This window comes from Bacteroides faecium (assembly GCF_012113595.1).
Taxonomy (GTDB): domain Bacteria; phylum Bacteroidota; class Bacteroidia; order Bacteroidales; family Bacteroidaceae; genus Bacteroides; species Bacteroides faecium.
Genome location: NZ_CP050831.1, coordinates 3,402,611 through 3,633,296, shown reverse-complemented (window position 1 = coordinate 3,633,296; position 230,686 = coordinate 3,402,611). Strand labels below are relative to the sequence as shown.

General features: G+C 42.2%; 200 protein-coding genes, 1 tRNA gene and 1 pseudogene (1 of these 202 only partly in view). 81 read left to right on the top strand and 121 right to left on the bottom strand.

The annotated features are described in order from the left end of the window. Positions 1–30: 30 nt before the first annotated feature. The 3 genes from BacF7301_RS13090 to BacF7301_RS13080 are packed head-to-tail and all read left to right on the top strand — an operon-like array spanning position 31 to position 4,234. Positions 31–2,463, top strand: a complete 2,433-nt coding sequence (locus BacF7301_RS13090) for an outer membrane beta-barrel family protein (protein WP_245208231.1) — start codon at positions 31–33, stop codon at positions 2,461–2,463. 24 nt (positions 2,464–2,487) lie between these two features. Next, positions 2,488–3,528 (top strand): sensor histidine kinase, encoded by a 1,041-nt coding sequence (locus BacF7301_RS13085; protein ID WP_167963440.1) that lies wholly within the window; start codon positions 2,488–2,490, stop codon positions 3,526–3,528. Between the two features lies 1 nt (position 3,529). Beyond that, positions 3,530–4,234, top strand: coding sequence for a LytR/AlgR family response regulator transcription factor (locus BacF7301_RS13080; protein ID WP_167963438.1), 705 nt, complete (start codon positions 3,530–3,532; stop codon positions 4,232–4,234). Positions 4,235–4,347: 113 nt separating this feature from the next. Here BacF7301_RS13080 and BacF7301_RS13075 read toward each other — a convergent pair. Then, positions 4,348–4,421: transfer RNA gene (locus BacF7301_RS13075), tRNA-Thr, on the bottom strand. A 314-nt stretch (positions 4,422–4,735) separates the two neighbouring features. On the opposite strand from BacF7301_RS13075, the gene BacF7301_RS13070 reads away from it, so the two are divergent. From BacF7301_RS13070 to BacF7301_RS13045, 6 genes are read left to right on the top strand one after another with little or no spacing between them, the layout of a single operon-like run. After that, positions 4,736–5,287 (top strand): DUF4199 domain-containing protein, encoded by a 552-nt coding sequence (locus BacF7301_RS13070; protein WP_167963436.1) that lies wholly within the window; start codon positions 4,736–4,738, stop codon positions 5,285–5,287. A gap of 29 nt (positions 5,288–5,316) precedes the next feature. Beyond that, positions 5,317–6,267 carry a glycosyltransferase family 2 protein gene (locus BacF7301_RS13065; protein ID WP_167963434.1) on the top strand — a complete coding sequence of 317 codons (951 nt, stop codon included), beginning with the start codon at positions 5,317–5,319 and terminating at the stop codon, positions 6,265–6,267. Positions 6,268–6,287: 20 nt separating this feature from the next. Next, the gene (locus tag BacF7301_RS13060) at positions 6,288–6,836 is read left to right on the top strand and encodes a DUF6452 family protein (RefSeq protein WP_167963432.1); all 549 of its coding nucleotides are present in this window, start codon (positions 6,288–6,290) and stop codon (positions 6,834–6,836) included. After that, complete coding sequence (locus tag BacF7301_RS13055; protein ID WP_209319446.1) at positions 6,772–7,569, top strand: DUF6048 family protein; 798 nt, start codon at positions 6,772–6,774, stop codon at positions 7,567–7,569. The genes BacF7301_RS13060 and BacF7301_RS13055 overlap by 65 nt, the downstream gene beginning before the upstream one ends. Before the next feature lie 6 nt (positions 7,570–7,575). Then, positions 7,576–8,157, top strand: a complete 582-nt coding sequence (locus tag BacF7301_RS13050; RefSeq protein ID WP_167963431.1) for a manganese efflux pump MntP — start codon at positions 7,576–7,578, stop codon at positions 8,155–8,157. A gap of 30 nt (positions 8,158–8,187) precedes the next feature. Beyond that, a complete protein-coding gene (locus BacF7301_RS13045; protein WP_167963429.1) occupies positions 8,188–9,198 on the top strand; it encodes an FAD:protein FMN transferase in 1,011 nt (336 codons plus the stop codon). A gap of 131 nt (positions 9,199–9,329) precedes the next feature. Here BacF7301_RS13045 and BacF7301_RS13040 read toward each other — a convergent pair whose 3' ends face one another. After that, complete coding sequence (locus BacF7301_RS13040; protein ID WP_167963427.1) at positions 9,330–9,971, bottom strand: HU family DNA-binding protein; 642 nt, start codon at positions 9,969–9,971, stop codon at positions 9,330–9,332. Positions 9,972–10,280: 309 nt separating this feature from the next. On the opposite strand from BacF7301_RS13040, the gene BacF7301_RS13035 reads away from it, so the two are divergent. Further along, positions 10,281–11,591: a VapE domain-containing protein gene (locus BacF7301_RS13035; protein WP_167963425.1), complete on the top strand. Its 1,311-nt coding sequence runs from the start codon at positions 10,281–10,283 to the stop codon at positions 11,589–11,591. Between the two features lie 188 nt (positions 11,592–11,779). Here BacF7301_RS13035 and BacF7301_RS13030 read toward each other — a convergent pair whose 3' ends face one another. Both BacF7301_RS13030 and BacF7301_RS13025 read right to left on the bottom strand, forming a co-directional pair. Beyond that, on the bottom strand, positions 11,780–12,151 hold the full coding sequence (locus tag BacF7301_RS13030; RefSeq protein WP_167963423.1) for a DMT family protein: 372 nt from the start codon (positions 12,149–12,151) through the stop codon (positions 11,780–11,782). A gap of 24 nt (positions 12,152–12,175) precedes the next feature. Continuing rightward, entirely contained in the window at positions 12,176–12,922 is a 747-nt protein-coding gene (locus BacF7301_RS13025) for a PP-loop family protein (protein WP_167963422.1), read from the bottom strand. A 184-nt stretch (positions 12,923–13,106) separates the two neighbouring features. On the opposite strand from BacF7301_RS13025, the gene BacF7301_RS13020 reads away from it, so the two are divergent. The 4 genes from BacF7301_RS13020 to BacF7301_RS13005 all read left to right on the top strand — a co-directional run bounded on the left by BacF7301_RS13020 (position 13,107) and on the right by BacF7301_RS13005 (position 17,076). Beyond that, a complete protein-coding gene (locus tag BacF7301_RS13020) occupies positions 13,107–14,528 on the top strand; it encodes a tetratricopeptide repeat protein (RefSeq protein WP_167963420.1) in 1,422 nt (473 codons plus the stop codon). A 17-nt stretch (positions 14,529–14,545) separates the two neighbouring features. Then, positions 14,546–15,016, top strand: coding sequence for an NfeD family protein (locus tag BacF7301_RS13015; RefSeq protein WP_167963419.1), 471 nt, complete (start codon positions 14,546–14,548; stop codon positions 15,014–15,016). 22 nt (positions 15,017–15,038) lie between these two features. Beyond that, positions 15,039–16,040 carry a flotillin-like protein FloA gene (gene floA / locus BacF7301_RS13010; RefSeq protein ID WP_167963417.1) on the top strand — a complete coding sequence of 334 codons (1,002 nt, stop codon included), beginning with the start codon at positions 15,039–15,041 and terminating at the stop codon, positions 16,038–16,040. Positions 16,041–16,197: 157 nt separating this feature from the next. Next, positions 16,198–17,076: a nucleoside phosphorylase gene (locus tag BacF7301_RS13005; RefSeq protein WP_167963415.1), complete on the top strand. Its 879-nt coding sequence runs from the start codon at positions 16,198–16,200 to the stop codon at positions 17,074–17,076. An 87-nt stretch (positions 17,077–17,163) separates the two neighbouring features. Here the strand turns inward: BacF7301_RS13005 and BacF7301_RS13000 are convergent, their stop codons facing one another. Both BacF7301_RS13000 and BacF7301_RS12995 read right to left on the bottom strand, forming a co-directional pair. Further along, the gene (locus BacF7301_RS13000) at positions 17,164–17,823 is read right to left on the bottom strand and encodes an NAD(P)-dependent oxidoreductase (protein WP_167963413.1); all 660 of its coding nucleotides are present in this window, start codon (positions 17,821–17,823) and stop codon (positions 17,164–17,166) included. 81 nt (positions 17,824–17,904) lie between these two features. Then, positions 17,905–19,812 (bottom strand): PAS domain-containing hybrid sensor histidine kinase/response regulator, encoded by a 1,908-nt coding sequence (locus tag BacF7301_RS12995; RefSeq protein ID WP_167963411.1) that lies wholly within the window; start codon positions 19,810–19,812, stop codon positions 17,905–17,907. Positions 19,813–19,946: 134 nt separating this feature from the next. On the opposite strand from BacF7301_RS12995, the gene mnmE reads away from it, so the two are divergent. The 8 genes from mnmE to BacF7301_RS12955 all read left to right on the top strand — a co-directional run bounded on the left by mnmE (position 19,947) and on the right by BacF7301_RS12955 (position 27,880). Continuing rightward, positions 19,947–21,344, top strand: a complete 1,398-nt coding sequence (mnmE, locus tag BacF7301_RS12990; protein WP_167963409.1) for a tRNA uridine-5-carboxymethylaminomethyl(34) synthesis GTPase MnmE — start codon at positions 19,947–19,949, stop codon at positions 21,342–21,344. 246 nt (positions 21,345–21,590) lie between these two features. Continuing rightward, positions 21,591–22,499, top strand: a complete 909-nt coding sequence (locus tag BacF7301_RS12985) for a helix-turn-helix domain-containing protein (RefSeq protein WP_167963407.1) — start codon at positions 21,591–21,593, stop codon at positions 22,497–22,499. A gap of 88 nt (positions 22,500–22,587) precedes the next feature. Beyond that, the gene (locus tag BacF7301_RS12980) at positions 22,588–23,694 is read left to right on the top strand and encodes a site-specific integrase (RefSeq protein WP_118216077.1); all 1,107 of its coding nucleotides are present in this window, start codon (positions 22,588–22,590) and stop codon (positions 23,692–23,694) included. Positions 23,695–23,760: 66 nt separating this feature from the next. Next, entirely contained in the window at positions 23,761–24,063 is a 303-nt protein-coding gene (locus BacF7301_RS12975) for a helix-turn-helix domain-containing protein (RefSeq protein WP_057088310.1), read from the top strand. Between the two features lie 3 nt (positions 24,064–24,066). Then, a complete protein-coding gene (locus tag BacF7301_RS12970; protein WP_057088031.1) occupies positions 24,067–25,323 on the top strand; it encodes a type II toxin-antitoxin system HipA family toxin in 1,257 nt (418 codons plus the stop codon). A gap of 166 nt (positions 25,324–25,489) precedes the next feature. Then, a complete protein-coding gene (locus BacF7301_RS12965; RefSeq protein ID WP_167963406.1) occupies positions 25,490–26,197 on the top strand; it encodes a hypothetical protein in 708 nt (235 codons plus the stop codon). Between the two features lie 184 nt (positions 26,198–26,381). Further along, on the top strand, positions 26,382–26,747 hold the full coding sequence (locus tag BacF7301_RS12960; RefSeq protein WP_057088029.1) for a helix-turn-helix domain-containing protein: 366 nt from the start codon (positions 26,382–26,384) through the stop codon (positions 26,745–26,747). 188 nt (positions 26,748–26,935) lie between these two features. After that, positions 26,936–27,880, top strand: coding sequence for a ComF family protein (locus BacF7301_RS12955; RefSeq protein WP_245208230.1), 945 nt, complete (start codon positions 26,936–26,938; stop codon positions 27,878–27,880). A gap of 230 nt (positions 27,881–28,110) precedes the next feature. On the opposite strand, the gene BacF7301_RS12950 is transcribed toward BacF7301_RS12955, so the two are convergent. Beyond that, positions 28,111–28,809: a hypothetical protein gene (locus tag BacF7301_RS12950; RefSeq protein ID WP_167963404.1), complete on the bottom strand. Its 699-nt coding sequence runs from the start codon at positions 28,807–28,809 to the stop codon at positions 28,111–28,113. A gap of 175 nt (positions 28,810–28,984) precedes the next feature. Between BacF7301_RS12950 and BacF7301_RS12945 the strand changes: the two genes are divergently transcribed. From BacF7301_RS12945 to BacF7301_RS12920, 6 genes are all read left to right on the top strand, one after another. Beyond that, the gene (locus tag BacF7301_RS12945) at positions 28,985–29,368 is read left to right on the top strand and encodes a sialidase family protein (RefSeq protein ID WP_167963402.1); all 384 of its coding nucleotides are present in this window, start codon (positions 28,985–28,987) and stop codon (positions 29,366–29,368) included. Between the two features lie 514 nt (positions 29,369–29,882). Continuing rightward, positions 29,883–30,410 carry an antirestriction protein ArdA gene (locus tag BacF7301_RS12940; RefSeq protein WP_167963400.1) on the top strand — a complete coding sequence of 176 codons (528 nt, stop codon included), beginning with the start codon at positions 29,883–29,885 and terminating at the stop codon, positions 30,408–30,410. A 43-nt stretch (positions 30,411–30,453) separates the two neighbouring features. Beyond that, positions 30,454–30,633, top strand: coding sequence for a hypothetical protein (locus BacF7301_RS12935; protein WP_167963398.1), 180 nt, complete (start codon positions 30,454–30,456; stop codon positions 30,631–30,633). A 3-nt stretch (positions 30,634–30,636) separates the two neighbouring features. Continuing rightward, complete coding sequence (locus tag BacF7301_RS12930; protein WP_167963396.1) at positions 30,637–30,831, top strand: hypothetical protein; 195 nt, start codon at positions 30,637–30,639, stop codon at positions 30,829–30,831. A gap of 22 nt (positions 30,832–30,853) precedes the next feature. Beyond that, entirely contained in the window at positions 30,854–31,561 is a 708-nt protein-coding gene (locus BacF7301_RS12925) for an SLOG family protein (protein WP_167963394.1), read from the top strand. A 123-nt stretch (positions 31,562–31,684) separates the two neighbouring features. After that, complete coding sequence (locus BacF7301_RS12920) at positions 31,685–33,400, top strand: ParB/RepB/Spo0J family partition protein (protein WP_167963392.1); 1,716 nt, start codon at positions 31,685–31,687, stop codon at positions 33,398–33,400. A gap of 284 nt (positions 33,401–33,684) precedes the next feature. Here the strand turns inward: BacF7301_RS12920 and BacF7301_RS12915 are convergent, their stop codons facing one another. The 22 genes from BacF7301_RS12915 to BacF7301_RS25825 form a co-directional block, all read right to left on the bottom strand. After that, positions 33,685–34,287, bottom strand: a complete 603-nt coding sequence (locus tag BacF7301_RS12915; RefSeq protein WP_167963390.1) for a hypothetical protein — start codon at positions 34,285–34,287, stop codon at positions 33,685–33,687. A 6-nt stretch (positions 34,288–34,293) separates the two neighbouring features. Further along, on the bottom strand, positions 34,294–34,668 hold the full coding sequence (locus tag BacF7301_RS12910; protein ID WP_167963388.1) for a hypothetical protein: 375 nt from the start codon (positions 34,666–34,668) through the stop codon (positions 34,294–34,296). Between the two features lie 42 nt (positions 34,669–34,710). Beyond that, positions 34,711–35,403, bottom strand: coding sequence for a tetratricopeptide repeat protein (locus BacF7301_RS12905; RefSeq protein ID WP_167963386.1), 693 nt, complete (start codon positions 35,401–35,403; stop codon positions 34,711–34,713). Positions 35,404–35,524: 121 nt separating this feature from the next. Continuing rightward, a complete protein-coding gene (locus BacF7301_RS12900; protein WP_245208229.1) occupies positions 35,525–36,505 on the bottom strand; it encodes a hypothetical protein in 981 nt (326 codons plus the stop codon). Between the two features lie 258 nt (positions 36,506–36,763). Beyond that, positions 36,764–37,912 (bottom strand): hypothetical protein, encoded by a 1,149-nt coding sequence (locus BacF7301_RS12895; protein ID WP_245208228.1) that lies wholly within the window; start codon positions 37,910–37,912, stop codon positions 36,764–36,766. A 15-nt stretch (positions 37,913–37,927) separates the two neighbouring features. Then, positions 37,928–38,359, bottom strand: a complete 432-nt coding sequence (locus BacF7301_RS12890) for a DUF3872 domain-containing protein (RefSeq protein WP_167963384.1) — start codon at positions 38,357–38,359, stop codon at positions 37,928–37,930. A gap of 22 nt (positions 38,360–38,381) precedes the next feature. Continuing rightward, positions 38,382–38,963 carry a conjugal transfer protein TraO gene (locus tag BacF7301_RS12885; protein WP_167967194.1) on the bottom strand — a complete coding sequence of 194 codons (582 nt, stop codon included), beginning with the start codon at positions 38,961–38,963 and terminating at the stop codon, positions 38,382–38,384. 3 nt (positions 38,964–38,966) lie between these two features. Further along, the gene (traN, locus tag BacF7301_RS12880) at positions 38,967–39,905 is read right to left on the bottom strand and encodes a conjugative transposon protein TraN (protein WP_167963382.1); all 939 of its coding nucleotides are present in this window, start codon (positions 39,903–39,905) and stop codon (positions 38,967–38,969) included. A 35-nt stretch (positions 39,906–39,940) separates the two neighbouring features. Beyond that, positions 39,941–41,347: a conjugative transposon protein TraM gene (gene traM, locus BacF7301_RS12875; RefSeq protein WP_209319445.1), complete on the bottom strand. Its 1,407-nt coding sequence runs from the start codon at positions 41,345–41,347 to the stop codon at positions 39,941–39,943. Positions 41,348–41,350: 3 nt separating this feature from the next. After that, entirely contained in the window at positions 41,351–41,620 is a 270-nt protein-coding gene (locus tag BacF7301_RS12870) for a TraL conjugative transposon family protein (protein ID WP_167963380.1), read from the bottom strand. Positions 41,621–41,624: 4 nt separating this feature from the next. Next, positions 41,625–42,248: a conjugative transposon protein TraK gene (gene traK / locus BacF7301_RS12865; RefSeq protein WP_009131536.1), complete on the bottom strand. Its 624-nt coding sequence runs from the start codon at positions 42,246–42,248 to the stop codon at positions 41,625–41,627. A 20-nt stretch (positions 42,249–42,268) separates the two neighbouring features. Continuing rightward, positions 42,269–43,273, bottom strand: a complete 1,005-nt coding sequence (traJ, locus tag BacF7301_RS12860; protein WP_167963378.1) for a conjugative transposon protein TraJ — start codon at positions 43,271–43,273, stop codon at positions 42,269–42,271. A 38-nt stretch (positions 43,274–43,311) separates the two neighbouring features. After that, positions 43,312–43,944: a DUF4141 domain-containing protein gene (locus BacF7301_RS12855; protein WP_167963376.1), complete on the bottom strand. Its 633-nt coding sequence runs from the start codon at positions 43,942–43,944 to the stop codon at positions 43,312–43,314. Between the two features lie 4 nt (positions 43,945–43,948). Then, positions 43,949–44,308 carry a DUF3876 domain-containing protein gene (locus tag BacF7301_RS12850; RefSeq protein WP_167963374.1) on the bottom strand — a complete coding sequence of 120 codons (360 nt, stop codon included), beginning with the start codon at positions 44,306–44,308 and terminating at the stop codon, positions 43,949–43,951. Between the two features lie 188 nt (positions 44,309–44,496). Further along, positions 44,497–46,998 (bottom strand): TraG family conjugative transposon ATPase, encoded by a 2,502-nt coding sequence (locus BacF7301_RS12845; RefSeq protein ID WP_167963372.1) that lies wholly within the window; start codon positions 46,996–46,998, stop codon positions 44,497–44,499. Beyond that, positions 46,995–47,315 carry a DUF4133 domain-containing protein gene (locus BacF7301_RS12840; protein WP_167963370.1) on the bottom strand — a complete coding sequence of 107 codons (321 nt, stop codon included), beginning with the start codon at positions 47,313–47,315 and terminating at the stop codon, positions 46,995–46,997. The genes BacF7301_RS12845 and BacF7301_RS12840 overlap by 4 nt, the downstream gene beginning before the upstream one ends. 12 nt (positions 47,316–47,327) lie before the next feature. Beyond that, on the bottom strand, positions 47,328–47,627 hold the full coding sequence (locus BacF7301_RS12835; protein WP_009131530.1) for a DUF4134 domain-containing protein: 300 nt from the start codon (positions 47,625–47,627) through the stop codon (positions 47,328–47,330). A 17-nt stretch (positions 47,628–47,644) separates the two neighbouring features. Next, on the bottom strand, positions 47,645–48,310 hold the full coding sequence (locus BacF7301_RS12830) for a hypothetical protein (RefSeq protein WP_167963368.1): 666 nt from the start codon (positions 48,308–48,310) through the stop codon (positions 47,645–47,647). A gap of 20 nt (positions 48,311–48,330) precedes the next feature. Next, positions 48,331–48,822, bottom strand: a complete 492-nt coding sequence (locus tag BacF7301_RS12825) for a DUF3408 domain-containing protein (RefSeq protein ID WP_167963366.1) — start codon at positions 48,820–48,822, stop codon at positions 48,331–48,333. Beyond that, positions 48,800–49,582, bottom strand: coding sequence for a ParA family protein (locus BacF7301_RS12820; protein ID WP_167963364.1), 783 nt, complete (start codon positions 49,580–49,582; stop codon positions 48,800–48,802). The genes BacF7301_RS12825 and BacF7301_RS12820 overlap by 23 nt, the downstream gene beginning before the upstream one ends. A 296-nt stretch (positions 49,583–49,878) precedes the next feature. Next, positions 49,879–50,013: a hypothetical protein gene (locus BacF7301_RS26040; RefSeq protein WP_256380236.1), complete on the bottom strand. Its 135-nt coding sequence runs from the start codon at positions 50,011–50,013 to the stop codon at positions 49,879–49,881. A 24-nt stretch (positions 50,014–50,037) separates the two neighbouring features. After that, positions 50,038–50,292, bottom strand: coding sequence for a hypothetical protein (locus BacF7301_RS25825; RefSeq protein ID WP_209319444.1), 255 nt, complete (start codon positions 50,290–50,292; stop codon positions 50,038–50,040). 44 nt (positions 50,293–50,336) lie between these two features. Between BacF7301_RS25825 and mobA the strand changes: the two genes are divergently transcribed. Genes mobA through mobC form a run of 3 tightly spaced genes read left to right on the top strand, consistent with a single transcriptional unit; the run spans position 50,337 to position 54,104 of the window. Then, positions 50,337–50,765 carry a conjugal transfer protein MobA gene (gene mobA / locus BacF7301_RS12810; protein WP_175636908.1) on the top strand — a complete coding sequence of 143 codons (429 nt, stop codon included), beginning with the start codon at positions 50,337–50,339 and terminating at the stop codon, positions 50,763–50,765. Next, positions 50,762–52,060 (top strand): conjugal transfer protein MobB, encoded by a 1,299-nt coding sequence (gene mobB / locus BacF7301_RS12805; RefSeq protein WP_167963360.1) that lies wholly within the window; start codon positions 50,762–50,764, stop codon positions 52,058–52,060. Before mobA ends, mobB begins: the two co-directional genes overlap by 4 nt. A 37-nt stretch (positions 52,061–52,097) precedes the next feature. Then, complete coding sequence (gene mobC / locus BacF7301_RS12800) at positions 52,098–54,104, top strand: conjugal transfer protein MobC (RefSeq protein ID WP_167963358.1); 2,007 nt, start codon at positions 52,098–52,100, stop codon at positions 54,102–54,104. 91 nt (positions 54,105–54,195) lie between these two features. Here mobC and BacF7301_RS12795 read toward each other — a convergent pair whose 3' ends face one another. From BacF7301_RS12795 to BacF7301_RS12765, 7 genes are all read right to left on the bottom strand, one after another. Next, positions 54,196–54,957, bottom strand: coding sequence for a hypothetical protein (locus BacF7301_RS12795; RefSeq protein ID WP_167963356.1), 762 nt, complete (start codon positions 54,955–54,957; stop codon positions 54,196–54,198). Between the two features lie 13 nt (positions 54,958–54,970). Further along, positions 54,971–55,939: a tetratricopeptide repeat protein gene (locus tag BacF7301_RS12790; RefSeq protein ID WP_167963354.1), complete on the bottom strand. Its 969-nt coding sequence runs from the start codon at positions 55,937–55,939 to the stop codon at positions 54,971–54,973. A gap of 4 nt (positions 55,940–55,943) precedes the next feature. Continuing rightward, entirely contained in the window at positions 55,944–56,306 is a 363-nt protein-coding gene (locus BacF7301_RS12785) for a hypothetical protein (protein ID WP_167963352.1), read from the bottom strand. Between the two features lie 54 nt (positions 56,307–56,360). Further along, on the bottom strand, positions 56,361–57,206 hold the full coding sequence (locus BacF7301_RS12780) for a hypothetical protein (RefSeq protein ID WP_167963350.1): 846 nt from the start codon (positions 57,204–57,206) through the stop codon (positions 56,361–56,363). 165 nt (positions 57,207–57,371) lie between these two features. Next, entirely contained in the window at positions 57,372–58,556 is a 1,185-nt protein-coding gene (locus BacF7301_RS12775; RefSeq protein WP_167963348.1) for a DUF2931 family protein, read from the bottom strand. A gap of 14 nt (positions 58,557–58,570) precedes the next feature. Beyond that, a complete protein-coding gene (locus BacF7301_RS12770) occupies positions 58,571–58,873 on the bottom strand; it encodes a hypothetical protein (protein ID WP_167963346.1) in 303 nt (100 codons plus the stop codon). A 156-nt stretch (positions 58,874–59,029) separates the two neighbouring features. Beyond that, positions 59,030–59,935: a hypothetical protein gene (locus BacF7301_RS12765; protein ID WP_167963344.1), complete on the bottom strand. Its 906-nt coding sequence runs from the start codon at positions 59,933–59,935 to the stop codon at positions 59,030–59,032. Positions 59,936–60,331: 396 nt separating this feature from the next. On the opposite strand from BacF7301_RS12765, the gene BacF7301_RS12760 reads away from it, so the two are divergent. From BacF7301_RS12760 to BacF7301_RS12750, 3 genes are all read left to right on the top strand, one after another. Next, entirely contained in the window at positions 60,332–61,882 is a 1,551-nt protein-coding gene (locus BacF7301_RS12760) for a DUF4099 domain-containing protein (RefSeq protein WP_167963342.1), read from the top strand. 100 nt (positions 61,883–61,982) lie between these two features. After that, positions 61,983–64,103 carry a type IA DNA topoisomerase gene (locus BacF7301_RS12755; protein ID WP_209319443.1) on the top strand — a complete coding sequence of 707 codons (2,121 nt, stop codon included), beginning with the start codon at positions 61,983–61,985 and terminating at the stop codon, positions 64,101–64,103. Between the two features lie 188 nt (positions 64,104–64,291). Then, positions 64,292–65,188 carry an Abi family protein gene (locus tag BacF7301_RS12750; protein ID WP_167963340.1) on the top strand — a complete coding sequence of 299 codons (897 nt, stop codon included), beginning with the start codon at positions 64,292–64,294 and terminating at the stop codon, positions 65,186–65,188. Positions 65,189–65,277: 89 nt separating this feature from the next. Here the strand turns inward: BacF7301_RS12750 and BacF7301_RS12745 are convergent, their stop codons facing one another. The 25 genes from BacF7301_RS12745 to BacF7301_RS12625 all read right to left on the bottom strand — a co-directional run bounded on the left by BacF7301_RS12745 (position 65,278) and on the right by BacF7301_RS12625 (position 96,510). Further along, positions 65,278–65,763, bottom strand: a complete 486-nt coding sequence (locus BacF7301_RS12745) for a dihydrofolate reductase family protein (RefSeq protein WP_167963338.1) — start codon at positions 65,761–65,763, stop codon at positions 65,278–65,280. Positions 65,764–66,110: 347 nt separating this feature from the next. Next, complete coding sequence (locus BacF7301_RS12740; protein WP_065538496.1) at positions 66,111–66,413, bottom strand: helix-turn-helix domain-containing protein; 303 nt, start codon at positions 66,411–66,413, stop codon at positions 66,111–66,113. Beyond that, a complete protein-coding gene (locus tag BacF7301_RS12735; protein WP_167963336.1) occupies positions 66,388–68,490 on the bottom strand; it encodes a bifunctional DNA primase/helicase in 2,103 nt (700 codons plus the stop codon). Before BacF7301_RS12735 ends, BacF7301_RS12740 begins: the two co-directional genes overlap by 26 nt. Then, a complete protein-coding gene (locus tag BacF7301_RS12730) occupies positions 68,453–68,863 on the bottom strand; it encodes a helix-turn-helix domain-containing protein (protein ID WP_167963334.1) in 411 nt (136 codons plus the stop codon). The genes BacF7301_RS12735 and BacF7301_RS12730 overlap by 38 nt, the downstream gene beginning before the upstream one ends. Before the next feature lie 233 nt (positions 68,864–69,096). Then, positions 69,097–69,918 (bottom strand): RteC domain-containing protein, encoded by an 822-nt coding sequence (locus BacF7301_RS12725; RefSeq protein WP_167963332.1) that lies wholly within the window; start codon positions 69,916–69,918, stop codon positions 69,097–69,099. Positions 69,919–70,244: 326 nt separating this feature from the next. Next, entirely contained in the window at positions 70,245–71,072 is an 828-nt protein-coding gene (locus BacF7301_RS12720; RefSeq protein WP_167963330.1) for an ankyrin repeat domain-containing protein, read from the bottom strand. A gap of 48 nt (positions 71,073–71,120) precedes the next feature. Beyond that, positions 71,121–72,704, bottom strand: a complete 1,584-nt coding sequence (locus BacF7301_RS12715) for an Imm5 family immunity protein (protein WP_167963328.1) — start codon at positions 72,702–72,704, stop codon at positions 71,121–71,123. A gap of 56 nt (positions 72,705–72,760) precedes the next feature. Continuing rightward, positions 72,761–73,639, bottom strand: a complete 879-nt coding sequence (locus BacF7301_RS12710; protein WP_167963326.1) for a helix-turn-helix transcriptional regulator — start codon at positions 73,637–73,639, stop codon at positions 72,761–72,763. Between the two features lie 63 nt (positions 73,640–73,702). Beyond that, a complete protein-coding gene (locus BacF7301_RS12705) occupies positions 73,703–74,665 on the bottom strand; it encodes an ankyrin repeat domain-containing protein (RefSeq protein WP_167963324.1) in 963 nt (320 codons plus the stop codon). Positions 74,666–74,742: 77 nt separating this feature from the next. Continuing rightward, positions 74,743–75,243: a DUF6714 family protein gene (locus tag BacF7301_RS12700; protein WP_167963322.1), complete on the bottom strand. Its 501-nt coding sequence runs from the start codon at positions 75,241–75,243 to the stop codon at positions 74,743–74,745. A gap of 10 nt (positions 75,244–75,253) precedes the next feature. Beyond that, the gene (locus BacF7301_RS12695; protein WP_167963320.1) at positions 75,254–76,009 is read right to left on the bottom strand and encodes a hypothetical protein; all 756 of its coding nucleotides are present in this window, start codon (positions 76,007–76,009) and stop codon (positions 75,254–75,256) included. Positions 76,010–76,012: 3 nt separating this feature from the next. Continuing rightward, positions 76,013–76,528 (bottom strand): DUF6714 family protein, encoded by a 516-nt coding sequence (locus tag BacF7301_RS12690; protein WP_167963318.1) that lies wholly within the window; start codon positions 76,526–76,528, stop codon positions 76,013–76,015. A gap of 10 nt (positions 76,529–76,538) precedes the next feature. Continuing rightward, positions 76,539–77,297, bottom strand: a complete 759-nt coding sequence (locus BacF7301_RS12685) for a hypothetical protein (protein ID WP_167963316.1) — start codon at positions 77,295–77,297, stop codon at positions 76,539–76,541. Positions 77,298–77,386: 89 nt separating this feature from the next. Further along, positions 77,387–77,893 carry a hypothetical protein gene (locus tag BacF7301_RS12680; RefSeq protein WP_167963314.1) on the bottom strand — a complete coding sequence of 169 codons (507 nt, stop codon included), beginning with the start codon at positions 77,891–77,893 and terminating at the stop codon, positions 77,387–77,389. A gap of 160 nt (positions 77,894–78,053) precedes the next feature. Next, positions 78,054–78,653 carry a TetR/AcrR family transcriptional regulator gene (locus tag BacF7301_RS12675; RefSeq protein WP_167963312.1) on the bottom strand — a complete coding sequence of 200 codons (600 nt, stop codon included), beginning with the start codon at positions 78,651–78,653 and terminating at the stop codon, positions 78,054–78,056. 549 nt (positions 78,654–79,202) lie between these two features. After that, positions 79,203–80,318 carry a cysteine desulfurase family protein gene (locus BacF7301_RS12670; RefSeq protein ID WP_167963310.1) on the bottom strand — a complete coding sequence of 372 codons (1,116 nt, stop codon included), beginning with the start codon at positions 80,316–80,318 and terminating at the stop codon, positions 79,203–79,205. 195 nt (positions 80,319–80,513) lie between these two features. Next, the gene (gene brxL / locus BacF7301_RS12665) at positions 80,514–81,950 is read right to left on the bottom strand and encodes a BREX system Lon protease-like protein BrxL (protein ID WP_167963308.1); all 1,437 of its coding nucleotides are present in this window, start codon (positions 81,948–81,950) and stop codon (positions 80,514–80,516) included. 9 nt (positions 81,951–81,959) lie between these two features. Next, the gene (gene pglZ, locus BacF7301_RS12660; RefSeq protein ID WP_167963306.1) at positions 81,960–84,245 is read right to left on the bottom strand and encodes a BREX-4 system phosphatase PglZ; all 2,286 of its coding nucleotides are present in this window, start codon (positions 84,243–84,245) and stop codon (positions 81,960–81,962) included. 15 nt (positions 84,246–84,260) lie between these two features. Continuing rightward, positions 84,261–88,439: a hypothetical protein gene (locus tag BacF7301_RS12655; RefSeq protein WP_167963304.1), complete on the bottom strand. Its 4,179-nt coding sequence runs from the start codon at positions 88,437–88,439 to the stop codon at positions 84,261–84,263. A gap of 12 nt (positions 88,440–88,451) precedes the next feature. Further along, positions 88,452–90,782, bottom strand: a complete 2,331-nt coding sequence (locus BacF7301_RS12650) for a phosphoadenosine phosphosulfate reductase domain-containing protein (protein ID WP_167963302.1) — start codon at positions 90,780–90,782, stop codon at positions 88,452–88,454. 4 nt (positions 90,783–90,786) lie between these two features. Continuing rightward, positions 90,787–92,631: a hypothetical protein gene (locus tag BacF7301_RS12645; RefSeq protein ID WP_167963299.1), complete on the bottom strand. Its 1,845-nt coding sequence runs from the start codon at positions 92,629–92,631 to the stop codon at positions 90,787–90,789. Positions 92,632–93,101: 470 nt separating this feature from the next. Next, positions 93,102–94,460 (bottom strand): ATP-binding protein, encoded by a 1,359-nt coding sequence (locus BacF7301_RS12640; RefSeq protein ID WP_167963297.1) that lies wholly within the window; start codon positions 94,458–94,460, stop codon positions 93,102–93,104. Positions 94,461–94,918: 458 nt separating this feature from the next. Then, a complete protein-coding gene (locus tag BacF7301_RS12635) occupies positions 94,919–95,926 on the bottom strand; it encodes a type II toxin-antitoxin system HipA family toxin (protein WP_167963295.1) in 1,008 nt (335 codons plus the stop codon). Further along, on the bottom strand, positions 95,923–96,246 hold the full coding sequence (locus BacF7301_RS12630) for a HipA N-terminal domain-containing protein (RefSeq protein ID WP_167963293.1): 324 nt from the start codon (positions 96,244–96,246) through the stop codon (positions 95,923–95,925). Before BacF7301_RS12630 ends, BacF7301_RS12635 begins: the two co-directional genes overlap by 4 nt. Positions 96,247–96,249: 3 nt before the next feature. Further along, a complete protein-coding gene (locus BacF7301_RS12625) occupies positions 96,250–96,510 on the bottom strand; it encodes a helix-turn-helix domain-containing protein (protein ID WP_322932882.1) in 261 nt (86 codons plus the stop codon). A gap of 171 nt (positions 96,511–96,681) precedes the next feature. Between BacF7301_RS12625 and BacF7301_RS12620 the strand changes: the two genes are divergently transcribed. After that, positions 96,682–97,197, top strand: a complete 516-nt coding sequence (locus BacF7301_RS12620; RefSeq protein ID WP_167963291.1) for a DUF6155 family protein — start codon at positions 96,682–96,684, stop codon at positions 97,195–97,197. Positions 97,198–97,231: 34 nt separating this feature from the next. Here BacF7301_RS12620 and BacF7301_RS26110 read toward each other — a convergent pair whose 3' ends face one another. The 4 genes from BacF7301_RS26110 to BacF7301_RS12605 all read right to left on the bottom strand — a co-directional run bounded on the left by BacF7301_RS26110 (position 97,232) and on the right by BacF7301_RS12605 (position 101,493). Then, positions 97,232–97,600 carry a phospholipase D-like domain-containing protein gene (locus BacF7301_RS26110; protein ID WP_369805476.1) on the bottom strand — a complete coding sequence of 123 codons (369 nt, stop codon included), beginning with the start codon at positions 97,598–97,600 and terminating at the stop codon, positions 97,232–97,234. Further along, on the bottom strand, positions 97,566–100,136 hold the full coding sequence (locus BacF7301_RS12615) for a TOTE conflict system archaeo-eukaryotic primase domain-containing protein (RefSeq protein ID WP_369805475.1): 2,571 nt from the start codon (positions 100,134–100,136) through the stop codon (positions 97,566–97,568). Before BacF7301_RS12615 ends, BacF7301_RS26110 begins: the two co-directional genes overlap by 35 nt. A gap of 22 nt (positions 100,137–100,158) precedes the next feature. Then, complete coding sequence (locus BacF7301_RS12610; protein ID WP_167963289.1) at positions 100,159–100,971, bottom strand: metallophosphoesterase; 813 nt, start codon at positions 100,969–100,971, stop codon at positions 100,159–100,161. A 105-nt stretch (positions 100,972–101,076) separates the two neighbouring features. Further along, positions 101,077–101,493 carry a type IV toxin-antitoxin system AbiEi family antitoxin domain-containing protein gene (locus BacF7301_RS12605; protein WP_369805474.1) on the bottom strand — a complete coding sequence of 139 codons (417 nt, stop codon included), beginning with the start codon at positions 101,491–101,493 and terminating at the stop codon, positions 101,077–101,079. Between the two features lie 223 nt (positions 101,494–101,716). Here BacF7301_RS12605 and BacF7301_RS12600 point away from each other — a divergent pair, with 223 nt between their 5' ends. Together BacF7301_RS12600 and BacF7301_RS12595 are read left to right on the top strand one after the other, a co-directional pair. Further along, positions 101,717–102,832: a Fic family protein gene (locus tag BacF7301_RS12600; RefSeq protein ID WP_167963287.1), complete on the top strand. Its 1,116-nt coding sequence runs from the start codon at positions 101,717–101,719 to the stop codon at positions 102,830–102,832. Between the two features lie 472 nt (positions 102,833–103,304). Beyond that, the gene (locus tag BacF7301_RS12595; RefSeq protein ID WP_167963285.1) at positions 103,305–103,718 is read left to right on the top strand and encodes a secondary thiamine-phosphate synthase enzyme YjbQ; all 414 of its coding nucleotides are present in this window, start codon (positions 103,305–103,307) and stop codon (positions 103,716–103,718) included. A 36-nt stretch (positions 103,719–103,754) separates the two neighbouring features. On the opposite strand, the gene BacF7301_RS12590 is transcribed toward BacF7301_RS12595, so the two are convergent. The 9 genes from BacF7301_RS12590 to BacF7301_RS12550 all read right to left on the bottom strand — a co-directional run bounded on the left by BacF7301_RS12590 (position 103,755) and on the right by BacF7301_RS12550 (position 119,190). Beyond that, positions 103,755–104,561 (bottom strand): TrmH family RNA methyltransferase, encoded by an 807-nt coding sequence (locus BacF7301_RS12590; protein WP_167963283.1) that lies wholly within the window; start codon positions 104,559–104,561, stop codon positions 103,755–103,757. A 54-nt stretch (positions 104,562–104,615) separates the two neighbouring features. After that, positions 104,616–105,650, bottom strand: coding sequence for an alcohol dehydrogenase (locus tag BacF7301_RS12585; RefSeq protein ID WP_167963281.1), 1,035 nt, complete (start codon positions 105,648–105,650; stop codon positions 104,616–104,618). 204 nt (positions 105,651–105,854) lie between these two features. Then, positions 105,855–106,901: a 5-methylcytosine-specific restriction endonuclease system specificity protein McrC gene (gene mcrC, locus BacF7301_RS12580; protein WP_167963279.1), complete on the bottom strand. Its 1,047-nt coding sequence runs from the start codon at positions 106,899–106,901 to the stop codon at positions 105,855–105,857. Next, positions 106,898–108,631, bottom strand: a complete 1,734-nt coding sequence (locus BacF7301_RS12575; RefSeq protein WP_167963277.1) for a DUF8426 domain-containing protein — start codon at positions 108,629–108,631, stop codon at positions 106,898–106,900. Before BacF7301_RS12575 ends, mcrC begins: the two co-directional genes overlap by 4 nt. A 163-nt stretch (positions 108,632–108,794) precedes the next feature. After that, a complete protein-coding gene (locus BacF7301_RS12570; RefSeq protein WP_245208227.1) occupies positions 108,795–111,902 on the bottom strand; it encodes a type III restriction-modification system endonuclease in 3,108 nt (1,035 codons plus the stop codon). Then, positions 111,899–113,332 (bottom strand): ATP-binding protein, encoded by a 1,434-nt coding sequence (locus BacF7301_RS12565; RefSeq protein WP_245208226.1) that lies wholly within the window; start codon positions 113,330–113,332, stop codon positions 111,899–111,901. Before BacF7301_RS12565 ends, BacF7301_RS12570 begins: the two co-directional genes overlap by 4 nt. Positions 113,333–113,363: 31 nt before the next feature. Continuing rightward, the gene (locus BacF7301_RS12560) at positions 113,364–115,247 is read right to left on the bottom strand and encodes a site-specific DNA-methyltransferase (protein WP_209319442.1); all 1,884 of its coding nucleotides are present in this window, start codon (positions 115,245–115,247) and stop codon (positions 113,364–113,366) included. A gap of 13 nt (positions 115,248–115,260) precedes the next feature. Next, positions 115,261–115,917 carry a DUF4391 domain-containing protein gene (locus tag BacF7301_RS12555; protein WP_167963275.1) on the bottom strand — a complete coding sequence of 219 codons (657 nt, stop codon included), beginning with the start codon at positions 115,915–115,917 and terminating at the stop codon, positions 115,261–115,263. Positions 115,918–115,926: 9 nt separating this feature from the next. Beyond that, on the bottom strand, positions 115,927–119,190 hold the full coding sequence (locus BacF7301_RS12550; protein WP_167963273.1) for a helicase-related protein: 3,264 nt from the start codon (positions 119,188–119,190) through the stop codon (positions 115,927–115,929). Between the two features lie 394 nt (positions 119,191–119,584). Between BacF7301_RS12550 and BacF7301_RS12545 the strand changes: the two genes are divergently transcribed. From BacF7301_RS12545 to BacF7301_RS12535, 3 genes are all read left to right on the top strand, one after another. Next, on the top strand, positions 119,585–121,333 hold the full coding sequence (locus tag BacF7301_RS12545; protein ID WP_167963271.1) for an ATP-dependent nuclease: 1,749 nt from the start codon (positions 119,585–119,587) through the stop codon (positions 121,331–121,333). Between the two features lie 108 nt (positions 121,334–121,441). Then, positions 121,442–122,026, top strand: coding sequence for a hypothetical protein (locus BacF7301_RS12540; RefSeq protein WP_167963269.1), 585 nt, complete (start codon positions 121,442–121,444; stop codon positions 122,024–122,026). Between the two features lie 129 nt (positions 122,027–122,155). Then, on the top strand, positions 122,156–122,590 hold the full coding sequence (locus BacF7301_RS12535) for a DUF6078 family protein (protein WP_167963267.1): 435 nt from the start codon (positions 122,156–122,158) through the stop codon (positions 122,588–122,590). 100 nt (positions 122,591–122,690) lie between these two features. On the opposite strand, the gene BacF7301_RS12530 is transcribed toward BacF7301_RS12535, so the two are convergent. The 3 genes from BacF7301_RS12530 to BacF7301_RS12520 form a co-directional block, all read right to left on the bottom strand. Beyond that, positions 122,691–124,781, bottom strand: a complete 2,091-nt coding sequence (locus BacF7301_RS12530; protein ID WP_167963265.1) for a BT4734/BF3469 family protein — start codon at positions 124,779–124,781, stop codon at positions 122,691–122,693. A gap of 633 nt (positions 124,782–125,414) precedes the next feature. Beyond that, positions 125,415–126,302, bottom strand: coding sequence for a HEPN domain-containing protein (locus BacF7301_RS12525; RefSeq protein WP_167963263.1), 888 nt, complete (start codon positions 126,300–126,302; stop codon positions 125,415–125,417). Positions 126,303–126,389: 87 nt separating this feature from the next. Beyond that, complete coding sequence (locus tag BacF7301_RS12520; RefSeq protein WP_167963261.1) at positions 126,390–128,144, bottom strand: SWIM zinc finger family protein; 1,755 nt, start codon at positions 128,142–128,144, stop codon at positions 126,390–126,392. A gap of 144 nt (positions 128,145–128,288) precedes the next feature. On the opposite strand from BacF7301_RS12520, the gene bla reads away from it, so the two are divergent. The 3 genes and pseudogenes from bla to BacF7301_RS12495 all read left to right on the top strand — a co-directional run bounded on the left by bla (position 128,289) and on the right by BacF7301_RS12495 (position 131,175). Beyond that, entirely contained in the window at positions 128,289–129,179 is an 891-nt protein-coding gene (bla, locus tag BacF7301_RS12515) for a class A beta-lactamase, subclass A2 (RefSeq protein ID WP_167963259.1), read from the top strand. Positions 129,180–129,229: 50 nt separating this feature from the next. Further along, positions 129,230–130,628: pseudogene (locus BacF7301_RS25820) on the top strand (GNAT family N-acetyltransferase). A 19-nt stretch (positions 130,629–130,647) separates the two neighbouring features. Beyond that, positions 130,648–131,175, top strand: coding sequence for a HEAT-like fold family protein (locus tag BacF7301_RS12495; protein ID WP_167963254.1), 528 nt, complete (start codon positions 130,648–130,650; stop codon positions 131,173–131,175). A gap of 42 nt (positions 131,176–131,217) precedes the next feature. Here the strand turns inward: BacF7301_RS12495 and BacF7301_RS12490 are convergent, their stop codons facing one another. The 3 genes from BacF7301_RS12490 to BacF7301_RS12480 form a co-directional block, all read right to left on the bottom strand. Continuing rightward, positions 131,218–131,892, bottom strand: a complete 675-nt coding sequence (locus BacF7301_RS12490) for a MarC family protein (protein ID WP_167963252.1) — start codon at positions 131,890–131,892, stop codon at positions 131,218–131,220. A 155-nt stretch (positions 131,893–132,047) separates the two neighbouring features. Next, on the bottom strand, positions 132,048–132,512 hold the full coding sequence (locus BacF7301_RS12485; protein WP_167963250.1) for a MaoC family dehydratase: 465 nt from the start codon (positions 132,510–132,512) through the stop codon (positions 132,048–132,050). Positions 132,513–132,630: 118 nt separating this feature from the next. Beyond that, the gene (locus BacF7301_RS12480; protein ID WP_167963248.1) at positions 132,631–133,158 is read right to left on the bottom strand and encodes an SGNH/GDSL hydrolase family protein; all 528 of its coding nucleotides are present in this window, start codon (positions 133,156–133,158) and stop codon (positions 132,631–132,633) included. A 114-nt stretch (positions 133,159–133,272) separates the two neighbouring features. Between BacF7301_RS12480 and BacF7301_RS12475 the strand changes: the two genes are divergently transcribed. Both BacF7301_RS12475 and BacF7301_RS12470 read left to right on the top strand, forming a co-directional pair. Next, complete coding sequence (locus tag BacF7301_RS12475) at positions 133,273–134,952, top strand: RluA family pseudouridine synthase (protein ID WP_167963246.1); 1,680 nt, start codon at positions 133,273–133,275, stop codon at positions 134,950–134,952. Between the two features lie 81 nt (positions 134,953–135,033). Beyond that, positions 135,034–136,023, top strand: a complete 990-nt coding sequence (locus BacF7301_RS12470; protein WP_167963244.1) for a fimbrillin family protein — start codon at positions 135,034–135,036, stop codon at positions 136,021–136,023. A 25-nt stretch (positions 136,024–136,048) separates the two neighbouring features. On the opposite strand, the gene BacF7301_RS12465 is transcribed toward BacF7301_RS12470, so the two are convergent. Together BacF7301_RS12465 and BacF7301_RS12460 are read right to left on the bottom strand one after the other, a co-directional pair. Then, the gene (locus BacF7301_RS12465) at positions 136,049–137,422 is read right to left on the bottom strand and encodes an MATE family efflux transporter (RefSeq protein WP_167963242.1); all 1,374 of its coding nucleotides are present in this window, start codon (positions 137,420–137,422) and stop codon (positions 136,049–136,051) included. 114 nt (positions 137,423–137,536) lie between these two features. Continuing rightward, positions 137,537–137,743: a hypothetical protein gene (locus BacF7301_RS12460; protein ID WP_167963240.1), complete on the bottom strand. Its 207-nt coding sequence runs from the start codon at positions 137,741–137,743 to the stop codon at positions 137,537–137,539. Positions 137,744–137,818: 75 nt separating this feature from the next. On the opposite strand from BacF7301_RS12460, the gene BacF7301_RS12455 reads away from it, so the two are divergent. From BacF7301_RS12455 to BacF7301_RS12440, 4 genes are all read left to right on the top strand, one after another. Then, the gene (locus BacF7301_RS12455) at positions 137,819–138,118 is read left to right on the top strand and encodes a nitrous oxide-stimulated promoter family protein (protein WP_167963239.1); all 300 of its coding nucleotides are present in this window, start codon (positions 137,819–137,821) and stop codon (positions 138,116–138,118) included. A 34-nt stretch (positions 138,119–138,152) separates the two neighbouring features. Then, the gene (locus BacF7301_RS12450) at positions 138,153–138,887 is read left to right on the top strand and encodes an SDR family NAD(P)-dependent oxidoreductase (RefSeq protein ID WP_167963237.1); all 735 of its coding nucleotides are present in this window, start codon (positions 138,153–138,155) and stop codon (positions 138,885–138,887) included. Between the two features lie 111 nt (positions 138,888–138,998). Then, a complete protein-coding gene (locus BacF7301_RS12445; RefSeq protein ID WP_167963235.1) occupies positions 138,999–139,268 on the top strand; it encodes a zinc ribbon domain-containing protein in 270 nt (89 codons plus the stop codon). Between the two features lie 332 nt (positions 139,269–139,600). Further along, positions 139,601–142,357 carry a hybrid sensor histidine kinase/response regulator gene (locus BacF7301_RS12440; RefSeq protein ID WP_167963233.1) on the top strand — a complete coding sequence of 919 codons (2,757 nt, stop codon included), beginning with the start codon at positions 139,601–139,603 and terminating at the stop codon, positions 142,355–142,357. 99 nt (positions 142,358–142,456) lie between these two features. Here the strand turns inward: BacF7301_RS12440 and BacF7301_RS12435 are convergent, their stop codons facing one another. After that, complete coding sequence (locus tag BacF7301_RS12435) at positions 142,457–142,720, bottom strand: GNAT family N-acetyltransferase (RefSeq protein ID WP_167963231.1); 264 nt, start codon at positions 142,718–142,720, stop codon at positions 142,457–142,459. A 26-nt stretch (positions 142,721–142,746) separates the two neighbouring features. Beyond that, entirely contained in the window at positions 142,747–144,060 is a 1,314-nt protein-coding gene (locus BacF7301_RS12430) for a TIGR01777 family oxidoreductase (RefSeq protein WP_167963229.1), read from the bottom strand. A gap of 199 nt (positions 144,061–144,259) precedes the next feature. Between BacF7301_RS12430 and BacF7301_RS12425 the strand changes: the two genes are divergently transcribed. From BacF7301_RS12425 to BacF7301_RS12405, 5 genes are all read left to right on the top strand, one after another. Then, positions 144,260–145,348: a Fic family protein gene (locus tag BacF7301_RS12425; protein WP_167963227.1), complete on the top strand. Its 1,089-nt coding sequence runs from the start codon at positions 144,260–144,262 to the stop codon at positions 145,346–145,348. A gap of 37 nt (positions 145,349–145,385) precedes the next feature. Continuing rightward, positions 145,386–146,366 (top strand): lytic transglycosylase domain-containing protein, encoded by a 981-nt coding sequence (locus BacF7301_RS12420; RefSeq protein ID WP_167963225.1) that lies wholly within the window; start codon positions 145,386–145,388, stop codon positions 146,364–146,366. Between the two features lie 40 nt (positions 146,367–146,406). After that, entirely contained in the window at positions 146,407–147,321 is a 915-nt protein-coding gene (locus BacF7301_RS12415; protein ID WP_167963223.1) for an ion transporter, read from the top strand. A gap of 41 nt (positions 147,322–147,362) precedes the next feature. Continuing rightward, positions 147,363–149,864, top strand: a complete 2,502-nt coding sequence (gene galB / locus BacF7301_RS12410) for a beta-galactosidase GalB (RefSeq protein WP_167963221.1) — start codon at positions 147,363–147,365, stop codon at positions 149,862–149,864. A 74-nt stretch (positions 149,865–149,938) separates the two neighbouring features. Then, complete coding sequence (locus BacF7301_RS12405; protein ID WP_167963219.1) at positions 149,939–150,247, top strand: HigA family addiction module antitoxin; 309 nt, start codon at positions 149,939–149,941, stop codon at positions 150,245–150,247. Here the strand turns inward: BacF7301_RS12405 and BacF7301_RS12400 are convergent. Further along, positions 150,242–150,610 carry a ribosomal maturation YjgA family protein gene (locus BacF7301_RS12400; RefSeq protein ID WP_167967186.1) on the bottom strand — a complete coding sequence of 123 codons (369 nt, stop codon included), beginning with the start codon at positions 150,608–150,610 and terminating at the stop codon, positions 150,242–150,244. The two genes, BacF7301_RS12405 and BacF7301_RS12400, sit on opposite strands and share 6 nt — an antisense overlap. A 177-nt stretch (positions 150,611–150,787) precedes the next feature. On the opposite strand from BacF7301_RS12400, the gene BacF7301_RS12395 reads away from it, so the two are divergent. The 3 genes from BacF7301_RS12395 (at position 150,788) to BacF7301_RS12385 (ending at position 152,217) form a co-directional block, all read left to right on the top strand. Further along, complete coding sequence (locus BacF7301_RS12395; protein WP_167963217.1) at positions 150,788–151,456, top strand: MgtC/SapB family protein; 669 nt, start codon at positions 150,788–150,790, stop codon at positions 151,454–151,456. A gap of 94 nt (positions 151,457–151,550) precedes the next feature. Further along, entirely contained in the window at positions 151,551–151,898 is a 348-nt protein-coding gene (locus BacF7301_RS12390; protein ID WP_167963215.1) for a type II toxin-antitoxin system RelE/ParE family toxin, read from the top strand. A gap of 4 nt (positions 151,899–151,902) precedes the next feature. Continuing rightward, positions 151,903–152,217 carry a helix-turn-helix domain-containing protein gene (locus tag BacF7301_RS12385; protein WP_167963213.1) on the top strand — a complete coding sequence of 105 codons (315 nt, stop codon included), beginning with the start codon at positions 151,903–151,905 and terminating at the stop codon, positions 152,215–152,217. A 3-nt stretch (positions 152,218–152,220) separates the two neighbouring features. On the opposite strand, the gene BacF7301_RS12380 is transcribed toward BacF7301_RS12385, so the two are convergent. From BacF7301_RS12380 to BacF7301_RS12365, 4 genes are all read right to left on the bottom strand, one after another. After that, complete coding sequence (locus BacF7301_RS12380) at positions 152,221–152,994, bottom strand: TIGR03915 family putative DNA repair protein (protein WP_167963211.1); 774 nt, start codon at positions 152,992–152,994, stop codon at positions 152,221–152,223. Further along, positions 152,991–154,259 (bottom strand): putative DNA modification/repair radical SAM protein, encoded by a 1,269-nt coding sequence (locus tag BacF7301_RS12375; RefSeq protein WP_167963210.1) that lies wholly within the window; start codon positions 154,257–154,259, stop codon positions 152,991–152,993. The genes BacF7301_RS12380 and BacF7301_RS12375 overlap by 4 nt, the downstream gene beginning before the upstream one ends. Before the next feature lie 1,065 nt (positions 154,260–155,324). Continuing rightward, complete coding sequence (locus tag BacF7301_RS12370; RefSeq protein ID WP_167963208.1) at positions 155,325–158,480, bottom strand: apolipoprotein A1/A4/E domain-containing protein; 3,156 nt, start codon at positions 158,478–158,480, stop codon at positions 155,325–155,327. Positions 158,481–158,854: 374 nt separating this feature from the next. After that, on the bottom strand, positions 158,855–159,793 hold the full coding sequence (locus BacF7301_RS12365) for a tyrosine-type recombinase/integrase (RefSeq protein WP_167963206.1): 939 nt from the start codon (positions 159,791–159,793) through the stop codon (positions 158,855–158,857). 150 nt (positions 159,794–159,943) lie between these two features. On the opposite strand from BacF7301_RS12365, the gene BacF7301_RS12360 reads away from it, so the two are divergent. Next, positions 159,944–161,692, top strand: coding sequence for an ATP-binding protein (locus BacF7301_RS12360; protein ID WP_167963204.1), 1,749 nt, complete (start codon positions 159,944–159,946; stop codon positions 161,690–161,692). 336 nt (positions 161,693–162,028) lie between these two features. On the opposite strand, the gene BacF7301_RS12355 is transcribed toward BacF7301_RS12360, so the two are convergent. After that, the gene (locus tag BacF7301_RS12355) at positions 162,029–162,205 is read right to left on the bottom strand and encodes a BF3379 family histone-like protein (protein WP_008760134.1); all 177 of its coding nucleotides are present in this window, start codon (positions 162,203–162,205) and stop codon (positions 162,029–162,031) included. 147 nt (positions 162,206–162,352) lie between these two features. Between BacF7301_RS12355 and BacF7301_RS12350 the strand changes: the two genes are divergently transcribed. The 4 genes from BacF7301_RS12350 to BacF7301_RS12335 all read left to right on the top strand — a co-directional run bounded on the left by BacF7301_RS12350 (position 162,353) and on the right by BacF7301_RS12335 (position 167,662). After that, entirely contained in the window at positions 162,353–163,000 is a 648-nt protein-coding gene (locus tag BacF7301_RS12350) for an AlbA family DNA-binding domain-containing protein (protein WP_167963202.1), read from the top strand. Between the two features lie 34 nt (positions 163,001–163,034). Continuing rightward, positions 163,035–164,423, top strand: a complete 1,389-nt coding sequence (locus BacF7301_RS12345) for an alanine/glycine:cation symporter family protein (RefSeq protein ID WP_167963200.1) — start codon at positions 163,035–163,037, stop codon at positions 164,421–164,423. Between the two features lie 112 nt (positions 164,424–164,535). Further along, positions 164,536–165,168, top strand: coding sequence for a DUF8491 family protein (locus BacF7301_RS12340; RefSeq protein WP_167963198.1), 633 nt, complete (start codon positions 164,536–164,538; stop codon positions 165,166–165,168). Between the two features lie 358 nt (positions 165,169–165,526). Beyond that, a complete protein-coding gene (locus tag BacF7301_RS12335) occupies positions 165,527–167,662 on the top strand; it encodes a KamA family radical SAM protein (RefSeq protein WP_167963196.1) in 2,136 nt (711 codons plus the stop codon). Here BacF7301_RS12335 and BacF7301_RS12330 read toward each other — a convergent pair. From BacF7301_RS12330 to BacF7301_RS12315, 4 genes are all read right to left on the bottom strand, one after another. Beyond that, positions 167,659–168,981, bottom strand: coding sequence for a nucleobase:cation symporter-2 family protein (locus BacF7301_RS12330; protein ID WP_167963194.1), 1,323 nt, complete (start codon positions 168,979–168,981; stop codon positions 167,659–167,661). The genes BacF7301_RS12335 and BacF7301_RS12330 overlap by 4 nt on opposite strands. Before the next feature lie 23 nt (positions 168,982–169,004). Then, positions 169,005–169,712, bottom strand: coding sequence for a nucleoside-specific channel-forming Tsx family protein (locus BacF7301_RS12325; RefSeq protein ID WP_167963192.1), 708 nt, complete (start codon positions 169,710–169,712; stop codon positions 169,005–169,007). Positions 169,713–169,786: 74 nt separating this feature from the next. After that, a complete protein-coding gene (locus tag BacF7301_RS12320) occupies positions 169,787–171,382 on the bottom strand; it encodes a SusD/RagB family nutrient-binding outer membrane lipoprotein (protein WP_167963190.1) in 1,596 nt (531 codons plus the stop codon). 15 nt (positions 171,383–171,397) lie between these two features. Further along, on the bottom strand, positions 171,398–174,526 hold the full coding sequence (locus tag BacF7301_RS12315; protein ID WP_167963189.1) for a SusC/RagA family TonB-linked outer membrane protein: 3,129 nt from the start codon (positions 174,524–174,526) through the stop codon (positions 171,398–171,400). Positions 174,527–174,634: 108 nt separating this feature from the next. Here BacF7301_RS12315 and BacF7301_RS12310 point away from each other — a divergent pair, with 108 nt between their 5' ends. Further along, on the top strand, positions 174,635–175,213 hold the full coding sequence (locus tag BacF7301_RS12310) for a uracil-DNA glycosylase family protein (RefSeq protein WP_167963187.1): 579 nt from the start codon (positions 174,635–174,637) through the stop codon (positions 175,211–175,213). Between the two features lie 150 nt (positions 175,214–175,363). On the opposite strand, the gene BacF7301_RS12305 is transcribed toward BacF7301_RS12310, so the two are convergent. The 10 genes from BacF7301_RS12305 to BacF7301_RS12260 all read right to left on the bottom strand — a co-directional run bounded on the left by BacF7301_RS12305 (position 175,364) and on the right by BacF7301_RS12260 (position 190,351). Further along, positions 175,364–176,551, bottom strand: coding sequence for a zinc-dependent metalloprotease family protein (locus tag BacF7301_RS12305; protein WP_167963185.1), 1,188 nt, complete (start codon positions 176,549–176,551; stop codon positions 175,364–175,366). A 289-nt stretch (positions 176,552–176,840) separates the two neighbouring features. After that, complete coding sequence (locus BacF7301_RS12300) at positions 176,841–177,179, bottom strand: hypothetical protein (RefSeq protein ID WP_167963183.1); 339 nt, start codon at positions 177,177–177,179, stop codon at positions 176,841–176,843. Beyond that, positions 177,166–178,197, bottom strand: coding sequence for a DUF5106 domain-containing protein (locus BacF7301_RS12295; protein ID WP_167963181.1), 1,032 nt, complete (start codon positions 178,195–178,197; stop codon positions 177,166–177,168). The genes BacF7301_RS12300 and BacF7301_RS12295 overlap by 14 nt, the downstream gene beginning before the upstream one ends. Further along, on the bottom strand, positions 178,191–181,100 hold the full coding sequence (locus BacF7301_RS12290) for a hypothetical protein (RefSeq protein ID WP_167963179.1): 2,910 nt from the start codon (positions 181,098–181,100) through the stop codon (positions 178,191–178,193). The genes BacF7301_RS12295 and BacF7301_RS12290 overlap by 7 nt, the downstream gene beginning before the upstream one ends. A 42-nt stretch (positions 181,101–181,142) precedes the next feature. Then, the gene (locus BacF7301_RS12285) at positions 181,143–181,706 is read right to left on the bottom strand and encodes a DUF3575 domain-containing protein (protein WP_167963177.1); all 564 of its coding nucleotides are present in this window, start codon (positions 181,704–181,706) and stop codon (positions 181,143–181,145) included. Positions 181,707–181,760: 54 nt separating this feature from the next. Then, the gene (locus BacF7301_RS12280) at positions 181,761–182,177 is read right to left on the bottom strand and encodes an Lcl C-terminal domain-containing protein (protein ID WP_167963175.1); all 417 of its coding nucleotides are present in this window, start codon (positions 182,175–182,177) and stop codon (positions 181,761–181,763) included. Positions 182,178–182,464: 287 nt separating this feature from the next. Further along, entirely contained in the window at positions 182,465–184,663 is a 2,199-nt protein-coding gene (locus BacF7301_RS12275; protein ID WP_167963173.1) for a fimbrial protein, read from the bottom strand. Between the two features lie 21 nt (positions 184,664–184,684). Further along, positions 184,685–187,780, bottom strand: a complete 3,096-nt coding sequence (locus BacF7301_RS12270) for an Lcl C-terminal domain-containing protein (RefSeq protein ID WP_167963171.1) — start codon at positions 187,778–187,780, stop codon at positions 184,685–184,687. 65 nt (positions 187,781–187,845) lie between these two features. Beyond that, positions 187,846–188,805 (bottom strand): FimB/Mfa2 family fimbrial subunit, encoded by a 960-nt coding sequence (locus tag BacF7301_RS12265; RefSeq protein WP_167963169.1) that lies wholly within the window; start codon positions 188,803–188,805, stop codon positions 187,846–187,848. 139 nt (positions 188,806–188,944) lie between these two features. After that, positions 188,945–190,351, bottom strand: coding sequence for an Mfa1 family fimbria major subunit (locus tag BacF7301_RS12260; RefSeq protein WP_167963167.1), 1,407 nt, complete (start codon positions 190,349–190,351; stop codon positions 188,945–188,947). Between the two features lie 297 nt (positions 190,352–190,648). Here BacF7301_RS12260 and BacF7301_RS12255 point away from each other — a divergent pair, with 297 nt between their 5' ends. Next, positions 190,649–191,548 (top strand): helix-turn-helix domain-containing protein, encoded by a 900-nt coding sequence (locus BacF7301_RS12255; RefSeq protein ID WP_167963165.1) that lies wholly within the window; start codon positions 190,649–190,651, stop codon positions 191,546–191,548. A 203-nt stretch (positions 191,549–191,751) separates the two neighbouring features. Here BacF7301_RS12255 and BacF7301_RS12250 read toward each other — a convergent pair whose 3' ends face one another. Next, positions 191,752–193,002: a site-specific integrase gene (locus BacF7301_RS12250; RefSeq protein ID WP_167963163.1), complete on the bottom strand. Its 1,251-nt coding sequence runs from the start codon at positions 193,000–193,002 to the stop codon at positions 191,752–191,754. 559 nt (positions 193,003–193,561) lie between these two features. Here BacF7301_RS12250 and BacF7301_RS12245 point away from each other — a divergent pair. The 13 genes from BacF7301_RS12245 (at position 193,562) to tssD (BacF7301_RS12185) (ending at position 211,113) form a co-directional block, all read left to right on the top strand. Further along, positions 193,562–194,026 (top strand): hypothetical protein, encoded by a 465-nt coding sequence (locus BacF7301_RS12245; protein WP_167963161.1) that lies wholly within the window; start codon positions 193,562–193,564, stop codon positions 194,024–194,026. Positions 194,027–194,163: 137 nt separating this feature from the next. Further along, on the top strand, positions 194,164–196,458 hold the full coding sequence (locus BacF7301_RS12240) for a hypothetical protein (RefSeq protein WP_167963159.1): 2,295 nt from the start codon (positions 194,164–194,166) through the stop codon (positions 196,456–196,458). 25 nt (positions 196,459–196,483) lie between these two features. Further along, positions 196,484–198,325, top strand: a complete 1,842-nt coding sequence (locus BacF7301_RS12235; protein ID WP_167963157.1) for a hypothetical protein — start codon at positions 196,484–196,486, stop codon at positions 198,323–198,325. Positions 198,326–198,790: 465 nt separating this feature from the next. Then, positions 198,791–200,644 (top strand): fibrobacter succinogenes major paralogous domain-containing protein, encoded by a 1,854-nt coding sequence (locus BacF7301_RS12230; RefSeq protein ID WP_167963155.1) that lies wholly within the window; start codon positions 198,791–198,793, stop codon positions 200,642–200,644. Positions 200,645–200,653: 9 nt separating this feature from the next. Continuing rightward, a complete protein-coding gene (locus BacF7301_RS12225) occupies positions 200,654–202,477 on the top strand; it encodes a hypothetical protein (RefSeq protein ID WP_167963153.1) in 1,824 nt (607 codons plus the stop codon). Between the two features lie 14 nt (positions 202,478–202,491). Beyond that, positions 202,492–204,357 carry an FISUMP domain-containing protein gene (locus BacF7301_RS12220; RefSeq protein WP_167963151.1) on the top strand — a complete coding sequence of 622 codons (1,866 nt, stop codon included), beginning with the start codon at positions 202,492–202,494 and terminating at the stop codon, positions 204,355–204,357. Between the two features lie 26 nt (positions 204,358–204,383). Beyond that, a complete protein-coding gene (locus BacF7301_RS12215; protein WP_167963149.1) occupies positions 204,384–205,274 on the top strand; it encodes a fimbrial protein in 891 nt (296 codons plus the stop codon). 22 nt (positions 205,275–205,296) lie between these two features. After that, the gene (locus BacF7301_RS12210) at positions 205,297–206,172 is read left to right on the top strand and encodes a FimB/Mfa2 family fimbrial subunit (protein ID WP_167963147.1); all 876 of its coding nucleotides are present in this window, start codon (positions 205,297–205,299) and stop codon (positions 206,170–206,172) included. Positions 206,173–206,200: 28 nt separating this feature from the next. After that, positions 206,201–207,061, top strand: a complete 861-nt coding sequence (locus tag BacF7301_RS12205) for a helix-turn-helix domain-containing protein (protein ID WP_167963145.1) — start codon at positions 206,201–206,203, stop codon at positions 207,059–207,061. Between the two features lie 14 nt (positions 207,062–207,075). After that, positions 207,076–207,819 carry a hypothetical protein gene (locus BacF7301_RS12200; RefSeq protein ID WP_167963143.1) on the top strand — a complete coding sequence of 248 codons (744 nt, stop codon included), beginning with the start codon at positions 207,076–207,078 and terminating at the stop codon, positions 207,817–207,819. Further along, positions 207,820–209,634, top strand: a complete 1,815-nt coding sequence (locus BacF7301_RS12195) for a type VI secretion system baseplate subunit TssF (protein WP_167963142.1) — start codon at positions 207,820–207,822, stop codon at positions 209,632–209,634. It abuts the gene before it with no gap. Then, entirely contained in the window at positions 209,624–210,571 is a 948-nt protein-coding gene (locus BacF7301_RS12190; protein ID WP_167963141.1) for a hypothetical protein, read from the top strand. Before BacF7301_RS12195 ends, BacF7301_RS12190 begins: the two co-directional genes overlap by 11 nt. Positions 210,572–210,720: 149 nt before the next feature. Next, entirely contained in the window at positions 210,721–211,113 is a 393-nt protein-coding gene (tssD, locus tag BacF7301_RS12185; protein ID WP_167963140.1) for a type VI secretion system tube protein TssD, read from the top strand. A 27-nt stretch (positions 211,114–211,140) separates the two neighbouring features. Here tssD (BacF7301_RS12185) and tssR read toward each other — a convergent pair whose 3' ends face one another. From tssR to BacF7301_RS12105, 16 genes are all read right to left on the bottom strand, one after another. Then, a complete protein-coding gene (gene tssR, locus BacF7301_RS12180) occupies positions 211,141–213,447 on the bottom strand; it encodes a type VI secretion system protein TssR domain-containing protein (RefSeq protein ID WP_167963139.1) in 2,307 nt (768 codons plus the stop codon). Next, positions 213,431–214,318, bottom strand: a complete 888-nt coding sequence (locus tag BacF7301_RS12175; protein ID WP_167963138.1) for a PKD domain-containing protein — start codon at positions 214,316–214,318, stop codon at positions 213,431–213,433. The genes tssR and BacF7301_RS12175 overlap by 17 nt, the downstream gene beginning before the upstream one ends. Positions 214,319–214,326: 8 nt before the next feature. Beyond that, positions 214,327–214,818 carry a type VI secretion system transmembrane protein TssO gene (locus tag BacF7301_RS12170; protein WP_167963137.1) on the bottom strand — a complete coding sequence of 164 codons (492 nt, stop codon included), beginning with the start codon at positions 214,816–214,818 and terminating at the stop codon, positions 214,327–214,329. A 15-nt stretch (positions 214,819–214,833) separates the two neighbouring features. Beyond that, positions 214,834–215,343 carry a hypothetical protein gene (locus tag BacF7301_RS12165; protein WP_167963136.1) on the bottom strand — a complete coding sequence of 170 codons (510 nt, stop codon included), beginning with the start codon at positions 215,341–215,343 and terminating at the stop codon, positions 214,834–214,836. Beyond that, positions 215,327–215,971 (bottom strand): hypothetical protein, encoded by a 645-nt coding sequence (locus BacF7301_RS12160; protein WP_167963134.1) that lies wholly within the window; start codon positions 215,969–215,971, stop codon positions 215,327–215,329. The genes BacF7301_RS12165 and BacF7301_RS12160 overlap by 17 nt, the downstream gene beginning before the upstream one ends. Before the next feature lie 99 nt (positions 215,972–216,070). Continuing rightward, positions 216,071–216,730 carry a hypothetical protein gene (locus BacF7301_RS12155; RefSeq protein ID WP_167963132.1) on the bottom strand — a complete coding sequence of 220 codons (660 nt, stop codon included), beginning with the start codon at positions 216,728–216,730 and terminating at the stop codon, positions 216,071–216,073. A 99-nt stretch (positions 216,731–216,829) separates the two neighbouring features. Further along, the gene (locus tag BacF7301_RS12150; protein ID WP_167963130.1) at positions 216,830–217,474 is read right to left on the bottom strand and encodes a hypothetical protein; all 645 of its coding nucleotides are present in this window, start codon (positions 217,472–217,474) and stop codon (positions 216,830–216,832) included. Positions 217,475–217,573: 99 nt separating this feature from the next. Further along, complete coding sequence (locus BacF7301_RS12145; protein ID WP_167963128.1) at positions 217,574–218,233, bottom strand: hypothetical protein; 660 nt, start codon at positions 218,231–218,233, stop codon at positions 217,574–217,576. A 99-nt stretch (positions 218,234–218,332) separates the two neighbouring features. Further along, positions 218,333–218,977: a hypothetical protein gene (locus BacF7301_RS12140; protein ID WP_167963126.1), complete on the bottom strand. Its 645-nt coding sequence runs from the start codon at positions 218,975–218,977 to the stop codon at positions 218,333–218,335. Between the two features lie 99 nt (positions 218,978–219,076). Further along, on the bottom strand, positions 219,077–219,736 hold the full coding sequence (locus BacF7301_RS12135; RefSeq protein WP_167963125.1) for a hypothetical protein: 660 nt from the start codon (positions 219,734–219,736) through the stop codon (positions 219,077–219,079). Further along, positions 219,733–220,833 (bottom strand): hypothetical protein, encoded by a 1,101-nt coding sequence (locus BacF7301_RS12130; RefSeq protein ID WP_167963124.1) that lies wholly within the window; start codon positions 220,831–220,833, stop codon positions 219,733–219,735. Before BacF7301_RS12130 ends, BacF7301_RS12135 begins: the two co-directional genes overlap by 4 nt. A 2-nt stretch (positions 220,834–220,835) precedes the next feature. Further along, positions 220,836–221,522: a type VI secretion system tube protein TssD gene (gene tssD, locus BacF7301_RS12125; protein WP_167963123.1), complete on the bottom strand. Its 687-nt coding sequence runs from the start codon at positions 221,520–221,522 to the stop codon at positions 220,836–220,838. A 49-nt stretch (positions 221,523–221,571) separates the two neighbouring features. Then, complete coding sequence (locus BacF7301_RS12120; RefSeq protein ID WP_167963122.1) at positions 221,572–222,708, bottom strand: hypothetical protein; 1,137 nt, start codon at positions 222,706–222,708, stop codon at positions 221,572–221,574. A gap of 11 nt (positions 222,709–222,719) precedes the next feature. Next, positions 222,720–223,589: a TssN family type VI secretion system protein gene (locus BacF7301_RS12115; RefSeq protein ID WP_167963121.1), complete on the bottom strand. Its 870-nt coding sequence runs from the start codon at positions 223,587–223,589 to the stop codon at positions 222,720–222,722. 19 nt (positions 223,590–223,608) lie between these two features. Continuing rightward, positions 223,609–224,052 carry a GPW/gp25 family protein gene (locus tag BacF7301_RS12110; protein WP_167963120.1) on the bottom strand — a complete coding sequence of 148 codons (444 nt, stop codon included), beginning with the start codon at positions 224,050–224,052 and terminating at the stop codon, positions 223,609–223,611. Beyond that, positions 224,049–226,325: an AAA family ATPase gene (locus tag BacF7301_RS12105; RefSeq protein WP_167963119.1), complete on the bottom strand. Its 2,277-nt coding sequence runs from the start codon at positions 226,323–226,325 to the stop codon at positions 224,049–224,051. Before BacF7301_RS12105 ends, BacF7301_RS12110 begins: the two co-directional genes overlap by 4 nt. A 383-nt stretch (positions 226,326–226,708) precedes the next feature. Between BacF7301_RS12105 and BacF7301_RS12100 the strand changes: the two genes are divergently transcribed. The 4 genes from BacF7301_RS12100 to BacF7301_RS12085 form a co-directional block, all read left to right on the top strand. Beyond that, positions 226,709–227,197 (top strand): hypothetical protein, encoded by a 489-nt coding sequence (locus BacF7301_RS12100; protein ID WP_369805467.1) that lies wholly within the window; start codon positions 226,709–226,711, stop codon positions 227,195–227,197. Continuing rightward, complete coding sequence (locus BacF7301_RS12095) at positions 227,181–228,560, top strand: DUF5458 family protein (RefSeq protein ID WP_209319440.1); 1,380 nt, start codon at positions 227,181–227,183, stop codon at positions 228,558–228,560. The genes BacF7301_RS12100 and BacF7301_RS12095 overlap by 17 nt, the downstream gene beginning before the upstream one ends. 90 nt (positions 228,561–228,650) lie before the next feature. Beyond that, positions 228,651–230,501, top strand: a complete 1,851-nt coding sequence (locus tag BacF7301_RS12090; RefSeq protein ID WP_167963117.1) for a type VI secretion system Vgr family protein — start codon at positions 228,651–228,653, stop codon at positions 230,499–230,501. 30 nt (positions 230,502–230,531) lie between these two features. Next, on the top strand, positions 230,532–230,686 hold the start of the coding sequence (locus tag BacF7301_RS12085; RefSeq protein ID WP_167963116.1) for a toxin VasX. 2,785 nt of this gene lie beyond the right edge of the window; 155 of the gene's 2,940 nt are visible here — the first part of the coding sequence; the start codon lies at positions 230,532–230,534; its stop codon lies off the right edge, out of view.

Below are 230,686 nucleotides of genomic sequence, written 5' to 3'. Positions count from 1 at the left end.
TGGCTGAAAATCAATCAAAAATTTCAAATGATGAGTACTATTAAAATTTACTTCTTAACTATGCTGTTTATTCAGACCATCAGCATATCCGCACAATCAGTAATATCGGGTAGAATTACAGATGGAGAGAGCCTGCCAATGGTTGGAGCGACAATACTGCTGCTAAATCATACAGATTCCGCTTATATCGCAGGCACTACCTCAGACTTGGACGGGCGGTTTGAAGTCATAAATATCAAACCGGGCCATTACATTCTTTCCTTGTCAACGATCGGCTATAAAAAAATAAAGATGCCGCTACAAACTGAGCTAAACGTCAATATCGAGTTAGGGGACATTCTTTTTGAGAAAGACACTTATATGTTGTCCACCATCAATGTGACCGGCAAGCGCCCTCCGGTGAAAGTCGCCCCCGGGAAAATGACAATTAACTTGTCATCCGCCTTATTGAATACAGACAGTAATATACTGGATGCATTGAGAAAACTGCCGGGAGTCATCATTCAAAATGACGGAACGATTATCTTAAATGGCAAATCAGGCGCGAATGTGTTGATTGACGACAAAGTGACTTACCTGTCGGGAGAAAATCTGATAAACTATCTGCGCTCCATCCCCAGCCATTCCGTTGAAAATATAGAACTGATTTCTCAACCATCATCCAGATACGACGCGTCAAGCAGTTCGGGCATTATTAACATTCGGAAAAAGAGAGTGAAGGAACAAGGCATAAATCTTGCCGTATCTTCCGGTCTGGAGAAAGGGAAGTGCATCAGAGGAAACGAAACGTTATCCTTGAACTTTCACCACAACAAACTGAACATTTACGCAGACTACTCTTACTATTTCGGAAAAGACTGTATAGAAATGTCAATCTCTGGTCATTACCTGGATCCGATAACCTCCAAACCGCTTGAACTACGAAAAGATATCGAAGGCGATATAAACAGGCAGTACAAAGGACATTATATAAAAGTCGGGGCGGATTATGACTTATCCGACAGACTAACTATCGGGACATACCTCTCGTCAAGCTGGCTTGATAGAAATAAGAAAGAAGTCAACGTATCCGATTTTTATAACAATAACAACATTCAAAGCGACTCTACCCTGACAGCATTAAACGCACCGGTCAATAGCTACACCAACATCATAGGTGGAGCCAACATCATATACAAATTTGCAGAAAAAGGAAAATGGGACGCTTCTTTTGATTACCAGCTTTTCAAGCAGGAAGATGACTTGCTGCTTAATTCAGCTTTCCAGACTCATATCAAGCCATTGATAGAAGACACATTGTCCGGCAAGACAAATGGTGATATTAAAATATACAGCGGGCAGACCAATTTAAGTTATGCCATATCCGAGAAGTTCGGAATAACCGCCGGACTTAAATCAGTCTTTGTAAATATAGGCAGTAATGCTTTATACAGAAACCTGATTGCAGGAAACTGGCAAAAGGACAACAACCTCAGCAGTCATTTCAATTATAAAGAAAACATTCACGCAGGATATTTTCAATTAAACTCCAAATGGTCTTCCCGATTTTCCACAGAGATAGGCTTGCGGCTTGAAAACACATACACAAAAAACAATTACAACTCAACCACCCAGGACACCACTTTCACAAAAAGATACACGTACCTTTTTCCTACTTTAATGGCGCAGTATCAACTTTCAGAGAATCATGACGTATCTGTGATGTACGGTCGCCGCATTGTCCGCCCCAATTACAGAAACATGAATCCTTTTGTTGAGGTCAAAGACCAGTTTCTATATGAGCAAGGGAATACCGAACTGAAACCTGAATTGATAGACAATATAGAAGTCTCATGGCTGTTCAAGAAACGATATTCATTCAATGCATTTTACTCTCACAGGAAAAATCCTATCTCTTTTAGTTTTCTGGTCGAAGACAATAACCGTGTCCTGATTATGCCGCTAAATTTATCAAGCAACCATTCATTGGGATTGAGAGTAGGATTAAACAATCTAAAACCTTTCAAATGGTGGACAGCTCACATCAACGGTTCGTTGACCTACAAACAATTCGATTGGCGGACACCCGGAAAGACATCCAGAAATGAAGTTACAACTCCCGTATTGCACATCAGTAACCAGTTTGAATTACCGCACGGATGGGGTGGCGAAGCTCTCGGATTTTATAGCGGAGAGATGGTTGAAGGACAAATCAGAATAAAATCCTTATGGACAATATCACTCGGAATTCGCAAAAATCTGCTTAATGACAAATTTAGTTTGTATATTTACGCACACGACATCTTTCATTCCAACCGCCCCCGCGTAAGTATGGAGAATAATTACCTGTACTACACATCTCGGGAAAAGAATGACAGCAGAATGATAGGCATATCATTCAGTTATCGGTTTAATCGTGGCAAAGAGATAAGAAAATCTCAAAATGACAATAGAATAGAAGAAAGTAAACGAATAGGTTTGTAGTAGTAAAGATAAAAATAAGAACAGATGAACTTAAAGAACGAATGGATTAATACCTTATTTATAATACTGTCACTTTCCTTGTGCATATTTATTATTATAGATATTGCCTATAACGAACGAATATGGGAGTTAAATACGTTTGCTATAAAAGTACGTTTACAGTCCTTGGGCATAACTATTGCTTATTTCTACCTCTTAAACTCTATTTTCAAGCGGGTAGCCCGTTCCTTTATTGACAAAAGCAAAGACGAAAAGAGGGCAAACTGGAAAGAATACGCGTCTGTCTTTCTGATAAACTTTGTCCTCTTGAATATCATGCATGTATTTATCATGTCTTGCATAACCATGGCAGAGTCTTTCAAATGGGGAGAATCGGCGTTGGTTAATGTGACAGGAGCTCTTCTGGCATTTCTATACTACACAATGATACGCAATCGGATTCTATTCAAAAGTTTTATAGAACAAAGTCTTCAATTGGAGAAAATAAAAGTCAACCAGTTAGAAACCGAACTGAAATTCCTGAAATCCCAATACCATCCGCACTTTCTATTCAATGCCTTAAACACCATCTATTTTCAGGTAGATGAGAAAAACAAGGAAGCGAAACAAAGTATCGAGCAGCTATCCGACCTGTTGCGATACCAGCTCTATAATATAGAAAAAGAGGTGACGATGGAGCAGGAAATAAACTACCTGCGGTCATACATTGCTTTCCAACAGTTACGGATGAGCGAAAGGCTCGTTTTGGATTTGTACTTCGACCCGGAGCTGAAAGAGCAAAAAATACATCCTTTATTACTTCAACCTTTGATTGAGAATGCCTTCAAATATGTAAGGGGCGAGTACAGGATAAAGCTGGAAATAAAGTTAGTCGGTAGCCAAATCCAGTCGGAGATAAAAAACTCAATATCCCAGTCTCCATATGCTATCAACCAAAAAGACAAAGGGATAGGCATTGAGAATTTAAAACGCCGGCTCGACCTTTTGTACCCCAACAAGCACAGCTTGGTCTTTGAACAAACAGAGAATACGTTTACTACCAGATTAACCATAAATACAGACTGATATGAAAATAAAATGTATCATTACAGACGATGAACCTATGGCAAGAAAAGGTCTGCGGGGGTATATCGAAAAAATAGATTTCCTCACTTTGGTCGGGGAGTGCGAAGATGCCATCCAACTGAACACAATGTTAAAGACACAGCCAGTCGACCTTATATTCCTTGATATTGAAATGCCTGAAATGACAGGGCTTGAACTGTTGTCGAATTTAACGGATCCGCCTAAAGTTATCATTGTATCAGCCTATGAGCAATATGCCCTCAAAGGTTATGAGTTTGATGTAGTAGATTATCTTCTGAAACCCGTGTCTTTCGAACGTTTCATAAAATCAGCCAACAGAATCCATGCTCTGCTGCAAACGGAACAGAAAGAAGATAATGACTATATATTCGTGAAGAGTGACAAAGTGCTAAAAAAGATTCTGTTCAAAGACATTCTCTTTATTGAAAGCATGGAAAACTATGTAGTCATTCAGACCACCTCTTGCAAGGAAGTAGTATATACTACCTTGAAACAACTCCATGAATCATTGCCGCATGATATTTTTCTGCAGACCCACCGCTCCTATATTGCGAATATCGAAAAGGTCACTGCCATTGACGGCAACCAATTAGCTATCCCGCCCTACAAGATACCGGTAGCCCGAAATTTCAGGGATAATACCTTCAACTTGATACTGAATAACCGATTAATAAGCAAAAAATAGAATCCCTGCACCAAATATCTGAATCATACATATCTTTTGTATTCACTTTATAAGTTTCCGAAATATACAAATATAAAAAAAGCATCCAGAAAATACCTGAATGCTTTTTTTTGAGCCTCTTGTCGGATTCGAACCAACGACCCCGAGATTACAAATCACGTGCTCTGGCCAACTGAGCTAAAGAGGCGGGTGGGTAAGCTAACTATATCGCGCCGCTACAACCAACTACCTTTGCTGCGATCAAGCCCTGGAGGATTCGAAGGGAGCTGGCCGTATAGGACTTACCCGTTTTGCGGTTGCAAAGGTAGGCATTTTTATGAATCCTGCAATAGATATGGATAACTTTTTTCACACAAAAGAAGTAACAGGCTACATTTCAAGCAATTAAAAATACAGAAAAATTCTCAGCCGGCAACTTTTATTGCTTTATTAACTTTAACAACCATATTCCCCCTACCAACCGATATTATTCGTACCTTTGTGCGCAATTTATAAAAGAAGATGACAGAAAACAGAAGCTATTTACAGAAATATGCCATGCACTTTGGCACGTATATGGGAGCCTATTGGATATTGAAATTCATATTATTCCCACTAGGGTTTCATATCCCTTTCTTTTCATTCTTATTTATAATCCTGACATTGGCCGTACCGTTCATCGGTTATCACTATACAAAGATGTATCGGGATAAAATATGCGGAGGAAGCATCCAGTTTTCACATGCTGTCCTCTTTACCATATTTATGTATATGTTTGCCTCCTTACTGGTAGCTGTAGCCCACTACATCTATTTCCAGTTTATCGACCATGGCTTTATCATCAATTCTTATACACAGCTATGGGACGAATTGATGACCAACACTCCCGCCCTGGTAGAAAGCAAAGAGATTATAAAAGAAACGATAGATAGTGTCCGTTCACTCAATTCCATCAACATTACCATGCAACTACTGTCATGGGATGTATTTTGGGGCAGTCTCCTGGCCATCCCTACTGCATTGATGGTGATGAAAAGAGCTAAACCTGAGAACGACGAGCCTGCTCAATCGTAATTTGTAATTCGTAATTTAGTAATAGAAAGATGGATATATCAGTTGTAGTCCCATTATTCAATGAAGAAGAGTCACTACCCGAACTCTACGCTTGGATAGAACGGGTAATGCAAGCCAACGGATTCTCATTTGAAGTGATTTTCGTTAATGACGGAAGCACCGACCACTCATGGGAAGTGATAGAAAAGCTCAAGACGCAATCAGAACACGTAAAAGGTATCAAATTCCGCCGCAACTACGGCAAATCTCCCGCACTCTACTGCGGATTCGCCGAAGCGCAAGGTGACGTAGTCGTCACGATGGACGCGGATTTACAAGACAGCCCGGACGAAATACCGGAACTCTACCGGATGATAACCCAAGACGGCTACGACCTCGTGTCCGGCTGGAAGCAAAAAAGATATGATCCATTATCGAAAACACTGCCAACCAAATTATTCAACGCCACCGCACGCAAAGTTTCAGGTGTTAAAAACCTGCACGACTTTAACTGTGGACTGAAAGCATATCGCAAAGATGTAGTAAAACACATCGAAGTGTACGGTGAGATGCACCGATACATCCCATACCTGGCAAAGAATGCCGGATTCAAGAAAATCGGCGAAAAGATAGTTCATCACCAGGCACGCAAGTACGGTACTACCAAATTCGGACTCAACCGCTTTGTCAACGGATACCTGGATCTACTCTCCCTTTGGTTCCTTTCCAAATTCGGAATTAAGCCGATGCATTTCTTCGGACTGCTGGGTTCATTGATGTTTCTCGTCGGAATGATTTCTGTCATCATTGTAGGTGCCAGCAAATTATATGCTATGTACAACGGTCTGCCCTACCGATTGGTGACCGACTCTCCCTATTTTTATTTGTCACTCACGGCAATGATTATAGGTACGCAATTATTCCTAGCCGGATTCCTTGGCGAACTAATCTCGCGCAACGCACCTGAACGGAATAACTATCAGATAGAAAAGAAAATTTGATTCACATTCAATAATTGACTATGAAGAATTTAGTTCGTATCTTTCTCCTATTGATAATCGTCGGTGCTGCCGTCAGCATCCATAGTTCATGCTCGGACGAGAACGATTGTTCGTTGGCGGGACGTCCGATGATGTATTGCACATTCAAGGTTCTCGACCCGGATGATAAGACCAGAGTGCTAAATGATACGCTTGACTCGTTGACAATTAAAGCATTGGGGACAGACTCAATCATTCTCAATAACGAGAAAAAAGTGCATAAGATAATGCTGCCATTACGCTACACAAGCGATTCTACCGTATTTATTTTCCAATATGACCCGGTAGGTAACCCCAATGATGTAGACACCCTGTATATCGTACAGCAGAACACTCCTTATTTCCAGTCAATGGAATGTGGATATATGATGAAACAAAATATCATCAGTACCAAGTTCGGAAACAGAGCCAATAGTTCGGAGAAAATAGACTCTATCTATTTTAGAAATAAAGAAGCCAATACTAATGAAATTGAGAATCTACAGATATACTTTAAATATCATGAACGTAACCCGGTTACGACTGACTAGCCTGCTTCTGCTCTTTTGCATTGTGCTCCCGTTGTTGGCACAACAGCAACGCCCGACCCATACACCCAAAAGAGATCAGAAAAAGAATAAGGTTGCCGAAGTAGATACCATTCCTTTTTACAATGGTACATACATCGGTGTGGACTTATACGGCCCGGGAAGCAAACTTCTTGGTGGCGACTTCATGAGTTCCGAAATCAGCGTGGCAGTCAACCTCAAAAACAAATTCATCCCTACCATAGAATTCGGTATGGGTGGAACAGACACCTGGAGCGAAACGGGTATCCACTATAAAAGCAAAGCTGCTCCATTCTTCCGAATCGGTGTGGACTACAACACCATGGCAAAGAAGAAAGAGAAGAACAGTTACCTGTATGCAGGTATCCGTTACGGATTCAGTTCCTTCAAATATGACGTATCCACCATGCCGGCGGGTGACCCTATCTGGGGAGACGTAATAGGCAACCCCAGTCTGGAAGATGATTACTGGGGCGGTAGTGTACCTTTCAGCCATTTGGGAATGAAAGGTTCGGTGCAGTGGTTGGAAATCGTTTTAGGTGTCAAAGTGCGTATTTACAAGAACTTCAACATGGGTTGGTCGGTACGCATGAAGTACAAGACAAGTGCCTCTACTGGAGAATATGGCGACCCTTGGTATGTGCCCGGCTACGGAAAATTTAAATCGAACAATATGGGAATTACTTATTCCCTCATTTATAAATTGCCGCTTTAGAATATAATGACAGGACTAGAGATTTGGCTGCTTGCAATAGGTTTGGCGATGGATTGTTTCGCCGTTTCAATTGCAAGTGGTATTATTTTGAAACGTACCCAATGGAAGCCTATGCTGGTCATGGCTTTTGCCTTCGGACTCTTTCAGGCCATCATGCCTTTTATCGGATGGATGTTTGCCAAAAGTTTCAGCCATCTTATAGAAAGCGTAGACCACTGGATTGCCTTCGCGATTCTTGCTTTCCTCGGCGGCCGAATGATTTGGGAGTCTTTCAAGGAAGAAGAATGTTGCCAGTTATTTAATCCGGCAAGTCTGAAAGTGGTATTCACTATGGCAGTGGCAACAAGTATCGACGCATTGGCTGTCGGCATTTCGTTTGCCTTTTTAGGAGTTCAGGATTATAGCGAAATACTCTCCCCCATCCTTATCATAGGCCTTGTTTCATTTGTCATGTCAATGATCGGACTTATCTTCGGTATTCAATGTGGCTGTGGACTTGCCCGAAAATTGAAAGCGGAACTATGGGGTGGTATCATCCTGGTCATTATCGGAACAAAAATATTAATCGAACATCTGTTTTTCCAATAAAAAGAGTTTTCTCATCAAACAAAAGAGCGTATGAAAACAAAGAAGAGTTTCCTTTGGCTGGCTTTCCTTATTTTAGCAAGCATTTGGATAATAGCCAGACACAAACCGCAAGCAAACTATTACAATATCAAGGGACTTGTATTTGGTACTGTATACAGCATTACCTATCAATATGACGGCGACTTAAAACCCGAAATCGAAGCGGAGTTGCAACGTTTCGACTTGTCACTATCCCCTTTCAATGACAGTTCTGTTATTAGCCGGGTAAACCGCAACGAGGAAATAGTGACAGACACTTTTTTCCAAAAGTGTTTCAACCGTTCCATGACAATTTCCCGCGAAACGAAAGGAGCTTTTGACATAACGGTAGCCCCTCTTGCCAATGCCTGGGGATTCGGTTTTAAAAAGGGGGCTTTCCCTGATTCCCTGATGATAGACAGCTTGCTGCAAATCACGGGATACACCAAAGTGAAACTGGAGAATGGAAAAATCATCAAGCAAGACCCACGTATCATGCTGAGTTGCAGCGCCGTAGCCAAAGGATATTCGGTAGACGTAGTAGCACGACTGCTCGACCGCAAAGGAGTGGAAAACTACATGGTAGATATAGGCGGAGAAGTGGTAGTGAAAGGCATCAATCGGAAAAACGACCGATGGCGCATCGGAATCAACAAGCCGATTGACGACTCCCTCTCTGTGAAACAAGATATACAAACGGTACTTGAAGTTACTGATCTTGGCATGGCTACTTCCGGCAACTATCGTAACTTTTACTATAAAGACGGAAAGAAATATGCGCATACCATTGACCCGAGAACCGGTTACCCGGTACAGCACAATATCTTATCAGCCACAGTGATAGCGGAAGACTGTATGACTGCCGACGCTCTGGCCACCGCCTTCATGGTGATGGGACTGGAAAAAGCGGAAACTTTCTGCAAAGCGAATCCTAAAATTGACGCGTACTTTATTTATAGCGGCGAAAACGGTGAGTTCAAGACTTACTATACGGAAGGAATGAAAAAGTACATAGCGGAATAAAGTCCGTCTCTTCTCTTTCATTCTCTTCACATGAGGACAAGCCTCAAGTTATCAGCGATTTCGTGTGATTACTTAAAGATTAATGCCTCTTTCACATCCTTCACGACCGGCGTCATCGCAGAAATGCCTGCTTATCGTGAAGGATGCTCCGCATCTCTCGACACCCCATAATAACCGGGAGCAGGCACATACATCGGTTGATTGCGCAAGCCGATATTCACCAGCTTTCCTTCTCCACGCAGACGGACTAAATGCGTTTTTGCCGTAGTACGAGCCAAGCCGCATATCTCTTGAAAGTCACGACGGGTCATCATCTGATGTCCGGCAAAATATTCTTTCAACAGCATGTCAATCTCCACTTCCGAAACCTTCTCTGAATGGCGGACGTACTTGGACTGACTGGCACGAACGCCAACAAAATGTCCTTTCAGATTACTGTCAGGACGGAAGCGGACTGTCTTAAAAGTCACTTTATTGGTTTTGTGCGGAGTGCTGCGGGTCACTTTTCCCGTAGCCGCCAAAGTGGGATAAAAATAACCGATTCCCTCAATATGCACTTCCTTCCCCTCACTCAACGACTCACCGAGAATCTTCGACAGGTTATCAAGCACATTCTTTACATCACCCACAGTCAACGAACTGTAATCGTGAATCCTGTAACAAAGTGTTTCCGTATCCACCTTACCATTCATAAAGATACGCGGATGCAACGCTGCCTCTTCTTCTTCCGAAGATGCATTAGGATTTTCATACCAATCAAATACAATAGACATTACTTCTTATCAATTAAAATGTGTAACTTCATCATAGGACGACTGTAATCGGCTACTCAGACAACTCGAATCGGCTATTCAGTCAACTATAGTCAGCCGACCAGACAACTCTAGTCGGCTTTTCTTAAACAAGCACTAAAGATACGACAAAGTAACGACATATCAGCATAAGAAAGCATGTTTCTTATTTCAGAAGAAAATAAACATTTTCTTAGTTAAATACTTGCAAACCCCATATTTCATGTTATACCTTAGCAGCATCAACCGGTCGAAAAAACAACATTTATTCATTTAAAAAAGAAGAAAAATATGAAGACATTAGAATATAACTCAAAACGTTTGGCGAGAAGAATAAGAGCATTGATGAAAGAATCGTCAAAGGTCGCTGTCCCTCCGAACGTTCCAGAAGACGAACCGCAAATGCAGGAAGCGTACGGGCTAGAAGAAAATAAGCAGGAAGTACAAAAACAACCCGTCCTTCTCACGCAACAAGTGATTGACTTTTTGAAAGTACGATATGATTTCCGTTATAACCTGCTGACCGAAGAAACTGAATTCCGGCCATCCGGTCAACGGGATGTCTCTTTTTGTCGTATAGACAGGCGAGAACTGAACTCTTTCTGCCTGGAAGCTCACAAAGAGGGTATCAACTGTTGGGATAAAGACCTTCAAAGATATATCTACTCTACCCAAGTGGAAAGCTACCACCCCTTCCGGCTCTACATGAACGAACTACCGACATGGGACGGAACGGATCGGTTAAAGCCTTTAGCAAAACGGGTATCCGACACTCCGTTATGGATAAAAAGTTTCCATACTTGGATGCTCGGACTCGCCGCCCAATGGCTGGGAGTGAATCAAGCACAAGCCAACAGCGTAGCCCCGATACTTATCAGCGAAGAGCAAGGACGCCATAAGTCCACTTTCTGCCGTATGCTGATGCCGCCACAACTAGCCCGCTATTATTCTGACAATCTGAAACTGACCGCACAAGGTAATCCCGAACGTCTCCTTGCTGAGATGGGTTTACTAAATATGGATGAATTTGACAAATACGGAGCGCAAAAGATGCCGTTACTGAAAAATCTAATGCAAATGTCCAGCCTCAACATCTGCAAAGCCTATCAGAAAAATTTCCGGCCACTTCCCCGTATCGCCTCTTTCATCGGAACCAGCAACCGCACCGACCTGCTCCGCGACCCGACCGGTAGCCGCCGGTTCATCTGTATTGAAGCGGAACATGATATCGACTGTACTGGAATAGAACATTCACAAATCTATGCCCAACTGAAAGAGGAACTGCTTGCAGGCGCCCGCCACTGGTTCAGCAAAGAGGAAGAACATGCCTTGCAACGACATAACAGCGCATATTATCATGTCAACCCCATAGAAGATATTGTGCGCAGCACATACGCGCCTGCCGCGTTGGATGAACTGGATTGCCTGTCACTCTCCGCCGCTATTATCCATCAGGAATTGAAAAAGAGGTTTCCGGCTGTGCTTCGTAGCTGCACTCCTATCCAATTGGCGCAAATTCTGACCGCAGCAGGTATCAGCCGACAGCATACAAGGTTGGGGAATGTGTATTTGGTGAAGAGGGTGAAGGGTAGTGAAGAGTGAGAACAATGCAATTCATTCACAGTTACTTCCTGTCAATGAACGGATAAACTTTAGGTGAAGAGAGTGGAGAACGGTTTATAGAAAATAGAATACACTGTTCAAGAACAAAAGAGTTTAAGAGTCACTTCGGCAGTATGTGCAAAATTTGCACACACTGCCGAATATAGGAAAAGTTAAAACATTCTGTTTTATTTCATAAACACAAAATACACCGCCGCAATCAGACAGACAAATGCCGCCAAATGATTCCAATGCAACGCTTCCCCTTTGAAAAACACCGTTGTAAATACCATAAAGACGGCAAGAGTTATCACTTCCTGAATCACCTTCAACTGCATCAATGAAAAAGGGCCACCGTTACCGATAAATCCGATACGGTTCGCGGGTATTTGACATGAATATTCAAAAAAAGCAATTGCCCAGCTAAAAGCAATCACACCTATCAACGGAAGAGCGGCAAACCAGCTATATTCCTGTTTCATTTTCAGATGTCCGTACCAGGCAAATGTCATAAAGACATTAGACACGATGAGCAGCAAAATAGTATATATTCCTTTCATAACAATCTATTCAAATTTATCTATTTAATCTATTTTATCCGGTAATAATTCTTCCTGTACATTCGTCATGCTTCCCCAAAGGCTGTAACGGGCTTCCGGGTTCATCGCTTCCAGTTGCCGCAAAATACCTTTCATATCGCTTCGGCTGGATTGCGATTCGTAAGGACAATTCTTCACTTGCTTCCGATAGCCATGCAAAGCCGCCAATTCTATCAAATCCGATTCGTGAACCATGCACATCGGACGGATGATCGTCATATCAAACTTCTTCATCACCAACCGGGGCGGCATAGTACTGAATGCCCCCTGATAAGTGATATTCATCAGCAGAGTTTCCAGAATATCATCCATATGATGCCCCAAAGCAATTTTATTGCACCCTTGTTCCTTGGCAACCGTAAACAAGGCTTTCCGGCGATTCCACGAACAAAGGAAACAGGGAGATTTGCGTGTATCCGTAGAGGGGTCGAACGAGGTTTCGTACTGGAGAAAAGGCACTCCATACGCTTCGCAATGCGTTTTCAGATACTCATTATCACTTTGATAAGGAATATTCTTCATCACCACATGGACGGCAACGACAGAAAAACGAGGTTTGTAGATACGTGCGCGTTTGCCCAACAGTTCTACAAGCGCCAACGAATCTTTCCCGCCCGACAATCCGATGAGAATTTTATCCCCTTCTTCTATCAGCCCATATTGCACCACTCCTTTGTTGAACCGCCTATCAATGCGGCGAATGGTTTTCTCTTCTTCTGTAAATTGTGCCATATCTTCAAAAATCGGCTGCAAAAGTAAGCGAAAAGAATGATTTAAAGAAGAATTAACATAATAGAATCTCTGAAAAAGGGTTTATTTCTAATAAATTTGTACTTTTGAACAATTGAAAAATTGACAGATGCCCGGAAGTAACAGTACTTTCAAACAATCCGTCACTCATAAACGATAAATAACGATGAAAGGGAAATATATTCTATTTTTATTTTGCAGCCTCTTCCTTGGTGAAGTTTCTGCACAAACACTCGAACAGGCACGCACCTTATTTACAAAAGGTGATTACGAAAAAGCCAAGCCTGTATTCAGAAAGTATGCAAAATCCCAACCTTCCAACGGAAATTATAATTATTGGTACGGCGTATGTTGCCTGAAAACCGGAGAAGCCGAGGAAGCGGTAAAACCGCTCGAAATGGCAGTGAAGAAACGCGTAGCCAGCGGTCAGCTCTACTTGGGGCAGGCTTATAATGAAACTTATCGCTTTGAAGAAGCGGTAGAATGTTTTGAAGAATATATCGCCGACTTGAAGAAGCGCAAAAGACCGACAGAAGAAGCCGAAGGGTTGTTGGAAAAGAGCAAAGCAGACCTTCGTATGCTGAAAGGTGTGGAAGATGTTTGCATTATCGACAGCTTCGTTGTGGATAAAGCTACTTTTCTGAATGCTTATAAAATCAGCGAAGAATCGGGCAAGCTGTTCACGTTCAACGAATTCTTCCAGACAGAAGGTGCGCATGAAGGAACTGTCTACGAAACCGAAATCGGAAATAAAATCTATTACAGCGAGAAGGGAGAAAGAGGCAATCTGGACATATTCTCAAAGAATAAGCTGCTGAACGAATGGAGTAACGGACGTCCGCTCCCCGGCAGCATCAACGCTTCCGGTAATGCCAATTATCCGTATGTAATGTCGGACGGCATTACTATTTATTATGCAAGTGACGGTGAAGGATTGGGAGGATATGATATTTTCGTCACCCGCTACAACACGAACAGCGACACTTATCTCGTACCGGAAAATGTGGGAATGCCGTTCAATTCTCCATACAATGATTATATGTATGTCATCGACGAATATAATAACCTGGGCTGGTTTGCTTCCGACCGCTTTCAACCGGAAGGAAAAGTTTGCATCTACGTATTCATCCCGAATCATTCAAAGCAGACTTATAATTACGAAGCAATGGAACAGAAACAGATTATCCGTCTGGCGCAAATCCATTCACTAAAAGAGACTTGGAAGGATAAGCAGGCAGTCAGCGAAGCATTGCAACGCCTGGAAGCTGCTATCAGCCACAAGCCGAAAGAACGCCGTGTCGTTGATTTTGAATTTGTCATTGATGATAACACAACGTATTATCTGATGAATGACTTCAAGTCCGCCAAGGCCAAACAGCTTTTCCAACGCTATCAACAGATGGAAAAAGACTATCAGCAACAGGAGGAAAAGCTGAAGAGTCTGCGTCAGCAATATTCCACTAGCAACAAGCAGGGAAAGGACAGAATGGCTCCCGCCATCCTCGACCTTGAGAAACGAGTGTTGCAAATGTCAGGCGAACTGGACGCACTTGAAGTCAATGTACGTAACGCAGAAAAAACTAAATAAATTAATAACACTGAACTATGGATATACTCATTATCTCCGTTCTCATTATTGCCGCAGTCATACTGTTTCTTGTAGAACTGTTTGTCATCCCGGGCATCAGCCTGGCCGGAATTTCGGCATTGGTTTGCATCCTTTATGCCAACTACTATGCATTTGCCAATATAGGAATGGCAGGAGGGTTTGTCACTTTGGGTATATCAGCTGTTGCCTGTATAGGGTCGCTAGTCTGGTTTATGCGATCGAAAATGCTGGATAAGCTGGCATTGAAAAAAGACATTGACTCGAAGGTAGACCGCAGCGCAGAACAAAGTGTGAAAGTCGGTGACACAGGTATCAGCACTACCCGTCTCGCACAAATCGGCTATGCAGAGATTAACAACAAAATAGTTGAAGTAAAATCAATGGATGGTTTCCTGGACGAAAAGACTCCGGTCATCGTCGCCCGCATCAGTGACGGAACAATCATGGTTGAGAAACATAAAAAATAATATTCACTAATACAAACTATCAATGGAATCATCTTTCTACTTGCCTATCTTTCTGATAGCCGGAGGTATTATCTTCCTGATAATATTTTTCCATTACGTACCGTTCTTCCTTTGGCTATCGGCCAAAGTGTCGGGCGTACGCATCTCACTGATACAATTATTTCTAATGCGCATCCGTAATGTTCCGCCATACATCATTGTTCCGGGCATGATCGAAGCTCACAAAGCCGGTTTGAGAGACATCACCCGTGATGAACTGGAAGCCCATTACCTGGCCGGCGGACATGTCGAAAAAGTTGTTCATGCGCTGGTATCTGCATCGAAAGCGAATATCGAACTGACTTTCCAGATGGCTACCGCTATCGACTTGGCAGGACGTGACGTATTCGAAGCCGTACAGATGTCGGTAAACCCGAAAGTAATTGACACTCCACCTGTAACGGCTGTTGCCAAAGATGGTATCCAGTTGATTGCCAAGGCCCGTGTTACGGTACGTGCCAACATTCGCCAGTTGGTCGGTGGCGCAGGTGAAGATACGATTCTCGCCCGTGTAGGTGAAGGTATCGTTTCATCCATCGGTTCTTCCGAAAATCATAAGTCGGTACTCGAAAATCCGGATTCTATCTCCAAACTGGTACTTCGCAAAGGATTGGATGCAGGAACCGCTTTCGAGATTCTGTCTATTGATATTGCGGACATCGACATAGGTAAGAACATCGGTGCTGCTTTGCAGATTGACCAGGCTAATGCCGACAAAAATATTGCCCAGGCGAAAGCGGAAGAACGCCGTGCTATGGCTGTCGCTTCCGAACAGGAAATGAAGGCTAAAGCACAAGAAGCCCGCGCTAAAGTAATCGAAGCGGAAGCGGAAGTTCCTAAGGCAATGGCAGAGGCCTTCCGCAGTGGTAATCTGGGTATTATGGATTATTACAAGATGAAGAATATCGAAGCGGATACCTCGATGCGCGAAACAATTGCCAAACCGACTACCGGCAATACAGGCAATCAGCCATTGAGCAAATAAGTTACTGCAAACGCCGGAACCCGGTTTCATTTCGGTCCCAAGATGCATTCTCCCTCCCCTGCGGAAAAAGAAAGATGCTTCTTCTGAACTTAAATCCGGTTCCGGCGTTTCTATTTATAGATACAATCATATTGTAAAACTAAAACCTTTCAATAACATGAAAAAGTACTTTCCATCCTCTGAACTGATTATCAACGAAGACGGCTCAGTATTCCATCTTCACGTAAAGCCCGAATGGCTGGCAGATAAAGTAATCCTGGTAGGCGACCCCGGACGTGTAGCGCTCGTAGCTTCTCATTTCGAAAACAAAGAATGTGAAGTGGAAAGCCGCGAATTCAAAACAATCACGGGTACATATAAAGGAAAGCGGATTACGGTGGTTTCTACCGGAATCGGTTGCGATAATATCGACATTGTAATGAATGAATTGGATGCTCTCGCCAATATCGACTTTAATACTCGGGAAGAGAAGGATAATTTCCGTCCATTGGAATTGGTGCGTATCGGTACGTGTGGAGGTTTGCAGCCTAATACTCCGGTAGGTACATTCGTTTGTTCGCAGAAGTCCATCGGCTTCGACGGGTTATTGAATTTTTATGCCGGACGTAATGAGGTATGTGATTTGCCTTTCGAACGTGCTTTCCTTAACCATATGAGTTGGTCGGGAAATATGTGTGCCCCTGCTCCTTATGTGATTGATGCCAGCGGAGAACTGATTGACCGGATTGCCAAAGATGACATGGTACGCGGCGTGACGATTGCCGCCGGTGGATTCTTCGGTCCGCAGGGACGTGAGCTTCGTGTGCCGTTGGCAGACCCGAAACAGAATGACAAGATTGAAGCATTCGAATACAAAGGTTTCAAGATTACTAACTTCGAGATGGAGAGTTCGGCTTTGGCAGGACTTAGCCGGTTGATGGGACATAAGGCGATGACTGTCTGTATGGTGATTGCCAACCGACTGATTAAAGAAGCCAATACCGGATATAAGAATACGATTGATACATTGATTAAGACTGTTCTTGACAGAATCTAAAACAGACTTATCTAAAGAATAAAAAAACGGCTTGAATCTTACATGCATATCATGTTGATTCAAGCCGTTTTTCCATTTGTTTTCTTATCAATATCCAATAGTGAATCTCTCCTGGTGATGCTTCGGATGTTCCAGTTCATCAATCATCGCAGCAGCATAATCCTCTACGGAGATATGGCTGTTTCCTACAATATCTACAATCATATCATCTTTGCCAAGACGGTAGCGTCCGGTACGTACACCCGGTCGCATATCTGCTGCCGGAGAGAAAAACACCCAGTCTACCTCTTTTTCTTTCTTCAGGAAATTCAGATAGAATTCTCCCAACGCTTTGACTCCCGGTAAAAGGTTTTCAGGTACTTCGCCGGAATCCATCAATCGCAATCCCGGAGCAATGAATAAAGAACCGGCACCGCCAACCATCAGAAAACGGTTAATTCCTGCCTTCTTTACCCCATCAATAATAGTCAGATAGACTTTGATTGTCTCATCATATATATTAGGATTGCTCCATCCCGGATTGAATGCACTGATAACGGCATCTGCTCCTTTACAAACTTCAGCCACTTCATCGAGCGAAGACACATCCGCCTTCACTACTTTCAGATTTTCATTTTCTATCTTTATCTTTTCAGGATGACGAACCACGGCAGTAACTTCAAAGCCACGATTCAGAGCCTCATTCAATATAGCCGAGCCAACAAAACCACTCGCGCCTATGAGGACGACCTTCTTTACTTTTTTCATATTCCAACAAATTTAGGATGTTATTACTACTTTAATAACATCCCTGCTTTCAAAATGTTGGCTTCCCCCGTCGGGAATTATTTATCCGATATAAGATTCTATCGTCTCTTTCAGTCTCTCCATTGAGTATGGTTTGGAAATAACCGCATTGCATCCTGCCTGAATGGCCTGTTGCTGTTCCGTATAAAAAGCATATGCCGTGACTGCAATAATAGGTACTGTAAGAGAGATGGTACGTATTTTTTCGGTGGCCTGGATGCCATCCATCACCGGCATACGAATATCCATCAGGATTAAATCCGGCCTTTCACGGATAAAGCTATTAACGGCTTCTTCCCCATTACGCACCCATGAAATAATATATTCCTTATTCAGAAGAATATTAAGTTGTGCAAAATTGGACTCTATATCTTCGACAACCAATATCTTTTTACGCCTATCCGCAGCTACACTTTTCTTGGAAGCAAGACTTCTTTCGACCACTTCTTCCGGCATTTCCTGGTAAGGCAAATAAAGAGCGAACGTACTCCCCTCTCCTAGCTCCGAAGTCACTTCAATGCGACCGCCCAAACGTTCGACAATACTTTTGCAAATAGAAAGTCCTAATCCTGTTCCCTGCACAAAGTCATTCAGCTTCTCAAAACGGGTAAAGATTTGCGGAAGTTTCTCTTTGGATATTCCGCATCCCGTATCGCTGACATACAACCTCAGCCAATTCCCTTCATGCTTCAAACCCAACGTAATACATCCCTTTTCCGTATTTTTAATGGCATTCGACAAAAAGTTGAAAAGCACCTGCATCACCCTGTTACGATCTGTGGACGTCCAGTACTCTCCCACGGGACGAATGACTTTCAGTTCTACATCCGACTTCATCTTCAACTGATGCACTTTTTCCACTTCATCCACCAGGCCGGAGATTTCAACTTGTTGAAAGTGCATTTCCGACTTTCCCGATTCAATACGTGACAGGTCTAAAATATCATTAATCAATTGTAACAGCAAGTTACTGTTTCTCTGAATTATCTCCAGATATTCCATTTTATCTTCTTCGTTCTCCGTCACTGCGATAATCTCCGAGAAACCGACAATAGCATTCAGCGGAGTACGAATCTCATGACTCATATTTGCCAAAAAGACTGACTTCATCTTATCAGCATCTTCCGCACGCCGTTTGGCTTCAATCAATTCTTGGGAACGGCGAATCCGGTCACCGATATCATGTATCAAAGCAAGCACTTTATTTCCTTCAAAGGGGGCAATGCGTGCCTGAAAATAATGCCGGATTCCGTCTACCTCAAGCGGATACTCTATTTCTTTCAACTTCCCGTCTTGCAGACATTCCCGAATATTACAAAGAAACAGTTCACTGACTTCTTCCGAATAAATATCTCGTCCGTCCGCACCTCGCAACACTTCCACAGGATGAAGCAGAATTGTACCCGGTGCCATCAGGACATCGGTTATAAAGAAGTTTTCATCGAAAATAAAAATGAATTCCGGCAATGCTTCTATAATCTTACGGTTATGTTTTTCCAGATACTTGATATGCTGTTCCTTTTCGCACTGTGAAGTGACATTGACGGTATATGCCAATAATTTATCCGGCTGACCGTCATTGCATCCTTTATAAGACAGGAAATGATCTTCCAGCCAAATGACCTCGCCATGTTCTCCTATACAGCGGACCATTATCTGTGATGTCTTGGAGTCCGACGCCAGCATCCTGGCGAAAGCCGTCTGATAAGTTTCAATATCTTCAGGATGGGTAAACCGATAGAAGTCATCTATACCCTCAAAAACTATACCGGCTTTCTTCAAGCCGAGTACACGGAAATAGTCGTCAGCAAAAGAACATTTTCCTGTCGATATATCATATTCCCACAAAGCTATCTGATGTGCAGCAAGTACAGAATGTATTTTTTGAGAATTCTCCCGTATGATTTCGGTGTTCTCATTTGCGGATGATAAATTTGTATTGAGTTCCATAAGCATTATTGTATTATTTTGTTTGGTGTGTTACTGCACGGCAGCAAATATAAACAAATAAAGTACAAGTTGTGCCGAATCTTATATTTTTTACTCAGAAACGATTATCTTTGCACTATCCAAAAAGAAATACAATGAACCAAGGTACTATCTGTGCTATTGCCACCGCTCAAGGCGGTGCTATCGGAAGCATCCGTGTTTCCGGCCCGAAAGCTATTTCCATCACCAGCCTTATCTTCAAACCGGCAAAAGCCGAGAAACTACTCAATGAGCAGAAACCATATACCTTGACTTTCGGACGTATCTACGACGGAGAGGAGATTATAGACGAAGTACTTGTCAGCCTTTTCCGTGCTCCTCATTCATATACGGGGGAAGATAGTACGGAAATCACTTGTCATGGTTCTTCTTATATTCTCCAGCAGGTGATGCAACTGCTTATCAAGAATGGTTGCCGTATGGCTCAACCAGGAGAGTACACGCAGCGCGCATTCCTCAATGGCAAGATGGATTTAAGTCAGGCGGAAGCTGTGGCGGACTTGATCGCTTCTTCATCCGCCGCTACTCACCGACTGGCTATGAGCCAAATGCGAGGTGGCTTTAGCAAGGAACTGACTGACTTACGCAACAAGTTATTGAACTTCACCTCTATGATCGAACTGGAACTGGATTTCAGCGAGGAGGATGTTGAATTTGCCGACCGTTCGGCATTGCGAAAATTAGCTGATGAGATAGAGCTGGTCATCTCCCGTCTGGTTCATTCGTTCAGTGTGGGCAATGCCATCAAGAATGGTGTCCCCGTGGCTATCATTGGTGAAACGAATGCAGGAAAATCTACTTTGTTGAATGTTTTATTGAATGAAGAGAAAGCGATTGTCAGCGATATTCACGGAACAACTCGTGATGTAATTGAAGATACGATTAACATCGGTGGAATTACTTTCCGATTCATTGATACTGCCGGAATCCGGGAAACGAACGACACGATTGAAAGCCTGGGCATTGAACGCACTTTCCAAAAGCTGGATCAGGCGGAAATCGTTCTTTGGATGGTAGATTCGGTAAATGCTGCATCGCAGATTGAACAGTTATCAGAAAAGATAGTTCCACGTTGTGAAGGAAAGCATTTGATTGTTGTATTCAACAAGGCTGATTTAATTGAAGAATATCAAAAAGAAGATTTATCCGTTTTATTGAAGGATTTTCCCAAAGAATCTACAGAACATGTTTTTATTTCAGCTAAGCAAAGAGGAAATACTAGTGGGTTACAAAAAATGCTTATTGATGCGGCGCATTTACCTACGGTTACGCAGAATGATATAATCGTAACAAATGTAAGACATTACGAGGCTTTAAGTAAGGCTTTGGATGCTATTCATCGAGTACAGAATGGACTTGATATGCATATTTCAGGTGATTTTCTTTCGCAGGATATACGCGAGTGCATTTTCTTTATTTCAGATATTGCGGGGGAAGTTACAAATGATATGGTGCTTCAGAATATCTTTCAGCATTTTTGCATCGGGAAATAATTGGTGATTACCAACGATTAGCATATATTACTATTGATTGATAAGGCGTTCATTATGAGCGCCTTTCTTTTTGCTCGTATTAGCGATAGTCATCGTTGATACTCGTTTTTCAGCTCATTTTTGTACCGTATTTGGGTCTCGGAGGTTTGCAACCTATTTCTCACCGGATAGGTGCAAGAGAATTGAGACATCATGAGACGTGGTGAGACGCCATGAGACAGTTTTGGCGAAATAACAAGCGAAAAAATGAGTAGTAACATTGACATTCAGAAGAAATGTAAGTGGTGTGGAGAGATTTTCACAGCACATAAAATGAGTACAGCCTATTGTTCTCATAAGTGTGCCAACTTAGCTTACAAAGAGAGAGTTAGAAAAGAGCGTATATCCGCCTATCAAAAAGAGTTATCCTTCAAGGAGTATAATGAACCCTTGAAGGATTTAGAACAAAGGGAATTCTTCGCTCCTACTGCGGCAGCCAAGCTTTTAGGGATTAGTCGAGCAACTATCTATCGTTATTTGGCAGATGAAACGATAAAAGCTGTTCAATTTAAAGGAAAGACACTTATTAGAAGAAAAGACATAGATATGCTTTTTGAAAGTAGTGCTACCTATAATAAAAGACTGCCACAAGAGAAAGTTCCTATCACCGAGTTCTACACCACCGCCGAAGTCAAAGAGAAATATAATGTAGTTGATTCGTGGATATTTGTGGTTGCTAAGAAGCATAACATTCCACGAACTTTTAATCGTGGTAAAACTTACTGGAGTAAAAAGCATATTGATAATTATTTCGGCAAGAAAGCTGCTGACCCGGAAATCACTGAGTGGTACAGCGTACAGGAGATTCAGGATAAATTCGGTATGAGTTTAGCAGCCATCTATACGCTTGCTTCAAAGAATGCAGTTCCTAAAAAGAAAGAGGGGATTATGGTAAGTTACTCTAAAAAGCACTTTGATATTGCCAAAGGAATAGCTCAGCCCGATGAACCGCAATATTATACGGTGGCTGAAGCAATGGCGAAGTTTAACCTTACACGTGATCAACTTTATCATTATGCCAAGTATCACAATATTCCACGGGTAAAAGTGGGCAAATACGTCAAGATCTCACGGCCTGAACTCGATAAGCTTTTTGAAGCACCCAAAATAGAGTAAATTATTCAACGGTGATGGTGGTCACCGTTGCATCACTGATTTCCTTTGCCACCAAATTTAGATGTATAACTTTTTGAATAACAATTGTATGACACACACATGTACCAAAGTTACAGTACGTCAAAGAGCGATCCGTAACGACAAAATTTCACTTTATCTGGATTATTATCCGGCAGTTCGTAACCCCGAAACGATGCAAATGAGCCGTCGGGAATATCTCGGTATCTATATCTACGCTCACCCAAAGAATGAAATGGAGCGTGAGTTCAACAACGATATGCTGAACAAGGCAGAAGCGATTCGCTGTATCCGGGTGCAGTCGTTAATCAATGAAGAGTTCGGCTTCTTAGACAAGCACAAGATGAAAGCTGATTTCCTAGCCTACTTTGCCAAAATGACGCGTAGCAAAGATCAGAAATGGAAAGTGGTCTACGCCCATTTTTCTAACTTCGTGCAGGGCAAATGCTCGTTTGGTGAAGTGAACGTTGATCTATGCAAGCGGTTCAGAACTTATCTGCTGAATGCCAAACAGCTAAAGCATACGCGGCACAAAGTATCTCTGAACTCCGCAGCAGGGTACTACTCCACATTCAGAGGTTTGCTAAAAATAGCGTATCGTGATAAATTGCTACGTGAGAATATCAACGACTTTCTGGATAAGATAGAATGTCAGGACGTAAAGAAAGAGTATCTAACATTGGACGAGGTGAAACAGTTAGCTGCAACACCGTGCGACATCCCTGTTCTCAAAGCGGCCTCTCTGTTCTCTTGTCTGACAGGACTTCGTATCAGTGATATCATGAACCTACAATGGTCGGACTTCGGTATTGCCCCCGACCACGGCTATTGTATTCGTATCCGCACTCAAAAGACCAAAACCGAAGCCACGCTCCCCATCAGCCACGAGGCTTTCGAACTTTGTGGAGAGGTTGGAACGGGGAAAGTGTTTAAGGGACTTAGCCGAAGCATGATAAATTACCCGCTTAAAAACTGGCTAAAGCAAGCTAAGATAAATAAACATATCACTTTCCATTGCTTTCGGCATAGCTTTGCGACCATTCAAATTGCTGCCGGAACAGATATTTACACCGTCAGCAAGATGCTGACCCATCGGAACGTATCGACTACGCAAATATATGCGGAACTGGTAAGTGAAAAGAAACGGGAGTCGGCAAATAAGATCTCTCTAAAATAGACCAATAATGCTTGCAATCATGAACAATATTAATTATATTTGCGCATTATCAGATACATTATAATCATGAAAAGAGCTTTATTACCCAGTCAACAGCGAACGCTGACAACCTTAGGAGAAAATATCAAATATGCACGCCTCCGCCGTGACCTCTCTTCAGAACAAGTTGCAGAGCGTGCCGGGATATCACGAAACACACTTATCAAGATAGAAAAAGGAGACGAGGGTGTCGCTATCGGGTATTATTTTCGCGTGTTAGCAGTCCTTGGATTGGACAAGGATATTTTATTAGTCGCAAAAGATGATGAACTTGGTCGTAGATTGCAAGACGTTAAATTAACAGTAAAAAAACGAGCTTCAAAAAAATAGAAAATGGCACAGATCAAAGATATATATGTATATATGGATTGGCAAGAAAGCGATTCTCCAATTCAAATGGGTGTGTTGCATAGTGAAGTATTACGCGGCAAAGAAGTGTTTTCTTTTGAGAATAACACTGACTGGCTAACCTACAAACAATTCAGAGTCTTGGATCCCGACTTAGCCCAATTCTCAGGAAAACAATACTTGCCGGCCGACAAAAGTAATTTTGGAATGTTTCTCGATTCATCTCCGGATCGTTGGGGACGTATGTTGATGCGCAGACGGGAAGCGATCAATGCTCGCTTAGAAAACAGACCGAGCAGAACACTCACCGAAGCTGATTATCTATTAGGTGTTTACGATGGCAACCGAATGGGAGCTTTACGATTTAAACTATCGCCCGATGATGAATTTATGGACAATAATAAAGCCATGGCAACACCACCGTGGACATCCATTCGTGACCTTGAATATGCAAGTCTTCAACTGGAAAAAGAGAATTTGAAAGACGATGCAGAATATGCCAAGTGGCTCAATATGCTCATAGCACCCGGTTCCTCATTAGGAGGGGCTCGCCCAAAAGCAAATATTCTGGATAATAATGGAGCACTTTGGATTGCAAAATTCCCAAGCGGACACGATACCAAAGATATGGGAGCATGGGAAGCTGTTACCGCAGAGATGGCAAGAAAATGCGGTATTGAGATGGCTGAAAGCAGGGCACAAAAGTTCAGCAACAGACAGCATACTTTTCTCACAAAACGATTTGATAGGATAAATGGAAAACGAATACATTTTGCTTCTGCTATGACATTGTTGGGTTATACGGATGGTACCAACTCGGCAGAAGGCGTCAGCTATTTAGAACTTGCAGAGTGGATTGGACGAAATTGCGACAATGTGTCGCAGAATCTCGAACAATTATGGCGACGCATCGTTTTCAATATCGCTGTATCGAATTGCGATGACCATCTTCGCAATCATGGTTTCCTGCTTACGCCTAAAGGTTGGACACTCTCACCTGCATACGACATCAACCCAGATGAACATGGCATGGGATTAAAACTGAATATTTCAGAAGATGATAATTCTCTTGACTTCGAATTAGCATTGAGTGTTGCTGCCTATTTCGGATTAGATAATGCAACCTCGAATGAAATAATAAATCACACAAAGAAAGTAGTATCAAATTGGCAACAACTTGCCACCCAATATGGAATTTCACGTTCTGAACAAGAAGATAATGCCGGAGCTTTTCGGTATTGAATAGTCTTTAAATCCACAGTAGCAACTTTTGCTATTGTGGATTTACCTCTTGTAAGGGTAGACAAAGACTACCACTTCAACGACATAAGCTGTCACATAGCCCGGAAATTTTAAATCAATAAGTTATTAGTATATATTTGCGCACAAATGATAACTATTGATTAATATGGCAGCAAGAAAGTACGACTACATTATTATTTACAGTATTCTATTTGCATCAATACTCAGCATTGCTGTACTGGTGCGCCTGCTTGTGATTTCGGAACTACAAATGGATGAGTTTTCCGGACTTGTGGCTTTTGTCATAGTGTGTTTGTTGCTCGGAGCCGCTTATCTCAGCTTTCAATCCATTATTGACGTATGGTTGCTGCCTGTGATAGAGCGGACCGTTAGTAAGAAGTATCCGCAAATAGAATGCGAACCGGAGGTCGAGCCTATCGGGTCTATGCCCAACGGAGAAATCTCTGTTCCCAACTACGACGAGTATAAACAGACTGCTCAGCAGAAGATTCAGCAAGAACAAGCAAAGGTTTTAGAAAACGTCCTCACCTACACCGTACAGGAACTTGCGTTATATCTGACCGAGAGTGAGTTGCAACAACTCTGTGAGCATATCCGCTTCTTTCAATATGCTACCGAGAATGAATGCAAACAGATAAAAATACCCATTGCTGTTGATGCTACATTAAAATCAATAGATTTAATGCACTTCGGTTGGAATATCGGCAACCAGTTCAAGAAAACAGGAATAGAGACAGCAACTTTTGTCAAACGGGTATTTGCCGAAAGACTAAAGGAAAGTGAGATTTCCACTATAAAACGAAAACTAAGAGCAGAAGGAACATGCATTATCAAGATTAAGGAGAAACTATAAATATTAATTTCTACTCTCTCTTTGGGCTGCAACATTACATGGGCAGCCTTACATGCACCTTAACATCCTGATATACAACTAAAATCATCAATATTAAAGCTTACAACAGTTATATCCCAGTGAAAGAATCCACCATAAAATCACTTATTTTCTTTGTGCGTCGAACTTAAAAAAAGATGCACTTATGTATAATGATGAAATCACTTTCGATAAGTTACCGCAAGCGATAACTTATCTGATCGAACAGGTCGCTGAGTTAAAACAAATGGTGTTGAAACTTCAACCAACGCAATCGGAGAAGCATGTATTGATAGAGATAGACGATGCATCACGAATCATCAAAAAAGCCAAGTCTACCATCTATACCCTTGTACGCAAAGGGCTTCTCCCCTATTACAAGAAAGGAAAGAAACTCTACTTTTACGAAGATGAACTATTGGCGTGGATTGAGAATGGACAAAAAAAGACTTCCGAACAGAATTATGACCAAATGTTAGCTTCAATACAAAAAAATGTGCACCGTAAACCGAAATCCGGTTTCAGTATCTAACTCATTATACCAATAATGTTACCGCTTATCCCTGTTTTGCGCTGCGTATGTAACTTTGTCATGTCCGATACCGTGTAAATTGGTGCAGAAAGCAACATATTTTCTTGCAGCCGGCATATTTTTTCCGTTTTTAATTGGTCGGTTCTCCGGGAATCCATTCCTTTGCAAACGAACAAACACGTTTAACTATGGAACGCCCTATATTTGTAGCACAATACACCTTTCCCCTTACCCTCGAAACCGTCGAGGAAGAAAACCGCATTTTATGCAAGGTCGCCCTTCGGTGCGAGTACGTGATCCGTTTCGAGGACGACGGCAAATTCTATTTCCTGCTCGAAACCCGTTCCGATTACGAACAGCAGTTTGCATCTTGCGGATGGTATATCGTCAATCAGACCTGTTTCAATGAAAGGCTGACTATCGGCATGGGCTTGTACGAAAGCGGGCATCTGGCAGGCTTCATGTACTATTTGAAGTCCGGCAGCGAGGACGAAGCCCGTTTCTGGAACAACGTTCTCATCTTTACCTTCCTGAACGATTTCCGCAAAGCCTTTTACCCGTTGGATAACCGTTTTCAGGGCTTTTTCCGTCTGGACGGCAGCCTGTGCCTTTACCTGTATGATTATTGCCCCGTCCGGCGCAACGACAAGATCACCTTTGAGGGCAAGAAGATTTCCAACCTTATTTTCAAGTTCAAGTCCGGGCACGAAACCGACCTTGCCGTCAAGCTCTTTTCCATCGCTATCAGCCGCATCCGTGCCATTCAGGAGAACAAGCACCGTGCCGTACTCGTTCCTATTCCCGCATCCACCCGTGAGAAGAATCGCATCCGTTACGAAGAGTTTTGCCGCAAGCTATCGGCGGACATCGGAGTAGCCGACGGCTACGGGGCTATCACGCTCACCGCCGACCGTCCCCAACTCAAAGGCACGCACGGGCAGGACAAGACCGCCAACCTGCAATTTCATCCCGAATATATCAAGGACAAATGCGTTCTGTTGATTGATGATCTACTGACAACTGGCGAAGGATTCATACAGACACGCCGCAAATTGATCGAACATGGAGCGAAGTTTGTAATTGGTCTGTTCCTTGCCAAGACCATCGCTTTTGAGGACGAACAGAAAGGGTGACGGGTAAATAAGGTGGAGATAATACGATGTCCCATGATATGTGGTAGGGATATTCTTTGGGCGTTCCCGTAAACGGTCGGGCTTTCCGTTACAAGTCCTCGCCGGAGCTGTGGGCTTTCCCCTGCAATCCCTAACGTGTAAATGCGTCTGTCCGGTTAAGTTCAGTTATCCTAAGTAACCGGATTCCTTATAGGTGTGGAAAATGACGGTTGGTATCCTGTGAAGCAAATTCATTTGACATCTTTATCAAAATTGAAATGCCAATCTTCCCATTTCCCTCTATATACATCCAGAAGTTCACCTGATTGCCCGTCGTATAGCCGCCCGGTCATATTACAGTTATCGTTGGAATCAATCGTATCTTTTATATCTACATACCAGCCCCATCTTTTATATGGAACTGAATCTGTATCAAAATAGTCTTTCCCATAATAGTATATGGAGATATTATGGAACAAATCTATATTTTCTTTTTTTAGTTCATCAAGTAGTTGATGAATAGAATATGTGGGATAAATATACCCCTCATCACCTGCATCTAAATTGTAAAATTTAGTAACTTGCCCATTTTTATCATACTCCACAGTATAAGCAGAGAGGGTTTCTCCATGAAGAAATTCCTGATCCCAGTATAATAATTTCCCTTCTCTATCATATTGCATAGCATTTACTACAGGATAATCTTTATCACGCATCAGGTGATAATAATTACCATTATATAAAGTTTGTATAAATTCATACCTACCGTCAGGATATACCGTATCAACTATATCCCCATTTTCATATTTATGAAAGAATAGTGTGTCGAACTGTCTTGGCGGAAAATCCAGCCTATTCAAACTATCACAAACGTATCTATAACGTTTCTCCTCTTTATTCACACAACCCACAAGTAATGCCAATAATAGCGATATTGTAAATAGTTTCATAATTGTATTTATTTTGAGTACAGACTATCCTATATTTGTCTTATTTGCCAATACCAAAGAGAGATTCCATCATAGATGCCTGTTTTGATGGGCAACCGCCTATAATATTCAATCCTTCCTTTTTATCCTCTTCTGCCTCAAATATAAGAATTTAATTTCCAAACCCTCACACAGTTTGCATAATTTATTGGACTGCTGTTTCCATTTATTCCCGCCCACCCGTCAGCGGTATAGGTCTGTTCCAGCTTCCCGTACACCTTCAAGCACTCCGGCAAGCTCCATGCCCGAAAGTGTACGCAAAACCGGAAGGGACAAACGGAACACATTCGCCCGTGCTGTCACCCGGAGCTTCGATTTCATCGAAACTTTCCGTGCGCCATCCCGTTCAAATAAGTTCCCTGATGTTTGTCCCGGCAGCCCCTTATTGTCTTACCCGTTTTTTCAACCGTTATTTTCTTCTTTGGGCTTTGCCGTGACTGAAAGGATAATCCTTGGTCTGCGGAACTTTCCGCCCGTTTCCGCCACTGCCATCGCACGGCCATCCGCAAAAGCCGGATAGCTGATTGCTCTGTCCGTTTACCGTAAACCGGACGAAAAGAACCTCGCCAACCCGCACAACACATTGTCGTGGTGTACCCTTCTTTCTAATCCGATAAATCGGCAAAAGAAGAATCCCCCACGCCAAAGAGTTGTCTTTCCACCCCGCATTACCAACCTATATTTCTTTTCCTTTCCCGGAAACGGAACTTTCCGGCTTTCATAATAGCACTTTCCCGACTTGTACCGATAAGTAATCTATCACTCATTCAATTTACTGAAGGGTTGAATTTTCCCCCTTAGGGCTGATTGGGAAAACATTGACGAAGGTAGGCAGGGGCGAAAGCAAATCCGCAAAAAATGCCAAATCTCCACCCTGTGGGTAGTATTTACCATTTTTTCAGATAATTGCAATTCTCCCTTTCCGCTCTTGATTATTGTCAATGTTCTTCCCAATCAGCCAAAGGGAAAAAATTTGGTTGGGGCGGCAAGCGATGATAACAAAAACAAGTAGTAACAATTTAATTTTTTGAGTTATGGCAACAGATTTTTCAGAAGCAGCAATTTATGTAGGCACATACGCCAAGTACAATGCAGGTTCACTTTTCGGCAAATGGTTCAATCTCTCCGATTTTGCCGACAAAGACGAATTTATGGAAGCGTGCAAGGAACTACACAAAGACGAGGAAGACCCCGAATTTATGTTTCAAGACCGGGAAAACATACCCGAAGAACTCGTTAGCGAAAGTTGGATTTCAGAGATATTCTTCGAGCTACGGGACAAAGTGGAAGATATGGACTCAACCGTACAAGAAGCCTTTTCCGCTTGGTTGGATTGCGAAAGTAGGGATTTAAGCAAAGCCGATGCGGACGACCTTGTAAAAAAATTCACTGATGAATATATCGGGCAATATGACGAGGAAGAAGATTATGCCCGTGAAGTAATAGAACAATGTTACGAGCTACCCGATTTTGCTCTGAATTATTTCGATTATGCAGCCTATGCCCGTGACCTATTCAACGGTAGTTACAAGTTCCTTGACGGTTTTGTATTCTATGCCTAAATACGAACAAGGGCGGAGCAATCCGCCCACAACACCCGATAAAATGAAAACGATCCTTTGGTCTGTGGTGATTTACTTTTTCACCACCACCGCAGGGCAGTTTTTCGCCTTATTCTTCGCCGTACTCCTGTTTTACTTCGTGGCACGGTTTATTCTCGCCCTTGTTTGGCGGTTGTTTGTCGGTATCGTGTTCGTTCTGATTATCATTCTTTTAATATTCTGAATTATGGAAAGAAAGAAATTCAAGCACAAATTTTTATCGTACCTCACCTGTGAAATTGTGGCAGAAACCCGCAAGGGGTACAAGGTTTTAGAAACCCAAGTTTTAGGCGGACGGAAAAAGCCCAAGACAAAGACCGCCTATTATTACAACGTTGATTTTGACAAACAGCGTGGCGTATGGGAAGAAATAACCGAGTAATAACAATCTAAAATATACCAATATGGAAACAAAGAAATTGACTGAAAACGGAATATCAACAACCAAAGGTTTGGGAGAGGAAAAGTATATAAAATGCTGTTTAGGAGCGTTCAGAGGAAAAATATACTACCAATATGACTACCGACATTTAAACGGTGAGTTGTTTTCAACATTGCGTCCCACATTGGAGCAATGCCGGAAAGAGCGTGACGAATGGCTGAAAAAAAGTACCGTTGCTTTTTCGGGACACCGTGCCAATCGGATAGCCAAATTCACGACCGACCGCCAACGTTTTTTTATAAACGTGGCACATAACACGTGGGCAGCGATAAAGGAATTTTGCATAAAGAAAGGTTATCACACCTTTTTGTCGGGAATGGCTGACGGCTTCGACATCATTGCAGCCGAAGAAGTTTTAAAGCTCAAAAAGGAATACCCGTACATCCGTCTAAAATGTGTTATCCCGTTCAAAGGGCAGGCAGACCGATACACCGAAGCCTACAAACAGCGTTATAACAACATTTTGGCGCAAGCCGATGAAGTTGTAACCCTATCCGAAAACTATTTTGAAGGCTGTTTTTTGTGCCGTAACGACTACCTTTTAAATAACTCCGCTTTCCTTATGGTCTATTACGATGCACTCGCCCCCGTTGGCGGAACATATTACACGCTGAAAAATGCGGTAGAACGGAAAATGAATTTTGTAAACGTATGCTATAACCGCAAATAAAACTCACAAGGGCGGAGCAGTCCGCCCGCTACTTTCTTTCGGTGAGCCGAAGCGGTGAAAGAAAGATAGCAAAGAAACCATTTTATCAAGCAGAATTTTAATCAACTTAAAAATAACAGAATTATGAAAGCAACAACAGTAAATCAATCAGCAGCAGAGAAAAACATCACATGGGTATCATTGGCAAACATTCAGCCGAGCAGTTTTAACCCCCGTAAATATTTCAGCGAACCCGCCCTGTATGAACTGGCGGAAAGTATCAAACAACAGGGAGTTTTACAGCCTATCACCGTGCGACCGATAGCCAACACAGACCGTTACGAGATTGTTTTCGGTGAACGCAGATACCGTGCATCCGTCATTGCGGAAATGGAACAGATACCCGTCATTGTTTCGGAACTGACGGACGATGCAGCCGAAGATGCAGCCATAGCCGAGAACTTGCAGCGTGAAGACGTGACACCCATAGAGGAAGCCAACGCCTACCAACGCATGATTGAAACGGGAAGGCACACCGTAGCAACGTTGGCGGTACGTTTCGGCAAGAACGAGAACTATATCCGTACCCGTTTGAAATTCACCGCCCTAATCCCCGAAATAGCTGAATTATTGGAAACGGACGAAATCACCATCAGCGTAGCAGCCGAAATCTGCCGTTACGGGGAAGATATACAGCGTGAAGTGTACGAGAAACATTTGCAGGACGGGAACAACTACAACAGTTGGCGGGGACTGAAAGCTGCCGATGTTGCCAAACGGATAGAGAGCAACTATACCACCGATTTGCGCTACTATTCCTTTGACAAGACCGAGTGTGCAACGTGCGCCCACAATACGAACAATCTGCTTTTGTTTGCCGATGGCGGCTGCGGACATTGCGCCAACCGCACTTGTCTGGCTGAAATGAACGCATCTTTCCTCATGGAGAGAGCCGTTCAAATCATGCAGCAAACCCCGAACGTTTCCCTTTGCCGTGACCGTTACAGCACCAACGAAACAGTGATAGAACGGTTAATCGCTTTAGGGTACGAGGTTGAAAGCCTTGAAAGATACACCGCTTTCCCCGTCAGCCCCCAAGAACCCAAAGAGGAAAATTTTAACACCCCCGAACGTTACGAGGAAGCCCGCACCCGTTACGAACAGCAATGGGCGGACTATATGGAGAAAGAGGAAGAAATCACAGGGCGGAGCGAAGCGGGAGAAATCACCGTTTACGCCAAGATAGGGAAACAGGAGATTACTTTCTGTTATGTGGAGAACGCAACCGAAGCGGACGGAACGCCCACCGAAACCACCCTTTCACCTGTTCAGAAATTGGAGAAGCAGGACGAGCGCAACAAGGAGATAGCCGTAGAAAGGACGGTTGAAGATACCAAACGGCAGATAATGGAAGCCGACATAACGGGCGGAAAGTTCAGTGCGGACGAGGAAAAGATACTTTATTTCTTCATGCTCTCCAATTTGCGGAGCGAACATTTTGCTGCCGTAGGTATCACCGAAGAAGGGAAACACTACCTCACGGACGAGGACAAAATGAATATCGTGGAAAATCTCACCGTTAGGATAAAAACCATTATCCGCAGGGATTATCTGATAGCCAATTTCCGAAGCGCATACGGCAACAATACCGAAGCATCCCTTTTGCTTGACTTCGCCCGTAAGCACATGCCCGAAGAACTTTCAGCCATCGAAAGCGGATATAACGAAGTGTACGAGAAACGACACCAGCGCATCGAGGAACGCAAAGCCGTTCTTTTGGTACAGGAAAAGACGAAGGCAAAAGGGCATGAAATCACCCAACCCGAAGAACAACCGCAGCCCGAAGGGATTGCAGCCTAACCACTTTCTTTCTACTCTTTTGTTTCATCGCCGGAAGTTCGGGACGGGTAGCGATCCGCCCGGACTTCTTTTTTTACCGCCCTTTGTTCCTTACCGGATATTTTGCCGGACTTCTTTCTTTCGTGAGCCGTAGCGGAAAAGACAAGAAGCAAAGAAACCACTCTTTCAATCGGATTTTTTCACTACTTTCTTCCGTGACGCTGTGGCGGGAAAGCAAAGTAGCAAAGAACCACTGTTACAACCTTGATTTTATCATCCGTCTTCCTTTAAATTTGAGTACTCATTTAATAAAACATTTTAAATTCATTCTCCCCATCAGGTATATAAAGCATTATGTTTTTACTTGTAATAGTATTTGCTTTTGCATCTTTATATTCTTTCGATTTATAATAATCCACCCGCAAGACTGTCTTCAAGTCAATTTTAGAGCGTAATTGCACTAATTTATTGCCATGACAAAGTACCATTTCATAATTTTGTACAGGAAGGACTTTTCTATCTAAAACACCATCAACGTTAAAGAAAACTTTAGCTCCTTTTGAAAAGTCAGGATAATCTTCCTTTTTTAAGTATATCATTTCGGCTTCATGCAATGTAACATCAGCAGTTTCCCTTAAAAATGTGTATAAATCGCAATCGATTATCCACTTTTGTACTTTATTGTAATAATCGACTACTTTTTGTTCCAAATCCGGAATAGTAGATAAATCTTGTGCGTTCTTTAATCTATCGCTATAATCGAAAGGCAGTTCAGCCGTAAAACGGGATTCTCCTTTAAAGACCTTTAATTTTTTCTCTCCTATATTTGCCGGTAAACGCAGACTTTCCCCCAGTTGTTTAGCTTTGCTTAATGGCTGTTCTTTATCCTCTAAATAGTATATTTTCACATCAACTCATGCCTTATCGGTCAAATAGAGTTCATTTTTCTTAGGCAAAACTTCTATTCCGTAAGAAAATTCACCACTGCTTCTTAAATAGGCATTGATAGGAAGAAGCATTGTTTGCCCTTCATCTTTAACAAATTGGTGTCCTATCAATATGTCATTGACAGAAACAATAACCTTACATTCCTGTTTGTTTATTTGGATGTAATACATTGGTTTAACAGGGTAGGACTTCATTAAGGAAGCCTGCTTCTCTAAAAATTCTTCAACTTTCATATCCATATTTTTATTTTCTAAATTATCAATAGCTTGTCCTTTACATAGAACAGGTAAAAGAAATGCTATAATAAATACGAATTGCCTCATACTGCTTTTCATTTTCATATCTTTTGATTTTTGATTGTCGCTCCAAAGTTACCCCGCCATTTAATTCCCTTTATGTCTCTTCAAAGAATCATTCTTTTCCTGAATATACTCCTCGCACAAGGGCAACAGCATATTTGCTTGTACACATCCTAATTCGCTGCTCTTTATCCAATCCTCACAAGCTCCGTTTTTATCTCCGGTTCGCTTGCGAGCCAATCCTCGACCGTAATACAGTCTGTAATCCTCTGGGAAATACTTAATGCCCTCACCGTAGGCTTCTGCCGATTCTTTGAAACGTTCTAAGTCATATAAGGCACGTCCCAGATTATTGTATATATCGGAATCCGGTTCACAATACTTGATAGCTAAGCGGTAATCAGAAAGTTCACCTTTAAAGTCTCCCATTTCATATTTAAGTAAAGCACGGTTATGATATGCTTGTGCGAAATATTTATTAATCTCAATTGCCTTTGTATAATCATCAATAGCTCCTTTATAATTCTTAATACTCATTTTAGCATTTGCTCTATTATAGTAAGCAATATCGTAATCGGGATTGAATGATATTGCTTTTGTATAATCCTTTATTGCTCCACGTTTATCTCCATTTGCAGATTTAACTTTTCCTGATTCCTTATATTTATAAGCACTCAGTGTATCAATTGTATTTTGTTCCGTTTTTGACTGATGTGAACCATCAAAACAACATATTAATAACAATAATAAAAAACAACCAATAACATATTTTACCATGACATGAATTTTAAATATCTGATTTTGCTGTTACTCTCGTGAACGGTTTAATTCTCTCGTCATTAATCGCCTCTTCAAGTTCTTCGACAATTGCTATTCATTATTAAAATAAGATATGTCATTAATATAATTCCATTAGTTCATCGCTGCCTTGTGGCATATACAGAGAAATGAACTTGGATGCAGAAACTACACGCATATTAGGGGAGAGTTTCTTTTGCTCTTCCGTATCATAAAAATTAGCTCGTAGAACATTATCCAATTCAACTTTACGCCGCAGATAGACCAGTTTACCATTTCCGCAAATAACCATCTCGTAATTTTCGATAGGCAACAAAATCCAATCTATAGGTTCACAGAGAAAACGAAATAAATCATCTGAATCAATATAGGCTTTTCTCAATGCGTTTTCCCCCAAATAATTCATATCGGTTAATACCCACGTAGTGGAAAGGCGCATCTTTTGGTACTCATAATACTTTCCATCTATCATCATTCGGCGGACTTTGTTATAATGAGCCAGAACCTTTTTTTCTAAGTCTGGGACTTTCCGCAGGTCTTTTGCCTCGGCAAGAATCCTTTTGTGATCGAAAGGAAGTGTAGCATTAAAACTTACAGAATCGGTATATATTGGAAGTTTTTTTGTTCCGATTTCTACCGGAGTATCTAACTCCACCAATGTTTTAGGCATACCCACCAACTTTTCCTTATAGTGAACAACCTTTATATTGACACTGGCATTTTTGGTAACTTCTGTTTCGCCAATACAAGGATAAACTTGAATGCTGACCGTATGTTTTCCACTTCCGAATAAAACATCATTGATAGGATAAAGCATTGATTGACCATCATTCTTTACAAAATGATGACCTATAGGAATATCATCCACTCTGATAAGTAGCCTGCATCCTGTTTTATTGATTTGCAAATAGTATGCAGGCTTTTCGGGGTAAGTCTCTACCATTTTCAATTCTTCTTTTATCAACTCTTCCAATTTTACTATTTCCTGTTTCATCTCTTTTTCTGTTTTTGTTTTCACTTGCGCATTGCCACAACTCGCAAATGCCATTATAGCCATAATTAAAAATGTTTTAATATTCATAATCCGGTATTTTATTATTTACTTTTCATTGATAGTACCAAAGATACCCCGCCACCCCTAAACTCCCTTTTCGTTTCCCGTCCGTTCTTTTTCGATAATCGACCATATTAGGATATTTAACGGCTTCATCTGGCATCTTTTGCCAAATATAAAATAAAGTTTTTAGAAAACACAGTGTTTGCTGTATTTTTCATTGCTACCCATACAAAAAAGCATCCCGAAGGATGCTTTCTCACTATTTTGTATTGTCGGCTCATATCACATCCGCAATCCTTTTTTCCGTTCCTGCCGGATAGCCGAGAAAGAAAAGTCCTGCTTTTCCTTGTCGAACTTCACCGCCTTGTCCTTCTGTACCCCGTCCGGCGTTTCCATCCGGCGCACGTTCAGCGGTTTCCCGTTGTAGAAGTCCGTCATCTGTTGGTATGTGAACTTTTCCCCCGTCCGTGCTTCCATCATTTTGCAGAGCGAATACACGTTGCACCCGTTTTTCACGCTTTCCGGTATCAAGTCCGGACGTTGGGCTGTTTCTTGGGGATAGAGTTTTGCTGCCAGCAGGCAGATTTCCGGCGAACGCTCCGCTTTCGGAAGCAGGGCAAATGACATCCAGCTATGTTCCGCACATTTTCGGTACAGCCCTTCCGTTTTCAGTTCCGCACGTACCTTTTCGCCCGCAAGGGCTTCCGTACCTGCTTCCTTTACCGCCTTTTCAGCCCGTTCCACGGTTTGCAGATGGGCAGGCAGCACACCCAAACACCGCCCGTCCTGTTCGATGGCATAGTCCGCTATCCGGCTGTCAATGACTCCCGGTGCAAGGGCACTCAATATTTCCGGCAGTTCAACATCGCCGCACCCGTTATTCGCCCTGATATATTCCAGACAAATATCCGGGAATGGCACATAGTGCAACAGTTCCAAGTTTTCATAAGCCAAATCTGCACTGTTATCAAGTGCAAGACGGCACATTTCCGGCGTTTTCACCTCTTCCGGCACGTGTGCCAGTTCCCAGCCGTCTTGCCGGACGGCAGCCGTGCACTTCTCACTCGTGCGTTCAAACCGGCACAATCTTTCCAGAGAATAATCCCCGTTCTCCGTTTCGTCCTGATACCTTCCCGTTCTATGGCTATGTTCCCGGACAAGTTCACTCAACCTGCGGATAGGAAGCTCTGTTTTTGAACTGATACCCAGCGGTATCAGTTCTTCATCACTTTTCAGCAACATATTGCCGTTGTGTATCGTCCCGTGCCAAACCAGCCAAAGCGGAGTTACGGACAAGGCTTGCGGGGTAAACCGTTGAAAGTCCTGCTTTTCCCCGTCTGTAAATCCCATCCGTTTAAATTCCTCTTTCGCCTGTTCGCACCCCATATCTATATTAAGAAGATACACCCCCGGAACTGTATTCTCTTTCATTGTTTACTTTTTTAGTCATTCTTCCGAATTGTCATTATTAAAACTTAGCTCCAGTTCCACGGTTTGGGAAAATGAATTTTCCACCCACACCTTCAAACTGCTCTGATCGTCCGACTGCGAAGTAAAATACAGCCGGAACGTTTCTTTCTCCAGCGGGTAACGGTCATTCGGCAGTAGCACCGTGCCATCCTCTGTTTTCAATGTACCTTTCCCGTCATAGAGGAACCAGCGTATCGTGTACCGGGTATCTTCCCAGCGTCCATCCCGTTTGAGTTCACAACGGATTTCCGCCGTTTCGTTCACCTTCAGTTTTTTGGGGACGGGCATCGTCTCCACCGTGAACGGGTATCTCGTCTGAATATCCAACTGACTATTACAGGCACACACAAGCACGAGGGCGGCCACTATGTAGCAGCCCACGAGCATTTGATAAATTATCTTCTTCATATACATTATCATATTATAGTAGTTATCGAATCATAAACCTAATTCCCACACCGACCTGCGAGTGGAATTTTCCGCAATCACCCCCGAACAGCATCCTTTGCCGTCCGTTTACCAGCAAGACAATCCTGTCCGTCAGGTATGCGGACAATTCCAGCGTCAGCGCACCCCCGTAAATGAAATTATCCCCGTCAGTCAGCCGTGAACCGTCCGGCATCATCGGCTCGCCCCAGTTCACCGTTTCATACCCGGCAAGGGCGGACAATCCCAGTGCCGCAAAAAATGTCTTCTTCCTGTCCGAAAGGAAGTTCAGGTAATACCCGCCTTCCCCCGTGAACTGGCTGACCGGATAAAGGCTGCCCCGGTAGTCATACCGCTTTTCCAGATACTCCGCACCGACCACCCAATGATGGGCGTTTTTCGTGTAAGTGCTTACCGCTATCCCGGCATGGTAGCCGAAACCGTTGCCGTTTTTCCAACGCAGATCGTCCGAAAGTCCGCCCGTGAACTGTATTCCCTTCATTCCGGGCAGGCATCTCTGGGCGTGTGCCTGGTTAAAATGCAGGCACACCCCGAAGAGCATGATAATCAACAATACCCTTTTCATCATTTACTTTATTTTCAGTTCGTTAATCACTTTCGCCGCCACAAGGTCGGCGTTCTCCACCCGTATCGTCTGATGCCTGCCGCCGTTCTTCTCGAACAGTTCGATAACCAGAATCTTGTCGTCCGGTATGGTGAACTGCGGAACGACGTACACCGTGCGCACATTGCTTTTCCCGTTTGTTATCAGTACCTCGTTATAGCTGCGTACCGGATCTATCGCCCGTTCCTGAATGGCGGTGCGCTTCGGCACTTTCTTATCCACAATCTTGAACTTGATAAAGTCCGTGTTGAAAGCCACGTTCGACCTGTTCCTTGTTTCCGTATGGAAATAGAACAGCCCGTTATGCGAGTGGATGGATTTCAAAAGGAACTGCACCCCGAAGCGTTTGCAACCCAGATGCTTGATTTCCCGCTTGTCCGCCTTATAGATGCTCTGCATAATCAGCTTCACCAGCAGCGGGCTTTCGCTGCCCAGTTCACGGAAATAGATATTCATCCGGGTATGCGAAAAGTCCGTTGTGTCCTCATTCTCCAAAAAGTCTTTCATCTCGATGTTCAGCATTTCCGGCTCATGCGCATACTTCGCATTAAAACTGTAAAAACTACCATCCTCACAAATCACCGAGAAATTCGTTTCCCCCGGAAACCCTTCGGTCGTAGCCTTCACCCGGATCACGTTCTCCGCCCCGTCCGCTTTTCCGGCAATAATCCAGTTGCTACCCAAGTCCACATACTTCACCGCTGACGGGAAAATAATATGCACTGTTTTTGCAAACGTCACCTGTACCCCGAACGGAGTAACCATCTGCCGATAGGGTAACTTTTGCGTAATCCCTTGATACAGGTCATTTCCGGCAACCGTCCGTACCGTGTCATTCACTTGTGCGTTCACGCACATTACTGCGCCCATAACGAGGGCAACCAATCCAAAAATCTTTTTCATTGTCTTTTCTTTTTTATGATTTATAGTTTGTTTATCTATTGTTGTTTAGCGTAAAGCATCAATTCATACCCCGCTTTCAGATGCACCTTCACCGTCCGGAACTTCTTCGCAAGATACTGGCTGCCGCCTTGCATTACTCCCCTTGTCAAATCCATAGCAATCTGCTGTCCGGCACTCTGCGCAAACGAAATGCTTGTCCCCAGTCCGCCGCCGATATTCGCAAGGGCTTCCTTTGCCGCTTCCTGTTCCAGCGACGAAGGAACGGACAAGCCTTTCTGCCCGTCACTGTCATACACCGCCAGTTCCACGGGCAACAAGTTACCCCGGTATTCGATGGACGATACCACAATATCCAGCCGTTCCCCCTGTACCTTTCCCGTACCCGAAACAAGGGTATTCTGCGGAATCACAAGGTTTCCCGCTTGCAGCGGTTCGAGCAGCCGGAGCTTCACCGTCTGCCCGTCCATAATCGTCTGGTCTTGATGGATGCACGCCCGTATCGTATTCTTTCCCATAGCGTACCCGCTGCCGACCGCCGTATTGAACCCGTAGTTTCTCGGCTGGCTGTACGCCCGCATGAACTCCGCATCGCTCATCGGCTGTTGCAGTCCCGACACCGTTTGCTGCCGTGCCGCCTGTACCGCAACGACGGGCTTTCCCATCCCTTGTCCGGTATTCTGTCCGGTAACGGGAACTTGCACGATCGCACCGCTTTGTCCTGCCTGCCCGTTCTGTCCCATGTACTTGGCGGCAAGCTCGTAGCTCTTTTCCATCAGGGCGACTTGCTCGTCTATGCCGCCCGCCTGTCCCTGCTGCGCATCCAGCCGGGCGGTCAGTTCTTCCACCTGACGTTTCAGTTCTTCCTTTTCCTCGTCCACCTTCGGCGTTTCGTAGAACGTGCCGAGTTGTCGGTTGATGTCCCGGTAGGCAACCGTCGAAGAGTTCACGCCCTTTCCCCGTGACGAACCCGAATAGTCCCTGAACGGCTCCCGTTCCGGCTCGCTGTCCGGCAGTTCCATTTCCACCTCGTCCGTCCCGTTATCAGCCGCAAAAGCGAAATCCTGCAACGAGCGTACCTTGTCCGCCTGCTTCTTTTCTACCTGTGCCTGCTCATAGGCTTTCCGCTTGTCGCCGATAATCCCGTCATTCTCCGGCAGCGGAATATCGGCGTTGAACGCCCCGACCGTTTCCCCGCCTTCGTCCTTCTTGTCCGAAGGTGCGAAGATCAGCCACATACTACCCAAAAACAGCAAGCCCATCAACGGGTACACCAACAGCTTTTTCCGCTGCTGCATCTGTTTCGGTGTCAGTTCTCTGGCGGCTTTCTTGTCCTTTCCGCCGCCTTTTTTCCCTTTGTCCCCTTTCCCCGTGTCCGGGGCTGCGGCATCCGTCACCGTTACGTGCTGCGTTACCGTTTCTTTTTCCTGATTCTGTTCTTCCATGATTTACTGGTTGTTAAAAGGATTGATTATACTGTCATTCTTTAGCCGGATTTGGTCGATATGCTCTATCCCCAGTTCCCGACCGTCACTTTTTCCGATGTTGTAGATGGCTGCCACTGTCATGTACACCGACAACCCGCCGAACACCACGAACATCACAAGGATAACCACCACCCGCTGATCCGGCGTGATACGCCCGCACAGGCGGCGGAGCTTTACGTCCGCCCAGTCCTGTATTTCAGCAATGACCTTCGCTATAAATTTTCCGACCATGCCGTTAGCGTTTGATGGTTTGCAAGTCCTTGTTCTCGGTAATCTCGAAGCCCTCGATGATGAACCCCTGCGGGTTGTTGTCACTCCTGACGGCATCCAACAACCGGCAGCGGGTGACAAGGCTTCTTTCCGTCACCGAGCTTTCACGGAGGATGATCTGGCGGGCGAACGTCCGCACATTGTACGGGTACTTGTCAAAGTCGCACCGCACGCTGTCGATCTGTACCATCTGGTTGATGTTCCCCGAAATCACCCGGTTATAATACCCCTTTTCCGAGAGGTCTTTGTAGTAGTTAAATGCGCTCTTGTCCGCCAGCATCAGCGAGCGTTTGATATTGCCCTCGATAGCCGACTTGTCCGGCGAGAGGGTGAAAAACAGCTCGTGAAACCTGCGCACGTGTTCCCGTGCTTCCACCGGGCGGTTCTGCTGCACGTCCTGCGAGAGTGCCAGCATCAGCGACTTCCCGTTATCCAGCACATAAATCTTCTGCCGTTGCGCTTCGGCAAAGCTGTACGACTTCCAGAGCGCAAAGCCCGTCACCACCGCACACAGGCAGATGAACACCAGCGCAAACAAACGTATCTGCCTGAAACTCGTTTCGATATTCTTCAAACTTTTAAATTCCATTTCCTTTCTTGATTTTTTAGTTACTTGATAAGTTTTCCGGCGACATTCCCCACGGCAGCACCCGCCCCGGCAGCGGCAACATTCCCCGCTTTGGCGGCAGTCGTGTTCATCGCACGGTTCGCACCGCTTACGCCGCCCGCCATGATGATCCAGTTCGCAACGGTCGGTATCGTGAAGTACCCGAATATCCCGATAATCAGGAATACCATGTACACCGTATTACTGCTGTCCGGTATAAAGGTGGGATCGCTCATCGCCTCTATGTCCTTGGTGAGCATCAACACCTGAATCCTTGCCAGCACCGAGCTGAACAGGTCGCTCACGGGCAGCCACATATAGACGGAGATATACCGGGTGATCCACTGCGTCAGGGTGCTTTGGAATCCATCATAGACGCTTATCGCAAAGGCGATAGGCCCTAAGATGGAGAGGACGATCAGAAAGAACGTCCGTATCGTGTCTATCACCAGCCCGGCGGACTGGAACAGCAGTTCCAAGAGTTCCTGAAACCACCTGCGTATATTCTGTTTCATCCGGTACTCCGCCCGGTCTATGTACATCCCGCCCATCGTAATCAGGTCGCCCGCCGACCATCCGAGTTCATCCAGTTTCTTGTCGAACTCTTCCTTATCCACGAGGTACGCCGTTTCCGGATTCCGCTTGTTCGCCTCATATTCCAGCCTGTCCTTCTGTTCCCGGTACTTGTTCATGTCGAAGGTCTGCGTTTCCAGCATCCCGTGGCAGCCTTTCACCACGGGAGAGAGAACCGTGTTAATCGTGCCCAGCACGAAGGTCGGGAAGAACATGATGCACAGCCCGACGGCAAAGGGGCGGAGCAGCGGGTACACATCTATCGGTTCGGCACGGGCAAGTGCTTGCCACACTTTGGCGGCAACATAGAACAGCGCACCCAACCCGGCTATCCCTTTGGCTACGCCCGTCAAATTCGAGCATAGCGGCATCATTTCCTGATATAGCGTGTGCAATATCTGATGCAGGTTTTCAAAGTCTATTGATAATAACATCGTCTTACCTTATTATATATATGTATAGGAATCCGTTCTCACCAATAGCGTTCGTCCGCCGAGCCGTACAACGCCATCACCCGGTCGGTATCGTTTTTCTTTTTCGCCCGCAGGTAACTCACCGAGATATTCTTGTTCGTGTAGTACTGCACCAGATTACGGTATTCCAGTAGCCGTTTATAGCTCTGGTCAATGATTGCCAGCCGTTCCGCATCCGATAGCGACATCCCGGTGATATTCACCACGTTTTTCAAGTCCTGCAATACGTCCGCACTCTCGCTTAGCAGCCTTGCGTATCCGAACGAGATAGTACTCAATTCATCCGGCGTATAGTTCGGATCACCTAACATCTTCTGGTAGTTCCGCACATAGATTTCCGAAATATCCGCCACCATCTCGATGCTCTTCTTTACCTTCACGCCGCCCTTTATCACGTCGTGTACGTCCTTTAGCGCATCATAATATTTTTTACCTTGCTCAAAAACTTTGGCGGTTTCTTTAAAACCGTCCAATGTGTTTTTCGCCGTTGTAGAGGTCTGCGCAATCTGTTTGACGGTATTGATAATCCCTTGCGCCAAGTTCCCCGGATCGCTCACAACCCACTGTGCGTTAGCCGTACCCGCTGCCAGCAGGCACGCCAACCCCATGACTATTGCTTTTATCTGTTTCATGTTCTTACTTGTTTAATTGATGGTTACTCCGTTTATATTCCCCGCCGGGCGACAGGTGTATGCGGTCTTTCTCCTTGTCATAGGTCAGCATCACCGCCAGCCCCGTTTCGATAAAGAGGTAGCCGTCCGTTTCACGCACGAGGTACGTTTCCGTCCGGGTACTTCCCGCATGGCTTTTCTTTATCACCGTTACCCGGTATTGCCCGTTCTCTTCCGAAAGGGTAAAGGGCGGCTTATTGCCTGTGCTTACCCAGTCGCCCCGCATCTTTTCCAGTCGGTCGGCGTTCGTTTCCTTGCAGGAAGACAGTACCGCCACCGATACCACTGCCGCCAGCAGTAGTATAATCTGTTTCAATCGTTTCATACTGATTTCGTTTTTAATGATGATTTGTACAACCAGCCGTTTGTACGTTTAGCCGTTTAGTCATTTAGCCAACCAACCGTTTAGCCAGCCGTTTGACTGTTCAACCGTTCAGTCGATTAGCCAGCCAATCAACCATCCGGCTATCCGTACATTCAGCCATTCATTTTCACATATTCTTTCCGGCGCAACTACTTGTACTTCGTTTCCGCCAGCCGTCTGATGGCAAGCTCCAAGTCGCCGCCCAACTCTTCCGCAAGGTTGAACACTTCCGTTTTCTCGCTCTCTTCGGTGGTGTACGTCAGGTATTCGGCGGGCGAAACTTCCGTTGCATACACCGCCGACTGCACCCCGTTCAGTCCGATCCAGACCTCTTTGTATTTTCGTCCGGGATGGTTGGCAAGGTTGATGGATAGTATCTGCGCTTTCTCCTTCTCCGTCAGTCCGAGCATCGCCTGTATGCCGTCAAACTTGTTCATGTACTTTTTCTGGTCTAAAAGGATTTTGCAGTCCGAGTTATTGATGATACTTTCCTTCACCACAGGGGACGAGATAATATCATCGACTTCCTGCGTGACGACAATCGCCTCGCCGAAATATTTCCTGACCGTTTTGTACATATATTTTAAATAATTTGCCATATTCTCCGTAGTAAGAGCCTTCCATGCTTCTTCCACAATCAGGAGCTTGCGAATCCCTTTTAACCGCCGCATCTTGTTGATGAACGCTTCCATGATAATGATTACCACTACCGGGAAAAGTTCGGCATTATCCTTTATACTGTCAATTTCAAATACTATGAACCGTTTGTGCAGCAGGTCGATATTCTCACGGGAGTTCAGCAGGAAGTCGAACCGTCCGCCCTTGTAATACTGCCGTAGCGTAGTCAGGAAGTTGTCGATATTGAAATCTTCCCGGCTTACCTTGATGTCCCTTTTCTCCAGTTCCGCCCGGTAATCATTCAGCATATACTCGTAGAAGGTATCGAAGCACGGCACGATACTGCGGTCTTGCTGTATCTTCTTGATATATGCCGATACCGCACTGCCCAGCTCGCCGCTTTCCGTTTTCGTGATCTTGTCGTCCTCACTCTTCCAAAGGGTGAGCAACAGCGTTTTTATGCTATCCTTTTTCTCCACGTTGAACTTGTAATCGTCTGTAAAGAAAGGATTGAAACTGATCGGCTTCTCTTCCGAATACGTGTAATAAATCCCGTCCGTCCCCTTTGTTTTCCGGTGTATCATTTCGCACAGACCTTGATACGAGTTACCCGTATCGACCAGTACGATATGGCTATTCTGTTCGTAATACTGCCTGACTAAGTGGTTCATAAAGAACGATTTCCCGCTACCACTCGGCCCCAAGACGAACTTGTTGCGATTGGTAATTACTCCCTTCTTCATCGGCAAGTCCGATATATCCAGATGCAGCGGTCTGCCCGTCACCCGATCCACCATCTTGATGCCGAAGGGCGAGAGCGAACTCTTGTAATTCGTTTCTTCCGTGAAGAAGCACAGGGCTTGCGGGATGAATGTGTAGAAACTTTCCTCGAAAGGAAAATCCCCCTCGTTCCCCGGTATGCCCGCCCAGAAAAGTGTCGGCACGTCCGTTGTGTTATGCCGTGGCTTGCACTCCATAAGGGCAAGCTGGCTGCCCACGTCATTCTTGATGTGTTTCAGTTCTTCCCGGTTGTCCGACCATGCCATCACGTTACAGTGGCAGCGTACCGAAACCAGCCCCTTGCTGTGCGCTTCGTTCAGGTATTCCTCTATCCAAGCCTTGTTGATCTGGTTGGAACGGGAGTAACGGGATAACGACTGCATATTCCTTGCGGTCTGCTCGAACCGTTTCAGGCTCTCCGTATGGTCGTCAATAAAGATATACTGGTTATACACGTGGTTACACGTCAGCAGCACGCCCACCGGGGCGGCGAACGACAAACGGCAATCGCTCCGGTCGGTGGATAACCGTTCATAACGGCTGTCCGTTCCCACGTTACCCGGCAGATCCTCTACGTCCGAAAGGGTATGCAGGCAGAGAAAGTCATCGCCTATCCGCATCTCTTCTGGGTTCAGCGAAATATCCTTTAGAACAGTGGTATCGTTTTGCGAAAGGGCGAAATATTTCTCCACGATACCCGCCGTCGTTTCCGTCCCGACAATCTCGTCCGCCCGCAGGCGGGCGAGCGTGATAAACCCGCTGTCGTTCATGATCCGCTCGAACTGTCCGACCGCTTCGAGGAACTTCGTTACCGCTTCCTTGTCCTCGATTTCCTTCGGGATAATCTTGCCCTTGCACAGCGTGCTGAACGTGCTTTCCTGACGGCTGCGCATCTTCGTGGTCTTGGTAAGGAACAGGTAACAGAAGTGGTTCAGGAACGGGCGTTCATTAAAGTGCCGTTCAAAGCTCCGGCTTAGAAAACTAAGTTCGTCCCTGTCGATCTCCGGCTGGTACTTCTCTTCGATGAAGAAGTCCTGTTTATGCACGATGGAGAAGTCCGGCAATACCTTCACCGCCTTGTGCCATGCCGAATGTATCGCTTCGTACTCGTTACTGGTAACGGTGAACAGTTCCGGCAGTTCCACCTTGAAGGCTACCGTCACGTCCGCATCTTTGCTCACGATGCAGCCGTTCTCTACTGCCAATAGCGGAAACTTGCTTTCCAGCGTTGCCGCTTTCATTACATTTCTCATTCTTTCTTGTATTTGGTAAATAATCGGGGAATTTTCAGTCGGTTCAGCACATACCTCGGATGCCGTTTCCGGGCGGCGGCTTTCATCAGCCCGTGCGTGCCGTATTTGGCATTAAGCCGGAACGTCAGCCATACCAGCAGCGTAGCCGCAGTCACGCCGAAGCCGATGCACACCCACTGGTTTACGCCCGTCATGTACAGGATAACGAACACCACGAACACGGCAAGCAACCCGGCGGCGAACACAAAAAGGTATTGGCTTTCCAAGCCCTTGAACTCCACGTTCCTGCCAATCCCCTTGTTGATTTCAAAGTTCATAACCCGCTTCTTTTACAGGAAGAAAGAGCGCAGGATAGTAGCGGCGACAATCAAGAAGATACAAGCTCCGAACCAGCTTGCCGCTGTCTTGCTCGTATCGGGATCACCGCTGCTGAACTTTCCATACACTTTTACCCCACCAATCAACCCCACCACCGCACCGATGGCGTAAATCAATTTCGTTCCCGGATCGAAATACGAAGTCACCATTTGCGTGGCTTCCGTGATACCCGCTTGTCCGTTGCCTTGTGCCATCGCACCAGCGGCAGCCATTACACAGGCCGCCATCAAAAAGAATCTCTTTTTTGTCATTGTCTTTTAAGATTAAATTAAACATTACTATTATTCATCAGTCGGGCGACACGCTGCCGTGCCCCTTCAAATTCATCCAGCATCTCGTCCCATACGTCCGATCCCATCACGGCGGGCAGCACCTCACGGGCTTGCTGTTTCTCCTGCTCGTCCGCATCGTCCGTGGCGATAACTTTGTGTACCATCTTTAAGTCCTCGAAGGTGTACCCGGTGGCAAAGTCGGGGTTGTTGTCGGGATAGTACGCCCCCAGTTCCTCTTCCAACTCTTCCGGCGTGGGTACATATCCCTCTTCTTCCGGCTCGTCCTCTTCCGGTTCTACCTCGATGTCGGAGTAGTCCGCATCCTCGTCCGCAGCGGATTCTTCCGCCTGTTCCGTGCCGTTATCCGCAGCCTTTTCCGGAGTACTCTCCGGCGTTCCGGGTGCGAAATTATCCGTTTTATCCGCTTGATTTTCAGTGTGTCCCCGCTTGTCTTCCGGCTCGTAGGTTTGTCTTTCCCGGTAGGTGCTTTTGCCGATAACCGTGTACGGTTCGTCCGGCTTTTCCGCTTCTTCGTCCGGTTCGTCCGTCCTTTCTTCCGCATCCGTTTTTCCCAGCAGTCCGGCTATGTCGGTGCGGTAATATTTCCACAGCACGCAGAGGTAGTACAGCAGCAGTACGGAGAGTATCAGTTTCAGTATCATGTTCCTTTCTCCTTTCCGCTTTAGAAGAGTTTTTCCATCTTCCCGGCGTATGCCGCTTCGATTTCTTCCCGGTACTGCTCGAAGTGTTGCGCCAGCACGTTGTCTATGTAGGCGGATAGCGACACCTTGCCGCCTGTCAGCATCATGGAGATTTTGGCGATCCGTTCGTGGTATTCACGCCGCACATACACGGGCTTCCCGTAACGGGCGGGTATATCCATCCCTTTGAGGAAGGTCGTGTCATAGTCCGCCGCCTGCTTTGCCTTGCGCCGCTTTCCGTCCGCCGTTTTTCCATCCAGCACTTTCCCGTCAGTCATCTTCCCGGCAACCCTGTTTTCCATTGGCACGGCAGTTTCCCCTTTTTCTGTTTCCTGTTCCGGTTCTTCCGCCTCTTGTCCTGTTTCTTCTGTTTCCGGCGCATCACCGTTGCCTTGCGGCTTTTCCGTTTCGCCCGCCATCATCCGCATAAGCAGTTCTTCGTCGATGGGCTTATCTGTTTGTTGTTTCTTCATAGCCTGATAGTTTGAGGATGGATATTATTTCATGTGCCAGTTCGGGGATTCCGCTGCCTGCGATCATCCGCTTGTCGGGAGCGAACAGCGTGGAACGGAACACCGTCCGGTTCTCCGCATCCAGTTCTTTGCGGAAGCGTTTCGTGTCCGGTATCTGTGTCGTGAGCATCGGCAGTCCCATTCCGGCGATTACTTTTTCATACCGTCCGTACAGTTCGCTCTTTTCCCGTTTATCCACCAGATTCCAGAAGAGGTAAAGCCCTTTCAGTCGGCTTGTTTCCTTACCTAACATCATCCGCTGCAACACGTCCAGAAAGGCGAGCGTGCTTTCCAGTACCGTTTGGTCGGCACTCACCGGAGCGAAGATGTAATCCATTTGCGCAATGGTGCGCAATATGCCCGACGAGTTCACCGTACCGGGCAGGTCGAAGAACAGCAGGTCATAGTTTCCACTGCCCGCCAATTCCGCCGCCATGTCCGGCGCACGTTCCACCCGGCACTTCTGTACCGGATAGGCGGCACGTCCCGGTTCACGCATCTGCTCGTATGCCATCCGTTTCAGGTACTCGTTTTCCAGTACCGCCCGGCTGTCCCGTTCCCGCATTTCGTAAAGGCTGTGTTGCGGAAAGTCGCAGTCGATCACCGCCAGCGGACACCCGCAGTTGTAGTGCAGGTAACTCGCCACCAGCACCGTGATAGCCGTTTTACCGCTACCGCCCTTTTGTGTGGCGAAAGCCACGTTCAAAGTCTGTTTATCCATATCGTCAATCAATTAGTTATTCATTCGGTTGCCTAAGCAATCGGTTATCTGTTCATTCAATCAATCAGCCAATCAGTCAATCGGTCATTCACTCGGTCAGCCGTACAGCCAGCCATTTGTTCATTCATCCAATCATCCGACCGTTCATCCGGCTGTTTAGCCGTTTAACCGTTTAGCTGTTTAGTCATTCATCCGGCTAACCGTTTAGCCGTTCGTCCGTCCATTCGTTCATCCGGCAAAATCATCATCCGTCCGGCTGTACATTCAGTCAATCATCCACTCGTTTGAGCGTCCGTTTATCCGTCCGGTTGAACAGCCGTTTTACCGCTTCCACGGCGCAAAGGAATATCAAAATATCGGTAGATTATTCGCTTGATTATCAGCGTGTCGCACCTTGTCTTTCCACCCGTAGGTTTGTCGCATACGGGCATAATGACCGGACGGGAAAAGGGCTGTTACTTTGCAGCCGTGAACCAAAATTCCGTAAAAATGAACAAGAATAGTAACCGCCCGAAGGACTGCCACGGCAGTCGGCAACAGACAAGGGCATCCCCAATCTGTCCGGTAGGACGGATTTTAATTTCAACCGAAATTAGCAAGTTGTGTGCTGCGGCACTCGCTTCGCTTTCCGTGCCACACCACCACCTTGCCCCGCTGGTGCAAAATCCGCCGGAGTTGGATTTTCCTTTGCGGGGGAGAGCCGTAAGCATACGGCAGTTTTCAACCCATGTTTCACTTAAAATTTAATAGGACTATGGATAGTCAGAAGAAGTATTCCAACAACCACGGGCGAAAGCCCAAAACCGACAAGATGCGCCACCGCTACGTGTTCCGTCTGGACGACGGGGACAACGCCCGTTTCCTTGCCCTTTTCGATGAATCCGGCAAGGCAACCCGTGCCGAGTTTATCGTTTCCGCACTCTTCGGCAGGGAGATAAAGGTCGTCAAACTGGATAAGGGCACGCAGGATTTCTACATGCGCCTGACCTCTTTTCATTCCCAGTTCCGCAGCATCGGCGTGAATTACAACCAATGCGTGCGTGCGCTCAAATCCAATTTTTCGGAGAAGAAGGCACTCGCTTTCCTCTACAAACTGGAACAGCACACCCTCGAATTGGTGGAACTTAGCAAACAAATTTCCGCACTGGCGGAAGAGTTTCAAACCAAATACCCCGTCAGATGATAGCCAAGATTTCACACGGCGGCAGCCTGTACGGGGTGCTTGCCTACAACCAGATCAAGGTGGACGAACTTCATGCGGACGTGCTTTTCGGTAACCGGATTATCGAACCACCGGGCGACAAACCCTACACGATAGAGCATATTTCCCGTTCATTCGGGGACTACCTGACCGCCAACCGCAAGACCGAAAAACCCATCCTGCACATCTCGCTCAATCCCGATCCGAAAGATTGCGTGACCGAGGAACAGTTCATAAAATTGGCGGAGCAGTATATGCAGCGCATGGGCTTCGGCGACCAGCCTTATATCGTTTACCGCCACAACGACATCGGACGGGAACACCTGCATATCGTTTCCGTCCGTGTGGACGAAACCGGGCGGGCGATTTCCGACAGCTACGAACACGAGCGTTCGATGAAGGTCTGCCGGGAACTGGAACAGCAGTTCAACCTTACCCCGGCTACCAAAAAGGAGTGGAAGGAAGGGCTGCCCTTGTCGCCCGTCGATTACGAGAGCGGCAACCTCAAAGGGCAGTTGGCGGGAGTGATCCGACCGATAGCCCGTGAGTGGCATTTCCAGTCGCTCGGCGAATACCGTGCGGTACTTTCGCTTTACGGTATCAGCGTGGATGAAGTCAAAGGGGAATATGGCGGACGGGAGTATCACGGCTTGTCCTATTCGGCGACGGACAAGGACGGCAACAAGGTCGGCAAACCCTTCAAATCTTCCGTCTTTGGCAAAGAGGCGAGTATCGCCGCACTGGAAAAGCGTATGCTCTCTTCCGCCGCATGGGTGAAGAGCCACAAGGACATTGCCACCGATACCGCCGCCCGCATAGCGTCCGCCATGCAGACCGCAGGGCGTGACCGGGCACATTTCGAGCGTGAACTCATGCGGCAGGGTATCGGCGTGGTATTCCGCACCAACGATGCAGGGCGCATCTATGGGGCGACCTTCATCGACCATGCCGACAAGACCGTTTTCAACGGTTCCCGTCTGGGTAAGGAGTTTTCCGCCAATGTATTCAACGACCTTTTCGCCGGACAGGATAGTATTCACCCGCCGCAGCAATCCGCCGGAGTGGAACGTCCCGCACAGCAGCAAGGGCATACAGGCGCATCCCAGTGGAACGGGCATGATACCGACTACCAGCCCGACCATAAGGACAACACCGCCCAAAACGTGGCAAACGCTTTCAGCCTGTTCGCACCCGTGCAGGGCAGCGCATCCGGCGACCAGCCCGCACCACAGCAGCGGAAAAAGAAGAAAAGGCGCAGGTACGGCAGACAGCAGTAACCTTCTGCAGTATTTACAATTTTAAAAGTATATCAATATGCAAAACGAAGACGATTTGCGTGGACTTGCCAAAGTAATGGAGTTCATGCGTGCTATCAGCATTTTATTTGTAGTAATCAATATTTATTGGTTCTGTTTCCAATCTATTCAGGAGTGGGGCATCAATATCGGCGTAGTCGATAGAATCCTGCTCGGTTTCCAGCGCACCGCCGGGCTGTTTTCCAGTATCTTTTGGACGAAGCTCTTTGCCGTGCTGTTCCTTGCCCTTTCCTGTTTGGGGACTAAGGGTGTGAAGGAGCAGAAAATCACTTGGCGCAAGATAATCCTTTGCGGCGTGACGGGCTTGTTGCTGTTCTTTTTCAACTGGTGGCTCTTGGCACTCCCTTTGCCCTTGTCGGCAAACACGGTGTTCTACATCGCCACCCTTACAGCCGGATATATCTTTCTGCTCATGGCAGGGTTATGGATGTCCCGCCTGCTCAAAACCAACTTGCTTGAAGACGTGTTCAACGTGGAGAACGAATCCTTTATGCAGGAAACTGAATTGAAAGAGAACGAGTATTCCGTCAATCTCCGCACCCGGTTCTGGTATCGTGGTAAAATTTATGAAGGTTATATAAATTTAGTAAATATTTTTCGTGCAACAATGGTATTAGGAACGCCCGGCAGCGGCAAGTCTTATGCGATAATTAACCAATATATCAAGCAGGTTATCGAAAAAGGATTTTCCGTTTTTTTGTATGATTTCAAATATCCCGACCTCTCCGAGATTGCTTATAACCACCTGCTTACTCATTTGGACGGGTACAAAGTCAAACCGAAATTCTACGTGATAAATTTCGATGATCCGGCAGGTAGCCACCGTTGCAATCCCATTCACCCGGACTTTATGACGGACATATCCGATGCTTACGAAAGTGCCTACACCATCATGTTAAATTTGAACCGCACGTGGATCAGCAAGCAGGGCGATTTCTTCGTGGAATCCCCGATAATCTTGCTTGCAGCCATCATCTGGTTTCTCAAATTGTTCAAGAACGGCAAGTATTGCACCTTCCCCCATGCGATAGAATTTCTGAACCGGAAGTATGCCGATATTTTTCCCATCCTGACAAGTTACCCCGAACTGGAAAACTATCTTTCCCCGTTCATGGATGCTTGGGAAAGCTCGGCGGTGGAGCAGTTGCAAGGGCAGATAGCCAGTGCCAAAATCCCGCTTTCCCGCATGATTTCCCCGGCTCTCTACTGGGTGATGACGGCGGATGATTTCACACTCGACATCAACAATCCCGAAGAACCGAAAGTGCTTGTAGTAGGTAACAATCCCGACAGACAGGGCATATACGGCGCAGCGTTGGGACTGTATAACTCCCGTATTGTCAAGCTGATAAACAAGAAGAAACGGCTCAAATCCGCCGTTATCATTGACGAGTTACCCACCATCTACATGCGTGGACTGGATAACCTGATTGCCACCGCCCGAAGCAACAAGGTAGCCGTCATGCTTGGCTTTCAGGATTTCTCACAACTAAAGCGTGATTACGGCGACAAGGAAAGTGCCGTGATTTGCAATACGGTCGGCAATGTCTTTGCAGGTCAGGTAGTTGCCGAAACCGCCAAAACCTTATCCGAACGCTTCGGCAAGGTCTTGCAGAAACGGCAGAACATGACCATCAACCGCAACGAGACTTCCGTTTCCATCAATACCCAGATGGATAGCCTTATCCCGGCATCCAAAATCAGCAACTTGACGCAGGGTATGTTCGTCGGAGCGGTCGCCGATAACTTCGACGAGCGCATCGAACAGAAGATTTTCCATGCCGAGATTGTCGTGGATAACGAACAGGTCAAGCGGGAAACCGCCCGTTACGTGAAGATACCGCAGATTATCGACTTCACCGACAAGGACGGCAACGACACCATGCAGCAACAGATTGATGCGAACTACTACCGCATCAAGAACGAGGTGAAGCAGATTGTCGCCGACGAAATCGAGCGTATCAAGGCTGATCCCGAACTCTCGCACCTGATTAAGAACGTGTGATGATAAATGAAAAACGGATATTCCGGCCAGACAGATTGCTGGCGGAATAGCCGTTTCTATAATTTATTTTTCTAAACATACATGTTTCCTTTTACTTTCCGTAATTACCGCTTCTGATTGATCTCAAATACTCATCATAAACATTCTCATCGCTCATGCCCGGATACCATTCAGATTCCTCTCTTGTTTTAAATAGAATCTTTCCATCATCACCATTAAATAAATATATGTCACACTTAGAATTATCAAGTATGATTGATATTGCATAAAACGAACCTCTATCCGTAGTAAATCTATTGATATCTCGTATATTTTTCCCTTTCTCTATATCAATACCGTATTCTTTTTTCATTTTCAAGATTAAGTCCTCTAATGAAAATTTATACGGGGCATCCATATCTTCTTCATGCACAACTTGTCCATTAATGTCATACCGATACACTTTTCCAACAACTATGCTGTAGAAAGTCATATTATATCCTTTGATACGTCCCATGCCATCATACAAACAAACATGGATATAGTTAGAATATGGGTAAGAACGGCTATCAATATAATACAGTCCTGTTTTTGCGTCTATATCATCATAAGATTTTTCCTGCTGTACAGTCATTCCATTGTTGTCTGTAAATTCATAGATCCACTTCTTTTGATTTCGTTCAAAAGCATTAATATCAAAATGTTTGATAACTTTATATTTCTTCTGCCACCTCATAATATTGGTATTTTTCACAGTATCGACCTTTTGTACTGCTGTATCACTTTTAGAAGAACCGCCCTGCACATTTTCCCTCGCTTGTCCGTTACCCGACAAACACACAGCCAGTAATATGTAAACGTACCATTTATCCATAATTTAGTTCTATTTATTCACCACACAACGGCAACAACGCATTAGCCTGAAAGCATCCCAATTCACTACTTCTGTGCCAGTCCTCACAAGCTCCGTTCTTATCGCCCGACTGGTTACGTGCCAGCCCACGACCATAGTACAACTTTCCGTCACTCGGAAAAGCCTTTATTCCTTCGCCGTATGCTTCCGCAGCTTCCTTGAAGCGTTTCAGGTCATACAGCGCACGCCCTAAGTTATTAAATAAATCCGCATCGGGTTTACAGTTCTTTATTGCTTGTCGATAAGTTGCAATCTCACCTTCATAATCTCCTATATCGAATTTTACTACACCAAGATTTATATAAGCATTTATATATTTGGGGTTAATCTCTATCACTTTTAGATAGTCAGCTATAGCTCCTTTGTTGTCACCAAGATTTGACTTTAGATTTCCTCTATTGTAAAAAGCATTAACGTATTGACTATTTATTTTGATAGCTTGAGTATAATCACTGATAGCTCCCTTGTAATCATTTCTTTTTGCTTTATTTAGCCCTCTATTATAATAGGCTTTAGTGTATTGAGGGTTAATTTTTATTGCCTTTGTGTAATCGGCAATTGCCCCTTGGATATCGCCGAGATTAGCTTTGCTATTTCCTCTATTGTAATAGGCAAATAAGTAGTGAGCATTTATCTCTATAGCTTTAGTGTAATAAGCAATAGCCTTTTTGTTATCACCTAGTTTCGAACTAATTTTCCCTAAATTATAGAATGCTGTATCATACTTCGGATAAATTTCAATCGCTTTAGTATAACATTCCATAGCAGCATTGTAATCTCCTTTATTAACAAGATCATTTCCTTGTATTTTCAACCTGATAGCTTCTGACGGAATACTATCAGCAATTGCACTATTGGAGAAACCGCCCTGTTTATTTCCGTTCCCCCGTCCGCAACCCGACAAACACACAACCAGTAATATGTAAACAGTCCATTTCCTCATACACTTATTGCATTTTCAAAACCTTAAACAGTATCGTATCGTTTTCACGCCATTTCGTCCAGCCGGAGAAGGGAACAGCAAGTTTATTTATCGCACGTAGATCCTCAAACCTTATCCAGTCGCCTTTCTTCTCTTTCACGTGTCCGCCATAATGCCGGGCAGGATAAAGTTCTTCCGTTACTTTTCCTTCCGGCTGGTCGTATAGCTTGAACTCGTACAAGTTCGTGACGAACTTTCCGACCAAGCTATCACCGTAATTTTCTGCGATAGGAATATCCCCCGTTTCTTTCTCGGAAGAAGTACCTCGTTTGGTATTGGAACAAGTCGCCATAGCTATACATATTAATAGGGTTATTACTGCTTTCATTATTCATTATTTCAAGTTGAACAATTCCGTAATAGATCATCACATTTGGTATCTCTAAAATATCCGCAATTCATTGTTTCCTTTTGGCATATAGAGTATTATAGTCAATTCATCTTCACACTCAAATCCTTGTTCATCAATATAAGAAGATTTAAGAATAGATTCTCTTGTATCTCGTTCTAATAACGTGATTATCCTTCCTTCTGCATAGAAGAATATTTCGTAATCATTAATAGGAAATATTTTCCGATTTTTGTGATACCCGAAAAAGGTCACATCATCTTCAATATCTTCGGATATTTCTTCGGAAGTCTGATACAGAGAATTGGCATATTGTGAATATTTGTCAAAAACCATATTCCAATAAGTTTCCACATCGCCAGCTTCATACAACTGACGAATTTCTTTCATTTTTTCCAAAGCCAACTGTTCTATATTGGGTATTTTCCTCAAATCGACAGCATCATCAAGCCGATAAGTATAGTCATACGGAACGGCAGCATCGAAATCCAAAGTCGTTTCATAATAGGAGAGCTTCTGGTCTATGATCTCTTTTGGTAAGTTCCAATCCAATACGGTTACTTGTTCCTCTATGGAAGAGTTCGGGGTTTTCCCGTATGTGACAGTTACTTGCAACCGGGTTATATCCGTCAAAGTCTTTTGCTGCGATGTTGGATAAATCTTAACCTGCAATGACTGTTTTCCACTTTTAAGTATAGACAAATTCATTGGAATACTACCTGTTGATCCCCACTCTGTGAAATCATTATGCAGTAGTAACCCATTTACGTCAAGTTCCACACGACACCCGCCTTTATTGACCTGTACATAATATACTCGTTTTTCGGAATACTCCTTCAACGACTTAACCAGTTCTTCCTTCATTTCTTTTTTATCCATTTTTTTAGTTGTTGATTGGCACGAGCCTGTTGTTATAATGCAGAACAGAACTGCAACAATGACAAGCAATCTATTTTTCATAATTCAAGCATTTTAATGTACATAATCCAATGTTTATTATTTTATCCTGCATTCTCCACCAAAGATACCCCGATTAGTATATTCTTATTCTCCTATATATTTTTTGACCTCTTCACCTCGATAATTCCAGTAAAACAAATGATCGTCCTTATCTTTGTTCTCTGGCGTTACCTTAAAGACATGAATTTGTGTTTCCTCAAATTTACATTCTCTCTCACCAACTCTAAGGCTGATGTCAAATCGGTTGTTTTGTTCACCGACTTTAATCAGAAATTTCCCCCGAATATCGGGATTAGATTCATCGCCAAATGCCGCAGGATAATTGCGTATAACCTCATTCTCATTAAAAAACAGATGCCCCGTATATACCGTGTCGGCAACGTTCCATGCCATTATCAAATGTTTCAGCCGTGCCATAGGATAATACTTTACATCATCAAGACTTCCGAGCATCTCACCATTGGAACAATAATACCCGTAATCCGGATCAAATACACTCTGCTCATTCTCAAACTCAATCTGAATATCATACGGAAACCTCTCTGCATAAGTATCCCATAATCCTTTAGGAATACCATTTTTCGATAGATTTTCAATCGCTTTGGGATAATCCGACAATCGACCTGTACAAAAATCATCCATTGTTTTATGACGGGTATCCACATAATCACTTAATTCTACTGATACCTCTTCTGCCTGTAGTGTATAATCCAAACGGACATAACGGTGCGCCCCATCGAGGTATAGCCATATTTTTCCTTCCGGCAGAAGTGTTATGACAAGGTTGTTGTATCTGAACCGCTGCTTTTCTTTAACGCCATAGTACCCCTCTCGAAATAACTCCAATATTCTGTTTTGCAATTCCTCTGAAAATTGGATATTTGCTTGATAGAATTTCTTCTCGGTATATGCAACCCACAAAATATCAATACTATTGGGAATTGGAAATCCGCGTTCTATGTCGAAAGCATTTAAATCGACTCCACCTGCTCCGCTTTCTCCGATACCCAATATCGGATACGAATCAAAGACCGGAAAACTTTTACCTTTGTTCCCGAAACCCACCTTGCAACGGAGAAGTTCAACCGGATAATTATATGGAGTACTGACAGACGGACTCCATGAAAAAACCGTTCTCGGTTCTTTCTTGTTGAACCTGATTTTGATTCCTGCCACCTTGTAAAGAAGAAAGCACAGCAACAGGCAGGCGATAACCAATAGCACCGCATTGGCTTTGTCCTCTTTGAAGAAATGATAGATCGTTTCCATAAATGACTATTTAGTTAGTGCCAACTCATGTGTTCGAGTTCGTAGGCTATAAAGGATATGATGATTGACAGGACAAGGGCGATGATGCCTATAATCAAATCCCCTTTACGGCACAGGCTTCCTTCCGGGTTCAGAAAGGCGGCAAGAAAGAATAGCCCTGTTATGATATAAGGGAATATTTTCGTGTCAAAATCCCGTACATCATAATCCGGATAATAAGAAACTATAATCCGTAACACAACGCTGATAACAGTTATTAGCGTGATGTTTAAGAGAAATTTTGCAACTGCACCCATACGCTTAAATATTAAGTTCATAATCTTGTTGTAACTCTTTCTTTTGCCAAAGATACCCCGCCGTCCTTCAATTCCCTTTTCGTTTCCCGTCCGTTCTTTTTCAATCCTAATAGACGTTAGGTATTTACTTTTTAGGTATCATAGTCGTATCTATTGCCATTTCTACTTATATAAAAACTAAAATACTATCTCCAATTTGTCGCTTCCTTTTCTCTTTCCTAAATAAAAAGAAATAGGCCATATTTCTTCACCACCATCATCTAAACGGAATAAATAATCTAAATCACATTTATCTTCCAATAATATCAATTTATTATTTCCATACAATTTAATGTTGTAGTTTTCTATTGGGGCGACTTTTTTGTAATTTCCTTTCATTAGGTTCATATCATTCTCTAATATTTTTTGACTTTTATCCTCACTAAGATAATGGCTTATCTTAATTCTTTCATCTCTTAATCTAAACTCATCTTGAAATTCAGCATATTTCTTTTTTTCATATAATTCTTTTATTTCATTATATTTAGCGACTACTTGCTTTTCTATATCTACTTCTTTACTCAAATCTACTAGATTATCAAGTTCACTTATCTCATAAGGAACCTCTGCTTTAAATATACATTCATATTCATAGTAAGGAATACCTTTTTGTATTTTGGGAATTGGATTGATTAATACCGGGACATAATCATCTAAATCTCCAGTATTTAATCTTTTTTTTATTTCTAAATATAAAGGCTCTTCACTGTTTATTCCCAGTTCTTCGTGTTGATAAACAGGATATAATTCCACTTTCAATTTTTGCGCACCACTTCTCAACATGAAGTGATTGATTGGATATGAACCCGTATACATTCCGGTATCCCAAAAACCATATACGGGAACATCGTTAATCAAAATACGAAAGTTGCATCCATTACATGACATAGTTAGTAAATAGTAGTTTTTCGGAAGACTATCATTTATAGCATAATGAAGTTCTCTTCCTTGAAATTTATTACTTGACTGTGAATTTATACAGCCAGTATTATTTAGTCCAAACATACTAAGTAATCCCATAATCAAAATTGTTTTTTGTTTCATAATATCTCATTTTTAATATATCACTCCAAAGATACCCCGCCGTCCTTCAATTCCCTTTTCGTTTCCCGTCCGTTCTTTTTCGATAATCGTCCGCAAAAGGATATTTAACGGCTTCATTTGTCCTTTTGCCCAAATATAAAACAAAATCCCGAAAAATACAGTAATTACTGTATTTTATTTCCCTGATGCCTGATAAAAGACTTCCCCCTTTGCTTTATATCACTTTGCACCCCGAACTTTCCCCATTCTCCCGCTATCCGCCACGACAAACCTGCGAACCGGATGACAAGTAGCGACACCCCGCTGTAAACTTGCTAATTATCAATGCTTTCCCCTATATATTTACGTCCGGTTTCCACTGAAACCGTTAGTATTCACCATTAAAAATTTAAGTTTATGGACGAAAGACCGGACAACAGCGAACAACTGATGGATATTCTTCTTGTCATGGATCAGGAGAAAAAGACCATCCAAGCCGTCAGCGGAGTAAAGGACGGAGAGTTACAAACCAAGAACCCGTTAGAGGACAACAACGACCTGCTACGGGTAGATCGCCACGGAGATATGTTCTCCAACTTCTTTTCCAATCTTTGGAACCAGTTGAAAGATCCCACCCGTTTCCATTTCTTCCGTGTGCCGGAAGAGGATGTGCAACGGGTAGCGGCAGATTTTCAGCAGACCGTGCAGAACCCCACGCCCGAAGGACAGGCACGCATGGCACAGTACGAGGTACAACATCCCGCACAGGCACAACAACAGGGCGAGCAACAGGCGCAGCCTGCCGCAGGGCAGCAACAGCAGCAGCCGACAGATGCACCGCAGCAAGGGCAGGCACAGCAACAGCCGCAGTACAAGTACGATGTGGAAAAGATAGATTGGAACTCGCTCGCCAATCTCGGCATCAAACGTGAACAGATCGAGCAGAACGGTATGCTCGACCAGATGTTACGGGGCTTCCAGACCGACAAGACCGTCCGGGTATATTTCAATCTCGATTCGATCTCCCATGCCAACGACAGCCAGCTTTCCTTGCGTGAAGCCCCCGACGGCAGGGTAGTCGTTTGCAGCCACGGGATTCTCGATCCCCAAAAGTTGCAGCAGCAATTCTTCGGGCATACCTTCACGAAGGAAGATAGCGACGCTATCAAGACCGCCGGGAACATGGGGCGCATTGTCGAACTCACCAACCGGGCGGGCGAGAAAGTCCCGTCCCTCGTCAGCCGTAACCAGAAAACGAACGAACTGGCATCCTTCCCGGCTGACAAGGTGCGCATCCCGGCGGAGAAGAACGGGCATACCTTCACCCCGGACGAGGTGGCACGGCTGAAAAAGGGCGAAGCCGTGGTATGTAAATTCCAGACCAAAGCCAAAGAAGGGCAGAAGCCCAAAACCTACGAAGCCCCCGTCCAGTTCAACGCCGCCAAGATGCAACTCGAATTGCTGTTCAATGACCGGGCTAAACTGGCGATGGACGCACACAAGGAGTTACAGAAACAGACCGCCAATCAGGAAGTCCCCAAGACCTTCCGCAAGCAGGAACTTACCGAAAAGTCGCAAACGGAACTTGCGGGCGGCGGCACGGTCAAAGTTTCCGGTTTGAAAGACCAGAACGGCAAATCCTATCAGGGGTACATCACATGGCAGCCCGGACAGAAATACCCCGCCTTCATGTTCCCCAAGGATTACAAGACCGCACTTGAAGAAGGACGTGTCAAACCCGCCGTCGAGAACGAGGTGCAGGTAGCCGTCAATTCCGAGGGCAAGACCAACGAAGCCACCAAGAGCCTGAAAGAAGCCTTGCAGTCCGCACAAACCCGTCCCACCGGAGAGCAGAAGGAACAGCAAGACCGCAAGCAGGAACAGAAAGAGGGCAAGAAAGAAGATAAGAAACAGGAGCAGCAACAGGACAAGCCCAAACCCCGGCAGCGCAAAAGTCCCCGCCTCTGATACCCGTTTTATCCGGTAAGATTATCACAAGTAATTATCCGAAGCATCCCGTCACTTAGGGCGGGATGCTTTTTGTCAAACTATTAAAAACCAAAGAAATATGATTACAGCAATTATCGCCGAGAAACCTTCCGTAGCGAAGGACATAGCAAACGTGTTGAATGTTCGCCAGCGTCACGATGGCTACCTTTCAGGCAACGACTACCTCGTTACCTGGGCGTTCGGCCATCTCATCCAGCTTGCCATGCCCGATGCTTACGGGTTCTCCGGCTTCCGCCGTGAAAACCTTCCCATCATCCCGCAGGAGTTCAAGTTCATACCCCGCCAGATACGGGAAGGCAAAGAGTACAAATCCGATCCCGGCGTACTCAAACAACTAAAGGTCATTGGCGAAGTTTTCGCCCAGTCCGACCGGATCGTCGTGGCAACCGATGCAGGAAGAGAGGGAGAAGGAATCTTCCGCTATATTTACAATTACCTCGGTTGCCGCAAACCTTTCGTCCGCTTGTGGATTTCCTCGCTGACCGACCGTGCCATCCGTGACGGGCTGGATAAGCTCAAACCCGGCAGCGATTACGATAACCTCTATCGTGCCGCCGAAGCCCGTGCCATCGCCGACTATTTAGTCGGTATCAACAGCACGCAGGCACTTTCCATCGCCGCCGGACAGGGAATTTTCTCGCTCGGACGGGTGCAGACACCTACCTTGATGATGATCTGCTCCCGCTATCTGGAGAACAGGAATTTCACCCCGCAGACCTATTACCAGCTAAAGGTCACGGCAGAAAAGGACGGTACGCCCTTCTCCGCCATCTCCGAACACAAGTACGAAACCCTTCCGGCAGCAACGACCGCCCTTAATGCCGTTACCGCCACGGGCACGGTCATGGTTGCCGATGTGCAGCGCAAGGAAGTGAACCAAGAACCGCCGTTGCTCTACGACCTTACTTCGTTGCAGAAGGAAGCCAACAGCAAGCTCGGCTTTTCAGCCGACAAAACCCTTTCCATAGCACAATCGCTTTACGAGAAAAAGGTACTTAGCTACCCCCGTACCGGCTCCCGCTTTATCTCCGACGATGTTTTCGACGAAATCCCGTCCCGCATTGCCCTTTTGGAACAATACCCCGCTTTCTCTGCCTATGCCGCCACCCTGAAAGGGACGGCACTCAACCGCCGCAGCGTGGACGCCGGGAAAGTCACCGATCACCATGCCTTGATTATCACCGAATGTCTGCCCGGCGAACTGCCGAAGGACGAACGCAAGGTGTACGATATGGTTGCCGCCCGCCTGCTTGAATCCTTCTCCGCCCGTTGCGTAAAGGACGTTACAACCGTCCGTTTCACCGCAGCGGGTAGCGACTTTATCACCAAAGGGACAGTAATCAAGTCTGCCGGATGGCGTGCCGTCCGTGGCGAGAAAGACGAGGAAGAAGAATCCACCGCCCTTCCGCCTTTGCAGCCCGGCGAAACCTTCCCCCTGCAATCGGCGGAGAATGTGGAGAAACAGACCAAGTCCCGTCCCCTGCACACCGAGAGCAGCCTGCTTTCGGCTATGGAGAGTTGCGGCAGGGAGTTGCAGGAAACCGAACTGCGGGACAGCCTGAAAGACATCGGTATCGGCACGCCCGCCACCCGTGCGTCCATTATCGAAACCCTGTTTTCCCGTGACTACGTGCGCCGTGACAAGAAGAACCTTGTCCCGACCGAGAAAGGGTTGGCGGTGTACTATACCGTAAAGGGCAAACGCATTGCCGATGTCGAAATGACCGGGCAATGGGAAACCGCCCTTGCCCGCATCGAGACGGGCGGGATGGACGCTGCCACGTTCCGCAGGGGAATCGAAGTCTATACCGCCCAGATTACCGAAGAGCTTTTGCAGGTGCAGGTATCGGTTGCGGACGGTGAACACATCCCTTGCCCCAAATGCCAGTCCGGGCGCATCCTCTTCTATCCGAAAGTCGCCAAGTGCAGCAACGTCGATTGTGGTGTTACCATCTTCCGCAACAAGGGCGGGAAAGAGCTTACCGACAAACAGATTACCGACCTTGTAACCAAAGGCAAAACGTCCCTAATCAAAGGCTTTAAGAACAAGGACGGCAAAACCTTCGATGCGCACGTCACCTTCGACAAGGACTTCCGCACCGTGTACGAGTTCCCGCCCCGCACGGACAAGACAAAAGGAAAGGGCGGCAGACGGGATTTTAAGGTATTACATCCGTGATGCACGATTAAGTTTCGGGTGTTCGGGGCAGAAAACCCCGTACACCCGTATACCCCCTATAAAATCAAAATAAATAGGACGAGTGTTTTGTATTTCAAGAGAATAGTTTTATCTTTGCAGCAACATGCTTACCCCGCTTCCCGTCAGATCAGCGCGCTCAGGGTAAGCCTTTTATTTTTTATACCCCTATGACTAAAATTCCTTACCCCAAACAACTCATATCTTTTCCGGATCAGATTGCTTTGCTCAAACAGCGTGGGCTTGTTTTCACGGACGAAGCCAAAGCCTTGCACCTGCTACGCAATATCAGTTATTACCGTTTGAGCGGCTACTGGTATCCTTTGCTGGCAGACAAGCAAAACCATCTGTTCAAGCCCGGCAGTACATTCGATGCCGCTTACAATATCTATAAGTTTGATAGTGAGCTTCGCAAGCTGATTATTACGGAACTGGAAAAGATCGAAGTGGCTGTACGCACACAGACCGCCTATATACTCTCTTCCCAATGGGATGGATATTGGTTTGCCGATGCTTCCCATTTTAACAATCCGGTACGTCACGCCAAGATATTGTCAAAGATAGATGAAGAGTACCAGCGCAGTGACGAGGAATTTGTTACAGCTTTCAAATCCAAGTATTCCGATCCTTTTCCACCAAGTTGGATAACGATGGAAATAACTTCTTTCGGTACATTGTCGATTCTATACAATAATCTGCTTCCTGGAAGGGCAAAGCGGAGCATTGCGGCTTACTTCGGGTTGCCCGACACCGTTTTTGCTTCATGGCTGCACAGCATTGTTTATATCCGTAACATTTGCGCCCATCATTGCCGCTTATGGAATCGGACACTTAGCATCCGCCCGTTAATGCCCCGTTCACCACGCAAGCCCTTTGTCACGCTTCCGGCGAATGGCACACGGCAGGTTTATTTCATATTGAGCATGACCGTTTATCTGTTGGATATAATCAATCCGAACCATTCGTTTGTCGAAAGGTTCAAGGATTTGCTTTCCCGCTATCCTTCGATAGATGTCCGTGCGATGGGCTTTCCGGTTGGTTGGGAAAACGAGGATATTTGGAAATAGGCAACAATGTTGCCTAAATTCAACAAGAAAGGTGCGACAGTGTCGCACCTTTCTTGTTATCTCCCATTCATGCGACACTGTCGCATAAATTACACCCTTCCGTACACCATTCGTACCTTCTCGCCGTCCAGCACCTTACAGGAGCGTACCACCCACATCGCACCGTCACCCGTAATATGCCACAAAGCTTTTTCGTCACCCCCTGCGACCTTCGGCAGCGTAACTACCACGATTTCATCCGCCAGCCCGCTATTGAGCAGCACAGCCGCAATTCTTTCGCCATAGGCGACCATCACCCCGTCACCCGCAGCTTTCATCCGTGAGAGTTCCGCCACGGTATCCCCCGTGATGAACTGCACCCCTTCTTTTTCCGTCAGGTTACAATCGGCTTGCGCCACTACAAAAGTTTCTTTCTCCGTGAGCGGCCAGCCGAGGTGATTCATAAATACATCCAGATAAGTTTCTTCATCCAAGAGCAGGCAATCGGCTTTCAGAATAGCATCGTCCACCTGCTTGTCGGCACGGGCAGGGCATCCGTCAATGGTTTGGTACACATACAAAGTAATCTGTTTCATAACGTTGTTTTTATCGGTTATGCCCGCCAGCAGCCATAAAAAAATAGCGTGAACTCACACTATTCCGAAGTAGAGGCACTGGTATGCCTGACAAATCGAATAGGCAAGCTCACGCCGTATATACATACAGCATGTGCATTGCGCCATTCGTCTGATTTGTCAAAAATTACCAGTTTCCTACTTCAAGACGTTTAGCGAACGTACAATCTATATAATCAAAACCCGCTTGCGTTCAAGCCGGGCAATGAACTTTCATATTTTCTGTTGCAAATATAGTGCAAACCTGCCGAACTACAAAAGAATAGCCCCGCCTTATCTCACGACAAAGCAGGGCAACCGTTCACTTTTCACTTACGCTTTCTCTCCGCCACTGCATCGAATCGGTTGCGGATAAACTCATGCACATCTTTCGCCCGGTAGAATACCTTCCCGCTGATCGTGAAGTAGGGCAGCAGCCCCATAGCCCGGTATCGCTGCAACGTCCGTATGCCGACTTTCAGCAGCAGGCACAAGTCCTGATTATCCAGCACCTCTTCACCGTCCAGTTGGCTGTTCTTTTTCAGCACCCTTTCCAGCAGCTTTTCGGTTGTGTCGAACCGCTGCATGATCCGCTGCATCCAGCCTTCAAACTCTTCCCTGTCCGTGTACATAGTAATCTCCTTCCTTTTCGACGATTTCCTTCTCACGCATATAGCGGATATATCCCTTTGCCGTCCGTTCCTTCACTTCCAGCATCTCCTGTATCAGTTCGCACAGTTCGATGTAGCCATACTTCTCTTGCCGGGTGAACGCTTCCCGTGCCATCTCCGCCAGTTCCTTCTCCTTGCGCTTCTCTTTCTCCGCACGGGGCTTTTCGCCCACGTACACGGGCATCCCCATCTGTTTGTCCCAGCGGAACTGCATGATAGGAATATCCAACGGGCTGCCGTCACGCACTTTCAATGCTTTCACGACCGAGATTTCCGGGTTCTCGTCCTTCTCTATTGAGAGGATAGCCGCCGACTTGCGCTGCAACTCGCTACCCAAGTGTCCCCTTAACTTCAACCCGTTCGGAACGAAATGCACCACGGCGGCGATGCACGTGCGGTAAATCCCCGCCAGTCGGTAAATCTCGTCAATCAACGCCACGCTTTCCCCCTCGTCATTGGCGCAGCGTATCAAGTCTGCCACCCCGTCGATCACCACCAGATGAATCCCCCCGTGCAGGTAATGGTACTTATCCATGCTCTGCATGATAGCCGTCAGTCGCTCGCTCCGTGACATTCCCGTCAGGCAATACACGTGCAGGAACTCCGGCATCTTCTCCCGTCCGGCACGCCGCAGCATCCGCCCCGTGTTCTTGTACAGTTGTTGCTCGCTCTGCTCCGTATCGTAGAGCAGCACCGCACGCCCTTTCCGGTTCGGCTCTACCCGAACGCCCAGCAAGTCCGCATCCGTTTCCTTCTCCTGAATCGCCCCGGCGACCAGTGCCGCCGTATAATTACTCTTTCCCGTGCCTTCCCCGCCCGTGATGCAGAGGATGTTCTCTTCCGAACCCAGAGGCACGTCCCCGGCGGTCACGATGGCGACCGCCTGCTGTGGCGGGTGGTCGTAGTCGATCTCGCAGGATTTCAATACCGCCATCGTGTCACCGTACAGGCTATCCAGCATTTTAAGGAACAGCTTCACGAACTCGTCCCGTGTCCGTCCCGCCTTGAAGTAGTCCGACACGTCCTTGTCCGTCTTTTCACCCGTCAGCGGCAGCACCAGCCGTTTCACCCCGTACTCCGTTAGCTGCTGTCGGTGCTTCTCGGAGCTTTCCAGCCCTATCTTATCCACATCGTACAGCAGAACGATATGTTTGAACCGATACACTAACTTCCGGATGATCTTTGCAGGTATCACCGATGTTTCCGAATTGAAACAGATCGCATGGAACCCGTGCGCCGCCAGCGTCAGCACATCCTTTTCCCCGCCCGTCAGGAACAGCGTGTCGCCTTTGGGCGGCAACTCTTCCAGCCCGAAGCAATAATTATCTCCCGTATGACCGCCGTACACGAACCGTACTTCCGATTTCGGGCGGTACACCTTCACGCCCCATTTCCCCACGTACCCAAATATCGGTTCTATGGCTGTGGACGTGAAACCGAACGCTTTCCCGTCTTTCGTTTCGCTCCGGTATTCCTTCAGCGACTGCACCCCGTATCGGTTCAGCACCGCTTCCGTTATCCCGTACCCAGCCCAATATTCCAGTTCCTTTTCCGTGAACGGCTGCTGCACCGTCCGGTACGGGCGTGGCTTGTGTTCCGGCTCTGCCGCCCGTTCTTCCGTCCCGGTCGGCTCTGCCGTCCCGTCACCTTTCATCCCGCTTCCTTCCGCCAACGGGACAACCCGCATGGCAGCCTGCCGTTCCCGTACCGTTTCTGGCGGTACATCTTCGCTGATACCCAGACACAGCTCACGGTCTATCGTTTCCAGTATCTCCACGAAGTCGGCGGCGTTCTTGCAGTCCAATCCCTTGATTTTCGCCACGATAAAGAAACAGTCGCCCGAAAAGTCCCCGTTCCCGAAGTCCTTCATCCTGTACGTCCCGCTACGGCGGTCATAATACACGTTGCACGAAGCCTTGCTGTCCTCGTACAGCGGGTTCAGGAAATTCCTGCCTACCCGCCACTTCACGGGCAGGTAGTGGCGGAACACGTCCAGCCCGTTACTCGTCCTTGCCAGTATTTCCTCTTTTCTTACCATACAGCTTGTATTTACGTTCATGCAAAGGGTGTGCTTCGACCATCCGGTCGATCTGCTTGTCGGGTGTTTCCCGCATCCACCGTTCCCGGAACTGCTCCACGTCCGTGCGGCGGTAGCGGATTTTCTTCCCGCAGATGGAGAAGGCGATAATCCGGTTCGTGCGGTAGCGTTGCAAGGTGCGGGGGCTGATTTCGAGATATTCGCACACCTCGCTGCCTGTCATCCACTTGCCCGTCGTCCGGCTGTTCTTCTCTTCCTGTCCCTGCTGTCCGTCCTGTTCTTTTTGCCGGGACGCTTCCACGTATGCCGCTATCCCGTCTATCTTCTCCACGAGGGCGGCAAACGCTTTGCTTTCGATTGTTATTACTTCCATAATCTGTTGATTTTTAGATTTATGGTCGCAAATGTCCGCCTATTCGATTGTTTTTCTTTTCACGTCCGTACCACCTTGCCAAAGATTTTTTCCGGCACGAAAAAAGCCGCCGGAGAGCCTTTTCTTCGGTTCTTCCGGCGGCTGCAAGCCGCTTGTCACTGGTTAGGGTTCGATAAAGTCGCTTTTAGCAGCTTGCTACGAACTTGGTAATCCCATAACTGGTTTTCAGTAAGTTAGTTGTCCGTTTCGTCCATCCGTTTGAGCAGTTGTTCGATCATTTGGTCAAGATACACTGTCCGGCTGTTCTTCCGGTTACGCATGGCGATAAACGTGTGGTACACGTCGCCCAGATCAATATGGAATGTCCGTTCAAATGCCGTCACGATGTCGATAATGTCCGCCTTCCCGTTATCCACGCTTCCCACCGCATGGATGCCGTATATCAGTTCCACCGCCGCCGCTTTCTTGTCCGTCCAGTACAGTTTCTTTCCCGATAGCGGTTCACCGTCCGCAGGCTCACGCATCCGCCTTGTCAGGAAGGCTAACAGCAGTTCCACCGCAATCAGCCGGGCGACCAGTCGGTCATATCCGGTGGATAGCTCCGCTTCCGGCTCGAAGATGAACGTGTCCGTTTCCGGGCTTATCTCCGTTTGTCCCCGTTTGAAGTAGAAGTTGTCCCGGTACGTAGCCCCGCTACGGTAATACTGGAAGAATGACAGGCTATTCTCAAAGGCTGCTTTCATCTTCTCTATCTCACCCTGATAATAACCTGCGGCAAGCTCATTGCTTGGCGGTCGGTTGCTCTCGATCTGGTATAGCTTGTAGAAGTAGAGCAGCCGTCCGAGTATCAGCGGCTTTTGATACTTAAAAAATCGGATTTCCTCTGCGTCATCCTTAAACTTGTGTGACAGTGCGAAGTCTTTCAGTTCAACCATCTTTTCTTTCAGGAACTTCGTCATTTCACGGCATCCCGGAATAATGTTTTCCCCTTCCAGATTGACCGTCCCCGTATATCGGTCAATCTCCTGTAACATTGAATCAAAAAATTTATCCATGCAATCCTTTTTAGGTTTCTAAAAACGGCTGCAAAGTTACTGGCAATCCGAATATTACTTTTTTCGTTTCCCGTCCATTCTTTTTCGATAATCGCTCAAATCACACAAAAATCAATGTAGCAGCTTATTTCATTAATTGTATCAATGGAACGAAAACAAATTGTAAGTTATAAGAATTACCGATAATGTGAAATGTACGAATAGAACTGTTCCGTTAGTTTATATCTTCTATGAAATAAAACAACCTATCCAGAATCGAAAAAGAATCAAGATAAGAGGTAATATAATCAGTATCATTTTATTTCAAATCTAATTGTTTATAATAATCAACTATATGCTTGTAATATAGTAATAATATCCTCTTTACCATTCTTTTCCGCAAACGTTAAAGCACTCCAACCAGTTTTTTCTTTTGCATGAACGTCTGCACCGGATTTCAGCAACAATTCAACCGCATCCGGATTTCCTTTGATTACTGCCGAGATTAAAGGGGTAATTTTCTTTTTAGTGGTACTATTGACATCCCCGCCATAAGATAACAGCAACCGGATGCTTTCCGTCTGTCCGTATTGTGCAGCCCAATGCAAAGCCCTCATACCGCCCTTGTCCGGAATATTAGGATCAATCCCGGCTTCCAAGAGTAATCTCATAATTTCGATTTGTCCGTTACGTGAAGGATTAATCAATGCCGTTTCCTTATAATGTTCACTTTGTAGATTCAGTTCTTTAGGTTGTGCATCAAGAATCAATTTAAGGATTTCCGTATTATAAGTAGCCCAGAACAATGCGGATTCACCATATTTATCTACAAGATTAATATCCGCACCAGAGTTTAATAAAGCCTTTACAATATCTATAAAATTATTTCGTATAGCAGCTTTCAGAGCGGTGAACCCCTCTGTGTTAGCCACATTGACATCAGCACCCTGTTTAAGCAAGGCATAGCATAATTTGTCATACCCCCAATTAGCTGCCAGCATCAAAGCTGTCGTTCCGACATGAAAAGGTTCATAACCTTTTGTATCTGAAATCCCTAAAGTTGCATTTACTCCATTTTGTAACAACTTCTTAATTTCTGTAATACCTGTCTGTTCTGTAGAATAACTCTGCAAAACATCATTTATCGAATTGGTTTTCTTTCTTCCGAATATCATAATATTTCTTTTCTAATTACACAATCATATTTATAGGAAAAAGTCATTTCAAATACTTCGCTTTCCCAATATTCCTTGCCACCACACCGGAGTATATTCTTTGGTACGTGGGTAATCCTCAAATTCTGTTTCTAATCTCTCCGGGTTATCAAATACATCATTGGGTAATAAAGACTTATTGTCATAATTAAATTCAATAATAAATTTCTTTTGGGTATCAAATTCGATTTTACATATAAGCCATGAACCTTCATTGCTTGCCTGCTTATACATATCATCTTTTATTTCTGACAACAAGTCCGAAGCTGCTAAAGAAACAGGCATTTCAGTTGTCGAGTTTCCTTGTATGAAATATCCCTTTGTTCGCACATCGCCAATACAATGCGCTTCTACAATAATTTTACTCCAATTACCTGTACAATACTTATTGAATACTTTCATCGAATTTTCTATAACTTGCCGAATCTTCTCTTGTATCGCAGGTGTTTGGTAAGTCTGTGTTCGCTGTGGAATAGCTAATTGCTCCACAATAATAGTATTTTTCAAATACTTCGCTTTCTTTCCCAATATCTCTTGCCACCACACCGGAGTATAATCTTTTGCACGTGGGTACTTCTTAAATTCAGCAACAAAATCATCTGAATCTACTAAGTGGTCTTGTGGAATCTGGCTTTTATCGTCATAGACAAATCGGATAGAATACGTCAAGTCAGGATTTAGCTCAATGATACAATAGAACCATGCACCTTCCACTTTTGCCTGATTGTACATTTCCTTTTTAACATCGTTCATTATATCAAACACCTGCAAAGATGTTTTCATTCTATGTTCCTGCCCTTCTTTAATTACAGCATTTTTTGCTCTTAGCCCCACAGCCATACAACGAGTAGATATTATAATTTTATCCCATTTATCATTGTAATCCTTATCATATAACATTAATGCGCTATCTATGACTTCTTGAATTTTAGATAATATCGCAGGTGTCTGATAAGTCTGTGTCCGTTGTGGAATAGTGTTTTGTTCCACCTCTTTTTTCTTAGGGGCATCTATTCGGATCAGCGGCACATCTGATTTACGGCACAGCGTTTCTACTATATCAAGATACCAGTTCCAGAACTCCCGCCTTTTTCCCGCATCCCCTTCATCCACAAAAGGATTACCCCCGGCAAAAGCCATCGAAGCGAAAAAGTCCGTATTCCATACCTCGTACTCAAACGCACCATCATCTTCTCCCTCGTATTCATCAATATCCAGCATAGCGGCGGCATGATCCGCTATCGAATAACAAAGTGAGATTACCGCCCATCCTGCCATACTTTCCGTACAGGATTGCCCCTCTACATAGTTACGTAGTCTATTCGCTTCTTCGACTAAGGCATCCGCTTTCCCTTTCCCGTGGTAAAGGTATTCGTCCGCCGAACACAGCAGTTTCCGCAACAAGGTATCTTCAATCTCATTTCCCCAAAGAGGATATACCTTCTTGCAACACTCCGCAAACACTTTGTTCACTATCTCCACGTTACCGATGGACTGTAACAGTTCCACACGGCAGGACAAAGGCAAATGACCGTTACCGCTTTGCTCTATAACCGTCCTTAGCTCGCTTATTTCAACTCTTTTGCTTTTCATAAAATGGGAAAGAAGTGTTTTTATATTCATTGTAACTTATCATTAATCTTTCATTATCAATTTTTCCGTATCTCACCCGGACTTGCCCCGAAATTCATCTGGCAGAACTCCGTCAGGTACGATTGCGACACAAACCCGCACACCTCTGCCACTTCCACCAGTGGCAAGTCTGTTTGTGTGAGCAGGTTCTTCACCTTGTCTTTCCGCAGTCCTTTCAGCCATTCATGGGGAGTAGTACGGAACTCTTCACGGAACAGCCGCCGGAAAGTGCTTAGGCTGTACCCGCAAAGGTCAGCCAGATGTCCCGTATTCTTTGCCTTCATGTAGTGCTTCGTAACCTTCTCCACGAGCCTTTTATTCTTCACCATTCCCAGATACACCTCTGCCTGCAACAACTCTTCACCCGTCATTTCCTTTACCTTCGCACGGGCAATAGGTATTTCCAGTTCCGTAGCACCTTTCGGCAAATCCTCGCTCTTGGTGCAGTGCGGACGCTTCCGTTTCATTTGCTGTACATACTGCGCCAGTCGGTTATACACCCCGTTCAGATACCCCCGTTCGGGATAGATATGCAATATCCGGCACAAGTACAGCAGTTCCCTGTTGCACCCGTAGTTGATATACCAACTCGATAACCGGAACACATACCGCAGTGCCGCATCTTCCCGTGACAAGGCAACCAGCATCACATACGCCTCGAATCCCTTGTCGCTGTACGTCACCGCTTCCGGTAGCTTGTTCAGCGTATCTGCCACGAACCGCATTACCCGCCCGTCCTCGGCAAGCTGTTCCAGCCCCGCAAATTTCCCCGCATCCTGCTTGCTTCGTATCATTCCTTCCATTGTTTCCACCAGAACTTGCACCTTCTCCGCAATCTCCGGTTCTGCCGCCACCGTCCGCAGCAGTTCTTGGCTTAATGTTGATGTTGTTTCCATATCAATAAACGCTTTATACTATTTATATTCTTGTGAGAGCAGATTCCACAGCTCGGGATTAGTCTATTTATCAACAAGTAGCAATAATAATTCGCCACTTCTGGGCTTTGCTCCGGCGTCAAGCAATATTTTGACAATCTCCGTATTATTCTTTTTCACAGCTATATACAATAGAGATTCATTATGATAATTTTCATTCGGATTTGCTCCCCGTTCTATAAGCATCCGCACACGCTTGACATCATGCTCCAAAATAGCCATCCATAAACAAGAATATCTACCGCTGTTCACATTAGCTCCCCGTTCAATAAGTAAATTAGCCGTGTAAGGATCTCGGTTTAAAATAGCCAGATATAGTGCCGTACGCTCAATGCTATCACCTTCCCTGCCATTATGCTTCTTTGTTCCGGTAGCATTTATATCCCACCCGTTATCTAATAGAAATGCCGTAATAATAGCAGCTTGCATAGATACTGAATCGCTATAATTGCTTTCATTATCACAAATCTTGTTTGTATAATAGTACCAAACCATAATATCTGGCAGATTCTCATAGTCCGCTTTGGGATTTTCGCACATATAGCGCTTTGCAAAATCAATCCTATTTTGGCTAAGCATATAGCTGAACGGATGATTATCCTGATATCCGGCACGTGACAATGCTGTAACCAGACCCTCATAAGAAATTTTGTCATCACGAAGTTTCTTCCGTGCTTCATCTATCACGTGCCAATGATACAGCCTTTTAACTTCGCTTATTGCTACATACACGGGAAGAATAATATAAAGAGTAATCATTACCCCCCAGATCATATTGCGTGTTGCGGGTTCACTGCATTTATAAACAGCCAATATCAGGGTGGTTGGAAATGCTATACAAATCACTGCTGGTATGATAAACAATAAGATGATGCCACCACCGACAGGACCTCCTATACGAAATGTTTTTGACAGCGCCCATATTAAACTGCTACAAACAGGTACAGATATAGCAATTGAAAAAATTATCAATTTTAGTTTATCCATATTCTTATTTTTTTATTTTTCTTCCTCTTAATCAGAGATATTTAAATATTAATAATCTCACATATCAGCTTGTAGGGTCAATTATCAAATCTATTCCACCATCTTTCAATCGCCCTGCGTGGAGTAGCCGAACACCAATCGCCCACACATATATCCGTAAAATCTTCCGCATGGCATCGTTCCAGATATTCCAAAAAGTGTAGTACAGCCTTCCTCTGTTCCTCACTGAACAACACCAGCCTTTCCCGTACAAACTCGTATAGCTCCGTTCCGGCATCCGGTAATGTCAGCGAATGAACAATGCTTTCGGGTATCATGTCCGCACCCTCATAATCTTCCAGTACGAACAACATATACGCCGGAAGGTAGAACCTGAACCCCTGTGGCTCAAATAAAGGCAACGCATCCCGTTCTTGCACGAGCAATTCACGGGGCACATCCAGCCAGTTCTCATAACGGCTGAACCCTTCCCGTATCTGCTTCCGTTCCAGATCATTTCCTTCCAAGTCGTTCGTTATATACTCCGTACCCGGATAAGGCATATCGCCAAAAGCTGTTTTTATTTCTTGTATAATCATCTTTTTGTATCTAATTATCTTCAATAGTATAAGGGATTTCTTTTATAATAGAACCATCTTTTCCACTCACACTTAGTATTACATCTTTTCTATCAGACAATGGGTATATCACTGTATAAACTACTAAATCATCTATAATATCCCTACTTATTCTATAACGATAATCAATAAAGCCATCAGGTAATGTTATTCCCTTAGGAATAAATACTCCTCTTTTTTCTAAAAGACTTATTAGTTGCTGAAATGTAAAACAATATCCCTCATCTTCATTGACTTCTTTTTCTAACTTGCCCTCTTTTGAATAATATAAAGAAACTCCTAAATACATATCACCTGTTATATTTAGAATCCTTTTTGATTTCATATTACCATTCGCAAAGTATGTATTCAGATAACAAAAATATGATTCTTTAGAATATTCTTCAATAGTATATTCCACCTCATTATCATTTATATATTTACTATATACTCTTAGGGTATCATCGTTCAGCACTTTATAACCTTCATGATAATTAGTAACAAAATCCTTCTTATGCCGTTCAAATGTGGCAATGTCAAACCTTTTGGTACATACCTCAATAGTATCGTTGCCCTTATTGGAACTGAACATATTACCGAGCAACGTATCATGATCAAGGCAAGACTTGTTTTCCTCTACCTCAGACCCATTCTGAACGGACTTCTCTTCTTCTGTCAGCTTCTCCTTTCTATTGGTACAGGAAGAAAACAAACTCAATATTCCCATAACGATAATCAGTATTTTCATGGTTCATGTATTTTGTATTCCGCCAGCAACAAGTTTATCCCAGCTTTCAATCGCCCGGCGTGGAGTAACCGAACACCAACCGCCCGTACATACATCCGTAAAATCTTCCGCATGGGATAGTTCCAGATATTCCAAAAAGTTCAGTATAGCCTTTCTCTGTCCCTCATCAAACAGCACCAACCTTTCCTGTACAAACTCGTAAAACTCCGTTCCGGCATCCGGCAATGTCAGCGAGTAAACAATGCTTGCAGGTATCGTGTCCGCCTCTTCGTAATCCTCTACCGCAAACAGCATATACGCCGGAAGATAGAACCTGAACCCTTGCGGCTCGAACAAAGGCAACGCATCCCGTTCTTGCACGAGCAATTCACGAGGCACATCCAGCCAGTTCTCATAACGGCTGAACTCTTCCTTTATCTGTTTCCGCTCCAAATCGTACCCCTGCAAGTCGTTCACGATACGTTCCGTACCGGGATAAGGCATATCGCCAAAAGCTGTTTTTATTTCCTGTATAATCATGTTATTACGTTTAATTATCTACAATGACACATTGGTATTTATTTATGATAGAACCATCTTTACCGCTTATCACTAATTGAGATTTTGTCCCGCCATCCGGTGTATATGTTACTACATATACAACTGAATCTCCGATTGTATGCTTGCTTATTTGACCATTCCAAGAAAAATCCCTCATAAGTAGTTTTACGCCTTTGGGAGAATAGATGCCTTTCTCTTCCAAACAATGCATCAGTTGTTCAAAAGTAAAAAGATACCCCTCGTCTTCATTTACTTCTTCTTGCAATTTGCCATCTATGGAATAGTAACGGGAAATCCCCGTGTACATATCACCACCTATTATTTGAATCCCTCTTGATTTTATGTTACCATTCTTATAGTATCTTTTTTGATAACATAAATAAGAGTCTTTATGATATTCTAAAATAGAGTATTCTACATCATCTTCACTCATATATTTACCATACTCTCTTAGTGTATCATCATTTAATATTTCACGATATTCCTCATAACACTTATCAACAATATCTTTCTTATGCCTTTCAAAAGCCGCAATATTAAATCTTTCAGGACACCCCCCGATAGTATCGTTGCCTTTATTGGAACTGAACATATTACCGGACAACGTATCATGATCAAAGCAAGACTTATTTTCCTCTACCTCATACCCATTCTGAACAGACTTATCTTCCTCTGTCAGCTTCACCTTTCTACCAGTACAGGAAGAAAATAAACTCAATATTCCCATAACGATAATCAGTATTTTCATGGTTCATATATTTTATATTCCAATGGCGACAAAGATACCCCGTCACCTCATATATCCTTTTTCGCTTCCTATCCATTCTTTTTCGATAACTACTCATTAGAGCAATATTTCTTGATAATGGCATCCACTTTCTTTTTCCATTTATTAGAGAGTGAAACACTTGTAACGTCTGTCATGTAAAAATGACCATTCTTATAAGGAAGTGCTTTGGTTTTTCCAACAAATATGTAGTAAGTCTTTGGAGGAAGATCTGCTTGCACTGATATGCTTTCTATCATACCATATTCTATTATTTCCCCGGCTTCATTTTTAACATCATCATGTTTTATCACACTTGAATCATCAAACGCTCCGCCTTTAAAGGCTTTAATAATGTCTCGTGTTTCCTTTCGGGTTAAAGGGATTATCGAAGCAGAATCCGAAACGCTCCACCATGCGTCCACATACCTTTTATCAATCAAGCCCAATGAATCAGAATCTCCGATAAAATCGTATAGGAAGTGCTTCTTTTCTGTTTCACCGTAATCCTCTTGTTGTGCATTGGTATTTAATCCTAAACTCAGTAATCCCATTATCAATACTATTTTAAGTTTCATATTATTTCATCATTATTGTTTTTCCAAATATAGCACAAACTTTCAGAAAACACAGTATTTGCTGTGTTTTATTTCCATGCGGACACAAAAAAAGCACCCCGAAAGGTGCTTCACATATCACATAAAAGATTGAACGATATTCAATTTCCGTTCAAAAGAATCATTTCAGCAGTTTATATACAGCGTCAAATTGCCGTTTCAATCGTTCGGTATCAAGTCCTGTGGTAAAAGCCAGCACGTATGACATTCCCAGATGTGCCATTCGGAACATATCGACGACCTCTTCCGTGGCAATATCATTTCTGATTTCCCCCGAAGCGATTGCCTTATCAATTATCTTTCGCCACATCTGTTGGTCTTTCTCAAAGATAGTATCCATTTTCTCCACAAAGTTCGGATAATACTTGTACGCTTGGAACAAGAACTGAAAATAGCATTTGGCACATTCCTTTCTATCCACACCCAGTTCATTGCTTAGATAATCCATTGTCCTTTCCACCCCTTCGATATAGGTTTGCAGGAAGTCCCGCAATGAAATATCTTCCGCAAACACGAACTTGTTTTCCACCTTGTGCGGTTCAAAGATATAGGTATCTACAACCGCCTTGAACAGTCCCAGTTTGTCCTTCGTATGATGATAGATACCCCGGCACGACAATCCGATAGCTTTCTCCAGTTTTACCACCGTCACCTTCTCGTAATTGTCCTGTAAGAACAGCCGGAACGCATTTTTATATATTTCAGCCTTATTCGTTTTCATATCAGCGCAGCATATATTTATCTTTGGTTTCCACGAAGATAATACATTTCTTCCGAACAGCCATATCTCCACCCGTAAAACCTCACATACACCCCATTTTAAGACAACCCTGCACCTGTAAAATACACCATGAATATCAGCGGTTTACAATATCGTAAAAACGCACTGTGCAATCCTCTTTTTGCACCCCTTTCATTTCCAGTCCATCCGTTCACCCTCAAAAATCCCCCCCCAATAAAAAAACACCGCATTTATTTCCTATTTTCAGTCTATTTTTGTACATTTGTACCAGGTTATCAGAGCAGAGCGAAGAAACGCAAAGAACCCCGTACCGTTACTAATTCGTTACCTATTACTCTGTCACTTCTTCTTTTTAGATTGATTACAAGCAATTTATAACAAATCTGCTATTTTTATTATATACTCTCGCATATAGAGACTAATTGTCCATAGTCAATCCACTTATGTCCCTTGCTATTGTCAAAGTTCCACAAGAGATATACTTAAAATGGATTCTACAATGCAGGATAATTATTGTCAATTAGAAAATTATATTCTAACAATTTTAATAATGGAATCTGCTATATGAGCTACTTCTTCAAACGTATTGTTTTTTCCTAATGATATGCGAATAGTCCCCTTTGCATAATCAGAGTTCAAACCGATAGCTTGAAGTACATGAGATATTTGAGTAGTAGTACTATCACAAGCAGAACCGGTTGAAACACAAATCCCCATTAAATCCAATCGGTGAAGCAGCAGCTCGCCTGAAAATCCTTTAAAAGATAAACTAATAATTCCAGGTATGTGGTTAACGCCGTTGCGCTGGTATTCAATCTTAGCTGCATTCAAGGTATCTATCAACCGTGTTTCTAAAGCAGAAATATGTTGATTGTTCAACAATAATTGGTTAACGTTTTCTTCAAGTGCAACCGCCATTCCTACTATAGCCGCTATATTCTCTGTTCCTGCTCTCATATTGGATTCTTGACTGCCACCTTTTATTAAAGATGGCCAATCTACACCTTTCTTAATGTATAAGAACCCAACCCCCTTGGGCCCATTAAACTTATGAGCAGACGCTGATAACAAGTCTATTCCAAGTTGATGAACATTGATTGCAGTATGACCGACAGCTTGAACAGCATCTGTGTGAAACAACCACCCTTTATTATGTGCAATCGAAGATAATTCACTAATTGGTTGAATAGTGCCAATCTCGTTGTTCGCAAACATAACAGACACAAGCCCATTGTCAGAATTCTTGTAACATTTAAGTGTATCTGGTGAAATCAGTCCCACTGATGATACTGGTAAAAAAGACACATTATGACCTATACATTGAAAGTATCGGCATGGATTCAGAATCGCATGATGCTCAATAGAAGAAATGATAATTTTTTTGTTCAAATCAACTGCACCATTAACCACCCAATTATCGCTTTCCGTTCCACAAGAGGTGAAATATATTTCTTCAGGCAAAGCCCCGATACAGTTTGCAATTATTTCCCTTGATTGTTTTAGAGCTTTCTTTGGCATACGTGCAAATGAATAAGGCTGTGACGCATTACCGTATTCAATTAATAGGTATTGCGTCATAGCTTCATAAGCTTTTTGACTTAACTGCGTTGTTGCTGCATTATCCGCATATATTTGCCTAATCATTCTGAACTGAATAATTTACATCCTTCTTCTTTGAATTCTTCAATTTTATCAAGAATATCTTGCACTGTACAATTAAGAAAATCAGCAAGACACTCCATGCAATAGTAAGACTTGATACTTTCACCTAACAGTTTCTTGTTTATACCAATTGTGTCCTTGTCAAGTTCAGTCTTTCCACAGGCTATGCACTCATACTTACTCTTCATATTCGCGAATGGAAAAAGATGGTACGTTCTTACCCTTGTATTGTGTATCAATCATCCCCATCTGCTTCACGATGATTTGGCGCATCTTTTTAGCTGGGATGAGACAATATTGATTGAATTCGTGGGCATTTATATCCTTAGGAGATCTAACGTGTGGGAAAAGTAACTTCAAAAAAGCTGTGGTAATACGCTTTATAGCTTCTGTATCGCGCGTATCGGCATTATCTGGATACTCAACAATCCTATCAACAGTAGCACGATATGAAACATCATCGCGCAAAAGATGCATGATTGTAGAAAAATATTCAGAATTTAGAGCCCAACCTGAAATTTTCAAGCCCTCATTCATTCGAGGGATGTCCCATCCTTTAATGAAACCATGTATTCGATCCATCAATGCACTTGTCCTGAATATAGTAGGCAAACTTGAAAACATATTTTGATATTCATCCATCTTCTCTTCGTTGATGTTACCCAACATTACAAATCCAGCATCAGCAACATCATTCTTATCTCCGATTTTGACAGTCCCTTGTTCCATATAACCTTGAAGTGTTTGGGTCATTTCATTAGGATTATCAAACTCCACTTTTTGAATTTCATCAAAGGCTATATAGTCGTGAAAGAAAACAAGTCCTTCTTCTCGTCGTGCCAAATCATAGAACAGCTTAGCACGTGTCATTTTACCAGCAGACAGATAACCGAATCGACTAATACCTCCAAAAAGATAAGATTTACCTGTACCTTTGGGAGCAAGTTCAATGAGATTCAGACGCTTTTCAACAAAAGGCAGAAGACGAGTCAACATCGACAACTTTTGATGTTCATTTTCATAACCGTCAGCATTATAGTCAATGGCACCAAGAAGTACATCAATCCACTCTCTAACAGAAAACTCTTTCCTAACATCCTTGAAATAATCAAGGTCTATCTCGTAAGGACAGAAGTTTCTGAAACTGAGTAACTTTATCTTTCCCTTTACTTTACCATTGTTTTCGGGATAGCGATATCCCAACTCAACAACACCCCAAATCTCTTTAGTTTTAATAAGTTCGTCCTTGCAATCTTCCCATACATTGGGTTCAATAATGGTTTCCTTATTTGGAAGTCCAAAATCCGGTAGTGAAAAAGTGACTTCTTGTGTACTAATATTAATGTCGATTGAGATGCGAGTTAGTATTTTCACTCGCTCATTCTCGACTATTATTCGATTCTTGATACCAATCCATTCTGTTTTTGACGGAATATTAGCTTTAACAAAGTTTGTCATCTGTTCTACATCAAATTTTCCGTCTTCGTCTTCAAACATTTTGAGCAACCAGTCTCGCAAAAATGATGGTAGTTTCAAATCCTTAAAGCAGTTACTCTCTTTAAGGTCTTTATAGACTACCATTTCATCGAAATATCTCTTTAATTTTTCTTCCATGTTGTTAAGTTAAAAGAATTTTCGTTCAGAAGAGCCTTCTTTTTTAATCTCAAAGGTAAGCTCTTTAGCTATTATTCCACCCGAAAGATAAACTGTAAATTTGTATTTTCCCGACTTTTTAATGTCGGGCATTACTACTTCATATAAATAGGGGGTACTTGTCTTAATAACTTCATAAGAATATCCGTTTACACTAATTGAAATTTTATCGGAATCAACACCAATATATAGCTTCATTTGTGCATTTGTCTTGAAACTTACTGGTATAGGCTTGTCGTTCATTATCTCGCACTTAATGGTTGCTTTAGATTTATTAATGCGGATAAGTGGAACAGCGACCTCCTCAAGCGTTGCTCCGCCATGAACTTCAACTAAAGCTTTTCTTCCACCTTTGAATCGATCGTAGTTGGCCAAACACCAAAAGCTGTTTTCTTCCGTTGCAAACTCAGGCTTTTCTGATATATCAGACACCGGGCAGCAACGTCCCGAATGTTTTCCTTTTTCAGAAACTTCCCATTTTGTTTCAGATTCATTAATAACAGCCAAACGGCTTGCACCATGATCAGAAATCATATATGCAACTTCATCAGCATCCATAGCCTTAATCTGAGAAATTACTTCATTAATTATATCAAGTTCTTTAACCAAATGAATGGGCAGTCTTGTCTGTTCATAATTATAGCGATTCTGCCCGTCATGCTTTAAATCATCCAAGTATCTAATGCATCTCACACAACAGCCCGCCTCTTTAAATTCATTTATAAACAACTTGTTTACACTCGTTATTGATGGTAAATCACATCGTGCAACATCTGCTTGAAATGTAAGTCCCATATTGTAGCACTTATTCTGAATATATGCCAAGAATTCAACGCCAAGCGCATCTACAAAGAATAATGTTTCTTTTGTTGAGTCCTTTGGTAATTCATCAACATAAATAGAACGTGGTTTCAACCAAATATTGTAGTCACGCTCTACGGCCTGCTGATTAACAATAACACGTAATTCCGGCAAAATACAATTGGACAGTTTACTATATCTGTATAACTTGAAATATCTCGTCAATAATTCATTCTCAAATTCATATGGTTGTAAATAAAGCCATAAATCATTATATGTCCGTTCTAAGATAGGCAGCAATTTGTCAAATGAAAGCACATCCGCATAAGTGCAAATTAATTCAATTGTACGTTCTTTCTCTTGAATAGTTAAATCGGTTAAATAATGTAACGCTACACTTCCTTTGACATATATTTTTTTACAGAAGTTTGTCAGTTCGTTTGTATACTCCAGCATTTGTGTAAGCAAATTCCTCCTCTCCTTATATAGAGCAATAAAATTTGCATCCTCAGGTTTGTAACTAAGAATATGACAAAAAACAGTATTAACGAAATCATCAAAAGTCTTAGCTTTCAAGACCACACTTGACAGATAATCGTTGCTCTTTGCTCCATGTATTCTTAATGCTAGGAAATAAGCCCAACGCTTAAATGGAGAAAAACCTTTGAAACCCTCCATAGCTAACGCAAGATTGTGTAATCCGCCAAATTCATTTTCCACAAATTTAATCCAGCTACCGTTGCGTTCAATTGTCAATCGAAGTTCTTTCCAGTTCTCTTCTGATCCTATTTTTTTATCTATTGTAGATAAATCAGGTTCTGCCGAAACAAGCACTTGATAATCTGAAGAGTATTCATGTATCTCAAATACAGAATTTGGATAATCATTTTTTGACTTATTTGTCATTAAACAAATTTCCGTTGCACCGCCTTCAAGAATTCTTCCCATTTTATAAAGAGCGTTTATCCCATCTAAATATATTACAGGCTTTGGAAGATTTTTAGCAATGAAGATCAATTTAGGCAGAGGTTCAACATCACCACTAATTTGATATATACGCCCCGAATCAAATAAACGCTTATCAAATTTCTCTAGATACTTCGCACAGCCACTTGTAAAGATTATCAATTTGTTGCCACATTGTACTTCCAGCATAGACCGCAAAATATTCTTCACAACAACTTCACCTTGCAATAGCAGGAATGGAGAAAGCCCCTCAAGGAATAAAACATCATTAGAACTTATCACCTCATTTTGTATTTTCTCAATCTGAGGCAGGGAGTCGTTCTTGCAATATAAAGGATTACCAACGTGTATGAACTTATTATTTCCAACTTCATAATGATCCATGAGATGGATTAGAGTATGTGAATTAGGCACATCCACAATGATTGGTAAGTTCTTGTCCGAACTAAGATACTTATCAATTTTTTGTTGTACATAATTTATATCCATACGCAATCTTGAAATTTAATTATTCTTAATTATTTGAATACCCACACTCATATTATTCCTTATAAGCTCTTTTAGATATCTTTTTACATCATCTGCATTCATTGAGTCTATTTTTTGAATTGCAGTGGCGTAACCTACGGAGTTATATCTCGACTGAGCAAATTGCTCAATAACTTTTTGCACTATACCAGAACTCATCCAATAATACGGTTCGTCAGAACAATGACCTACAAGGTAGTCTTTTACCTCATTAATATCAGTGAGCATCAATGCTTTGTCACTAAGTATTATTGACTTAAATTTAGCATCTCGTTGATTAGAGTCATTGAAGATATCCCAATATTTAAATTTCTCTAAGTAATTCAAAGCCTTCTCGATATCCTTATCACTTGGATTTGAAGAATTTACAATATCAAAAACTGAACGGCACACTTGCGTATCATCATTAGCAACCATTATAAGAATCGGCATTTTATACCTGCGACTCCAAGCTAAAGGAGAGTCTGTACCAGTCTTTTCTTTCCAAAGCTCTTTAAGTTGAATTGATCCTAATTCTTTCTTGTATTCAGCGACAAGGTCTTCAACCTTCTTACAGTAAGAAGCATTATCCATTGTGAAACAACTTCCCGAAATTTTTTTGAAAACTTTTTCTTTGTCAGTTTCACTCAAATTTTGAAGATAGAAATTACACGACTTCTTAAAGACATCCAATTGACCTTGATAAAAAGCATTAAACTGTGCACCATAACCACGTAACATATCCAAAAACACCTGCTTTTTACTCTCTTGAAGTTCGCCCTGGCTTTTAATATCACGAAGCATGCTTAAGAAAGGTGCAATGTCACTAACATCATTCTTTATCGTTTCATAAGACAAACGCAGATTACCGCACTTCTCATTCCATGCAGCAATAGTTGCCTTGAATTGAGACAGGTTACCAAGCAGTTTGCCCGTTTCAAGAATGATGTTATACTCTAATATAACAGCATCAATCTGCGCATCAGTAGTTTGACGTTTCCAAACCCAATTAGCTTCTCCTGCATCAATTTTCAGTTTCAGTTCATTAATATACTGTCCTTTATCATCGATTTGTTTAGCAATAAGCGGTAACTCTCCATCTTTATATTTATCCAAATATCTAATCATACCACGCTTACATTTTTCATGAGTAAGAAGATTATGTAAGTCCTGTGCTGCATGAGGATATAAGCAATATATTTTACCAATACTTAACGCAATATCACTGTCAGTCTTGTTACCCGACATATTATTTGCCAAGTCTTGATAACCTTGAATCAATTCCTGAATAATATCCGTACGTGTTTGCTTCGACTCTTCATCAAGAATTTCGTTTAAAGTCCAAATTGGGAAGTACAAACTATCTTTCATTTTGATTCTCACACGATCGCGAGCACTCTCTACAGATGAACAGTTGATTCTGGAAATATCAAAGGCCAAAGAAGTTCCTTCAATAAAAGCTTTTTCTTCAGAAGTCATCGTAACAATGAATTTATCACGGTAGCGACTATTTGGTGTTATAGCTTGCTTGATAACTTCATCAACCATTTCTTTTAATTTATTTAGGGAAAGTTCGTCACTCGACAAACCATCGCTCCATGAGTATTTGTTTGCAACATATTCTTTGAGAAGAAAACCAATAAAGAAAGCTGTCATATTGCATGGCATGAAACCGTAAGGCTCTTCAGTTAGAAATTCATATATTCGTTTAATTGATATACGTCCATTATCTTTAAGCTCGTCTTCAATCATCCTATCAAGATCAGATTTTATACGAGATATTGGTTCTGATGGATGGCTTATCCAATAATGTTCTTCCTTCCAAGCATTGCCTAATGCGACTCCTAGATTAGCATTCTTATTGTTGTATGTACCCTTGATAACCTTAGTTGCACCGCATTCAATACCAACCTGCAGGCTGTTAGCATCCCACCAATTGGAAATTGATTTGAAGTTATGTTCCAACGATAATGGAAATCGCTTACCATTGACATTTTTAAATTCCTGATGTAGACAATCAATACTATTCACGTTTAGCCCAGTTGGATAACTTTGCGTAAAGAGCACAAACTGACCTTGCTTAATAACCAATCTCCACTTCTGTAAAATCTCTCTTGCATAATTGTTATAGGTAGTAGACTCACTATTATCTTTACCAATATAATATGTTGATGTAGCTATATTTTCCACCCATTGCTCAAACATGTCTTTTCCCAACGGCGTTTTACCACAGTCTATAAAAATAACTCCACTATCGGCATATATATCCATGGCTGATTTGATTTTCTTTGTCATAGCAGCACTCTCACCAACATCCTTTGAAAGTCCTACGACAACATAGAAATGCAGACGATCTTCTCTTGCATAGTTTACAGACTTTCTTGCTATTTGGTCAAAATCTGTAATCCCAGCATACTCAACCTTAAATCGGCGAACTAAGTCATGTGGAAGTTCTATCGCCTGATTTAATCCTCCCTCCTTAATTAGCGTGGATGTTGTACGGTTTCTGAATTCATCCTTTTTCTTTTCTATTTGAGCAACATCCATTTCTCCAGTTAAAACAGAGTAAAGAGATTTTCCGTCTTTAAGGTTCTTTTTATAAATAACCTTATCGCGAATCAACTTTTCCGCACATTTAACAGCCTGCCCATCGTCCAAATCTGTACCTTCAAAAGCAAGATTTAGATTTCTTTCATCCGGAAGGAAAATTTCTACTGCATCACCAGCATTTTGCGACAGTGCTTGAAACATAAGGATCGTTTTCAAAACTTTTCTCTCCTCGTTGTCAAGCTGATTAGACAAATTACTGAAACGGTCTAAAATCTGACGAATATTTTGCGCAAGATCATTCTTCCCTTTATCATAAAAGTATCCCCATAGCATATCAATAGTCAAGAATGGATTTTCACTATCAAGCGGTCCAATAGTATCAATGAACCATTGGAAACCGAATTGTTCATCACTACCATTGTTTTTGATAAAGTCGAACATACTGCGTTGGTTAGATGCAAATGATGCAGAGATATGTTTTAAAACGCAAGCAGAATATGGATGAATTGGCAGGATACCCTTCAATTCATCATCATTAATTTTAGCATATTTCTTAATCCGTTCTCGTGATTCATGAGTGCGAGTCTCTAGCTCCATAAGAATGTCATCCCAATCTGCCTTAACAATTGGATCATCTTTTTTTTGCATAGCCTTGCCCATTAATTGGAAAGCCATATTTTCGGGGAGTTGAATGATACAAGTTGGTGATATGAAGCGGTCTTTTATCTTCTTCTTATCAGTATCGTCATCACTTAACCCTGCTTCGCTTCTATGAGTAACTGGAATAAAACAGAATGGTTCTAACTGACTTAAATCTAGAACATGTTGAAAACCAGTAAGACGATGAATATTATTACTGAAATATTCAGTGAACTCATCCCAAATAAATATGATCGCCTTCAGCTTGTTTACTTTGATTACCTCACTAATCCAATCACACATCAAAGCATCGTCAATCGAGAAAGCCTTAATTTGCTTTTCATTAGCAACCTTAAATATTTTGTTCATCAAAGTTTGCAATGCCTGCTCAGTATATTTACTCAAATGGTCAATAATATCATCAACCGACTCATCGTTAAACAGTTCACAATAACTCCCTTTTACAAAAACTTCAAAACTCCGTTTATTTTCTTCGTTAGAAAGATAATTGATAATTCCCGTTCTTAACGCTCCTGCTCCAGCATTGGTTATGCCCTCAGCTTTAAGTGCGGCTTCAATACTTTCTTGCATCACAAGAAAGAGGTCATTGTCACTATGAATGGACGAAGAACCATACCGATGTACTGTAATAATCTTCCCGCTACTTTTTGCAGCAATAAATTTTTTACGCAAATCATCGTCAAGATTAAACTCACGGAAATATGCATTAGTTTCCTCCTCAGTTGCATCCAATAAACGTTTCAGCGTTAATACAGCATGGGATTTTCCTGTACCATAGGCCCCTTCAACCCATATATTAAGTTTCTGTTTACGCTCAATGACACTAAGTGCTTGTTTTAACAATCCAATAAACGTATCGTGTGGATAGAACTTCTTCCACAAGTCTGGATCTTTCTTTATTAAGTCGTTGTTGACGGCTGGAAAAAATTCCGGGTCTATATCAAAGTATTTACGATATGAATCCATGTCATTTTATGTTTAAAATAGGTCAAGAACATCTTGCGAAGTCTTATCTTCTTTCAGAGTAATATTATCAAGGTCGAGTGTAAATGCAGCATTAATGTAGCTGTTATAGTTTGTAGACAAACCAGTTAGCAACTGCTTCATCTTTTCCTCTTCGATGCCAAAAATACACACTGGACTCACGCCATCGCTATCAATATTTTCATCATACAAGCGCGATAATGTAAATTGATAGTATCCACCACAAGCTTCAGCAAACTTATAAAGAGAATAAAGCAGTACTTTCGGATCAGGAGCTACCCAAGGGGTACGAACTAGTGAAACGGCTTTTTTCCCCTCGTAATTCATCCTACCAAAACCAACACTTGAAAACGGTAATTCTGAGATTCGGGTAAATGAACTCCAAATATCTGCCACCCACGATTCTTTTGCACCATCATCAACTAACAATGAGATAATATACTCCTTTGAAGACAATTCATTAATATCAACTCTCCTTGTTAACCAATTAAATTGGGGTGTATAAACAAGGTTTGATAACATTAAAGCCCAACTCGATTCGTTTTCCAGGCCCATCTTGTCAATAATAGTGGTAGTTTTGCCGATTGTATTGTTACTAAACAATTCAGCATCTTTAAGAAAACGTTTGAAAAAGTCATACATATTTGTACCCAGAGAATGTTTATTGGCAAAATCTTCTTTGTACTTAAAGAACTGATTAAACCAGTCCATTTTAGGGGCATGATGTGAATAACAGTTCAAACTTTTGTTTTTTGTATTCATCTTTGATATTCCTTTAGGTCTTTCTAATGATTTATAAACTAAACATCCTTTCTCTACTTTATGGCACATAGAGCAATGATGGCATGTATCATCAATGTAAACAGTTCCATTTCCCATGTGAAGAGCGCCATGGTGACAATCAGCTTCACATACTCGACACTGCACACAAGATGCTGTTTTACGAAATACATTCTTCAACAACTTTACAAAGTTGGGAGCAGCTTTCGCCAATTTTACATCAACTTGTACTTTTAACGTAGCGTCCTGATGTTCATCAACTTCAAAAGTATATATCTCACCCCGAAAGTCAATTCTAAATGGTGATTGTTCGTTCTGTAAAATACCAATGGTTTTTATCCATTGTTTCCAATCCGTTGTCGGATGATTTACTACTATTGTTATGTATCCACGACTCTCAAACTCGTTATAATTTGCTTCAATGTTTAAGTCTCTACCATTCTTACGAGCCTTCCATCCACCATTTACTATAAATTGGTTCAATGAGGCCTCAGTAGCAAAATGCCCAGCATACCCTTGTTCTACTAACTCCAAAAGACTATTAAATTCTGAGGGATAGTTGATTCGACTATAATAATCACTCCGTTCTGCCGCACGTGGACACATTAAACATCCAGCTCTTCGATTACCTTTTTTGTATGCCTCATTTATATATAAGTTCTCAGCAAAAATATAAGCATACAATTCTGCAGAATTCCAATCTAATATAGGATTACAGCTATATTGCCCTTTATGCTTTTCTCCTAAGCTAATATAATCATAATTGCTTCGAGCAACACTTTCGCTTGCCCTCACCCCGATAAAGGCCATCCCAGTAAAGTCGTTCTTCCCAGTAAGCTTCCTCAGTGTAATAATTTGTGGCGCAGTTTTATGAACGCCGCAACACCATCTATTGACAGTTGCTGGCGGTCCAAATTTTGACCAAGTAAATGAGGTTTCAAGTGAGGATTTTGCTCTTATAAACGAGATATGAGCATCAGCGCACCATTTCTCTATATGATCGACAGTTCGGTATGTGTCTGGGAATTCCATATTAGTATCTCCAAAAAGAACCTTGAACGCATTATGCGGCAATGCCTTTTGAACAAGATCCAAAGTCACAATACTATCTTTTCCTCCACTAAAGGCTACATAAAAAACATCTACATTCCTTTTTAGATATTTTTGATAATAACCGTATATCTGCTTTATAGTTAATTGGGTCAGAGCACTCAAGATATCCTCATTCTTCTTAACCATTAACCTGATATCAACCTGTCGCAAAGCCTTACCTTCAATTTCAGGAGCTTCGATGATTTTGATTTCTGGCTTTGCACATAGCGACCCCCCTTTTGCGATCGCCACTAATCTACCACGATATATATAGTTATTAGCCTCTGCCCACATATATGGTCTTGAGTCATCTTTTTCATACTCCCAAAATTTATCAAAACCAAGTATATCAAGTTCTTGATAATAAACAGGACGAGGTTCCTTGCTAAATTGCAAAGGTGAGCTATTTAGGAGTAATCCTCCCGTTTCAGGATCCCAGGTATATGCGTACATTTCGTTAATCCTTTAATTTATTGCGAAGTTCGTTAGCTTTAATAAGCAGATTGTCAATCGTGGCAAATCTACGTTGGACTATATATCCTTCATTAGCTAAAAAATCTAACGCGTCATTCTTAGTTAATCTTATTTCCGAAGTTGCCAAAGCATAAATCACAACATCATCAAATGACTTGAATTGCGAATTACATTTTACAACCGTTCCGCTTATATTATTTTTATTCAAATAGCCTCCATACAACAACTTGAACATTTTGCTACCAATTAACAAAAAGCTCTCTAATAAACGCAGATTCCACACATGACCACACGGTGGGAATGATGCAAAGTTTGTAATGTCTTTCAAAGGCATAAAATCTCCATCACAACAAAGTGATAAGGCATCATCAATCTTATCGCAATCAAACTCAACAAGCCTGTTAGAAATAAAGTTGTTGTTATCCAGCCGACAACTATATTTAGAGATGCTTTCTAAGTGATAGTTCAAAACAGTACCAAGAGTAGAAGCCAATTGGTCAATCTCCGCCAATGAATACTTATCATGAGACCTTGCAAAAGTAAGTAAAGCGTCAACAGCACTTATATTTTCACCAATATTACTAATCACCGATCTATTGAATGAAAATTGGCCACTCAATTTAAGTGCCAGAGCATTTCGAATGCCAAGCTCCGAAATTGTACTATTATTCTCAATGACTGAAGGAACTTGTTTCTTTAAATCGTCCATCAATTCGTCTGCTCCAATGAAACCAAATTTTGAGATGCCCAAAGCTATGATTTGGATAATTCTATTTAATTCATCAGAAGTAATGACAAATATATCAATATGGAAACGTAAACCACGCCCATTTGTTATGAGCACTGTATTGTTTCTGTTAAAACTTTGACGAACCCAGTCTTCTGGCAAATAACTAATGGCTGCTATGGCATCATCTTCAGAAACCACTGCACATTGTTCTAAAATATAATTCACAACAATTTCATCAGAATCAATTTTGACATTTTCTATGTTTGCAAAATAATGAGAATTAAAATACCACTTATCATCATAACAATAACGCAAATACGCTGCAAACATCTCTTTGTCTGCGATACGACTATCAAGTAATTCGGCATAAAACTCATTAAATAAAACTTCATAGAAAATATATCTATTAGGCTCAGTAAACACTTCCTTAATATAAACTTCAAGCCTCATTTTTAGAGTATCGTCCAACAAATAATTATGCAAATAAAGTTTATCATCCAAAACTAAACCACAGCTGGAAATTGTCGCATTTAGCTCTTCATTATCAATTAGCAACTCCTCACCAAACAACTCCTCATAATATCGATTGAATTGCTTAGTAGCAATAATGGAGTTTAATCTAAACCCTTTAGAAAATCTTTGAGAGAGTATTATTCGAAAACGAGGCAAATATCGATAATGTTCCACGTTAGATTCTCTTAAAATATTTGACACACATTCATGTTCTTGATAAGAATATTCCTTTATGGGTTCTGGATACATTTCTTTCGCTTCAATTAAAATAGCTTTAAACTTATCTTCATCTGTAACGTACATCAAAACCATATCCCTAAAAAGCTGACTTGGTTTTATACAACCTTTTTCCCCATTCGTTAGGCAATATTCAATGGCAGACATTTGCAAATTGATACCATTAGTATTCCTATAAGTTTCTCCGATAGAAATACCATGAATAAGCATACGATTTCTAAGTCGTATTGACAGCTTAGAAATCGCATTTTCACGGGTAATATCACCAGCCTCCACATTCTTATATGCTTCAATCAACAGTGATGCCTCATATTTATTCCACTCTATTTTACCAAATGGAGAATTCATTACACCAATTATCCGTTTTCATTTATAACTATTAGGTTTCGCACATCAACTTTTAAGTACTTTACCACTTTTACTAGTGATTCAAGATTTAGCTGATAGGCGTTTGATAGCACTTTAAAACAGTAGATCGTCCTTTACCTAGCTCCTCAGTAAGCCATTTACTGGCTCTTTTCTACAAACACAACTTTGAATCTATTAATATTAATGCTCTCCAGTCGTTGAATAATCTCATGTCTTATCAGTCCATAAAATAACCTCAATTTGCAAAAGTACTCATTTCTCACCAAATAGCCACAATTATTAACAGGTATTTTGCAATCATGAAAACCAATTGGTGGCAAAGATTAAGACTTTACCGAATGACAATAGCCCGTTTGATTATGAACAACATAAGAAGTGTAATGAACGATAAGCCCTCTCTGCACATAATCAAACTGGAATGATAGTGTGCAGAAATGGTGATTACAAGACTACAAACAGAAAGTCATATAGGCAGGTAGATACACCACCCCTTCCTTTACACTCAGGTTTTTAGGATGAATCACATAGCTCCCTCCTATACGCTGACGAAAACTCTCGTTGAACCGGGTAAGAGAACGGATGGAATATTTATCATTCGATTTCACCTCTATCGGAAATATTTTATATCTCAGTTTGCTGTGGTTCGACAGGATAAAATCTATTTCCATGTCGTTGCGATGCTTCTCTTGATTGTATCGCGTGTAGAAGTACAGTTTGTGCCCGGCAGCCACCAACATCTGGGCAATTACGTTCTCGTAGAACATACCCTCGTTCACCGACAGTTTCCCCAATAAGATTTCCCGATAAAGCTCTCCGTCAGAGATCTCATTTTCATCAAATGTATGACTGATAAGTAGTCCCGTATCCCCCATATAACATTTCACATATGTTCTGTCCTCATTCAGCGAAAGCCCCACGTTAGGGTCCGAGCAGTTAAAGCATTCATTGGCAATCATCGAATCGGAGAGCCAAAAGAAAGTATCATGATATTTTGGAAAGCTCGCCCCCTTTTCAATGCGATTCATCACTACACGTCTTTCGGAACGAGAAAGAAAAGTCGGAATCTGGTCGAATATGCTTAGTACGCTCGACCTGTAGCCAGACTTTATCTTCTTTATATCATTCCGGTACAGTGTCAGTATGTCTCTTTTTTCCATATCGGCCATTCCGAAATTCCGGTTGTTCTCCAGATACGCCGACAGGCTTTTCGGCATACCGCCCACAATCATGTATTGGCGGAACAACAGCATAGCCTTGGCGTGAATCCCCTGCTCCAAAGGCTCCTTTTTATCAAAGCACTGGCGGATATATGCCACCAATGGCTCTTCATTCATAGCCCAAGCAAACTCCTCAAAGTCCATGGGGTACATAAGTAGTGTCCTTTCTTCAGAAGGAATGGTAATATCATTTACATTCTCCTTTATGGAGATTAGCGAGCCCGTCTCTATATAATCGAACCGTCCATCTGCGACCAGATACTTTATCGCTTGCCGGGCTTTAGGAAACTGTTGTATCTCATCAAATATGATAATGGATTCTTTTGGATAAAGCCTCACACCATATTCCGAAGAAAGAATAAGGAAAAAGGTGTCCAGATCATTCATGTAATTGTTAAAGGCCGAAATAACCGAATCACTAACTTTGTTGAAATCTATCATAAGATAGCTCCGGTATTCATTCTTTGCGAACTCTTCCACAAGAGTGGATTTGCCTATCCGTCGGGCGCCTTCTATCAGAAGCGCCTTAGTGCCTGCCGCTTGCTGTTTCCAGACAAGCAGTTTGTCATATAATTTACGTTTGAATATCATACCATTCAATGTTTATCATCTCATTCATATACAAAATTAATGATATTTTCTGCAATACGCAAATAAAAATCCATATTTACTACCTGCAATACGCACTTTTAAAAGATGCCATTTCACCTGTAATGCGCATAAATCTATAATAAACTTGCCGTATAATAGTACTTTTAAATACAGCGAAAAATTCGGCTTTATGTATTATCCCTAATATAATGGTATTGATTACAACAGAGAAGACATAATGTAAATCAGCAATCCCCACCCATCAGGCAGACAATCATCAAAAACGAGGTTTTGGCAAGTCAAACGGAGAAATAGAAAAATCCCGATTTGAGAGCCACTAAACAGGTATGTTTTTTGAGTTTAGAGTCGAAGATATTATTCGGGAAAAGTGATCTGTGCAGATAGAATACGATGCAGAAAACTACTTGGTTAGTAAAAAGAATGTAATTTCTAAATTCTCACTTCATATCTTTGAGCCTATTTCTACGTTGACGATAATCTGCCAAATAGGTTTCCTTGGTGCTAGGTAATAGAAATGAGGCTTCTATAAGTTGTTCGATTTGTGAGTATCGAGTAGTAAATTGAATTATTATCTCAGCCACCCGTTTTTCATTGATTCCGATACGCTTTCCAAACTCTTTGAAAGATCGCCCATTCGCCTTACCGTTAAATTTCAAGAATTCCGATTTATCTCCCTCGCGAAACAAACCGCGACTCAAAGCGAAATCACTATCATCAACATGCAGGTGCGTATTCAACAAGTCATAAGCCGGAGCCAATCGAAAATCACCTCTTGAAGTTTCGAGCACAGAGAAATTCTTCAAATGAGCATCACCGTTTGAGAACAGAAAGTTGAAAAGTACAACTTTAAAATACTTCTCAATTTCAATGCGCCAAGCAGGGATATATCGCTGTATTAGCTCGGCCAGTTCTTCGTAGCTGTATTCATACTTATAGTTACTTCCACCATTTGCGGGCATCAAACCAGCCAACGAAGAAAAGTCTTCTTTGCGCAGCTTTACGCCTCCTACTCCAACATCAAAGCGTTTAGTAATATAAGCTGACTCACCTGTTTGGAAAAAGCACAAGCCATTGGCAGCTGTCTCAATTCCGTAAACCTGTGAAGCAATTTGCATCGTCAGATTCTCGTTCGCGGGAATCTCCTTCACTCGTCGCAAACGACTGAGTGGGATCGGCTTTAAGATATGTGTACTTTGCTCTCCCTTTTGCGACAGACGTATCTTGCCTTTTTCAACAAGGCAAACCTCCTTATCTTGTACTCCTGAAATAGAGATATGTTCTATATTCTCTATAAACTTCTCATTATCCTCTTCGTTCTTCTCCGGAGAATCATAAGGAAGGATATGCGATACCTTTTTGCCTGCAAAAAGATTTCTCTGGGCAACAGGAGAATAGGTTTCATACCCTTCCACAAGAGTTGATGGGCAATGTGTCAGTTTCATCATTCAATCGGTTTTAGTGTTACTGCTCCTATTGTGTCGTGCGATGTGGTGGCGAGAAGAAGTCCAAAATAATCTTTCTCATCAATTTTCAACAATCGGCATTGAGCCTCTTTGTTTGCTCCTTCAGATAGTAAACTAAAGAAGAACGGAAATAGATAATCGCTCGTAAACTTTATCTCCGTTTTGGGCAATGTCAAGCTCACCTCCGACATCAAGGTGTTGGCAAAATACTCCGATTCATACTCAAACGAATAACTCCCATTATCGTTCTCGGTTAGAGTTCCGGCTTCAATACCCTTCATATAGACTTTTGCACTTCGCATAATTTATCGATTTAGTTGTTTGACACCCACAGTAATTTCCAGTCCCAGCACATCTAAAATCTTACCCAGCACCTCAATGGTCGGGTTTGCTTGTCCACGCTCAATTTTGTATAGCGTATTAATACTGATACCTGCAATATCTGCCAAGTCAGGCTGCGTAATCATAAGTTCTTTTCTACGGAGACGTATCTGTTCCCCAATAGTGACCCGTAATGAGTTTATCTGATTATCCATATTCACACTATATTGTGATTTATACTGCAAAGATAGTGTATTTTTCTAAAAGCAACGCTTAAATCACATTTTATTATGATTTTAAAGATGCCAGGATACTATTAGTGGACAAGTTGGACTATAATCACATTATAATGTGATATACCTGATAGTATAAAAATAATGTGTATATTTGCAGAAATACGTAAAAACATAGCAATCATGTCAAAAGCTCAACTCAAAAAACACCTTTTCGCTCTGAATAAGGAGCAGATTATCGAAGTGATGCTAGAACTTTACGATGCTCGTAAGGAAGCAAAGGAATATCTGGAGTTTTACCTCAACCCAAATGAGGATGAGAAATTGGAAGAATACAAAAGAATCATCCGTGACGAGTTCTTTCCAAGACGCGGAGAGCCTAAATGCCGTTTCAATATTTGCCGCAAGGCGATATCCGATTTCAAGAAACTAAAGCCACATCCGGCTTGCCTGGCAGATCTAATGCTATATTACATCGAAACTGGATGTGAAATGACCAGTATGTACGGCGATATGTGGGAGCAATATTATACCACGTTAGAAACGAACTTCGCCAAGGCAATGGAGCTAATCGCTCAATTAGGATACACAAAGCAATTTAGTAAGCGGATTGAAAGGATGCTGAAATCAGTAGAGGATTGCGGATGGGGATTTCCTGATACCTTGTATGATATATACTATGAGTATAAAGTAGATTAGGGGTTGCAACCGGAGAAAAAAAGACTAGGCATTATCATTCATACAAGATTTTTATTACCTCTTCTGCAATAAAAGAATCCGCAATCTTTATTGCATTATCATCCTCCGCGTTGTAACCAAGATAGTTCACACTACCGTACCAAACAATGGATTTATCAATAATCGCAGCATGAAGCGACAACTTTTCTTTCATGTTTACTTGTACGCCATTTAGTAATATCTTATCCTTGTCTGAAAGTTGGCGCGTGAACACAATAACTTCTACACCCCGTGCAGAAAGATCGGCTAACAATTCAAGAATTGGAGCACGTTTCGCAAACCATAATTTAGTGGCCGATATAATGACAGACTTAGAGGCTTTTGATAAATCAGCAAAAAAACAGATTCTGATAATTCTTTCCATTAAAAATAACGCCTTGACCGATACCAAAAAGATCTTTCGAATCATTCTGTTGAATCTTATACCCAACAGACGCATAGCCTTTCAACCGACGTTTGTACATCACATCGCACATAGGAACATGGATATCAATATAATCATAAACCTGAACGAGTTCCTTTCCCGGATAGTTACGATGCAAGCGACCGGCATATTGTGCTACTATCCCTTTCCACGAAATAGGTAATGCAAGAAATAAGGTATCAAGACGCGGACAGTCAAATCCCTCACCGACATATTTCCCTGTGGCTATAATCACGAGTGTCTCTTCTTTAGGTACGTTTTGCAGGTGTTCCATCTTCAACCGTTTCTCTTTCACCGATTCAGAGCCTATAAGCGTAATAACATTCTTGCAACAGTCAGCAAGCATAGCCGACAATATCACTACATGCGAAGTAAGACTGGTCAAAACAATTGGCGACCTCCCTTCATCCAATACTTTACACACATCAGCTGCTATAAGCCGGTTTCGATAATCGTCATCGACCATCCTTTGTAGTATTTGTATGTACATCGTTTTGTCGTCCGCCAATTCACGATAAGAAGTAAAACGTGGAATAAGCAGACGCTCAAATGTTTGTGAAGCCATCTGCATTTTAGCATCGGCAGAGTATCGAATGGGACCGCATTGCATAAAGATGATCGGTTGATGACCATCTTTACGGATGGGAGTTGCCGTTAATCCATACACATAACGAGCATTACAACGCTTCAAAACATGCTCAAAATTCACAGCCGAGACATGATGACACTCGTCTACTATCACCATCCCATAATCTCTTACAAATGGCCTTACCTCCTTATCGTCAAAACATGATTGTACCAATACTATATCAACCATCCCACGAAGCCTGTTTCCATTTGAATCGAGTGTACCAAAAGGAGAAAACGCAATCTTACGTCCACGCTTATGAGAAGTATGTTCCTCGACATAATCAATATCCAGAAACTCCTCCAAGCGAGATTTCCATTGTTCAAGCAACGCCTTCGTATGCACAAGAATCAATGTATTTACTTTACGCTTGGAGATCAGACCTATAGCAGTCACGGTTTTTCCAAATGCTGTCGTTCCATTTAACACACCTGTATTATGAGCCATCAAACTGGCTATAGCAGTATCTTGTTCTTCACGTAGTTCTCCTTTAAACTTTACCGAGATAGGTTTCCCTAGATTCGTCTCATCTTTCATGCGATAATGGACATGGTTATTCATTAATAATTCCACTACGACATCCTCGCATCCACGAGGCAATGCTATATATTCCTCTAAAATATCAGCACATGAAATGATACGGGGAATATTATAGGTAGACAATCTCATCCCCTGTTTGGTATAAAACTCCGGATTCTTGAAAGAAGCAATACGTTTAATGTGATTGAGCACCTTTCCCGAAAGTCCTACCAGAGACACATATAGCATATCCGATTTTACACAAACTACTTCTTTCGGGAAATCCTCATTTGTTATCTTTTGTGCTACGGGTGCTTCCCAAGGTTTGGATTCACTCGTTGTTGACAATTCGCCCAACTCTGAAGACAAGCCATGAAGAGCCAACACCTCATCAATAAAAGGCTCCGAAACTTTCTCCACATTCAATAAATACGCCCATTGCTCTTCAAACGGAGTAAAAGTCTCATCTACGAATACACTATTTCCATTCTTTCTGGCTTTCCCTTGAAGTGGCAGAGCGACTAAATTACCTAAACCACCTTCCGGAAGATAATCCTGACTGGGAAAAACTCTATCATAGGATTTCAAAGAAACCCTACCATCTCGATTCATCGCCTCTGTTAATATTGCATTACCTAATTTGCGCGCCTTAATAGCCGCCAATGGTTCTTTAAAGAAAATCCACACATGGGCACCATTCCCAGAACGAGAACGTTCTATAGAACAAGGTATATCCCAACTTTTACAAACATCGACAAATACCAAGACATCATTCTTATAGCCATGAGCGCACTGTTTGTCATCAAAGTCTACACACAAGAAATTGCATTGATTGCCATTCAGAACAACATAGATACCCATTACATCGCACCCGTCTGTATCCTTTCCTTCAAGATGCTTATAAATATCTTCATACTCCAAATTCTTAAAATGCCGGTTCGGACACTGTGTACACTTATATTTCTTCTTATTACAGAATTGACGATTCCACTCATTCAAACATACTGGCTGATATCCCGATTTTCCACTTGCCTTACTATACCATCTCTTTGCAAACACATCTTCCCGCCCCTTGAATAAGCTGCTGAATAAAGTGACTTTTTCTTCCAAAGACAAGCAAGATGTTACAATTAATTTCTTTTCCTGAAATACAGGTTTAGTGTCTTTTGAATCGGAATTTGTCTCTACGCTTTTCGTTTCTTCACCAACCTCTACAATGCTTTTAACCAACTCACCCAATTTCGCATTCTCTTTACGAAGCTGTTCGTTTTCAGCCACCAATTGTCTATTAATCGCAAATAATTCTTGATATGTAGGCAATTTATCCATAATTTACTTTAGCTTTTTACAATCAGTACATCGAGCAGAACTCCATAATGTCGAGCATTCGAAACAATATTCCATCAATTGAGTTATGCCAACTCTGATGGAAGTGGCCACAAAACCAATGTGATACAGGGTGATGATCCCGGACGAGTTGTTCGTGTAGCTTATCCATAGCTGCCCGTTCTGCTTCTACGTCATCAAGCAGAGTATCATCGTTTTGTATCCAATGGTGAAGATTTCCTTTCGTGAATAGTTCACAGAAAGAGGGAGATGTGTGAGTGATCACCGTATCTATAGTAAATTGCGAACAAATAGCTCCCATTTTCTTTTCATCATAGAGTGGAGCTTCATTCTTCCAATATATATTCCTTGCTAAAGCATCTGTTGCATTACCTCCTGCTTTTAAGTATTTCAACTTACCTTTCCATGTATTCATGCGGTATTGACGATCAATAGAGATAGCTCCGCCCACGCAAAGTATAGTGTGAGAGCAAGCTTGAATAATGGCATAGTCTGGCACAGCTACAAATCGTTTATGCCTAAATGCACAACCGTCAAAATATGCCGGATTATCATGGTTTCCACGCACAAACACAATCCAGTTGTTGGCTTCATTCATGCGCTTGACATTCCGTCTCACCATGTTCTCATAGCTTTCTCTCTTTTCAAAGCCAAATCCGCAATCACCAGCTACAATTAGCAGTGTGTCTCTCACCCGGTATTGCACACAGAGCTTAAAAACCAACTGATTAAAGTCTCCATGCACATCGCCTGAAATGACGAGACCTTTTGCTTCAGGAAAGGAAAGTGTGAAGCACTCACTATCGCTTTTATTCATGCATTAAGTTTTCCTATAATTCTTTATTTCTTCGCTCATAGCTTTATTTCGAGATATTTTTCAAGAGTCTTTGTAACACGTAGTTTGCTTGCATAGCATAGTCCATCAGGAGAATTTAATAGCATCACAAACAGAGCGTTCTTTATTATAGACTTTAATCTCATAGCCACTTACTACTTGCACTTCAACACCAAGTTCCAATAGTGCCTCAGTGATGAAATGTAGTTCTATTAACGGGTATTCGGGCAACCGTATTTTCCGTCCTCTTTTGATGACCACATGATATGCCTGAGGCAAAGAGGTGGTAAGTCCATGGATATTCCATGCAGAAAACAAGCATAGGATACCATCAAGCACCACGACATCAAGGTCTATCATGGTATCAGCCAACTGTTCCATTTTTAGCGTACACGCCTCGTTGAATGCAGACCATATTACCTTCACGGGTACTTTCGAGAAGCTTATAGTATGCACTACGGCTCTTTTCTTTCGCTTCCGAAGTATTTTTACTTTCTTCTGCATTCATTTCTATTATTCTTTTATTGCTGTATAAAAGTACTACAAATAATCAAACAAACAGTATGTTTGTACAAAAGTTCTGCACTTTCTTTGATCTATTGCTTCATTTTTCATATCTTTGACCTTGCCAAACCATTTATAACCCCATAACTGTAACACTCACCAAGTCAACCTTCTAAAATTGATTTGAGACTTCAGCAAATGGGTTGAAAAATGAATAATTAAGATGGACATAGATTTTGAATCATACATCCGAGGTAGTGAACCTGACAAAAAGAAAAAGGCTTCAGCTTGGAAAACTGCTATTGGGCTTCAAGCTGTAGACGGCTTGCAAACCTCCGACTATCTGAAAAATACAGCGGTCAAGCATATTGAAGGCGATATTAATATTGATGAAGTAAAGAAACTCATCAACAGCTATTACCAGTCGAAAACGGCACGAACTCCCGAAGATGAAGAGACAGAAGAAGCGGATAAAGTGTCTGCCAATATTGCCAGAATCTTAAATGAACAGTCCTTTGCATTTTCAGTGGCAGGCTTTACATCCATTCACCGCAGACTCTTTGAAGGTATCTTTAAGTTTGCTGGTAAAATTCGTGACTATGATATAACGAAGAAAGAATGGGTACTTCGTGGCGACACGGTGCTTTATGTCAACTCCGAGGATTTACGCAGAGCGTTAGAATACGACTTAGAACAGGAAAAAAACTTCTCATACAAAGGCTTATCTATGGATGATGTAGTGGCACATATTGCCAAGTTCGTATCAGGCATTTGGCAGATTCATCCATTCGGTGAGGGCAACACCCGTACTACGGCAGTCTTTACTATAAAGTATTTACGCAGCATTGGCTTTGACGTGAACAATGATTTGTTTGCCGACAAATCTTGGTTCTTTCGCAATGCATTGGTTCGTGCGAATTATAGAAATGTGCGAAAAGGGGTTGAACCGGATATGAGTTTTTTGATTTTGTTTTTCAGAAATCTGATGATGGGAGAAAATCATGAGTTAAAGAATAGATATATGATTATCAATGCCCCACAACAATCAACCGAACAAGCCGACCGTACAAGTACCGAACAAGTACCGAACAAGCTAACCGAACAACTCACCGCCCCACTTTTATCAATCGTAAAAGCTATTGGGATAGAACAATGTTCATTGAAAATGATAATGGAGAGAATAGAGTTAAAGCATCGCCCCACTTTTATTGCCAACTATTTGACACCAGCTATTCAAAATGGCTTTGTTACTCCTCTCTACCCTAATAATCCCAAACATCCTCGACAAAAGTATCTTTTGACGGTAAAGGGGTTGGCTATTTTCAATTCAACAAAATGATATACAACAACTAATAGGTATATACCACATTAAAAGTAGAATATATATTAAAGATAATTTCCAATAAGTATTAGAAGTAATAAAGAATATTTTTTATCTTTGCCTTTGCAAACCATTTGTAACCCCAATGCGGAAACATCCACCAAATCAACCCTCTAAAATTGATTTGAGACTTCCGCAAATGGGCTGAAAAAATGCGGTACAACACGTATATCGAAAAGTTTGAAAACCAGCACATTGAATTTCCCGGTACTTTCAATGTAATTGTAAAAATGAGGCTTGTACCGTTTAAAAGAGCAAAACGCTAACAATTAATAGTGCGAATATGCTGCATCGGGAAATAGAATCGTATTAGGATTCATGGGATATGATAAACTTTACATTTCGTGAATAACAACGCAGTGTTAATTCTAGTAGGACTTGAGTTGCTCCAAAATTATGTGGAACAAAATAGAAACGAAACTATAATAATATGTGGAAACAAGTAGAATTTGAATTACAGTCACGCAGGCGCGGATTTCATCTTATAACCGGAGAAGTACTGCGTAATTTGCCATCATTACCCAAAGTAGGATTACTACATTTGTTTATCAAACATACTTCTGCCGGGTTAAGCATTAATGAAAATGCTGATCCTGATGTTCGGGTTGATATGGAAAGTATCTTCAACCACTTGATAAAAGAACGTGAGCCGTATTATCAGCACACTTTAGAGGGAGATGACGACATGCCGGCCCATGCAAAAAGCTCCATTATAGGAACAACCGTCACAGTACCCATTACAAATGGAAAGCTAAATCTCGGAACTTGGCAAGGCATCTATCTCTGTGAATTCCAGGATTATGGTGGTAATCGGAGAGTCGTGGCAACTATCAGTGGAGAATAATTATATAGTTATTTATAACTTTGGTGCACACTCATCTCAAGATTGTGGAGCACGAAGTTGCCAAAAGGCCACAGCAGCCGCAGCAGCTACATTGAGCGAATCAATACCGTGAGACATAGGGATGCGGACTACATAGTCAGCCTCGGCAATCGTTTCACGGGGAAGTCCGTCCCCCTCATTGCCCATCACGATAGCCAATTTAGGTTCAGTAGCCAGGATAGGATTATCAATAGAAATAGAATTGTCCGTGAGTGCCATAGCAGCCGTGCGAAAGCCCAAATTTTTCAGTTCAGAGAGAGAGGAATCCATCCAAGTCCATGGCACAAAGAAAACACTTCCCATAGATACTCTGACCGCACGACGGTTCAACGGTTCACAAGAATTACGTGTCAGTAATACGGCATCAATTCCCAGGGCGGCAGCCGAACGGAAAATCGCACCGATATTGGTTGCATCAACAACACTGTCGATTACAACAATACGCCGGGCTTCCCGACATACTTCTTCCATACTACGTAGCGTAGGACGACGCATAGCACAAAGCACACCACGTGTCAGAACATAGCCGGTTAGCTCGGCAAGCAATTCTCTGCTACCTGTATAGACAGGCAGATCACTACAACGTTCAATAATATCAGCGGCGTCGCCGGTAATATGTTTCTGTTCACACAAAATAGCCAAAGGTTCATAGCCGATATCCAAAGCCCTCTTGATAACCTTTGGACTTTCTACGATAAAAATACCCTTATCAGGTTCGATGCGATTACGCAACTGTATTTCAGTAAGAGTACTGAATACTTCAACTCCGGGATGAGATAAAGATGATATTTCGATAATAGGCATACAATTATTTATTACTTTCGATTAAACATACGAGCATTCCATTCACTGAACAGGTCATTTATAAATAGCTACCTTAATGACGCCATCCAGTCTGTTCTCAAAGACACGATAGGCTTCCTCTATTTCATGGAGTGGGAATCTGTGCGTAATAAGAGGAGTAGTATCTATCTTGCCTTCTGCAATCAGATTTAGAATCTCCGCACAGTCACAACCATCGACTCCGCCTGTTTTAAAAATCAAATTCTTGCCATACATATCAGGTAAAGGGAGAAGTTGTGGTTCATCGTAAAGGGCTACGATGGTGACAATAGCATTAGGACGGGCACACTCCCACGCCAAGCGGAAAGTATCTTCACTGCCAGCCACCTCTAATACAACATCAGCACCACCATGTTCACTGTTTTGAATCACAAAATCCTTGCAGTTTTCAGGTTCCACTACCAATACATCAGGATAATGTTCACGCACAAACCGGATTCTTTCAGGAGACTTTTCGCAGATTATGATACGCCGCGGTTTCTTCAACATCACACACAGTAAAGTACAGATTCCGGTAGGCCCGGCACCGATAATAAGAACAGTATCATCCTTGGTAATCTCCGAGATACGGGTTGCCCAAAAACCTGTCGCAAGCACATCACCCACAAACAAAGCCTGTTCATCACTGACTGTATCAGGGATACGGTTCAGTCCCTGGTCAGCATAAGGAACCCTGACATATTCTGCCTGCCCACCGTCAATGCGGCAACCCAAAGCCCAACCGCCATTTGGGTCGGTACAGTTGTTGACATAACCCCGTTTACAAAAGAAACACTCTCCACAGAAAGTTTCGACATTCACAGTTACCCTATCTCCGGGCTTGACTGAGGTGACATCAGCCCCTATCTCTTCTACGACACCCACCATCTCATGCCCGACTGTCGTTCCGGGTACAGCACGCGGCACACTTCCGTGTTTGATATGAAGGTCACTAGTACAAATACTGCCAAGAGTCACTCGCACGATTGCATCCCGTGAATCTATTATTTTCGGTTTCGGCTTCTCTCGTAATTTAAATTTTCCGTGTTCAACGTATGTGTATGTAAGCATAATATCCTCTTTGTTAATTAACAGCTCTATTCCCTTGCAAAGATAATGATTTCATCAGAAAACACAGACTTTATATCACGTTCGAACACATCAAAAGTCTGCACCGGGATACCATATATGATTATCGGATGATAGACGAAACTTCACAAGTTTCAGGGAAAAGAAATCAGAACAGATAAGTTCAGAAACGTATTACACCAATAGTTATAGAGTATGCTCTAGAAATCCATCCAATTGTTTCTTGATATTCTCAAAATCCTGATTCAAATCAAGTGTCCGGTAATATATGACATTCCCATCCCTAAATGTCGTCTGTCCATCAGGTGTTATATCTTCTTCTGTCTTGGCATACAGCAACATTCCATCCACGTTCCCAGTATGATTAACATCATAATTCATTACATAAGAATGAATTTGATATAGATTATTAGAATGAATAGTTCTCTTGTCAAATTGGCATTGCATTGATTTACTGTAATATTTGGTATCAATAATCAATGTTCTCTCTTTAAATGTCAGCGTTATATCCGTCCGCATTATAGGAAGAATACTGGAAGTAGACTGCTCTTTATCAATATTCCAGTCTATTTGCGTAGCCTTTGCTTTTAATTCCGGATAATGCTTTCGGTAATACTCCAAAACAAACTTCTCGTAAAGCCTGCACATATGTTCATCGGAGAAATCCCTCATTTTATACGTACCCTTTTCCGTAGTCATTAACATCCCGTCGAGAATGAAATAACAAACATATAGAAGCATCTGATAAGTCTTGCAATTTCTATCAAAGCGCATAATAGTCCAGTTTATCGTCAGAATATCAATAACTTCCACATTGCTAAAGAAAAGCATAAGACGCTTCAACGAAGCTTTCCTGTCCGATTTGACTTTCGGATGTTTCAGCAAAAATTGAACAGTCGTCTTTAATATCTGATTAAATTTGTTATTCTCTGATAATTCATCATACTCACAATCTATTTTCTGTTGTTTTCGCATCAAATTATTGATAGTACCATTTATATCAAGCTTACCCTTTAATGTGGATAATGAATCATGACAGGAAATATATTCTTTATGTAATCCCTGCTTAAGTTGATACGAAATGCCACGAACAAGAATTTCAGCAAATAAATCATGAATCTCGTCAAATTCTTCACCTGCTATCTCTTCATAGTTGTTCTGCTTAAGCTCTTGAAAAGCATAAGTCAACATATAGTAGATATTGCGAATGAATATACCTTTGTCTATTGTCATTTTATCAAGCTCAATAATTTGTCTGTTTCTTCTTTGAATTTCTTATCATTGTCAAACCAATATTCGCGTAACATAGGGGCAATATCATATTCAATCACATTTCCAAGCCACATATTATCAATAGATTCCTGATTACAGAAATAACTATGACCGATACAAAAGCCTTTTCCGAGTGAATCATCTTTAGCAATCTCAACATTCAGAGCTTTGATGGCATCAATCACCCTATTAAAGGCGTCACAATCAAGATTCTCCTGATACTTTTTGAAACCATCCGAATCAAATCCCGGCACCATATCAAAGAAACTGAACCGACGACGTAAAGCGTAATCAATCATAGCTAGGCTACGGTCTGCCGTATTCATCATACCTATGATATAAAGATTCTTCGGGACAGAAAAATACTCATCATTATATGCAAGACGGATTTGATGTTTTTCGCCCCGATAATCGTTTTCAATAAGCATCAGTAACTCACCAAAAATCTTACTCATATTTCCTCTATTAATTTCATCAATAATAAAGAAATACTTCTTATCCGGATCACTTTGGGCTTTCTGGCAGAAATTATAGAATACCCCTCGTCTAAGCTCAAAACCACCATCTTCTTTTGGCTTATACCCCATCACAAAATCCTCGTAGGAATAATTCTGATGAAATTGAATGAACTCTATTTTAGTTCTATCTTCTTCTCCTATAATAGAATAAGCTAAGCGTTTTGCCGAATACGTTTTACCAACACCCGGAGCGCCTTGTAATATGACATTTTTCTTTGCCAACAACAGGCTTCTCAATTTGTTATACTCTTCTGATTTTATAAATACATTATCCAAAAAATTTGTTTCGGAATATTGAGGATTATGCATAGGATTTCCGCCACGTATTAATTTCATCAAGATGTTATACTCGTCTTTTGTCAGTTTGAAAAACGAGCCGTTCTTATTCTTCAGGAATTCCATACCACTTAATTCCGGTATATCCTTTATAACTGAATAATCAACAGGATTCAATAAGCTTTCAGTCTTTTTGAAATATATTTTTTGTCCATCGGCAGATTTGGCTATTTCTGCAATAGCTACCACCTGTTTAACAGGAGTAGCTTCATAGCCAATAACGATGTCTCCTTCTTTTGCATCAATAAAATTTTGGAATACCCTTCGTTGGTTTCCACTATCATTATAAAGAGTATAGTCTTGTATTTCCCCAACCGGAGCTTTCGAAAAGCTCCATATTTTAGGACTAGCCACAAGCCACCAATATTGCTTTTGCGATTTATCCTCAAACAGCTTCTCCAAAGATTTCACATAATCCGGCTGCTTGGTTATATCGGTCAAAGTCTTTTGGACATTCTTACCTACTGTCTCCCATTCTCCGACATTCGTCCATTGCATTTTACGAACATTCTTAAAATCAGGAAAAGAATCATCAAAAGCATAGTCACTTTCCACAATACCACGCCCTATTATTTGATTCTGTCCCTTTTTGACTATAACAATATCACCCACTTGCATCTCATAAGCAAACTCCCATAATGCCAAACTATCATTTTTAAACGAAGATCCCGGTTTGCCATATATATCCTGCAATTTAGCTGCCATTTCTTTCTTAGAAGAGTATTCCAAAAGGTTACCCATATCATCCCAACCAATACACATTATGTTTTGAGATAAACACACATCCCACTTAGATGCATTTTCTCCCGGAGCGTATAACCAAATCTTATGTTCCATATTTGAACTATCTAATTCATTTACAATATTTAGTAACTCCTCATAAAAATCGAAAAGGTCTTTTTCGCCTTTATGTTCTATAAGGAACTTTGCTATTCAAAATAAATCTAGACATATCTATCTTCTGTCAATCATGCTTATGCAAATTAGGACTGAAACATGTCTATTTCACCAAACTCATTAACGTATCATAACTATCAATTTTACCATACTTAACCCCTGAATTGCTTAACTGCTCAAAAAGTTTCTCAGCACAAGCTATCTTATAACTCTCGATTTCCCGTAACTCCATGGAACTCATCGAACCTTTGGTTTCAGCAATGAAGTAGATATGCTTCACTTTATCTTTTTCAAAAGCAATAGCCCAGTCCGGTGAATAATTTCCTACAGGAGTCGGAATGTGGAATCCCTTTGGTAGTTTCGCATATACTGCCACTTCATCAGAAATATCAAGACTTTCTACAAATTTACGTTCATTACTCTTTTCCGCTATACCATCAGTGAATACATAGTCAAGAATACTCTTTTGAGCTTTGAAAGCCTTATCCATAGAAGTATGTTTTTCCTGTGTAAAGATACTGCTGTCATATTCACCATCCACTTGATTATATGAAATATGCTCCACAATCATAGTCGCTTTTTGTTCAAGAATAAGCCGAGTAACCTTAGTAATAAACTCTTCCGGGTTTGCCTTAAACATATCAAACTTAACCGGACGGATTTTTGTCAGTATTGTGGCTACGGTTTTACGGGTGAGTGTCGTTCCGGATGCTATTTTACCGATAAGATCATACTTCACATGGCTAACCACATCTGTAGTCAATCTGTCCGTCTGCGACGCCTTTTTTTGAAGCATCTCACCTGAAACGACATCATCTTTCTTTAGTTCATCCTTCTGAACACCTTTCGTTATCACATAAGTCAGTTGAGTGACTTCCAACTCTCTATTAATAGCTTCCACAGCTTTTTCAATCAACTCGTTACTGTCAAATTGAACTTTATAAGCGTATTTATGGTTGATACGCTTCCACAACTCCTGAAATTCCTTCTTTGAAAAATTATCGTTGAGTATATTAGGCGGTGTTTGTGGTTTGCTACCATTGCCAATCATATCATCAAGAACCTTACTATCGAAGATAGACTGAACACGTTTATAAACAGCATCTGTCAGTGGTTCCAGTTCATCAGGAAGTTGTTTCAAATTATTATTCTTCAAGTCCTCACGGAATGTATCTGTAACCTCACCACCTTTCGTAATATAACCGTTCATACGCAACTGGAATACAATTTCTTGTGCGTCTTCTTTGGAAACAGTATATTTCTTCCCTTCATTGGAAAAGAGAATCTTGCCAATAAAGAAATCAATATCAGCCTTGGTAGGACGATCGTAGAGGTCTGCCTTGATGTCCTTCTGCAAATCTGCCACAAAAGAAGCATATCCTTCAGAGGCTATAACGGTCAATTTGTTCACACTATGAACTTCATCAGGCAATATTTCCGCATCCATGCGGACACCATACTGGTCAACACAAAGTCGCAGACCACGACCAACTTCCTGTCTCTTCTGACTTACACTATTAGATTGGCGAAGTGAACAGATTTGAAATACATTCGGATTATCCCACCCTTCACGCAAGGCTGAATGAGAAAAGATAAAACGAACCGGTTCGTCAAAGCTAAGCAGGCGTTCCTTGTTCTTTAAAATCAAGTCGTAGGCCGAAATATCGTCCGATTGGTCTGAACCACGTTTTATATCACTATTGACACTTCTCCCTTTCTTATCAATGCTGAAATAACCCGCATGAGTTTCATGCGTAGAAATACTTCCTAGATAGGACATGTAATCAGCATCAAACATATTCTGATTGTTATTCAATTCCGCTCTATATTCTTGCTCGAATATTTCACCATAACGTCCAAGCATTTGCTGTCCGTCTTCATCATATTTCCTATAGTTGGCAACTTCATCCAGGAAAAAAAGCGAAAGCGTTTTGATTCCACGTTTGAACAGAGAAGCTTCCTTGCGAAAATGTGCCTTTATAGTTTCCCTGATTTGAATACGTGCTTTGTGATCAGCCGAAATATCCCCATACACATCTTTAATATACATCATTTTTCCGTTGGAGAATGAAACAGTACTATGACTACTATCCATTGTATCAATATGGATATCAGAAATAGTATAACCACGATATTGCTCCAATTCATTAGACACGTAAAACAAATCATCTCCAACACCGAGATTCTTTACCTCTCTCTTAATGTTATTGGCGTGTTTCACTTCTATTTCAAGACGAGCTTTAGGGGCTTCTGTCTTAGACAAAACAATATCTTCCAGATACATGTAACTATCCGTACCTTTAAGATGTTTCAATTCAAAACCTACTACCTCAATCTTCTTCACCAGTTTTTGATTGTAAGCATCCAATGCATCCAACACATAAACAGGATTGTGCGTTTCTTTATGAGTGGCTGAATAGTTCAACGTAAAAAGAGGGTTAAAGCGAGCTAAAGCGGTTTGTGTCGCTGCTCCGCCCATCTTTTGCGGTTCATCAAGAATGATGATCGGATGATTGGCAGATATAACATCAATTGGTCGACGACTGCCAAACTCATCACGTACGGAGTAAATGATGCGGGCAGCGGCATTTTTCGCCCCCTCTTTCAAAGAAGTATTAAAAGCCTGTGTATTAATAATCATTACAGAGATGTCACCACTTTGAGAAAACGTATCTATTTGATTCAGATTATTACTGTTATAAATAAAATAACGTGCTTTCTTCCCATAGTGCTCCATAAAGTGGTCGACCGTTATATCAAAGCTTTTCTTTACACCTTCACGAATGGCGACACTTGGTACAACCACAATAAACTTAGTCCATCCATACAGTTTGTTGAGTTCAAACATACTTTTGATATAGACGTATGTTTTACCTGTACCGGTTTCCATCTCAACATCAAGCTGACAATGCCCAAGCTTGTCTACCACATCATTTGATAAACGAATATTATTTTCAGTCTGAACCTGATGAATGTTTTTCAATAATTCATCTTTAGTCAAGACTATATCTCCGTTTTTATATCCGGTAGAGTCTTCTTCAAAATGTATATTCTTGACTTCTGTCAGCTTACCATTATCCTTTACATACGTTTTTCCTTTATCCACTACATACTCTGCCAAGCCCTTGTTAGGTTGTCCGTTAAATACCTTCACTACATTTTCGACAGCATCTGTTTGGTATTGTTGTATCTTGAATTTAAGTTTCATCATCTTCCTTTTATTAATTTGTCCACTCCCGATTTCACTTTCCAGTATCCTGCTTTGTCTGAACCTATTCGTTCTATAATGTTTAGCTCTTTTAATTGAGCTATAGCCCTTCTGATTGTTGCCAGACTTACGTTTAAACGTTCACATAATTCAGGCCGAGTTATAGTCGGGGTTTCTTTTAACAATGAGATTAAGTCCTTTTGCAGTAAAGTAAATGATTTTACAGGGTCATTTACAGGGTCATTTACAGGGTCATTTACAGGGTCATTCGTTTGACTTCTATAATTATTATTCAGCAGTTCAGTATAAAAGGAAGTAGCTTGCGAACGGAATCTAGGTTCTTTTGCTTCAGTAAAACCCGGAAGTTTTGCCGTTTCATTATATATCTTTCGTAATCCACTTCCTCTCTTTTCCATGAAATCCAATTGTGCAAACACATCGGCCAATATAGGATTACGACGTTTGGATGAAACATCATCCAAGTCCCGGTCTTGAATAAGTGTTCCATCAAACATTCCTCCCGGAGAATAAATTACCATTCGATCATCATAAATATCAATATGAACTTCACTTCCCAACTCTGAATAATCACGATGGATAAACGCATTAACCAATGCTTCAAACACTGCACGGCGTGAGTAATCAGGAGTGTTCAGGCGGCGGTTCGGCAATTTTATCCATCCTTTCAAATTGTGTAAATCCACAAATTGTTCTCCCGCATCAAGCAACGACAATAAGTTTCCCTGATATTCACGAGAGTCTTTGGCATCATCTTTATGAATACCTGTCCATCTGGTACAATAAAGACTTGAATGTCTATAAGGACATTGGTCTGAAAAAAGCACACCAGCATTCGTCAAGAAGCCTTTGTCAGTAATCAGAGAGAATGAACGTAACAACTTTTCTTGAAAGGGAGAACCGGTTTGTTTTTCATAAGCTTTTGCCAATACATCAAAACTCATTTCTTTCAAGGTGTATTCCGTAGATAATGAATCATACGTTACATTTCTACCTTTGAGTACTAAACCGCTTAGCTGATGGACGTTGGCTACAACACTTTCATCCCCCATCCTAACAAAAGCGATACGGCTTCCGCTATTCACGAAATAATAAGGCGTCATACTTCCCGATAGTACACGAAGTTCGAGAATATTTTTTCCGTCTTCTGTTTGGAATGTTTTCAGTTCAAAGTCTGGTATAGGATCTATTATAGTCTTTATTTTGTCACTAATAAACTCTGTATCTGATTTAATGTCACTCAAACCTACTACTTCACCATCATCATTTACACCAAAGAATAAGGAACCGCCAAGCCCATTAGCAAAAGCACTGACACTTTTCAACCAACTTTTGAATTGCTTGCGTTCCAAAAATTCTTTGAAATCACAAGTGGTATTCTCGCCAATCAGCCGTTTAATTATATTATCCATCATTTACTTCTGATTATTCCGGTTTCATTGTTTCTTATAGTACTTTTGTTACCGTATTTGGAGAATAAGTTTTAAATATTTGTTCAAAGTTGGTGGCAGTACTGTCGTCTGCCATTGAGCTATCACGGAATACAGCGTATTGGGGCTGCATTTTGGCAATAGCAGTAACAACACTATCATCTATTTCATTATCAAAACAAGCAACAAGATAATTGGTGGCTACATTATAAATAGTCTTACCTTTTATTTCTATTTGCTCAATCTTACTATCAAGTGTGGCTCCTAATTCAAGCATTACTTGAAATAAAAGGTCTTCACTTGTACGATTGGACTTCACATTCTCTGTTTGAGCAAAAAGATTTTGTTGATCGTACTCTGCCGGAGAATAATAAACACCTTCCATATTACTACTATCAAGTTTAAGAACACGGAAACCAATATCAAGAGTTTGTATATCTTCTTGTTTCGCACTTAATGCTTCTTTTATCATCTTTCCAGCACGACAAATACGTTCTTTGCCAATTTCACAAATATTCTTGTAACCTGCTTCGTATGCTTCACTCTTTTCATTAATTTGTTCTGGTAATTGTACCATGATAAACTTACGACTACCACCATCTTCTGCGTTTAGTTGCATTACGGCATGAGCTGTAGTAGCAGAACCAGAAAAGAAATCAAGTATGAGAGAATTCTTGTTACTATACAAAGCAATGATTCTCTTTACCAACTCAACAGGTTTAGGATAATCAAAATATTTCTTTCCATCAAATAAATTAGCTAACTTTTGAGTTGCATCTTGTGAATGACCGACTTCTTCATACCTCCAAAATGTCATGGGAGTTATTCCAGTCTTGCGTAGTTCAGATAAGAAACGTTTAATAGAAGGAACATTGCTTCCATCTGCTCCAAACCAAATTCTATTATCATTAACAAACTCTTCAAACTTAGTTTTTGAAAGTCTCCAACTATAACCTGAAGGTGGCATTACGACCCTTCCTGATGGTGTTTTAATTGGATAAATATTAGCAATTACAGCAGGGCCAACTGATAAGTCACTTGATTTCCATTTACCTCTATAATCATTATCCGGATTCGAATACCTCTCATTGGCAGCATCACTTCTAGGAATACCATTACAAATAGCCTTCTCCACATTTTTCCCATAACAAAGAATATAATCATGTGCCGGAGAAAAATGTTTCATAAGATTTATAGGAGAATATGCTCTTTCCCAAACAACTTGTGCTAAAAAATTGCTTTCTCCAAAAATTTCATCCATTACACTCTTTAAATTCCGTTGCTCATTATCATCAATAGAGATAAATATTACACCATCCTCTGTTAATAAATCTCTTGCCACCTTGATCCTGGGATAAATCATATTCAACCAATCCGTATGAAATCGTCCATTACTTTCTGAATTAGTAACCAACCGATTACCTTGTTCATCATACTGCCCACTATTAGCCAAATATTCAGAAGTCGATTCGGCAAAGTCATCTTCATACACAAAATCATTACCCGTGTTATAAGGTGGATCAATATAAATCATCTTCACCTTACCAAGATATGTCTCTTTCAAGCATTTCAACACATCAAGGTTATCACCTTCAATATAAAGATTCTGCGTATTATCAAAATCAACACTCTCTTCACGACAAGGGCGAAGCGTTGCATTGATTGGTGAATTAGCAAGAAGTATCGCCTTCTTCTTGTCCGGCCATGTAAACTGATAACGTTCTTCACGCCCTTCCACTATCTCCGAAGAAAGTTCCTGCCGCAACTTATCAAAATCTATCGCTAAAGTAACTTTGCCTTCAGCATCTTTCCGTTCTGTAATACAGTTAGGGAAGAGTGCAGCTATTTTATCTATATTGTCCTGAACGCCGTCAAGCGTTTGCATCCTAAGTTTATCCATATATTATCTAATTTTATTCTTTACTTATTTCCAATTCCAATGCTATGCGTTGTTGATGTAATACAAACTTTTTTTGAGGCTGTCTCTCCTTCGCCTCTTTCTGCTTTAGAATTTCTATTTCTTTAAGCAACATTTCACGTTGAGTTGATTTCTCTACATCCTCACGTAAATTTTCGCTTTGTATGATAATGCGCTCCCCTGCCACTTGGCGAACAAGTGCCTCATAGATAGTATCCATCGTCACCCCCTCTATGGAAAGACTGATTTCTGTATCTTTTATCCATTGAGAACGATACGTCTTAGCAATACGAAAAGTTTTATCCGTATTCGCACTGCTTTCCATCCATTCTTTGTAATTGAGATGCAAACAAGTCATATCTCCCCAACGCAAAATAAAGAGCGTATGTCGTGGTATCATACCATCAATAAAAGAAAAAATATCATCCGGACAATTTTCATCCTTAATAGGCACAAGAAATATTGTGATTTCATGTACTTCTTTTCCATCTGCCACATTAATAGTACTTGGGGCTAACTTAGCCAGCCACTCCACTCGAACCACATCATTTGTGAAGTGGTCTTTCATGCGAGTATTAGCTCCCAATTGATTTACAAACGTTTTCTTGGGGATAACTCTGTTTACGATGGTTGATTGCGGAAGATTATACATAACGTTTCACTATTTAATCACCAAAAAACAGATTAACTCAAAATCATCAAGCCCTGATATTTTATTTCGAAGCGCAGTAGTTTCACCTGCCGAGAAAAGGCTCATAATATCCGATTCTTCTTTCACTTCAATAATGCTATGAATAGCTTCCTGCAACAAGTCAGAATAGTGACACATCTCACGCCCGTCTTTCGTTTCTTTATTGAATACAGAACATAATTTTTTATCTGGTTCATGTTTTCCCCGACAGGCTGCACGCATATTGTCAAGCATCGTTTTAGGAGACAAGTGATCACAAAGCACTTCTCCCTCATGGCTTATATAAACCATATAGAATGGATGAAGCAAATTCTGATTATTGATATTTACTCCATTGTTCCGGTTCTTCAGCACATAGATAACTCCCGGCTGCACAAAATCTGAACTTCCAACAACAGCACTCATCCCAAAAGGAGTATGAGCAATATCCGGATTATCCTTCATGTAAGCCAAAAGGTCTAGTCTGAACTCATTAAGTCCTAAATCCATGATATTGATACCCGTATCCATATCTTCAATATCAACGACTTCTTCTTGTAGACGCTTCAACTGCTCCTTCCGGTATTGCAAATCCCCTTTTTCTTCATCAGAGAGAAGATTATCATCACCGGTGGCAGTCATAACAGTCACCTTCATGCGAGCCTCTACGCGCCCCTTCAACTTGATATAATCATCCAATTCTACATCAGGCCAGTAGTTTACCAGTTGAATCACCTCATTCTTGGAGCCAATACGGTCTATACGTCCAAATCGCTGAATAATACGAACGGGATTCCAGTGTATATCATAATTTATCAAATAATCGCAATCCTGCAGGTTCTGACCTTCCGATATACAATCTGTAGCAATAAGTACATCTATTTCAGTATTCGAACCGGGAAACAAGACATCACGTTCTTTTGAACGAGGCGAAAAGAGTGTAAGAATCGTATTAAAGTCAGGCTTTAATTTTTTGATAGTACACATTCCGTCCACCGAACCTGTTACCATAGCAACATTCAAACCATATTCATCATGAATACGGTCAGCCAGTTCCGAATATAAATATTCAGCCGTATCAGAAAAAGCTGTGAAGATCAAGACCTTTTTATTTTCATCATTGATAGGATGACTGAATTTAGATTCCAAGTCTTCAATAAGTTGTTGCAACTTACTGTCGTGACGAGGAGTAATATCTTGAAGCATTACTAAAAGAAGGTTAAGATTCTCATTATCCCATTCCAGATACTGCCGCCAAGATATAAAATCCATATCAGCTAAATCAATTTTCGTCTTTTTTCCACCAACAAAAGCAGAGCCATAATATTCTTCATCTTCAGCTGCCATTGACGGATAATAATTGTCCACTTCCAAAGAGGTATGTCCATATCTGTCACGCGAGAAGTTATCTATCTTGTTTATCGTATTTTGAATAAGTTCCTGTATACGTTGAATAGTCAAGCGAAATGAATTAACTGAACTTTCCAAACGTTTTAGCATATTGATTGCCATCAATTGCCGAATACCTTTTTCACGCCCATACATGGATAGTCCACTTTCATTACCAGACTCGTCCAAGTCTACATACTTATTTATTCTGCTCGCCAATATAAAATCAGAAGGAGTATATATAGCAAGATTCAATGTTTGCAACTGGGTATAAATTTCATTATAATTGATAGCCGCACTCAAATCCGTTAAGCATGGACGACGAGATATTGGTTTCAGACGGGTAGGAAATTTACCAATATCTGTAGTATCATAATATCGCTCAATATGTTTTCGACTACGGGCAATTGTCACCGAATCTAACACCTCAAAAAAATCAAAGCTTAACATTCCCAACAACTTAGCCGTAGTACGTTCCGTCGGTTCAAACTTCACCCATCTATTATATGCAGTTTGTGCCTGACGGAATATATCATCAATGCTACTTTTAGTATCCAATAAAGAATCAATCTTTTCAACTTCCCCCTCATAAGCCAACTGCAATTGATTCTTTAAATCCTTGAAGCCATTGTTAACAGGAGTAGCAGAAAGCATTAGTACTTTTGTTTTCACTCCGGCACGAATCACCTGATTCAACAAACGTAAATAACGGTTTTCTCTAGGATTCTCATCTTCCTCGTCAGTCGTAATTTTGCCACCATTACGAAAATTGTGACTTTCGTCTATAACGATAAGGTCATAGTTTCCCCAATTGATATGAGAAAGGTCTAATCCATTAGACGTCCCGTATTCACGAGATAAGTCCGAATGAAATAAGATATCATAACGCAATCTGTCTGCTGCGATAGGATTATTCTTATAATTACTGCGAAACGTAATCCAGTTATCATTCAGTTTTTTAGGGCATAGAACCAAAACGGACTTATTTCGGTTTTCATAATACTTAATCACAGAAAGTGCCGTGAAAGTCTTACCTAAACCAACGCTATCTGCCAAAATACAGCCATTGTATTTCTCTAATTTATTGATGATAGCAAGAGCTGCATCTTTCTGAAAATTATATAGTTTATTCCAAATCACACTATTTTTGAACCCTGTAGCTTCATTGGGCAATACATCTTCGGATATATCATCAAGAAACTCGCTGAAGATATTATAGAGTGTGATAAAGTAGATGTAATCTGGTGAGTTTTCCTTATAAACCGTTTCAATATATTCCAAAATCCGGTCTGTTACATCTACAAACTTTTCGCTATTACTCCATTGTGCATTGAATATCTTCAGGTATTCTTCTGCAAAAGGCGACGGCGAGCTGTGTACCATAGAATAGACACTGTTCCCTCTATCCAAACCAAGTTCTGTTGTAGTGAACTCATTAAAAGGTGCATAAGAACGTGATTCAACATCAGACACTTGCAAGAAACCACCCATTACTTCCGATGAAGAATTAGATTTAAAACGGACTTTCTTACGTATCCAGTCTGCACATTCTCTGGCTATGGCTTTTTGGGATAATTGATTACGAAGTTTTATTTCAAAATCAGAACCATAAAGATTCCGCTCGCGATTTAGCTTAGGAATATAGAATTCGCGCTTCTCCTTTTCTGCTTTATCTTTAACAAAAGTAGGTGATGTGAAAATAAAACGCAGCTCTTCTACATTCTCCAATTCTTTTTTTAATGCCTCAAAAGCATAAATAGAAAATGAAGCAGCAGCTATGGACACTTTCGACTTAGCAGACAATCTGACTCTCAGATCGTCTATCACACGTTCATTTATATTATTTATCAGTTTGGGTAATTCCATGCTACTTATATATAAAAAGAAAAAGTCAAGATATAAAATACCTACATGATGATTGCAAAGATAGGAAATTGTTATTTCAAATTGCTGTACATACCAATATTTTTTCAAAAGTTTCAAATCCGCAATATCGAATTCTCTCTTTTTAGATTATCGAGCTCTATACGAAAAATATCCTTTACAAGATAAATATCCTCAAAAGGAATGATATTGCTAAATTTTATTGCTACTTTTGTACAATTGAAAGAGTATTTATGTTTTTTGTTTCGTAATGCTAATACTGATAAATTCCTGGAGTTTGCAAACTACTATTTATCAATCATTTATTTTACAACAAAAGGGTTAATCTCTTAAATCGAGACATTGTCACAAATTATAAACCACAAATAATCAAAACATGAAGCTAGTAAAATTTAAGGTTCAAAATTTCAGAGGTTTAAAAGGAGAGCATAATGAAATTCAGTTCAAAAAGTCGGATATTATATTTCTTATAGGACAAAACAATACCGGTAAATCCACATTTTTAAGAGCCTATGAATTCTTCACTAATTCCAAGCAGAAAGCTACTTTAGATGATTTCTATAATCAGGATATCACTAATATAATAAAAATGGAAGGATGGTTCGAATTAGAGAAAGATGATGATAAAGATAAATCCTACTATTCCAAATCAGACCCTGACTGGGCTACTAAGTGGGTGAATAGTGATGGATATATTAAAATAAAGAAAGAATGGAACAATATTAATCAAGATTTCAAGAAATATACATTTTCTCCTAATGAAGGACACTGGGTTCTTAACGGATTCGGGGGATTTGATAGTTTATTCGGCAAAGCAGCCCCTACTCCAATCTCAATAAATGCCATGGAAGATGAAGCTTCTTTAGGGGAGAAAGTGAACAAGTTGATTCAAGATCAATATTTAAAATCTTTGAAAGATAACCATCAGGAACAATATGAAAAAGTTCTTCAAGAAATACGTAATCTACAGAACTGTGTTATTGGTTGTGCCACTATCCAACAACAAGATGAATTACTCAACCAATCTTTCCAACATGTATTTGATGGATTAAAACTTAGCATAGAAGCCAATACCTCTGAAAATATTAAAGTAGAAGATTTATTAAAAAAGAATCATACAATCACCATACAAAAAGATGGAATAGACAGAAAAGACTCTTTTCAAAGAAGCGGTCATGGTATCATACGGCAGGCGCTCTTCAATTTCATTACCTTTTTATTAAATATGCAAGAAGAATCGCATCGCAAGGAGTACATTATCTTATACGAAGAACCTGAACTTTTTCTACATCCAAAAATCACTTTTAAGTTGCGCGAAGAATTATATAATCTAGCAGCTCCCAGCAAACCATATCAAATATTGTGCGCTACACATTCACCTATGATGATTGACATATCGAAAGATCATTCTTCGCTTATTAGAGTTGTAAAAAATCAGGATGAAGAGACTATCACATACCAAGTGCAAACCGGAGTTTATACAGAAATGTATTCGAAAGAAAGAGTACAAATGATAAACAGATTTAATCCTCATATATGCGAAGTCTTTTATGCAGACAAGGTTTTATTGGTAGAAGGAGATACTGAAACTATTGTATATAGAGAACTGTTAAACAAGTTCTTTCCAGAGAAAGAGATCTTTGTCTTAAACACAGGTTCCAAAATGAACATCCCATTTTTTCAAGACATTTTAACTGCATTTCATATCAAACATTATCCAATCCATGATGTAGATTCTAAGCTAATCAATACGGTTAATGGACAAAAAACAAGTGCAGCATGGAGTCTTAATGAAAAGATATGGAAGAAAGTGGAAGCTGCCAATACTATTGAAAACGGATTATCAAACAGGTATGTCCACAACGCCAATTTTGAGAACGCACATAAATACAATTTATCGAATGGGAAGGATAAACCTCTGAATGCATTCCTCTTTGTTGAAACAATCAAGGATATCAACCAAGATGTTCCTTGTCTAAATTGGTTAAAAGATATACTAGGCGAATGTAAAATTCGGCATGATCAAGAACATGTAGAATCTATCGCAAAAACGATAGAAACAATCGAGAATGATAAAAAAACATATAAAACAATCTCAATAGACGATTCAAATCATAGTATTTAAACAAGATAGTTCAGATAACAGATTAAAGTAGTTATGAGCTTTTTCTTCTAATACTCATTCAAAGAAAAGAAATCATTCTACTTTTATGAATCATTAAACACATTCGTTATGAAAGACAAGTTTCCATATTTTCCTCATTCCTCCACTACTACAGAAAAGAAGTGGAACAAAGAGCTTTTTGACAATAAACTTATACATGAAGTCCTTCACCCTATTGCTATTGAGATAGAGTATCATTACCCCTATTACGGTTTGTTAGATAGAAAAGGAAAAAGAATCGCATTTTTTAATCGACATCGTGAACCTATACCTAAAAGTCACAGAGGTAGCGAACTGCGATATTGGTACAAAATAGATATCAATAATATCGAACATTACACCTATAAGATTGAATATGGAGAATTTCAAAATATTAAATATGAAGTAATTCAATTTTACGATCAATCCAATGCAGTCGACGATGAAAAATACTTCACTGAATATATTAAAAGACTCAATCATATAGATGAAATACTACTAGAAGTATCCCCTATGCAACAACGTTTTGCTTTAACAATAAAAAAAGCCTATGAACTAAAAAAAGAAAATGACTTTTTAAATATTGAAAATGAACGACTAATAAGAATAAACAAAGAATTACGTGAAGATATAAGAAGGAGAATTAGAAATGCCAATAACACATCAAGAACATAAAAAAATCCCATTGTATACAAATAAAGCAATTTCAACGCTTCCTATTCCCAAAATAAAGTCCTACTTTTGTGAAGAATTCTGTTTGCTATATTTACAACAATATCTCACAAATAAAATAAACCCTACAAGATGAAAGAAGAATCTGACAACTCGTCTGTCCCCTACAATTTCTCCCGTTGTTTCAATGACCAATGCCCACAAGCCTCGAAATGCTTGCGCTACGTAGCTGCACAAAATGAAACAGCCGATTACCTTTATATCTCCGTTGTTAATCCGGTACGTTATCCTGCGGATGGAAATCAATGCGAATGTTTTAAAACTACTGTAAAAGTCCATGTGGCGTGGGGACTTAAACAGTTGCTTAACAGAATTCCCTATGAGGATGCAGTCAGTATCAGAATGCAATTGGTAGGGCACTATGGGAAAACAGGATATTACAGGTTTTATCGCGGAGAACGGGGGCTTATGCCTAAAGACCAAGCCTATATCAGACAACTATTCCGCAATAAAGGGATAAAAGAAGAACCAACTTACCAACGCTACACAGAAGAATATATTTGGTGAGTTGCTGTCATCTGTCACAGTTTAGGGGTTAATAGTTTAGTAATGAACCGATAAGACTGTGACAGCAAGAGGTGACAGCAGGGTGATGGCATTTCTGCCGTCACCTGGTTATTAGTCTTACAACATGATAGAGTGTACCGCTACGCGTATGTTTGGAAGGGATTTCTTGCTTTTTCAATATTCTCCCGAAGGAATTAACCCTTTTGACAGACATCGGGATTGAACTGCCTTTTTGAATATCTTCCATAATCTCGGCAGGAGACAGCCACTCCCCTTCTTCAGACTGTGCAGCACGGAAATAACGGAAGAAAAGTTGTTCTTCCGGCGGGACTTGTTCAAATTCACGGTTGTTTTCCACCATAATCTTTTCTTCCTCCTGATCGAACCAGTAACGTTCACCATGCTCCAGTTCGTACATGGCTTGTGCGTAAAGCTGCTCATAGTCTATCGGACGATTGGTGTCAATCACTCCAGTCACTTCGATACAAATAAAACGACGGCTGCCGGAAGGGTCGGTCAACAGGTCTTTCTGATTGCTTGTGGCTATGAATGAAGCATAACGGCGCATTTCGAGAACGGCACTGCCATGAGGTTTCTTCACATTCAGTACAGGCTTTTGCAGAATATGTTTCAGGAAACCTTGTTGTGTCGAACTCACCTGATCAAATTCATCAATGTTGATGAGAGCAAAACGATTGAGGTAAAGTTCGGCATCTTTCTTTCGGGAAAAATCAATGCTATCGGTATAGTAAGAACGTTCGGAAGGGGGCATTATACTCCGGCAAAAGGTGGATTTACGTGTCCCTTGCGGTCCGACAAGTAAGGGCGAAACACTGTTCGCATACTTTTTATTGCTTCCTCTCCAATGAGAAACCATATTGAGGAACCAACGGTGGAACAAATCCATCCAATACGGATTCTTACAAGGAACGGTGGCTGCCAATGCACGGATACGGTCTTTACCGTCCCATACCGGAAGTCGGTAGAGAAAATCTTCCAACGGGTTGAATACAGGCACGCGGTTGGAATAGATATAACGGCTGATATCTCTGTCCCACAACGGAATACCTTCCATCTGCGCATCCAGGGCAATGCTGTTCAATGCACGTTTGTCGAGAGGATTGAAGCGGAAACGGAAAGAAAGCCTTTCACGATATTCCACCTCGCCGATTTGAGTGTTATGGCGGAATTCATAGCGGCGTTTCATGAATTCTTCGGTCTGCAAGGCTAGTTGCTGTTCTTTGCTCAGGCTGATATTCTTGCCGAAACCTTTGCACTCGGTATATATATTGCCAATCATTTGACGGATAAGCGCTTCCTGTTTATACATATAGAAGTGGAAAACGGTACGTTTCACGACTTCTTCTTGCAGAAGTCCCGAAGCAAAACAGTTTTTAGCCAGTTGGACGACTAAAGGATGCCATGTGTCCTCGCGCAATTCAAGTCCCGCTTCCCTGAGATCGGCATATGCTTTCCGCAAAGCAGCTTCGAAAAGCATCAGGAAGGCATTTTCCGCATCATATCCCGGTATGGCACGGGTCAATGGTGATTTCTCTGCTTGAACCGCTTCCCGGAAAGTGGTTTCTTCGGGCATTGATGACGGTTGGGAGAGATAAAACTGGACTGAATCCGGACGATAGACGATATCCGGGTCGTGGGATAAGCGCGAATATTGTTCCAGAGTCGGTTCTTTGGGAAGTATATCGAACGGGATTTGGGGCTGATAACATTTCACAGCCAGTCGATAGGCGTGGGCGTGGAATAGTTCCGCTTCTTCCCGTGTTTTGGGAAGGGAGTTGTCCGGTCGGGTGAAGGTAGTCCATATTTTCACCGTTTTGCCACTTGAACCCATGAAAGCACAACGGGTTTGGGGTTGCTCGCAGGCTTTTTGTTTCACTAATGCTATTTCCGACTTATTGGACAAGGGTCCGATAGTCAGTTCTACAATGCCGTTGTAGCTTTTCATCTGTTTCTGACCGTTTACTTTTCGGAATTCGGCGGCGGGAATTATTTGGGGAAGTTTATCGGCAAACATGCATCGCTCGTCGGAAAGGGTATATCGCAGATGCTCTCTGAATGTAGAAACAGGACGGGATTTTATTTCTGTCTTTATCTTATTTACAAGTATATCAAGATCCATTACGCTGAGCGCTGTCGTATCTTCATTCTTACGAAATTGAGTAATTTTCATTAATTTGATAATAAATTGTTTTGTCAGCGTCTTCGTGATCGTTGAGACTGCTAAAGTAGTCATAATATCCGAAACCGGCAAGGAAAACAAGTTTTTAATATAGAAAATTATTGATATATCAAGTGGGTCTTTAACTGAAAGAAATGGGATTGTCACCACTCTATTACGGAGAAATTTGTTTTTCTCTGCTTGAAACTAAAGTTTCAGCTAGGAGAAACTATAGTTTCATCGGCAAGAAACCAATGGTTTCAAGCAATTGGAACTAGAGTTTCAAGCGTATGAAACTAAAGTTTCAAACCGCAGAAACTAAAGTTTCGCACCTTGAAACTGTTGGTTTCAAGGCAGGACACAACTCATAAGTACGGGGATAATAAATTGAACGACTTATCCATTTATGGCTGATACTATTCATTTTCGAACAGCGTCTTTATTTTGTCTTTGTTTTCTATGTGACAGCATTATTGCTATCACACTGCTGTCACCTTGTGCTGTCACAGCGTTAAGCACTTATAATCTGCAAGTTAGATTATAATCTGTGACAGATGACAGATATATTTTATTTTTTATTTCATAGGATGCTGAATCCTAAGTTCAAGTTATAAATGTGACACCGACTTATTTCACAGAGAACAATTATTCCGCCATCGTATCATATTCCACAATTTTCTCCTTGCACAAGCGTTCAGTAATATCTTTCAGAATATCTACACGGGAAATAAGGTATTCCAGTTGTTCTTGTGAAATACTGAAATCTTTGTTATAGCGAGCTTCTATGTAAGAACGACACAATAAATCAAAGCATTCTTTCTCTGTATCTGTATTTTGAGGGAAGACAGTAGTCAAGTCCATAGAAAAACGCTTTACCATCCCACCAAGTTCTTTGATTTTATGACTCTTCGGACGATAGTTCGTAAAGACCATCAGAATACAATTATAAAGTTTCTCACATGTCTGGTGAAGCAGAAATGCAGAAATTTTATTTTGTTTCTTAGGCAAATAAAATTCATTCACTCCTTCCAAAAGCCCGCAAGCATATGGATATAATTCATCAAATTCTTTTTGCGCAATATCCCGAATTTCCTTAAAACTCAACTTCCGTGGTTTAGCCAATTCGTGTTTGCCACTATTATAAAGCATAATGCCCTCCTTCACTATATCCGTAAAGAAATACTGGCTGATTTCCAAGTTACGGTTTACTGTATTAATATGCTCTACAATAAATTGTGGAAAAGCATGACGACGACCAGCAAACAAGTCATGATATTTATTAGTAATACGATAGAGTTTTTCTTCCACGTGTTTAGTAGATCCGGTCACGACGACAAGAATGTCATAATCACTCTGATAGGAAGTATGAACACCAAATTCTATATTACTGTCCCATAAAACATAATTTCCCCTTGCATAACTCCCGAACAGGATAACCATCTGACAATTACCGATGCTTTTACGCACTAAATTCAGCAAGACTGTCAATTCTTCCTGTGTCCGCTTGGGTAAACGTTTTATAGACTTTTTCATTATCATTCTTATTTGCAACTTTACAAAGGTACGAACTTTGCCATACCCAAACAACAGAGATACAAAAAAACTTATAATAAAGTCTTTTCAAAATTTCTCCAACACTTCCATCATTGCCGGACGGCGTTTATATTTTATCCGAAATTCCGCTACTATGTTTTTCACCGCAGTCTGTCCTCCCTTTAGTTTATGTATGCACGGTAACACTTGTGCGATAAATTCATAATTCCTCCGTCCCATTTTCCGTTCGGCATAGTCATTCAACGAAGAAGTATACATAGCAATCAACTGTTCCGAATGAGTATCCTTCAAATAATGAGCATACCGCATCAATGCTTCCAGTTGATCATATCTAGTTGATGACAACAAGGTGAACAGACGCTCATTATCCTGTTCTTTCACATAGATATCAGCTTCAGCACTTCCACCGAAAGAAAAATAGTTACTAAATTCTGTTTCCTTCATCATCGTATCCAAAAAACTCTTCCATTGTTCTTTCGGAATCAGAGTTTTGAGTTTATTGTAATATGTCAGTTTATCCCTGCCTGTCACAAACAATAGACGACATGTGTCAATTACTTCGGAAGTCCGGTTGGTCGTCTCGTAAATCTTCAGTTTTATTTCCAACCATTTACTATCGGTACCGGGATATATCTCTTCTTTCGCCATCTCTATTCCTTCATCCAGCAAACGGATGGCTTCATCGTATTGGCAACGGACAATCAATTTTTCAACCTCCATCTCCCGTATTTCAGTCAGATAAAGATATTGGCGAATCGTTTCATTCGCTTTTTGCTCTTCATTCTGCTCCAATAGTAAGTTGACTTTGCGAAGAACTAACTGATATAAATCATGAGTGTCCTTTCTTGTTTCAAGAAGTCCATCAATCAATTCCAAGGCTTTTTCTGTCGGCTGAATCGAAAGATTGATTTGCATCATAAGTTCATCTATATCATAGATTCCGTAATTTCGATAAGTAGATATTTCAGTAATCTGACGTAATTCCTGTAGAATTTCCGTCTTTTGTTTCTGAGTTGTTTTAGGATGTCCAACCACTTTCATGAGTAAACCTCCTGCGTGCTCACAATAAAGGGAAGTGCCAAAGTCATCATCATCGTCAACATATAGTAATTCATCCTCATAATTCTCACCGATAGAACGAAGTGTTTGAAGAGCTATGGCAATAGTACTATCCATATCTCCCAGACTCAAAAAGAAGTCTGCTTTCTTCAGATAAATATCCATTCGATTGAAAATAGTTTCCCAATCACGACTGTAATCATTATAACGATTCTGATAACGAGACTTTTTACTGTCACCGGAACTATTAAAAATCTTTTGAATTTCCGTTCTATAATCTTTTCCCTTTGATGTCGAAGACGATTTCTTGAATATAAAACGCTTCAAAAGCGCTGCCTTAAATTCCGGATTCGTTGAGGCATATTCACTGATAAATGTAGAAATTTCTTGCAGACTAATGAATGACAGCAATTGTTTGATGTCCACATCAGGCTGTACAACCTCTTCTTCTTTTGTAACTATTCTCATTTTTGAAAATGCACTACTGCTCACCCGTTTATTATTATCACGGATTGCCAGAAGTACTGCCACGACATGCTTGCAGATTTCTCCATCATACGGACAATCACAGTACCAGGATTCTACTTCCTTTCCGTTCATAGATATTTCCACATTATAATCGTCCGTTCCCTCTACTGTTGCAGTCCATTCACCGGGTGAGGTTTCTTCCAGTTCGGAAACGGCATCCGTATCATAATACTCTTCCCCGCGCATCAATATCTTATAGGAGACAAAGTTCTCAAAATTATCCAGTGTAATCATATGACTAATTTAATACTTGAATGAAAATATAAGATACCACAAATATAACAGAATTTTGGATATCATCCTCACTTTTTCAAATTACTATTCATACCTTTGTGACTTCGAAAGAGAATTAGTAACCCATAAAAAAGAAGATTGATTATGCGCTCATTCATTGTGTTTCTTTGCTTAATCCCCGTCATGCTATTTTCTTGTCAGAGTGTCCCTCTTGAGACTCAATTGAAAGAGGCTATCAAAGATAAGAAAGCCGAAATAGGAATTGCCGTCATCATAGATGGAAAAGATACGGTAACTGTGAATAATGATACTCATTATCCTTTGATGAGTGTTTTCAAATTTCATCAGGCGTTGGCACTGGCTGATTATATGGCGAAACACAAACAGTCATTAGATACTCTGCTAAGAATAGAGAAATCGGATTTGAAACCGGATACGTATAGTCCGCTACGGGATAAGTATCCGCAAGGGGGAATTGAGATGAGCATTGCCGACCTGCTAAGATACACGCTTCAACAGAGTGACAACAATGCCTGCGATGTACTATTCAATTATCAGGGCGGACCGGATGCCGTAGATAAATATATCCATTCGTTAGGTATTAAGGATTGTGCCATCGTCGGTACGGAGACTGCCATGCACGAAGATTTGGATTTGTGTTATCAAAACTGGAGTACTCCGTTGGCTGCTGCCGAATTACTGGAGATTTTCCGGCGGGAACCGTTGTTTGCAAAAGAATACAAGGATTTTATCTGGCAGACAATGGTAGAATGTCAGACCGGGCAGGACCGGCTGGTCGCTCCATTGCTGGACAAAGGAGTGATAGTTGGACATAAGACGGGGACGGGAGATTTGAATGTCAAAGGGCAGCAGATAGGCTGCAATGACATTGGCTTTGTTCTTTTGCCTGACGGACACACTTACAGCATAGCTGTCTTTGTGAAAGACTCTGAAGAGAGTTTTGCGGAAAACAGTAAGATTATCGCTGATATTTCACGTATCGTTTATGAGTATGTGACGCAGTCAGCTAAATAAAAGAGAGAATAGTTAACGGTCGTAACGATAAAAAGAAAATCAGATTAAAAATGAAACTACATCATATCGCTATCTGGACTTTTCAGTTGGAAGAATTGAAAGAGTTCTATGTCCGCTTTCTTGGTGGGAAAAGCAATGAGAAATATGTGAATCCCAAGAAAGGGTTCGAGTCTTACTTCATCTCTTTCGATGAAGGTCCTTCTTTGGAATTAATGAGACGTCCCGATGTACAGAATACGGTGGTGGAAGAAAACAGAATCGGGCTGACGCATCTCGCTTTCACGTTTCCCAGTCAGGCGGAAGTTCTTCGTTTCACGGAAGAGATGCGTTCCGAAGGTTACACCATTGCAGGTGAGCCGCGTACTTCGGGAGACGGTTATTTTGAAAGTGTTGTCCTTGACCCGGACGGGAATCGTATAGAATGTGTATATAAGAAAGAAGATGGAGAAGAAAACTGAAACAGGGGAAACTGTGACGCCCCGTAGCCTTGAGACGGTACGGCTGCTAATCCGCCCTTTCCAAGAAGAGGATGCGGAAACTTTCTTTGCCTGTTGCCAGAACCCGAACTTGGGTAATAATGCAGGATGGGCGCCACATAAGACGATAGAAGAATCGCGGGAGATTCTTCAGAATGTGTTTATCGGTCAGGAGAATATCTGGGCGATAACACTCAAAGATACGCGACAGCTTATCGGTTCCATCGGAATTGTCCCCGACCCGAAGCGGGAGAATCCGCAGGTGCGTATGCTGGGATACTGGCTTGACGAAGCGTATTGGGGCAAAGGATATATGACGGAAGCGGTACAGGCTGTACTCAACTACGGGTTCAACGAACTGCAACTCAGCCTCATCACTGCCAATTGCTACCCGCACAACAAGCGGTCGCAGCAGGTGCTCGAACGGAACGGTTTTATCTATGAGGGCGTGCTGCATCAGGCGGAACTGACATACAATGGAAATATACTCGACCATTTGTGTTACTATCTTCCTAATATATGCCGGGCTACCCCGCAGGATTACGACGAGATTCTGGAAGTCTGGGAAGCATCGGTACGCCACACGCATCATTTCCTCACGGAAGAACATATCCAGTTTTACAAGCCGTTGGTGCGCAACCACTATTTGCCGGCGGTAGAACTATACATTATCCGGGATGCCGATAGAAAGATTGTGGCTTTTATGGGACTGAGCGACGAACTAATCGAGATGCTATTCGTAAATCCCGGTGAGCAGGGAAAAGGATACGGCAAGCGGTTACTGGAATATGCTACCCAGAAAAAACAGATGGATAAAGTGGACGTAAACGAACAGAATGAAAAAGCACTCAGTTTTTACCTTCATATGGGATTCCAAATCATCGGAAGGGACGAAACGGACGGTATGGGAAAACCTTACCCGATTCTGCATTTACAATTGAAAGAAGCGAATATCGAAGAAAATAAAGGTTAACCCTAAAAAATAGAGCTACATGAACCTACGTGCTAAATTATCCGTTCGTTTTCATATCGAAGATATCAGAGAGATACTTCACTTCATACAAGATGACGGACGGCTCAGAGAAGAAGTCTATCAATTTATCTTTGACGAGGACGAGATTGTCTCTTATCAGGCATTATGGGTTTGTACGCATTTCTCAAAAGAAGATGTGGAATGGTTGAGCCGGAGACAGGATGAACTGATTGACGCAGCTATGTCCTGCCCGCACTCGGGAAAGCGAAGGATGCTCCTGAACCTGCTCAGCCAACAGCCGGCTGCCAATCCGCCACGAATGGATTTCCTCGATTTCTGTCTGGAGCGTGTCATAACCCGGCGGGAACCAGGCGGAGTACAGTCTCTTTGCATAAAACTTGCCTATCAACTGACTTGCTCCATTCCTGAGCTGCAACAGGAACTACGCACAATGCTGGAAATTATGGAACCCGAATTGTTGAGTCCCGCCATCCGTTCTGTACGCAGAAATATATTAAAGGCGATGAAAGCTAAGAAAAAACAATAGTAACCTTAATATTTCAATCTCATTCTACAGAGATAAGAAATGTCACAGTATATTCAAATGAAATATCTGGGATATGCCTGTCACCGAAATCTGAATACCGATACAGAATGTAAAAAAGGCTACGAGCTTATTAATGATTTGATTTCCTACCGGTCCCAGCTTCTGGATTATCTTCTGCCCCTGCGAGAGAAATACATAAAGTATGGCAGCCATACAGACAATGACAAGCGCAATGACTAAATAATTAACTCCCGTTTGCAGCAGTTTTCCTTTCACACTGGCGGATGCCATCAAAGTGAATATGACGGATATACTGCCCGGGCCGATACTGATGGGAAACGTGATAGGATAGAATATTTTCTGCTCAATGCTCTTCCATCTGAAACTGTCTACATTCTGACTGGATTCCCCTTTATCGGAAGAGCCCGAATCACCGAGCAACTCCATTGCCGTCTTACAGATAAGTATCCCGCCGCCCAACTGTATCACAGGAATAGCCAGACCGAAAATCAACAGGAACAAATGACCAATGACCAGTGTACCTACACCAATCATTATGAAGTTGAAGGTAAGTTTCTGGATAGCCGTTTTCCGTTGCTGCGGGTCAAGGTTTGTAAAGAACCCGTTTACGACAAAACCGTTCCCTAAAGGATTTATCACCGGGAACAAAGCCATGAACGATGACGAGAATATGATGAGGAGACTACTTAATGACATAGTTCTTAGTTTTTTAATGCTTCATTTACATCTTGAATATGTATTAAAACAGATATAAATTCGTATTGTTCCGGGAACGTATAAAAACTAAGAAAAAACAAGAAGCTGCCTCCCGTTTGGGAAACAGCTTCTTCCTTATGTCATTATGAACTAAATCAATTGAAATAGTACAAGAATACGGCAATACCTTCAAGTGCTTTCTTGGGTTGGTCCTTGATTTCGATGGCAAACTTGATTTCAGCTTTTGCCACACCACGCAGATTCGTCAATGAATGAAGGGTAGTCACCAGGCGGATACTCTGTCCTGACAATACAGCCTGACCGAATTTCATCTTATCCATGCCGTAGTTAATCATCATTTTCAAGTTGTTCACCTGGATTATCTGGTTCCACATATATGGCAGCATTGATAATGTCAGATAACCGTGAGCTATTGTGCTATGATAAGGGCTGTCTACTTTGGCACGTTCCGTATCTACATGAATCCATTGGTGGTCTAATGTCGCATCTGCAAAAAGATTAATACGTTCCTGGGAAAGTTCTACATAGTCAGAAACGCCTATTTGTTTGCCTACCAGTTTCTCGAATTCTTCGTACGAATTGATAATTACTTTTTCCATAGTCTTATCGCTTTATGGGGGTTATTAATCTATTAATTGACGGCAAAAGTAGGAAAAATAAACTGATATGCCATCAATTTTTACGATAAAAGTAGCAACAAAAGAAGTTGGGTATCACTCATAAATTGACGGCTTGTTTCACTGCTTCCGCCAGTATGCTGTAACCTTTACCATTCAGATGCAGGTCGTCGATGGTTAAATCCGGATTCAGTCTGCCATTCAGTAATAAGCGGTCGAATACGTCCAGATAGACAATATCCGTTCCTTGCAATTTTTCATATATTCTCTGATTGAGCATACGGATGAATTTGTTTACCGCCGTACTGTAATCATCATAATCATTTCGTGGAAAAATACAGAACAGGTACGTCTTCAGAGAAGGAACGGCAAGCACCGCTTTCACGTAACGTTCCACATAATCGTCTACATTCTCATCATTCAGCCCGTAAATATCGTTGCTGCCGAATTGTATGACTGCCAGACAATCAGAAGTATCCGCTGCAAAAGATTCCATATAAGCCAATCCTTCACCGGGAGCACCGTAATTCAAGCATTTCCATTGGGGGAAATAAATATCCAGCGCCCAAAATGCCATATGGCTGTTGCCTACGAAAGCAAATTTTGGTATTTCTTCTATCCTATCCATTTTATATTCGCTCAAACATTCGCTTTATTTCATTCAAACTCCAAAACAAATATAGAACAAAATTCGCGGATTTACCTTACTTTTGCACCAATAATCACATTCAAATATAAACCGATGATACATTTTTTTAAGAAGTCCGTATCTCACATTGCGCTACCGGAGAAATTCACTTATCCTTTCCATTATACGCCCCATCCGTTGTGCGTATTGGCGGCAGAGGAAGTGAAAGAGTATATCGCAAGCCGAAAGGAATGGCAGGAAGAATTAGCTCTTGGAAAGATGTTCGGGGTATTGGTTGTACTGCAGAAAACGGAAGGAGCTACGGATAAAGTGAAAGAAGAAGGAACGGACGAAGAAAGCAGAATAGGTTATTTAGCAGCCTTTTCCGGCAATTTGGCAGGAAAGAACCTGCATAGTTATTTTGTTCCTCCTGTTTATGACCTGCTGCAACCGCAAGGATTTTTCAAGATTGAGGAAGAACAGATTTCCGCTATCAACATTCGCATCAATGAACTAGAGAATAGTGCTTCCTATCTTGAGTCGAAAGAAAAATGGGAGATAGAAACCGGACAGGCTCAGGCGGAGTTGAATCAAGCCAAGGCGGAACTAAAAGCTGCGAAAGAATCCAGAGAGATTCGACGCCAGTCCCCAGACGGTATTTCTGAAGAAGAGCAAGCAGCTTTGATTCGAGAAAGCCAATATCAGAAAGCTGAATACAAGCGAAAGGAAAAGTCTTGGAAAAAACGGTTGGAAGAACGCGAAGCGGAAGTTCACCGTTTCAAGGATGAAATAGAAAGGCTGAAAGCAGAACGGAAAGAGCGTTCGGCAGCTTTGCAGCAAAAGCTGTTCGGAGAGTTTCGGATGTTGAATGCGGTGGGAGAAGTAAAAGACTTATGCACTATTTTTGAGCAGACCGTACAGAAAGTACCGCCCGGTGGTGCGGGTGAGTGCGCGTTGCCCAAGTTGCTGCAATATGCGTATCTTCATCAACTAAAGCCGTTGGCTATGGCTGAGTTTTGGTGGGGGGATTCTCCGAAAAATGAAATCAGGCATCATGGTTATTATTATCCTTCCTGTAAGGGAAAATGTGAGCCAATTCTGCAACATATGCTTCAGGGGTTGGAAGTAGACGAGAATCCGTTATTGGATAATGTTCATAAAGATACGAGACTGGAAATCGTATTTGAGGATGAGTGGTTATTGGTAATCAATAAACCGGCGGGAATGTTATCCGTGCCGGGAAAGGCAGAGGACATGGATTCCGTTTATCACCGCTTGAAGGAAAAATATCCCGATGCGACGGGGCCTATGATTGTACACCGGCTCGATATGGCAACTTCGGGATTATTACTTGTCGCCAAGACAAAAGAAGCCCACCGGCATTTGCAGGCACAGTTCGAGAACAGGAGTATAAAAAAACGATATATCGCTTTACTGGACGGAGTCATAGCAGAGGCCGAAAAGGCAGGAAGAATCTCACTTCCTCTCTGCCTGAACCCTCTCGACCGTCCCCGACAAATGGTGAGTGAAGAACACGGGAAAGAAGCTGTTACTGAATATCAGATAATCGCAAAATCAGAGAAATATACCCGTATCGCTTTCTATCCGCTGACCGGACGCACCCATCAGCTACGCATACACGCCGCTCACCCGAAAGGATTGAACCGCCCCATTCTTGGAGACGAACTCTACGGCAAGAAAGCGGACAGACTTTATCTTCATGCCGAGTACATAGAATTCCGCCATCCTGTCTACGGAGATATTATCTGCATACAGAAAGCACCGGATTTTTAGGAATTTTTTCTCAAGTCATGAACCAAAACCTTTTTGAAATGTATATAGGGGTATTATTAACTTTCAAAAAAGAACCTGACTATGAGTATCAAATTTCATGTTACAAAGTATTTGGCTGTATCCGCATTAACAATGCTGTTACTGGGAGCTTGCTCCAAAAACAACATTTATATTGATATCGCCGACCCTGACGGAGAAGAGAACAGTGGCAATCCATCCGGCAATAGTGGAAACGATAACGGCAATCCTTCCAAAGAAAGTGCCTTAGTTACTTTCAGCGCATCAGTGGAAGGAAGAAATATTACCCGCTCCATGTCTCCTATGGGCAAAGGATTGCAAAGCTGGCTATGTGCTTATCTTTCCAACACCTCGAACACCATAACGGGTGCTCCCGTTGCCGAAGGCAGTTACCTCACATCGTCTCCCGGAGTGCTGACTGGAAACAACGGATACAAAATGTATCTGAGTAATAACATTTATAGCTTCTATGCTGTATCCTGCAATTCCAAGAACCCCGCCCCTACCTTTACCAACGGAATATCCGAAGCGTTATCCAACGGAGTGGACTACCTTTGGTGGCATGCCGTACATCAGGACATCGCCAGTTCACAAATCAATGTCCCCATCACCTACCAGCATGCTGCCACACAAGTGGTTGTCGCCATTGCCGGTGGAGAGAACATCACCTTGAACAAAATTATCTCCGCCACCATCACTCCGCCGAAACCGGGCGCAATCATGGATTTGTCAACAGGGATTATCTCTTCGGAAGTCAGTCTTGCCAATCCAGTCAATATGGGAATCAACGACTTCACCGTACAATATATCATGCTGCCCGTGAAAAGTACTTCTCCCCTGACCCTGAAACTGGAGTTAATGGTAAACGGGGAAAGTTTCTCACGTACCTACACCACCCCGCTCGCTCCGCCCGACAACCTCTTATCCGCCGGAAATTCATACCTGTTCCGTGCGGTCATTAACGAGAATTCCGTATCATTCGCCAATGTCAGCGTAAAAGAATGGACAGAAGTAGACGAAAGCGGGAATCCGCTATATCCGGTACAGGACTAACCCTTTCCGGTTGCGTAAACCGGCATTATGCCGCAGTTTGCGCAACCGGACTATTTGTTAATACCTGCCTCTTCAATCTCCTGTAAACATAGATGAAAGCAGGAACCAGGAACAAGTCGGCAGCTATCCAAGCCATCGGGTCACCGTAGCAAACGGCAAGAAAACCGAAAGCAGGAACAGCATAAAGGCTGACGAGAATACGGGCAATCATTTCCGCCACTCCGGAGAACATGGCTAGATTCGTAAAGCCCACTCCTTGGATGGTATAACGCAAGATGCATAATAATCCAAGCGTAGGGAAGAACATACAGGAAATATGAAGGAAAAGTTCCGTATCCAACAGAATCTCCGTTTCTGACGGGTCTACAAAGATTAGGGCAAAGTATTTAGCTCCCAGCATCAAGAGCACGAAAGTAAATGCGGCATAGACAATCATCATCAAGGCACTTGCCTTAATCCCCTGCCAGATACGTTCCGGTTTGCCTGCACCGTAATTCTGTCCGCTATACGTTGCCATGGCAATACCCAGGCTCTCGAATGTACAGATAAAGAACATCTTGATACGCATGGCCGAAGTAAAGGCAGCCACACAGGCTGTACCCAATGCATTGTTCGCACTTTGCAGCATGATACTGCCGATGGCAGTAATAGAAAATTGCAGTCCCATAGGCACACCGATATAGAGCAGCGTCTTAGCCAGTCTCGGCTGAAACCGGCGTTCCTTCGGGGAACTCTGCAAAATATCAAACTTGCGATACATATAAATATAACAGAGTACGGCCGAAAGTCCCTGTGAGATAACCGTAGCAATGGCAGCTCCCGCCACTCCCCAGTCGAGCACCAGAATACAGAACAAATCAAGAACAATATTCAAAACCGTAGAAAGAAGCAGAAACCAAAAAGGCGTCTTGCTGTCTCCCAACGCACGGATAATGCTTGAAAGAAGATTGTAGAAGAACGTAAAAGGCACACCGATAAAGGTGACAAGCAGATAAGCATACGCTCCTTCGAAAATATTCTCCGGCGTACGCATCATCCGAAGAATATCCGCACACAAGATACTGGTGACGACAGCGATAGTGACAGACATCACCAGAGAGAGCTTCAGACTGACGGATATATAACTGCGCATCGTGCTATAATCCCTCGCTCCGAATTTCTGCGCCACGGGAATCCCGAAACCACCGCAACACCCGTTGCAGAATCCTAGAATAAGGAACACGACCGATGTGCTGGCCCCTACCGAAGCCAACGCGTTAATTCCCAAAAACTTTCCAACGATTGCCGCATCGACAAGCGAGTACGTTTGTTGCAGCAGATTGCCGAGCAAAAGCGGCAGTGTAAACTTTAAAATAAGCGGTAATGCCGGCCCTGCCGTCATTTCTTTAGAAGTTGCCATACGTCTATGTTCTAAAATTGCGTGCAAAGATACGGAAAATCCCGTTAGAAAGATTCAAATCCTCTTTCCACTTTCATTGACATAAATCAAAAAAACTCAGAACAGGAAGTCTCCTTATCTTTTCACCAGTCTTTTAGGCGAACCATGCCACGAACAGCCCAAACAATAGACCTCTGTCAAATCGAATCCTTCCATAGAATCGGCAGGATTCTTGGGCACGACCTCTCCATCTTCCATTACATAAACCAGCAATCTTTCGTTCCGGTCATTCTTTACATATAGGGCAGCAATCTTACATTGCGGACACAATAACTTTCTCATGCTGCAAAGATACAAAACAGAATTGGATATTTTTTCTGTAATCTTCCTTATCTTTGTACAGTTCAAAAAGAGAAGATGAAGAAACAACGCATCGCACATGAGAAGAAAATAGTAGAATTGATGGTACGTCTCTACTGCCGTAAGAAGGAGAAGAACGCTGTTCTCTGCCCTGATTGTGAGGAGCTGCTTCGCTATGCGCATGCGCGTCTTGACCATTGCCCGTTCGGAGAAAACAAAAGTTCATGCAAGAAATGTACGGTGCATTGTTACAAACCGACAATGCGTGAACGGATGCGGGTGGTGATGCGCTTCTCCGGTCCGCGAATGTTGATTTATTCACCTTGGGAAGCTATCCGGCATTTGCTGAATTTATAGAAAAACAACGTTAATCTAAACATATATATTTCTAATGAAACGAGCTATTATTATAGGAGCCACTTCCGGCATCGGGCAAGAAGTTGCAAAATGCCTGTTGCTGGAAGGCTGGCAGATTGGAATAGCAGGCAGACGACAGTCCGCCCTCGAAACCCTACAACGGGTTGCACCCGACCAAATCGAAATCCAGACTTTGGACGTGACTCAGGAAGACGCAGCGGAAAAGCTGAACATACTCATCAACAAAGTGGGCGGCATGGACTTATTTCTCCTTAGTTCCGGCATCGGTTTCCAAAACATGAAGCTGGATATGGAAGTGGAATTGAATACGGCGCGTACCAATGTGGAAGGATTTATCCGCATGGTGGATACAGCTTTTGCATATTTCAGAAAGAATGGTGGCGGACATTTGGCGGTAATCAGTTCCATTGCAGGAACAAAGGGGCTTGGTGTAGCGCCTGCCTACTCTGCAACCAAACGTTTTCAGAATACTTATATCGATGCCCTTGAGCAACTTGCACATCTCCAGAAATTGAAGATTCATTTCACCGATATTCGCCCCGGATTTGTATCCACCGATTTATTGAACGACGGAAAGCATTATCCGATGCTGATGAAAGCGGAAAAGGTGGGAAGACATATTGCCGATGCCCTGAAGCATAAAAGGCGGGTAGTAGTAATCGACTGGCGTTACCGAATACTCGTATTCTTCTGGAAAATGATTCCCCGCTGGATATGGAAACGCCTGCCTGTAAAAACGAATGGATAACAGAACGAACCGGCAGAAAAAAGGATTGAAAATTAGCAAGAAGGGATAAGTATTGTTCCAATAAATCTTCCTATATTTGTTCGGTAACAGAAACTTAAAACAAGAATAAAGATGGAACAGAAAATTTGTCAATGTTGTGCCATGCCGATAGACGAATCTACATTCGGAACAGAAGCGGACGGTAGCAAGAACCAAGATTATTGTCACTATTGCTATGAGAACGGACATTTCACCAAAGACTGTACGATGGACGAAATGATTGAACTTAACCTGAAGTACCTCGACGAGTTCAACAAAGACTCGGAAGTAAAGTACACCATTGAAGAAGCACGCGCCACCATGAAAGAATTCTTCCCCCAACTGAAAAGGTGGAAAAAATAAGAAAGAACAACAGAGAGGGCTGTATAAAAAAAGGCAACAACATCAAGCAAATTTGTTTCGATAGTCTTTTGATACAGCCCTTTATGTCTTTTATAGAAGTCTCCAGCCAACCTTATCCCGAAAATGAAAAAACACAGTATTCATCTGCTAATTGTCCATGAATAGACAACAGGAATTGTTCATATTTTCTTTTTTATCATACATTATTTCGCTTTGTCGCATTTTTATTATACATTTGTAACGCTACGTTCTTTCATTAGGACTGTAATATAATATAGTGAATCAGAAAAATGAATAGTTCAGTCCTGATTACGGATAAAAATAGACGACAAATGAAACAAACCGAATCAGCTTCTCTCAAAGACGACAATATGTCTTCGGAAAATGATATTTTCGAATCGGAGCAGGCACAACTCTTACTTGCGGACAAAATCTATGCCAGTTTACCTATGAGTATCGAAATCTATGATACTAATGGCATCCTGCGCAAAATCAATGAACCGGCATTAAAGATGTATGGAGTAAGTGACCCGACAACAGTCATAAACAAAGTCAATCTTTTCGACAGCCCTTATATGGATGCCGAGTTGAAATCCAAGGTACAAAGGGGCGAGGATACCACTCTGGAGTTTGAATACGACTTTGAACGTATCAACAACGATGCCTATTTCAGCAGCAAAAACAAGAATTCTATCATTTACGAAACCCGGATAGTCCCTATACTCAATGATAAAGGCAGTATCATCGGACATATACTACTCTCCAATGACGTGACTTCCGACAAAGAAGCGGAGTTCCGGACAGAAGAAAGCAAAAAGAACCTGGAAATGGCAATGGAAGCAGCGAATATGGCGTCATGGGTATATAACGTCCACAAAAAGGAATTCAGCACATTACACGGAGACGCGCTGGCAAAAGAAGCGATGACCCTGGAACAGATGCAGAGCCTGCTGCACCCGCAAGACCGCATACAGTTAATGCAGCTTTTCGCCCAGCTCATAAACAGGGAAACCCAACAGGTACACACCACACTGCGTTTTTACAACAAAGAAGAAAAACAATACCGCCATTACGAAAGCCGGATGAGATTATCATCCGAACATCGGGGCAAACTACTAATCGTCGGTACCCAACTGGATGTAACGGAAAAGGTGCAAATGCTGAAAAAGACACAAGACCTGACTTCAAAACGCGAACTTGCCATGCAAGTGAGCAATATCGTGCATTGGGATTTCGACGTAAGCAGCCAGAAATTCGAATCTTACAATGACCCTATCAACGATTATGCTCCCAACAGGCTTATCACCATCAAAGAATTTGAGAGCGTCGTGCATCCGGACGATCGCTCCACTTATTTCGACGCGATGCAATCCATGCTGTCCGGTGAAAACGAAACCGTAAATTTCACTTGCCGCATACAGACCAAGTACGATGAATCATGGCAGTATTGCAACGTTATCGGTGTGCCATTCGAGCAAGACGAGAACGGGAATACCATACGTTTCACCGGTTTCCGTCAAAATATCTCCAAGCTCCACCGCTTGAACGAGGAGCTCAAAGAGAGAAATTACAAAATGGAGCTTACTTTCAAGACTGTCGGAATGTCCTATTGGGATTTTGACGTGACAACCCTGCAATTCACGGCTTTCAATGATCCCGTAAACGATTATCACCCCGAAACGCCAATCAATATCGACCAATATTTAAGTGCCGCCCATCCGGACGACATAGAAACCGTGCGTAAGTATTTCGAGAGCATGCTTCAGGGAAAAGAACAGGAATTCAATTTCCAGTACCGTTCCAAAACAAAATGGGATAAAGAATGGCAGACTCTGATAGTCACCGGTATTCAGGTGGAAAGAGATAAAAAAGGCAAAATCATCCGCTACACCGGCATCAAGTTCAACAACACGAAGTGGGAGAAGATGGCACAGCAATTAAAGGAGCTTAAAGACAAAGCCGAACTTTCCGACCGTCTCAAATCCGCTTTCCTCGCCAATATGAGCCACGAGATACGTACGCCGTTGAATGCTATTGTCGGTTTCTCCGGACTGATGGTAGATTGTGACGACCCCGAAGAAAAGGCGGAATATATGGAAATTATCGAATCGAACAACGAACTGTTGTTGCGCCTGATTAACGATATTCTCGACCTTTCCAAGATTGAATCAGGCATACTCGAACGCAAGAGGGAAAAATTCAATCTGGCAAAGGTATCCGGTGAGCTTTACACCATGATTCAACCGAAAATCACCAATCCGGACGTAGAATTTATCATGGATAATTCCGGTCCGGACTGTTGGATATTCCTGGATAGAAACCGGCTCAAACAAGTGTGGATGAATTTCCTCACGAATGCAATAAAATGTACCCATTCCGGACATATAAAAATGGGATACAGCATAGAAAACGGTGGTATCAGGTTTTATGTGGAAGATTCGGGGGTCGGTATCCCGCTTGAATTACAGAACAGGGTATTCGGACGATTTCAAAAGCTTAATGAATTCGCACAGGGAACGGGACTCGGATTAGCTATTTCGAGGGCTATCATAGAAGGCGCGGGGGGAGAAATAGGATTTACTTCCACGCCCGGCGCCGGTTCTACTTTCTGGGCATGGGTGCCGTGTGAAATAGACATGCAGGAAGATGCAGAAACGAAAGCAGCGTCACAGTCTGTTCAAGCTGTTCAGGCAGAAAAGGAAGTTCCTTCAAGGCAACCTATTTCTCTGAAAAATATAAATGAGAAAGAGCTTCAAATACTGATTGCCGAAGATAATGACAGTAATTATTCATTAGTGAAACATATCCTCAAGGAATACCAGATTACCCGTGTGGTGAACGGAGTGGAAGCAGTGGAACAAGTACGTAATGACAAGTTCGACATCGTCCTCATGGATATGAAGATGCCGATTATGGGCGGGCTCGAAGCTACAAAGAAAATCAGAGAACTGAATCCTGTCATCCCCATTATCGCACTTACCGCCAATGCATTCGATGCCGACAGGGCAAGCGCCATGGAAGCAGGATGCAACGCATTCTTAACCAAGCCATTGAAAAAAGAAGAGTTACTTGAACTTTTTTCCTTATAACTTATCAATGGTAACAATACAAAAACGGTAACAATACAATACCAGTTCTCAATATAGCCACCCGGGACACTCCATACTCAAATCCTTTTATCATTTTTTTTATCCCAGTTCCGGGTGGCGCTCTAACCACTTCACGGCATATGAGCAGGTGGCTTTCGGTTTCATTCCGTTGGACAGCGCGTAGTCATAAGCGGCTTTTACCAGTGCGGCGGCTATTCCGCGACCTTCTATCGGACGGGGGACAATCGTGTGGATGATGTCGAGAGAATCACCTAAAAGGCGATATTGTACAAAGGCGGTGCGACCGTCTACTTCTGTCTTGAACAGTTTCTGTTCGGGCTGATGAATAATTTCGTAATCCATAATCTTGTTTTTTAATCTTGTTTTTTTTAGAATTGCTCGATCCATTGCAATCGGTTTGTATCGTAGCCACGGCGTTCGGCAGCGGTGACGAGTTTTTTCTTTATATCTTCCGGCAGTTGCGGTGTCCGGCTGAGTATCCAGAGATATTTGTCGGTGCTGCTGCCTACAAGTGCATAGTTGTAATTCTCCCCGTCCAATTCCAGCACATAATAGTCTGAATAGAAGTTGAGAAAGAAAGACACTTTCAGTTTGCCCGGCTGCGAGGAGTCGGGTATCTTGGCGTGACCGTTGGCGGTCCTGCAAATATCATAGGGAGAATTACGCTTGCATCCCCGGTTCTCTACACGGATAGTGCCGTCCGGACGGAGCGTGTAGGTGGCGGTCACATCGACAAGTCCACGTTCAAAGCGGTTCTCGTAGCGGGCTATTTCATACCAAAGTCCCATGTAGCGGTTCAGGTCGAGGGTTCGGACGGTACTGTGGTCTGTTCCTTTGAAAAGCCGTTCTACGTTGGGGACAGCGAAGTGGAATCCTGCTTCCTGAAGGCGCGTAGGACGCACCCGCTGACCGGATGTGAGGAAAGAAGCGGCTTCCCCATAGAGCGTTCGGAAGACTGTTTGAGGAACGACGACTGTTGCCCACGCATGATAGGCTTTCGCCATTTCACGGGCGAAAGTATATTGGGAGATTTGTTGCGGAGCAACCAGGTTATATACGCCGCGTGTCTCCTCATGACTGATAAAAAATTCCATGGCACGGCAGAGGTCGCGCATATCTATCCACGGGAAAGGCTGGGTGCCGGGACCGATGGCAGCGGCAATCTTCGTTGCCTGCAAAGGACGGAGCATCTGCTGCATCGCCCCGCCGTCCGGTGAAAGCACGACACCGAAACGGGTAATGACGAGCCGCGTATGTTCGGGACAGCGTTTGGCTTCTTTCTCCCATGCATAGCAAAGGTCGGACAGGAAGCCGTCTCCACGGGTACGGGTATATTCGTCCACTTCCGCCATCGCAGGATAATATCCCACGGCAGAAGCGGAAATCATCAACTTCGGTTTCGTCCGCACAGCATTCAGCGCACGGATTATACGGTGCGTGACAACGATACGACTGTCGAAAAGCTCTTGCTTGTGCTCCGGCGTCCAACGCTTGTTAATCGGCGCTCCCGCCAGATTGATGATGACATCGCAATGCGCCAGCGTCTGAATCAAATGCCCGGACATGCCTTCACGAAACATCGACCTTCCCAAAGGAATCACGCGATGTCCGCCCTTTTCGGTCAGATAGTTGGAGAGATGTTTACCTATATATCCGGTAGCTCCGGTCATTGCTATATTCATTTTGATTCTATTGTATATTTAACTATACTAGAAAAACGTATAAAATGCAGGAAAAGTTCTTTGAAAAAAGCAAAATGAGGTTATCTTTGCAAACGGCATAGTGCCGGAGCAAGGTTTCCTTGCGGCATAATTGCCGTTTCAGGTTATCTATTTAGTTAATACACCATGCTCAAACTTATGTTTATTGATGATTGATCATATGGAAGAATTCGAAGAATATATCAAACAAGGTGAACCTCACAAAAAAGAAAAAGGTTATGCTTGGCTAACTGCGATAGGATTGCAGGCTGTGGACGGGCTGAAACCTTCAAGCTATCTGATACAGACAGCCCGGCAGCACATTGAGGGTGATATCACCATTGATGAAGTAAAGCATTTGGTAGACAGCTATTACAAATCAAAAGCTATTAGAACTGATATAGAAGACCGGACGGAAGAAGCAGATAAAGTTTCGGCCCGCATTACTGAAATTCTTTCGGAAAAGACCTTCAAATTTTCCCCTGTAGAGTACATAACCATTCATAGACGATTATTTGAAGGCATTTACAAATTTGCAGGAAAAATAAGAGATTACAATATCACCAAAAAAGAATGGGTACTAAAAGGAGATACTGTCCTCTACGCAAGTGCCGGCATTATTCGTGACACCTTAGATTATGATTTTGCACAAGAAAAGGATTTTGATTACAAAGGTCTGAATATAGACGAAGCCATCAGGCATATTACAAAATTTGTGTCGGGAATATGGCAAATACATGCTTTCGGAGAAGGTAATACCCGAACCACTGCTGTATTTACCATCAAATATTTACGCACTTTCGGGTTTAATATCAGCAACGAAGCATTTGTCAATCATTCATGGTATTTTCGGAATGCTCTAGTCCGTGCAAACTATAACAATCTGACAAATGGTATTTATGCCACGACTGAATATATTGAAAGGTTCTTTAGAAACCTGATTCTTAATGAGAAAAATGAATTAAAAAACCGTTATCTACTAATTGAAGAACTTGATAACCAAACAATTAAAAGTGCAAATTCACTAAACGCAGATACCCCAAAGAGCAAAAATTGCACTTTAGGCTGCACTTTAGAAGAAATGGCTGTATTGACATACCTCAAAGAAAAGCCGAATGCGACTCAAAAAGAAATAGCAGCCCATATAGGCAAATCAGAAAGAACAATTAAGACAATTACCATAAAATTGAGCGAAAAAGGAATGATTGAGCGAAAAAACGGTAAGCGTAACGGGTATTGGGAAATCAAAATTAACGATTCGAATAACTAAACCATCTATAGAATAAATAAGATTAACAAGAAAAAATATGAAGAAACAAACTAAAATCAACTATATCCTGACTCTTATATTAGTGTTCTGCATCGGCGCTACCATCCCTACCTTGATAGGCAGCAGCCAAGTCAACGAACAACACTCGGCAAAGTCGGAAGTGCCCTATTGCGTCACCTCTCCCACCGTGCCCACCCAAGTCACTTTCGACGGAACCACCATCGACCTTCGCCGCTACGACCGCCGCGAACGGATGGACCGCGAAATGATGGCGTTCACCTACATGCACTCTACGACCATGCTTCTGATAAAGCGTGCCAACCGATATTTCCCTATCGTAGAACCGATATTGAAAGCGAACGGTATTCCCGATGATTTCAAATACCTCATGGTGATTGAAAGTAACCTGAACAATATCGCCCGCTCTCCTGCCGGAGCAGCCGGACTGTGGCAATTCATGCCCGCCACCGGACGGGAATTCGGACTGGAAGTAAATGATAACGTGGATGAACGTTACAACATCGAGAAAGCAACCGTAGCTGCCTGCAAGTACTTCAAACAAGCGTATGAAAAATATGGCGACTGGATGGCAGTGTCCGCCGCATACAATGCCGGACAGGCACGCATCTCTTCCCAACTTGACAAGCAACTGGCAAGCCATGCCATGGACTTATGGTTGGTGGAAGAAACGTCGCGCTATATGTTCCGCCTGCTCGCTGCCAAAGAGATATTCAGCAACCCGCAACGTTATGGATTCCTGCTGAAAAGAGAACATCTCTATCCGGCCATCCCCTACAAGAAAGTGACTGTCAGCACTCCCATCGACAACCTGAGCGATTACGCCAAACAACAAGGCATCACCTATGCACAACTCCGTGACGCTAACCCGTGGCTGCGCGACACTTCACTGAAGAACAAAACCGGAAAGACATACGTTCTCCATATTCCCACACAAGAGGGAATGTACTACGACCCGCAAAAGACTGTTGCCTACAACAAGAATTGGGTAATTGATTAACGCGGAGAAATATATTATTTCATCCGAGACTCGTTTTATTATGAAACTGAAAGAAAGAATCCAACGTTTTCTGCATGACGAAAAACTGAAACGAAAGTTATACGTCATCATCTTCGAATCGGACACCCCCGCAGGGAAATTGTTCGATGTGATTCTTATCGGCTGTATCCTGGTCAGCGTGCTGCTCGTCATCATCGAAAGCCTGAAAGGACTTCCCTCATTCCTGACGACTCCGTTCGTCGTACTGGAATATCTTTTCACCGCTTTCTTCACGTTCGAGTATCTGACGAGAATTTATTGCTCGCCCCGTCCCCGGAAATACATTTTCAGTTTCTTCGGCATCGTTGACCTGTTGGCCACCCTGCCACTCTATATCGGGCTACTCTTCCCGGGTGCACGCTACCTGCTTATCATACGCGCCTTCCGGCTGATACGGGTATTCCGTGTATTCAAATTATTCAACTTCCTGAACGAAGGTGAACGGCTGCTCACCGCCCTGCGCGAGAGTAGCAAGAAGATTGCAGTATTCTTCATGTTTGTCGTTATTCTGGTTACCTCTATCGGGACATTGATGTATATGATTGAAGGTACTCAGCCCGGTTCACAGTTCAACAATATTCCGAACAGCATCTATTGGGCAATCGTCACCATGACTACCGTAGGCTACGGAGACATCACCCCTGCCACCGGTTTAGGAAAGTTTCTTTCCGCCTGCGTGATGCTTATCGGTTACACCATTATCGCCGTACCAACAGGTATCGTATCGGCTTCAATGATGAAAGATTACAAACGCAGAAGAGATAAAGAATGTCCCAACTGCCACCGCTCCGGCCATGAGGACAACGCGGAGTTTTGCAAATACTGCGGAAGTAGCCTGAATCCGCCCGAAACAAAAGAAAAACCAAAAGACGAAGCGAAAGACGAAGCAAAAGACGAAGCGAAAAATGACACATAACTCAAAGCAAAAATGAAAAACAATCTTTACCCCCTATATGTATGAATAAACATCTTAAAATCGCAGTAGCTCTATTAGTAGCTTTACCGGCATTAGCCATCGCACAAGTGCGCACCGAACAGACCTTTGAGAAAGGATGGAAATTCACTCGTGAAGACGACAAGAATTTTAGCCAGAAACAGTATGATGATGCCAAATGGCAATCTGTCACAGTCCCACACGACTGGGCTATCTACGGTCCTTTCAGTATTGACAACGACAAACAGAAAGTAGCTATCACTCAGGATGGCCAGAAGGAAGCACTGGAACACGCAGGGCGCACAGGCGGACTTCCTTTTGTCGGAGTGGGCTGGTATCGCCTGAATTTCGAAGCTCCGGCTTTCTCTTCCGGCAAGAAAGCAACTCTTATCCTTGATGGCGCCATGAGCCATGCCCGTGTGTATATCAACGGACAGGAAGCGGGTTACTGGCCCTATGGCTATAACTCTTTCTACATCGACGCCACCCCTTACCTGAAAGCGAACGAGCAGAACACATTAGCCGTCCGCCTTGAAAACGAAACTGAATCTTCACGCTGGTATCCGGGAGCAGGGCTTTACCGGAATGTTCATCTGGTGATTAACGAAGATGCGCATATCCCGACATGGGGAACGCAACTGACTACCCCTGTCGTGAAAAAAGAATTTGCCAAAGTAAACTTGAAAACCAGTCTCGAATTTCCTTCCGGCAAGTCTTTTACTGATTACCGTATCGTGACCGAACTGAAAGCTCCCGACGGAAAAACAGTAGCCACCAATGAGGAAAAAGGAACGAAGTACGACGGAAAGGTATTTGAACAAGATTTCGTGATAGATGCTCCTTTGCTTTGGTCGCCCGACTCACCGTCGCTCTATTCTGCCGTATCCAAAGTTTACGAAGGAAATACGCTGAAAGACGAATATACCACACCATTCGGTATCCGTTCCATCGAAATCATCCCGAACAAAGGATTTTATCTGAATGGAGAACGTACTGTATTTAAAGGTGTCTGCAATCATCATGACTTAGGACCGTTGGGCGGTATTGCCAATGAAGCCGGTATCCGTCGCCAGATACGCATATTGAAGGATATGGGTTGCAACGCCATCCGTACTTCTCACAATATGCCTGCACCGGAATTGATCCGAGCTTGTGACGAGATGGGCATGATGGTAATGGCAGAATCATTCGACGAATGGAAAGGTGCCAAATTGCAGAATGGTTATCACAAGGTTTTCGATGAATGGGTGGAGAAGGATTTAGTAAATCTGCTTCACCAGTTCCGCAACAGTCCCAGTGTGGTGATGTGGTGTATCGGTAATGAAGTTCCCGACCAATGGAACGGTGACCGCGGTCCGAAGCTTTCCCGTTTCCTGCAAGACATCTGCCATCGTGAAGACCCTACCCGTCCCGTCACTCAAGGTATGGATGCTCCTGATGCTGTGGTTAATAACAATATGGCTGCCGTGATGGATGTAGCCGGATTCAATTATCGTCCACACAAATATCAAGAGAATTACAAGAAACTCCCGCAACAGATTATCCTGGGCAGTGAGACTGCTTCAACGCTCAGTTCGCGCGGCGTGTACAAGCTGCCTGTTGCCCGCCGTTCGATGCATAAATATCCCGACCATCAGGCTTCCTCTTATGATGTAGAACACTGCGGATGGTCTAACTTGCCCGAAGATGATTTTATCCAGCATGAAGACTTGCCGTATTGTATCGGAGAATTCGTATGGACCGGATTCGACTATCTGGGTGAACCGACTCCTTATTATACGGACTGGCCAAGCCACTCTTCCCTATTCGGCATCATCGACCTTGCCGGATTGCCGAAAGACCGTTATTATCTCTATCGCAGCCATTGGAACAAGAAAGAAGAAACGCTCCATATCCTGCCGCACTGGAATTGGGAAGGACACGAAGGGGAAGTAGTGCCTGTATTTGTCTATACCAACTATCCGTCTGCCGAACTGTTCATCAACGGCAAGAGCCAGGGCAAACGCACGAAAGACCTCTCTGTGACGATTGACAACAGCGCCGATTCCGTTTCTATGGCTAACCTTAAACGCCAGCAGCGTTATCGCCTGATGTGGATGGATACGAAGTACGAACCGGGCACGGTGAAAGTCGTGGCTTATGACAAAGACGGCAAGGCTGTTGCCGAAAAGGAGATTCAGACAGCCGGAAAGCCTCATCATATTGAACTGATACCTGACCGCACACAAATTAATGCCGACGGAAAAGACTTGTCATTTGTAACTGTCAGAGTAGTGGATAAAGATGGAAACCTCTGTCCATTAGCCGACAATGTTATCAATTTTAAAGTGAAAGGCGCAGGAACATACCGTGCAGGAGCCAACGGGAATCCCGCTTCGCTCGAATCGTTCCAGACACCGAAAATGAAGGTCTTTAGCGGTATGATGACTGCTATCGTTTCTTCTTCCGACAAGCCGGGAAAGATTATACTGGAAGCTACCGGAAAAGGGTTGGCGAAAGGTGTGTTGGAGATTGAAAGTAAATAGGAAGTAATATAACCGTAGACGTAGTATAACGAAATCTACGGTTATTTCTTTATAACAAATAGAAAGAAAATAGTATGGATACAATAAAAAGACTACCAACACATCCGGGCGATGTATTGAAAGAAGAATTGGAATACCGCAAAATTTCTCAAAAGAAATTCTCGGAAATTCTTGGAGTTCCTTATACAATGCTAAATGAGATTCTGAATGGGAAAAGACCTGTCACCAGTGATTTTGCATTAATGGTAGAGGCAGCCTTAGGCATTAATCCTGAACTACTTATCAATATGCAGACACGTTACAATATGGCTCTAGCCCGCGAAAAAAAGTCTCTCTCGAACCGGCTTAATGAAATACGTAAAATGTGCGCTTCGCTATTATAAACGTTTCTTACCAATACGCTCGAACAAGAAAATTAAAAAGCATCCCACTGCATAACAGGCAATATCCGCCCAATCGAACGTAGAGCCTAGCACAACCCTGGCTACGCGATTCGTTATTCCTAAAGTCTCCACTAATTGGAAGTACTGCATCACTTCTATAAAACAAGCAAAGAGAAATACATAGAACGGCATTCGTGGAATGCCTGTCGGCAGGAATATTCTCACAAAACTATATACCAGCACAACGACCAATACATCTCCGATGTAAGGACGCACGAAATTATCACGTACATACAAAGCTATCAGTACTTCTATACAAAAGATAACCAAAAAGCTGATTATATAAAATATTCTTTTCTTCATCATTCACTCAATCACGGGATTAAACATTTATTTGAGTGTGCGAATATACGATAAAATAGAACGGATACATTCAAATATTACTAAATTAACGACACAAAAAGAGGAAATAATTGTATATTTATAGGTCTAAGCATTTTATCCACAAACAATAAAAAAAACAGAAAGGAGATTGAACGTATGATGTTGAATATGGATTTTGTATTACGCTTGCTAGTTGCCGGAATACTCGGAGCCATTATCGGACTGGACCGCGAATACCGTGCCAAAGAAGCCGGATACCGCACTCACTTCCTCGTTTCGCTAGGCAGCGCATTGATTATGATTGTCTCCCAATACGGATTTCAGGAGATTATAAAAGAAAACAGTGTGACGCTCGACCCTAGTCGTGTAGCGGCACAAGTTGTCAGCGGCATCGGATTTATCGGTGCAGGAACCATCATCTTTCAGAAACAAATAGTCCGCGGACTGACCACCGCCGCAGGCATTTGGGCAACGGCAGGCATCGGGCTGGCGGTCGGCGCAGGAATGTACACTATCGGCATTGCCGCTATGGTATTAACTCTTATCGGACTGGAACTGCTCAGCTACCTATTCAAGAGTATCGGCATGAAAAGCTCCATGGTATCTTTCTCTACCACCAATAAAGACACGCTGAAACTGATAGCAGACAGATTCAATTCTAAAGATTATCTAATAGTCTCTTATGAAATGGAGACGTTGCATCCCGGCGAAGCAGAATTTTATCAAGTGACAATGGTTATCAAGTCAAAACGGAACAATGATGAAGGACATCTGCTTTCTCTGATACAGGAATTTCCGGACGTGACGGTGCAAAGGATTGAATAATGGAAAAACATAATATAACTACACTAAAAAACATTTAGAATGTTTCCATATATAGAACTATTTTAAGTACCTTTGCTACGTAAAAAACAAAACCATGGCGGCAAAAGCAAAGTTCAAAATAGTATATTCAGAAGAAGCAGATAATTTCCTTAACCAGTTGCCCCAAAAGGTAAAAGATAAAATTATCTACAATATAGCAAAGTCTAAATTTGTTATAGACCCGGAACTCTTTAAGAAATTAGACAATACAGATATATGGGAATTCAGGACGCTCTATAATAAAAGTCAATATAGGCTACTGGCATTTTGGGATAAAGTGAACGGGGTAGATACTTTAGTCATTGCTACTCATGGATTTATAAAGAAAACCCAAAAGACTCCTTCCAAAGAAATAACAAAAGCGGAAGAGATAAGAAAGATATATTTTAATTCTAAAAAATGAAAATATGGAAAAAATGAAGTTTTATACGGAAGAAGAAATAATGGATAAACATATAGGAAAGAAGGGAACTCTTGCACGTGATAAGTTTGAAGAGGATTTACAATCTTTCCTTATTGGAGAAGCCATAAAAAAAGCCAGACAATCCAAAAATCTCACTCAAGAAGAACTTGGAAATCTGATAGGTGTACAGAGAGCCCAAATCTCCCGCATAGAAAGTGGGAAAAACTTAACTCTTTCCACGCTGGCTAGAATCTTTAAAGCGATGGGGATAAGTGCCAAATTAGAGATAGACAATTTAGGGAAAGTTGCCTTATGGTGATTTTCACCGCTGTTTCTCCGTCAAATACTTCCAGTAACGCACAGGCATATCCTGCCTGTGTTTTCTCGGATTAATGCGTTCTTTTATACAAATCGCCTTGAAATAAGTTTTCCAAAGTTGTTGGAAGAGTTTTTCGTCTTTATCCATGAGACTTTCGTCCAGCATCCCAGTTATCAGGTGGGATTCGCGACTGTCATCATCAAAAGAAATCGTAGTCACTTCTTGTAGGTCGTAATAAAAGCCATAACGACGTTTCATATCATAGATAATCCACTTTTGGTCGGCAAAACGGTCTTTGAAGTGATGAACAGTAAGCGGCAACGCATTAAATTGCGGTTCGAAAGCAGCGAAGAACGTCCCGTCCGCAGCCTTCTGAAAACGGACGAACTGCATCAAATGTACACGTTCGCCATCCACCTTTTTCCAGATTTGCGCCAGTTGCAGCACATCCGGGTCGGCAAAATTGGTTTCAATGGAACGGGGAGAATCAATCGCCTTGCGGATATAGCGGAAAATAAGCATTCCCACTTCCGGCAGTTCCGACAGCCAACTTTGAGTAAGACAGCCTAATGCCGAGGACGAAACTTTTTTCTGCAATCCACGCCATACGCGAGCGGCTTTCTCTTCGTCGGTGACCACCGTATGCAATTCGTCATAGAATAAGGGCAAAGCATCCCCTTCCGACAAGAGTTCGTCGGGAAAAGTCTTGCGGAAATAAGCGTCAAAGACAGCAGTCAGCAGACCGTCAAAGGTTTTATCGTAGATATAAATATTCATTCTCCGAAGTCAAGTATCAACTGGCGTTCGTCCACTTTCTTTTTAGGTTTCGGCAGCAGCAGGGTGCGTACCCGTTGCGGAGAAAGCTCGTTCACGGTCTGCATTTGCAGGGGAAGTTCTTTGCAGGTGATGAAATATTGCGCTTTCTTCATCACTACTCCTATCTTTTTCAATTCATAAAAGCCCAAGCGGGAGAAACGCCGGGAAGCGACAATCAGCTTCGCCGATTTCACGCCGATGCCCGGCACACGGAGAAGCATTTCGTAATCCGCCTTATTGATGTCGACCGGGAAATGTTCGGGATGGCGCAAAGCCCACGAGAGTTTCGGGTCTATTTCGAGGTCGAGGTCCGGGTAGGAGTCGTCCACTATTTCGTCTACTTTGAATTGGTAGAAACGCAGCAGCCAGTCGGCCTGGTAAAGCCGGTTTTCGCGTACCAGCGGTGGTTGCTTCAAGGCGGGCAGGCGCTTGTCGTAAGTATTTACGGAGACATAGCCGGAGTAGTAGACACGCTTCATCGTGGGACGGTTGTAGAGTGCCGACGAGAGGAACAGAATGTCTTTATCCGATTCGGAAGTGGCGCCGACAATGACTTGCGTACTCTGTCCGGCAGGTGCGAAGCGCGGGGCATGGCGGAATTTCTGCCGTTCTTCCTTGCTCTCCAATACGCCCTGCTGGATATATTTCATCGGGGCAAAGACGCTTTTATGGTCTTTTTCCGGTGCAAGCAGTTTCAAGTTCTCTTCTTTGGGAATTTCTACGTTGACACTGAGACGGTCGGCATACAGTCCGGCCTCGTTCACCAGTTCGCGGCTAGCACCGGGGATGCTTTTCAGATGGATGTATCCGTTGAAGCGATGCACTAGTCGCAGGTCTTTGGCAACACGCACAAGGCGCTCCATCGTATAGTCGGGGTTACGGACTACGCCGGAACTGAGAAACAGACCTTCTATATAGTTGCGACGATAAAATTCCATCGTTAGTTCCACCAGTTCGGATACCGAGAAGGTGGCACGCGGAAGGTCGTTACTACGCCGGTTGATGCAGTAGGCGCAATCGTAGATGCAGTAATTGGTAAGCATGATTTTCAGCAGCGATATGCACCGCCCGTCCTCGGCAAAACTATGGCATATCCCCCATCCCCCCACAGTATTGCCCAGCATCCCCGGTTTGTTGGAGCGCACTGTGCCACTGGAAGAGCAGGAAACATCATACTTGGCGGATTCCGCAAGTATCTTCAGTTTAGCCAGGACATTTTCGTTCATAATTCCCAATCTGATTATTTCCGCAAATATACGATTTAATTCGAGATACATATAGAAAAAAGGCATAAGCGGAACCAAACAATAAGTTAATAAAATCGCCTTCAGCCTTCAGGTCCTTCCAAAAGTCCCCATTTCATCGAACAATTTGGCTGAAACCGGTACTGAAATCAAAAGGAAGTCTTTCAGCCTGTTTTTTAGAGCCTTCATTTACCTTAAATAGAAGGCCTATTTGATTAAAACAGAGCGTCTGTTTCACCTAAATAGAGCGTCTGTTATCTTTTGATATAAATACCGACTCTCATATTGCCCATGCTTGGAGTCCATGAGTACCGCCCCACATGTCAGCATCCCTTTGCCGACATATCAGAAGCCCTCAACCGACATCTTAGTAAGTTTTAGCCAACGTGTCAGCAAACATTCGCCAACACATTGTTGAGCGGCTGCCTACAAAAAATCCGGCTGAAAGCGGATGAACCCTTTTTCAGGGGACGCTTTCAGCCGGATTGCCTTCTACCAAGTAGTTTCAGAGCTAAAACCAGAAACTGAAAGCAATTTTTGTATTATATATTTGAATGGGTAAAAACACCCATCACATTAGGATTATCAATCATCATTTGTCAGGTATATATAGAAGAGCCGGCTATATCAAGTACTACATTCAACTGAATGATATAGGAGACTTGGGTAAGTCAAACACATGTTTTCACTTACTTCAGTACTAGTTTTATTCATATGCTGCACAAACAATATATTTGGGTGCATTACCCCTAGTTACTATACAAAAAGCCCGGACTTTCACAAGCCCGGGCTTTCTGCATCTTGGAAACATCTCCTTAATCTATAGGGAAATAAGGGACTAGCAAATTAATTCTAGCGCAATAAATGAAGATGCACCAAGAGTAAAAAAGGGATGTCTGTGGGAAATAAGGGAGACATCCCTTTTTCTTAAGAAGGACAGATGCAGAAGGACTGACTTTCACAAGCTGTGTCCTTCGCTTTGTACTTCTTAGACTTCTTCACACGGTGGTGAAGAAGAGGTTCTTTATGATTATCAAATGCCTAATTCTAGTTAATAGCACTTGATTCTTTATTCATATCTATTTTCACTGTAACTGTTTTATTATTAGCATAGTCAACAATTGTTCCCCAACGTGACTCTGCCGTAATAGTTACAGTTATATTTCTAACAATAGCAGTACCAAGAGTTTTAACCTTCAAGTTACCAGTTTTGTCTATTTCAACATACTGCTTATCATCTTCAGTTATAGTATAAACAGGAGCTTCAAGTCCCAATACACTCAACAGAATAGTTGTAGCAGAAGCTTTTGAAGCAGTGCCATTTTCCCACATTGTTTTTCCACCACAAGTCCATTTTATACCTTTGGCCAAGGGGAACGATTCTGTATAGTTGTCACTACCAATTTTGATAATAGACTTAGCTGTTGTATTATCCCAAACCCAAGTAGTCGTAACTCCTGTTAAACTAAAGGTAGCTGACATTGTGTTTTCAGCCAATGCATAATCTTTATTATCGGCAGATTTAGCAATCACTTTTGCTTCAACTACTATATCTTCAGCACTAGTATTGTCGTATGCATTGGTGATTTTTAATTTGTTACCTTCAATGGTCACTCCTGTTATTTTATCCTTCAACGAGAATTCAATAGAAGCACCAACATTTTCTGCACTTTCAGCAATGGCTGCATAATTTTCGAAAAGAGTAGCTAAATTACTTTCAAATCCAACTGCATCATTTGTAAATTGAGGCATTAAGGATACAGAACCTGCAATTGGAGTAGAAACTGTAACAACATTTCCATTCCATGTCAGTTTATATGCACTCTTATCAAGAGTTACAGTCACCTTCTTCAAATTCAGCGTAAAGTTTTGAGTATCTGAAACCTTAACATCCAAGATAGCACCAACATTTTCATTAACATTTGCTTTTGTACCTTTCGGAACAAGAACAACTAATTCATTTTTAGTAGTTCCTTCTTTAAATGCAAATCTAATTCCAGTAGTTGTCTTAAAATTAAAATTAGCTTGCGGCAATTTTTCATATTGCGCTTCTGTAATTCCTAATGCTTGATAAGCTAATACAACTGGTAATGTTTGGTCTTCTTTACCATTAAATGCTACTGTAATATCTGTCACTTCCTGTGATTTTACAGCATACTTTTTAGCTGTAACCTCTGCATAAGGAGTAGATTTGAAAGTTTTCAGTACAGTACTACCATCTTTTACTGTAACGGTAGCTACAACTCTAGCCTTTTTACTATTTGATGCATTCTCATCTTCATATTTAACCAAAGATAAAACTCCATCGATAATTTTATATGCTCCATCTTCATTTTCGATAGTAGGCTTACCGTCCGGGGCAGCAGCAGGTATTTCATTAAAGTTATATACTGGTTTTCCGAACTTAGATAAATCAATAGGATTTTCATCCGATGTTAATACTGTTGCAGGGGTACTTGCCTCATCTCCTACAAATTTGGCTTTCAAAGCATAACCCTCTTTATAGTCAATCTTAGAGCTAGAGTTATTCCAGTAAATGTTGTCAACAGCACTATTATCTGAAACCACTTCAAGACTCTCAATAGTCTTCGTAGTAACAATTACCGGGAAATAATCAGAGTTTATGTCTGTAAAGTAATCAGTTCCCTTATCCACAGTCTCTGCATTTTCCGGAACTGATTTTTTAGATACTACATTCAGACAAACGGCATGACTTGATTCAGTCTGAGTAGATAAAACAAACGAAATAATACCTTCGTCCTTATTCTCTACCTTTCCTTCGCCTTTGAAAATATCAATAGCACGCGTAAATTCCTGTCCATCAAATGTTGCAGTATAATTCTCAAAGAACTTCTCAGCAGCGCTAATCGGAGAAACACGGAATTTCACAACTACCTTATTATTAGAAGCTACCAGGACTTTATCTGTCTTACCTTCCGGTATTACATAATAGGAATAGAAAGAAACCTTGCCATCTGCACTAGATGGAATAAATGTTACACTTTGAACCATTGATTTCAATCCATCAACATCAATCTCAAGTGCCAATAGGCGTTTCTTTATAGTTGTAATATCTGCATCATAAGCTTCAAATTTGCTTGTCAAATGTGTATCAATTGCATCGTTCAAATCATTACTTTTTACGTATGCAGCCAAATCTGAAGTTTTTGCACATAAGGCAACATTACCTATCAAAGTCTGAATATCCTCTAAAGCGCCAGCAACTTTATTGGCCTGCTCAATAGTCTTATTGTCTGCAAGTTCTTTAACAAGAGCTTTGATAGTCTGATCCTGATAATCAGTCAAAGTTTGAATGTCGGTAAAAATCTTCTTGTAAGTAGCATCTTCTGTACTTACATAGTTTTTAATCTTTTCATTCAAATCTTCCATATCCTTGTTGTAAGTTTCAAGGCTTAGATATTTCTGACTAATTTCAGCCATCATTTTTGTCCTGAACACACCATCAACATAGGTTCTAACAGCATTCACTTTATCCGTAACCTCTGCTGATGTTAGATAATCAACAAGAGCAGCTTCTACATAATCCTTCACAGCATCAGAATTCATGTATTCATTCAACTGATCAATTGAAACAAATTTCTTGTCAGCTTCCTGTAACGCTTCAATTTTAGCATTGATACCTTCCAAACCATCAATCTTTTCAAACAGAATCTTAATTTGATCTCCATTTGCTCTGCTCAGCTCTTGCATTTCCTTTTTAGCATCAGCCAAATCTTTTGCCACTTGTTTAGCCGCATCAACATCAGCCTGTTCTAATTTGGCTTCCAACTCATCAATTTTGGCTTGCAGTGCTTTCTTTGCTTCAGCAACACTAGTTTCGATAGATGCATCAACTTTAGCAATAGCTTCATCTAGTTTTTTCTGCAATTCTGCTAGCTTTGCAGCATCCGCCTTATTACCTAAGGCTGTTTGCATTTCTGAAACTGTTTTCTTTAGTTCATCAAGTGCCGTTTTGTCTGCTTTACTCGCAATAGCATCCAATTGTGACTGCAATCCGGCAACTGCACTGTTGATAGCAGCATTCATAGCTTCTGTCGTCACATCAGCCCCCTTGTTGTTAATGTTGTCAATCTGCTCTTGCAGACCCTTCACATCATCATCGTAGTCTTTACAGCCTACATAGGTGACAGTAGAAAGTGCCAACGCCCCGAAGAACATCACTTTTACAAATTTTCTTTTCATAACTACTTAAAAATTACATTAATAATATATTATTAAACACTAAGTTTCAATAATAGAACGCCCGTTACTTTGTAGGTAACGGGAAACCTTTGTACCTGCTCTCCTGGAGTAGTCAATACTGGAAATTTATACGATATGCGATGAAACTTTTTTACCCCTGCTTTTGAGAAGAAGTAGAGGGGCGGGAAACCTATTGCAAAATTTAGAAGTTAACAAAGCCCTAATACAAAGAATCCACGTGTTTCTCCTGTGTTTATTCCTGTTTTGGGTAGTTTATTGGAAAAAATGTACGATTTAGTTTGGTTGTTTTAAGAAATATGCTCATATTTGCACCGATATTTATTCCCGTTACCTACAAAGTAACAGAGTAATTTTCAGGCATTTATCCCTATTGCAGAGCGTTTTACAAAGTCAAGAACTTGTTTATTTGCTTCATCAATTTTCTTACTTCGGAAAGGTTTCAGATATGTTTCGGTTACGGTGATGGACGAATGTCCCATTGCTTCGGAAATAATACCCGGATGGATTTCACAATAATAAGCTGTCGTGGCCCAAGTATGGCGGGCAGTGTACGAACTTAGCTTATCGCCCAATCCGAGCAGTTCACCTAATAACATCAATTGTTGGTTAAAGCTGCGCAATGCCAACTGATATTCACGATAGGCTTCCTTTGTCCCTTCACGGCTTTTCAAAAACGAAAACAAATAAGGTGAAGAGGGATCACGATTCATATACTTCTTTACCAGGAGCATCGCTTCGGGAGTCAGCGTCACAGACAGAGGACGCCCGGTCTTACGTCTGCGATACGTTATTACGTTATCACGCAAATCACTCTTACGCAAATAAGCGAGATCGACAAACGGCATACCACGAAGCGAAAACATAAGAATGAACAACTCTTGCGCCTGACATACAGCGAATGGCACACCGGACGTACGAGACAATTTGGCAAACACTTTCTTCATATCGTCATCACACAACGCACGTTTATGATCGGCACGAGTACCGGTATAAACAGAACGGAACAGATGAGGTACATAAGGAGCTTTCCGAAGATCGACGGCACGGTTGTAAACCGCACGAAACGTACGCAGATAAGTGGAAACAGTGTTCCAGCTACAACCACGACTACGAAGGTAAACTTCGAATCCCTTCAGCCACTCCGAAGTTACTTCACTAAAAAGCAAATCTTCTTCCCCACAATAAGCAATGATGGCATTCAGACTGCTACGATAAACATGCGCAGTACCGAAGTTTCCCTCCACCTGTAGCCCCGTCGCTACTTGCTTCATAAATGTTACTACTTTCAACATTTCTCAATTTATTAATTTATTCGACTATAAAGATACAAGTATTCTCGCTATTACCACCCGGATATATCCAAAGATATTCTATCATTTCTATAACTGCCATCCATCAATATTCATTTTTTATTGTTACTTTTGTAAGAAAATGAAAGAGTTATGAACCAACCAGTAAAGCGCAAACGTATTCCGTATGGAATGATGAACTTTATCGATGTCCGCGAAGACGACTGTTATTACGTGGACAAGACACATTATATCCCGCTTATAGAGAACGCGAACAAGTATTTCTTTTACATTCGCCCGCGAAGGTTCGGAAAGAGCTTGACGATCTCCATGCTCCGACATTATTATAATATATTGGAAGCGGACAAGTTTGAGAAATGGTATGGCGACCTGTACATAGGAAAGCATCCCACTCCCGAACGAAATTCATATCTCATCATTTATCTAAACTTTGCCGTCGTTAATGCCGAATTAAATAGTTACCGGCAATCATTGGACGCACATTGCAACACCGAATTCAATTTCTTCTGCGATGTCTATGCGCAATATCTTCCCGAAGGGATAAAGGAAGAAATGAATAAGAAAAAGGGAGCAGTAGAACAACTGGATTATCTATATAAAGAATGTGTCAAGACCAATCAGCAGATTTATCTGTTCATTGATGAATACGACCATTTTACAAACAAAATCCTATCAGAACCTTCCTGTCTGGAAAATTACAAGAGCGAGACACACGGAACCGGTTATCTGCGCAGCTTCTTCGATACGGTGAAAGCAGGCACGGACTCCACTATCAAACGTTGCTTCGTGACTGGTGTCAGCCCCGTCACAATGGACGATCTCACCAGCGGATTCAATATCGGTACCAATTATTCACTCTCTCCGGAATTTAATGAAATGACCGGATTCAACGAAGAAGAGGTGCGCGCAATGCTGGATTATTATGCCACTACCTGCCAGTTTCACCACTCTACCGACGAGCTGTTAGAAGCTATGAAGCCTTGGTATGATAATTACTGTTTTGCAGAACAAAGTTATGGCAGCACTACCATGTACAACTCCAATATGGTACTCTACTTTGTGGATAATTACATCCGTAATGGAGGCTATATGCCACGTAATATGGTAGAAGAAAACATCCGCGTGGATTACAACAAGTTACGAATGTTGATCCGCAAGGACAAAGAATTTGCTCATGACGCCTCGACCATCCAGACATTGGTGCAACAAGGATACATCACCGGCGAATTGAAAACGGGTTTTCCAGCCGAAACAATTGCAGAACCGGATAACTTTATCAGCCTGTTATTCTATTTCGGAATGTTGACTATCAGCGGTACTAAACGAGGCAAGACATTATTGACCATTCCAAATCAAGTAGTACGTGAGCAACTGTACAGTTACTTACTAGATACTTACAACGAAGCAAATCTCCGCTTTGACAACTGGGAAAAGGGAGAACTGGCATCAGCAATGGCTTATGACGGCGATTGGAAAGCCTACTTCGACTATATCGCCGAATGCCTGCACCGCTACTCTTCCCAGAGAGACAAGCAAAAAGGCGAAGCATACGTACACGGATTTACGTTGGCTATGACTGCACAAAACCGTTTCTATCGCCCCATCTCCGAACAGGAGAATCAGGAAGGATATGCCGACATCTTTATGCTTCCTTTACTGGATATCTACAAAGACATGCTTCACTCCTACATTATCGAACTGAAATACGCCAAAGGAAAGGACAGCGACGAAAAGGTGGAGCAACTCCGGCAGGAAGCCATCACACAAGCCAACCGCTATGCTGCCAGCGAAACGGTACAAAAAGCAATCGGAACAACAACTCTACACAAAATCGTTGTCGTGTATCAGGGAATGAAGATGGTGGTATGTGAAGAGATTTAATATTTAGTAAATATACACGAAATTGAAAAGGACTGACTTTCACAAGCTAAATACTTCAATCTGTCGCTTCTCAATATATAATCTTCACACTTCGGTGAAGAAGGGTTTCATTTTTATGGAGAGAGCGAACTTCCACAAGTAAAGGCACTCTCCTATTATATAAACGTATGAGCTAATTTCTTATTATAACAAGTAAGATGCGTGTTTTATTCTTTATAGTCATATTAAAAAAGTCCAATCGCAGCACATTATTATAAGGTTATCAACACAGAAAGAGGGCCTATCGCTTACGACAGGCCCTCCCATTTTTCTAATATCTTAGTAGTCTTCTAACTATTAGTTCTTAGAAGCTTCCAAAGATGCTTTACGGAATTCTTTCATTGCTTTTTCGATTTCCAAAGAAGCTTTACGAGCACGAGTTCCTGCTGCTTTGTTACCATTTTCAATCTGAGCGTTAGCATCTTTTGAGAAGTCAGCATAAAGAGCTGCTACTTTTTCTACCAATTCTTTCATAATCCTTTTATTTTTTTCGTTAATAATGTGCCGCAAAAATACACTGTTTCCCGAAATAAACGCATAAAAACAATTTTTTTTTTGAATTATTCCTCGAAAATTATGCAAAAAAAGGGGTTTTCACCTTTTTTATCTACCTTTGCAGCCATGAAACCGCTTACAGATACCGATTATATACATGCACTGATTGCTGAAGGTGAGCATCAACAACAGGATTTTAAGTTCGAAATTTCCGACGCACGCAAAATAGCCAAGACCCTTTCTGCTTTTGCCAACACCGACGGGGGACGGTTACTTATTGGTGTAAAAGACAATGGGAAAATCGCAGGGGTACGCTCCGAAGAGGAGAAGTATATGATTGAAGCTGCCGCACAACTTTATTGTGTGCCGGAAGTGGAATATACCCTGAAAACATATATAGTGGAAGGACGACAGGTCTTAGTGGCTACCATCGAAGAAACGCCCCACAAACCGGTATATGCCAAAGACGAAACGGGCAAACCGCTCGCCTATCTCCGCATCAAGGATGAAAATATATTGGCAACTCCTATACATCTCCGTGTATGGCAACAAAGCGACAGCCCGCGTGGAGAACTTATCCGTTACACTGAGCGCGAACAGCTTCTACTGGAACAACTGGAACGGGGAGCATTACTTTCGCTCAACCGCTATTGCCGCCAGACAGGAGTTTCACGCCGCGCCGCTGAACATCTGCTTGCCAAATTTGTTCGTTATGATATTGTGGAGCCTGTATTCGAAAATCATAAATTCTACTTCCGGATAAAAAGCGAATAACCACAAACAATATTGGAATACTTAATACTTAACTATGACTTTTATCAATGAAATAAATGGTGTTCTTTGGACGTATATCCTAATTATCATGCTTTTAGGATGTGCCGTCTGGTTCAGTATACGGACACGCTTCGTGCAGTTCCGCATGATTCGAGAAATGATTGTATTACTTGGCGAGTCCGCCGGAAAAGGGAAACACGCGGAGAAACATGTGTCGTCCTTCCAGGCATTTGCAATCTCTATCGCCAGTCGTGTAGGGACGGGAAATCTTGCAGGAGTGGCTACGGCTATCGCCATCGGTGGTCCGGGGGCTATCTTTTGGATGTGGGTGATTGCCTTGCTGGGGGCTTCGAGTGCTTTTATTGAATCCACACTGGGACAGTTGTACAAGATACGGGGGAAGGATTCTTTCATTGGTGGACCTGCTTATTATATGAAGAAGGGGTTGAAACAGCCGTGGATGGGGATGCTTTTCGCTGTATTGATCAGCGTTACTTTCGGATTCGCGTTCAATTCTGTGCAGAGTAATACGATTTGCGCTGCTGCAGAGCATGCGTTCGGTTTCAACCATGCCATATTGGGTGGGGTACTGACGATTCTGACATTGGTTATCATTTTTGGCGGTATTCACCGGATTGCCCGTGTCAGCAGTGTGATTGTGCCGGTGATGGCGTTGGGATATATTGGTTTGGCGCTGGTGATTGTGGCTCTTAACATCAGGCATTTGCCGGATGTTATCGCGCTTATTGTCAGTCATGCTTTCGGATGGGAACAGGCGTTGGCAGGTGGAGTCGGCATGGCGTTGATGCAGGGGATTAAGCGGGGATTGTTCAGTAATGAGGCCGGTATGGGGTCGGCTCCGAATGCGGCGGCTACGGCTCATGTCAGCCACCCGGTAAAGCAGGGATTGATACAGACTTTGGCTGTTTTCACGGATACGTTATTGATTTGTACATGCACGGCTTTTATTATTTTATTCAGCGGAGCGCCGTTGGATGGTTCGGCAAACGGGGTGCAGCTTACTCAACAGGCGTTGACGAATGAAATTGGTGCGTCAGGGAGTATCTTTGTGGCCGTGGCTCTTTTCTTCTTTGCTTTCAGCAGTATCTTGGGAAATTATTATTATGGTGAGGCTAACATACGTTTTATTACTCAAAGGAAGTGGGTGCTTCATGCATACAGGGTTTTAGTCGGCGGGATGGTGCTTTTCGGTTCGCTGGCTACGCTGGATATGGTATGGAGTCTGGCGGATGTCACGATGGCACTGATGGCTATCTGCAACCTGGTTGCTATTCTTTTCCTCGGGAAGTATGCCATCCGGTTGCTCAATGATTACCGGGCGCAGAAGAAAGCGGGGATTCAGAGTCCTGTTTTCAAAAAAGAGACAATGCCGGACATCGAAAAGGACTTGGAATGTTGGTGAAACCCAACTGTTTTTTGTACCTTTGCGGACAGATTGCCAAAGGATAGTTATGCAACATAACTTCCACGCACTCAAATAGTAAATTGTAAATAATAAAATTGTAAATATAACAATGAGCTTATTTGGTTTATTCAAGAAGAAATCCGATGAAACGAAAGTCGGCAATGTAGAAGATTTCATATCTCTGACACGGGTTTATTTCCAGTCAGTTATCGCCACTAATCTTGGTATTACAAATATCCGCTTCTTGCCGGACGTGGCTAATTTTAAACGTTTGTTTAAGGTGCCTACGCAGAATGGCAAATTGGGACTGGCGGAAAAAGCGGCTTCCCGTAAGATGCTGATGCAGGATTACGGGCTGAAGGAGAGTTTCTTTAAAGAAATAGATGCTTCGGTGAAACGCAATTGCCGCACACAGAATGATATTCAGTCGTATTTGTTTATGTATCAGGGGTTCTCTAATGACTTGATGATGTTGATGGGGAATCTGATGCAATGGAAATTCCGTATGCCGTCTATTTTCAAGAAGGCTCTTTACGGCATGACGCAGAAGACGGTACATGATGTTTGCACCAAGACGGTGTGGAAAGCGGATGACGTGCATAAGACGGCGGCAGCCGTACGTCAGTACAAGGAGCGTTTGGGGTATTCGGAGCAGTGGATGACGGATTATGTGTATAATATCGTTCTGCTGGCTAAGAAGGAGCCGAAACGGAAGAATGATGACACGGAAACGAAAAAATAAGTTGCTTTAAATGTTAGAAAATCGTAAAGATTGACACGATAGGAAAAGCGGGGGTTTTGTACTTCCGCTTTTTTTGTTATCTTTATGTACTTTTTTCTTTTGTCTTGATACAAAAGAAAAAGTACCAAAAAGAAAAAATCAAGGCTGCGCCTGCCCGGCTACTTCGGTCTCCCCCCCGGCTAAAGGGCAGAAACTCGCTTCGCTCAAACAGTCTGCCCTTCTTGACGCCGGGAATAAGACCTACGCTTGACGCCGTTCAGACGAGGCCGGGGGAACCATGCGGTGTGTGGGGCTGCTCATGTTTTAGACTTATACTTATTAATAAAAACAACAAGAATAAAAAAGAAATGGATTGCTTATGAAACAAAAGAAAATGCTTACGCTTACTTTTTCACAGTTGAAACAAATCTATGGTCAGGAGATGCCGGAACTGGTGGAGATAGCTGAAAGAAGTACTACTGTTGAGGACTTTAAGGCTGGATTGCTGGGATTTTTGGATACTTGTGACATGGGGAATGAGACTGCGGAAGAGGCTAGGGAGCAAATTCGACTCTTACTCCAGTATGACGGGCTGGATGTGCATGAACTGTCTACGGGACAGGATATGCCGGTACGGACTATTCGGTTGCTTTATGAGTTTCTGACGGAGACGTTGGAGAATATGGAGATGCCGACGGATTTGTTTATTGAGATTTTTCAGATGTTCGGGCGGTTGAAGGGGAATGTAGTTCCTTTGCCGTCGGTTCAGCGTATGAAAAACCGGAATGACCGGTGGGAAACGGGCTTGGATGAAGAGGTGCGGGAGATTCGGGACGAGAATAAGGAACGGATGCTGCATTTGCTGATTCAGAAGATTGAGAACAGGAAGTCGAAGCCTTCGGTACGCTTTCATTTTGAAGAGGGGATGAGTTATGAGGAGAAATATCGGTTGGTGAGTGAGTGGTGGAATGATTTCCGTTTTCACTTGTCGATGGCGGTGAAAAGTCCGGGGGAGTTGAACCGCTTCCTGGGGAATTCGCTTTCGTCGGAGACTATGTATTTACTTTATAAGGCGCGGAAGAAGGGGATGCCGTTTTTTGCGACTCCTTATTATTTGTCGCTGCTGAATGTGACGGGATATGGGTATAATGACGATGCAATCCGGAGTTATATTCTTTATTCGCCGCGATTGGTGGAGACGTATGGGAATATTCATGCGTGGGAGAAGGAAGATATTGTAGAGTCCGGGAAGCCGAATGCGGCGGGATGGTTATTGCCGGACGGGCATAATATTCACCGGCGGTATCCCGAAGTGGCTATTCTTATTCCCGATACGATGGGAAGAGCTTGTGGCGGACTTTGTGCTTCTTGCCAGCGGATGTATGATTTTCAAAGTGAACGGTTGAATTTTGAGTTTGAGTCTTTACGGCCGAAGGAATCTTGGGATCGTAAGTTGCGGCGGTTGATGACGTATTTTGAAGAGGATACGCAGTTGCGGGATATTCTTATTACCGGTGGAGATGCGTTGATGAGTCAGAATAAGACGCTTCAAAATATTTTGGATGCGGTGTATCGGATGGCGGCGCGGAAGCAGAAAGCGAATCTTGAACGGCCGGAAGGTGAGAAATATGCGGAGTTGCAACGCGTACGGTTAGGGTCGCGGTTGTTGGCTTATTTGCCGATGCGTATCAATGACGGGCTGGTGGAACTTTTGCGGGAGTTTAAGGAAAAGGCTTCGGCTGTAGGGGTGAAGCAGTTTATTATTCAGACGCATTTTCAGACGCCGCTAGAGGTGACGCCGGAAGCTAAAGAGGCGATTCGAAAGATTCTTTCTGCGGGATGGATTATCACGAATCAGTTAGTATATACGGTGGCGGCTTCGCGACGCGGACATACCACACGGCTTCGGCAGGTGCTCAATTCTTTAGGAGTGATGTGTTATTATACTTTTTCCGTGAAAGGATTCAATGAGAATTATGCGGTATTTGCGCCGAACAGCCGTTCGATGCAGGAGCAGCAGGAAGAAAAGATATATGGACGGATGACTCCGGAGCAGGCGGAAGAGTTGTATCGGATTTTGGAGACGAAAGTGGGAACGGAAGAAGAAACCAAAGAAGATGTCGCCAAGCAGTTGAGACGCTTTATGAGAAAGCATCATTTACCTTTCCTGGCTACGGACCGTAGCGTATTGAATCTGCCGGCTATCGGTAAGAGCATGACTTTTCAACTGATAGGGCTGACGGAAGAGGGAAAGCGTATTCTGCGTTTTGAGCATGACGGTACTCGTCATCATAGTCCGATTATCGACCGGATGGGACAGATTTATATTGTGGAGAATAAGTCGTTGGCGGCTTATCTGCGCCAGTTGGCACGAATGGGGGAAGACCCGGAAGATTATGCTTCCATATGGAGCTATACGAAAGGGGAAACCGAACCTCGTTTCAGTCTTTACGAGTATCCTGATTTCCCCTTCCACATCACTGATAAAATGAGTAATTTAAGTCTTGAGGACTAATCTTTTTCTTCTTTTACACGTATTACTATATTTGCTATAATTGCAGTTAGCCCGCCGGTGGTGATTCCCGAAGAGAATATGCTTCGAATCGCTTCGGGGGCTTGTTGTAATACGTCCGGCATTAATTCTACACCCAAGCCTAAAGAGAGACTGACTGCTAATACCAAGGTTTCCTTACGACCGATTTCCTGCGAGGAGATGATGCGGATACCTGCGGCGGCTACCGTACCGAACATTAACAGGGTGGCGCCACCCAATACGGGGTCGGGCATCAGAGAGAATACGGCTCCTACGATGGGGAATAATCCTAAAAGTATCAACATGGCGGCGATGTAGTAACCGACGTAGCGGCTGGCTACTCCGGTGAGTTGGATAATACCGTTGTTTTGGGCAAAGATGGAGTTCGGGAAGGAGTTGAACACTCCGGCCAGGAAAGAGTTGAATCCGTCTGCCATTACTCCGCCGGAAACTCGTTTCAGATAGGCATCGCCTTCTATCGGAAGACCGGAAATCATGGAGTTGGCGGTCACGTCTCCGGTGGCTTCAATGGCTGTTATCAGGTAGACCAGACCGATAGCTATGAAGGAAGAGACATTGAAAGCAATGCCGTATTTGAAGGGTTGCGGGATGTTGAAGCTCATCAGCATTTCAATATTCAATGCACTCATATCCACTTTTCCCAAGGCGAAAGCTAATCCATATCCCAGACAAAGCCCAAGTACAATAGAACTCATACGCAGGTATTTGTTCCGGCAACGATTGAAAAACAATACACTTAATAATACCAACGCCGCGATAGAAAGATTTTCCCAAGTGGCGAACGTGCCGTTATCCATGGCAGAATATCCGCCGCCACAAGAGACGATGCCGACTTTTATCAAGCTTAATCCGATGAGCAGGACGACGATGCCGGATACTAGCGGAGTAATGATATTACGCAGGTATTTGAATGTGCGGCTGACAATCATTTCAATCGGAGCAGCAGCCATACAGCAACCAAATATCAACGGCAAACCGCCGACCAATCCGGTCGCGATGATAGGGCCGATAAAGGAGAAGCTGGTTCCCTGGATACAGAGCAGTCCCGCTCCTATCGAACCAATGCGACGGCATTGGATGAAGGTGGATACTCCTGAAGCAAAAAGGGACATGGAAACCAGGAAGCTCGTTTTTTCCACGTCCAGTTTCAAGGCACTCGCGATGATAAGCGGTGGGGTAATAATTGCTACGAAAATAGCCAACAGATGCTGCAAGGCTGCAAACAAGGCATCTTTAAAAGGGGGACGGTCTTCTACACCGTAGATTAAATCAGTTTTCATCCAATTATGCAGTATTCAGTAAATTAATTCAATGTCCATTTCAGAGCCAGTGTCGGGATTGCGTAGAAGCCGTCACGATTACCGAAGTTATTACTTAGTTCTAATTCAGAGCCTACGCTGAGGTTGAAGTTTTTATTTACCCCCTTGATACGGTTCAGGTTTACCCAAAACTGCGGTTCGGTGAGGAAGATTGTTTTTCCATAGGCGGTTTCTTCGCGCCACCAGTCGGCAAAGCCGGAGAATGTCAATAGGTTGTTACAGAAGTGTATGTACCAGGTGCCTGTCAACTGGAAGTTGTTGGGCGATTTATGTTTTTGGATGTACTTGTACATGGCGGTCAGGCTGAAGCCTTTGGTGAAAGAAGTGTTGTTGAAGGTGTAGGTAGCTCCGGCCAGGTAGGCGTTGTTGTAGGAAAATTCTTTGGCCAGGCCACCGTTATATTCAAGATGGGCGGAGAAAGGACCTTTCCAAAATTTCAATTCACGGGCTATTTCCCAATAAGCGGAAGCTACTCCGTTGGAAGTATAGTCCATATCGACGAAGAAATAGGTACTTCCAAAAGTGTCGGGATGGAATTTCTCTACGGTAGAGGTCAGTAAGGGACGGTCTTTCAGGTCTTTATCGTACAGGGAACGTCCGAAATCGTAATGTAACTGGATGTTTTGCGCCCGCAATTCCGGTACAGCAGAAAGCAGCATACAAAGGAAAAAAGCAGAAATAATCTGTTTCATGAATAAATGTGTTTAAATGAAGGTGCAAAATTAGTTAAACCTAGACATATACACACATTACTTCCATAGATTTTTTATTCCAGGTTATTATTTCCTGTATCCCACCAAAGACGTGTGCCGCCATGGTCTTCTCCGTTCAGAGCTTCGACGAGAGCAAGATATTGCTCCGGGTCTTCCGTTTGCAGAGTACCGGGGAAGTTGAGACGACGTACCATGATTTCCGTATCTATGCATCCGTTTTTGCTGTGATTGAAGCGCACGGGAAACAGGCGGGGATAACCCGTCCGCCTTTGTTCAGCCCAGGCTTCACAGCCTTCGGGAAACATGGCAATCCATTTTTGAGTGATTATCTTTTCGAGTTTCGTTTCTTTATCGTCCTGCTGATTCCATTTGGGTGAGACTTTACAGCGGGCTTCGATGTTGTTTTCTTCGTCGTAGGTGTCTATAAAGTCAGTGGCAGTCAACTCACTTTGCAGATACTTTTCTACACCATCGACTCCCCACTGCCGGAAAGAGGTCATCACTCCGTTCCGATAGCAAGTCTCTTCATCTTCGTCCGTCCATCCACGCAAAGCGGCTTCGGCACGCAGGAACCAAATTTCCGATGCGGTCATCAGAGGGGCATCGGTAGATTGGGTGACAGAGAGTTTCGACAGTCCGGCATAATGGTTGTGGGCAAAGCAGGTTCCCTGACGGATTCCACGATATTCATTTTTAAATTTAACGTCCGTACAAGATTTGAAGTAGGCTTCCACACGAGGGTCATCGTAGCCCGTCAGAATAGACTCCATCGGGGCACTCATATAGGTTTCATTCCATACAAGATTGAGTTCACCCAATGGGTTGGTATATCCCGATTGGGTAGAAACCGCCACATTCTCCGTAACCGTCTCAAGAACACCGTAACCGTTTTTCTTTATTTTTTCTACCTCAGCCCGCGCCTTATCAGGAGCAACAGATGCAAGACGCATGGCAAGACGCAGACGCAGGGAATTGGCAAATTTCATCCAGGAAGAATAGTTGCCGTCCAACAGGATATCGAAACGGGCAAATTCATTGGCATCCGGCTTTTCTTCTATGTAGCCGCCAAGGGCAACAACAGCCGAGTCGAGTTCATTGAAGAATTCATAATAAACATCTTTCTGGGTGTCGGGGCGGTAATGGTTTGCCGCGTTCGCAAAATTCTTGTAGATGATAGGACCGTAATAATCCGTCACCCGATGCATTGCTTCCACCTTTAGTATTTTCGTAACGCCGAACAAGGCAGGTTGAGTGTTTCGTGTGGCATTCTCCGACTGGTATATTTGTGGAAAAACATACGAATACATATGTGTCCACATCGCACTGTTCCAGCCGTCCTGCATATTATAGTCGGAGTTGTGCGAACCGCCGAGCAACGGCTTGGCGTCATGCATATATCCGCTGAACATATCCGCATTCAGGTTCTGCGTCAACTGGAAAGGCCAGTTCTTGCCTTTCCCATAATCGTAGTTAAAATAAAGACCCTGCTGGATAATTCCCAGGCGGATTCCGTAACCGTTGTCATCAATAATCAGGTCATCATCCGTAATGCCGGACAAATCGGTATTATAGTCACGGAAGTTTCCGGTACATGCAACGGAAAGCAGCAATAAGCCTGTCAGGTATAGATGTATATATTTCTTCTTCATTCCTCTTTCCTACTTTTAAAATTCACATTTCACCGAGAAGCCCAAACTCCGGGTAGTGGGCATTCCGAATACTTCGATACCTTGATTGTCATTCCCCGTAGAAAGCACTAAATCCGGGTCAAAAGGAGCTTTCTTATACAAGAAACAAAGATTGCGGGCTACAAACGAAAGCTGTACGTCTTTCAGGACTTTTGTCTTCTGCATCCATTGCTTAGGGAGATTGTAGCTCAATGACACTTCACGCAACCGCAGGTTGGTGGCGTCGTACATATAGTATTCCGTCACTCCGGCGCGTCCGCCCGTCATCTTATAGAATCCCTTTACGTCGTCTATCTTCCGCCCCTCAAGCATGACATATCCCCTATCCCGCGCATCGGCCGTTACTTCCGAGACTCCGTAAAGGTCCATTTCCGCCTGTGTCTGCGAGAGTACTTCGCCGCCATAACGCCAGTCGAGCAGAAAGTAAAGGCTGAACCCCTTGTAAGTGAATGTATGGTTCCAGCCCATCATAAAGACAGGGTTCGCATTTCCCACTTTTATCGTATTGCCGTCTCCTTCCACTGACGGAAGTCCTTTATTGTCGCCTTCTGTTTCGTAGACAATATTTCCCTGGCCGTCACGTACAAAAGCCTTTCCGTAAATATCGCCGATAGAACCGCCTTTAATAAGTTTCATCGCATAGCTGGAAGAAAAACTGGTAGGTCCATACATCATCTCCTGCAAGTCATCATGCAATTTCACAATCTTATTCTTGTTGGAAGAGAAGTTCAGAGAAGTTTTCCAACTAAAGTCAGAGTTCAATACCGGAGTCGCGTTCAGTGTCACTTCCCATCCCCGGTTCTGGATATTTCCGGCATTCACATACCGGTACGCGTACACGTCTCCCGCCAGTGCAGGGAGTTTGAAGAACTGGTTATAGGTATTGGTGCGATAATAAGTCAGGTTAACTCCCAAGCGGTGCTGAAAGAATCTCCATTCCGTTCCGAATTCTATGGCATGCGTCATTTCCGGTTCCATTTCCCTAAAAGGAGCGGCATCATTCGCCTGTATCTCTCCACCGGCATTGACGTGCGAAGAGGGATTGGTGATATGTATCGGAATATCGTTGCCTACTTTACTGTAAGCACCGCGCAGCTTCGCGAAAGAAATCCATTCGGGCATCTTCACCCATTTGTCAAGCAACATGGAAAGACCGACGGAAGGATAAGCAAATCCGGATTTCTCATGCGTCGTATGCGAGAGAGTGGATGCCCAGTCATTACGGGCCGTCAAATCGAGGAACAGTTTCTCCTTATAGCCAATCTGCGCCGTACCAAAGAGCGATTGCAACTGACGGTGCATATCTATTTTCTGGTCGATACTGGCGGAACTGTTCATTACGATATTGGCGATATTAAACACATTGGCAAACTTCAAAGATGCATTCTTCGAGTCGTAGCGGGTAGAGTTTGTGATTCTGTCGTTTATACTGCCACCGATAGCCGCATCCAGTGTAAAGTCGCCCCAGGTTTTCTTGAACATGGCCATGACGTCACCATACATTTGCGTCTCCTGATAGTCCATCTCAAGATATCGCCCGTTCGCCCCACATAAAGCGGGAGCGGTGGAAGCATAGAATTTCTGGCGTAGCTTGTCGCTCCAGTAGTCCATATTGCCGCGAGCCTGAATCGTCAGCCAGTCATTCACCTTGAAACTGGCCGAGAGTGCAAGGATGACGCGTGTCCGTGTTTCCTTGCTCAGTATGCGGTTCACAATCCAATAAGGGTTCTGTTCGAAGTCTTCGGTAAATGTATGCCAGTTTTGCACCCCCAGTTTCCGGTCGGCGTCATAGGTTTCAAAGTTATCCTTATAAGATGACAAGTTTTCGCCGCGGGGAAAACGATAAAGCCCTACCAGCGGGTTCATATAAAAACCGCCTGAGACGGGTTTATTCTCCACCGTCTGCTTCATCACATTGATATTACCGTCCAGTTTCAAGCGCTTGTCGAACATGGAAGCCGTTTCCCGCAAATTGATATTGTGCTTCTTCAGTTTATTCTTGTCGATAATCCCCTTTCCGGTCGTATTGGCGTAAGAGAAGTAAGTCTGCAGGTTTTCATTTCCATAGCTGACGGATACGGAAGTGATGGACGTCAGTCCCGTACGGAAGAAATCGTTCAGGTTATCATGCTTTTCCAGGTTCGCCTTTTCGCCCCAACTGTCCGTCACGTCGCTCACCCCATAACGGTTCTGCATCTTAGGCAGGCTGAACGCTTTATCAAAGGTTAATCCCGTGGAGAAATGGATGCTCCTTTGCCCGGTAGTATTTCCTTTTTTAGTAGTGATAAGAATCACCCCGTTGGCTGCCATGCTTCCGTAGAGAGCAGCGGCTGGCGCGCCTTTCAGGATACTGATACTTTCCACATCTTCCGGATTCAGATTCGAGATACCGTCTCCCCCATCCCTGTTTCCGGCATTAGCTGTTCCGCCGATAGCTGAATAAGATTGTTCCGAAGAAGTATTGGACATCGGTACTCCGTCTATTACATACAGTGGTTGGTTATCTCCGAAAGCCGAACGGATACCACGAAGACTGATCTTAGCAGAACCACCCATACCGGATGAGTTTTTATTGACTTGCACCCCGGCAGCTTTTCCGGCAAGGGCGGTAATCATATTAATTTCTTTTACGCGGCTGAGTTCTTCTCCTTTTATTTTCTGTGCGGAATAAGCCAGTGTAGACTCATCCTTTTCAAGCCCCAGGGCGGTCACAATAACATGGTCAAGTTCGATGGTGCTTTCCCGAAGGAAGATTTCGAGCATGGTTCTGCCTGCCACCTTGACTTCGGTTGTCTCATAGCCAATAAAAGATATTTGTAAAACAGCGCTATCCGGCACGGACAAGAAGAAATTTCCGTCAATATCGGTCACGGTTCCGTTGGCTCCGCCTTTCTCACGTACAGTTGCACCGATAAGCGGTTCACCTTTGGTATCGACAACACGCCCCCTTACTGTCGTTTTATCAGCAGGGGTTTCTACTGTTTGTTTTAACACTTGTTGCTCTGAAGCATAACATTTTTCACTCAGGAAAAAGAACAGGCTTATTAAACAGCAACTAACAACTACTCTTACTCTCAATGATATTACGTTAAACCATGCATTCATTATGCTGCAAAAATAACTAATTATTTTAAATCTAGCATTTTTCCGCATTGATTTTGAGGGAAATAAATAGAATCATTATTTTTGCAAGAAATTAAATAACGCATAAAAATGGAAATCGAAAAACATCCGTTAGCACCGTTTCTCCCCGCGAAAGCACAACTACTCATGCTGGGGAGTTTTCCACCACAGAAGAAACGCTGGTCGATGGACTTCTATTACCCGAACCTGAACAATGACATGTGGCGGATTTTCGGTGTTTTATTCTTCAATGATAAGGAGCACTTTCTAAATTCGACACGAAAAGCGTTCGTTCGCGAACGGATTATAGACTTTTTGAACGAAAAAGGGATTGCACTGTTCGATACGGCTTCTTCTATTCGCAGATTGCAGGATAATGCTTCGGACAAGTTTCTGGAAGTGGTGGAAGCCACTGACGTGGCAGCATTGCTTCGTCAGCTTCCCGAATGTAAGGCAATCGTCACCACGGGACAGAAAGCTACGGATACGCTCCGGCAGCAGTTTGACGTGGAAGAGCCGAGAGTAGGCGATTACGCGGAGTTCGTTTTTGAAGGACGGGCTATGAGGTTATACCGTATGCCTTCTTCCTCACGGGCATATCCGCTGGCATTGGATAAGAAAGCGGCGGCTTATCGGATTATGTATCAGGATTTGCAGATACTGGAATAAATCCGAGCTTCTGCCATACATTATTTTCTAATCTAAAAAAATGAGAATGTGCCGAAAGCTTGCCGCTCCAGACACATCCTCTTATCCATGAACATAAATAAGTGTAAACCCATCTTCACAGACAGTTGGCACAAAGAAATATAGGATGTTTTAATGCAAATTATTCCATATTATATTACGATTCTGACTATTCCAGTGATAAGGGGCCAACTTTCCGGAATTAGGAGCCATCACATCGTCATTTAGCCAAAATTTCCACCAAGGAGTACCAGCCACATGATTCGCTCCTAAAATATGCCCTACCTCATGTGCCACAGTCCTGGCAAAGATCGGAGTCGTGGCGCATACACCATATGCCGAAGCATTATCATACCTTGAAAGCTTGTAGGTATTCGTATAAGCACATCCTGCCAGACTGCCGTAACTTCCCCAACGTACAAGACAAATTATATCATGTCCTGCCGACTCTTTTAATGGAAAGCCGGACGAACGGCAATAATTTCTGAAAGCAGAAAGACTTTCACGACCATTCCAACCGTTACTACTGGAGTATGAGGTACTGGAACGCCATATTCTGATATCAAGATCCGGACGAATATCTTTTAAGGAAGTAATCAAATCATTCAGTTGCCAGGTAAGTTCCCATTCAATCGGCCTGTTTCCCGCATCCCTTAGCACATGAATAGTGATCCTGTTGTATCTCGGCCACTGCGTGTAATATGCGCTGCGGGTCTGCACAGGGGCTTCCGTTTCTTCCGACTGCTCCACTGCGACAGGAGCACATTCCGACGACTCACCTTCGGAAAGCAATGTATGTGATAAGGCAGTTATATCAATTTTCAACGGGCCACCGGCAGCCGAACGTGTGAAGAGATTTGAAACAGAGCGAGTTTGAGGGAACGTTTCATTATAGTTCTCCACCGAACGTTCCAATTCCGACTGATCTGTCACCGCCACATAGCCCAATTCCGAGCCATTATGTTTGAATTTAATACTCGCATACGAATTTTCCAAAATAATACTCGTCGAATCTTCATCCGCACCTACATAAAAAACAGCGTCGTTCGCATCAAGTCCTGCAACTTCCACCCCTTCCACTTTTTTCAGGACAGCTATTTTTTTCACTATTTCTCCATCCGTCAATTGCAAATTACGGATTTCAGTTCCGCCTTTCAGCAGTTCCTGCACATCAGTATAAGAAAAGCTTTGCAGATTTAGCTCTCTTGTTTCCTGCGTAGTGGTAGAATCTCCTCCTTCCGGCATTTCTACATCCTCACGGCAAGAGAATAATAACAGCACTCCTGCCAAAAAAATAAAGTTTTTAACATTAAGTCTCATGATTAAAAAATTAAATTAATACTTTGGATACATAAGAATTATTACACTACAAAGTACGCCATTATTTTCCATCCGGAAGTTTTCAAAACTTCCATTTATTTTATCATTCTATAACGAAAGACTGCATTTTCCCTCGCAAGAGAAAATGCAGCCACACAAACAAAACAAACAATATAGGCTATCTTCACAGACGGCATGTCGATTAAAATAATCATTTCAAAATACTAAACAACTATAATGAGATTAGGGTCAAAACGTCTTTTTCTAAAGATTCAGCCAATTTATTTCATTATTCAAACATTTTCTTTTTATAAAGTTCAAAATCTCTTTTCAATGCCGAACGTACAGACTCCGGAATGGCGGCAGATGTCATCTCGGCATAATAGTCGGACACTGCAAGAGGATAGTCGGTATTCTCTAAAGCCAGTTCGAAAGGCAAAACAATCTTCAGAAGCTTTAACGGACATTCTTCAGAAGCAGTAACCATGAAAAGGCGTAGTTGAGGAAACAGTTGTTTGAGCATAAACGCAGACAACTCGTAAGCTACCAGTTTTTCCTCTTCCACATAAAGAAACATGCGTCCCGCATTTTCTTTTTCCTTTTCCTCTATTTCTTTATAATTCATCATTATTTATCATTTTAGATTGCTTCGTAAAATAATCTATCACATCCTGCACATTTACATCCTTCAAGAGCACACGCTTGTCGCTGTCCAACAAATACAAAGAAGGAAACGACCGCAAATCATACAATTCCTTATCCCTTATCCTCTGCTGTTCGTCAAAGCCGTTCAGCCAATGTACCGGGAGCATGGAAAGGTGGCGTTGCCAGCTATCCTTGTCATGTTCCACGCAAACCGTCAGGATTTTCATAGGAACTCTGACCACCACATCCGTAACCGTTGTCAAATCCCGGATAACGGAAGAGTTGACCATCCCGTCAATCGCATGCCGGCAGTTTTCACACTCCGGGTCGTAAAGCAACAATAAGGTAAAGTCCGACTTTATATCATAGAGGTTGCCTTTCTTTCCTCCCTTCAGTGTATATGAAAAATTTTCAGCCCGGCTACCTTTCCGGTTCTTCAACAACATTCGCATCCGGTATTCCGGTCGTATCTTCTCCATCGGCTGATATTTTCCGGAGTCCAGCATACCTTGCAAAACAGCTATATAATGTTCGTCATTACGCATCGGTGAATTCGGGTCATAGAGATAATGATCCAGCTTTTCATCAAACCACGCATATACCACACTGTCCTTTCGCATATCCTCCGCCAGTTGCCGGAGACAATTCCCGGCAGTCACTTCATCGGCTGCTTCCGACAACATGGACAAATAATTCACCAATGTCTGCTCGGCATATTCAGGCTCACTGATAGCCACCGTATCGGCAAAATCATAATTCTCCCAGAAATGTTTTATCAGATACTCTGTCTTTGCCTCTATTGTCACCAATGCCACCGGAATCTCCGGAGGAGTAAAACTCCACTTTTTCTCCTGCATCGAAGTATGCCTGCCCTCCGCCCCGGAAGCCCCTTTCAGGTTTCCCGCCGGAGCGGAAGAACATGCACAGACAATTGAATTAATTACGTATATCAACAAAACTACAAACATTATCCTGATTCCATACCTAAAATTTCTTACCATATTTCATCCTCCTTGAAAAGCCCGTATTTCTTAATCAGCGTGGACAATTCTGGATCGAGGTTACCCCTGAACTTCAATTGCTGGTTCAGCTCACATGCACGCAAATACCTCAACACTGCCTGCTTCTCACGTCCAAGACGATATTCGAGCACAGCCTGCAGATATCTTGACTCCGCAGTCTCTTTCTGCCCGTTCATAATGCGTAGAGCCGCCTTGTCATATCCCATGGACATATAGGCGATAGCCGTATTCATATCTTCATACGGACGCAGCACATCCAAGGCTTCCTGGTATTTTCGTTTTTTAAGCAGTTCCACACCCTGCATATACACACGGTCCAGTTCGCTGGTATACATAGTATCCTTTTGCATACCCCTCCGGTGAAGACTGAACTGGAAATCTACCGAACGCATTTCCGGATAAAGTTTCTCACGAATATAGTCATAGTCTTTCCGGTATTTGCGCCTGATTTGATATTCCCGCTCGTCAGGATTCTTCACCGACTGAATCAACGCCAGAATCTCATTCCGGTTCTGTACATTCTCATCATTAACAATAAGGGCAGACAATTTCTTCCAGTTTTCCGGCACCCATTTCACCTTAATCAGCTTCGGCAAATTCGGTAATTCCTCTTTAGCCTTACTGCTCACCATATTTCCCTGGTCGTCAATCATCATCGACATAGAGATATTGAGTGAATCATACAACGTCTTGAAATCATGTTCCACCACTTCACGAATGGATTGCGCACGGTCTTTCGAAAGTTGCTCGTTCATTTTCCAGTTACCCTCGGGCGAACTTCCCGAATGAAGCGTAAGACTGTCGATAATATAGACAGGGTCTGTCATCAATGCCTGCGTCAACTCCCTGACCCGCTTCAATTCCTGCTCGTTATCGCCCAGCCGGCGGTCTAACTTGACTTTTCCGGTAGGAAAGACAAAGTTCACCTGTGCCGATGCTTCCGCATCTCGGGTTACCACACGGCGGATATACCTCGGACGTTCATCTACAAACTTGGTCATGGAAGACACAAAATAAGTAAGTGTATCCGATGTAGGCAACTTATATTTATTGCCCGAATGGTCTACTACATTCCCTTTCAGGAACACCTTCATGCGCGAAGTATTCTCATCCGCGGCTATTTTCTCCGAATAGAGGAAAAAGACCTTGTCGGCAGAATAAATCACCGTATCGAGCTTCGCGTCCGGATTATAAGGGAAACGTACCAAATCCCTGAATTTTTCATCTTTCTGCGCTTTTCGAGCTTCGTTGCGGGCAATCTTCCGCGTATCGTAGAATCTCTTCACTATTTCAGTAGTGTCCAAAGAATTTATACGTGTTATCTCTGTGCCTATCACAGACTGTTTCTTCAACACACGTTTTTTATAGTTGTCCACTCTCTCCTTTACCACATCATGGTCATAATGTTTGATACGATCCGTCTTCTTCTCATACCATCGCCGGAAATCTTCGTAAATCGCCGCCGAATCATACTGTGCCTCTTCAAAACGTTTTCGGATACGGGCTGCGGGCTGTACATAAAATACCGAATCCGGCAATTCACGGCTTATTTTTCTCTGCGGAAGAATGGCAAGCAACCGTTCCCCGAAAGAAGAACGATATACCGTATCGGCAGGGTCAGCTTCCCTTCTATGGCGTGAAGCCAGATAAGTAGAATCGTCCATCGGGCGTTCATAACTGAACATCGGAAGAAAATCGCGCACTTTTTCATACTTCATCGTATATTTTTGAAGCAATTCGTCCCGGTTCAGATAATTGCTTGTATCCTTTCCGGACACAAACGCCCTGATTGCACTGAGCGACTGTCCTCCCTCCTTCTTCGCAGCCTTCTCACGGAACTTGTAATAAAGCTTCTTTTTGTTCTCCTGCATCTTCCTGTTGAAAAACAAAAAACGTTCGTACAGTTCTTCCGGCATACCTGTTTCCTGCATACTCTCCGCCAAAGTTTTTTCCTTGAAGCGTACACGGTTCTTCTCATCGGCCGACTCAAGCAAATTATTGAAACGATTCTTCTTCATGTTGAACAAGCGAAACCTGGGCCGTATAAACGGATTGACATACCGCACCGTATCATTAATAGCCTCCAATGCCTTTCCGTATTCTTCACGACTCCGTTCCAACTCTTTTTCTGCTTTCACCACACTGTGGACTTTAAGCAGTGAATCTCTCCTGAACGCACGTTTTTCCGACTCCTGATAACGAATCCATAACGGATGCGGACGTTTCGCCCTCGCCCCGAGATGCGCCCATATTCTTTCCAAACCCTGCTTGTGATAATACAACCTGTCAAGATAACGCTCGAAAGAATGATAATCGACAAAGGTCCGGTAGAAATTCACCGAATCGGGAATAATCCCTTCCAGAAAACGGTCATAACGCTGGTAATCCCTCTCCTGCCGCTGGCGGAATTCAGGGCCGGTGAAGCGCAATTCGCGCAACGAATCCTCTTCTACCCCTCCTTTCGATAGAATAGGGAATACGTCGACCATCCAATTCTCTTTCTGAAGTTCCACCGGAACGGTCACTATAAATTCTACATTGATTTTTCCATCGCGTTCGGCTGTATTTCTTGACGATGTGGCAGCAATCACCACCTCATCAAGAGCTACACTAGTCATCGTTTCCTTATTGATACTGTCCCATTCTGCCGTGACATTGAGCGGCACTTCCGAACCGTCCGCCTTTGTGAAAACAAATTCCTGAGGTTCGTTCTGTACGCTGTCCGGCGGCAGTTCATGCTTTGGGGCTTCTACTACCCGCGCAAGCGGCAGTGACAGCGATACAGTCGGGCGCTTCTCCTGAAGTGATTTAAATCCGGAAGAACATCCGCCCACCAGCAGTCCACAGAAAAACCACGGCAATAAATATCTCTTTTTATACATTCTATTTTCTTACTACTTTCAGATACACATCGAATTTTCCTTTTAGAACAAGTATGCCACGTTCAGTGCCAGTTTCGGTGCAGGACGCAGGTAAGTTCCCTGACTCTTATAGTCTCCGCAACAGCCGCCCTCGTACTGTTTACGGTTCACCATAACTGCCCCTATCCCGGCTTCCGCTTCCAGATTCCATCTCTTGCCGATGAGCCATGCATGCCCGTAGGAGACTCCCAGACCGAAACCAGTCCCGTCAAAACGGTTCTTCTTCCACCCCATATTGTAACGGGTGGCGATGGCATAGGCTCCGATAAAACGTCCCACATAACTTTGCCACAACCAGTAGCGTGCGCCGGGCTCTACCAGCCAGTGTTTGATTTTCTTATTTTCAGGAAGCGTCCAAGGGTTGCATGCCACTTGCAGGTGCAGCGTCCAACGGGGCTTTATCAGCATGCTGCCCTCGATGTTAACCGTTCCCATAGCCCACTCCAATGTATTGGTTTGCACAGAATAGAATTGAGCCTTACCCTGCCGGGGGCAGAACAGGAAAAGAAAGAAAAAGAATAGGAAAATACATCCTGTTTTCTCTATGTGTTTGAAAGTCATTTTCATTATTACAGATCTTTTATTTTAATGTTGATAATTAGCAGTATCCGTCTATCAGTTCTATTCAATATCACGGATGCAACGGACACGCCCACCTGTGGTCTTAGCGTAATGGAATGTTATAGTCGGCATAAATCCGGGATACCACATAAAATAATATGCTTCGTCTACATTACCCTCATAAGTTGTGGAAGTTACATAATAAAAAGTAGCCTTTTTATCATTTTGGATTGAGGGATATGTAAAATCGGTTATAGAAGGAAGTGTATTGTATCCCGTCAAATAAAGAGCCATCAATATATATTCATTAATCGTAGGAACTCTCCACTGACCTTTGTCACTCTGATCCGAGTTCTCATAATATGCGAAGCAACCATTCTGATTTGTAGTATCGGACAGTGGCCTCATTGGCTTTCCCGGCCTGCCGTCATAAGGGCTTTCGAAACCGGATGATACGTAGAAATTTTGATTATACATCAGATGATCACGCTTTGCTATCTGATATTTTCCCGAGACCAAGATATTAGCAGGGGCCCCAACTCCTTGATGATATACGGTTCTCACACTGTTATCCTCCATTTTATATTTTTTCACAAAGTTATTCTGAACAACTAAATCTGATCGGACTCCAAAAGATTCGATATAAACTTTACCGTTTTCTATCAGCATACGTTGCGCATGGGTAGAGAGTACAGGCAAAGAAAAGAAAAAAAGCAATATTATATATCTCATATCTATTTTATAACTTATTGTAATAAACACATCTATAAATCACGCACACAACGTATACTATTTTTCATTGTAGCCGCATCGGAAAAAGACGCACAAAAAAAACGATAACCGCCCGAATAATTAATAGTATTCATCATATAAGCGCCTTGAGTCGTGACAGGCTTGCCATACATATCCTCAAAAGTATTAAAGCAACAGGAAGATGACCAATAAGAGGAACCTAAATTCTCTGTCAATACCTGATAAAACATGATTCCCATTCCTTGCCTGATGCCGGGCAAATACCATAATACTTCATCATCGTCGATCTTCCCATTACCATTCTGATCCCTATTTTTATTCAGACAATAAAGCGCTGCCGGGGAGTTGTATGTATTAGCCAGCAGAATTGTAGACTTCTTCCCGCTTTCAAAGACAGCATTTAAAGCTGACTTTTCTGTATCAGTAGCAGGATACTTGTCTTGAGGAAAAAGAGAGAGAGGCTCCTTATTTTCTTCATATCCTTCTATAACCAGCTGATGTGAAAATTGTAATATATTAGAGCCTGTTTGCATTGCACCGCCAAAAAAGCCCAACGTATATTTTTTTATGCCCTCTTGGCGGAGAATATATTTCTCCGGCACACCACCAGTTTTAGAGACAGTCTGAAAATAAACCTCACGATAATCTGCATTCATATTCTCATCAATATGCACATATGCCTTGAATCCGGAGCCCGACAATAAATCTTTGCCTATTACCGTATGTATATCAAATGGGGTATATACAGCTTCTGTCGAGAAATTCACCCACCACGGACTGATATCTCCCGAAGAAGAAATAAATTTGATATCTGTAATGTCGGAAATTTCCAACGACTGCGGATGTATATCGGCAGAGGGTCTTTTGATAATTTCAATCGTCTTATGATAAGAACCGAGAGAGATATGAATGCCTTTCGGATTCGAATCTGAATGTTCCAAATGAGAATAGGAAGAAGTAATTTTCACATTGAAAGTTTTCACAGTGTCCTGTCCAACAAATACATCAGTACCCAGCAAAACCAGTCCGTCATCCACCGTGACACTCCCCTGGGGAGTCGTTGTCAATGGATAATTAGTCCTCATTGTTGCCGTAGAAAGTTGTTCCAAGCTGTCTGCATATATTATAAACCGCTCATAATCAAGCGAAAAAAAATTACCACCAATAAGGGTTACGTTTGAATAATTATTCAGTTCTGTCACATTATAGTCCACATTAGAGGGCGGACTGGCAATTGCCGTATCCAAGTTTTTATACCCGTTGATATTTACCTTATTGATCTTGATAAGATAATGATGGTTCCGCTGCAACGACAAACCATTGTCAGGACTAGACAGATCAGTACTGATAAGAAGACGGTAAAACGAAGATTCTGCCAGTCCGTCATATTCTGCTTCTACAACTACAGATACAGGCTGATTATCAGCTCCTCCGACAAACGTGGGGTAGGCGTAAAGCAGACTATCCACGACAGAATACCCCATCCTGCCCGATCCTTTACCATCAGCAGCAGAGGCCGGCATAAGAATGTTCCCCGTTTGTGCCCCATTACATATGGTCAAGCCCTTAATTTTAAATTTAGAGGCAGGCAAAGGGGTGGATACTGAAATTTTAGACAATAAGCGCACTAATTGCACACTGATAGCATCAGCCGATGTCAGTCCGCTATCAAATCTTACCACACCGGACATCGGGACAGGAATTCCGGGAAGAGCATCACCGGTCACAAAACCTTTATCATCAGGTGAGACTGATGCTGTAGTAAGCATCGAACGAATATCCGTAAGGGAGTATTTATACCCGCCACCCGTTTCTTTAAGGTCAGTGTCCGACACAGGAAGAGTAGACAGGTATTTTCCGGCATTCGCCACCACATAGACCAAACGAGAACTTCCCGATGACAAAGGCAACTCTACAGTGGCAGCCGTACCATCAACAGACCGGTGCGCCACAAGCTTCACTCCACCTTCATTCGTATCACCCGCACTATTATCAAACAACAACACATTCAGCTTTTCTATCGAAGCATCTCCGCTTCCTCCTGTCCGTGTTTGTACGATTTGAGCATCAGGTATTGTAACCACAAGAGGAATACTGGCCTTACCTTCCATCCTGACAGGTGACGTCCCTGAAAAAGTATCGTCCGTACACGCAGATGCCAATATGGATAAGGTTGCGCCAAATACTGCTAATCTGATATTCTTTATCATAACCCTATTTATTTTTATGTATTATTTTACCTTCAATTTAATAATTTTATAAGTTCTTGATCGTGTACTTTTACCGCCTTCAGTATGTACCAATAAATTACTCTCACTTCCACTCGCTGCGTCTGCAGAACAAGTAATTATAATGCGGCTAGTAGTAGTAGTAGTAGTAGTAGTAGTAGTAGTAAATGCTGAATCCCTCCCGGATACCGGCAGAACCGATGTCGCAATTTTTCCGGTACTCGTATAATAAATGACTTCAGCAGTTTCACCTTTTGAAAGCGTAATAGACTGGTTTGATAAAGATAATATATCCGCATTCAAACGACGTTCACAACGTACTCTGTATTTACTAGTTTTTAATGGATAACTAACAGCTCCAGTAAAGAAATTCATGACCCCATGCTGTGAGAGTTTATAACTTGTTGCCTCCCTCGTAGACCAAAAGCTGACATTGGTACCAATATCCCCACTTATAAAATTAAGGCCGTCACCGTAGACCTTATTCAAAAATTGATAAGTACTCATAGCGGAAAGTCCCCAACGCGCTGCATTTGCAGAATACGCACCGCCAATAGTCAAAACTGAAGGAGCAATAAACCAGTTCCCTTTTCCCGTTGTATAGTCAGTGGGGGAGCCTTCATAATAGTTGGCACATCCTGAATCAAACCTGTCAGGAACAGGCATATTGATAGCCACATCAGTAAGTACCTGCGATTTATTAAATATCTTATCCTGGATATAATCATATCCGGAATAAACTGAACTTATTCCCATTGCATCTATTAATGACAGATCCTGACTCAGATTTTGGGTCGCTAACGGACTTACAACGGAAATTGGCACAGTTTTAGACAGATTGCCGGAGCGGAATACTAAAGAATACTTATGTTTCCTCATCTCAGACATCATAGGGCCTTGCATATCACCCAAAGAGGTCATATACTCAGACGCAGCTTTTACTGTCGAATGAAGACAGAAGTATGCTTTCTTCATTCCCACATAATCTTTATTAGGGAATGCAATCTGGGGCTCCGATGTTCCAAATAAAACATCTTCAGATGCAGCGGAAAATCCTATAAATGGCATTCCTGTCCCCATATTAGAAATATCCTGTCCATTCTCATCCAAAAGCGAAATGGAAACCTCACCGTCCGATTCATAATAAATAGGTACTATACCGGGCACTTGACGATAAGTCATAGGAGCTATCTCATATGTATTATGAGAAACATTCAGATATGAAGCACCACCCGATGTATCAGAATTGTCTATATCACGGACACAGCGGACAGCATAGTTTATACTCTTCGTCATAGCTTCGAAGTACGGATATGCAGGCCACCCGAAATATGCAAACCCCTCAGAAGTTTCGGTAGACGACCATAAACGTTCTGATCCGACAAACTTTATCTGATCATATCCCATAGATGGAAGCTCCTCCAAAGAGTTTATCAAAGATACCAATCTTTTTATTTCTCCGCTATAGGGCAGTCTCCAACATCCTCTTCCTTTCTGCCGGTCGTCTTTAGAAACTTCCCAATAATCAGCACAACCTGTATATGTATTAGGGAGAGCACCCTTCATTAGAGTTTGATTAGGATTTACCCCTTTTAGAGTAGAATTCACTCCGGTATAAGGATTTGTATATCCCATCGCTGTCCTCCAATCCATTTTCGCAGCAGAATTTATATCAGTGATAGGCGTAACACTGCCATAATCATAATTAACACCACTGCTTCTCAAGAAAAATTTGGAAATAGGATTAAATACTCCGAGCGTTATTTCTTTTTTTATTTTGGCATTTCCATCTTTAGCAGTGACAATCGCTTTTCCTGTTATGGGAGCACCGCTTGAAGTAGTAATACGCTTTACTCCTTCAACTTGATGAATAAAATAAATCTTACCAGGGTCATTCGCATTTATCACAGCCGTGAAACGATTGTCCGGATTGTCCACAATATCTATCTCAATACTATCTCTCGGCACAGAACTTGTATAATAGACAGGAGTTCCTCCTGAAATCGCACTTACCATCACATCCGTCCTGTCCACATTAAGAAACGGCGTATTGATATTCCCGTTAATATCCACCACTGTCCATTCAACGACATTAGTTGTCAGTCCTATCTCTGTCCGTTCGGCACCTTTCAACTTGCAGGTCAGCGTGTAATGTTTATTTCTTGTGACACTAAGTCCTTCCACCCCTACTAATGCAGCCGGTGTGTCCGCATTCTTAAAATCTTCGTAAGTGATACCCTTTCCGAACCAGTCGCCTATATATACAGGAAAAGTTAAAGGTTCGTCTTCTTTACCTGCCGTATGAGCATGAATATACAAACAGGTGGAGTTGGATTTGTGAGCCTCATTGACCAGATATTCGGAAAGATAGAATTCTATCGGTTGATACGTGGTCAGTCCGTCCGTTGTTCCGGTTGCAGTTAAGCTTGTTGCTTTATCCGCGTCCGATGATACATAGGTATTCCCGGAAAATGCGGCAGGCAACAAAGGTGAATATGAGGCACGATTACCGACAGTGATCTCGTCAATGACAAGCTCATCCCCACCGAGCGACTGATATTGCAAATTGACGGTCAATCTTGCCACAAGTCTTTTCAGATTATTTCCCACCGTTATCGTATTCCCGGCATTATCCTGGACACCGCTTGCACTTATGCTGACATTAAGATAACTGCCTACCATGATGTGCGGCAATTTCTTTACCGCCTCCCAGGCAGCTATTTTTTCCTTTAGCTGGCTTTCGGACGATATTTCATCCAATTTGAGGCTGTCCGGAGCGTTGGCAACGACGTATACGTTACTTTTCCCGACAGGGATTTGTATACGGGCACCGGTCGGAGTGATGTCTGAATTCACTTGAAGAACTCCGGAAATTCCCGCTCCTCCCGCCTCGAAAGCAATAAAACGGGCAGAAGTTACTTCACTGTCGCTCCCGGCATCTGCTTTGGGAAGCCGCACGTCGAGCGTAGCCATCCTGACAGAGCCTCTTGTGTTTTCGGAAAAGTAGTCGTCCGTACACGACATCCCCATACCACAAATCACGATCAAAAGAAGTATGCCGCACAACATACGATTGTAAATAGAGTATATTCTTATCATAATGCTATAACTTATCTTTATATTATATTCGTTTCACTTTTATGGATAATGAATGTTTTATCCCGTCATCCTATAGTCCCTCCCTGTCCGTCGTCGGCATCCACTGAATTCCATTCGTTCACCGTAATTCCAATCAGTGTATAGGAGTAATCAAACTTCAGGTTCAACTGAAACTCAGAGTCAATATCGAAGTCCAATTTCGGATTGTTCATCAACAAGTCACTCAGACTCGCGCTATAGAGTTCTCTTTTACTTCCGTCATCTTCCGTATGAAGAAGAACGATACGGGTATCATCTTCCCTGGAGAGACGCATGAGCGAAAATGCGGCCGTCAATCTTTTCCCCGACTGGGAATACTGCGGGAGATATGTTAACGTGGGAGCCAGCTCCCAACGAGAATTGTCAAATTTATAATCACCGTTGCTTCCGGTGACGAGTAGAGTGAAGCGTGTCCCGGGAGCTGGGTCAATAGCCCGCATGCCTGTGGAAGTTGCGGATATCGGCAGACCTTCCAGATTCACTTCAATATGGTTCACATTGTGGTAGAAGTCCATTTCCATACGTTGCATGCCAATATTTTTCATATTGAGGTCTCCCATTATAGCATGATAGAGAGGTTGCGGACTGTCGGTCACAATATTATCCGCATCACGGCGGAGACTAAGTATGGCTTCATCCATCGTAGTAACACCCGGCTGAAGCAAAGAGTACGAGAATTGCTCGGAGATATTTCCCCATGCGACAAGTGTATATATGCCTTTTTCCAACTTAAGGTGTAGTTCTTTGCCACTAGACGGATCATGCTTCCATTGTCCAACAAAAGTTCCTCCGGCATCGAAAGCAAACACGTCTATCGTATTTATTACTTCACGAAGTTTGTCGGTTTGTTCAGGGTTGTGGGTGTACTTAAACTGCAGGTACAATCCACAGTCCGAATAATCTTCTTTCATGCATCCGTAAAAAACGAGCACGAATCCTGCAAGGGCAAGGAAAGGAAAAATAGATTGAAGTCTGATACGCGTCATTAGATTGATTCTTTGTTGTTTTAACTTAGATAAAAGTGAGAGGGAAGAAGGGGAATTTGAATAGAATGAAAAACTCGCCCTTCTCACTCCTCCCAGCTATTTAAGGATAAGACTTTTAAGCCTTATAGTATGAGCATTATTAGTTAATATCAGTACCTTGGCTCACTTCAGTCCACGGAGCTACAGTAACTGTTACGTCAAGATAAGTTTTCTGGTCGATAGGCGTACTCGGATCACCTTCAGCACCATTGGTTCCGTCAGGAGTATTGAAGCCCGGACCAGTTACAGAATTAACAGTAACCGTATAAGAGTTGTTACGTTTCACACCGAACACTGTAGCTCCTGCTTCTCCCTCACCAAGATTGATTCTATAATAAGAACCCGTTGTATATTCGTTATATTTAACATCAGAAGCAGTAATTCGCTTATCTGCAGTCACTGCAGCATTATAAGCATTGATCGCATCATTAAGAATATCACGGTTCAAGAAAAACTCCCCTGTCGGAATCACAGCGGCATTAGGACTTTCAGTTACATAGCAATATTCGTCACAATCCGCTTCTGTAGGAGTGCCTCCATATTCAAATTTCAAATTCTGAGTAGCGACATCAAATGCTCCACTCCGGATAATACGTGCAGGAATATAAACTCCTTTAAGAATAAAATGGGTAGCAGCACCTTTCAAGAAAGAAGGAGAAGTATTCTCTGTCAGGTAATAATATTGATTAAGTTGATTTACTGTATTTTCAGTACTACCCGTATAAAACGTCTCTTTAGCCATAAAGTCATTCGCAGTAATTCCACTCCCCCATGTCTTTTCATACAAAGGCGATTTCACGACACTCCCTACAGCATGCTGCACAAGATAAGTAACCTTAGCAATATTATTTGCCGTAAAGCCGGATGCTTTAAACTTATCATCTACTCCAGATTTCAAAACAAGTTTTGCTCTGGACAGCATTCTCAGCATCTTCAAATCAATATGATTCGACGTTGGCGCATCAGTTTGCTCAACACCATTAGCCACATCTTTGGCAAGACCATCATCTATGTTCGACATCGGTACATTAGTAGCAGTCTGCCCTAAGGATGTCCCAGCTTCGTCTGTCACTAGCGCCAACATCTCATCTACCGTCGATACCTTAGGTTGTAAAGCTTCAATTTTAGCGCTTCCACTTTCATTTTTCAGATTAGCAAACGCATAAATACGCTTCTTACCGGAAGTCACAAGAAAAGTACCGTTAGCTGTCCCCGATGTAGGAGTCATTGTAAACTTATTCTCAAGTACTTTCGTCTGATAATTAAAAATCAGCAATGTCACATCACCGGTAATTTGGTCATCACCCGTTTCCGGAGCTGTAGCGGCACGACTATTTTTCACTTCGCCCGACTTAACAGTAAACGATGCATAAGTTGGTTCACCCTCTACAATCGTCGGTTCAGCAGCGCCTCCCCCCGTTCCAGTCACTAAATTGTCATCGTTTGAGCAGGCCGCAAACAATAAAGCTGCTACTCCCATTGAAAAAATAAACTTTTTGTTTCTCATTACACTTAAAATTTTAATTAATAAAAATGATAATACTATGTGTCTAATTAATACCGATTAATTCTTTTCAATTTGCATCTCTATTACGGAATAGAGATAATATGTAACAAAAGCCATCCTTAACTATTATTTTTCAGCAAGTTGCGAATTGAAAGATGCTACTAATCTTGTTCCATCGAATCTATAATAACCGATGGAAAAAAGGGAAAAAAATAAAGTATTGCAATTCAGCAACTTGCTGGCATAATAGTGAAACAATGGTGAAACACAAACTTGATAACATTAATAAGAAGCATTATGAATGACAAAAAACTAGTGGAAGAAGCGCCAGTTAAATTACTTTATTTTGAAGAACATGTCACATGTCGAAATTACATTGTTCATGTGGAAACCGGATTCAAAATATTAAGATTTTCTTCCGAATCTGAAAGACTACAAGAGGACATAGCAAAAAAGAATTATCTCCTGTTTTTTTTGGAAGGAGAATTTCAAGTTACGAATAATCAATATGAACGCACTTTTAAGTCCGGAGAAATGATACTTATCCCGCGTTCATCTTTTCTAAAGATTATACCTTCCTCTGAAGCACAACTGCTTTGCCTTTTTTTCGATCAACCTATTTCCAATTGTGACAAGTTACTGCTCCAGACCCTGTCTAAAAGGGCTAAAGATATGGAATATAATTTCACCTCACTTCCTATTATATGTCCGTTAGATAAATATTTGGAGCTACTTGTGTTATGTCTCAACAGTGGATTGAGTTGTGTTCATTTTCATGAGACAATGCAACGTGAGCTTTTTCTTCTTCTGTGCGGTTTTTATACAAAAGAACAAATCTCTATGTTGTTTTTTCCTATAATAGGAAAAAAACTGAACTTTAAAGATTTTGTCACAGAGAATAGTTCAAAGGTGCATCATGTATCGGAATTACTTGCATTGTCGAATATGGGAAAAAGTCAGTTTTATAACAAATTTAAAGAAGAATTTGGGATCCCAGCAAAACAGTGGATGCTGCAACAATTGAATAATCGGATATTTGGTATGCTTACTGACCCTGAAATATGCATAAAGGATATGGTGGCAGATTTGGGGTTTAGTTCCCAGGCACAATTTACCGTATATTGCAAAAAACATTTTGGATATACGCCCAAGCAACTGATAGACACTTTTCAAGGAGAGAATAAGCTATTTGGATAGCAATCACAATAAATCGGAGTGTTTAGACAAATTTATAAAAGATGTGGAAAGATTGATAATGAGTATTGTGAAAAAATAGGCTTACTTTGCACCCGGATTTAAATTCTATAACACAAAAAACGCATATTATCTCTATTCCGTAATAGAGCAACGCGACAAAGGTACATAAAAAAAATAAATATGCTAAATTCTGATAATATTTATTAGCCTGTAAGGTCATTTTTAGCAATAGACAGATTGGTTATGACCAAATTTACCTGATTAAGCACCTTCGAATCGAGCTCTTTCAAATACACCCTGGTCATCTCTTCGGAAGTATGCCCCAAACCAGCGCTGATAACGGAGATAGGCGCTCCATAGTCATGAGCCAGAGTCGCCCAGGTATGGCGCGCAGTATATGTAGTAATTCTTTTCTGTATGCCAAGTGAAAGTTCGATCTTTTGCAAATGTCGGTTGATATTAGTTAACGCCAAACGATACTGATGGTATACAGATTGCGGATTATTAACATCTATAATAGGAAAAATATATTCTCCATTACCCGCATATTTCTTCATCAGCTGATTCATCTGCGGCGTGATAACGATTTGGATCAGTTGTTTCGACTTATGCCGGTTGTAAATTATCGTTTCGCCAACGATGTTTCCTTTTTTCAAGAATACAACATCTACAAACGACATCCCCTGTGCATAGAAACTAAAAAGATAAAGATCGCGCGACAGTTCCATCTTATAGTTTCCTTCAAGAGACAAATTCGCAATAGCCTCCATGTCCTCACGTGAAATAGCGCGTTTGACGGTTTTAGCCGGACGCGTCGATACTTTGACAAACGGATATTCCTTATCTGTACGCAACCCGTCGACAATCGCCTGATTGTAGAGCGTACGCAGATTGCGCAGATAATAACACACCGTATTCGCCCTTATTCCCTGTTGAGTAAGAAATTCGATATACCCCTGCACGAAGCGATAATCGACTTTCTCCATATCTATATCTACATTATACACATACTTCGCCAAAGACGACCGTGTACTCCGATAGGCAGCCGCCATCCCCTCTTTACCCTTCATCCGCTTAGTTTCAACCTGGCCGTCGATATATTCCAGCAATTGAAACTGGCGCACACCTTCTTTTTTTTCTTCTTCTTTCGGACGAAGCAAATCATCCACACTAAAAGGCAGACCTGTCAACTCCAATTGCCGGACACGCCCCCAAATGTTTTTTTTCATTTGCTCCACTTCCTTATTGATTATCGAAACCTTCGAAGCTGTTAACCCCGAGCCTGCATCCGGCAAAACTTTCCCCACCGATTCGTCAAACTCATCTTCGCACACCCGGTATCCCGTGTACAGCAATTTTTTCCGACGGCAATGTATCACTCTAAACACAAGAGGATAGCGCCCGTCTTTCAGTCTCCTGTTCTTGTTTAGCATTAACCTGATTGATGTCCTCATTTCTTTTAATTTTTAATTAATAATCATACATATTTCCCAACCTACTAATAAATGGTGGTAAATTTAATCAATTTGCAACATTCACACCAAAAACTCTGTTCGCTCTATATAATTATTATTAGTATAAATTTGGTTAAAAATCAGATATACATCTGCACAAATAGTTGTTTACAGCCAGAAAATGCGCATACGCGCGCTCGAACCGAAGCAAGAAAAAGCAATATTAAATACTTACACTAATTATAAAAGAACATTTTTGTCCGTCTTGAAAAATCACACTATTAGAAGTAATTTTAGCACTGATATTCGGGATTCGAAGTGTTCCACACCGAGAAACAAAGTGTTTCTCGGTGTGGAACACTTCGTTTCTCGGTGTGAAACGGCTCGTTTGTTTTAAAGGAAAAATGCACCAATATAACAGCTTGATTATTAAAGCTTTGAAGAAAACCATTCCATCCCGTAACCAATAGAGGAAAAATCCACACATCCAATGACAGAACAGTTCATCCGAAAGGATGAAATAAATAAATATTTTCTAACAATTAAAATCTTTTAGACAATGGTTACGGTTACAATTTCCATCAAGCCATATCTGGCTGCTTACCTGTACGCCCGACACGGGCAAAGTTTCAATCCCCAACAACCCATACAACTTTCTCACATATCGCCCCTTTACCATCTGATTCACCAACTGACAACCGTTCACCCCAAAGGTGTCTCCTATCGCCCGGAAGGCAACATCACTTTTGTGATTCCAACCCCTGCATACGGAAAAAATCCGCTAGTATACAACTATATCGGATACGATCACAGCATCTTGATTGAAACGGAAATCATGACGGAAATGAAAACTGAACTCTATCCATACCTATTACATAATAAGTATCATAATGGTGTGATGTTCAAAAAATCAATGGCAACCTTCGTTGACAAGTATGGACTGGCGGAACTTGTGAGGGAGGAAACGCTCATGCAAGCGTTTCAGAGGTGGAGAATAAAAGTGAAAGAAAACGAGAAGGAATAAAAGCGGAAAATGCAAAAATAGCTGAAATAAGCAAGCTTGCAGGAAGGAAACATAAAAGATACGGAATTTTGCACAAACGGAAAGAAAGAACTTATGCTTTTCTTTGCAGACAAAAAAAACGTTATAATTGACAACAAATGAAAAAAATGACATTACTATCGGTATGCCTGCTGTTATTAGCCGGGTGTACCTCGGACGAGAAAGAAGCAAAGCCTGAACAGCCGGGAGTGTTGACGCTCCGCATGACTAACTCGGAGGGCGATTCCTCCGGAACGGCGGATGCCGGGCAAATTAAAGACCTGACGGGTTATCTGTTTGAAAATGGTGTATTGACGAAGGTGTTCCCGGATTTATCGGTAGGTCAGGGAGGCACTGTCACCGGAATGATGGTGCCTGTCAACTCCGAAGGGCGTCTTTATTTTGTAGCTAATGTAGGTACATCATTGAGCGACGTGAAACCGTCTCCGGGCTCTTTTTATGAAAATGATTTTAAGAAGTTAGTCTTCGCTTCCGATCCGTTGCCGGAGCAGGGTGCTACCTGGATCATGTCAGGTTATCGTGACCTTGATGAGTTACGGCAGAATGGAAATCCGGTATTGTATCTGACCCGTGGTTTCGCGCGCTTTGATGTGGAGCCGGCAGAGAACATTACTATCGGCAAAATCAAGGTGGAAACAGTGGCACAATCTGTATACCTGTTCGGACAGGAGCCTGTAAAGTCGCCGGAGAATACAAAACTCGCCTCATTGGAAAAAGTGTTTTCCACTCCTATCGCGGAACGGCAAGAGGGAGTATTCTACCTATATGAGCAGACGGGAAAGAAATTGCAGGTGGAAGTTACGGCAGAGATAAATGGAGTGAAAAACAAACTGGAAGCTACCTTGCCTACCGCTATCAAGAGAAATCATACGTATAAATTGAAAGTGACAGCGGTGGGTTCAAACATCCAGTTATCGGTTCTGGTGCAGTCATGGAATGAGGGAGACGTGACTGAGGCCACTCCGGACTTGTCACAGAAGATAAAGGTGGATGTACCGAACTCGATACTGCCCGCAACCATGAGAGTGAGCGAAAGCAGGGATACGGTGTATATCCCTTATTATGGAGAAAGGTTCCGGCTGGCACTGGAGGCGGACACAGAACTGGAAGTGAAGTTGGAAGGCATCGAGGCGGCAGATCCTGAAGTGACGGTTACCCCTGCAGCGCCTCTCACCCCGGCAACTGACGAAGACGCAGTGGTGACAGGAAACATGTTTGATATTGAAACGAAATTGACTTCTCCGGGTAGCGAAGAACGCTATGTGTATCTGGAAGTACGGAACAAAAACTTGTCGGAATATTACGGGGACAGAATCGTGCTAGTCATCCAAAAAAACACGACTGTATTCACCGGCAGGATTCATGATTTCTTTGACGGAAAAGTGGTTTGTGAAATGAAAGAGTATGCCGACGGAGATCTCGGATTCGTTGAGTTGGAACCCGGCAGCAACCTGCAATTTACAGGGAACTGGATTAAGATAGAGCCGGTAGAAGAATCGGCACACACCGGGGATGCCCAGAAGCCGCGCTATAAAATAGTGGGCGGATACAAACCGAATGACCCGGAAGCGGATGGAAGAAAGCAGGAAGGAAATTTTATCGTGACCCATGCTAACGGAAAGTCGGAAACGTATCCGGCAAGCAGACCGAATAACGGTTTGCCTGTGGTGATGGTCGATGGCAAGTACTGGTGCAAGTTTAATCTGCAAGGTAATGCAAGAAGTTTTGAGGATCAGATACAAATAAGCGATCCTGTCGCACAGCAGGCAGATTTGTATGCATATTTAAAAACTTGCCCGGATGACGAGTATATGAGGCTGATGGGAGATGCGTATAAAGGCCAGAACCTTGAGGGACTGAAACTGAAACATACCATCGGCGGTGATGACACTGCTTTCGGCTACGAAAACTATAATACGACGCCCGAAGGCTCGGCTATCAATTTTTCCGACCCGACGAAACATTGTCCCCCGGGATACCAGGTGCCCGATTATCAAAATGATATTTTGCCCATATTTGGTTTCAGGACCACGACATTCGTCAATGAGGGCACCGAACAGTATTCCACTTTCACCTTGAACGGCATAGTCAAGACGGCCTATCGATATAGCCGGATGAATATCCCATATGATGGCGGCACTATTCCGCGTTTGTTTCTGAATAAAATAGAGTTCACGAAAAACGATACGCCCAATTCTTTGGTTCTTTTTGGCAGCGGTTGGCAGGAAAATAACACTACGATAAATTTCAATCTTCAACTGTTTGCCAATATAGCTACCGACAGGGCAACCCTGGTGGTCGGAGAGTATTTTTCAATCACTCAGCGATCGGCTAATGTGACGAGAGCGATTCGTTGTATAAAATCCCCGGTCGATTTTATCATCACAGATTAATGTATCCGAAAAAACAATTATACTCATGCGAATAATAAATAAATGCCTTTTTTTGCTCCTGCTAGTATTAAGTGCATGTAATGAAGAATACAAATTGCCGGAGTATCCCGAAACATCTCAGGAGGGTGCTTTCCGGCTGCATGCAACCGGATATTCGGTAGACACTCCGAACGAAAGACATACGGAACAGGAAGTAACCCGTATGTCGGGTTCGGAAATATGTTTTGACCGGCTTGAACACTATATCATAGATACGGAAGGAGAACTTGTCACCGGATTCCGAAGCCTTTATAACGCCGGATTGTCGGAAATCAAAGCGGAAGGGTTACGTGACGGTGCATATGAACTGCTGATACTCGCCGTCAAAGGTGATTCGGATACGGACGGTGCCGTGATCCATCCACTCACGAACGCATCCTCTCCCTGGCTTACTTTCCAGAATGGGATTGAGAGCGGCTCGTTGGAAGCGGAATATTACTATGCGCGCCATCCTTTCTCCGTGTCCGGCGGAAAAATTACCGGACAGGATGTGGATCTGAACAGAATAGTGGGAAAAGTAGAATTCAGCCTGAACTTCTCCAACGAGTATGTACGCCACTCCATCAGCTCGGTGGAGGTAGTGCTGGACGAGGGTAGCACATCCGCCGCAGCCCTGAATGGTGACGGTACAATTACGGGCGGACGGAGGACGGAAAACTTTTCATTGCCGAAAGACGGGGATGAACATCTCTATTTTCCTGTTGCAGGAGGAAGTACGCTAAGCGGCAAAATAAATGTAAAGTCTCAAAGACATACGGGAGAATTGATAGAACATTCGTTTGACTTTAAAGTGGCAGTCCGGCCCAACCGGCATTCGCTGGTGACTATCAACGTGACGCATCCTGACGACCATACGGGAATGCTTTATATCCGAAAAGACGCTTATACAGAAGACAACTTTTATACGATATTGTCCGACAGTGAAAGTAAAGATGTATATTACAATAGCGGGCTACGTTCCTTCTACGTCAATGCCCCCCTTCAAGTATCTGTTGTAGAGAATCGGCTACAGTTGCGTTTTTACTCACCGGTGTCCATATCCGACGTAACCCTGTATGCCAGGTTGCCGTCAGTAAAAGAGTATGTGGAGTTTGCTTTCATAGATTCAATTCCGGCTTTCTGCAATGCCACATTCGACTTGCCCTCATGGACGAAAGGAGCTGTATATCGTACGGAATCCGGACGGTATGTGAATCTGCCGGCGCAGGAGTGGGACGACTTGCCCGACCTTCAGTTTAAGATTAGTTCTGATGATCCGTACTGGCAAAAAATATCAAAGCTCCGGGCAAAATGGTATATCACATTCAACTCGTATGGCGGCAACCCCGACACCGACGATGGGAGACCTAACGGCAACTGGATGGGAATGCGCCCCGTGCATGCCAGAGAAGCGGTTGCCCTTTTGACAAATGTAGCTTATATGTGTACGCTCGACACATACGCGGCTAAATTGCAGGAGATTCAGGGAACAGTTCCGGGGAACGACGGAAAGACACAGGTAGACATGAGTACAGTTATCCCGCGCCTGGAAAGTCTGGTGAGATTAAACACGGGGCTGATCTACACGGGTAACGGTGTGCTGGGACTGGGTGGCGGATATACGTTAGGCGTATATCAGGGCACTTATCTGGAACACTATAATTCTCCTTATGCAGCACATGTCGTATTTCACGAAATGGCACACTGCATGGGATATAGCCACAACAGCGGAATGACATATGGCAATTTTGCAGGCACGAGCGGTTCTTTCTATGTCGCTAATATAGGGAAGTTGCCTGTTCCCGTAAAAACAATCCTCAATTCGAATGTCAACCCGAACAAATATTAATAATGAGGGAAAGAAAACGATATTCCGGAAGAAAACATAAAACAAATGGAAATTTCGGTAACAAGCAAATAATAAAAACACGCTACATTTGCAACCGTAAATTTTAGTAAATAAATAATATTATCAGAGAAATCTGACAATCAAACAAAAAAACGCAATAGCTCTCACTAAAACGTTTTTTTGCCGGGCGTAAGTAGCCCCTATACATTCGCCCTTAATTTCCCACTGAAAGACAATGGTCTGCGACAGATAATTGTCTCTTTTTCTTCAAAAGAGAAGTTACTCATAACCCTTGGAGTAATTTCTCTTTTTTCTTCAATAAAAAAAACGCATCACACAGGAAAGAAACATAAAACAAGTGGAGATTTTGAGAACAAGTAGTATAAAGAAATGCCATACTTTTGTGAATAAAAGTTTTATCAAATGAACATTTTAAACAAATTCAATATAAAACGTGTATCAAGTATGAGATTTTTCCAATCAAGAAAGATGTTTAAGTATTCGCTTATACTTCTAATTAACGGCTTTACTCTGTTCATGTTACCGATTTCCTGCACCAACACGGAAGAGGCAGCCAGCGGAACAGGCGGTTTCGCCTCATGCCGGTTCCGCCTGACATCCCGTACGGAAAAAGACACCGGCCTGACAAATATTAATTGCTATTTATTCAAGAAAGGAATATTTTACAAAAGATATACAGGCATAACTCTTTCCGCAGACGGAAGTACAACATTCGACATACCTGCCAATATTGAGCTTTATTTCCTTGCCAACATAGCTGAACCAACCCGACTGGCAGAAATGAATGAGGGGATTACGACTCGTGATGAATTTCTGTCCTACCATACGCCTGTCGCGGAAGCACACTCATCGACACGTGCCCCCTCCGCTTTTTACAGCGCAAAGATAAGTCCCGACATCTCTAATCCGTCATTCAATATTGTGATGGAATCGAGCCTGTCCCGGATCGATTTGGATGCCAGCGAAGCCGCAGGAATCAAAATTAACCGCATCTACACACGTACTTGCGCGGAAACGACTTCTTTCTTCGCTTCCGAAACTCTGTCGCATAGCACCGGGAATTGTGCATATTCCTTCACATTTGAAACTCCCGAAACCGGAAAAGCGGAAGACATATTCAGAATTTACGAGTCGGACACGCCTGTCACCTTTATCATGGAAGGCACGTATGGCGATGCACCTGTCACTATATCCACTCCCGTCAAACAGATTAAAAGAAACAAAATATACAAAATAAGGATTCAGTCGGACGGTATGAACGTGATTAGCAATATACTTATTGAAAACTGGAAAACGGGAAATGAAATTATCGCTTCCGAAGGTGAAGAGGCGGGAATCAAAATAGATACAGAACATTCTGTATTGACATCAAACATCTCATTAAACTCTTCAAAAACAACCGCGGATATAATAACCAGAGACGAGGAAGTAAAAATGAAACTTGCCTTTTCAACAGACAACCCGCTACGGCTGGAATCCATGGAAGGGCTCCCCAAAAGCATCAGTTCACCCGAAGTGAATATATCGGACGGAAAATACCTCACCAGCTACGAGATTATATTTACACCCAATACTTCCGAACTGGTGTCTTGCGTGACGCTCAATTTTAAAAGCACATCGAAGGAAGGACAGGACGTGTTCGGAAAAATAACATTGAATGTATGTCCGTTCCCTTATAAAATCCGTGATGTATTCATTGGAGCCATGACTTGGATGTCTTTCAACTGCACCTCTTCCCAGAGTATCTATGAGCAAGTGTTTCCCGAAACATACGGATATGGCGAAGCGAAAGACCTGTACGAGAATAACTGGCTGGAATCACGGGGGGACATGATACAATGGACAGAAAATCCCTGTCCACCGGGTTATCGGCTACCTACACACACCGAACTGCAATTTCTTTTATGCGGAGACGAAGGAAAAGGCGTAATTCCCGGCAAATGGATATGTTATGGTGACGAAATCACCTCAAGGATGTTGGTAGCCGCCGGCGGAACAGTAAGTAGCGGCGGAAAAAACGCAGTCCCCAGATATTTGGAAGTAAAGAGTAAATTCGGACCTGTACTTTATTTCCCATTGGCCGGGATGAAGGAAACAGCGGGATACACAACGGATGCACCCGATTTGGGAAACAGCTTATGTTTATGGGCTTCCGACAGTTTCGGCGCCAATACCGCTTACGCCTATAAGTTGACGTTCAGCGACGGACCGCATATTGTTCCCGATTATGAGTTTAAACTTGACAAAGAAGCATATGCGTATGCAAGATGCATGAAAACGGATTGGATTCCTAATTAATATATATGTATGAATTATCCATATAAACTATTTTTCCAGATTAGTATGCTGGTACTTCTGTGCAGTTGCTGTACGGAAGAGACAGACGACATGAAAAACAAATTGACGAACGGGCGGGGAACGGTTTGTTTTACCATTCATTCTCTAAGCTCTTCTGTGGAGGAAGCGCCTTTGAACCGGAGCATAGCTGATACTCCGCAAGAAATCAAACAAGTGTGGTGTGTTATCCATGACGGGAAGGGAAATATAAACCGTACCTTCCACTTAAGAGGGACGAATACGGACAAATTATATGTTGAAGGTATCGAGCCCGGCAATTACATCGCATACTTCATGGCTACAACAGAAGATATTTCACCGGACAGTACTGTTCCCGAAGATGTGACGCAACCCTGGATCGCCCATTCGCACACAGGAATTCCGTTTGAGAAGGACTATTTGTACAAGAAGGTGGGCTTCACTGTTAGTTCGGACGTCTCCAATCAGACAATGGAAGTCAGGCTTCCCCGGCTGACAGGGCGTGTCGAAGTGCTTTTGAGTTTCGACAGTTCGCAATTGGAACAACTTATCCAGAAAATAGAAATTGTGCCCGATGCGGAAGCCAAAGTCAGCAACGTAATGCTGGGAAACGGCACATATGATGGAGAGGATATACTTGCACCGATAGATATCACCCGAAGCAGGGCTTTTTTTTCACTTCCGGGCAAAGAACTTTCCGGTGTAGTGCGGATTACTCAAAAGATCGCGATAGACAGTATGGAAACGTCTATAGTAGAATATCGTTTCAACCATCTCGACATCATCCCAGGATTTATATCTACAATTCGGTTGGCATATTCGCATAGCGAGGAAAGTTACGGAGAGATAAAAGTAAATGAATCCAGCTACACGGCAGACAACAGCAGTATAATGTTTATGGAAAGCGAACCTGCATCCATGATTACCACCAGACGGTTCAAAGTGGACGAACCTCTCAACGTCAGTATTGACACACCTGATAAAAAACTGGTTACCAGACTTTTTGCACCGGTGGAACTGAGAGATACTGAAATATGGATTAAATTCAAGAAATATGGCGACAAGTATTTTTTATTAGCGCATTATGGCATCATCCATCCGTTCCAAGAGTCGAAAATAGATATACCGGTAATGTTCAAGCAATGCAAATTTACAGGGGAAGACGGAGAACAAGTATGGATTCCCGCTCAGGAAGACTTGTCCATGAGCAATTGCGAATTGAAGATAGTTTATTCCGACTCCCCATACATCCAAAAAATAAAAACTATCAAATGCCATTGGGAAATAGGCTTTCAGAAAGCAAGTGCAGATACGGAATTGAGCCCTAAAGTACTTAAAATGACACCTGACATAGCCCGACATATCTGTGCTCTGGCTGTAAACGTGGCCTATATGTTTTCCACCGACTATTTCCAATCGGAATTGGACAAACTTAATGGACTGTATGATGACATGCGTATCCCAATAAATAAAACAGCCTTAATGAACAAGTTATTTTCTAAAGAGAAATTTGAATTTGGCATTCTTGAATATAATATTCTCGCTGAAGGGCTTACGGTTAATTTCTATCGCATTTCAATGTATCAGGAATACTATACATTTTTTTACATGGATCGGGTGAGCCGCCAGGCACGCATTGCATTTTTTCATGAATTTGGACACGGTTTAGGATATGGCCACAACAGCAATATGACTCTAACTGAGAATGGTGGAGAAAGCCTGTGGCCTCCATTTTGCATGGATAGATTCCAGGAATTATGCTACATGGGTGATTTGCCGGTGCTTCAAGATATTGTTTCCGATTTACCTAAATAAAGAATCAGCGTAGTATGAAGAGAACTTATATTAATAAAAATGGCTATTTAGCCATCATGCTCATTTTGGTTATACTGTCGGCATGTAAAGGACAAACGGACGAAGAAATGACATCATCAGACGGAACCGCGCTTTTTCAAATCAGTGACCGGCTCGGGGAAACGTCCGACAGGGAAATAAGCTACTATACCTTCAAAGATAATATGTTGTACAAAACAGGGCACGGGCTGGTTTCCCCATTCCGCCTGTCCGTTCCCCCTAACGCACGTGTTTTCTTTTTTTCCGGTGAGACGGAACCCGCCGGGCTGGCAGCCGTGGCAACAGGCAAAACAACATTGGACGAGTTTTTGGCAATCCGTACCGAAGAATCCGAATATCCTGTCGATTTTTATACAGGCAGCTTGCTCAGAACGGACAATTCTGCCTACCGCATACCACTTTCTATCGGGGTGGCGCAGATAGACATGGATGCTACTTCTTCCGACCTGCTTCGCATCAGCAGCATCCATATAGAGAATGTGCCCGCTTCTACCCTGCTTTTTTCACAGGAACATCCGGCAAGTTCCACTTCGAAAGTGGCTCGAACTTACGAATTTACTCCTCCGGCAGGCGGAAAGAAAGAGAACATATTCAGAATATACGAAAGCAACACTCCCGTGATTTTCAGCGTAGAAGGCGAATATGACGGTATTCCGCTATCGTTCAAAGCTTCACTGCCTCAAGTTTCAAGAAATACGAAATATACCCTCAAAGTTATGAACGCAGGTACTGAAGTGACCGGTTTTTTCAGCATTGACGAATGGACACAGACGGATACGGTAAATACAGCCGCACATGCGGACGAAAAGTTATTGATAGATATGGAACACTCTGTTTTTCCGGCAGGAACTGTCGTGTCGGATTCAAGACAGTCACTCGATGTACCTTATACCGGCGGTGACATCACACTTGCTTTCATGGCAGAGAGCGCTGTAGATTTTGAGTCTGTCATAGACGAATTGTCCAACTTACAGACAAGCTTGCCTGAAGTACGGAGAGAAGATGATAGGATACTAACCAAATACCATATCCATGTAAAAGGCCAGGGAGACAACACATTGCCCTATATGACTACACTGAACGTAAAAAGTGTTCTCAGGCAGCATTCGACAAACAATATCTCTCTGATAGTAGGATGCCCGCCACTATACATCCGCGAAGTCACTTTGGGCGGAAGGACATGGATGAATTTTAACGCACGGTCGCGCACCCCGGACGACCAGATTTATCCGATGAAAGGATATGACGTGGAAGGGATGTATAAGCATGAATGGCTGAATACGCTGGGAGGCATGTTTCAGTACGGACGCAATTATATATATGTCCCATGGGAATCGGGAGTGGACAACCAGGGGAATCAAACTGTTGATTTACCGTGGATGGAAGCGAAAAACACACCTTGCCCCGAAGGGTACCGCATACCGACCGCGACGGAATTATTCCAATTACTCGGTAACGGTTCGGGAGTTCCCGGTTCATGGGATTATAATGGGGAACGGATTACCGCAAGTGAAGTAATCGCCAGCAACGACACTGTCAAAATAAACGGCGTAAGCGGCGTAGCCAAATTTCTGAAACTTGCAGGAGCCGGAGGCGGATGTATGTATATTCCTTATGGTGGGACAAAATCATCCATCAGCCCGTCTCCCGAAGACCCGAAATTCGAACAAGGTTTCCGGTTATGGTGTGCTGACGACGAACGGAAGGACGGACAGGCAATGAGCATATATTACGGAAACCTGATACAGGCCGAGACTCCCATAAAAAGCGTCAAACTCAGCGAAATAAGTAAAAAATCATATGCCTATGTCAGGTGTATCAAAGATATGAACAGTAAATAAATTCTTGTCCATTAAACTAAGAATAAATGAAAAAAATAAATAGAATATTCATTACCGCTTTAACCATTGCCATTCTTTCTTCCTGCATGTCTGAAGAAGCATGCCCCGAAAAAGACAATATTTATAGCTTTCAGATACAGATACCATCCCTCACAGGAAGCGGTAATAACGAAAGTAACGATGTAGTCAATACGCTGGATGCTTATATTTTTAATAACAAAGGAAAGAGTATCCGACATTTCAAGAGGATAGAGATGAACCAGGAGGGAATGATCCGGCTGGCACTTGATGCAACCCAGGAAATCGGCAGTGTCTATTTTTTGGCTAACTATCCGAATATACCGGATAATGAGGTTGCCACTGAAGCCGATTTGATAAACCGGAGTACTTCACAGACTACAGAATCGCCCGATAAATATTTCATGACTTCTTCATTCAAATCCGCTACAACCGGAAGCATTCGGGAAGAGCTTTCTTTCACTCGAAGCGCTTCGAGAATAGACCTGAGCACCGGTGATAACCCATTGCTGGAGATAGACAGCATCACCATCAGCAATGTTGCGGATCGCAGCTATTTATTTCCACATTCCGAACATTCTACTCCCGAAAACACTCGGTTCACGACTTACACCAGAAGGTTTGCTTCTTCGCCTGCAAGAAGAACGGGAGAAACACTGAAGGGCCTATTTTATGTTTACGAGAATGGCATGGAGACTGCAAACGTATCGGTATATGGACGTTACAACGGAGTGAACAGCCGGATTGACCTCGACATACCGAATATTTACCGCAATTATTTATACACGATTACGTTGAAACCTGTCGGTCAGATTATAGAAGGGAGTATAAAAACCGAAGGCTGGCAGGAAGGGGGAGAAATTACTGCAGGAAACGTACATACAAAAACTATTATATAAACCCTAATAAATAAAAATTGAAATGATGAAAAAAAATCTATTAATAGTGCTCGCCTTTGCCGGAGCGCTATGTACTTCCTGTTCACAGGAAGATACTTTTTCTACTACTGTACCCCAAAAAGCGGGCAACGATTTGTTCAAGTTCAATCTTCCGCTCCGTGCAGACGACAAAACCGGTGGAATTGTCAGTTCGCTACATGCTTATGCTTTTAGCAACGGAAACTATCTCAGGAAATTTGAGAATATTGATGTCAGCACCGATAATTTTCAACTTTCACTGCCGGCGGATAAACAGAAAACACTGTATTTCCTTGCAAACCATTCTGCCCTGACCGTAGATGAAAATACATTTTCGGAAACGGAACTGCTGAAAGTCACCGGCAGCACGGACACAACTACTCCACCGCCGGTATTTTTATATGCGAAAGCTTCTGTGGGCAGTAACACCAGTGAAAGGGTAGATATTTCTCTAATCCGTAGTGTTGCCCGCATCGACATTAATCCGGGAACTGACAATAAGATGAGTATCGACAGTATCAGATTTACGGGTGGAGCAGACCGGACTTTTCTTTTCTCCGATACACCTTCCACCATCCCGGCTGATGCTGCCGGAGTGATTTATACAAAGAGATACAGTACCCCTCTCGTCGGCGGAGTGTCTGATGCTGAAAATTCAGAGGTGTTCTACGCATATGAAAATGGGGCGAAAGAAGCTGAGATCAGCGTTTTTGGGAAATATAACGGGATTGATGTGGAAGTAAATGCCAAAGTTCCCTCAATGGTGAGAAATCATATCTACACTATCAAGCTGCAAGGAGTAGGGCAAATTATCAGTGGAAGCATAGAAATATCACCTTGGGAAACAGGAGATGATATTATTGCAACTCCGGTGATTTAGGCTATTATTTGACTAAAGAATCTTGAGCATGACTATATTTACCGCTCCTCAATTTACTCCGTGTGTAAATTATCTTCCCGAATTTATTAATGGCTTCACCTATTGGGAACTGAAGGAAGGAGAGACATCTATCCAGGCTAATAAAGAAAATAATCATATAATCTTTGTTATCACCGGACAATTGTCAATCACCTGCGACCAATTTGAAAACATCCTTGTACATAAGGAAGAGATGATTTTTCTTCCGAATAATTCCAATTGCAGTTATAAGGTGTTATCAGCGTCACAAATGATAGTTTTCACTTTTGACAGGTTCAGAAACCAGTGCGATAAATATACATTCCAGAAATTGGCGGAAAAAACTGAAGAGATGAGCTATACATTAAGAGCGGTAAGTATACATGAGCTGCTAAAAGACTATGTCCTGTTGTTGGTACGATATCTTCAAAAGGGGATTAACTGCCCTCACCTGCATGAAGAGAAACAGCAGGAATTGTTCATCCTGTTACGTGCATGTTATACAAAACAAGAAATATTGCATTTTTTTTATCCGTTAATTACGCACAATATCGACTTTAGGCAAATCGTTTTGGAGCAATATCCAAAAGCTAAAAATGTAAGTGAACTTGCCCGTTTGACAGGTTATAACCTATCGGATTTCCGGAATAAATTCCTTGTCAATTTTGGAGTGCCGGCCTATCAATGGATGCAAAAGAGGAAAAGCTGCAGTATAAAATTCAGATTAATAACGGAAAACACGGATATAGCCACCATATCTGATGAGTTCGGTTTTTCCTCTCCGGCTCACTTCAACAAGTTCTGTAAAAAACAATTCGGAGTGCCGCCGGCATTGTTAAGGAAACAGCTCAAAGCGCAATATGAAAAATAAAATACGATGATAGCATGAGACAAATAGGAGAAACCAAATGGATGGATGTGATTCTGGATACAGATACAATGGAAATCACGGTAGTACAAAGATGGAAATACATTTTTGAAAGTGTGACCGGATATGACTGGACTGAAAATGCTAAAAAAATTGTAAGGTCAGGAATCAAGGATTTGATTTATATGTGCTGGAACGAAAAAGCGTACGCAATTGTGAATACCAACCAAGGCAACAGCTTTAACCGGTCTTATGGTAAAAAAGAATTCAATATTAATTTCAAAGTAGAAACTGTGACATGCGGGGAGCATTGGAATGTTATTGTAGTAAAGAATAATCCGGACAGTTCTGCCAACTCGACAGGAGTCGAATGGGAAGGAAGACGTATTTATCTCAATGACTTTGATCTCTATTCTAATCGAGGGTATTCCGCGTATGCAAGACACGGAATAATTTACACAAAAGTACGAGATCAGTGCGCAGTTGCTCATGAATTTGGCCACGCAATCGGCAATAACGGCACGGAATTCTACACCGGAGACGAATATGTGGAAATTGATCCGCAACATATCATAATCGAGGAAGATGGTTTCGCCCAATATGATTTCAAGCATCTGACATTCAAAAACCGTGCACTGCACGAAGATGCTGAGAGCATGATGAATGTAGGAAACGAAATACGGCACCGGCATTTTGCTTTTATCCGGGATGTACTGCAGGAAATGTTCCCGGGAAGTTATTTTTCTATAAGATTGTCCTGAATGAACTCGAAAGAAAATATTATCAACCGCATGTATAAACATGCAATGAGTTATCTGGGAATCAAGAAAATAGAAAATCTTGACCCCTTGATTAAACTCTTGCTGGAAGGATTGGCATCCGAATTATTTTCCATCTCCCAAGAGATTGAAGAAGGTAATCGCAGAATGTTGGATAAAATAGCCCGGATACTGATTCCGGACTTATCAATCTGTCATATGCCGGCCCACGGCATCGTACATATGCGTTCGCAAAGAAGCAGGCATATGATTACAACAGAAACAGGCGTGTTTTGCGAGTCAACCCACGAAAGAAAAAGCAATGCTGTCACCTTTTATCCTGTTAAGGATACTACTATCCATGCCGGAGATGTCCGCCGGATTTTACACTTGGGAAATATCTACGAAATTGATGAGAATATGACAAAAAATCATATTGCCCACAGCTATCTCCCGAAGACTGAACCTATAATCCGGATTTTGTGGATAGGGGTTGATTTAGCGTCGAACCTGGATAATATGGATACGCTCACTTTCTTTTTTAATCTTCCGGCACGAAAAGACCGGCAGAAATTATACTCACTTCTGAGTTATGCCAAATGGAGTATCGAAGGGGTCCCACTTATTTGTAAACCTGACTTGCTTTACAATATCGGTACACACGATATATTTGAGATCTATGATACGGATATCACAATCAGAAAAGACATACTGGCATGTTATGCCAATCAATTCTATTCTGTCGGCTGGAATCGTTCGCTTGATGAAGTCGAACGCCGCTATTTGCCTGCCGAACTGGAAGATGTTTATCCTGAAGAGCTTTGCCGGGAACAGAAACAAAAGCTGTACTGGTTCAAAATGGAACTCCCGCTACAGTTCGACACGGACGCAATCGAAGGTATGGAAATTTATATCAACGCTGTGGTTGTGGAAAATAAATATTTGAACACGTTGACTGCCGAGACCGGAAACCCGGCAACAATCATCCCCTTGGAGTTGAAACCCGGCCATCATTTTCTCTCTGTATCAGAAGTATCGGACTCTTTGAACAGAGTGTACCGAAGCATACCCCGAGTGACGGAAGAAAACCGGGAAGAAGGTGTATATACAATAAAACACGGTGGATGCGAACGACTGAATTCCAGCGAGCTGAAAGATTCATTATATCGCCAGATGAACTTGATTTATGATCACAGCGCTCTGCTACCCACCGCCAATAAAAACATGCTCGTCACACAAATGTCCCAAATACATGAGATATTTGAATCCATAAACAAAATTTTCTCGAAGATAGACGCTACGGTAGCCCCTCATTCGTATCTGATAGTAGACGCACTTAAAAACACAGACATTCTATATGTTTCCTATTGGACTACTTTGTGCGAAGCCGCCAATAACATCTTATCAGGCACTCCTCTGAACCTTCTGGCCGAATCGGCATTTATTGACAATAATGCAATGTTCCTCACAACAACAAGAGGAGGAAAAAATATACAAAAATCAAGAGAAAGCCTTACAGCATACAAGTATTTGCTGACAAGCAGAGACCGGATCTTCACCGAATATGATATTATTGATTATTGCCGGAAAGAACTGGATGGCATACTTATATCTATAGATGTAAAAAAAGGATTTGTAAAAAGTGAATTTCCACAAGAAGGATTAATAAGAAGTATCGATATTTATCTGAAAATACAGGGAGACGTAGATTCTTCCATATTGGAAGACTTGAGGAATAAACTGGTATCACGTTCTCCATCGAGTTTCCATTACCGTATTTTTCTGACAGATAAACAGGAGATTGAAAATGAAAAATAACTCTGACTTAAAAGCCATTTGTCATCACAATAGCTTGTCCACCGACTATCTGGCTGAATTTGCGGCGGCTCTGATGATTGAAAACGGAATATCAACCGACACCGGCATACGTATAGTACGAACAGGAAGCAATCGTGCGAAAATTGCAAAGGAAATTGAATCAATTGAGAAAAAATATACCTTGAACAGACTGGAAGAAGAGTATATCGAAATCAAAGTCAACAGAGAAGGGCTAGTCGACATATTACCGGAAAATCTTTTTTTCGATAACCCTCATTCCTTAAATACCCCTGCCAACATAAAGCAGATTAAACAGGAAATTAACAGCGTAAGGATAGAAGAAGAGGAAATACGCCGCGTATTCTCTCTTTTTGAAAATGAGATAGATGCCATAAGAATACAAATGCACTTATGGGAACATCAACTCGATAAAAGCAGCCGGTACAGGAATTTTATTGATTTATTCGCCGGACAATGGCCAATCATAGAACTATTGGAAGCCGATGAAGGATGGCTATTTATTCATATCTTACTCCGTATACATCACATACGTGGAAATAATGAAGAAATAGAACAGGCTTTGACTTCCATTCTTAAATTACCGGTCAAACTGCTCCCCGTTAAAGTAAGGCAAACCTCTCCACAACTGCCGTCTGCGGAAAGGGAACGGCTGGATTTCAGTTTTATCCGCAACGAATATTACATCAACAATCAGAAAGATTATATATTGCAAGTAAACAATATTCCTTCTGAAAGGATAAAAGAATTTCTGCCGGGTGGGAAATGCGTAAAATTGTTGGATGAGATTACCAAAATGCTATTCGAAGCTGATATTATGATAGAAAAACAATTAAATATGTTACCTTCGGAAGACATATTCAAAATAAACGAAAATGAAAAAACAGATGCTTTTCTGGATATCAATGCACATTTGTGACATCTCTTGAATATGTATAATATATTTAATAAAATAGATAAATTATATATGCTTCTTTTTCACTAACATTGCAACAGAATTAACGTTTCTTCTTTTTGAAGAAATAGAATATCAAACTAAAATTCTTATTAACTAAAAAATGAAAAATTATGGCATTTAAAGGACAATTAAATTTCAAAGGTAAAACATGGGACGTGTTGGATTGCAGTTATAAATTCACCAGGGACGTAGACTCGAAAGGGAGACCTGCATCTCCTATCTACGGGGGCAAAATTTATATACATATAGAATCTACTCCCGATTCTATTATTTTAGAGAATATGACCAACCAGTTTAAGCCCCACTCCGGCACTATCACCTTCAAGAAAGGTGACGAAGATGCAAAAATGAAGGAATTGAAATGGGACAACGGTTATATCACTGACTTTGAGGAAGCCTTGAACAGTATAGGCGTTCATCCTATGACTACCCGGTTTGTCATCAGCGCACAGAAAATCAGTGTAGGAAATGCACATTATGAAGAGGACTGGCCGGAAGACTAAACGGGTGTCACAGTTATATGATGGATTTCAAGGCAACATATCACACCGGAGCCAATAATAAGACTGTCCGTTGGATATAAAACTCTCTTTCTTATATCCGGTGTCCAAAAGTCGCTTTTTGGATGCTATATATTGTAGCATGGCATCTAAAAGTTCATCTGTAACAACCCATTTCTTTTTCAATTCTTCCAATGTAGGATTTACCGGAAAAGAAAGACTGGCAGGACATCCCGTTATCACAGACAGGATGTCCGCCAGTTTCATCTCTCCTACCCGCTTCTTACTCATCCCGCACAATCTATTCTCATTCACTTTCCTAAAAAGATATCTGCACAATTGTTTACGGATTTTTCCGGTAGGAAGATAAAAAGAGGCTTCTTCCACATAATCGACTTCAAAAGAAGACAATCCTTCTATAAAAGAACGCAAATTATCCATTTCCTCTTTGTTCAGCAGAAGGAAATATTCAGGCATATTTCCGGATGAATACCGAAATTGCCCGGGTATAAATAACAAAGGAGAACTATATGCAAAACAATTCAGCAGACTTGCAGGCAAATTGTCATTGCGAATGTTCAAGTATGAAGCTGCAGCGGAACTGAATATTGTTTTAGAGTTTCCCATACTCATAAAGGCTTTATCCAACTCATGCAATAACATACTATTATCCTGCTTTATCTGACTTATCAAAGTGTCTGTGGAAAATGACAATTTATCCCAAGTCATCTTCTTCTCCTTTTCAGGAAACAACAACCAGCCCTGAGACATGCTTGCATCCGGAAAATCGAGGCTATAGATGTTTTTATGTCCTTGTCTCCAACTATTCTTTTCACGCAAATGGACAGCAGATACCAGCATTTCTTTTTTCTTTTCGGAGATACTGTCTGCCGACAGGGTAATGAGATTTTTCATCTGGAGTACAAAGTTATCATAGGTAAATTTCTCACCTGCATACAATTGGAAAGCCAATATCCTGCAATTGTTCCCTGCTGTTTTCTTCGCCAGCGATAGCGAAGGAGACTCTCCGCCATACCCTTTCGTCCCGACAAACACTATTATATTAGTCTCATTCTTATACTTTTCAAGCATATCGACACTCTTATGCAAAGTTGACCACACTTGTTCTTCCTGCACGCTGAAGTTGTTTATATGTAAAGCTACCTCGGACAACGAATCCATAAAAGAAATATAATCCGTGCATGGCTGTACCACAAAAGGAGATTCGGACCGATTCCCGTTCTTTCGAAAAGGAGTACAGACACCGATACGATACCCAAATCCGTCCGGATTCTCCCGAAGAGTTTGAACCAGGTTCTGTATGACATTCACCATACCGGGAAACTCAGCCTGCATCTCCTTCTGTCCTTCTACAGCAAAAACTATATTAATTTTCTTCAAGTCTGTTTGTAACTGTTCATAGCGTGGATAGGTAATGCGTCCCCCTTTTGTATTAAGGATAAAATTTGCACTCCTGTCGATAACCGGAATTGACCGGCAAACCTGTAGCACAGTCGAATCCTGCTGATGTTTCATAGAAAGAACCGGAACATATTTTAAAGAGGGGGCATCAACCGGGGAAGGATATAATTTCCCATGAAGCCGGGCACCTTTCTTCTGCAACAAATCTGTACTAATCCACCCCAACACCTGTCCTGCAACGCTGTCTGCATATATCTCCGGTGCTGATGAAATAAGTCCGGAGTTTCCCTTTTCCGATTTTTTAAGCAAATAGACAATCGAATAAACGGGAATCCCCCCTCTTCTGATTGTCAAGTCGGGATCGGCAAAAACATAAGCGGAATCAGTTGACAAACAGGAGGAAGAATGATTGACTGCCGCTGTATCCGTAAGCGTTATGATATATTTGTTTTTCAATCCAGTATATACGTCTGTTTCAGATTCCTGACGGAGTAATAAGTCCGATTTACGTATCCAACCATAGTATTTAGCATTTTTACGCTCTTTCAGTTTTAAACCTTCTGCCAAATCAGGAGAATATTTCACCACGGCAATATGCTTGCCCTTTTCTTTTATAACAAAGAAAGGTTCTAAAAATCCGAATTCTTTACGTCTGATTCTTCCGCCGGGATAGTTATGAGACATATTCCCATCTTTAGCAGAAAATACAATCCAGGGAGTGGCATGCTCCAGGAATTTCTGTTCCATCTTTATCCCGCCTATCTCATAATTTCGGGCATATTCGCCGGGAACCTTCTTCAAACGGGTAAAACGGTTCACCGGAGCGCAGGAAGCCAGCATGACAATGGTAGTATACAAAAGCAGTGATATCCGGACTCTGAGTATTTTCCGGATTGGGTTATTCTTCCGATTCATATTGTGTGATGTTTAATTTGTTGATACACTGTTCCTCTTGAGGGTCAATAGTAACGGAAACATGCTCAATAACGGTTGTTTTCAGTCCTATTATCTTCAACCCCTGGCAATAAGAGTAAAAATCATTGCGCAGCTTTCCATTCACTATGACCATGGCATCCGGATTAGAACACAAATAATTATCCAGAACATAATGGTAATTCTCGGTAAACGGTTCTCCGTCCGCCACCGCCTGCAACTTGATCCTTATATCTTCTCCGATGGCTCCTAAAACATCGACCGTGTCATTATTCTCATACCGGGGAAGCACTTCCAGCGTATGCCTGACCGGATATCGGGTATCTTCGGTAGAAAGCTGCACCTCATAAGTGCCGGGCTGCATATATGCATAAATGGCATTCTTGTCCCTGGAATCTATGATTCCGGATTCCCCGAATTCCCAACGCCACTCTTTCGATTCACCTTCTCCCTTGAATATGATGAACTCTCCCTGAATAGCTATATCCGGAGCTATAATTTTCACTGGTTTTTCCTCTCTCCCATCAGTATGAAACGCATGCACATTCACAACGAATTTGGCGGAAATGGAATTGTTAACCAAAAGCCTTACCTGATATTTCCCCGCTTCAGGAAAAGTATAAGTGGCTGAACGCACGGACAACGTATCCCCATTGCCTAATTCCCATAACCATGCTGTCGCACCGGCTGTGCTATCTTTAAGTGTGATACTTTCACCCAAGTGGATATCAACAGGCGTTATCGAAGCACGCACAGTTTTTTCTTCCCAATTGAAACGGATAACAGCGGCTATAGCCATACACATGACAACTGATATACCGACAATGGTCAATTTTACTGTAAATACTTTCATATCAAACATTATTTATCATTTTCGATTACAACCTTTTCCTGTCCGGCAATCCCGGCTTCACAAGCTTCCAAGTTTCTGGTGAAGCCGGAGATATTATTTTTCTTGCTCCAAATTTCTTTCTTATCAGTGAGCCACATTTCACAACAGTCTGCAAACTGGAGAAAGATCTTGTAACGGGGATCCCAAGTATGTGATTCATATAGATTCTTCAAGTCATTCAACAGGAAGTTTATTTCCGTTTCCTCATAATTGGCACGTATTTCCGGATTAAAGTGTCTTATTCTGCTGTAAACCGAATCAATTATTATCATTGCTTGTCCTTGCACATCCCGCAATTCGCCTATTTGCTCTATCTTTGCTATATCATATTCTTTTTGTCCGGATGCCACAACATCTGTATTCCGATAAAACAATATTATGACGCAAGAGAAAAAGAAAATTAGAAAGATAATCGAAACATAGCTAAAACCTGCTATTTTTTCTTTTCTGCTATTTTCCATATTTTATTCGTTTTTTTATTCGTTATTTACCGAAGCTCCCGACTTGACCGAGATTTTCAATGCTTTTTCATTTTTCTTGCTTATACATCTTATTATGTTGTTTTTAAGAACATCTTCTTGTCTTTTCAACGAGCGTATGGAGTCTTTCAATTCTATAAAAATGTCCATATCATTCAATATTTTTTTTGTAAGGATGAAATCTTCTCCTTCTGTCCGATCAATGTGTTTCATCGCTCCCGTTCTCCTCTTCATTATTACATTTCGTAATACGACTTCATTGACATAATGATTCTTATCCGGCAGAATGATATAATTGATAATGGAATCGACCTCATTAATCAATTCTACTTGTTCCAAGTATGTTTTCTCATATATTTTCGCTTGTGCATGGATTTGAGAAAGCTCGGCTGCTGTTGTCTTATAATATGTTGCCACAAATGAAATAGCTATAACAACAGACAATATGAGATAAAAAGAAAGTCTATAATAAGCAAGTAATATAGAGCGGTTATTCAATGCCTTCATCTCTTATCGTTTTAAGTATTTCCGAATGTTTATTCCTTTCAGTATGCAAGGGCATTACTTTGTTCACATCAATAGGAAGATAAAACCATCGACTGATTTTATCATCTGCGATTTCGATTCTTAGGGAATCTTTGGATAACATTCCTTTCAAATAATTCATTTGCAAAGGTGTAAATGTATCCGGGTTCATGAAGTTGTCTGACGACTTCATCTTAGATATTTCCTTTTGAAAGATGCGATGAAATAAGGTATCATTATAGACTGTGTGTTCTGTAAAAATGATATAATGGCGTTTATCATTAGGGTATATATACTCAATACCCTGTTGACTTGTCACACTAATCAATGTATCACCTCGATCTTCAAATAGTGCGACTCTCCACCAACCTAAACGTTCTGTCCAATAACCGGAAATACAACGATAGTTTATCATTGTAATTCTATCTTCTGTATCTGTTGGATTTTCTATTGTAAACTCAATAGGAAATTCAACTCGCATCACTTTGTCTTTTATCGGATGATAACCAAAGCAAGGAAAACGTGTTCCTGATTCCTGTTTAATTATTACAGTATCAGGTTTATCCGCTATTTGGAATAGCGATAAGAGTATTATCAAGATTGTTTTCATAAGTTTCTAGTATAAAATGCTTCTATTATTGAAATAGCTATAACAACAGACAATATGAGATAAAAAGAAAGTCTATAATAAGCAAGTAATATAGAGCGGTTATTCAATGCCTTCATCTCTTATCGTTTTAAGTATTTCCGAATGTTTATCCTTTTTAGTATGCAAGGGCATTACTTTGTTCACATCAATAGGAATAAAAGCCCGGTAACAGGCTTCATTGTGAGCTAGTATTATTTTTAAAGAATCTTTGGATAACATTCCTCTTAAATAAGCCAATTGAAAAGATGTTAAAGTCTCAGGATTTATAAACTTCTTCTCTGGGGCTGAATCCTGTCTCATTATATCTATTTGTTTTTTAAAGATGCTATGAAATAGGGTATCATCATAGACTGTATGTTCCGTAAAGATGATATAATGACGCTTTTCTTCAGGATATATACGTTGAATACGTTGTCGATCAGCTATACTAATCAATGTATCACCGCGATCTTCAAGCAAAGCTACTCTCCACCAGCCTAAACGTTTATTCATTCCGTAACCAGAAACTGTACGATAATTTATCATTGTAATTTCAGTATCTGTATCTGTTGGATTCTCTACTATAAATTCAATAGGGAATTGAACCCGCATCACTCTGTCTTTGACAGGAGTATAGCCGAAGCGAGGAAAACGTGTTCCTTCTTGCTGTCTAATAATAACATAATTAGGTTTATCTGCTATTTGGAATAGCGATAAGAGTATTATCAAGATTGTTTTCATAAGTTTCTAGTATAAAATGCTTCTATTATTGAAATAGCTATAACAACAGACAATATGAGATAAAAAGAAAGTCTATAATAGGCAAGTAATATAGAGCGGTTATTCAATGCCTTCATCTCTTATCGTTTTAAGTATTTCCGAATGTTTATTCCTTTCAGTATGCAAGGGCATTACTTTGTTCACATCAATAGGAAGATAAAACCATCGACTGATTTTATCATCTGCGATTTCGATTCTTAGGGAATCTTTGGATAACATTCCTTTCAAATAATTCATTTGCAAAGGTGTAAATGTATCCGGGTTCATGAAGTTGTCTGAAGACTTCATCTTAGATATTTCCTTTTGAAAGATGCGATGAAATAAGGTATCATTATAGACTGTGTGTTCTGTAAAAATGATATAATGGCGTTTATCATTAGGGTATATATACTCAATACCCTGTTGACTTGTCACACTAATCAATGTATCACCTCGGTCTTCAAACAGTGCAACTCCCCACCAACCTAAACGTTCTGTCCAATAACCGGAAATACAACGATAGTCTACCATCATTATTCTATTTTCTATATCTGTTGGATTTTCTATTGTAAACTCAATAGGAAATTCAACTCGCATCACTTTGTCTTTTATCGGATGATAACCAAAGCAAGGAAAACGTGTTCCTGATTCCTGTTTAATTATCACAGTATCAGGTTTATCTGCTATTTGGAATAGCGATAAGAGTATTATCAAGATTGTTTTCATAAGTTTCTAGTATAAAATGCTTCTATTATTGAAATAGCTATAACAACAGACAATATGAGATAAAAAGAAAGTCTATAATAAGCAAGCAATATAGAGCGGTTATTCAATGCCTTCATCTCTTATCGTTTTAAGTATTTCCGAATGTTTATCCTTTTTAGTATGCAAGGGCATTACTTTGTTCACATCAATAGGAATAAAAGCCCGGTAACAGGCTTCATTGTGAGCTAGTATTATTTTTAAAGAATCTTTGGATAACATTCCTCTTAAATAAGCCAATTGAAAAGATGTTAAAGTCTCAGGATTTATAAACTTCTTCTCTGGGGCTGAATCCTGTCTCATTATATCTATTTGTTTTTTAAAGATGCTATGAAATAGGGTATCATCATAGACTGTATGTTCCGTAAAGATGATATAATGGCGTTTATCATTAGGGTATATATACTCAATACCCTGTTGGCTTGTCACACTAATCAATGTATCACCTCGATCTTCAAGCAAAGCTACTCTCCACCAGCCTAAACGTTTATTCATTCCGTAACCAGAAACTGTACGATAATTTATCATTGTAATTTCAGTATCTGTATCTGTTGGATTCTCTACTATAAATTCAATAGGGAATTGAACCCGCATCACTCTGTCTTTGACAGGAGTATAGCCGAAGCGAGGAAAACGTGTTCCTTCTTGCTGTCTAATAATAACATAATTAGGTTTATCCGCTATTTGGAATAGCGATAAGAGTATTATCAAGATTGTTTTCATAAGTTTCTAGTATAAAATGCTTCTATTATTGAAATAGCTATAACAGCAGACAATATGAGATAAAAAGAAAGTCTATAATAAGCAAGTAATATAGAGCGGTTATTCAATGCCTTCATCTCTTATCGTTTTAAGTATTTCCGAATGTTTATTCCTTTCAGTATGCAAGGGCATTACTTTGTTCACATCAATAGGAAGATAAAACCATCGACTGGCTTTATCATCTGCGATTTCGATTCTTAGGGAATCTTTGGATAACATTCCTTTCAAATAATTCATTTGCAAAGGTGTAAATGTATCCGGGTTCATGAAGTTGTCTGAAGACTTCATCTTAGATATTTCCTTTTGAAAGATGCGATGAAATAAGGTATCATTATAGACTGTGTGTTCTGTAAAAATGATATAATGGCGTTTATCATTAGGGTATATACATTGAATACGTTGGCGATCGGTCATACCAATCAATGTATCACCTCGGTCTTCAAACAGTGCAACTCTCCACCAACCTAAACGTTCTGTCCAATAACCGGAAATACAACGATAGTTTATCATTGTAATTCTATCTTCTGTATCTGTTGGATTTTCTATTGTAAACTCAATAGGAAATTCAACCCGCATCACTTTGTCTTTTATCGGATGATAACCAAAGCAAGGAAAACGTGTTCCTGACTCCTGTTTAATTATCACAGTATCAGGTTTATCTGCTATTTGGAATAGCGATAAGAGTATTATCAAGATTGTTTTCATAAGTTTCGGGTATAAAATGCTTCTATTATTGAAATAGCTATAACAACAGACAATATGAGATAAAAAGAAAGTCTATAATAAGCAAGTAATATAGAGCGGTTATTCAATGCCTTCATCTCTTATCGTTTTAAGTATTTCCGAATGTTTATCCTTTTTAGTATGCAAGGGCATTACTTTGTTCACATCAATAGGAATAAAAGCCCGGTAACAGGCTTCATTGTGAGCTAGTATTATTTTTAAAGAATCTTTGGATAACATTCCTCTTAAATAAGCCAATTGAAAAGATGTTAAAGTCTCAGGATTTATAAACTTCTTCTCTGGGGCTGAATCCTGTCTCATTATATCTATTTGTTTTTTAAAGATGCTATGAAATAGGGTATCATCATAGACTGTATGTTCCGTAAAGATGATATAATGACGTTTATCATTAGGGTATATATACTCAATACCCTGTTGGCTTGTCACACTAATCAATGTATCACCTCGATCTTCAAGCAAATCTACTCCCCACCAGCCTAAACGTTTATTCATTCCGTAACCAGAAACTGTACGATAATCTATCATTGTAATTTCAGTATCTGTATCTGTTGGATTCTCTACTATAAATTCAATAGGGAATTGAACCCGCATCACTCTGTCTTTGACAGGAGTATAGCCGAAGCGAGGAAAACGTGTTCCTTCTTGCTGTCTAATAATAACATAATTAGGTTTATCTGCTATTTGGAATAGCGATAAGAGTATTATCAAGATTGTTTTCATAAGTTTCGGGTATAAAATGCTTCTATTATTGCTATTTTGATATTATCTTTCAATTTAATATATCTACAAAGTAGAACAACGTCCTTTTCGACTCCTTCATCCATCATTCTTATATTTTCATCTATATCTACTAGTGAATTATACTTTCCTTTCACAATATCTACAGCTATACCGGGAGTTATATCAACCAAAGTATATTTATCTTCCAATGGGTCTTCATCCGACAAATATTTCCGTATTACATTATATCCCTTTTGTTTCTTTTGTTGAAAAACAATCCGATCCGCTAATTCTTGCTTTTCATCCAATTGTTTGCAAAAGTCACTTACTACCAAATCTGCCGCAACAGCAAGAGGAGCTAAAGTTCCGGAGAGTGGCAGTGTCATGCTTGAAACACTCTTCCCTTCGCTTCGTACAACATCTGCTAAATCTTTCACAGTACCGCCATAATTAAATACTCCATTCACACCTTTTAGCGCTAATTTCCCAACTTTACTACCATCCAATTTGGTGATATAATAATCATATACTATATCTTTAGCTGTTGAAATAGGGTCATCCAAAGTACTCACAACAGGGTCTAGAATTGCTTCTTTGATAGAAAAAGCTTCACCGCTTCTGGAATAGATAAATGGTAAATTGCCATTCTCATATTGGGAAGCGACATACAATAACCGGGGCATGATTGTCAGGTAATCCTTTCTATTTTCCGGAAGTTTTTTACCGATTTGAGGATATTTATCCACTCCTACTTCATAGTAAAGCTCTAATCGCCCGCCAAACCTTATAAGCTCGAACCACCAGATTTCTTTCAGTTCCAGTTCGACTTCCGTCTCATTATCCGATACCCTCGTCCAAGATTTATCACCAAGAAACTTTTTCTGTTCAGTATCATATAATCGTAGACAAAGAAGTTCACCGTACATATCTTCAGTCTTTATCCGAAAGATTACGGTCTGACCTAAATACGCATATTTTATCCTTGTCTGCTTTTCATTACTCCACCAATACCCCTCTATTATTTGAGGGTCAACAAGATTTATATAAGCGCTGCCACTTACATTCTCGTCAGGTGAAGTTATCCTTATTCGTATCATAACTAATTATTTATTTGTAATAGTTTAAAATCATCTATTTGTAATATGCCATTCCTATCCGCCACACCGGAGTATTTGCCTCTATAACTCTTTCCATCACTGTTTGTATCAAATTCCAAAGATACATTACTACCAGACTGATAGTTATCCAGTACGACATACAAAGTAATAGAAGTGTCTACAGGAAAGTCTCTTTGTTGATTGCCATCACTATCAATCCAATACGCATCTGTGATAACTGCATTTTCCACAGTACTACCGTCCGCCACAAGTGAAATATTATCCAATTCAGTGACTTTCCATGTTTTTTCATGTAATACATGCCTGTTCCTTGTTATGGCAGGAGAAAGCAAAAGCTTTGTTTTCATACTTTCATCGCTCGTGGAAGTCATTATTTCTTCGAAAGAAACACAAGCACAATCCCAAAACTCTATTCTAAAAAGAGGAATAATCCGTTCTGCATCATAAAAAACAAACTCACCGGCATATATTGTCCACCCTTTAGTCCATACAAGAAAAAATTCATCATGACCGGTGGAATTGAACTCAATTTCAAAAAGCCCTCCTTCGAGTCTTCCTGAAGGATAAGAACTTTTATCATCTTCACCTCTCTTCCTAAAATATTTATATTTTATACCGGAAAGCCATCTTTCCTCACCGGTCTTCAACTTAAAAAGAACATGTATCATATTATCTTCTCTAAAAAGAATTCATTATTCATTCAACGCTATCACTTTTTTAATCAAACCATCTTTTTTTCTTTGGCAATATCGGAGACGTCTCCCGCTCGGAAATTATGATGCTTTCTTTATGCTGACCTACCAATTCCAATGATGCCATTTTTGCCCATAACCCGGATAGAATCATCAGAAAATTACTGATCCGGAACATTACTTCGCTTATGGCAGAATGATTATAATGGATGTCGGTTATTTCCTTGAGTAACGATTCGAAATCACCCGGCTTCAAATCGTCCCACTCATAAAAATAATTCAGAAGTTGTTCTTTTTCCTTTCTATCCATACACTGCAAAGTCACAAAAAGACGGTGAGCCAATGTTGAAAAACAACCTACCACTTCTATCGGCCTCCAAAAAAGCCCGGCATTTATATAAGGAAAATAGACTCTCGATATTTCCGACAACAAGCTGTGGCACAAAGCCTGCAAGTTAGCCGAAATATTATTGACATCAGGGGAAGTATTGATTTTCTGTATAATATGAATTGAACTGGTTTCAATGGTATTCACCAAAGAAGCAAATTGATGATGATAGCGTGACAAGCGAATATGGGAGGCCATCGAAGTGGAAGGAGGGATAAAATCCATATCAAACTCACAACGCCCTCTGAATCTTCTGATGCGTCCGATAATCAGATATTGTCCACCCGACTGCCGGATATTTGTGTCTCCGGCAGGCTGAAGAAACAAGCGATAGCAAGGTACGATATCAGGATAATGCAAGGGAGCTTCCCTCTCATCCGGTATGCCCGTAGCTACCCGGCTGAAAGGGTCGACAGAAAGAAGCACATGGAGATACCGTGCTTCTCCACCGGTATCTTCGGTGGTTTCTGAAAAAGAATAGGCAGCTTCTAAAGGTTCACCTGACAAATGATTATAAAAAAGCCTGGCTCCCTCCCGGGTGACTGCATCACAATATTTCAGAGTTACTTCCAAACGATTGGTGATACGTTCGCTTATCTCAAACATCACAGAGGATTCCTGCCCGTCTTTACAAGGGAGTAACCCATAATTAAAGGGATTCAGACCGGCAGAGCGGCAATCGTTGATTGTCTCTATAAAGTAATTGTCGGACTGAATGAATTTACCGGATGACAACTCCGCTCCGGGACACCAATTTACTAAACGATATTTCATTTTACTCTCTACTAATTTTTCTTTTCTTTATCGGTTACAAAAACTCTGCGAGCTACTACCGTGTATTCTCTTTTTAATTTATTCGCACTAAAGGTCATTTCCGGATCAATATATCTTCGGGCATGAAAATATGAATGCTTGACATAGAAAACCCAACCGTAATCTTCCTGCCCATTGTAGCATTGAACCGGATTGGAAGGTGTCTTTTTATTGTATTCGTCAAGAAGACATTTAAACCATTGGCCGAAATTCATATTACCGGAAACTTTAGCAGTAAGCCTAAACGGATCCGTATCTCCGGGTTTTCTGGTCAACTCGACATCAATAACGAACATCGGCTGATACTCCGGCTCTTCCTGACCGTGATACTCCTGTTCAGACGAATAAAGCCATAATTTATACACTTCGACAGGTATATCCCAAAATGAACGGCAGGCTTTCCGATAAACAGAGGGAAATAAAAAAGGAAGAAGGCAGGTGGAAGCCCATATCCCATAGTGCAACTTATTACACAAATTAAAAAATACCGAGAAAAAAGCCATGCCGGCTACTGTCATCACCGTGATAAAAGAAATCTCAAAAATGTAATGCTTCTTAACCGAATCTTCAAATACAGTGTCCATAATTAGCAAGTTCAGTCCTCCGGTTATGAAATAAAACAGTTGTAACAGGATATAACCATAAGGCATAAAATTATAAACAAATAGTCCTGAAATCGAGGGCAGTACTAAAATGACGCATCCCGACAAAAAATAAAGAATCATTTTTTTAGTCAGAAAATGATTCTTTTTAGCTACGACTATTGCAATCCCTCCCATAACCACTGCTATCAGGGGCATTAACAAATAGTTGGCTATGATTCCATTCAGATATGTATCCATTGTAATAAGTATGATTGATTTACTCACTGGAAAGCGGTCCCAAATAAATGCAATAATAAAAGGAAAACTTTTCGTCCGTATCCCGGATAAGCCCTCTTATGTGTATGTCCACCTTTTTCTTGACGGCAGTTACAGCAAAAGGCATTTCCACTTTGGAAACGTCTATCGCAGAGACAGTGACATCAATATGTTCCAATCTGGGTTCATAGACGGAAACCGAAGCTTTGAGGTATTTCACAAAAGATTCTTCCCATTGTTTTCCGGTGACTGTATGGTCAAAGTCCAACTCCCATATTTTGGATCCATAATCCATGTCGAACTTATGCTCGCCGGGACAAGTGGTTATCAGCAGTTCCAAGTGCTGTTCGATAGATTGCACCAAAGTACAGCGGGATAATTCCATTTCGGGAGTTTCCAATATCTGACCGAACCTGAGAGGGAGCTTATAATAAGATGATTTCATAATCTGTCCGTTTTATTGTTATCAGCACCCGATGACAGAATGTCCCATACGATAGAATCGTCAGCGTCCATCTCCGCGACAAGCGTATCCCCTTTGTTCAGTTTGCCGCTAATAATAAAGCGGGAGATAGGGCGGCGAAGATAGTTTCTGATGACTGCCGAGACTTGCCGTGCCCCATACCGGGCTGTAAACCCTTTTTGTGCCAATTTCTTTTTCACTTCATCATTCAGAATAATGGAGATGCCTTTGTCTTCAAGGATGCCGAGCAAACTCTTAAACTGAATATCGAAGATTTTTAAAAGTATGGCATCTGTAATTGGAGAAAAGGGGACTATCTCTGACAGCCGCGCCAAAAACTCAGGACGAAAATGCAAACTCATCATTTCCATTATCTGCAAAGTGGCAGGACGATTACCCGCTGCCAACTCACGGCTCAGCCAATCGCTTCCGACATTGGAGGTAAAAAGAATGATAGAATTGGAAAAATCCCCTTCTTTTCCCATCCTGTCATGCAGTTTGCCCTCGTCCATGATTTGCAGGAAAATGTCATAGACAGACGGGTGCGCTTTTTCTATTTCATCAAAGAGAACAACCGCATAAGGTTGCTGCCTTATTTTATTAACGAGCAATCCTCCTTCTTCATAACCAACATATCCCGGCGGCGCTCCATAAAGCAGAGCGGCCGAATGCTCTTCTTTAAACTCGGACATATCAAAACGAATCATAGCCTTTTCGTCATTGAACAGAGTTTCAGCAAGCGCTTTCGCCAATTCTGTCTTACCGGTTCCCGTAGGTCCGAGCAGGAAAAAAGAGCCTATCGGTTGTCCGACACGGTTCATCCCGCTACGTGACTCCAAGATAGCATCTGTCAATGTCTTCAAAGCAGGGTCTTGACCGACTACTCTTTTACGCAGATTGTCTTCCATATTCAAAAGTCGTTCTTTCTCGCCGGATTGTATTTTTCCGACAGGAATACCTGTCTTATCAGCAACGACAGCAGCCACTTCATAAATACCGATTATCGTTTTTTTGTCTTCTTCCGTATCGGCAACTATCAGCTCATTATTCATTTTCACTGACGACAAAGTCCTGTCGAGCAAATCAATGGCAGCATCCGGCAAACTGCGTTCTTTAATATAACGCTTTGATAAATAAACACATTCTCTTACGGCATCTTCAGACACGTCTATCCGGTGAAATCCTACATAGCCTTCCAACTGTGATTGCACCATGAGGATGGCAGAAGGAATATCCGGTTCAACAATATGAAGTTCCTCGAAACATCTGCAAAGGGCGCTGTCCGGCTCGATATGTTTACGATATTCGTCAGAGGTGGTAGTACCGATAACTGTCAATCCCCCTTTGGCAAGTTCTTGCTTGAGTATGTTGACTGCTCCGTTGTTTCCCTGTTTTATATCGAGAAGGATATGTATGTCGTCAATAAACAAAATAATACTGTCTGTCCGCCGCAAATCTTTGATAATTTTTTTAAGACGGTCTTCTATTTCGCCTTTATAAGTAGCTCCGGCAATAAGCGCTCCGTTATCCAGTTCTATGATTTTAGTATCTTTCAGGTAGGACGGTACCATCCCCTTCATTATATCGTTTACGAGGCTTTCTACCAAGGCTGTCTTCCCTACCCCCGATTCCCCGGTTATCACTACATTCGACCTGCTTCGCCTGCCCAGGATTTCAATCATCATTCTTTTCTCTTTCTCCCGCCCAACTATGGGACATTCTCCAACAGGCAATTTCATTCTGTCTATACAATATTGACTTAACACGGCGGAACTTTCCTGGCTTGCATCTTTCTCTTCATCAGGAAAAAGGCTCGTGCGACATTCTTTTTCGAGCATGCAAAACTCTATTATCTCTTTTTCCCGCACAGGAAAAGAACGTAACTGGTCAGTGCTAAAACCGACTTCCGGTTTCACTAAAGCCAGCAATACGCATATAGAATCAATTTTTAAAAAACCTAAAGAAATCCGGGCATAATCCGCTTCTTCAAAAATAAAGGCTAAACGTTCGTCCGGGGATATAGCAGACTCGGAAATCACTTTGGGATATTCATCGATTCTGATTTCCGCCCATTCTTCCAAATATCCGATATCCTTACCCATTGCAATCAGAAACTCATGTAGCCCGACCTCTTTATGCATGAGAGCTTTAAGAAGATGAGCGGAAGAATAATGAGAATTACCATATTCCTGTGCTAACGTTTTAGCTATCCGGATAGCGTCTCTAACCGAATCTGTGATGTTGATAAGTTCCATACTTTTACTAATAATAAGTGTATTTATAACCGGGGACAAAATTAGTCCAAAAAATGCAGAGTAAATTATACATTCCATTATTGTGATTACACATTATAATGTAAATATTATTATATGTATAATTTTTCTAAAAAAAGAGTTTATCCCTTTGCCCTTATCAATAAATATCCATACTTTTAACGCCATAAAGAAATGTTCCATCTCTTTTAATACATATATAAATAATTGTTTTTCAATAACATAGCGTACTGATAAACAGCCTTAATTAATAAAATATATAAAAATATTAATAGATATGACAATACTTTATAATATTCTTCCACAAAAAGGAAAGTAAATATTTAGAACTAGCATATTCAACAATTATAAAATAAACAAGAATTATGATGGATTTTGAAATCGGGAGCAATGAAATTCCTATAACAGCTTCAGAAGGAATATCAAACATACCCCACAATAAAACACTTATCGTAGAGAAGCTGACAGCAGAAGCACCTGTATCTCCGGAAACTGTTACGGGGCTGACAGACTTGAAACAAGTATTCGACTATTTTTCACCAAACATAGACATTGAATTCGAAAACGAAGAAGGCCAGCCGGTGAAGGAGAATTTGAAATTCAAAAATGTAGCGGACTTTTCTATCCATAAAATGACGCTCCAAAGCGGCTTCTTACGTAGCCTAAAAACACAAAAGGACTTCAATGATTATTTAATCAAGCAATTACGTTCAAACAAAGTATTGCAAAGAGTATTAAATGACCAAGAGTCCAGGCAAGTATTTTTATCTGTATTGCAGGAGCTCAGAAAGGAAATAAAAGAATCGCAGAATAATATAACAAATAGTGAAAATGATTATGGAAAAGACAGATAAAGAAAATGAAGCAACAATACTGGAAAAAGAGTTCGTCCAAACTCAGACAGGAGAAGTACAAAGTTCATTAAAGGAAAATATAACTAAGCTGGCAAGATTCGGCGGATTCAGTTTCATTGAAGCCACCGTAGAAGGCACACAAAATATAAATCCGGAGAAAAAAGCCCGCAAAAAGATATTTTTAGGAGACATATCCAAGCAAAATGAAAGAGAAGCTCTCATCAATAATCTGGATTTATGGATAGAACTTCTTTCAAGTAATGAGAACACCTCAGAACTAATAACAAAATGTAAGGCTAAAAACGAAAAACTTTCATTATTGTTGAAAAAGAATCAGGCTGCAACTGTAGACACAGTTAAAGAACTGGAACGTTCTTATAGGGAAATCGCACAGTTCTATGTGAATACAGGCAGCGAAAAATTGACAAATATAGCTATTGTAAATGCCTCGCCCGAACAGATTGCCGACCTCGACAATCCGTTGTTTATAGAATATATAGCTAACGAATTAAGACAGAATTTTGATAAATTGGATTTATCGGGTAACTATTCTTTATTAGTGATCCCCGGGTATATGGGTTCTAAACAGGTCATCGATAAATGGGCGGAAATCTCTCATCGGAATAAGGTACAGTTATTTACTGATTTTGCAGATTTGGACCAGCCGGACGATGTGGTGGAAATGTTCGATTCTTCTTATCTGGCAGGTGGAGATGTGTTCAGAAGTCATGTTTCACTCTCCTGCAACTGGCCTATCGGCAGAAATCGTTATGCCGAACTTGACGAAAGTGACGATTTAAGAATCTCGCCTTCCGCCAGCCTGGCAGGAAAAATCTATACGACTCCAATGTCGCAAGTCACAGCCGGGAAAAAATATGGAGTGATCAATGAAGTTTCCGGTGTTGCTTTTCCATTAAAGAAAAGTGAAATATCACTTTTAGAAAAGATGGGGCTAATTCCAATGGTCAACGAATATGGCAGTGTTATGGCATTTTCAGCCAAGACTCTTTTTAATGGGGATAATTTGGGGCTGCAAACCTATTCGGTAGTACGAGTATTTGATTATGTCACAAAAGTTTTGTTTGACTTTCTTAACCGCCGTACTTTCGAAAATTGGAATTCGAGACTGGAAAAAGATATCAGAAGACAAATTGTTAACTTTTTGGACAGTATAACAGGACCGGACGCTTTGATTGAGAAGTTCAAGGTTATACGATTTGAGCGTGATCCGGAAAATAAAGACCGTATCTACCTGGATATTAACCTGACCCCTTATTTCCCGGCAAAGAATTATATCCTCAAACTCGAGGGGACAAAAGGTGATGACGATGTTAAATGGGATAGCGAATGTAATCAGGAATAGGTATGATAACGAGAGGTGAAACAGAGCAGTTTCTTTTGCATAAGGCTCCGCTAAACAATTCATCATTGTCATATTGAAACAAATAAAAATATGCCACAAGAGTTACATCACATAAGAACCCAGGTTTTCATTGACGGAAAACGCTTTTTATTCAGTTCACTCAAACTTGACCAATATCTAAACGGACACCACGTTTTCGATATTGTGTTAAAAGGAAAGCCACTCCCGAACGAATGTATTTGGTCACAAGACCGTAATGAGATAATCAGCAAACAGGGGGCGGAAGTTCTTATCAAAATGACAGAACTCCCTGACGGAAAAGAAAATATATTCAAAGGAATTATCACAAGAGTACAAATAAGCGGCGGAAACGATGATTCAGGAACATTGCATTTCCGGGGGTATAGCCCGACTATCCTGCTGGAGTCTAACAAGACAATGGATTCTTTCACTGACAAGAAACTGGCGGAGATAGCTGACGAGATAGCCGGAAGCTATGGAAATGGTATCAAAATGATTAATGCGCCATCTTATAAGGACAAGATCCCGTATGTACAACAGCATGAGGAATCAGGATACGCCTTTCTTCAGCGACTGGCATATCAATACGGAGAATGGTGTTATTATGACGGTGAATTATTTCACTGGGGAAATCCGGGAAAGGACGAAGACGAACCGTTAATCTATCACAAGGATTTATCGGATTTAAATTTCTACACAGAAATTTCCCCTTTCCATTTTTCCCGTTATGATTATCACCCGTCGGAAGACCGCATCACTGAAACGGAAGAGAGCAACCCGGAAGAGGTCGGGAATATCTATGTTACAGCAACCCGGAAGAGGTCGGATGCCGTATATAAATCCGGTTCTATTCTGCCCAACCGCCCTGTAGTGGAAAATGCATCACAGGTCAAAGACATTCTCGAAATGGAAAAAGTCCGGCAGACGGCTTCTCTGGCAGGAATTGCGGGGAAAAGTACTACTTGCCGGATTAAAATAGGAAAGGTGGTCACTGTGAGTATTCCGCAAACAATGGGGAATCAGCCCGATATAGGGCGTTACCGGGTGGTGCGGATAAGCCACATCGTAGAAGGTCCCGACCGATATCGGAATGAGTTTGAAGCAGTACCTGCCGGAATTAAGTATCTTCCCGCAAATAACGTAACTTTGCCTTATGCCTACCCTGCCACAGGCATTGTAACAAGTAATGCAGACCCTAATAACCAAGGACGCGTGAAAGTAGAGTTTCCCTGGCAACATAAAAAAGGAAAAACGACTCATTGGATACGGGTGCAAAGTCCGGACGCAGGCTCAGGAAAAGAGGTTCAGGCTAACAGGGGATTTGTTTTCATTCCCGAAGAGGGGGATCAGGTGATGGTTTCATTTGAACATGGAGACCCGTCCCGTCCATACGTATCCGGCTCATTATTTCATGGGAAGAATGGACAGGGGGGCGACAAGGACAATCATCTACATAGCATCATTACCAAGAGCGGACACTGTATTGTGTTTGACGACAACAACGAGGGAGAATGGGGCATCACTATCAATGATGGCTCAGGAAACATGATTCATCTGAACACAAAAGATAAGAATATTGAAATTAATTCTCCCGAAACGATTTCGCTTATTGCCAAAAATATCAAAATAGCCGCTAATGAATCGCTGGATTTGAATGCCGAAGGGAAAGCTACGTTGGCTGCCAAATCGGAACTGACAGTTATCAGTGACGGTAAGCTGACTGCCCAAGCCAAGCAAGACGCCAAACTTTCTTCTAACAGCAAGGTGAGTGTGAGTGCAATGAATGAAATAGATATTGACGGACAGAAGGTTGCGTTATCCGGCAAATCCCAGGTAGCGGTAAATAGTACAGGAACGATGCAAGTGTCCGGAGCAATAACTAATATTCAGGGAACGGCATTCAAAATACAAATTACTTAACAATAGGAAAGATACAAAAGAAAGATAGTTATGTGTGATGACCGGAAAGATTATGTTCGATATCTTCAGTTCGATATAGAAAGCAAGAGGTTAAAGGAAGCTGTCGTAAGCCCGGTGTTGCAGGTGAATCTCGGTGTATGTTTACGCTTATTCAGGTACGGGCTCATTCATAAAGATACTCCGGA

Coding starts and splice junctions, on each gene's coding strand:
- BacF7301_RS13090 (WP_245208231.1), top strand. CDS start 31: ATGAGTACTATTAAAATTTACTTCTTAACTATGCTGTTTATTCAGACC.
- BacF7301_RS13085 (WP_167963440.1), top strand. CDS start 2,488: ATGAACTTAAAGAACGAATGGATTAATACCTTATTTATAATACTGTCA.
- BacF7301_RS13080 (WP_167963438.1), top strand. CDS start 3,530: ATGAAAATAAAATGTATCATTACAGACGATGAACCTATGGCAAGAAAA.
- BacF7301_RS13070 (WP_167963436.1), top strand. CDS start 4,736: ATGACAGAAAACAGAAGCTATTTACAGAAATATGCCATGCACTTTGGC.
- BacF7301_RS13065 (WP_167963434.1), top strand. CDS start 5,317: ATGGATATATCAGTTGTAGTCCCATTATTCAATGAAGAAGAGTCACTA.
- BacF7301_RS13060 (WP_167963432.1), top strand. CDS start 6,288: ATGAAGAATTTAGTTCGTATCTTTCTCCTATTGATAATCGTCGGTGCT.
- BacF7301_RS13055 (WP_209319446.1), top strand. CDS start 6,772: ATGAAATTGAGAATCTACAGATATACTTTAAATATCATGAACGTAACC.
- BacF7301_RS13050 (WP_167963431.1), top strand. CDS start 7,576: ATGACAGGACTAGAGATTTGGCTGCTTGCAATAGGTTTGGCGATGGAT.
- BacF7301_RS13045 (WP_167963429.1), top strand. CDS start 8,188: ATGAAAACAAAGAAGAGTTTCCTTTGGCTGGCTTTCCTTATTTTAGCA.
- BacF7301_RS13040 (WP_167963427.1), bottom strand. CDS start 9,971: ATGTCTATTGTATTTGATTGGTATGAAAATCCTAATGCATCTTCGGAA.
- BacF7301_RS13035 (WP_167963425.1), top strand. CDS start 10,281: ATGAAGACATTAGAATATAACTCAAAACGTTTGGCGAGAAGAATAAGA.
- BacF7301_RS13030 (WP_167963423.1), bottom strand. CDS start 12,151: ATGAAAGGAATATATACTATTTTGCTGCTCATCGTGTCTAATGTCTTT.
- BacF7301_RS13025 (WP_167963422.1), bottom strand. CDS start 12,922: ATGGCACAATTTACAGAAGAAGAGAAAACCATTCGCCGCATTGATAGG.
- BacF7301_RS13020 (WP_167963420.1), top strand. CDS start 13,107: ATGAAAGGGAAATATATTCTATTTTTATTTTGCAGCCTCTTCCTTGGT.
- BacF7301_RS13015 (WP_167963419.1), top strand. CDS start 14,546: ATGGATATACTCATTATCTCCGTTCTCATTATTGCCGCAGTCATACTG.
- floA (WP_167963417.1), top strand. CDS start 15,039: ATGGAATCATCTTTCTACTTGCCTATCTTTCTGATAGCCGGAGGTATT.
- BacF7301_RS13005 (WP_167963415.1), top strand. CDS start 16,198: ATGAAAAAGTACTTTCCATCCTCTGAACTGATTATCAACGAAGACGGC.
- BacF7301_RS13000 (WP_167963413.1), bottom strand. CDS start 17,823: ATGAAAAAAGTAAAGAAGGTCGTCCTCATAGGCGCGAGTGGTTTTGTT.
- BacF7301_RS12995 (WP_167963411.1), bottom strand. CDS start 19,812: ATGGAACTCAATACAAATTTATCATCCGCAAATGAGAACACCGAAATC.
- mnmE (WP_167963409.1), top strand. CDS start 19,947: ATGAACCAAGGTACTATCTGTGCTATTGCCACCGCTCAAGGCGGTGCT.
- BacF7301_RS12985 (WP_167963407.1), top strand. CDS start 21,591: ATGAGTAGTAACATTGACATTCAGAAGAAATGTAAGTGGTGTGGAGAG.
- BacF7301_RS12980 (WP_118216077.1), top strand. CDS start 22,588: ATGACACACACATGTACCAAAGTTACAGTACGTCAAAGAGCGATCCGT.
- BacF7301_RS12975 (WP_057088310.1), top strand. CDS start 23,761: ATGAAAAGAGCTTTATTACCCAGTCAACAGCGAACGCTGACAACCTTA.
- BacF7301_RS12970 (WP_057088031.1), top strand. CDS start 24,067: ATGGCACAGATCAAAGATATATATGTATATATGGATTGGCAAGAAAGC.
- BacF7301_RS12965 (WP_167963406.1), top strand. CDS start 25,490: ATGGCAGCAAGAAAGTACGACTACATTATTATTTACAGTATTCTATTT.
- BacF7301_RS12960 (WP_057088029.1), top strand. CDS start 26,382: ATGTATAATGATGAAATCACTTTCGATAAGTTACCGCAAGCGATAACT.
- BacF7301_RS12955 (WP_245208230.1), top strand. CDS start 26,936: ATGGAACGCCCTATATTTGTAGCACAATACACCTTTCCCCTTACCCTC.
- BacF7301_RS12950 (WP_167963404.1), bottom strand. CDS start 28,809: ATGAAACTATTTACAATATCGCTATTATTGGCATTACTTGTGGGTTGT.
- BacF7301_RS12940 (WP_167963400.1), top strand. CDS start 29,883: ATGGCAACAGATTTTTCAGAAGCAGCAATTTATGTAGGCACATACGCC.
- BacF7301_RS12935 (WP_167963398.1), top strand. CDS start 30,454: ATGAAAACGATCCTTTGGTCTGTGGTGATTTACTTTTTCACCACCACC.
- BacF7301_RS12930 (WP_167963396.1), top strand. CDS start 30,637: ATGGAAAGAAAGAAATTCAAGCACAAATTTTTATCGTACCTCACCTGT.
- BacF7301_RS12925 (WP_167963394.1), top strand. CDS start 30,854: ATGGAAACAAAGAAATTGACTGAAAACGGAATATCAACAACCAAAGGT.
- BacF7301_RS12920 (WP_167963392.1), top strand. CDS start 31,685: ATGAAAGCAACAACAGTAAATCAATCAGCAGCAGAGAAAAACATCACA.
- BacF7301_RS12910 (WP_167963388.1), bottom strand. CDS start 34,668: ATGAAAATGAAAAGCAGTATGAGGCAATTCGTATTTATTATAGCATTT.
- BacF7301_RS12905 (WP_167963386.1), bottom strand. CDS start 35,403: ATGGTAAAATATGTTATTGGTTGTTTTTTATTATTGTTATTAATATGT.
- BacF7301_RS12900 (WP_245208229.1), bottom strand. CDS start 36,505: ATGAATATTAAAACATTTTTAATTATGGCTATAATGGCATTTGCGAGT.
- BacF7301_RS12895 (WP_245208228.1), bottom strand. CDS start 37,912: ATGAAAGAGAATACAGTTCCGGGGGTGTATCTTCTTAATATAGATATG.
- BacF7301_RS12890 (WP_167963384.1), bottom strand. CDS start 38,359: ATGAAGAAGATAATTTATCAAATGCTCGTGGGCTGCTACATAGTGGCC.
- BacF7301_RS12885 (WP_167967194.1), bottom strand. CDS start 38,963: ATGAAAAGGGTATTGTTGATTATCATGCTCTTCGGGGTGTGCCTGCAT.
- traN (WP_167963382.1), bottom strand. CDS start 39,905: ATGAAAAAGATTTTTGGATTGGTTGCCCTCGTTATGGGCGCAGTAATG.
- traM (WP_209319445.1), bottom strand. CDS start 41,347: ATGGAAGAACAGAATCAGGAAAAAGAAACGGTAACGCAGCACGTAACG.
- BacF7301_RS12870 (WP_167963380.1), bottom strand. CDS start 41,620: ATGGTCGGAAAATTTATAGCGAAGGTCATTGCTGAAATACAGGACTGG.
- traK (WP_009131536.1), bottom strand. CDS start 42,248: ATGGAATTTAAAAGTTTGAAGAATATCGAAACGAGTTTCAGGCAGATA.
- traJ (WP_167963378.1), bottom strand. CDS start 43,273: ATGTTATTATCAATAGACTTTGAAAACCTGCATCAGATATTGCACACG.
- BacF7301_RS12855 (WP_167963376.1), bottom strand. CDS start 43,944: ATGAAACAGATAAAAGCAATAGTCATGGGGTTGGCGTGCCTGCTGGCA.
- BacF7301_RS12850 (WP_167963374.1), bottom strand. CDS start 44,308: ATGAAACGATTGAAACAGATTATACTACTGCTGGCGGCAGTGGTATCG.
- BacF7301_RS12845 (WP_167963372.1), bottom strand. CDS start 46,998: ATGAGAAATGTAATGAAAGCGGCAACGCTGGAAAGCAAGTTTCCGCTA.
- BacF7301_RS12840 (WP_167963370.1), bottom strand. CDS start 47,315: ATGAACTTTGAAATCAACAAGGGGATTGGCAGGAACGTGGAGTTCAAG.
- BacF7301_RS12835 (WP_009131530.1), bottom strand. CDS start 47,627: ATGACAAAAAAGAGATTCTTTTTGATGGCGGCCTGTGTAATGGCTGCC.
- BacF7301_RS12830 (WP_167963368.1), bottom strand. CDS start 48,310: ATGATACTGAAACTGATACTCTCCGTACTGCTGCTGTACTACCTCTGC.
- BacF7301_RS12825 (WP_167963366.1), bottom strand. CDS start 48,822: ATGAAGAAACAACAAACAGATAAGCCCATCGACGAAGAACTGCTTATG.
- BacF7301_RS12820 (WP_167963364.1), bottom strand. CDS start 49,582: ATGGATAAACAGACTTTGAACGTGGCTTTCGCCACACAAAAGGGCGGT.
- BacF7301_RS26040 (WP_256380236.1), bottom strand. CDS start 50,013: ATGCCCGTATGCGACAAACCTACGGGTGGAAAGACAAGGTGCGACACG.
- BacF7301_RS25825 (WP_209319444.1), bottom strand. CDS start 50,292: ATGCTTACGGCTCTCCCCCGCAAAGGAAAATCCAACTCCGGCGGATTT.
- mobA (WP_175636908.1), top strand. CDS start 50,337: ATGGATAGTCAGAAGAAGTATTCCAACAACCACGGGCGAAAGCCCAAA.
- mobB (WP_167963360.1), top strand. CDS start 50,762: ATGATAGCCAAGATTTCACACGGCGGCAGCCTGTACGGGGTGCTTGCC.
- mobC (WP_167963358.1), top strand. CDS start 52,098: ATGCAAAACGAAGACGATTTGCGTGGACTTGCCAAAGTAATGGAGTTC.
- BacF7301_RS12795 (WP_167963356.1), bottom strand. CDS start 54,957: ATGGATAAATGGTACGTTTACATATTACTGGCTGTGTGTTTGTCGGGT.
- BacF7301_RS12790 (WP_167963354.1), bottom strand. CDS start 55,939: ATGAGGAAATGGACTGTTTACATATTACTGGTTGTGTGTTTGTCGGGT.
- BacF7301_RS12785 (WP_167963352.1), bottom strand. CDS start 56,306: ATGAAAGCAGTAATAACCCTATTAATATGTATAGCTATGGCGACTTGT.
- BacF7301_RS12780 (WP_167963350.1), bottom strand. CDS start 57,206: ATGGATAAAAAAGAAATGAAGGAAGAACTGGTTAAGTCGTTGAAGGAG.
- BacF7301_RS12775 (WP_167963348.1), bottom strand. CDS start 58,556: ATGGAAACGATCTATCATTTCTTCAAAGAGGACAAAGCCAATGCGGTG.
- BacF7301_RS12770 (WP_167963346.1), bottom strand. CDS start 58,873: ATGAACTTAATATTTAAGCGTATGGGTGCAGTTGCAAAATTTCTCTTA.
- BacF7301_RS12765 (WP_167963344.1), bottom strand. CDS start 59,935: ATGAAACAAAAAACAATTTTGATTATGGGATTACTTAGTATGTTTGGA.
- BacF7301_RS12760 (WP_167963342.1), top strand. CDS start 60,332: ATGGACGAAAGACCGGACAACAGCGAACAACTGATGGATATTCTTCTT.
- BacF7301_RS12755 (WP_209319443.1), top strand. CDS start 61,983: ATGATTACAGCAATTATCGCCGAGAAACCTTCCGTAGCGAAGGACATA.
- BacF7301_RS12750 (WP_167963340.1), top strand. CDS start 64,292: ATGACTAAAATTCCTTACCCCAAACAACTCATATCTTTTCCGGATCAG.
- BacF7301_RS12745 (WP_167963338.1), bottom strand. CDS start 65,763: ATGAAACAGATTACTTTGTATGTGTACCAAACCATTGACGGATGCCCT.
- BacF7301_RS12740 (WP_065538496.1), bottom strand. CDS start 66,413: ATGTACACGGACAGGGAAGAGTTTGAAGGCTGGATGCAGCGGATCATG.
- BacF7301_RS12735 (WP_167963336.1), bottom strand. CDS start 68,490: ATGGTAAGAAAAGAGGAAATACTGGCAAGGACGAGTAACGGGCTGGAC.
- BacF7301_RS12730 (WP_167963334.1), bottom strand. CDS start 68,863: ATGGAAGTAATAACAATCGAAAGCAAAGCGTTTGCCGCCCTCGTGGAG.
- BacF7301_RS12725 (WP_167963332.1), bottom strand. CDS start 69,918: ATGGATAAATTTTTTGATTCAATGTTACAGGAGATTGACCGATATACG.
- BacF7301_RS12720 (WP_167963330.1), bottom strand. CDS start 71,072: ATGATATTCGGAAGAAAGAAAACCAATTCGATAAATGATGTTTTGCAG.
- BacF7301_RS12715 (WP_167963328.1), bottom strand. CDS start 72,704: ATGAAAAGCAAAAGAGTTGAAATAAGCGAGCTAAGGACGGTTATAGAG.
- BacF7301_RS12710 (WP_167963326.1), bottom strand. CDS start 73,639: ATGGAAACAACATCAACATTAAGCCAAGAACTGCTGCGGACGGTGGCG.
- BacF7301_RS12705 (WP_167963324.1), bottom strand. CDS start 74,665: ATGGATAAACTAAAATTGATAATTTTTTCAATTGCTATATCTGTACCT.
- BacF7301_RS12700 (WP_167963322.1), bottom strand. CDS start 75,243: ATGATTATACAAGAAATAAAAACAGCTTTTGGCGATATGCCTTATCCG.
- BacF7301_RS12695 (WP_167963320.1), bottom strand. CDS start 76,009: ATGAAAATACTGATTATCGTTATGGGAATATTGAGTTTGTTTTCTTCC.
- BacF7301_RS12690 (WP_167963318.1), bottom strand. CDS start 76,528: ATGATTATACAGGAAATAAAAACAGCTTTTGGCGATATGCCTTATCCC.
- BacF7301_RS12685 (WP_167963316.1), bottom strand. CDS start 77,297: ATGAAAATACTGATTATCGTTATGGGAATATTGAGTTTATTTTCTTCC.
- BacF7301_RS12680 (WP_167963314.1), bottom strand. CDS start 77,893: ATGAAACTTAAAATAGTATTGATAATGGGATTACTGAGTTTAGGATTA.
- BacF7301_RS12675 (WP_167963312.1), bottom strand. CDS start 78,653: ATGAAAACGAATAAGGCTGAAATATATAAAAATGCGTTCCGGCTGTTC.
- BacF7301_RS12670 (WP_167963310.1), bottom strand. CDS start 80,318: ATGATTAGGCAAATATATGCGGATAATGCAGCAACAACGCAGTTAAGT.
- brxL (WP_167963308.1), bottom strand. CDS start 81,950: ATGGAAGAAAAATTAAAGAGATATTTCGATGAAATGGTAGTCTATAAA.
- pglZ (WP_167963306.1), bottom strand. CDS start 84,245: ATGGATATAAATTATGTACAACAAAAAATTGATAAGTATCTTAGTTCG.
- BacF7301_RS12655 (WP_167963304.1), bottom strand. CDS start 88,439: ATGGATTCATATCGTAAATACTTTGATATAGACCCGGAATTTTTTCCA.
- BacF7301_RS12650 (WP_167963302.1), bottom strand. CDS start 90,782: ATGTACGCATATACCTGGGATCCTGAAACGGGAGGATTACTCCTAAAT.
- BacF7301_RS12645 (WP_167963299.1), bottom strand. CDS start 92,631: ATGAATTCTCCATTTGGTAAAATAGAGTGGAATAAATATGAGGCATCA.
- BacF7301_RS12640 (WP_167963297.1), bottom strand. CDS start 94,460: ATGATATTCAAACGTAAATTATATGACAAACTGCTTGTCTGGAAACAG.
- BacF7301_RS12635 (WP_167963295.1), bottom strand. CDS start 95,926: ATGATGAAACTGACACATTGCCCATCAACTCTTGTGGAAGGGTATGAA.
- BacF7301_RS12630 (WP_167963293.1), bottom strand. CDS start 96,246: ATGCGAAGTGCAAAAGTCTATATGAAGGGTATTGAAGCCGGAACTCTA.
- BacF7301_RS12620 (WP_167963291.1), top strand. CDS start 96,682: ATGTCAAAAGCTCAACTCAAAAAACACCTTTTCGCTCTGAATAAGGAG.
- BacF7301_RS26110 (WP_369805476.1), bottom strand. CDS start 97,600: ATGGAAAGAATTATCAGAATCTGTTTTTTTGCTGATTTATCAAAAGCC.
- BacF7301_RS12615 (WP_369805475.1), bottom strand. CDS start 100,136: ATGGATAAATTGCCTACATATCAAGAATTATTTGCGATTAATAGACAA.
- BacF7301_RS12610 (WP_167963289.1), bottom strand. CDS start 100,971: ATGAATAAAAGCGATAGTGAGTGCTTCACACTTTCCTTTCCTGAAGCA.
- BacF7301_RS12605 (WP_369805474.1), bottom strand. CDS start 101,493: ATGCAGAAGAAAGTAAAAATACTTCGGAAGCGAAAGAAAAGAGCCGTA.
- BacF7301_RS12600 (WP_167963287.1), top strand. CDS start 101,717: ATGGACATAGATTTTGAATCATACATCCGAGGTAGTGAACCTGACAAA.
- BacF7301_RS12595 (WP_167963285.1), top strand. CDS start 103,305: ATGTGGAAACAAGTAGAATTTGAATTACAGTCACGCAGGCGCGGATTT.
- BacF7301_RS12590 (WP_167963283.1), bottom strand. CDS start 104,561: ATGCCTATTATCGAAATATCATCTTTATCTCATCCCGGAGTTGAAGTA.
- BacF7301_RS12585 (WP_167963281.1), bottom strand. CDS start 105,650: ATGCTTACATACACATACGTTGAACACGGAAAATTTAAATTACGAGAG.
- mcrC (WP_167963279.1), bottom strand. CDS start 106,901: ATGACAATAGACAAAGGTATATTCATTCGCAATATCTACTATATGTTG.
- BacF7301_RS12575 (WP_167963277.1), bottom strand. CDS start 108,631: ATGGAACATAAGATTTGGTTATACGCTCCGGGAGAAAATGCATCTAAG.
- BacF7301_RS12570 (WP_245208227.1), bottom strand. CDS start 111,902: ATGATGAAACTTAAATTCAAGATACAACAATACCAAACAGATGCTGTC.
- BacF7301_RS12565 (WP_245208226.1), bottom strand. CDS start 113,332: ATGATGGATAATATAATTAAACGGCTGATTGGCGAGAATACCACTTGT.
- BacF7301_RS12560 (WP_209319442.1), bottom strand. CDS start 115,247: ATGGATAAACTTAGGATGCAAACGCTTGACGGCGTTCAGGACAATATA.
- BacF7301_RS12555 (WP_167963275.1), bottom strand. CDS start 115,917: ATGTATAATCTTCCGCAATCAACCATCGTAAACAGAGTTATCCCCAAG.
- BacF7301_RS12550 (WP_167963273.1), bottom strand. CDS start 119,190: ATGGAATTACCCAAACTGATAAATAATATAAATGAACGTGTGATAGAC.
- BacF7301_RS12545 (WP_167963271.1), top strand. CDS start 119,585: ATGAAGCTAGTAAAATTTAAGGTTCAAAATTTCAGAGGTTTAAAAGGA.
- BacF7301_RS12540 (WP_167963269.1), top strand. CDS start 121,442: ATGAAAGACAAGTTTCCATATTTTCCTCATTCCTCCACTACTACAGAA.
- BacF7301_RS12535 (WP_167963267.1), top strand. CDS start 122,156: ATGAAAGAAGAATCTGACAACTCGTCTGTCCCCTACAATTTCTCCCGT.
- BacF7301_RS12530 (WP_167963265.1), bottom strand. CDS start 124,781: ATGAAAATTACTCAATTTCGTAAGAATGAAGATACGACAGCGCTCAGC.
- BacF7301_RS12525 (WP_167963263.1), bottom strand. CDS start 126,302: ATGAAAAAGTCTATAAAACGTTTACCCAAGCGGACACAGGAAGAATTG.
- BacF7301_RS12520 (WP_167963261.1), bottom strand. CDS start 128,144: ATGATTACACTGGATAATTTTGAGAACTTTGTCTCCTATAAGATATTG.
- bla (WP_167963259.1), top strand. CDS start 128,289: ATGCGCTCATTCATTGTGTTTCTTTGCTTAATCCCCGTCATGCTATTT.
- BacF7301_RS12495 (WP_167963254.1), top strand. CDS start 130,648: ATGAACCTACGTGCTAAATTATCCGTTCGTTTTCATATCGAAGATATC.
- BacF7301_RS12490 (WP_167963252.1), bottom strand. CDS start 131,892: ATGTCATTAAGTAGTCTCCTCATCATATTCTCGTCATCGTTCATGGCT.
- BacF7301_RS12485 (WP_167963250.1), bottom strand. CDS start 132,512: ATGGAAAAAGTAATTATCAATTCGTACGAAGAATTCGAGAAACTGGTA.
- BacF7301_RS12480 (WP_167963248.1), bottom strand. CDS start 133,158: ATGGATAGGATAGAAGAAATACCAAAATTTGCTTTCGTAGGCAACAGC.
- BacF7301_RS12475 (WP_167963246.1), top strand. CDS start 133,273: ATGATACATTTTTTTAAGAAGTCCGTATCTCACATTGCGCTACCGGAG.
- BacF7301_RS12470 (WP_167963244.1), top strand. CDS start 135,034: ATGAGTATCAAATTTCATGTTACAAAGTATTTGGCTGTATCCGCATTA.
- BacF7301_RS12465 (WP_167963242.1), bottom strand. CDS start 137,422: ATGGCAACTTCTAAAGAAATGACGGCAGGGCCGGCATTACCGCTTATT.
- BacF7301_RS12460 (WP_167963240.1), bottom strand. CDS start 137,743: ATGAGAAAGTTATTGTGTCCGCAATGTAAGATTGCTGCCCTATATGTA.
- BacF7301_RS12455 (WP_167963239.1), top strand. CDS start 137,819: ATGAAGAAACAACGCATCGCACATGAGAAGAAAATAGTAGAATTGATG.
- BacF7301_RS12450 (WP_167963237.1), top strand. CDS start 138,153: ATGAAACGAGCTATTATTATAGGAGCCACTTCCGGCATCGGGCAAGAA.
- BacF7301_RS12445 (WP_167963235.1), top strand. CDS start 138,999: ATGGAACAGAAAATTTGTCAATGTTGTGCCATGCCGATAGACGAATCT.
- BacF7301_RS12440 (WP_167963233.1), top strand. CDS start 139,601: ATGAAACAAACCGAATCAGCTTCTCTCAAAGACGACAATATGTCTTCG.
- BacF7301_RS12435 (WP_167963231.1), bottom strand. CDS start 142,720: ATGGATTACGAAATTATTCATCAGCCCGAACAGAAACTGTTCAAGACA.
- BacF7301_RS12430 (WP_167963229.1), bottom strand. CDS start 144,060: ATGAATATAGCAATGACCGGAGCTACCGGATATATAGGTAAACATCTC.
- BacF7301_RS12425 (WP_167963227.1), top strand. CDS start 144,260: ATGGAAGAATTCGAAGAATATATCAAACAAGGTGAACCTCACAAAAAA.
- BacF7301_RS12420 (WP_167963225.1), top strand. CDS start 145,386: ATGAAGAAACAAACTAAAATCAACTATATCCTGACTCTTATATTAGTG.
- BacF7301_RS12415 (WP_167963223.1), top strand. CDS start 146,407: ATGAAACTGAAAGAAAGAATCCAACGTTTTCTGCATGACGAAAAACTG.
- galB (WP_167963221.1), top strand. CDS start 147,363: ATGAATAAACATCTTAAAATCGCAGTAGCTCTATTAGTAGCTTTACCG.
- BacF7301_RS12405 (WP_167963219.1), top strand. CDS start 149,939: ATGGATACAATAAAAAGACTACCAACACATCCGGGCGATGTATTGAAA.
- BacF7301_RS12400 (WP_167967186.1), bottom strand. CDS start 150,610: ATGAAGAAAAGAATATTTTATATAATCAGCTTTTTGGTTATCTTTTGT.
- BacF7301_RS12395 (WP_167963217.1), top strand. CDS start 150,788: ATGATGTTGAATATGGATTTTGTATTACGCTTGCTAGTTGCCGGAATA.
- BacF7301_RS12390 (WP_167963215.1), top strand. CDS start 151,551: ATGGCGGCAAAAGCAAAGTTCAAAATAGTATATTCAGAAGAAGCAGAT.
- BacF7301_RS12385 (WP_167963213.1), top strand. CDS start 151,903: ATGGAAAAAATGAAGTTTTATACGGAAGAAGAAATAATGGATAAACAT.
- BacF7301_RS12380 (WP_167963211.1), bottom strand. CDS start 152,994: ATGAATATTTATATCTACGATAAAACCTTTGACGGTCTGCTGACTGCT.
- BacF7301_RS12375 (WP_167963210.1), bottom strand. CDS start 154,259: ATGAACGAAAATGTCCTGGCTAAACTGAAGATACTTGCGGAATCCGCC.
- BacF7301_RS12370 (WP_167963208.1), bottom strand. CDS start 158,480: ATGAAAAGAAAATTTGTAAAAGTGATGTTCTTCGGGGCGTTGGCACTT.
- BacF7301_RS12365 (WP_167963206.1), bottom strand. CDS start 159,793: ATGTTGAAAGTAGTAACATTTATGAAGCAAGTAGCGACGGGGCTACAG.
- BacF7301_RS12360 (WP_167963204.1), top strand. CDS start 159,944: ATGAACCAACCAGTAAAGCGCAAACGTATTCCGTATGGAATGATGAAC.
- BacF7301_RS12355 (WP_008760134.1), bottom strand. CDS start 162,205: ATGAAAGAATTGGTAGAAAAAGTAGCAGCTCTTTATGCTGACTTCTCA.
- BacF7301_RS12350 (WP_167963202.1), top strand. CDS start 162,353: ATGAAACCGCTTACAGATACCGATTATATACATGCACTGATTGCTGAA.
- BacF7301_RS12345 (WP_167963200.1), top strand. CDS start 163,035: ATGACTTTTATCAATGAAATAAATGGTGTTCTTTGGACGTATATCCTA.
- BacF7301_RS12340 (WP_167963198.1), top strand. CDS start 164,536: ATGAGCTTATTTGGTTTATTCAAGAAGAAATCCGATGAAACGAAAGTC.
- BacF7301_RS12335 (WP_167963196.1), top strand. CDS start 165,527: ATGAAACAAAAGAAAATGCTTACGCTTACTTTTTCACAGTTGAAACAA.
- BacF7301_RS12330 (WP_167963194.1), bottom strand. CDS start 168,981: ATGAAAACTGATTTAATCTACGGTGTAGAAGACCGTCCCCCTTTTAAA.
- BacF7301_RS12325 (WP_167963192.1), bottom strand. CDS start 169,712: ATGAAACAGATTATTTCTGCTTTTTTCCTTTGTATGCTGCTTTCTGCT.
- BacF7301_RS12320 (WP_167963190.1), bottom strand. CDS start 171,382: ATGAAGAAGAAATATATACATCTATACCTGACAGGCTTATTGCTGCTT.
- BacF7301_RS12315 (WP_167963189.1), bottom strand. CDS start 174,526: ATGAATGCATGGTTTAACGTAATATCATTGAGAGTAAGAGTAGTTGTT.
- BacF7301_RS12310 (WP_167963187.1), top strand. CDS start 174,635: ATGGAAATCGAAAAACATCCGTTAGCACCGTTTCTCCCCGCGAAAGCA.
- BacF7301_RS12305 (WP_167963185.1), bottom strand. CDS start 176,551: ATGAGACTTAATGTTAAAAACTTTATTTTTTTGGCAGGAGTGCTGTTA.
- BacF7301_RS12300 (WP_167963183.1), bottom strand. CDS start 177,179: ATGATGAATTATAAAGAAATAGAGGAAAAGGAAAAAGAAAATGCGGGA.
- BacF7301_RS12295 (WP_167963181.1), bottom strand. CDS start 178,197: ATGGTAAGAAATTTTAGGTATGGAATCAGGATAATGTTTGTAGTTTTG.
- BacF7301_RS12290 (WP_167963179.1), bottom strand. CDS start 181,100: ATGTATAAAAAGAGATATTTATTGCCGTGGTTTTTCTGTGGACTGCTG.
- BacF7301_RS12285 (WP_167963177.1), bottom strand. CDS start 181,706: ATGAAAATGACTTTCAAACACATAGAGAAAACAGGATGTATTTTCCTA.
- BacF7301_RS12280 (WP_167963175.1), bottom strand. CDS start 182,177: ATGTATAATCAAAATTTCTACGTATCATCCGGTTTCGAAAGCCCTTAT.
- BacF7301_RS12275 (WP_167963173.1), bottom strand. CDS start 184,663: ATGATAAAGAATATCAGATTAGCAGTATTTGGCGCAACCTTATCCATA.
- BacF7301_RS12270 (WP_167963171.1), bottom strand. CDS start 187,780: ATGATAAGAATATACTCTATTTACAATCGTATGTTGTGCGGCATACTT.
- BacF7301_RS12265 (WP_167963169.1), bottom strand. CDS start 188,805: ATGACGCGTATCAGACTTCAATCTATTTTTCCTTTCCTTGCCCTTGCA.
- BacF7301_RS12260 (WP_167963167.1), bottom strand. CDS start 190,351: ATGAGAAACAAAAAGTTTATTTTTTCAATGGGAGTAGCAGCTTTATTG.
- BacF7301_RS12255 (WP_167963165.1), top strand. CDS start 190,649: ATGAATGACAAAAAACTAGTGGAAGAAGCGCCAGTTAAATTACTTTAT.
- BacF7301_RS12250 (WP_167963163.1), bottom strand. CDS start 193,002: ATGAGGACATCAATCAGGTTAATGCTAAACAAGAACAGGAGACTGAAA.
- BacF7301_RS12245 (WP_167963161.1), top strand. CDS start 193,562: ATGGTTACGGTTACAATTTCCATCAAGCCATATCTGGCTGCTTACCTG.
- BacF7301_RS12240 (WP_167963159.1), top strand. CDS start 194,164: ATGAAAAAAATGACATTACTATCGGTATGCCTGCTGTTATTAGCCGGG.
- BacF7301_RS12235 (WP_167963157.1), top strand. CDS start 196,484: ATGCGAATAATAAATAAATGCCTTTTTTTGCTCCTGCTAGTATTAAGT.
- BacF7301_RS12230 (WP_167963155.1), top strand. CDS start 198,791: ATGAGATTTTTCCAATCAAGAAAGATGTTTAAGTATTCGCTTATACTT.
- BacF7301_RS12225 (WP_167963153.1), top strand. CDS start 200,654: ATGAATTATCCATATAAACTATTTTTCCAGATTAGTATGCTGGTACTT.
- BacF7301_RS12220 (WP_167963151.1), top strand. CDS start 202,492: ATGAAGAGAACTTATATTAATAAAAATGGCTATTTAGCCATCATGCTC.
- BacF7301_RS12215 (WP_167963149.1), top strand. CDS start 204,384: ATGAAAAAAATAAATAGAATATTCATTACCGCTTTAACCATTGCCATT.
- BacF7301_RS12210 (WP_167963147.1), top strand. CDS start 205,297: ATGATGAAAAAAAATCTATTAATAGTGCTCGCCTTTGCCGGAGCGCTA.
- BacF7301_RS12205 (WP_167963145.1), top strand. CDS start 206,201: ATGACTATATTTACCGCTCCTCAATTTACTCCGTGTGTAAATTATCTT.
- BacF7301_RS12200 (WP_167963143.1), top strand. CDS start 207,076: ATGAGACAAATAGGAGAAACCAAATGGATGGATGTGATTCTGGATACA.
- BacF7301_RS12195 (WP_167963142.1), top strand. CDS start 207,820: ATGAACTCGAAAGAAAATATTATCAACCGCATGTATAAACATGCAATG.
- BacF7301_RS12190 (WP_167963141.1), top strand. CDS start 209,624: ATGAAAAATAACTCTGACTTAAAAGCCATTTGTCATCACAATAGCTTG.
- tssD (WP_167963140.1), top strand. CDS start 210,721: ATGGCATTTAAAGGACAATTAAATTTCAAAGGTAAAACATGGGACGTG.
- tssR (WP_167963139.1), bottom strand. CDS start 213,447: ATGAATCGGAAGAATAACCCAATCCGGAAAATACTCAGAGTCCGGATA.
- BacF7301_RS12175 (WP_167963138.1), bottom strand. CDS start 214,318: ATGAAAGTATTTACAGTAAAATTGACCATTGTCGGTATATCAGTTGTC.
- BacF7301_RS12170 (WP_167963137.1), bottom strand. CDS start 214,818: ATGGAAAATAGCAGAAAAGAAAAAATAGCAGGTTTTAGCTATGTTTCG.
- BacF7301_RS12165 (WP_167963136.1), bottom strand. CDS start 215,343: ATGAAGGCATTGAATAACCGCTCTATATTACTTGCTTATTATAGACTT.
- BacF7301_RS12160 (WP_167963134.1), bottom strand. CDS start 215,971: ATGAAAACAATCTTGATAATACTCTTATCGCTATTCCAAATAGCGGAT.
- BacF7301_RS12155 (WP_167963132.1), bottom strand. CDS start 216,730: ATGAAAACAATCTTGATAATACTCTTATCGCTATTCCAAATAGCAGAT.
- BacF7301_RS12150 (WP_167963130.1), bottom strand. CDS start 217,474: ATGAAAACAATCTTGATAATACTCTTATCGCTATTCCAAATAGCAGAT.
- BacF7301_RS12145 (WP_167963128.1), bottom strand. CDS start 218,233: ATGAAAACAATCTTGATAATACTCTTATCGCTATTCCAAATAGCGGAT.
- BacF7301_RS12140 (WP_167963126.1), bottom strand. CDS start 218,977: ATGAAAACAATCTTGATAATACTCTTATCGCTATTCCAAATAGCAGAT.
- BacF7301_RS12135 (WP_167963125.1), bottom strand. CDS start 219,736: ATGAAAACAATCTTGATAATACTCTTATCGCTATTCCAAATAGCAGAT.
- BacF7301_RS12130 (WP_167963124.1), bottom strand. CDS start 220,833: ATGATACGAATAAGGATAACTTCACCTGACGAGAATGTAAGTGGCAGC.
- tssD (WP_167963123.1), bottom strand. CDS start 221,522: ATGATACATGTTCTTTTTAAGTTGAAGACCGGTGAGGAAAGATGGCTT.
- BacF7301_RS12120 (WP_167963122.1), bottom strand. CDS start 222,708: ATGAAATATCGTTTAGTAAATTGGTGTCCCGGAGCGGAGTTGTCATCC.
- BacF7301_RS12115 (WP_167963121.1), bottom strand. CDS start 223,589: ATGGATACATATCTGAATGGAATCATAGCCAACTATTTGTTAATGCCC.
- BacF7301_RS12110 (WP_167963120.1), bottom strand. CDS start 224,052: ATGAAATCATCTTATTATAAGCTCCCTCTCAGGTTCGGTCAGATATTG.
- BacF7301_RS12105 (WP_167963119.1), bottom strand. CDS start 226,325: ATGGAACTTATCAACATCACAGATTCGGTTAGAGACGCTATCCGGATA.
- BacF7301_RS12100 (WP_369805467.1), top strand. CDS start 226,709: ATGATGGATTTTGAAATCGGGAGCAATGAAATTCCTATAACAGCTTCA.
- BacF7301_RS12095 (WP_209319440.1), top strand. CDS start 227,181: ATGGAAAAGACAGATAAAGAAAATGAAGCAACAATACTGGAAAAAGAG.
- BacF7301_RS12090 (WP_167963117.1), top strand. CDS start 228,651: ATGCCACAAGAGTTACATCACATAAGAACCCAGGTTTTCATTGACGGA.